The organism is Corynebacterium crudilactis (assembly GCF_001643015.1).
GTDB lineage: Bacteria > Actinomycetota > Actinomycetes > Mycobacteriales > Mycobacteriaceae > Corynebacterium > Corynebacterium crudilactis.
Window position 1 is genome coordinate 1 of sequence record NZ_CP015622.1, and the last position, 230,686, is coordinate 230,686.

At 51.8% G+C, this 230,686-nt stretch carries 205 protein-coding genes, 7 tRNA genes, 3 rRNA genes, 7 pseudogenes and 1 riboswitch (1 of these 223 cut by a window edge); of the genes and pseudogenes, 129 read left to right on the forward strand and 93 right to left on the reverse strand.

The annotated features are described in order from the left end of the window. The 6 genes from dnaA to ccrud_RS00035 all read left to right on the forward strand — a co-directional run bounded on the left by dnaA (position 1) and on the right by ccrud_RS00035 (position 8,438). Positions 1–1,560, forward strand: a complete 1,560-nt coding sequence (gene dnaA, locus ccrud_RS00005) for a chromosomal replication initiator protein DnaA (protein ID WP_066563141.1) — start codon at positions 1–3, stop codon at positions 1,558–1,560. A 680-nt stretch (positions 1,561–2,240) separates the two neighbouring features. Further along, positions 2,241–3,425: a DNA polymerase III subunit beta gene (dnaN, locus tag ccrud_RS00015; RefSeq protein WP_066563147.1), complete on the forward strand. Its 1,185-nt coding sequence runs from the start codon at positions 2,241–2,243 to the stop codon at positions 3,423–3,425. A gap of 106 nt (positions 3,426–3,531) precedes the next feature. Next, positions 3,532–4,716, forward strand: coding sequence for a DNA replication/repair protein RecF (gene recF / locus ccrud_RS00020; protein WP_066563149.1), 1,185 nt, complete (start codon positions 3,532–3,534; stop codon positions 4,714–4,716). Next, positions 4,713–5,249 carry a DciA family protein gene (locus ccrud_RS00025; RefSeq protein WP_066563152.1) on the forward strand — a complete coding sequence of 179 codons (537 nt, stop codon included), beginning with the start codon at positions 4,713–4,715 and terminating at the stop codon, positions 5,247–5,249. The genes recF and ccrud_RS00025 overlap by 4 nt, the downstream gene beginning before the upstream one ends. A gap of 132 nt (positions 5,250–5,381) precedes the next feature. Further along, positions 5,382–7,436, forward strand: coding sequence for a DNA topoisomerase (ATP-hydrolyzing) subunit B (gyrB, locus tag ccrud_RS00030; RefSeq protein ID WP_066563156.1), 2,055 nt, complete (start codon positions 5,382–5,384; stop codon positions 7,434–7,436). Positions 7,437–7,562: 126 nt separating this feature from the next. Next, entirely contained in the window at positions 7,563–8,438 is an 876-nt protein-coding gene (locus ccrud_RS00035; RefSeq protein WP_066563158.1) for an alpha/beta fold hydrolase, read from the forward strand. On the opposite strand, the gene ccrud_RS00040 is transcribed toward ccrud_RS00035, so the two are convergent. The 5 genes from ccrud_RS00040 to ccrud_RS00060 all read right to left on the reverse strand — a co-directional run bounded on the left by ccrud_RS00040 (position 8,435) and on the right by ccrud_RS00060 (position 11,383). Continuing rightward, positions 8,435–9,040 carry a DUF6198 family protein gene (locus ccrud_RS00040; RefSeq protein ID WP_074025311.1) on the reverse strand — a complete coding sequence of 202 codons (606 nt, stop codon included), beginning with the start codon at positions 9,038–9,040 and terminating at the stop codon, positions 8,435–8,437. The genes ccrud_RS00035 and ccrud_RS00040 overlap by 4 nt on opposite strands. A gap of 71 nt (positions 9,041–9,111) precedes the next feature. Beyond that, complete coding sequence (locus ccrud_RS00045) at positions 9,112–9,552, reverse strand: DUF6918 family protein (protein ID WP_066563165.1); 441 nt, start codon at positions 9,550–9,552, stop codon at positions 9,112–9,114. A 216-nt stretch (positions 9,553–9,768) separates the two neighbouring features. After that, on the reverse strand, positions 9,769–10,836 hold the full coding sequence (locus ccrud_RS00050) for an ROK family transcriptional regulator (RefSeq protein ID WP_066563168.1): 1,068 nt from the start codon (positions 10,834–10,836) through the stop codon (positions 9,769–9,771). Positions 10,837–10,913: 77 nt separating this feature from the next. Continuing rightward, positions 10,914–11,177, reverse strand: a complete 264-nt coding sequence (locus ccrud_RS00055; protein WP_066563171.1) for a TetR family transcriptional regulator — start codon at positions 11,175–11,177, stop codon at positions 10,914–10,916. Then, positions 11,174–11,383, reverse strand: a complete 210-nt coding sequence (locus ccrud_RS00060; protein WP_066563175.1) for a CopG family transcriptional regulator — start codon at positions 11,381–11,383, stop codon at positions 11,174–11,176. The genes ccrud_RS00055 and ccrud_RS00060 overlap by 4 nt, the downstream gene beginning before the upstream one ends. A 101-nt stretch (positions 11,384–11,484) precedes the next feature. On the opposite strand from ccrud_RS00060, the gene gyrA reads away from it, so the two are divergent. From gyrA to ccrud_RS00085, 5 genes are all read left to right on the forward strand, one after another. Beyond that, positions 11,485–14,037 (forward strand): DNA gyrase subunit A, encoded by a 2,553-nt coding sequence (gene gyrA, locus ccrud_RS00065; RefSeq protein WP_066563177.1) that lies wholly within the window; start codon positions 11,485–11,487, stop codon positions 14,035–14,037. A gap of 3 nt (positions 14,038–14,040) precedes the next feature. Beyond that, positions 14,041–14,385 (forward strand): DUF3566 domain-containing protein, encoded by a 345-nt coding sequence (locus ccrud_RS00070; RefSeq protein WP_066563180.1) that lies wholly within the window; start codon positions 14,041–14,043, stop codon positions 14,383–14,385. A 101-nt stretch (positions 14,386–14,486) separates the two neighbouring features. Next, positions 14,487–14,563, forward strand: a tRNA-Ile gene (locus ccrud_RS00075). Between the two features lie 12 nt (positions 14,564–14,575). Continuing rightward, positions 14,576–14,648, forward strand: a tRNA-Ala gene (locus ccrud_RS00080). Between the two features lie 707 nt (positions 14,649–15,355). Further along, positions 15,356–16,468, forward strand: coding sequence for a 2-keto-3-deoxygluconate permease (locus ccrud_RS00085; RefSeq protein ID WP_082868762.1), 1,113 nt, complete (start codon positions 15,356–15,358; stop codon positions 16,466–16,468). 21 nt (positions 16,469–16,489) lie between these two features. Here the strand turns inward: ccrud_RS00085 and ccrud_RS00090 are convergent, their stop codons facing one another. Both ccrud_RS00090 and ccrud_RS15620 read right to left on the reverse strand, forming a co-directional pair. Continuing rightward, on the reverse strand, positions 16,490–17,242 hold the full coding sequence (locus tag ccrud_RS00090) for a LysR family substrate-binding domain-containing protein (protein WP_245670422.1): 753 nt from the start codon (positions 17,240–17,242) through the stop codon (positions 16,490–16,492). 18 nt (positions 17,243–17,260) lie between these two features. Then, a pseudogene (locus tag ccrud_RS15620) lies at positions 17,261–17,434 on the reverse strand (LysR family transcriptional regulator); the annotation flags it as partial. Between the two features lie 367 nt (positions 17,435–17,801). Between ccrud_RS15620 and ccrud_RS00095 the strand changes: the two are divergent. The 7 genes from ccrud_RS00095 to ccrud_RS00125 all read left to right on the forward strand — a co-directional run bounded on the left by ccrud_RS00095 (position 17,802) and on the right by ccrud_RS00125 (position 23,727). Then, positions 17,802–19,784: a bifunctional metallophosphatase/5'-nucleotidase gene (locus ccrud_RS00095; RefSeq protein WP_066563185.1), complete on the forward strand. Its 1,983-nt coding sequence runs from the start codon at positions 17,802–17,804 to the stop codon at positions 19,782–19,784. A 109-nt stretch (positions 19,785–19,893) separates the two neighbouring features. After that, positions 19,894–19,966, forward strand: a tRNA-Ala gene (locus ccrud_RS00100). A 181-nt stretch (positions 19,967–20,147) separates the two neighbouring features. Further along, a tRNA-Ile gene (locus ccrud_RS00105) sits at positions 20,148–20,224 on the forward strand. 12 nt (positions 20,225–20,236) lie between these two features. Further along, positions 20,237–20,309, forward strand: a tRNA-Ala gene (locus ccrud_RS00110). Between the two features lie 636 nt (positions 20,310–20,945). Continuing rightward, positions 20,946–21,929: a substrate-binding domain-containing protein gene (locus ccrud_RS00115; protein ID WP_066563189.1), complete on the forward strand. Its 984-nt coding sequence runs from the start codon at positions 20,946–20,948 to the stop codon at positions 21,927–21,929. Between the two features lie 50 nt (positions 21,930–21,979). Beyond that, on the forward strand, positions 21,980–22,969 hold the full coding sequence (locus ccrud_RS00120; protein ID WP_425394225.1) for an ABC transporter permease: 990 nt from the start codon (positions 21,980–21,982) through the stop codon (positions 22,967–22,969). Then, a complete protein-coding gene (locus tag ccrud_RS00125; RefSeq protein ID WP_066563191.1) occupies positions 22,966–23,727 on the forward strand; it encodes an ATP-binding cassette domain-containing protein in 762 nt (253 codons plus the stop codon). The genes ccrud_RS00120 and ccrud_RS00125 overlap by 4 nt, the downstream gene beginning before the upstream one ends. Before the next feature lies 1 nt (position 23,728). Here ccrud_RS00125 and ccrud_RS00130 read toward each other — a convergent pair whose 3' ends face one another. Next, positions 23,729–24,517, reverse strand: coding sequence for a hypothetical protein (locus tag ccrud_RS00130; RefSeq protein ID WP_066563194.1), 789 nt, complete (start codon positions 24,515–24,517; stop codon positions 23,729–23,731). A gap of 101 nt (positions 24,518–24,618) precedes the next feature. On the opposite strand from ccrud_RS00130, the gene ccrud_RS00135 reads away from it, so the two are divergent. Together ccrud_RS00135 and ccrud_RS00140 are read left to right on the forward strand one after the other, a co-directional pair. Continuing rightward, a complete protein-coding gene (locus tag ccrud_RS00135; protein ID WP_066569267.1) occupies positions 24,619–25,143 on the forward strand; it encodes a peptidylprolyl isomerase in 525 nt (174 codons plus the stop codon). Positions 25,144–25,264: 121 nt separating this feature from the next. Then, positions 25,265–25,921, forward strand: coding sequence for a rhomboid family intramembrane serine protease (locus ccrud_RS00140; RefSeq protein WP_066563196.1), 657 nt, complete (start codon positions 25,265–25,267; stop codon positions 25,919–25,921). An 857-nt stretch (positions 25,922–26,778) separates the two neighbouring features. Here ccrud_RS00140 and crgA read toward each other — a convergent pair. The 9 genes from crgA to ccrud_RS14785 form a co-directional block, all read right to left on the reverse strand. Continuing rightward, positions 26,779–27,051, reverse strand: coding sequence for a cell division protein CrgA (gene crgA / locus ccrud_RS00145; RefSeq protein ID WP_066563198.1), 273 nt, complete (start codon positions 27,049–27,051; stop codon positions 26,779–26,781). 110 nt (positions 27,052–27,161) lie between these two features. Then, a complete protein-coding gene (gene pknB / locus ccrud_RS00150; RefSeq protein ID WP_066563200.1) occupies positions 27,162–29,132 on the reverse strand; it encodes a Stk1 family PASTA domain-containing Ser/Thr kinase in 1,971 nt (656 codons plus the stop codon). Beyond that, a complete protein-coding gene (locus ccrud_RS00155) occupies positions 29,129–30,538 on the reverse strand; it encodes a serine/threonine-protein kinase (protein ID WP_066563207.1) in 1,410 nt (469 codons plus the stop codon). Before ccrud_RS00155 ends, pknB begins: the two co-directional genes overlap by 4 nt. A 3-nt stretch (positions 30,539–30,541) precedes the next feature. Further along, complete coding sequence (locus ccrud_RS00160; RefSeq protein ID WP_066563209.1) at positions 30,542–31,966, reverse strand: penicillin-binding transpeptidase domain-containing protein; 1,425 nt, start codon at positions 31,964–31,966, stop codon at positions 30,542–30,544. Then, positions 31,963–33,288 (reverse strand): FtsW/RodA/SpoVE family cell cycle protein, encoded by a 1,326-nt coding sequence (locus ccrud_RS00165; protein WP_066563210.1) that lies wholly within the window; start codon positions 33,286–33,288, stop codon positions 31,963–31,965. The genes ccrud_RS00160 and ccrud_RS00165 overlap by 4 nt, the downstream gene beginning before the upstream one ends. Beyond that, positions 33,285–34,640 carry a PP2C family protein-serine/threonine phosphatase gene (locus tag ccrud_RS00170; RefSeq protein WP_066563213.1) on the reverse strand — a complete coding sequence of 452 codons (1,356 nt, stop codon included), beginning with the start codon at positions 34,638–34,640 and terminating at the stop codon, positions 33,285–33,287. The genes ccrud_RS00165 and ccrud_RS00170 overlap by 4 nt, the downstream gene beginning before the upstream one ends. After that, positions 34,640–35,104, reverse strand: coding sequence for an FHA domain-containing protein FhaB/FipA (locus ccrud_RS00175; RefSeq protein ID WP_066563215.1), 465 nt, complete (start codon positions 35,102–35,104; stop codon positions 34,640–34,642). Before ccrud_RS00175 ends, ccrud_RS00170 begins: the two co-directional genes overlap by 1 nt. Positions 35,105–35,119: 15 nt before the next feature. Next, the gene (locus tag ccrud_RS00180; protein ID WP_066563218.1) at positions 35,120–35,986 is read right to left on the reverse strand and encodes an FHA domain-containing protein; all 867 of its coding nucleotides are present in this window, start codon (positions 35,984–35,986) and stop codon (positions 35,120–35,122) included. 22 nt (positions 35,987–36,008) lie between these two features. Next, positions 36,009–36,278 carry a hypothetical protein gene (locus tag ccrud_RS14785; protein WP_074025316.1) on the reverse strand — a complete coding sequence of 90 codons (270 nt, stop codon included), beginning with the start codon at positions 36,276–36,278 and terminating at the stop codon, positions 36,009–36,011. A 43-nt stretch (positions 36,279–36,321) separates the two neighbouring features. Between ccrud_RS14785 and ccrud_RS00185 the strand changes: the two genes are divergently transcribed. Both ccrud_RS00185 and ccrud_RS15565 read left to right on the forward strand, forming a co-directional pair. Beyond that, positions 36,322–36,404, forward strand: a tRNA-Leu gene (locus tag ccrud_RS00185). Positions 36,405–36,571: 167 nt separating this feature from the next. Next, positions 36,572–37,471 (forward strand): PDDEXK family nuclease, encoded by a 900-nt coding sequence (locus ccrud_RS15565; protein WP_157775995.1) that lies wholly within the window; start codon positions 36,572–36,574, stop codon positions 37,469–37,471. 137 nt (positions 37,472–37,608) lie between these two features. On the opposite strand, the gene chcC2 is transcribed toward ccrud_RS15565, so the two are convergent. From chcC2 to chcC1, 4 genes are read right to left on the reverse strand one after another with little or no spacing between them, the layout of a single operon-like run. Then, the gene (gene chcC2 / locus ccrud_RS00195) at positions 37,609–39,363 is read right to left on the reverse strand and encodes a 4-oxocyclohex-2-ene-1-carboxylate 5-dehydrogenase (RefSeq protein WP_066563222.1); all 1,755 of its coding nucleotides are present in this window, start codon (positions 39,361–39,363) and stop codon (positions 37,609–37,611) included. Positions 39,364–39,396: 33 nt separating this feature from the next. Next, the gene (locus tag ccrud_RS00200; RefSeq protein ID WP_245670299.1) at positions 39,397–40,779 is read right to left on the reverse strand and encodes an MFS transporter; all 1,383 of its coding nucleotides are present in this window, start codon (positions 40,777–40,779) and stop codon (positions 39,397–39,399) included. Continuing rightward, a complete protein-coding gene (locus ccrud_RS00205; protein ID WP_059288372.1) occupies positions 40,776–41,090 on the reverse strand; it encodes a Dabb family protein in 315 nt (104 codons plus the stop codon). The genes ccrud_RS00200 and ccrud_RS00205 overlap by 4 nt, the downstream gene beginning before the upstream one ends. Next, positions 41,087–42,736, reverse strand: coding sequence for a 4-oxocyclohexanecarboxylate 2-dehydrogenase (gene chcC1, locus ccrud_RS00210; protein ID WP_059288373.1), 1,650 nt, complete (start codon positions 42,734–42,736; stop codon positions 41,087–41,089). The genes ccrud_RS00205 and chcC1 overlap by 4 nt, the downstream gene beginning before the upstream one ends. Before the next feature lie 165 nt (positions 42,737–42,901). Here chcC1 and chcB1 point away from each other — a divergent pair, with 165 nt between their 5' ends. Next, the gene (gene chcB1 / locus ccrud_RS00215) at positions 42,902–43,660 is read left to right on the forward strand and encodes a trans-4-hydroxycyclohexanecarboxylate dehydrogenase (RefSeq protein ID WP_059288374.1); all 759 of its coding nucleotides are present in this window, start codon (positions 42,902–42,904) and stop codon (positions 43,658–43,660) included. Positions 43,661–43,698: 38 nt separating this feature from the next. On the opposite strand, the gene ccrud_RS00220 is transcribed toward chcB1, so the two are convergent. From ccrud_RS00220 to ccrud_RS00255, 8 genes and pseudogenes are all read right to left on the reverse strand, one after another. After that, on the reverse strand, positions 43,699–44,505 hold the full coding sequence (locus ccrud_RS00220) for an IclR family transcriptional regulator (RefSeq protein ID WP_066569279.1): 807 nt from the start codon (positions 44,503–44,505) through the stop codon (positions 43,699–43,701). A 61-nt stretch (positions 44,506–44,566) separates the two neighbouring features. Then, entirely contained in the window at positions 44,567–45,415 is an 849-nt protein-coding gene (locus ccrud_RS00225) for a sigma-70 family RNA polymerase sigma factor (protein WP_425394198.1), read from the reverse strand. A 137-nt stretch (positions 45,416–45,552) separates the two neighbouring features. Continuing rightward, positions 45,553–46,758 (reverse strand): annotated as a pseudogene (locus ccrud_RS15185) (IS3 family transposase). 71 nt (positions 46,759–46,829) lie between these two features. Next, positions 46,830–47,006, reverse strand: a pseudogene (locus ccrud_RS15860) (helix-turn-helix domain-containing protein); the annotation flags it as partial. 360 nt (positions 47,007–47,366) lie between these two features. Then, entirely contained in the window at positions 47,367–48,488 is a 1,122-nt protein-coding gene (locus ccrud_RS00240) for a hypothetical protein (protein ID WP_157775996.1), read from the reverse strand. A gap of 22 nt (positions 48,489–48,510) precedes the next feature. Continuing rightward, on the reverse strand, positions 48,511–49,098 hold the full coding sequence (locus tag ccrud_RS00245; RefSeq protein WP_066563228.1) for a PIN domain-containing protein: 588 nt from the start codon (positions 49,096–49,098) through the stop codon (positions 48,511–48,513). A 44-nt stretch (positions 49,099–49,142) separates the two neighbouring features. Then, positions 49,143–49,571 (reverse strand): helix-turn-helix domain-containing protein, encoded by a 429-nt coding sequence (locus ccrud_RS00250; protein WP_066563231.1) that lies wholly within the window; start codon positions 49,569–49,571, stop codon positions 49,143–49,145. Between the two features lie 291 nt (positions 49,572–49,862). Next, entirely contained in the window at positions 49,863–51,335 is a 1,473-nt protein-coding gene (locus ccrud_RS00255; protein WP_066563234.1) for an NAD-dependent succinate-semialdehyde dehydrogenase, read from the reverse strand. Between the two features lie 207 nt (positions 51,336–51,542). On the opposite strand from ccrud_RS00255, the gene ccrud_RS00260 reads away from it, so the two are divergent. Both ccrud_RS00260 and ccrud_RS00265 read left to right on the forward strand, forming a co-directional pair. Beyond that, complete coding sequence (locus ccrud_RS00260; RefSeq protein ID WP_245670308.1) at positions 51,543–52,298, forward strand: FAD-dependent phenol hydoxylase family protein; 756 nt, start codon at positions 51,543–51,545, stop codon at positions 52,296–52,298. 167 nt (positions 52,299–52,465) lie between these two features. Beyond that, the gene (locus tag ccrud_RS00265; protein WP_066563236.1) at positions 52,466–53,836 is read left to right on the forward strand and encodes an MBL fold metallo-hydrolase; all 1,371 of its coding nucleotides are present in this window, start codon (positions 52,466–52,468) and stop codon (positions 53,834–53,836) included. A 75-nt stretch (positions 53,837–53,911) separates the two neighbouring features. Here the strand turns inward: ccrud_RS00265 and ccrud_RS00270 are convergent, their stop codons facing one another. The 3 genes from ccrud_RS00270 to ccrud_RS00280 are packed head-to-tail and all read right to left on the reverse strand — an operon-like array spanning position 53,912 to position 55,555. After that, positions 53,912–54,658: a sulfite exporter TauE/SafE family protein gene (locus ccrud_RS00270; protein WP_066563238.1), complete on the reverse strand. Its 747-nt coding sequence runs from the start codon at positions 54,656–54,658 to the stop codon at positions 53,912–53,914. 9 nt (positions 54,659–54,667) lie between these two features. After that, positions 54,668–54,961: a rhodanese-like domain-containing protein gene (locus ccrud_RS00275; RefSeq protein ID WP_011013352.1), complete on the reverse strand. Its 294-nt coding sequence runs from the start codon at positions 54,959–54,961 to the stop codon at positions 54,668–54,670. Next, positions 54,962–55,555 carry a rhodanese-like domain-containing protein gene (locus ccrud_RS00280; protein ID WP_066563240.1) on the reverse strand — a complete coding sequence of 198 codons (594 nt, stop codon included), beginning with the start codon at positions 55,553–55,555 and terminating at the stop codon, positions 54,962–54,964. A gap of 126 nt (positions 55,556–55,681) precedes the next feature. Here ccrud_RS00280 and ccrud_RS00285 point away from each other — a divergent pair, with 126 nt between their 5' ends. From ccrud_RS00285 to ccrud_RS00305, 5 genes are all read left to right on the forward strand, one after another. Further along, complete coding sequence (locus tag ccrud_RS00285; protein ID WP_011013354.1) at positions 55,682–55,939, forward strand: metal-sensitive transcriptional regulator; 258 nt, start codon at positions 55,682–55,684, stop codon at positions 55,937–55,939. 460 nt (positions 55,940–56,399) lie between these two features. Further along, entirely contained in the window at positions 56,400–57,257 is an 858-nt protein-coding gene (locus ccrud_RS00290) for a hypothetical protein (RefSeq protein WP_066563244.1), read from the forward strand. A gap of 146 nt (positions 57,258–57,403) precedes the next feature. Next, positions 57,404–58,246: a polyphosphate polymerase domain-containing protein gene (locus tag ccrud_RS00295; protein WP_066563253.1), complete on the forward strand. Its 843-nt coding sequence runs from the start codon at positions 57,404–57,406 to the stop codon at positions 58,244–58,246. Positions 58,247–58,264: 18 nt separating this feature from the next. Beyond that, entirely contained in the window at positions 58,265–58,978 is a 714-nt protein-coding gene (locus tag ccrud_RS00300; protein WP_066563257.1) for a DUF4956 domain-containing protein, read from the forward strand. A 33-nt stretch (positions 58,979–59,011) separates the two neighbouring features. Beyond that, positions 59,012–60,655: a CotH kinase family protein gene (locus tag ccrud_RS00305; protein WP_066563258.1), complete on the forward strand. Its 1,644-nt coding sequence runs from the start codon at positions 59,012–59,014 to the stop codon at positions 60,653–60,655. 62 nt (positions 60,656–60,717) lie between these two features. Here the strand turns inward: ccrud_RS00305 and ccrud_RS00310 are convergent, their stop codons facing one another. Together ccrud_RS00310 and ccrud_RS00315 are read right to left on the reverse strand one after the other, a co-directional pair. Further along, the gene (locus ccrud_RS00310) at positions 60,718–61,830 is read right to left on the reverse strand and encodes a magnesium and cobalt transport protein CorA (protein WP_066563259.1); all 1,113 of its coding nucleotides are present in this window, start codon (positions 61,828–61,830) and stop codon (positions 60,718–60,720) included. Between the two features lie 87 nt (positions 61,831–61,917). Next, the gene (locus ccrud_RS00315; protein ID WP_066563271.1) at positions 61,918–62,361 is read right to left on the reverse strand and encodes a tautomerase family protein; all 444 of its coding nucleotides are present in this window, start codon (positions 62,359–62,361) and stop codon (positions 61,918–61,920) included. 138 nt (positions 62,362–62,499) lie between these two features. Here ccrud_RS00315 and ccrud_RS00320 point away from each other — a divergent pair, with 138 nt between their 5' ends. Then, positions 62,500–63,798 carry a chloride channel protein gene (locus ccrud_RS00320; RefSeq protein WP_066563275.1) on the forward strand — a complete coding sequence of 433 codons (1,299 nt, stop codon included), beginning with the start codon at positions 62,500–62,502 and terminating at the stop codon, positions 63,796–63,798. A gap of 112 nt (positions 63,799–63,910) precedes the next feature. Here the strand turns inward: ccrud_RS00320 and pnuC are convergent, their stop codons facing one another. After that, positions 63,911–64,606, reverse strand: coding sequence for a nicotinamide riboside transporter PnuC (gene pnuC, locus ccrud_RS00325; RefSeq protein WP_066563278.1), 696 nt, complete (start codon positions 64,604–64,606; stop codon positions 63,911–63,913). An 82-nt stretch (positions 64,607–64,688) separates the two neighbouring features. Further along, positions 64,689–64,852: riboswitch (FMN riboswitch) on the reverse strand. Positions 64,853–65,018: 166 nt separating this feature from the next. Here pnuC and phoH2 point away from each other — a divergent pair. After that, a complete protein-coding gene (phoH2, locus tag ccrud_RS00330; RefSeq protein WP_066563281.1) occupies positions 65,019–66,395 on the forward strand; it encodes an RNA 5'-3' helicase PhoH2 in 1,377 nt (458 codons plus the stop codon). Between the two features lie 276 nt (positions 66,396–66,671). Here the strand turns inward: phoH2 and ccrud_RS00335 are convergent, their stop codons facing one another. Further along, on the reverse strand, positions 66,672–67,067 hold the full coding sequence (locus tag ccrud_RS00335; protein ID WP_066563282.1) for a transporter: 396 nt from the start codon (positions 67,065–67,067) through the stop codon (positions 66,672–66,674). An 80-nt stretch (positions 67,068–67,147) separates the two neighbouring features. Then, complete coding sequence (locus ccrud_RS00340) at positions 67,148–68,728, reverse strand: CitMHS family transporter (RefSeq protein ID WP_066563286.1); 1,581 nt, start codon at positions 68,726–68,728, stop codon at positions 67,148–67,150. Positions 68,729–68,956: 228 nt separating this feature from the next. Here ccrud_RS00340 and ccrud_RS00345 point away from each other — a divergent pair, with 228 nt between their 5' ends. Together ccrud_RS00345 and ccrud_RS00350 are read left to right on the forward strand one after the other, a co-directional pair. Beyond that, the gene (locus tag ccrud_RS00345; RefSeq protein WP_066563287.1) at positions 68,957–70,591 is read left to right on the forward strand and encodes a sensor histidine kinase; all 1,635 of its coding nucleotides are present in this window, start codon (positions 68,957–68,959) and stop codon (positions 70,589–70,591) included. Further along, positions 70,591–71,247: a response regulator gene (locus ccrud_RS00350; RefSeq protein ID WP_003855418.1), complete on the forward strand. Its 657-nt coding sequence runs from the start codon at positions 70,591–70,593 to the stop codon at positions 71,245–71,247. Before ccrud_RS00345 ends, ccrud_RS00350 begins: the two co-directional genes overlap by 1 nt. Here the strand turns inward: ccrud_RS00350 and ccrud_RS00355 are convergent. Further along, on the reverse strand, positions 71,244–72,158 hold the full coding sequence (locus ccrud_RS00355) for a D-isomer specific 2-hydroxyacid dehydrogenase family protein (RefSeq protein ID WP_066563288.1): 915 nt from the start codon (positions 72,156–72,158) through the stop codon (positions 71,244–71,246). The genes ccrud_RS00350 and ccrud_RS00355 overlap by 4 nt on opposite strands. Before the next feature lie 115 nt (positions 72,159–72,273). On the opposite strand from ccrud_RS00355, the gene ccrud_RS00360 reads away from it, so the two are divergent. The 7 genes from ccrud_RS00360 to rrf all read left to right on the forward strand — a co-directional run bounded on the left by ccrud_RS00360 (position 72,274) and on the right by rrf (position 80,335). Further along, a complete protein-coding gene (locus ccrud_RS00360; RefSeq protein WP_003855420.1) occupies positions 72,274–72,705 on the forward strand; it encodes a hypothetical protein in 432 nt (143 codons plus the stop codon). Between the two features lie 214 nt (positions 72,706–72,919). Then, positions 72,920–73,924, forward strand: coding sequence for a biotin synthase BioB (bioB, locus tag ccrud_RS00365; RefSeq protein WP_066563290.1), 1,005 nt, complete (start codon positions 72,920–72,922; stop codon positions 73,922–73,924). Between the two features lie 11 nt (positions 73,925–73,935). Next, positions 73,936–74,175, forward strand: coding sequence for a biotin synthase auxiliary protein BsaP (gene bsaP, locus ccrud_RS14800; RefSeq protein WP_011013366.1), 240 nt, complete (start codon positions 73,936–73,938; stop codon positions 74,173–74,175). Next, on the forward strand, positions 74,175–74,468 hold the full coding sequence (locus ccrud_RS14805; RefSeq protein ID WP_011265456.1) for a CHY zinc finger protein: 294 nt from the start codon (positions 74,175–74,177) through the stop codon (positions 74,466–74,468). The genes bsaP and ccrud_RS14805 overlap by 1 nt, the downstream gene beginning before the upstream one ends. 615 nt (positions 74,469–75,083) lie before the next feature. Then, positions 75,084–76,606: ribosomal RNA gene (locus tag ccrud_RS00375) — 16S ribosomal RNA — on the forward strand. Between the two features lie 405 nt (positions 76,607–77,011). Further along, a 23S ribosomal RNA gene (locus tag ccrud_RS00380) occupies positions 77,012–80,089 on the forward strand. 129 nt (positions 80,090–80,218) lie between these two features. Beyond that, positions 80,219–80,335: ribosomal RNA gene (rrf, locus tag ccrud_RS00385) — 5S ribosomal RNA — on the forward strand. Together the 16S, 23S and 5S rRNA genes form the textbook arrangement of a ribosomal RNA operon. A gap of 142 nt (positions 80,336–80,477) precedes the next feature. On the opposite strand, the gene ccrud_RS00390 is transcribed toward rrf, so the two are convergent. The 4 genes from ccrud_RS00390 to ccrud_RS00405 all read right to left on the reverse strand — a co-directional run bounded on the left by ccrud_RS00390 (position 80,478) and on the right by ccrud_RS00405 (position 83,127). Continuing rightward, the gene (locus ccrud_RS00390) at positions 80,478–81,005 is read right to left on the reverse strand and encodes a class I SAM-dependent methyltransferase (RefSeq protein ID WP_066563296.1); all 528 of its coding nucleotides are present in this window, start codon (positions 81,003–81,005) and stop codon (positions 80,478–80,480) included. A 38-nt stretch (positions 81,006–81,043) separates the two neighbouring features. Further along, positions 81,044–81,793 (reverse strand): hypothetical protein, encoded by a 750-nt coding sequence (locus ccrud_RS00395; protein ID WP_066563300.1) that lies wholly within the window; start codon positions 81,791–81,793, stop codon positions 81,044–81,046. 100 nt (positions 81,794–81,893) lie between these two features. Beyond that, a complete protein-coding gene (locus ccrud_RS00400) occupies positions 81,894–82,508 on the reverse strand; it encodes a hypothetical protein (protein WP_066563301.1) in 615 nt (204 codons plus the stop codon). 82 nt (positions 82,509–82,590) lie between these two features. Next, the gene (locus ccrud_RS00405) at positions 82,591–83,127 is read right to left on the reverse strand and encodes a hypothetical protein (protein ID WP_066563302.1); all 537 of its coding nucleotides are present in this window, start codon (positions 83,125–83,127) and stop codon (positions 82,591–82,593) included. 178 nt (positions 83,128–83,305) lie between these two features. On the opposite strand from ccrud_RS00405, the pseudogene ccrud_RS00410 reads away from it, so the two are divergent. The 7 genes and pseudogenes from ccrud_RS00410 to ccrud_RS00440 all read left to right on the forward strand — a co-directional run bounded on the left by ccrud_RS00410 (position 83,306) and on the right by ccrud_RS00440 (position 89,826). Continuing rightward, positions 83,306–84,150 (forward strand): annotated as a pseudogene (locus tag ccrud_RS00410) (Sir2 family NAD-dependent protein deacetylase). A 192-nt stretch (positions 84,151–84,342) separates the two neighbouring features. Beyond that, positions 84,343–85,656, forward strand: a complete 1,314-nt coding sequence (locus ccrud_RS00415; RefSeq protein ID WP_082868764.1) for an MFS transporter — start codon at positions 84,343–84,345, stop codon at positions 85,654–85,656. Further along, entirely contained in the window at positions 85,653–86,447 is a 795-nt protein-coding gene (locus ccrud_RS00420) for an SDR family NAD(P)-dependent oxidoreductase (RefSeq protein ID WP_066563304.1), read from the forward strand. Before ccrud_RS00415 ends, ccrud_RS00420 begins: the two co-directional genes overlap by 4 nt. Positions 86,448–86,459: 12 nt before the next feature. After that, positions 86,460–86,855: a nuclear transport factor 2 family protein gene (locus ccrud_RS00425; RefSeq protein ID WP_066563307.1), complete on the forward strand. Its 396-nt coding sequence runs from the start codon at positions 86,460–86,462 to the stop codon at positions 86,853–86,855. A gap of 35 nt (positions 86,856–86,890) precedes the next feature. Next, positions 86,891–87,706 carry an SDR family NAD(P)-dependent oxidoreductase gene (locus ccrud_RS00430; RefSeq protein WP_066563309.1) on the forward strand — a complete coding sequence of 272 codons (816 nt, stop codon included), beginning with the start codon at positions 86,891–86,893 and terminating at the stop codon, positions 87,704–87,706. After that, complete coding sequence (locus tag ccrud_RS00435; protein WP_066563312.1) at positions 87,699–89,138, forward strand: FAD-dependent oxidoreductase; 1,440 nt, start codon at positions 87,699–87,701, stop codon at positions 89,136–89,138. The genes ccrud_RS00430 and ccrud_RS00435 overlap by 8 nt, the downstream gene beginning before the upstream one ends. Positions 89,139–89,142: 4 nt before the next feature. Beyond that, on the forward strand, positions 89,143–89,826 hold the full coding sequence (locus ccrud_RS00440) for an IclR family transcriptional regulator (RefSeq protein WP_066563315.1): 684 nt from the start codon (positions 89,143–89,145) through the stop codon (positions 89,824–89,826). Here ccrud_RS00440 and ccrud_RS00445 read toward each other — a convergent pair. Together ccrud_RS00445 and ccrud_RS00450 are read right to left on the reverse strand one after the other, a co-directional pair. Next, positions 89,817–90,776 carry an esterase/lipase family protein gene (locus ccrud_RS00445; RefSeq protein WP_066563318.1) on the reverse strand — a complete coding sequence of 320 codons (960 nt, stop codon included), beginning with the start codon at positions 90,774–90,776 and terminating at the stop codon, positions 89,817–89,819. The genes ccrud_RS00440 and ccrud_RS00445 overlap by 10 nt on opposite strands. 9 nt (positions 90,777–90,785) lie before the next feature. Then, entirely contained in the window at positions 90,786–91,688 is a 903-nt protein-coding gene (locus ccrud_RS00450) for an esterase/lipase family protein (RefSeq protein WP_066563321.1), read from the reverse strand. 172 nt (positions 91,689–91,860) lie between these two features. Between ccrud_RS00450 and ccrud_RS00455 the strand changes: the two genes are divergently transcribed. Continuing rightward, positions 91,861–92,694 (forward strand): hypothetical protein, encoded by an 834-nt coding sequence (locus tag ccrud_RS00455; RefSeq protein ID WP_066569290.1) that lies wholly within the window; start codon positions 91,861–91,863, stop codon positions 92,692–92,694. A 12-nt stretch (positions 92,695–92,706) separates the two neighbouring features. On the opposite strand, the gene ccrud_RS00460 is transcribed toward ccrud_RS00455, so the two are convergent. Both ccrud_RS00460 and ccrud_RS00465 read right to left on the reverse strand, forming a co-directional pair. Then, positions 92,707–94,170, reverse strand: coding sequence for a GntP family permease (locus tag ccrud_RS00460; protein ID WP_066563322.1), 1,464 nt, complete (start codon positions 94,168–94,170; stop codon positions 92,707–92,709). 186 nt (positions 94,171–94,356) lie between these two features. Next, positions 94,357–94,884, reverse strand: a complete 528-nt coding sequence (locus tag ccrud_RS00465) for a MarR family winged helix-turn-helix transcriptional regulator (RefSeq protein ID WP_066563323.1) — start codon at positions 94,882–94,884, stop codon at positions 94,357–94,359. Positions 94,885–95,131: 247 nt separating this feature from the next. On the opposite strand from ccrud_RS00465, the gene ccrud_RS00470 reads away from it, so the two are divergent. The 11 genes from ccrud_RS00470 (at position 95,132) to ccrud_RS00520 (ending at position 104,583) form a co-directional block, all read left to right on the forward strand. After that, a complete protein-coding gene (locus tag ccrud_RS00470) occupies positions 95,132–96,337 on the forward strand; it encodes a homogentisate 1,2-dioxygenase (RefSeq protein WP_066569293.1) in 1,206 nt (401 codons plus the stop codon). A 5-nt stretch (positions 96,338–96,342) separates the two neighbouring features. Then, on the forward strand, positions 96,343–97,161 hold the full coding sequence (locus ccrud_RS00475; protein WP_066569296.1) for a hypothetical protein: 819 nt from the start codon (positions 96,343–96,345) through the stop codon (positions 97,159–97,161). Between the two features lie 4 nt (positions 97,162–97,165). Further along, complete coding sequence (locus tag ccrud_RS00480; protein WP_066563326.1) at positions 97,166–98,389, forward strand: fumarylacetoacetate hydrolase family protein; 1,224 nt, start codon at positions 97,166–97,168, stop codon at positions 98,387–98,389. 115 nt (positions 98,390–98,504) lie between these two features. After that, on the forward strand, positions 98,505–99,011 hold the full coding sequence (locus ccrud_RS00485) for a MarR family winged helix-turn-helix transcriptional regulator (RefSeq protein ID WP_066569298.1): 507 nt from the start codon (positions 98,505–98,507) through the stop codon (positions 99,009–99,011). Positions 99,012–99,401: 390 nt separating this feature from the next. Continuing rightward, positions 99,402–99,704 (forward strand): urease subunit gamma, encoded by a 303-nt coding sequence (locus ccrud_RS00490; protein WP_066563329.1) that lies wholly within the window; start codon positions 99,402–99,404, stop codon positions 99,702–99,704. 25 nt (positions 99,705–99,729) lie between these two features. Continuing rightward, complete coding sequence (locus ccrud_RS00495) at positions 99,730–100,194, forward strand: urease subunit beta (RefSeq protein ID WP_066563330.1); 465 nt, start codon at positions 99,730–99,732, stop codon at positions 100,192–100,194. After that, positions 100,195–101,907, forward strand: coding sequence for an urease subunit alpha (ureC, locus tag ccrud_RS00500; RefSeq protein ID WP_066563341.1), 1,713 nt, complete (start codon positions 100,195–100,197; stop codon positions 101,905–101,907). It abuts the gene before it with no gap. Between the two features lie 22 nt (positions 101,908–101,929). Then, the gene (ureE, locus tag ccrud_RS00505) at positions 101,930–102,403 is read left to right on the forward strand and encodes an urease accessory protein UreE (RefSeq protein WP_066563345.1); all 474 of its coding nucleotides are present in this window, start codon (positions 101,930–101,932) and stop codon (positions 102,401–102,403) included. Further along, positions 102,403–103,083: an urease accessory protein UreF gene (locus ccrud_RS00510; protein ID WP_066569300.1), complete on the forward strand. Its 681-nt coding sequence runs from the start codon at positions 102,403–102,405 to the stop codon at positions 103,081–103,083. Before ureE ends, ccrud_RS00510 begins: the two co-directional genes overlap by 1 nt. A 30-nt stretch (positions 103,084–103,113) precedes the next feature. Further along, positions 103,114–103,731, forward strand: a complete 618-nt coding sequence (gene ureG, locus ccrud_RS00515) for an urease accessory protein UreG (protein WP_066563350.1) — start codon at positions 103,114–103,116, stop codon at positions 103,729–103,731. After that, the gene (locus tag ccrud_RS00520; RefSeq protein WP_066563353.1) at positions 103,732–104,583 is read left to right on the forward strand and encodes an urease accessory protein UreD; all 852 of its coding nucleotides are present in this window, start codon (positions 103,732–103,734) and stop codon (positions 104,581–104,583) included. A gap of 16 nt (positions 104,584–104,599) precedes the next feature. Here ccrud_RS00520 and ccrud_RS00525 read toward each other — a convergent pair whose 3' ends face one another. From ccrud_RS00525 to ccrud_RS00545, 5 genes are all read right to left on the reverse strand, one after another. Further along, complete coding sequence (locus tag ccrud_RS00525; protein WP_066563356.1) at positions 104,600–105,352, reverse strand: alpha/beta fold hydrolase; 753 nt, start codon at positions 105,350–105,352, stop codon at positions 104,600–104,602. A 13-nt stretch (positions 105,353–105,365) separates the two neighbouring features. Continuing rightward, positions 105,366–107,681 carry a cytochrome P450/oxidoreductase gene (locus ccrud_RS00530; RefSeq protein WP_066563359.1) on the reverse strand — a complete coding sequence of 772 codons (2,316 nt, stop codon included), beginning with the start codon at positions 107,679–107,681 and terminating at the stop codon, positions 105,366–105,368. A 168-nt stretch (positions 107,682–107,849) separates the two neighbouring features. After that, a complete protein-coding gene (locus tag ccrud_RS00535; protein ID WP_066563362.1) occupies positions 107,850–109,016 on the reverse strand; it encodes an MFS transporter in 1,167 nt (388 codons plus the stop codon). 11 nt (positions 109,017–109,027) lie between these two features. Further along, positions 109,028–111,805 (reverse strand): hypothetical protein, encoded by a 2,778-nt coding sequence (locus ccrud_RS00540; RefSeq protein WP_066563363.1) that lies wholly within the window; start codon positions 111,803–111,805, stop codon positions 109,028–109,030. A 26-nt stretch (positions 111,806–111,831) separates the two neighbouring features. Then, on the reverse strand, positions 111,832–113,658 hold the full coding sequence (locus ccrud_RS00545; RefSeq protein ID WP_066563369.1) for an HSP90 family protein: 1,827 nt from the start codon (positions 113,656–113,658) through the stop codon (positions 111,832–111,834). 67 nt (positions 113,659–113,725) lie between these two features. Between ccrud_RS00545 and amn the strand changes: the two genes are divergently transcribed. Beyond that, entirely contained in the window at positions 113,726–115,135 is a 1,410-nt protein-coding gene (amn, locus tag ccrud_RS00550) for an AMP nucleosidase (RefSeq protein ID WP_066563372.1), read from the forward strand. Positions 115,136–115,433: 298 nt separating this feature from the next. On the opposite strand, the gene ccrud_RS00555 is transcribed toward amn, so the two are convergent. Next, entirely contained in the window at positions 115,434–115,979 is a 546-nt protein-coding gene (locus ccrud_RS00555; RefSeq protein ID WP_066563375.1) for a PepSY domain-containing protein, read from the reverse strand. 269 nt (positions 115,980–116,248) lie between these two features. On the opposite strand from ccrud_RS00555, the gene ccrud_RS00560 reads away from it, so the two are divergent. The 6 genes from ccrud_RS00560 (at position 116,249) to ccrud_RS00585 (ending at position 124,995) form a co-directional block, all read left to right on the forward strand. Next, positions 116,249–119,698, forward strand: a complete 3,450-nt coding sequence (locus tag ccrud_RS00560; RefSeq protein ID WP_066563383.1) for a bifunctional proline dehydrogenase/L-glutamate gamma-semialdehyde dehydrogenase — start codon at positions 116,249–116,251, stop codon at positions 119,696–119,698. Positions 119,699–120,095: 397 nt separating this feature from the next. Continuing rightward, positions 120,096–121,043 (forward strand): aldo/keto reductase, encoded by a 948-nt coding sequence (locus ccrud_RS00565; protein ID WP_066563389.1) that lies wholly within the window; start codon positions 120,096–120,098, stop codon positions 121,041–121,043. A 147-nt stretch (positions 121,044–121,190) separates the two neighbouring features. Then, a complete protein-coding gene (locus ccrud_RS00570) occupies positions 121,191–122,840 on the forward strand; it encodes an AbgT family transporter (protein WP_066563392.1) in 1,650 nt (549 codons plus the stop codon). A 6-nt stretch (positions 122,841–122,846) separates the two neighbouring features. Further along, positions 122,847–124,238, forward strand: coding sequence for a M20 family metallopeptidase (locus ccrud_RS00575; RefSeq protein ID WP_066563395.1), 1,392 nt, complete (start codon positions 122,847–122,849; stop codon positions 124,236–124,238). Between the two features lie 68 nt (positions 124,239–124,306). Continuing rightward, complete coding sequence (locus ccrud_RS00580; RefSeq protein WP_066563398.1) at positions 124,307–124,675, forward strand: YidH family protein; 369 nt, start codon at positions 124,307–124,309, stop codon at positions 124,673–124,675. A gap of 2 nt (positions 124,676–124,677) precedes the next feature. Then, a complete protein-coding gene (locus ccrud_RS00585) occupies positions 124,678–124,995 on the forward strand; it encodes a DUF202 domain-containing protein (RefSeq protein ID WP_066563400.1) in 318 nt (105 codons plus the stop codon). Between the two features lie 244 nt (positions 124,996–125,239). Here the strand turns inward: ccrud_RS00585 and ccrud_RS00590 are convergent, their stop codons facing one another. After that, entirely contained in the window at positions 125,240–126,217 is a 978-nt protein-coding gene (locus ccrud_RS00590; RefSeq protein WP_066563410.1) for a GlxA family transcriptional regulator, read from the reverse strand. A 199-nt stretch (positions 126,218–126,416) separates the two neighbouring features. Here ccrud_RS00590 and ccrud_RS00595 point away from each other — a divergent pair, with 199 nt between their 5' ends. Further along, on the forward strand, positions 126,417–127,448 hold the full coding sequence (locus ccrud_RS00595; protein WP_066563413.1) for an LLM class flavin-dependent oxidoreductase: 1,032 nt from the start codon (positions 126,417–126,419) through the stop codon (positions 127,446–127,448). Positions 127,449–127,514: 66 nt separating this feature from the next. After that, on the forward strand, positions 127,515–127,910 hold the full coding sequence (locus ccrud_RS00600; protein ID WP_066563416.1) for a VOC family protein: 396 nt from the start codon (positions 127,515–127,517) through the stop codon (positions 127,908–127,910). On the opposite strand, the gene ccrud_RS00605 is transcribed toward ccrud_RS00600, so the two are convergent. Genes ccrud_RS00605 through ccrud_RS00615 form a run of 3 tightly spaced genes read right to left on the reverse strand, consistent with a single transcriptional unit; the run spans position 127,907 to position 131,404 of the window. Further along, positions 127,907–128,419, reverse strand: a complete 513-nt coding sequence (locus tag ccrud_RS00605; RefSeq protein WP_066563418.1) for a SixA phosphatase family protein — start codon at positions 128,417–128,419, stop codon at positions 127,907–127,909. The two genes, ccrud_RS00600 and ccrud_RS00605, sit on opposite strands and share 4 nt — an antisense overlap. Before the next feature lie 26 nt (positions 128,420–128,445). Next, positions 128,446–129,957 carry a mannitol dehydrogenase family protein gene (locus tag ccrud_RS00610; RefSeq protein WP_066563420.1) on the reverse strand — a complete coding sequence of 504 codons (1,512 nt, stop codon included), beginning with the start codon at positions 129,955–129,957 and terminating at the stop codon, positions 128,446–128,448. A gap of 40 nt (positions 129,958–129,997) precedes the next feature. After that, positions 129,998–131,404, reverse strand: a complete 1,407-nt coding sequence (locus ccrud_RS00615; RefSeq protein WP_245670310.1) for an RbtT/DalT/CsbX family MFS transporter — start codon at positions 131,402–131,404, stop codon at positions 129,998–130,000. Between the two features lie 224 nt (positions 131,405–131,628). Between ccrud_RS00615 and ccrud_RS00620 the strand changes: the two genes are divergently transcribed. Then, positions 131,629–132,477 (forward strand): DeoR/GlpR family DNA-binding transcription regulator, encoded by an 849-nt coding sequence (locus tag ccrud_RS00620; protein ID WP_066563423.1) that lies wholly within the window; start codon positions 131,629–131,631, stop codon positions 132,475–132,477. A 1-nt stretch (position 132,478) separates the two neighbouring features. Then, positions 132,479–133,873, forward strand: a complete 1,395-nt coding sequence (gene xylB / locus ccrud_RS00625; RefSeq protein WP_066563425.1) for a xylulokinase — start codon at positions 132,479–132,481, stop codon at positions 133,871–133,873. Here the strand turns inward: xylB and panC are convergent. From panC to ccrud_RS00640, 3 genes are all read right to left on the reverse strand, one after another. Continuing rightward, entirely contained in the window at positions 133,870–134,709 is an 840-nt protein-coding gene (panC, locus tag ccrud_RS00630; RefSeq protein WP_066563427.1) for a pantoate--beta-alanine ligase, read from the reverse strand. The two genes, xylB and panC, sit on opposite strands and share 4 nt — an antisense overlap. Further along, a complete protein-coding gene (gene panB / locus ccrud_RS00635) occupies positions 134,709–135,518 on the reverse strand; it encodes a 3-methyl-2-oxobutanoate hydroxymethyltransferase (protein WP_066569303.1) in 810 nt (269 codons plus the stop codon). The genes panC and panB overlap by 1 nt, the downstream gene beginning before the upstream one ends. A 61-nt stretch (positions 135,519–135,579) precedes the next feature. Further along, a complete protein-coding gene (locus ccrud_RS00640; RefSeq protein ID WP_066563429.1) occupies positions 135,580–136,494 on the reverse strand; it encodes a Fic family protein in 915 nt (304 codons plus the stop codon). A gap of 238 nt (positions 136,495–136,732) precedes the next feature. Here ccrud_RS00640 and ccrud_RS00645 point away from each other — a divergent pair. Both ccrud_RS00645 and ccrud_RS00650 read left to right on the forward strand, forming a co-directional pair. Next, positions 136,733–137,096, forward strand: a pseudogene (locus tag ccrud_RS00645) (type II toxin-antitoxin system RelE/ParE family toxin). Between the two features lie 82 nt (positions 137,097–137,178). Beyond that, on the forward strand, positions 137,179–137,520 hold the full coding sequence (locus tag ccrud_RS00650; protein WP_066563430.1) for a helix-turn-helix domain-containing protein: 342 nt from the start codon (positions 137,179–137,181) through the stop codon (positions 137,518–137,520). A 204-nt stretch (positions 137,521–137,724) separates the two neighbouring features. Here the strand turns inward: ccrud_RS00650 and ccrud_RS00655 are convergent, their stop codons facing one another. Continuing rightward, entirely contained in the window at positions 137,725–138,297 is a 573-nt protein-coding gene (locus tag ccrud_RS00655) for a DNA-3-methyladenine glycosylase (RefSeq protein WP_066563433.1), read from the reverse strand. Between the two features lie 86 nt (positions 138,298–138,383). Here ccrud_RS00655 and ccrud_RS00660 point away from each other — a divergent pair, with 86 nt between their 5' ends. After that, entirely contained in the window at positions 138,384–139,043 is a 660-nt protein-coding gene (locus ccrud_RS00660) for a DUF1801 domain-containing protein (protein ID WP_066563437.1), read from the forward strand. 31 nt (positions 139,044–139,074) lie between these two features. Here the strand turns inward: ccrud_RS00660 and ccrud_RS00665 are convergent, their stop codons facing one another. Then, entirely contained in the window at positions 139,075–139,986 is a 912-nt protein-coding gene (locus tag ccrud_RS00665) for an alpha/beta hydrolase (RefSeq protein ID WP_066563439.1), read from the reverse strand. A 140-nt stretch (positions 139,987–140,126) separates the two neighbouring features. Here ccrud_RS00665 and ccrud_RS00670 point away from each other — a divergent pair, with 140 nt between their 5' ends. Both ccrud_RS00670 and ccrud_RS00675 read left to right on the forward strand, forming a co-directional pair. After that, positions 140,127–140,732 carry an HAD family hydrolase gene (locus ccrud_RS00670; protein ID WP_066563441.1) on the forward strand — a complete coding sequence of 202 codons (606 nt, stop codon included), beginning with the start codon at positions 140,127–140,129 and terminating at the stop codon, positions 140,730–140,732. A gap of 5 nt (positions 140,733–140,737) precedes the next feature. Next, positions 140,738–141,298, forward strand: coding sequence for a gamma carbonic anhydrase family protein (locus tag ccrud_RS00675; RefSeq protein ID WP_066569306.1), 561 nt, complete (start codon positions 140,738–140,740; stop codon positions 141,296–141,298). On the opposite strand, the gene ccrud_RS00680 is transcribed toward ccrud_RS00675, so the two are convergent. Continuing rightward, positions 141,282–142,427 carry a winged helix-turn-helix domain-containing protein gene (locus tag ccrud_RS00680; protein WP_066563446.1) on the reverse strand — a complete coding sequence of 382 codons (1,146 nt, stop codon included), beginning with the start codon at positions 142,425–142,427 and terminating at the stop codon, positions 141,282–141,284. The two genes, ccrud_RS00675 and ccrud_RS00680, sit on opposite strands and share 17 nt — an antisense overlap. Positions 142,428–142,517: 90 nt before the next feature. Continuing rightward, positions 142,518–143,792: an MFS transporter gene (locus tag ccrud_RS00685; RefSeq protein ID WP_066563455.1), complete on the reverse strand. Its 1,275-nt coding sequence runs from the start codon at positions 143,790–143,792 to the stop codon at positions 142,518–142,520. Between the two features lie 132 nt (positions 143,793–143,924). Between ccrud_RS00685 and ccrud_RS00690 the strand changes: the two genes are divergently transcribed. The 4 genes from ccrud_RS00690 to ccrud_RS00705 all read left to right on the forward strand — a co-directional run bounded on the left by ccrud_RS00690 (position 143,925) and on the right by ccrud_RS00705 (position 147,211). Then, positions 143,925–144,992: an ankyrin repeat domain-containing protein gene (locus ccrud_RS00690; RefSeq protein WP_066563458.1), complete on the forward strand. Its 1,068-nt coding sequence runs from the start codon at positions 143,925–143,927 to the stop codon at positions 144,990–144,992. A gap of 34 nt (positions 144,993–145,026) precedes the next feature. Next, positions 145,027–145,785: a sulfite exporter TauE/SafE family protein gene (locus ccrud_RS00695; RefSeq protein WP_066563461.1), complete on the forward strand. Its 759-nt coding sequence runs from the start codon at positions 145,027–145,029 to the stop codon at positions 145,783–145,785. A gap of 341 nt (positions 145,786–146,126) precedes the next feature. Continuing rightward, positions 146,127–146,864 carry a trimeric intracellular cation channel family protein gene (locus ccrud_RS00700; RefSeq protein WP_066569309.1) on the forward strand — a complete coding sequence of 246 codons (738 nt, stop codon included), beginning with the start codon at positions 146,127–146,129 and terminating at the stop codon, positions 146,862–146,864. Further along, complete coding sequence (locus ccrud_RS00705) at positions 146,861–147,211, forward strand: META domain-containing protein (protein ID WP_066563469.1); 351 nt, start codon at positions 146,861–146,863, stop codon at positions 147,209–147,211. Before ccrud_RS00700 ends, ccrud_RS00705 begins: the two co-directional genes overlap by 4 nt. Here ccrud_RS00705 and panD read toward each other — a convergent pair. Next, positions 147,208–147,618, reverse strand: coding sequence for an aspartate 1-decarboxylase (gene panD, locus ccrud_RS00710; RefSeq protein ID WP_066563472.1), 411 nt, complete (start codon positions 147,616–147,618; stop codon positions 147,208–147,210). The genes ccrud_RS00705 and panD overlap by 4 nt on opposite strands. 144 nt (positions 147,619–147,762) lie before the next feature. Here panD and ccrud_RS00715 point away from each other — a divergent pair, with 144 nt between their 5' ends. Then, positions 147,763–149,424, forward strand: a complete 1,662-nt coding sequence (locus tag ccrud_RS00715; protein WP_066563478.1) for a DUF885 domain-containing protein — start codon at positions 147,763–147,765, stop codon at positions 149,422–149,424. Here the strand turns inward: ccrud_RS00715 and ccrud_RS00720 are convergent. After that, the gene (locus tag ccrud_RS00720) at positions 149,421–150,560 is read right to left on the reverse strand and encodes an AbrB family transcriptional regulator (protein WP_066563481.1); all 1,140 of its coding nucleotides are present in this window, start codon (positions 150,558–150,560) and stop codon (positions 149,421–149,423) included. The genes ccrud_RS00715 and ccrud_RS00720 overlap by 4 nt on opposite strands. A gap of 31 nt (positions 150,561–150,591) precedes the next feature. Continuing rightward, positions 150,592–151,068, reverse strand: a complete 477-nt coding sequence (locus ccrud_RS00725; protein ID WP_066563486.1) for a hypothetical protein — start codon at positions 151,066–151,068, stop codon at positions 150,592–150,594. A 137-nt stretch (positions 151,069–151,205) separates the two neighbouring features. Between ccrud_RS00725 and ccrud_RS00730 the strand changes: the two genes are divergently transcribed. Both ccrud_RS00730 and ccrud_RS00735 read left to right on the forward strand, forming a co-directional pair. After that, complete coding sequence (locus tag ccrud_RS00730; RefSeq protein WP_066563489.1) at positions 151,206–151,988, forward strand: TSUP family transporter; 783 nt, start codon at positions 151,206–151,208, stop codon at positions 151,986–151,988. A gap of 56 nt (positions 151,989–152,044) precedes the next feature. Then, positions 152,045–152,428 (forward strand): hypothetical protein, encoded by a 384-nt coding sequence (locus ccrud_RS00735; protein WP_066569311.1) that lies wholly within the window; start codon positions 152,045–152,047, stop codon positions 152,426–152,428. A 345-nt stretch (positions 152,429–152,773) separates the two neighbouring features. Here ccrud_RS00735 and ccrud_RS00740 read toward each other — a convergent pair whose 3' ends face one another. After that, complete coding sequence (locus ccrud_RS00740; protein ID WP_066563492.1) at positions 152,774–155,164, reverse strand: ATP-dependent RNA helicase; 2,391 nt, start codon at positions 155,162–155,164, stop codon at positions 152,774–152,776. Positions 155,165–155,405: 241 nt separating this feature from the next. Between ccrud_RS00740 and ccrud_RS00745 the strand changes: the two genes are divergently transcribed. Further along, entirely contained in the window at positions 155,406–155,699 is a 294-nt protein-coding gene (locus ccrud_RS00745) for a hypothetical protein (protein ID WP_157775997.1), read from the forward strand. On the opposite strand, the gene ccrud_RS00750 is transcribed toward ccrud_RS00745, so the two are convergent. Continuing rightward, entirely contained in the window at positions 155,691–156,338 is a 648-nt protein-coding gene (locus ccrud_RS00750) for a sugar O-acetyltransferase (RefSeq protein WP_066563497.1), read from the reverse strand. The two genes, ccrud_RS00745 and ccrud_RS00750, sit on opposite strands and share 9 nt — an antisense overlap. A 25-nt stretch (positions 156,339–156,363) precedes the next feature. On the opposite strand from ccrud_RS00750, the gene ccrud_RS00755 reads away from it, so the two are divergent. The 7 genes from ccrud_RS00755 (at position 156,364) to ccrud_RS00785 (ending at position 160,826) form a co-directional block, all read left to right on the forward strand. Next, positions 156,364–157,056, forward strand: coding sequence for an alpha-ketoglutarate-dependent dioxygenase AlkB family protein (locus ccrud_RS00755; protein WP_074025551.1), 693 nt, complete (start codon positions 156,364–156,366; stop codon positions 157,054–157,056). A 55-nt stretch (positions 157,057–157,111) separates the two neighbouring features. Continuing rightward, positions 157,112–157,624 (forward strand): DNA-3-methyladenine glycosylase I, encoded by a 513-nt coding sequence (locus ccrud_RS00760; protein WP_074025338.1) that lies wholly within the window; start codon positions 157,112–157,114, stop codon positions 157,622–157,624. Between the two features lie 11 nt (positions 157,625–157,635). Continuing rightward, positions 157,636–158,316, forward strand: a complete 681-nt coding sequence (locus ccrud_RS00765) for a LysE family translocator (RefSeq protein WP_066563501.1) — start codon at positions 157,636–157,638, stop codon at positions 158,314–158,316. Between the two features lie 34 nt (positions 158,317–158,350). Continuing rightward, positions 158,351–158,644, forward strand: a complete 294-nt coding sequence (locus ccrud_RS00770) for an RNA-binding S4 domain-containing protein (RefSeq protein ID WP_066563504.1) — start codon at positions 158,351–158,353, stop codon at positions 158,642–158,644. After that, positions 158,644–159,498, forward strand: coding sequence for a VOC family protein (locus ccrud_RS00775; RefSeq protein ID WP_066563506.1), 855 nt, complete (start codon positions 158,644–158,646; stop codon positions 159,496–159,498). Before ccrud_RS00770 ends, ccrud_RS00775 begins: the two co-directional genes overlap by 1 nt. A gap of 11 nt (positions 159,499–159,509) precedes the next feature. After that, on the forward strand, positions 159,510–159,854 hold the full coding sequence (locus ccrud_RS00780; protein ID WP_066563508.1) for an MGMT family protein: 345 nt from the start codon (positions 159,510–159,512) through the stop codon (positions 159,852–159,854). 96 nt (positions 159,855–159,950) lie between these two features. Continuing rightward, complete coding sequence (locus tag ccrud_RS00785; protein ID WP_066563510.1) at positions 159,951–160,826, forward strand: hypothetical protein; 876 nt, start codon at positions 159,951–159,953, stop codon at positions 160,824–160,826. Here the strand turns inward: ccrud_RS00785 and ccrud_RS00790 are convergent. Continuing rightward, positions 160,823–161,731, reverse strand: a complete 909-nt coding sequence (locus tag ccrud_RS00790; protein ID WP_066563512.1) for an alpha/beta hydrolase — start codon at positions 161,729–161,731, stop codon at positions 160,823–160,825. The two genes, ccrud_RS00785 and ccrud_RS00790, sit on opposite strands and share 4 nt — an antisense overlap. A 152-nt stretch (positions 161,732–161,883) precedes the next feature. Here ccrud_RS00790 and ccrud_RS00795 point away from each other — a divergent pair, with 152 nt between their 5' ends. Beyond that, the gene (locus tag ccrud_RS00795; protein WP_245670313.1) at positions 161,884–162,294 is read left to right on the forward strand and encodes a RidA family protein; all 411 of its coding nucleotides are present in this window, start codon (positions 161,884–161,886) and stop codon (positions 162,292–162,294) included. Positions 162,295–162,404: 110 nt separating this feature from the next. Next, positions 162,405–163,028, forward strand: coding sequence for a CG0192 family protein (locus ccrud_RS00800; protein ID WP_066563515.1), 624 nt, complete (start codon positions 162,405–162,407; stop codon positions 163,026–163,028). A 407-nt stretch (positions 163,029–163,435) separates the two neighbouring features. Here the strand turns inward: ccrud_RS00800 and ccrud_RS00805 are convergent, their stop codons facing one another. After that, positions 163,436–165,364: a M13 family metallopeptidase gene (locus ccrud_RS00805; RefSeq protein ID WP_066563517.1), complete on the reverse strand. Its 1,929-nt coding sequence runs from the start codon at positions 165,362–165,364 to the stop codon at positions 163,436–163,438. 101 nt (positions 165,365–165,465) lie between these two features. Here ccrud_RS00805 and ccrud_RS00810 point away from each other — a divergent pair, with 101 nt between their 5' ends. After that, positions 165,466–166,209 carry a hypothetical protein gene (locus ccrud_RS00810; protein ID WP_066563519.1) on the forward strand — a complete coding sequence of 248 codons (744 nt, stop codon included), beginning with the start codon at positions 165,466–165,468 and terminating at the stop codon, positions 166,207–166,209. Beyond that, positions 166,206–167,195: a PrsW family intramembrane metalloprotease gene (locus ccrud_RS00815; RefSeq protein WP_066563526.1), complete on the forward strand. Its 990-nt coding sequence runs from the start codon at positions 166,206–166,208 to the stop codon at positions 167,193–167,195. Before ccrud_RS00810 ends, ccrud_RS00815 begins: the two co-directional genes overlap by 4 nt. Before the next feature lie 96 nt (positions 167,196–167,291). On the opposite strand, the gene iolR is transcribed toward ccrud_RS00815, so the two are convergent. Further along, complete coding sequence (gene iolR, locus ccrud_RS00820) at positions 167,292–168,053, reverse strand: GntR family transcriptional regulator IolR (protein WP_066563529.1); 762 nt, start codon at positions 168,051–168,053, stop codon at positions 167,292–167,294. Positions 168,054–168,493: 440 nt separating this feature from the next. Between iolR and iolC the strand changes: the two genes are divergently transcribed. The 12 genes and pseudogenes from iolC to ccrud_RS00880 all read left to right on the forward strand — a co-directional run bounded on the left by iolC (position 168,494) and on the right by ccrud_RS00880 (position 181,539). Further along, positions 168,494–169,450, forward strand: a complete 957-nt coding sequence (gene iolC, locus ccrud_RS00825; protein ID WP_066563532.1) for a 5-dehydro-2-deoxygluconokinase — start codon at positions 168,494–168,496, stop codon at positions 169,448–169,450. A gap of 1 nt (position 169,451) precedes the next feature. Beyond that, positions 169,452–170,375 carry a class I fructose-bisphosphate aldolase gene (locus ccrud_RS00830; protein ID WP_066563535.1) on the forward strand — a complete coding sequence of 308 codons (924 nt, stop codon included), beginning with the start codon at positions 169,452–169,454 and terminating at the stop codon, positions 170,373–170,375. Between the two features lie 13 nt (positions 170,376–170,388). Next, positions 170,389–171,903, forward strand: a complete 1,515-nt coding sequence (locus tag ccrud_RS00835; protein ID WP_066563538.1) for a CoA-acylating methylmalonate-semialdehyde dehydrogenase — start codon at positions 170,389–170,391, stop codon at positions 171,901–171,903. A 20-nt stretch (positions 171,904–171,923) separates the two neighbouring features. Further along, on the forward strand, positions 171,924–172,814 hold the full coding sequence (gene iolB / locus ccrud_RS00840) for a 5-deoxy-glucuronate isomerase (RefSeq protein ID WP_003862468.1): 891 nt from the start codon (positions 171,924–171,926) through the stop codon (positions 172,812–172,814). Between the two features lie 6 nt (positions 172,815–172,820). Further along, on the forward strand, positions 172,821–174,734 hold the full coding sequence (iolD, locus tag ccrud_RS00845) for a 3D-(3,5/4)-trihydroxycyclohexane-1,2-dione acylhydrolase (decyclizing) (RefSeq protein ID WP_066563540.1): 1,914 nt from the start codon (positions 172,821–172,823) through the stop codon (positions 174,732–174,734). A 27-nt stretch (positions 174,735–174,761) separates the two neighbouring features. Beyond that, positions 174,762–175,718 (forward strand): sugar phosphate isomerase/epimerase family protein, encoded by a 957-nt coding sequence (locus tag ccrud_RS00850; RefSeq protein ID WP_003857128.1) that lies wholly within the window; start codon positions 174,762–174,764, stop codon positions 175,716–175,718. Positions 175,719–175,750: 32 nt separating this feature from the next. Continuing rightward, positions 175,751–176,764 carry a Gfo/Idh/MocA family protein gene (locus ccrud_RS00855; RefSeq protein ID WP_066563543.1) on the forward strand — a complete coding sequence of 338 codons (1,014 nt, stop codon included), beginning with the start codon at positions 175,751–175,753 and terminating at the stop codon, positions 176,762–176,764. A gap of 12 nt (positions 176,765–176,776) precedes the next feature. Continuing rightward, positions 176,777–177,649 (forward strand): sugar phosphate isomerase/epimerase family protein, encoded by an 873-nt coding sequence (locus ccrud_RS00860; protein ID WP_066563545.1) that lies wholly within the window; start codon positions 176,777–176,779, stop codon positions 177,647–177,649. 93 nt (positions 177,650–177,742) lie between these two features. Continuing rightward, the gene (locus ccrud_RS00865) at positions 177,743–179,104 is read left to right on the forward strand and encodes an MFS transporter (RefSeq protein ID WP_066569317.1); all 1,362 of its coding nucleotides are present in this window, start codon (positions 177,743–177,745) and stop codon (positions 179,102–179,104) included. Between the two features lie 27 nt (positions 179,105–179,131). Next, entirely contained in the window at positions 179,132–180,157 is a 1,026-nt protein-coding gene (locus tag ccrud_RS00870; RefSeq protein ID WP_066563548.1) for a Gfo/Idh/MocA family oxidoreductase, read from the forward strand. Positions 180,158–180,284: 127 nt separating this feature from the next. Further along, positions 180,285–180,743 (forward strand): prevent-host-death protein, encoded by a 459-nt coding sequence (locus tag ccrud_RS00875; protein WP_003857119.1) that lies wholly within the window; start codon positions 180,285–180,287, stop codon positions 180,741–180,743. Between the two features lie 77 nt (positions 180,744–180,820). Beyond that, a pseudogene (locus tag ccrud_RS00880) lies at positions 180,821–181,539 on the forward strand (IS6 family transposase). Positions 181,540–181,788: 249 nt separating this feature from the next. Here ccrud_RS00880 and ccrud_RS00885 read toward each other — a convergent pair. Then, positions 181,789–182,787, reverse strand: a complete 999-nt coding sequence (locus tag ccrud_RS00885; RefSeq protein ID WP_066563550.1) for a LacI family DNA-binding transcriptional regulator — start codon at positions 182,785–182,787, stop codon at positions 181,789–181,791. A gap of 140 nt (positions 182,788–182,927) precedes the next feature. Here ccrud_RS00885 and ccrud_RS00890 point away from each other — a divergent pair, with 140 nt between their 5' ends. The 8 genes from ccrud_RS00890 to ccrud_RS00925 all read left to right on the forward strand — a co-directional run bounded on the left by ccrud_RS00890 (position 182,928) and on the right by ccrud_RS00925 (position 191,899). Next, positions 182,928–184,157, forward strand: a complete 1,230-nt coding sequence (locus tag ccrud_RS00890; RefSeq protein WP_066563553.1) for a Gfo/Idh/MocA family protein — start codon at positions 182,928–182,930, stop codon at positions 184,155–184,157. 15 nt (positions 184,158–184,172) lie between these two features. Then, a complete protein-coding gene (locus ccrud_RS00895) occupies positions 184,173–185,186 on the forward strand; it encodes a sugar phosphate isomerase/epimerase family protein (protein WP_066563556.1) in 1,014 nt (337 codons plus the stop codon). Between the two features lie 336 nt (positions 185,187–185,522). Beyond that, positions 185,523–187,319, forward strand: a complete 1,797-nt coding sequence (locus ccrud_RS00900; protein ID WP_245670314.1) for an ABC transporter permease — start codon at positions 185,523–185,525, stop codon at positions 187,317–187,319. Between the two features lie 98 nt (positions 187,320–187,417). Next, positions 187,418–188,578, forward strand: coding sequence for an ABC transporter substrate-binding protein (locus ccrud_RS00905; protein WP_066563559.1), 1,161 nt, complete (start codon positions 187,418–187,420; stop codon positions 188,576–188,578). Between the two features lie 43 nt (positions 188,579–188,621). Further along, positions 188,622–189,722, forward strand: a complete 1,101-nt coding sequence (locus ccrud_RS00910; protein WP_066563561.1) for an ABC transporter ATP-binding protein — start codon at positions 188,622–188,624, stop codon at positions 189,720–189,722. Between the two features lie 12 nt (positions 189,723–189,734). Continuing rightward, on the forward strand, positions 189,735–190,532 hold the full coding sequence (locus tag ccrud_RS00915) for an HAD family hydrolase (RefSeq protein ID WP_066563563.1): 798 nt from the start codon (positions 189,735–189,737) through the stop codon (positions 190,530–190,532). After that, the gene (locus ccrud_RS00920) at positions 190,529–191,506 is read left to right on the forward strand and encodes a LacI family DNA-binding transcriptional regulator (protein WP_066563565.1); all 978 of its coding nucleotides are present in this window, start codon (positions 190,529–190,531) and stop codon (positions 191,504–191,506) included. The genes ccrud_RS00915 and ccrud_RS00920 overlap by 4 nt, the downstream gene beginning before the upstream one ends. 33 nt (positions 191,507–191,539) lie before the next feature. After that, on the forward strand, positions 191,540–191,899 hold the full coding sequence (locus tag ccrud_RS00925; protein WP_245670316.1) for an O-methyltransferase: 360 nt from the start codon (positions 191,540–191,542) through the stop codon (positions 191,897–191,899). A 423-nt stretch (positions 191,900–192,322) separates the two neighbouring features. Here the strand turns inward: ccrud_RS00925 and ccrud_RS00930 are convergent, their stop codons facing one another. Next, positions 192,323–193,798: a sugar porter family MFS transporter gene (locus tag ccrud_RS00930; RefSeq protein ID WP_066563573.1), complete on the reverse strand. Its 1,476-nt coding sequence runs from the start codon at positions 193,796–193,798 to the stop codon at positions 192,323–192,325. A gap of 693 nt (positions 193,799–194,491) precedes the next feature. Between ccrud_RS00930 and ccrud_RS00935 the strand changes: the two genes are divergently transcribed. Both ccrud_RS00935 and ccrud_RS00940 read left to right on the forward strand, forming a co-directional pair. Next, on the forward strand, positions 194,492–194,905 hold the full coding sequence (locus tag ccrud_RS00935; protein ID WP_066563576.1) for a hypothetical protein: 414 nt from the start codon (positions 194,492–194,494) through the stop codon (positions 194,903–194,905). 382 nt (positions 194,906–195,287) lie between these two features. Then, positions 195,288–195,983: a DDE-type integrase/transposase/recombinase gene (locus ccrud_RS00940; protein ID WP_245670322.1), complete on the forward strand. Its 696-nt coding sequence runs from the start codon at positions 195,288–195,290 to the stop codon at positions 195,981–195,983. 178 nt (positions 195,984–196,161) lie between these two features. On the opposite strand, the pseudogene ccrud_RS00945 reads toward ccrud_RS00940, so the two are convergent. The 6 genes and pseudogenes from ccrud_RS00945 to ccrud_RS00970 form a co-directional block, all read right to left on the reverse strand. After that, positions 196,162–196,467, reverse strand: a pseudogene (locus ccrud_RS00945) (PAS domain-containing protein); the annotation flags it as partial. 131 nt (positions 196,468–196,598) lie between these two features. Then, complete coding sequence (locus ccrud_RS00950; protein ID WP_245670323.1) at positions 196,599–197,024, reverse strand: GNAT family N-acetyltransferase; 426 nt, start codon at positions 197,022–197,024, stop codon at positions 196,599–196,601. 12 nt (positions 197,025–197,036) lie between these two features. Beyond that, a complete protein-coding gene (locus ccrud_RS00955; protein ID WP_066563578.1) occupies positions 197,037–198,029 on the reverse strand; it encodes a LacI family DNA-binding transcriptional regulator in 993 nt (330 codons plus the stop codon). A gap of 271 nt (positions 198,030–198,300) precedes the next feature. Continuing rightward, the gene (locus ccrud_RS00960) at positions 198,301–199,848 is read right to left on the reverse strand and encodes an SLC13 family permease (protein ID WP_066563581.1); all 1,548 of its coding nucleotides are present in this window, start codon (positions 199,846–199,848) and stop codon (positions 198,301–198,303) included. Next, positions 199,845–201,257 (reverse strand): class-II fumarase/aspartase family protein, encoded by a 1,413-nt coding sequence (locus ccrud_RS00965; protein WP_066563585.1) that lies wholly within the window; start codon positions 201,255–201,257, stop codon positions 199,845–199,847. The genes ccrud_RS00960 and ccrud_RS00965 overlap by 4 nt, the downstream gene beginning before the upstream one ends. Positions 201,258–201,629: 372 nt before the next feature. Further along, positions 201,630–202,064, reverse strand: a complete 435-nt coding sequence (locus ccrud_RS00970; protein WP_066563586.1) for a PAS domain-containing protein — start codon at positions 202,062–202,064, stop codon at positions 201,630–201,632. A 200-nt stretch (positions 202,065–202,264) separates the two neighbouring features. On the opposite strand from ccrud_RS00970, the gene gltB reads away from it, so the two are divergent. Next, on the forward strand, positions 202,265–206,797 hold the full coding sequence (gltB, locus tag ccrud_RS00975) for a glutamate synthase large subunit (RefSeq protein WP_066563587.1): 4,533 nt from the start codon (positions 202,265–202,267) through the stop codon (positions 206,795–206,797). Further along, the gene (locus ccrud_RS00980; protein WP_066563590.1) at positions 206,797–208,317 is read left to right on the forward strand and encodes a glutamate synthase subunit beta; all 1,521 of its coding nucleotides are present in this window, start codon (positions 206,797–206,799) and stop codon (positions 208,315–208,317) included. Before gltB ends, ccrud_RS00980 begins: the two co-directional genes overlap by 1 nt. Positions 208,318–208,585: 268 nt before the next feature. Here the strand turns inward: ccrud_RS00980 and ccrud_RS00985 are convergent, their stop codons facing one another. The 8 genes from ccrud_RS00985 to ccrud_RS01020 all read right to left on the reverse strand — a co-directional run bounded on the left by ccrud_RS00985 (position 208,586) and on the right by ccrud_RS01020 (position 220,461). After that, positions 208,586–210,073, reverse strand: a complete 1,488-nt coding sequence (locus ccrud_RS00985; RefSeq protein ID WP_066563592.1) for a glutamate-cysteine ligase family protein — start codon at positions 210,071–210,073, stop codon at positions 208,586–208,588. Between the two features lie 78 nt (positions 210,074–210,151). Beyond that, the gene (locus ccrud_RS00990) at positions 210,152–210,781 is read right to left on the reverse strand and encodes a response regulator transcription factor (protein WP_066563599.1); all 630 of its coding nucleotides are present in this window, start codon (positions 210,779–210,781) and stop codon (positions 210,152–210,154) included. A 115-nt stretch (positions 210,782–210,896) separates the two neighbouring features. Then, complete coding sequence (locus ccrud_RS00995; protein WP_211271310.1) at positions 210,897–212,114, reverse strand: sensor histidine kinase; 1,218 nt, start codon at positions 212,112–212,114, stop codon at positions 210,897–210,899. A 151-nt stretch (positions 212,115–212,265) separates the two neighbouring features. After that, complete coding sequence (locus tag ccrud_RS01000) at positions 212,266–215,706, reverse strand: arabinosyltransferase domain-containing protein (protein WP_066563607.1); 3,441 nt, start codon at positions 215,704–215,706, stop codon at positions 212,266–212,268. Between the two features lie 25 nt (positions 215,707–215,731). Further along, positions 215,732–217,765 (reverse strand): galactan 5-O-arabinofuranosyltransferase, encoded by a 2,034-nt coding sequence (locus ccrud_RS01005; protein ID WP_066563619.1) that lies wholly within the window; start codon positions 217,763–217,765, stop codon positions 215,732–215,734. Positions 217,766–217,910: 145 nt separating this feature from the next. After that, positions 217,911–218,672 (reverse strand): decaprenylphospho-beta-D-erythro-pentofuranosid-2-ulose 2-reductase, encoded by a 762-nt coding sequence (gene dprE2, locus ccrud_RS01010; RefSeq protein ID WP_066563624.1) that lies wholly within the window; start codon positions 218,670–218,672, stop codon positions 217,911–217,913. A gap of 19 nt (positions 218,673–218,691) precedes the next feature. Further along, a complete protein-coding gene (dprE1, locus tag ccrud_RS01015) occupies positions 218,692–220,158 on the reverse strand; it encodes a decaprenylphosphoryl-beta-D-ribose oxidase (protein WP_066563628.1) in 1,467 nt (488 codons plus the stop codon). Positions 220,159–220,233: 75 nt separating this feature from the next. After that, positions 220,234–220,461: a hypothetical protein gene (locus ccrud_RS01020; RefSeq protein ID WP_066563634.1), complete on the reverse strand. Its 228-nt coding sequence runs from the start codon at positions 220,459–220,461 to the stop codon at positions 220,234–220,236. 47 nt (positions 220,462–220,508) lie between these two features. Between ccrud_RS01020 and ccrud_RS01025 the strand changes: the two genes are divergently transcribed. The 6 genes from ccrud_RS01025 (at position 220,509) to ccrud_RS01050 (ending at position 223,870) form a co-directional block, all read left to right on the forward strand. After that, positions 220,509–220,988, forward strand: coding sequence for a hypothetical protein (locus ccrud_RS01025; protein ID WP_066563637.1), 480 nt, complete (start codon positions 220,509–220,511; stop codon positions 220,986–220,988). Continuing rightward, on the forward strand, positions 220,985–221,440 hold the full coding sequence (locus ccrud_RS01030; protein WP_066563641.1) for a hypothetical protein: 456 nt from the start codon (positions 220,985–220,987) through the stop codon (positions 221,438–221,440). Before ccrud_RS01025 ends, ccrud_RS01030 begins: the two co-directional genes overlap by 4 nt. A 25-nt stretch (positions 221,441–221,465) precedes the next feature. Continuing rightward, positions 221,466–222,356, forward strand: coding sequence for a hypothetical protein (locus tag ccrud_RS01035; RefSeq protein ID WP_066563647.1), 891 nt, complete (start codon positions 221,466–221,468; stop codon positions 222,354–222,356). A gap of 63 nt (positions 222,357–222,419) precedes the next feature. Further along, a complete protein-coding gene (locus tag ccrud_RS01040; RefSeq protein ID WP_066569342.1) occupies positions 222,420–222,818 on the forward strand; it encodes a GtrA family protein in 399 nt (132 codons plus the stop codon). A gap of 10 nt (positions 222,819–222,828) precedes the next feature. Next, the gene (locus ccrud_RS01045; RefSeq protein ID WP_066563649.1) at positions 222,829–223,233 is read left to right on the forward strand and encodes a hypothetical protein; all 405 of its coding nucleotides are present in this window, start codon (positions 222,829–222,831) and stop codon (positions 223,231–223,233) included. Position 223,234: 1 nt separating this feature from the next. After that, positions 223,235–223,870 carry an MOSC domain-containing protein gene (locus ccrud_RS01050; RefSeq protein ID WP_066563652.1) on the forward strand — a complete coding sequence of 212 codons (636 nt, stop codon included), beginning with the start codon at positions 223,235–223,237 and terminating at the stop codon, positions 223,868–223,870. On the opposite strand, the gene glfT1 is transcribed toward ccrud_RS01050, so the two are convergent. Further along, complete coding sequence (gene glfT1, locus ccrud_RS01055) at positions 223,867–224,799, reverse strand: galactofuranosyltransferase GlfT1 (protein WP_066563655.1); 933 nt, start codon at positions 224,797–224,799, stop codon at positions 223,867–223,869. The genes ccrud_RS01050 and glfT1 overlap by 4 nt on opposite strands. A 21-nt stretch (positions 224,800–224,820) precedes the next feature. Next, complete coding sequence (locus ccrud_RS01060) at positions 224,821–225,420, reverse strand: VOC family protein (RefSeq protein WP_066563663.1); 600 nt, start codon at positions 225,418–225,420, stop codon at positions 224,821–224,823. Positions 225,421–225,484: 64 nt separating this feature from the next. On the opposite strand from ccrud_RS01060, the gene ccrud_RS15400 reads away from it, so the two are divergent. Then, a complete protein-coding gene (locus ccrud_RS15400; RefSeq protein WP_157775998.1) occupies positions 225,485–225,670 on the forward strand; it encodes a hypothetical protein in 186 nt (61 codons plus the stop codon). A 178-nt stretch (positions 225,671–225,848) separates the two neighbouring features. On the opposite strand, the gene wzt is transcribed toward ccrud_RS15400, so the two are convergent. Both wzt and wzm read right to left on the reverse strand, forming a co-directional pair. Next, positions 225,849–226,646, reverse strand: coding sequence for a galactan export ABC transporter ATP-binding subunit Wzt/RfbE (gene wzt, locus ccrud_RS01065; protein WP_066563667.1), 798 nt, complete (start codon positions 226,644–226,646; stop codon positions 225,849–225,851). Between the two features lie 16 nt (positions 226,647–226,662). After that, the gene (wzm, locus tag ccrud_RS01070) at positions 226,663–227,559 is read right to left on the reverse strand and encodes a galactan export ABC transporter permease subunit Wzm/RfbD (RefSeq protein ID WP_066563670.1); all 897 of its coding nucleotides are present in this window, start codon (positions 227,557–227,559) and stop codon (positions 226,663–226,665) included. Positions 227,560–227,701: 142 nt separating this feature from the next. On the opposite strand from wzm, the gene ccrud_RS01075 reads away from it, so the two are divergent. Continuing rightward, on the forward strand, positions 227,702–228,877 hold the full coding sequence (locus ccrud_RS01075) for an aminotransferase class V-fold PLP-dependent enzyme (RefSeq protein ID WP_066563673.1): 1,176 nt from the start codon (positions 227,702–227,704) through the stop codon (positions 228,875–228,877). Positions 228,878–228,883: 6 nt separating this feature from the next. Here ccrud_RS01075 and ccrud_RS01080 read toward each other — a convergent pair whose 3' ends face one another. Continuing rightward, positions 228,884–229,840 carry an NAD(P)H-quinone oxidoreductase gene (locus ccrud_RS01080; protein WP_066569344.1) on the reverse strand — a complete coding sequence of 319 codons (957 nt, stop codon included), beginning with the start codon at positions 229,838–229,840 and terminating at the stop codon, positions 228,884–228,886. A 13-nt stretch (positions 229,841–229,853) separates the two neighbouring features. Continuing rightward, a complete protein-coding gene (locus tag ccrud_RS01085) occupies positions 229,854–230,393 on the reverse strand; it encodes a hypothetical protein (protein WP_066563676.1) in 540 nt (179 codons plus the stop codon). 107 nt (positions 230,394–230,500) lie between these two features. On the opposite strand from ccrud_RS01085, the gene ccrud_RS01090 reads away from it, so the two are divergent. Continuing rightward, positions 230,501–230,585 (forward strand) — tRNA-Ser (locus ccrud_RS01090). Between the two features lie 79 nt (positions 230,586–230,664). Next, positions 230,665–230,686 carry the 5' portion of a 2Fe-2S iron-sulfur cluster-binding protein gene (locus ccrud_RS01095; protein ID WP_066563679.1) on the forward strand. 260 nt of this gene lie beyond the right edge of the window, so only the first 22 of its 282 coding nucleotides appear in the window; it begins with the start codon at positions 230,665–230,667; its stop codon lies off the right edge, out of view.

A 230,686-nucleotide genomic window follows, 5' to 3' on the forward strand; every position in this document is an offset into this window, starting at 1 on the left:
GTGAGCCAGAACTCATCTTCTTTGCTCGAAACATGGAGGCAGGTTGTTGCTGACCTCACTACTTTGAGCCAACAACCCGACAGTGGATTCGACCCGTTGACACCTACTCAACGCGCATCCTTGAATCTGACTAAGCCAATTGCCATCGTGGACGGCTACGCTGTGCTGTCCACTCCGCATGCCATGGCTAAAAATGTCATTGAACAGGACTTGGGTGAATCCCTCACGCGTGTTTTGTCCCTGAGAATGGGACGCTCTTTCAGTTTGGCTGTCAGCGTGGAGCCGGAGCAGGAAGCTCCAGAAAAGCCTGTTCAACAGGAGTTTAGGTACCAACCTGAGTCTGCGCAGGGCCAACAGAGCTCACCTAATAAAACCCCGAAGCAGTACGAAGTTGGTGGAAGTGGGGAGGCGTCGACAGGCGATGGCTGGGAACGCACTCATTCAGCACCCGAGCCACGCCAGGACCTGGAGCCACAAGCTCCACAACGTATTCCACGCGAAACACCAGCTCACAACCCTAATAGGGAAGTGTCGCTCAACCCGAAGTACACATTTGAAAGCTTCGTGATTGGGCCGTTTAACCGTTTCGCCAATGCGGCAGCTGTTGCCGTTGCAGAAAGCCCTGCGAAGGCATTCAACCCACTGTTTATTTCCGGCGGTTCAGGTCTAGGCAAGACTCACCTGCTCCACGCAGTGGGAAATTACGCGCAAGAATTGCAGCCTGGCCTGCGGATTAAGTATGTCTCGAGTGAGGAATTCACGAATGACTACATCAATTCCGTGCGCGATGACCGCCAGGAAACTTTCAAACGCCGTTACCGCAATTTGGATATCCTCATGGTCGATGACATCCAATTTTTAGCAGGTAAAGAAGGTACTCAGGAAGAGTTTTTCCACACCTTTAATGCATTACACCAGGCAGATAAACAAATTATTTTGTCTTCCGACCGTCCTCCTAAACAGCTGACCACGCTGGAAGATCGACTTCGCACCCGTTTTGAAGGTGGTCTCATCACAGATATTCAGCCGCCAGATCTAGAAACTCGCATTGCGATTTTGATGAAGAAGGCGCAAACCGATGGCACTCATGTCGATCGCGAAGTGATGGAGCTTATTGCCAGCCGTTTTGAGTCCTCAATTCGAGAGCTTGAAGGCGCATTAATTCGTGTATCTGCATATTCTTCTTTAATCAATCAGCCGATCGATAAAGAAATGGCCATCGTGGCGCTGCGCGATATCTTGCCAGAGCCAGAAGATATGGAGATTACTGCTCCAGTAATCATGGAAGTAACTGCAGAATATTTTGAGATTTCTGTAGATACACTGCGTGGAGCAGGTAAAACTAGGGCAGTGGCGCATGCACGCCAGTTGGCCATGTACCTCTGCCGCGAACTCACGGATATGTCACTTCCTAAAATTGGTGATGTCTTTGGCGGTAAAGACCACACAACGGTCATGTATGCCGATCGTAAGATTCGCCAGGAAATGACAGAAAAACGCGATACTTACGATGAGATCCAGCAGCTCACCCAGCTGATCAAATCACGAGGCCGCAACTAGAATTACAAAAGTTGCTTAGGGACCCATATCTTCGGATATAGGTCCCTTTTTTGTAATTCAAGGCCTATCCAGCGGTTTTTATTGAGGTCATCGACAAAAGACCAGCTCAGAAAGTTATCCACAACCTTATTCACAACCCTGTAATTACACTCTTGTAATTCAGTGAGCTTCATCACAAATAAAACAACTCCCGACACATTAAAACCCTGTGCATAACTCACTAAAAATTGGGGATAAGCTGGGGATACATCTGCACAATCTGGGGATAAAATCGGAGCACCAAAATCTATCCACAGATAGGAGAAGTTATCCACAATCAATTCACAGGCCAGTTCACATCTCGAAATTTAGCGACTACCTTGTAAAACAATGTGTTATCCACAGTTTGAACAGGACCTACTGTTACTACCAATCTTTTAACTAGAAATTAACTAAAAGAAAGAGGGGTTGGGGAGAAAGCTTCAAAGGTGGTCTCAAGGATGACAAAACTTTGGGACTTCACTTGAGAAAATTGGAATTACAAATTCCCAGAACCGTAGGGTTCACAGGTAGGTTGGGTTTGTGTAATTCGGAAGTAACCGCCGCAAGGTGGAACCTTTACTTGAGAAGGTTTCCCTATCGGTCAAAAACCGAATTTAGTTAACTGATGAACTATATTTCCCAAGGAGCTTTAAAACAGCATGGAGTCACAAAACGTGTCCTTCCGTGTGGCCAGGGAAGACCTGGTTACCGCGGTAGCCTGGGTCGCTCGTAACCTGCCCACCAAACCGACTCAGCCGGTACTTCGAGCCATGCTGATCACCGCCGATGATGAAGGCTTAGAACTCGCCGGCTACGACTACGATGTTTCCACCCGTGTTCGTCTTTCAGCTGAGGTCTCTCAGCCAGGTCGCATCGCCGTTGCCGGTAAATTGCTCTCTGAAATCACAGGATCGTTGCCAAACAAGCCAGTTGATTTCCGCATCGATGGATCTAAAGCTTTTGTCACCTGCGGTTCTTCCCGTTTCGAGCTTCCACTTATCCCGCTAGATGATTACCCAATGTTGCCAAAGCTTCCTGCTGGCACAGGTTCCATCAACGCGAAACTGTTCACTGAAGCTGTTTCCCAGGTTGCTTCTGCTGCTGGTAAAGATGATTCCCTTCCGATGCTCACTGGTGTCAGCATGGAAATCGTCGGCAACCAGGTGCATTTGGCTGCAACAGACCGTTTCCGCCTGGCATTGCGCACCTTCGAATGGGATTCCAATGATCCAGAGCTCAACGTAAAGCTGCTGATTCCTGCACGCACCTTGCTGGATAACGCTCGTTCTTTGGATTCTGGTTTGAACGATTCCATCGATATCGCAGTTGGTACCGGCGACCAGGTTGGCCGCGAAGGTCTTTTCGGTGTGCACACGGATAATCGTGAAACCACCACTCGTCTTCTCGATGCAGATTTCCCTAATATCGCACCATTGCTTCCAAAAGAACACACCGCGATTGCATCGGTAGAAATCGCACCTTTGGTTGATGCCATCCGCCGTGTTTCTTTAGTTGCGGAGCGCAACGCACAGATCGTGTTGCATTTCAGCGAAGGCCAGGTCATTTTGACTGCAGGCGCTACTGAAGCCGGCCACGCGGAAGAAACTTTGCCGTGTGCTTTCACTGGTAAAGAACTCACCATTGCGTTCAACCCGGGCTACCTCAAGGATGGACTTTCTGTAGTTCCAACTTCCCGCGCTGTTTTTGGATTCACTGAACCATCTCGCCCTGCGATCATGATTCCTGAGCCTGAAGAATTGCCTTCCGCCAATGAAAATGGAGTTTTCCAAACTCCAGAAACCTATTTCACCTACCTGCTTATGCCAGTTCGCCTACCAGGCTAAACACATAAGCTTCACCAGAAGTTCGCGCCTGCCTTTGCCCATAAAAACTACAAAGGCAGGCGCGTTATCCAATCCGCTGAATTCACGCCAAGGAGGTTTTGAAAACATGCATATTCGTTCTTTGGAATTACGTGATTATCGTTCTTGGCCTGAACTCAAAGTGGATTTGGAACCTGGAATTACAGTTTTTATTGGCCGCAATGGTTTTGGAAAAACAAATATTGTTGAAGCCGTTGGCTATCTTGCGCATTTGTCTTCTCACCGCGTGTCTTCCGATACGCCTTTAGTCCGAGCTCATGCACAAAACGCCCGCGTATCAGCAGTTGCGGTGAATCAAGGCAGAGAACTGGCTGCTCATTTGCTGATTAAACCTCATGCCTCCAACCAAGCAAGTTTGAATCGCACAAAGTTGAGATCCCCGAGGGAACTTCTCGGCGTGGTGAAAACTGTGTTATTCGCACCTGAGGATTTGGCGTTGGTGAAAGGCGAACCGGCAGAGCGCAGACGCTATGTGGACGAGATTATTGCTACGCGTGTGCCTCGGATGGCCGGGGTGAAAGCTGATTATGACAAGGTGCTCAAACAAAGAAATGCCCTGCTGAAAACAGCTACGATCGCACTTCGTCGCGGTTATGGCACTGAAGAAGGCGCTGCAGCACTAAGTACTTTGGACACGTGGGATGGCCAGCTTGCACGTTTGGGTGCGGAAGTTATGGCAGCTAGATTTGCTCTCATTAATGAGCTGGGGCCGAAGATTTTTGATGTTTACAGCACCATTGCGCCTGAATCTCGCCCTGCGGCCGTGACATACAAAACCACAATCGATGCAGGTCTTTCCCAATTTTCGGAATTTGATACTGGCATTATTGAAGCCACATTATTGACAGAACTGGCTACCAAACGACAGCGCGAAATCGAGCGTGGCTCAAGCTTAGTGGGGCCGCACCGCGATGACCTGGAGCTATTGCTTGGAGAGCAGCCTGCAAAAGGCTTTGCTAGCCACGGTGAAACATGGTCTTTTGCTTTGGCATTGAGAATTGCTGAGTTCAATTTGCTGCGCGCAGATGGCACAGATCCCATCCTCATCTTGGATGATGTATTTTCTGAACTTGATGCTGGCCGCCGTGAAAAACTTGTGGGCATCGCCCAAGACGCTGAACAGGTACTCATCACGGCTGCTGTTCATGATGATTTGCCTGAAAATCTCAAAAAAGCATTGAGCGCGCAACATACAGTCACCGTCCAAGACACCGATGCCGGCCGCATCTCAATTTTGGATGCTACCTCATGACCGATCCCATTGACCAAGCATTTGAACGCATCCGCGCTGAAGCCATGCGTCGCAATGGATCTGTGCCTGATTTAAAGAAAAACGATGCTTTTCGACGCCCCCCAGCGCCGAAAGGGGGCGTCGAAAAGCGAAAAAAGGGCCGACTTACCGGCCTCGATGGCCGCCCAAAACGCTTTGTGCGCGGCGCAGAGCCCTTGGGTTCGGTGCTCAGCAAGGAAATTCAGCGACGTGGCTGGGGCAAAGACATCGCTGGCGGCTGGGTTTCTTCTCATTGGGAAGAACTTGTTGGAGCGAAGATTGCGCAGCATACGCGTGTGGAAATGATCAAGGATAAGAAACTTTTTATCACATGTGATTCCACTGCGTGGGCAACAAATTTACGCATGATGCAACGGCAGATCCTGCAGGTCATCGCGGAAAAAGTAGGTCCAAATATCATTACAGAATTACGTATTTTTGGGCCTAAAGCTCCGAGCTGGCGCAAGGGTCCGTTGCACGTTAAAGGGCGCGGTCCGCGAGACACTTACGGATAGTTTGCTCAAGAAAAGCGTCGAATTGGGGCCTATTTTGCCGTTTCTCGCGTTATGTATGGCACTAGGTGGGGGACTAAGCGTGTAAGATGAAAAGGTCTGTATCGGATAAGTAGCGAGGAGTGTTCGTTAAAAGTGGCAAACACTGAACACAATTATGACGCTTCATCGATCACCATCCTTGAAGGTCTTGAGGCGGTACGTAAGCGCCCGGGCATGTACATCGGTTCAACTGGACCGCGTGGCCTGCACCACCTGATTTGGGAAGTCGTTGACAACTCGGTGGATGAGGCCATGGCTGGCCATGCCACCAAGGTGGAAGTGACCCTCTTGGAGGATGGCGGCGTACAAGTAGTCGATGACGGTCGAGGAATTCCCGTCGATATGCACCCATCCGGTGCCCCAACTGTGCAGGTTGTAATGACCCAGCTGCACGCCGGTGGTAAATTTGATTCCGATTCTTATGCAGTTTCCGGTGGTCTTCACGGCGTTGGTATTTCCGTGGTCAATGCACTTTCCACTCGCGTGGAAGCCGATATTAAGCTGCACGGCAAGCACTGGTTCCAAAATTTCAATGGCTCAGTGCCAGATGAACTCATTGAGGGCGGCAACGCTCGTGGCACTGGTACCACGATTCGTTTTTGGCCAGACGCAGAGATCTTCGAAACCACTGATTTTGATTTCGAGACGATTTCTCGCCGTCTGCAGGAAATGGCATTCCTTAATAAAGGTCTGACCCTTACCCTGACAGACAACCGTGCCACCGACGAAGAACTCGAACTCGAGGCACTCGCAGAGCAGGGCGAAACCGCACCTGAGCTGTCCCTCGATGAGATCGACAAAGACACTGAGCTTGTTGAAGAATCCAGCGATGCTCCAAAGAAGCCAAAGAAGCGTGAGAAGAAGAAAATCTTCCACTACCCTAATGGCCTCGAGGACTACGTTAACTTCCTCAACCGCAGCAAAACAGAGATTCACCCTTCGATCGTGGCATTCGAAGCAAAGGGTACTGATCACGAGCTTGAGCTGGCGATGCAGTGGAACTCCTCTTATAAGGAATCTGTCCACACCTTCGCTAACACCATCAACACCCGCGAAGGCGGCACCCATGAGGAAGGTTTCCGCTCCGCGCTAACCTCCCTGATGAACCGCTACGCACGTGAGCACAAGCTTCTGAAAGAAAAAGAAGCAAACCTCACCGGCGATGACTGCCGTGAAGGCCTGTCCGCTGTTATTTCTGTGCGCGTTGGCGATCCACAGTTCGAAGGCCAGACCAAGACCAAGCTGGGCAACACAGAGATCAAGTCCTTTGTGCAGCGCATGACCAACGAACATGTTGGACACTGGCTGGAAGCAAACCCTGCTGAAGCCAAGGTCATTATCAACAAGGCTGTTGGTTCTGCGCAGGCTCGTTTGGCTGCACGAAAGGCTCGTGACCTGGTCCGACGCAAGTCCGCCACCGACCTGGGTGGACTGCCAGGCAAGCTTGCTGATTGCCGCTCTAAGGATCCAGAAAAGTCCGAACTCTACATCGTGGAGGGTGACTCCGCAGGTGGTTCTGCGAAGTCAGGTCGTGATTCCCTATTCCAGGCAATTCTTCCACTCCGTGGCAAGATTTTGAATGTGGAAAAGGCTCGCCTGGACAGGGTGCTGAAAAACGCCGAAGTCCAAGCAATCATCACCGCACTGGGCACTGGTATCCACGATGAGTTCGATATCAATAAGCTGCGCTATCACAAGATCGTTCTGATGGCCGACGCCGATGTGGACGGCCAGCACATTGCAACGCTGCTGCTCACCCTGCTCTTCCGCTTCATGCCGGAACTGGTTGCACAAGGCCATGTCTACTTGGCGCAGCCACCTCTGTACAAGCTGAAGTGGCAGCGTGGCGAGCCAGGCTTCGCATACTCAGATGATGAGCGTGACGAGCAGCTTGAAGAAGGCCTCTCCAAGGGTCGCAAGATCAACAAGGATGATGGCATTCAGCGCTACAAGGGTCTCGGCGAGATGAACCCGAGCGAGCTGTGGGAAACCACCATGGACCCAACCGTTCGTATTCTGCGTCGTGTAGATATTGCTGATGCACAGCGTGCAGATGAGCTGTTCTCTATCCTCATGGGTGATGATGTTGTGGCTCGTCGTAGCTTTATTACTCGAAATGCTAAGGATGTCCGCTTCCTGGACGTCTAAACGCGATTACTTAATCCGCTCCTTGCAGATTTTAAGGGGCGGGTTTTGTGATTTTGAGGTGTGGGATCTGAGCAGTGTTCGGCGGCTAATCTGAAAACTACCTAAATCACCGATACCCTTGGTGAGGTGTCTGTTACTGAACCCACCACCACAGCCCATGTTCCACTTCCTGATGGATCATCAACCCCAGTCCAGATTTGGGCATCGGATAATAACGATGCCACTTTAGTGATGATCTGGCCGGGCTTTGGCATGGGTGGATATTATTATCGCCCGATTGCCGCAGCACTGAATAAAGCAGGATTCCATGTGGCAATTGGTGAGCTTCGCGGTCAGGGGCAAAGCTCTGCGCAGGCATCTCGCAGTAGTCAATGGGGTTACCATGACCTCGCATCAGTAGATTTTCCGACGCAGATCATAGCTGCAAAAACTGCACTTGAACTGCCTCAAGACCATCCCATGAGGTTTTTATCGCATTCGATGGGAGGGCAAATTTCTTGTCTTTTTGCAGCTCGACCAGAGGCTCGAACATACAATTTGCAGAGCATTTTTGGTGTGGGTGCAGGTTCTCCTTGGCGGCCTGCGTTTAGCCCAAAGATGGGGAAGCGCTTAGGTCTAGGAGCTGTGCTGCTGGGCGGAATCGGTGGCCATGTCGTGGGGTATTGGCCAGGAAAGATTCTCGGAAAAGATATGGTTGGTTATGGACGCCAATCGGGCACCCATATGCGGGAATGGCGAAAATTTCATAAGCACAATTCTTTGACTGATCTCAATGGTCAAGACATTGACTATGTGGAAGCAATGAAACAAGTGAGCATTCCCGTCACGTTTAGCCGTTGCCCTGATGATGAGGATTGTCCGCAGGCCTCAAGTGAGGCACTTGCAAGTTTTATCCCCTCGGCGCAGACCAAAATTACAGAAATCCCTGAATCGCTCGGGCATAATCGGTGGGCGCGTGAGCCGGAATCAACAGTAAAACTATTCCTTGAACAGGAACTTTAGTATCCGATGGAGCGGAGGTAGAGTTTGCGCCATTTATTCACAAAGAATCCGATGAAAAATGCTGCAAAGACTGTTCCTTCGCGTACGCCGACAAGCCCACCCATAGTGATCCATGAAATAAGGGCTGCGATGGAGACTAAGGTCCAGTCGACGATTTGTTTCATCGATCCGAATTCCATTTTGGGAAATACTTGCACTAAAGCGGCAACAATACCTTCACCAGCGATAAAAGTGATGTTGGGTAGGACTTGAATAAAAATGCCGAGGGACATCAGGATTGTCGCGAAGATAACCCAGAACCAGGAGAGTGCGTAGTTATCTGTTTGTGCCCAAGTGGTGATGAGCAAGCATAAATCACAAAGAATTCCGAAGAGCAGCGCCCAGACAAATTGGACCAGCATGTGTGGTTTAAATTTGGAGCGCAGAATAATCATTTGGCCGAGGATGAGGAATCCGTTGACGATAAAAGTCGTGATTCCGAGTGACAATCCGCTGGCCGCAGCCCACACCACGGGAATTGATGAAATCGTGGTTGTGCCGAGTCCTGCATGGACGGTGATGGCGACGGCGAAGGCAATAATAAAAATCCCGACAAAGAACATCGCCCAACGAGTGGGGAGAGAAAATCTTTGTGCGGGATCTAAAGGTTTTTTATGTGGGTTGCTCACCCAAACTATTGTGCGTTCTTTTCGATCAGCTGGCCAATTGCTGGAAGTTCTTGCTCGATTACTTTGGCAGCTTTTCCGCGTACGCCCTTGTAAACTTTGTCCAAGCCTGGGACGTTAATGTTGTCTGCGTTGCGGTCGGCAACGCTGAGGATGGCGTCGAGAGCCTGAGTGCTGTTGGCTTCGAGGTAAGTGCCGAAATCTGCAGCATCAGCATTGGTGTATTCCTGCCAGAGGCTATCGAGAGATTCAGCCATTTCAGGCAGAAGTCGGCGTGAGCCCTTGGCTACGATATCGGAATCTACTTTGGTTGCTGCCGCCATTGCACCTTTGAGGGCGATGCCGCTGAGGCCGGATTGCTTGCCCACAGTTTCTTCGATGAATGCTGACATATCTTGTACTGCCGCATCGAAATTAGTGGAAACAAGTAAGTCCTTGAGTGAAGTCATGTTGTTTATCTTAAGCGATATAAGAAAAGGCCGGCGTTTAACGCTTCGTTTAAAGCGGACGCGCGGCCATTCTCTTTTTAGAATGTGTTGCAATCCTTCCTCCGCAGAAACCGTTAACCACACCAGTCACTGCAACCACAACAATCACAAAGCTTACATTTCTTAACATTGGTCCTGCAACAGGGGTCTCATGACAGGGGCCTTGCAACATAAGGATTAGGCAAAAGCTAGAGGGTCCTGACGGATCGAATGCAGGGCCACATGGGTGGCAGCCGTGCGTAGGATATGAGTATCGGCTCGCTGGATTCTTAATTGGCTTCCCGTGTTGGCGCGCAATTGGGTAACCACGATTCGAAGAGTTTCTGGATCCAAAGTGAAAGCTTCGCCGGCAAATACAACAGTTTCTGGATCGACAACGTCAACAGCTGTAGTAACGGCATCGGCCAGTTTTTGAGCTCGCTCATTCAAAATTGTTCGAGCAAGGGGGTTTGTGCGGGTAAGTTGGACTAGGTCGGAAAATGATGTCGGCGTGAGGCCACGTCGAAAAGCATCTTTTAAAGTATTTGTATTGCCGAAAGCCATTGGCGTGCGTCCACTATTGGGGCGGTGAACGGTGCCGTTGAAAATCCATGCATGGGAGACCATTTCACGTGCGTAGAAATATAGTGTGGACTGCGAAGGTTGGGTTAATGAGGTATCGATAATTTCTGATCCAGCCATCGCCGCAACACCAGATCCAATGCTTGCGGGGAAGGGGAGGTGCCGGGAAATATCTACCTCTGACCAGTTGTAATCCGAGGAAGTTATGATGCCATTGCTGTTGAGATGTGCAGAAAAGGCAAAGCCAACATTGCGTGGTTCTGGCAATCCGGCACTTAATAAACGAAGTTGATCGGCAACAAAGTTCAAAGTTTTTTCGGGTGTTGAGTGTTGTACTTCGTGCGCAATTTGATTATGTCTAAGTATGCGTCCAGCGAAATCGCATACAGCTACATCAATACTTCGCAAACCGATATGTGCACCCCAAGCGGTTAAATGACGACCATCAATACCGAGTTTGGTGCGCGGGCGCCCAGAACGCATCTCTGTATCTGTGCGAGTTTCTTCTACGAGTCCTGCATCAATCAGGGCGGCAACGTGTCGTGTGATTCCAGCTTGTGACAAACCTAGATCATGCTGCAGGGAGGTGCGATCGGCGTTAGTTGCGCGAATTTGATGAAATACGCGGGCGATCGGCGATTGGGGAGCAGTGATGTGTATCGGGAGGGAGCGCTGGGCGAGCATGTACACACTTTAGACCGAACTGTCTGTTTTTCGATGTTTAATATTCAATATACGGTCTAAATTTTAGACAGACTAGTCTATTTATTGATTTCCAAAAGGACTCGTTGGGTTACTGCAGCAAAGGTTTCATTCCTTCCACTCAGTGGTTTTAAAACTCGGATTATCTCAGAGACCTTCTCGGCCATTGCCTCGCTGGATCCAAAAACGCGCACACCGTGGAAACTTGCCGTACTGGTGGCTGCCGCAGCTGCTAGGGCTGCGAAATCTCGCACCACAACAGCATGTGTCTCACACACTTCATCGGCGATAGCTAGGAGGCTATCGGGGCTTAAGCCTCTCATCGTGCTTGCCTAATTCGCTTTTCGACGCCCGCATACTCGTGCAGCATGGCCCGGGCGAGGCCTGCGATCTCGGCGTCGTCAAGCGTTCTGCTTGCGGCTGCAATGATGGCGCGCGTGGCGGCTTCTTGTTTGCTGCAGCCCTGGGACCTGGCGAGCAGGGTGAGAGCGCGGTCTTGGGCGTCGTTAAGCCTTAAAGTCATTGCCATAACCAAAATGGTATCGCTTTGATACCAGATTTGGGGCGGGTAAGGCGTTAAAACGGGCTGTGGACTAAAATCGTTAAGGTTGGCACGAAGAAAGGTGATCAGTGAGCGACGAGAATACCGGACAATTTGACCGCGTTAATCCTATTGATATCAATGAGGAAATGCAGTCGAGCTACATCGACTATGCGATGTCAGTCATCGTCGGCCGCGCCCTCCCAGAGGTGCGCGATGGCCTGAAGCCTGTCCACCGCCGCGTTTTGTACGCGATGTTTGACAATGGCTACCGCCCCGACCGCAGCTACGTGAAGTCTGCAAAACCAGTTGCAGACACCATGGGTAATTTCCACCCACACGGCGATACCGCCATTTATGACACATTGGTCCGCATGGCTCAGCCATGGTCCATGCGTTATCCGCTAGTCGACGGCCAGGGTAACTTCGGTTCCCGTGGCAATGACGGCCCTGCAGCAATGCGTTACACCGAGTGCCGCATGACTCCACTGGCCATGGAGATGGTGCGCGATATCCGCGAAAACACCGTCAACTTCTCGCCGAACTACGACGGCAAGACCCTCGAGCCTGATGTCATGCCTTCCCGCGTGCCAAACCTGTTGATGAACGGCTCCGGCGGCATTGCAGTCGGCATGGCCACCAATATCCCTCCGCACAACCTCAACGAGCTTGCTGACGCCATCTTCTGGCTTCTGGAACACCCAGATGCTGAAGAGGCTGAGGCGCTCGAAGCGTGCATGAGCTTTGTGAAGGGACCAGACTTCCCAACTGCTGGTCTCATCATCGGCGACAAGGGCATCCACGATGCCTACACCACCGGACGCGGCTCCATCCGCATGCGCGGCGTCACCTCCATTGAGGAGGAAGGCAACCGCACCATCATCGTTATCACTGAGCTGCCATATCAGGTTAACCCAGATAACTTGGTGTCCAATATTGCTGAGCAGGTCCGCGACGGCAAGCTCGTTGGCATCTCCAAGATTGATGATGAATCCTCCGACCGCGTTGGTATGCGCATTGTTGTCACCCTGAAGCGTGACGCAGTTGCTCGCGTGGTGCTGAACAACCTGTTCAAGCATTCCCAGCTGCAAACCAACTTTGGTGCGAATATGCTCTCCATCGTTGATGGCGTGCCACGTACCCTTCGCCTGGATCAGATGCTGCGCTACTACACGGCTCACCAGATCGAAGTTATTGTCCGCCGTACCCAGTACCGTTTGGACAAGGCAGAAGAGCGTGCGCACCTCCTCCGCGGCCTAGTTAAGGCCTTGGACATGCTCGATGAGGTCATTGCCCTTATTCGTCGCAGCCCAACTCCAGATGAAGCCCGCACCGGCCTGATGTCACTTCTCGACGTCGATGAAGCTCAGGCTGACGCAATCCTGGCAATGCAGCTGCGTCGCCTGGCTGCGCTGGAACGTCAAAAGATCATTGATGAACTTGCAGAAATCGAAGTTGAAATCGCAGATCTGAAGGATATTCTGGCAAGCCCAGATCGTCAGCGCACCATCGTTCGTGATGAGCTCACTGAGATTGTGGACAAGTATGGCGATGAGCGTCGTTCACAGATCATTGCCGCTACCGGCGATGTTTCTGAAGAAGACCTCATTGCTCGTGAAAATGTTGTCATCACCATCACCTCTACCGGTTACGCCAAGCGCACCAAGGTGGATGCATACAAATCACAAAAGCGTGGTGGCAAGGGTGTTCGTGGTGCAGAGCTCAAGCAGGACGATATCGTTCGTCACTTCTTCGTCAGCTCCACCCATGACTGGATCCTGTTCTTCACCAACTATGGTCGCGTTTACCGACTCAAGGCATATGAGCTTCCAGAGACATCCCGCACTGCACGTGGCCAACACGTAGCTAACCTGTTGGAATTCCAGCCTGGCGAACAAATCGCCCAGGTCATCCAGCTGGAAAGCTACAATGATGCACCATACTTGGTGCTCGCAACCGCTCATGGTCGTGTGAAGAAGTCTCGTCTGCTGGATTATGAATCAGCACGTTCCGGTGGCCTCATCGCGATTAACCTGAACGAAGACGATCGCCTCATCGGTGCCGCACTGTGTGGCGAAGAAGACGATCTACTGTTGGTCTCTGAATTCGGACAATCCATCCGCTTTACTGCTGATGATGAGCAGCTTCGCCCCATGGGCCGTGCAACCGCCGGTGTTAAGGGTATGCGCTTCCGCGACAACGACCAGCTGCTGTCCATGTCAGTGGTCCGTGATGGCGAATTCCTCCTCGTGGCGACCTCTGGTGGCTACGGCAAGCGCACCCCACTTGAGGATTACTCCACCCAGGGCCGTGGCGGTCTTGGCGTGGTGACCTTCAAGTACACCCCGAAGCGTGGACGCCTCGTGAGCGCCATCTCCGTTGAGGAGGATGACGAGATCTTCGCCATCACCTCTGCTGGTGGCGTTGTCCGCACCGAAGTGAAGCAGATCCGCCCATCATCTCGCGCGACAATGGGCGTTCGTTTGGTCAACTTGGAAGAAGGCGTGGAATTGCTCGCCATCGACAAGAATGTTGAAGACCAAGGCGAAGCATCTGCAGAAGCAGTGGCAAAGGGTGCAGTCGAAGGCCCAGCAAACAAGGCATCTGAAGCAACCAACGCCGAAGAAAACGGCGAGGAGTAATCCATGGCATCCCGAGAAGTATCCATCACCCGAATCTCACCGCTAGCAACTTTTAGAGTTGCACTAGCAATGTCCATCATTGGACTCGTGGCGTGGATCATCTGCGTGACCGTCCTCTACTTTGGACTTAGTGCAGCTGGCGTCTGGCAGAACTTCAATGACGTTATCGGCGGTGTTGGAGCAGAACAATCCATCACCTTCGGCCTCGTTTTAAGTATTTCCGCACTTCTGGGAGCTATCGGAGCGATTACCGTCGCTGTGCTTGCACCATTGTGTGCAATTATCTACAACGCGATAGTTGACCTCTTCGGTGGATTAAAGATTCAGCTTCAAGAAGAAGTTGATTAACCTTTAAAACACATCCCCTGGCCAGTTGCTAAACATAGCTTCTGGCCAGGGGATTTGTTGTATTGTTAACTTATGGGTAGAGTCTTATCTCGTTCCTAGAGGGGCCTATAGCTCAGTTGGTTAGAGCGCATCGCTGATAACGATGAGGTCGCAAGTTCGATTCTTGCTAGGCCCACCAGGAGCAAAAAATGGGGCATTAGCTCAGTTGGTAGAGCACCTGCTTTGCAAGCAGGATGTCAGGAGTTCGATTCTCCTATGCTCCACAGTTTCCCGGTTCACACAAGGTGTGAACCGGGATTTTTGTTTCCCCAGATGGAAGGTGCTGGAAGTGGACGCTATGGGTGGGCGTCGAAAAACAAAGGGGTAAGGGGGGATGTGTGCATGATTGTCCGACTACGGGACTAGTGCACTGATGCGTTTGAATTCTATAGATATTATTCCACCCAATAGTTCGCTCTTATTGGAAAATGTTGGAGAAATCTGCAGAAATAATCCGCTCGATGCACTCCATCATGCGGATTAATGGAGTAGGAATAGCCGTGGGGCTGGGGTGACTTGTGGGAAGTTGATTTTAACCCGGACATTCTAATCCCTGGGAGTGGGGACCATCTTGACAGGTGATCTCATGCAGTGGGGGTCGTTGGGTGAACTCTAATGGTGCGAATATTTATCGGGGCGAGTGGGGGATGGCTCATTTTCGTATTCCGGAAAATCTGGAGATTCCCATTACTCCGGCACTTGAGAAATGGGGTGCCCACCGCCCCCTTTTTTACCCCCTTTTCCACCCTGTTTCACACCTTCCTTTCAGTAATAATACCCAACCTTAAGATTCCTATACCTAAAAGGTATTTCCTATTTCCACTCCCCAGCACCATTATGTGAGTCACATTACAAAAGTTACTTGCTCTACCTTTGGTCATAGTTTTGGCTTGGGGTAAAGAGCCTGATCATCAACCAAAAGGAATATCTCATGTTGGATTCAGCTTTCCGCGCTATCGGCCGGATTCCGGGCGCACTAATGGTGGTGCCCCTCTTCCTAGGTGCGATCGTTAATACCTTCGCCCCAGATATTCTCGATATCGGCAGCTTCACCACAGCACTGTTCCGCGATGGAACTGCCGTCCTGATTGGGCTTTTCTTTCTTGCAGTGGGGTCACAGATTAGCTTGAAGACCGCAGCTCCCTCCCTCGAAAAGGGAGCGGTGCTTCTTGTTGCTAAGTTCGGAATTGCGGCTGCTGTTGGCCTGTCCGTAGCATTCTTTGCTCCAGGGGGAGTGCTGTGGGGATTATTACCACTGGCAATTATCGCGGCGATGTCCAACTCGAATGGTTCCCTCTACAGTGCTTTGATGCAGCAGTTTGGTTCAAAGACCGATAAAGGCGCTATTTCGGTATTGTCCATCAATGATGGCCCCTTCCTCACAATGATTGCCTTGGGTGTAGCGGGATTTGCCCAATTCCCACTGGATGCCCTACTTGCCGCAATTTTCCCTATGATCCTGGGATTTGTGCTCGGCAACTTGTCGCCTTTAGCACGTAATTTCCTGGCTCCCGGCCAGAGTTTGATCATCCCGTTTGTTGCGTTCGCCATCGGCGCAAGCATCGATTTCAGTGTCTTGCTTGCCTCCGGCATGGTCGGCATCCTGCTCGGCCTAATGACGGTTATTCTCTCCGGCGGAGCTGCGATCGGAGCTGTGTACCTATGGCACATGGTCCGCAAGACTCCTCGCCCTGCACGAAACGTCGTGTCCGGTGTCGCTGAAAGTGCTGTGGCTGGAAATGCGATCGCCACCCCAGCAGCTCTGGCTGCGATTGATCCTTCCTTTGCTGCTATTCAAGGTGAAGCTACTGCGCAGATTGCTACTGCAGTGGTAGTGACTGCTTTCATTGCTCCTTTCCTCGTTGCCTTTGTCTCCCGCTTGCAGACTAAGCGCGGAATCACTGCGGAGGCTGAAGATGCTTACTTTGACGCCAAGGGAAGCTCTCAAGTCTTGCTAGATACCTCTGACAGCACTGGTCAGCCTGTTTCTCCTGTACTGCTGGAAAACGAACATAAGCTATCAACAACAGATAGTCTCCGATAGTTACACGTGAGACCACCGGAATTAATGCTGCCGTCCCTCAGGGGAGGCAGCATTTTCCGATGTCTGTTTCTTTCCTCCACGAGACTGCTCCGCTGCTGCTGCCAGCAGGGGTTTGATCCGGTGCAATATAGGTGAGGAATTTCCCTTCAGCCACGCCATGGAAAGTCCGATGATTGGCCCATTCATGATCTCCAACATCTGCAAGTTGCCCATCGGCTGTGGGATAGATCCCCTCGGTACGAGGGCCACGCCGATTCCTGCGGATACCAATGCTAGAACGGTTGAGGTTTCTGGTGCGTGTTGGGCAACGCGGAGATCAAACCCAGCTTGATGAGCGGCTGTCCGGATGATCTCCTCCGCTGCAGAGCCTTCCTGAAAAGCAACGATGGAGTAGTCTGCGAGTGCCACAAAAGGTATGGGTCCCTCTCGCTCTAACAAAGGATGGCCAGGGCTCACCGCGAGAGCAAAGTCATCCACTCCGAAACTCTCTAGCTCCATCTCAGGAGAAGATACTGGGGGACGGAGCACTGCAGCATCAATTTTCCGTTCCAGGAGAAGTCGTTCCAGCTCTGGAGTTAGTTTCTCGCCGCTTACCCTGACTTCGATATTCGGCAGTTTCGTCTTGATTTCCTTTAAAAGTTGCGGCATCAGCTGAAATGTTGCAGTTCCCACAAAACCCAGTCGTAGAACTCCTGCCGAACCTTCCCCTATTGCACGGACATCGCGCTCGAGGTCTTCTAACTCATTGAGTAGTGCCGGGATTCTTTCTGCCAAGAAGCTCCCCGCTGGGGTGAGAGTCACGCCTTGACTCGATCGCTCGAAAAGAGCGGCCCCGATACGATTTTCCAGCATTTTGATCTGTCGCGAGAGCGGGGGCTGGGAGATCCCGAGGTCTTCTGCAGCACGACTAAAATTCCTGGCCTGCGCGACTGCTAAAAAATACCGGAGGTGTCGTGAATCAATCACTGATTATTTCCTCTCTGCAGTCCATCTGTGCTGATACGGGGACATGACGTTTATAATCTACCAAGAGGCTCATGAACTACTTACTTCGAAGATTAAGCGGATTATGGTCTCCTCGATTTTCAGACTGAAGTGTTGCAAACTCCCGCTGGTCTAAGGAAAGTCGATTGCTTGAGGTTGTTGCTTTTTTGGGTGCAGGAGCAATGGAGTAGACCCCGAAAGCAAATTTATAAGGGTGGAGCTAAATTACGGGGGACAATACTCAGGCACACCCAATGTATGAACTCTAAGTAACCAACCGAGCGGTGGTTCTCTGAGCACGGTAAACACATAGCTGTCTAAAAATATCACCTTTAATAAGGGAGAAGCTATGCCTATTTCTAAGATTCGAATCGTCATTGCGGCCAGCGCCGTGGTGTCTTCAGCGATAGCCGGAGTATCTATTGCTCAAGCGCAGGAAGAGCTTGCGCAATTCAATATCACTAATATCACTGATTACCACGGATACATTTCCGCAACCAAGGCACATCCTGGTGCAGCGATGCTCAAATGTGCAGTGGACAATGCTGCGGATGGATTGCCTCAAGCATTTGTGTCATCCGGAGACAATATCGGCGGAAGCCCATTTGCCTCGTCCATCCTTGATGATGAACCTACTTTGGATGTATTAAATCAGATGGGGCTTGATTTCTCTGCGGTGGGAAACCACGAATTCGATAAAGGCTACGCAGATCTCACTGGCCGTGTCGCAGATCTTGCCAATTTTGAGTACTTGGGTGCCAACGTTGAGGGTGGAAATCCAGGTTTAGCTCCTTATGGCATCACTGAACTCGATGGAGTGAAAGTAGCATTCGTGGGCACCGTATCCCAAGAAACTCCCATGCTGGTCAACTCAGAAGGTATTGAGGGAATCACTTTTTCGGACCCAGTAGCAATGACCAACCGTGTAGCAGATCAGCTCGTGGAAAGCGGCGAGGCTGATGTTGTGGTTGCGCTTTTCCATGAAGGAATTTCCGGCACTGAGCAATGGTCTGAAAATATTGACGCTATTTTTGCTGGACACACCCACCAAGTGCGAAATCTGGGTACCGATCAAGGGCCACTGATTATGCAGGCGGGTAATTACGGACATGCACTTGCTGACGTCGACTTCAGCTACAACCGTTCCACTGATGAACTCATTGTGAACGATGCTCGCATACTCGGCGTAGAAGAGATCAACGCATGTGGAACCCCTGATTCAGCAATCTCGAAGATTGTCGCTCAGGCTGAAATTGATGCGGGTGAAGCAGGTAAAGAAGTTGTTGCCACCATTGAAGATGATTTCCTTCGTGCACTCGACGAAGGGGCAGAATCTGGATCCAATTATGGTGCAGAATCTCAGTTGGTCAACATGATTGCAAACGCTGTGCGCTGGTCCATGACAACAAATACTGCAACCACCGCAGATATTGGACTAATGAATGCTGGTGGCTTGCGTGCGGACTTGTTCGCCGGCGAGGTTACATATGCGGAGGCTTTTGAAATTCAACCATTTGCTGGTGAAGATTCCTTTGTCACATTGAAAGGCGCTGATTTTAAAGACGTCTTAGAACAGCAATGGAAAGAAAATTCTGCACGACCAGTAGCTGCCCTGGGCGTATCTGACAACGTTTCCTACACCTATGACATCAATCGCCCCATTGGTGATCGCATTACCTCCGTATCTATCGATGGTGCACCACTAGATCCAGCGCGTGACTATGTCGTTGCTGCATCTGTTTACCTCTTGTCTGGCAATGAGGGAATGGAAGCCCTCACTCGAGGCACTGCTCCTGCACAGACCGGTATCGTGGATGTGCAATCCACCATCGGTTACCTTGCTAACAATTATGTCGTGCCACGTTATGGTCAAGCTCAGATTTCCGTCACTCCATCCAGTGAATTTAACGCTGGCGAAACCATCACTCTTGACCTGGCCGGTCTCCGCTACACCCAAAGCGATACTGCCACGGAAGTTACCGTCAGCCTTGGCGATGTCATTGTGTCCGCTCCAATTGAACCAACACTTGGGGCTGCCGGCTTTGGTGAAGCTGGTACCGCAACAGTGAATGTTGAGATTCCAGCAGACCTTTCCGGTGCTCAAGAGCTAGTAATAACTACAGATGCTGGAACCCATATTTCCATGCCAGTCAGTGTTGTGGGTGCGCAGCAGCCACAGCCACAACCTCAGCCTGCAGGTTCTTCAATCCTTGGAACCGGCTTACTTAGCGGAATTCTAGGAATTTTTGCTGGCATCTTTGGTGCGATTGGTGTTGTTAACTGGATTGATCCAACTTTCATCCAGCACATCCAACAGCGATTCTTTGCTTAAATAACGGTAAATAAGTAGGAAAAGCATGCGTCTACCTGCAGATTTCTTTAGAAGTGTGCTTAGGATGTAGAATTTAAAGAGCAAGTTTTTACAGCTTGTTCTTTAGTTTGGGGCATTAGCTCAGTTGGTAGAGCACCTGCTTTGCAAGCAGGATGTCAGGAGTTCGATTCTCCTATGCTCCACAGTTTCCCGGTTCACACCTTGTGTGAGCCGGGATTTTTGTTTTAACAGGCGTTTAGGGGCAACGGTTCAAGTTGCTGGGTGGAGGGAAGTGGTCTTAACCCAATTTGCCCGATTACCCGTTTAAGCTCGCGATTTGGTAGTTGCAGCTCTAGTCGGTAGAGTTTGGACTTGTTCCTAAAGGGGCCTATAGCTCAGTTGGTTAGAGCGCATCGCTGATAACGATGAGGTCGCAAGTTCGATTCTTGCTAGGCCCACCAGGAACAAAAAATGGGGCATTAGCTCAGTTGGTAGAGCACCTGCTTTGCAAGCAGGATGTCAGGAGTTCGATTCTCCTATGCTCCACAGTTTCCCGGTTCACACCTTGTGTGAGCCGGGATTTTTGTTTATCTATGTCCTTTAAATAAGGGGTTAAGGGACAAAGGGCGTGCTTTTCCCTGGTCGATCCCGTTTCCTCTATTTTTAAGCTTTAGTGGCCTGAAACAGCGACGGAACACCTACCTCTGGGATATTCGACTGGGCTGCAGACCTTGACCTCTCCGCGCAATCTTTTAGTCCTAATATCGTGTAACCACCATTGGTATGTGCACATGCGTTTACAGATTCCCAAATACTTTTGATTTTTTCCCTGAGGGAAGTTGGTTCCAAGGCTTTATTTCATCGTTTTCCGGGTTTTCTCAGTCTTTCGAGATGTTTCAGATCGAATGGTTCTATGGTGGATAGTTTCATAATCTTTTGGAAAGCGTAAATATGAAGCTCTGGCTAGTTTATTGAGAACGTCGTACTCAAGAGCCGCTCCACCGTTTTTAGGGAAACAGCATGAGTTTTATACTTATTTACTTCACTAATTTGAGATGCCGGACGCGTCGGTGGTGTTGCCAAGAAAGCTCTAAAGTAAACCCCCAGTACAAAGCTACTGAATCAATAAAGAAGATCTGAGAAAGTTTGACTTGTCCCTTTGACCTGCGTTGACTTGAACAAATGAAGCTACCAAAACTCGCTGTAGCGTTAATTAGCGCAGCGCTATTGATTACTGGCTGTTCAGCCACCGGGGGAGCGCCACGCCCGTCAGAAGGGGCAACAGGTGGCGGAACCGTTGATACTCCTCGTTTAGTTGTTGCCATGGTCAGCCATGGAGCACCAGGCGATACTTTTTGGGATTTGGTCCGAAAAGGTGCTGAAGATGCAGCTCAAAAAGACAATATTGAGCTTCGTTATGCTTCACATCCAGAAATTCCAGATCAGTCCAATCTTGTGCAAAATGCCATCGATTCCAAGGTCGATGGCATCGCGATGACCATGCCTAATGCCAAAGCGCTTGGACCGGTGGCGCAAAAAGCTGCCGATGCTGGCATCCCAGTCGTCGGCCTTAACGCCGGCATGAACGAATACCAAGACTATGGAATGACTGGATTTTTCGGTCAAGATGAATCTGTAGCCGGCACTTATGCTGGTGAACGCCTCGCTGAAGAAGATGCACAAAAGGTGTTGTGTGTTATTCATGAGCAGGGAAACTCTTCGCAAGAAGCACGTTGCGGTGGTGTGTCTGAAGGATTAGGCAAGCCCGTGGAAACGCTTTATGTCAATGGCATGGATCTTACGTCTGTGAACTCCACGCTGCAGGCAAAGCTCGCGCAGGACCGAAACATTGACTGGGTTGTTGGCCTTCAAGCTGGAGTATCCATGGCCATTTCGGATGCTGCGGATGCTGCGAATTCAGAGGTAAAGATCGCTACTTTCGATACCAATGCTCAGCTCATGACCGCTATTCGTGATGACAAGATTCAATTCGCTATTGATCAGCAGCCATATTTGCAGGGCTACATGGCAGTAGATTCTTTGTGGTTAGCGCACCGCAATGGCACCACTGTTGGCGGTGGCCGTCCTGTTTATACAGGACCGGCCATTGTGGATAGCAGCAACGTGGATGTCATTGCTGATGCAGTTGGCGAGGGCCTGCGATGAGTAAACCGATCACCTCACAAGTGGCAAAGAGAGGGGAGGCGTCGACAAGCATGCTTGAGCGCGCCATCAAGCGCCCTGAACTGACCAGCCTGCTGGGCGCCGTGCTTGTTTTTACGTTGTTTATGGTGGTTGCGCCTGCGTTTAGGTCGTGGGACGCGATGGCGACGGTGCTGTACGCGAGTTCGACTATCGGCATCATGGCGGTGGCCGTGGGGCTGCTGATGATCGCCGATGAATTTGATCTTTCCACCGGTGTCGCCGTGACTACAGCGGCTCTGGCTGCGTCGATGTTTAGCTATAACCTGTGGCTCAATACCTGGGTTGGCGCGCTGATCGCTTTGGTAATTTCGCTGGCCATCGGCTTTTTTAATGGTTTTTTGGTAGTGAAGACCAAAATTGCGTCGTTCCTGATTACTCTCGCCACTTTCCTCATGCTGCAGGGTATTAATTTGGCTGTGACCAAGCTGGTTTCCGGAACCGTGGCCACTCCAACCATCGCCGATATGGAAGGTTTTGCTTCTGCACGCGCAGTATTTGCAAGCTCCATTTCGATTTTCGGCGTGAATATTCGCATCACTGTTTTTTGGTGGCTACTTTTTGTCGCAATTGGCACTTTCGTGTTGTTTAAGACCCGCTTCGGCAACTGGATTTTTGCCGTCGGCGGCGATGAAGAAGCAGCACGCGCGGTGGGCGTTCCAGTTCGTGGCGTCAAGATCGCCCTGTTTATGTTCGTCGGTTTCGCAGCTTGGTTTGTGGGCATGCATAACCTATTTTTGTTTGATTCCATTCAAGCCGGCCAAGGTGTGGGCAATGAATTCCTCTACATCATCGCAGCCGTCATCGGTGGCATCGCAATGACTGGTGGACGTGGAACTGTGGTGGGCACAATGATTGGTGCACTAATCTTTGGCATGACCAACCAAGGAATTGTTTATGCAGGTTGGAACCCAGATTGGTTCATGTTCTTCCTCGGCGGCACGCTGCTTCTCGCCGTGCTGCTCAACCACCGATTCGAACGCTTTAACAAGGAGCGATCATGACGGATCTGATTCAACTTCAAGAAGTATCCAAAAAATATGGTGCTTTTCAAGCTCTCGATAACATCAATTTGAGCGTGCGCGCCGGGGAAGTTACCTGCGTTCTCGGCGATAATGGTGCGGGAAAATCAACGTTGATCAAGATTTTGTCTGGCCTGCATCCGGCGACGTCCGGCGAGGTCATTGTGGCCGGCGAAACCGTAAAGTTTGGTTCTCCCCGCGATGCTCTCGATGCCGGAATTGCCACTGTGTATCAGGATTTAGCAGTGGTCGGGCAGATGAGCGTGTGGCGTAATTTCTTCCTGGGACAAGAATTAACTGGTCGTTTTGGCACCATGAAGCAGGAAGAAATGCGTCGGATTACCGATGCACAGCTCCGCGAAATGGGCATTGAATTGCGTGACGTCGATGTTCCAGTGGCATCTCTTTCCGGTGGTCAACGCCAGGTTGTGGCAATTGCTCGAGCTATCTATTTCGGTGCGCGTGTGCTGATTTTAGATGAACCAACAGCAGCTCTTGGCGTGAAACAATCCGGCATGGTGCTGCGCTTTATTGCAGCAGCACGCGACCGGGGGATTGGCGTTATTTTCATCACGCACAATCCCCACCATGCCTATCTGGTCGGCGATCATTTCATCCTGCTGCATTTAGGCAAGCAGGTGATGGATAAATCCCGCACAGAAGTCGAGCTTGAAGAGCTCACCCTCGCCATGTCCGGCGGCGGCGAGCTTGACTCTCTTAGCCACGAATTAAAGCGTTAAATTACTTCTTATCGCTCTGATCGCGCTGGGGTGCATTCTTCTTATCAAAATCAGCTTGAATAGCCTCAGCGTCAGAATTAGCTTCGGTTTCCACTGCTTCCGCAGCTTCTTCGGTTTCTTCTAGATCAGCGGCGATTTCCTCTGCAGCGCTGTCAATATTGATCTCCTCAGCGCGGATTTCTGCACCTTCTGGAGTTTCCGTGGAATACACCAATGCTGGCTCTACGACTGCCTCTTCAGCAACCTCAGGCTCATCCTTTTCCACGGTCTTCTTCAACTGCACCTCGACGCGTGGAGGCTGAGTACCTGGGGTGTCCTTCTTTGACTTGTTCAACACGGCGTAGGCAACGGCCACGATGCCGGAGGTAGCCAGGGCAGCTAGAGACAGGTTGCGCACCCAGTGCGACTCCTTCTTTCCTGTCGCTTTAGCAGCTGCCTTCGCAGCCCTATCTGCTTTTCGACGCGCCTTCCTGTTCAATTTCTTGCCAGATTTACGGGCGTCTTTCAGCGCCGTAGCACCTTGCTTTTCTGTCTCAGCAAGCGCCTTTTCCAGACGAGTACGGGCAGCCTTGGTAACATTTCCAGCCTTATCACGGGACTCGGAGTAGAACTCCTTCGCTGACTCCCGGGCAGTCTCTACAGCCTGCTCAGCTTTAGGTGCATACTCACCGGCTGCCTGCGACAATGCATCGTAGGTCTCAGAGACTTTGCGGTCACGGTAATCCGCGTAAGTTCCATAAGCTTTACGCGCGCCATCCACAGCCAACTTGATGTTGCCAATCGTGCTCATATTCAACTCTCCTGTAATCGGTGGTTCCTTCAATCCCCCACATTAGTTAAAGCATGGGACATGTGGTTGGCATTTCGCTCGATGTAGTTATGATGGGCGTTATGACTTCTAAGACCGCAACTGCGATTCTGCATACAAATCGTGGAGATATCACCATCGATCTCTTCGGCAACCACGCTCCTGAGACTGTCGCTAACTTCGTTGGCCTGGCACAGGGCACCAAAGAGTACAAGGCTGCAAACGCACAGGGCACCAATGAAGGCCCTTTCTACGACGGTTCAGTTTTCCACCGCGTGATTGATGGCTTCATGATCCAGGGTGGCGACCCAACCGGCACCGGCCGTGGCGGCCCTGGCTACATGTTCGCTGATGAATTCCACCCAGAACTGCGCTTCGACCGCGCATACCTGTTGGCAATGGCAAATGCAGGCCCAGGAACCAACGGTTCCCAGTTCTTCATCACCGTGACCCCAACCCCTCACCTGAACAATGCTCACACCATCTTCGGTGAGGTCACTGACGCAGAATCCAAGAAGATTGTGGATGCAATCGGAACCACTGCTACCGATTACTCTGACCGCCCAACCGAGGCAGTTGTCATTGAGTCTGTAGAGATCACCGCTTAAAGCACCACAAGCTCAACTATTCTTCAGGTCATACCGCATATGCCGGTATGACCTGATTTTTTATGCCTTAAATACTTGCCTTAAATACTTCTAAAAGAACTGCGGAAGACAACTACAGCTTATGAATTTAGAACGGATTTACCGCCAAGCACCGGCGAGCACTCTGATCTCTGCCGCTATCATCATTGTGTATGCAGGGACAGCGATACAGTCCAGATCTTTGACTAATAATCTTGGTTCAAGCAGCATCGGTGATGCCTGGATTTTATATGCTCCAGCGATGAATGATGGTTTTGGGCCTTTGCGTGCGCTCGGCGGAATGTTCCTGCACGTTGGTCCAGGACACATGCTGTTGAACCTTTTGCTGTTGTGGTTATTGGGCCGTGAGATTGAACGGGATTTTGGTTCTGGACTCTTTGCCTTGATGTATTTTGTCGGCGGTATTGGAGCCTCCGCAGCAGTTGTCTGGATGGATCCTTTTTCTCCTACCGCAGGAGCTTCTGGAGCTATCTATGCCATGATGGCTATTTTGGTGGGCCTTTTCCTCTTAAGAGGTGCCGATATCAAGGCTCCGCTTATTCTCATTGCCGTCAATATCGGGTATACCCTCATGGCTTCCAATGTGTCCTTGTGGGGACATTTAGGTGGGTTAATTACTGGAGCGCTCTTAATGTGGCCGGTGATTAGAGCAAAGACTCAGAAAACACAGTGGGTTATTTCTGTTGCGGGTTTGTGTTTAGTTAGTGGAGTACTTTTCCTGGGTCTTTCCTACAGTTAAAAGCTGCAGAAATGGCCAAGCATTCACCTCTGGTGCTTGGCTATTTTTATTTTTGTATCACATGGTGTTGATTTAGATACCCCTGTAAATTACAAAATTGTCATTTAAGTACTTTTAGCTGCGTAAAGAAGGTTTTCCACAGAGTGTGAGAATTACAAGAATTGAAACTCCACAAGCATAAAAAATTCCACACACATTTCTATCCACAAGACCTGGGGATAATGTGGATAACCCTAAAAGCCAAAAGTTATCCACAGCAGTTATCCACAATGTGGATAGTTACATTCTTGTAATTCACTAATTTTTCGAGCATCACTATTATCAAAACATGGCAGTACAGTGCAGTTTTATTAAAAATATCCGGCGTAATTAGATCCGAATTTATCCCGGTGGAAACTGTTCACAGAGTTATCCACAGGCTGTGAAATGGATCTCATGCAAAAGGAAACATGTTTTCAAGTCGGCCATCCACAGTTCAATCCACAGCTTGTGGATAACTCTTGAGTCAAGGGTGTGTGAATACCTATCCACAGTTACATGTGAGTAACTCACCGTGCCTGTGGATAACTTCCTCCATCTTCGAAATATGCCCCCGACCATCTATGGGCATTTGTGTTCGATTAGTTCGGGGGTAGTGAATTGTGAACTTCCGTATTTAAAGTTCCGAATTGGGCATAGATAAGTGGGTAAATTCCGAAGTGGGTAGAGTTGGGGGTATTGGATTTTCCGGCGGACTAATGCACAACTTGTATATACATGAAAAAACCGCCGTGTCAGAACACATAAGTTCTGACACAGCGGACTTCAGCTGCGGCGGTAGTGGAAACCGCGATTCTATATAAAAGAGCCTAAGGCTTTTAGCGCCAACCCATGGTCATGAGCAAGCCAATGATCAGCAAGCCAAAGCCAATGCCGTAGTTCCAAGCGCCCAAATCATTCATGAATGGAATTTGCTGGCCAACGAGGTAGTTGGCAATTAGCCAGACTAAACCGATGATCATGAAGGCAAACATGATCACCTTGTACCACATTGGAGTTCCGGCGGAATTAATCTTTACCGGGGTACGGTTTGCATTCGGGTTGCTTGAAACCGAAGCGACCTCGTTCTTAGTTATTCTTGCCTTTGGCATTGTTCACACCTTCATGTTGATTGTTGCAGGTAATTAAAATCGCTATGAACACCCAGCAACTGGTACTTATCTCGTTTGAGCTTAACGTATCAGTATTTGGGCTAGCTAGCTCACGGCTCTTGGATAAGTGCAGCGATATCGAATTCGAAAAGACGCACTGTTACTTGGGCATCCTTGCGGAATAATCCATCTGGAGATGGAGCTTGGTGTCCGATCTTATTTTGGTCCACAAGAGCGGCGGTATGGATGGGTGGCCCGACGATCAGGGCTTCATCGGGAGCAGTCCAGCCAGCTGCTCTGAGCGCATCAATTGCTTGTTTCGTATTCAATCGCGCAAGATCGGGAGCTTCAATGAGCATTCCATTGGAGACTTCCACCGTGATGTGCGACCCCTTGGGCAGTTCAGTACCTTGACCAGAAACTGAAAGGACTTCACCTTCCGGTTGCTCGCTATCCACATAAGACGCACTTGGAACAAAGCCCATCGAGATGAGGTTTTGCTCTGCCTGCGACCAATTCATGCCAGTGGCATTAGGGACACGAATATTTTCTGCTCCGGAAGATACCGTCAAAGACACTGAAGAGCCCACGACTACTTCTTGGCCAGCTGCTGGGTTTTGTTCAATCACATGCCCATCTTGGACAGTGTCTGAGTTTTCTTCCCGGACATTTTGGTTAAGCACTAAGCCTGCGTCTTCGAGCGTGCGTGCAGCATCCTCAAGGGGCATGCCAGAGACATCAGGAATAAGGATCATTTCCCGGCCGGTGGACACCGTAATTGTTACAGTGGCACCACTACGGATTTCTGAACCTGTGTTTGGACTGGTGCGAATAACTAGACCTTCGGCAATGTCTGCACTGGCTTCTTCAACGACGTTGACTAGGAATCCTTCTGCCTCAAGTTCTGCGATTGCTTCTTGTTGCGGCAGGCCTTCAATATTAGGAATTGTTCGGGTAGCTGAGGCTGCACTGTTAGTGACGTAGTCATAGGTAAATGCGCCGGCCACGCCGACTGCGCCCAGTGCCAGCACAATGGCAAGGGCTGTGAGGCCTTTAGATCCGCGCTTTTTTGGCTTGGGATCTGTAGTAGTCAAGGCGCTACCAGCGCCGGCTCCTGCCGCAGTTGCGCCTGCAGACGGAGCTACCTGGGTGGAGGTGCGCGTCGAAAAGCGTGTCTCTGGGACCGGCTCAGGAGTTTCTTCAGTTTCCACATGCGAGCGCGCTGCGTGGGACACCGCGTTGCGGGAAAGCCGTCCCAGATCAGCGGCCATTTCAGTAGCTTTTTGATAGCGATCAGCTGGGTGCTTTGCCATGGCGGTGAGCACAACAGCATCCACGTTTAACGCAGCAGTCGGCGTGAGATCCGCAATGAAATCCGACGGTGGAGTGGGATCTTCTTGGACGTGCTGATAAGCCACCGCGAAAGGAGATTCGCCTTCGAAAGGCGGTTTGCCCGTGACCAATTCATACATGACACAGCCGGTGGCATAAATATCCGAACGGGCATCGGCAGGTTTGCCGCGCGCCTGCTCGGGCGAAAGATACTGGGCGGTGCCAATAACCGCAGAAGTTTGCGTCATAGCAGACGTGGCATCATTGACCGCGCGGGCAATGCCAAAATCCATGACCTTCACGCCACCAGTATTGGTGATCATGATGTTGGCAGGTTTTACATCTCGGTGAATAATGCCTGCATCATGGGAAGCCTGCAGAGCTTCGCACACCGGAATGAGGGTGCTTGCCGCATCAACAGGTGTGAACACACCATCTTCGGAGACAATATCGCGCAGGTTTCGGCCGTGCACGCGTTCCATCACGATATAAGGAACAGAAATGCCGTCCCGATCGACTGCTCCAGTATCAAAAACTGCAACGATCGCAGGGTGGCTTAACCGTCCGGAATTTTGTGCTTCCCTGCGGAAACGTTCCCGGAAATTGGGGTCCTTAGCCAGGTCGGTGCGAAGCATCTTGACTGCGACCTCTCGGCCGATGAGCGTGTCGGTGGCCGCGAACACCTCGCTCATGCCACCGGAGCCAATATTGGCTCCCAGCTCATAGCGGTCAGCGATCACGAAGGTCACTGCGCTCCTCCTACTTCCAAAAGGTCATTTACTGCATCGATGAGGTCATCTGCCGGTGTACCAGTCTCATCTGGAACGCTAGCACTTGTCCTAGGTGTAGAGGTAGGTATTTGAGGCACAGTATAGGTGGATGATGTTTCCTCCGAAGTGGTTTCTGCGGAAGTTTCTTCTTCACTTGTCGTTGGATGAGGCGAAGTTGTTTCAGACGCACTGAAACTCGGCCGCGAAGCCGTCGTTGGTGGCACCCAAGAAGGGGTAGATGGTTCCACCGTCGGCGTGAAAGTTTTCGTAATCGTTTCCGGCGTCGTGGATTCTTCTGGGGAATTACTAAACAAAATACCGGTCGTGCCCGCATAAATCACCGCACCAATAATCACCGCAAGAAGTGCTGCAATAAAAAGCCCAATGCCAATGCCAGAACCCTTATTCGGGGCGACTTCTTGGGTGATCGTGACAGGCCGAGCTACTTTGCCCAGCATCGCCGTCGATTCGCTTGGCGACGGCGCCTCCGCCTGCGCCATCATCGCGCTCGTGCGCGGTTGCGGCGGGCGCTTGCCGAGGCGAACAGCAGAAACTGCCAACGCCATTTCATTGCCATCAGGGAAACGACGACCCGGATCCTTGCGCAATGCAATGCCAATGAGTTCACGGGTTTGCGCCGTGATACTGGTGGGCATCTGCGGTGGAGCCTGATTGATATGGGCAATGGCCACCGAAACAGAGGAATCACCGCTGAATGGGCGTCGGCCAGCCATCATTTCATAGCCCACGACACCTAGTGAATAGATATCAGAAGCTGAGGTGACTTCTTTGCCCTGTGCCTGCTCCGGGGAGACATATTGGGCAGTTCCTACCACCATGCCAGTGCGCGTTAACGGCACTGCAGCAGCAGCTTTTGCGATACCGAAATCCGTAATTTTCACAATGCCATTGGCCGTGATCAACATGTTTCCGGGCTTGATATCGCGGTGCACCATATTCATCCGGTGAATCACCGCCAACCCATGGGCTGCCTGTTCCAGCACATCAAGTGCAAGTTCTTCAGACAAGCCACCTTCACGTTCCAACAGATCAGCTAATGATTCACCGCGGATGAATTCCATAACGATGAAACAAAAAGTATGCCCTGCAGGATCTGGCACCTCGCGGTAATCGAAGGTGGCCACCACATGCTCAGAATTAATATTCTCAGCAGCTTGAGCCTCATTGCGGAAACGGCTCAAAAACTCCCGGTTATCGGAGAATTCAGGGCGCAGTACTTTGATGGCAACTTCACGATCATGCACCACATCATCTGCCAGCCATACGGTCGACATGCCTCCGTGGCCGATGATCCATTGCAACCGGTAATCAGCACCGATGAGTTCTTGGAGTCGATCTTTTCCAGTGATGTCTTCTTGACTCATGTTTTAAAATCCTCCGGCTGCTTGGAGCACAGCTCGGCCAATTGGGGCTGCGACCTGACCACCAGTAGCACTGGTGCCAAATCCACCGCCGTCTTTCACCAACACCGCAACAGCAATGTCATTGTTGAATGCCACGTACCAAGTATGCGGCGCCGTGGAGTCATCGCCATGTTCTGCAGTACCAGTTTTAGATGCGATTTCTACACCCGCATAACCAGAGGTATTACGCTCTGATGCCTTCATCAGCTCAGTAAGCTGCTCTGCAATTTCCGGTTCGATTCCACCAGCTGATTTTGGTTTGTGGGCGCTTAATTCACGCAAATCTTGGCCAGTTACACGAGACACCAAATATGGTTCCATGCGTACACCGCCATTAGATACCGTGCCGGCCATGATGGCTGCTTGCAACACATTCATTTCGACATCGCGCTGACCAATGCTGGACTGTCCAAGAGCTGCATCATCAGGAATTTCACCCAAGCCGCCAGGAACATTATCCAAACCCAAGCTATAGGTTTGTCCCACACCGAAATCCTCGGCAGCAGAACGCATAGCATCCACACCGATATCGATACCAGTTTCCACGAACGCAGTATTACAAGATAGAGAGAAGGCTGTGAGCAGGGTAGTGGTGCCACCGCCTGCACAAGTTTGGCCACCATAGTTGGTCAAGGTGGTGTTGGTGCCAGGCAGCGTTACCTCTGATGCAGCAGTTACTGAGGAATCAGCTGAGTATCCATTTTCCAGTGCAGCAGCAGTGGTGATGATCTTGAAAATTGATCCAGGAGGAAGGGATTCCTGCGTGGCATGATTCAACAGCGGGGCGCCGTCAGTAGAGGTGTATTCACCCCATGCTTGTTCTGCCGTTGCTGGATCCACAATTTGATTGGGATCAAAGCTCGGTGAGGACGCCATAGCGAGCACTTCGCCGGTACTTGGGCGAAGTGCTACAACAGCACCTTCATAATCACTTTGCGCCAACTGCTGATAAGCAATTTCCTGCGCATTGGTATCCAATGTCAGCTCAATATTTGCTCCGTGAGTGGGCTTGCCAGAAATGACATCTAGCCACTGCGAGGTAAAGAGCGAAGAATCGCTGCCATTGAGCACAGAGTTAAATCCGGACTCCAGGCCTGCAGCACCATAAATATCTGATAGGTAGCCAACTACCGGGGCATATGCGCTTGGGCTCGCGACATAGGAACGCTGATAATAGCCCTGGCTATCTTGGGCGGACTCCGCCAATACTTGGCCGCCTGCAGAAATTTGACCACGTGGAGTGGACTTAGTTTCCAAGAAGCCACGGGCATTCAACGGGTTCTGAGCAAGTTCATCATCCCGGAACGCGTGAATCCACGTGAGGTTAGCAATGAGGATCAGAATAAGAATTAAAGAGAAGGCTGATGTGATTCGGATCGAGCGGTTCATGCAGCCACCTCCGCTGTTTGCTTAGACAAAATAGGTCGGCGCGCGCTATCAGAAATCCGCAAAATAATGGCGAGCAAAATGTAGTTAGCCATCAAAGAAGAACCACCCTGAGACATGAACGGAGTGGTCAAACCGGTCATCGGCATCAGCGCGGAAATGCCACCGACAACTACGAAAATCTGAATCATGATGGTCATGGACAAACCGGAGGCAACCAGTTTTCCATAGCTATCACGAGCCAACGTAGCGGTACGCATGCCACGGGTGACAAAGACACCAAACAAGACGATGATGGCCGCTAAACCAATGAGACCAAGCTCTTCACCAATGGCTGCCAAAATAAAGTCTGAGTGCACAACTGGGATCATGTTTGGATAGCCCTGACCGATACCGGTGCCAGTAATTCCACCCCAACTCATGCCGAAAAGACCCTGGGAAAGCTGGTAGCCAGTGGTGTCATAGTGAGCCACTGGATCAATGAAGTTCTGCACGCGTTCCTGAATTTTTCCAGATACTTGGTACACCGCAAAAGCACCCACAGCTACCAGTACAGCGCCGATGAGCAACCAGGAACCACGCCCCGTAGCCAAATAAACCATGGCCAACACGGTGGTAAACAGCAGCAAAGCAGGGCCGAAATCATTAGCGCCAGCCATGATCAAAATAGCCAAAGCCCACACGACCAGAATCGGGGCAAGGTCACGTAAACGTGGGAACTCAAGACCTAAGAAGCGGTAGCCAGCAACGGTAAAGAGTGCACGCTTGGTGGCAAGGAGCTGAGCGAAAAACAACAGCAACAAAATCTTAGAAAACTCACCAGGCTGGATAGAAAAAGGTCCAAGCCAAATCCAAATGCGGGCCTCTACGCCACCTGGCTGAGGCCACACCAACGGCAAAGCCAGCAACACAATGCCCACCACGCCGAGCAGATAGGAATACCGAGATAAGGATTTATAATCGCGCAGCAGCAACAACACAGCCACCATCAGGACAACACCGACAAGAGTCCACATCAATTGGCTGTTGACAGTGCTGTAGCCAGTGGCCTGATCAAGACGATAAATCATCACCAAACCAATGCCATTGAGCGCGGCCACCACAGGCAGCATGATTTGATCAGCAAAAGGCGCCACCCAAGCCATAGCTAAATGAGCCACGATGAACACACCGATGTAGCCACCAATGAGCATCAAAATATGGACACCCAAATCATTGCCCATGGCCAGCTCAAGGCTAATGAACATGATTGACACAACAGCTGTGGCAAGTATCAGCAGCCACATCTCAGTATTACGTGCCTTTAATCTTTCAAGCGTGCTCATGAGACCTCCCTGCAATTGACTCCGGGTTCATTTCTATCGCCACCGGTTGTCACTTCTTTATTCACACATACCGGCAATGCCTGAGCTGCCAGCCGTTGCATTTGTGCCTGGACCTCGTCATAAGACCCAGACGGTAGGCCTGCGACACTACCTCGAACAGAGGCCGGTAAATCATCCAATTTGAAAGAGGCACCGTTTTCACAGGATTCCTTGAGCGATAACGTGCCAGCTTCATTAAGACATGCCACCTGGAACTGCGAATGCAGATCCTTGCCAAAAATACGGTAATCCGCACCTTGCTCCACGGTGATAGCGTCCTTGTCATCGACAGCCACATAAAAAGTACTGTCAAGACGGGAGTAGCCCCACCATCCTGCGGCAACTACACCGATGAGGATGACCAGGGCTACGATCAAAACCGCAAGTTTGCTGGAACTTTTCTCCGGTGGATCCTCAATCGTGGGACTGTCCTCCGTTCCAGCATCCGATATCTCCGGTGCCGGATCAATCACCTGCGGCCGTCGAGTTATCGCTGCAGCGCGACCCGCAGCAGTATCAGGCCGTGGATCTTCTGGCTGTTCACCATTAAGCGCACCAGCAGTTAAAGGCACAGAAGCTTCTTCTGCTTCGTCTTGTGCGGAAATTTCCACAACATCAGCCACAATGACGGTCACATTGTCTGGACCACCAGAACGCAACGCCAACTCCACCAACTTGGTGGCAGCATCCTGTGGACTACCCACACGCACCGTTTCTTCAATGGTGGAATGAGTAACCGGATCCGACAAACCATCAGAGCACAACAACAAACGATCCCCAGGAATCGCCGGGAACTGCTCTAAAGTTGGCTCCACCGGATGTCCGGTATAGGCCTTCAAAATCAAAGAACGCTGAGGGTGCGTTGACACATCTTCAGGATCAAGCTTGCCCTCAGTAACCAACGATTGAACAAAAGTATCGTCGACTGTAACCTGCACCAACTTATCGTCGCGAAGCACATAACCCCGGCTATCGCCGACGTGGCACATCGCCAGGTCGCGCCCATTAAACATGAACGCCGTCAACGTGGTGCCCATGCCATCGCGCGCCGGGTCCTGCGCGATGCCATCGGCAATCGCCGCATTGGCATCATTGGCCACCATGCCAACCAGCGCCAACATATCGTTGTCACCAGGATCGACATCAAGCGCACGCAAATGATTAATCATCAACTGGGAAGCGATCTCACCAGCAGCATGGCCACCCATGCCATCAGCAAGCGCCAAAAGATGAGGGCCGGCATAAGCCGAATCCTCGTTGTTTCCGCGCACCAACCCACGGTCAGACGCCACCGCATATTTAAGTTTCAACATCAGGGAACAAGCCTCACTGTTGTACGACCAATACGGATATCCGTGCCCACCGTGATCTGCTCAGGCTGATCAATGCGCGCGCCACCCACAAAGGTGCCATTGCGCGAATCTAGATCCTCCACAAACCACTCCGAGCCACGCTTAAACACACGAGCATGCATGCCGGAGGCATAATCATCGCCCACCACAAACGTGCAATCAGGGCTGCGGCCCATCGTTATATCTTCCGAGACCTCAATCGAGGAACCGGCAAGCGGCCCCTCCACCACAGTCAGCAGACGCGGCGGACTGGAACGGTTGAACGCGCGGGCTAAGCCCTGCGGAGCAGCAACAGAGCTAGCGCTTGCCGACGCCTGACCCGTCACTTTCAAATCCGCCCGCATCGCACGCAACGCCATCACGATGAAGAACCACAACACCACCAACAAAGCGATACGAAGCCCAAGAAGGACCAGAGAATCCATGATCAACCTCTCCCTCTAGGGACTAACAATGCGAACTTCAATATTGGAATGACCCACGGTGATGACATCACCATCAGCCAACAACCAGTTATCCACCGGAGTGTCATTCACGGTCGTGCCATTAGTGGACTTCAAATCAACCAAAATGGCATCCCGGCCATCCCACGTGATCTCCACATGCTGACGAGATACACCAGTATCCGGCAAACGAAGATCCGCATCATTACTACGACCAATAATGTTCGAACCCTCCTGAACTAGATAAGTCCGGCTAGAACCATCCTGGAGTAGAAGAGACACCGTCGGGCCCGCAGGCTTCAACACACTCTGGCGATTCGCATCCACCTGAGATTGCGACACACCTTGAACCAAGGGCCGCTCAGCTGACTGCGCCGGCAAAAACTCCGTACCAGTGTAAGGGGAACTGTCAGACACGTTCTTCGACTCACTTTCTGCGACAGGCAGGATGCCGTCGCCCTCCAAAGGCAGATAACCGCTACTCAACTCCGGATCCGGATCTTTCTCCGAAACCGACTTCAACTGACCCGTGTGCAACGAAGAATCCTCTTCAATCAACACAACAACCGACCCAACCAATGTCCAGCCACTGTTCCTGCAAAACCTCATCATCTGATCAGCAAAACGAGCCGGCTGATCAGGAACACGATCGACGAGATTACTAAAATCGTTCGGACTCACCGAAACCTTAAAAACATTCGGTGCTTCAACATAGCCATCCGAAGTATGAACCACGTTATCCTCAGCCTCTTGCTTAAGAAGCTCCTCAAGCTCCGCCGGGACAACACGACCTCGAAAAACAAACGCCAACGCATTATCAAGGCCCCGCTGCAAAGAACTATCCAGCTTTGCCAGACTGTTCATAGCGTTAGCTACTCGACTTGAACTAGCCAATTTCCAGCGACCTCCTTGCATAATAAGTTGGGTGTTCCATAAGTATCTTCTCAATGAAAACGCCTAAGGGCATGGCTTTGTCCCTGCCTGTGACTGAAACTTCAATAAAAGAATTCTCCACAGGACCTAAGTCAAAGCGCACGATAGCGTCATTATAGGGGGGAACCAGGCCAGAGTTATAGGCGAAACCGCCGAGAAGCGAAAGTTTACCCTTTTGTTGCCTTTGGGAAAATAGTGCTTTAGCTGCAGATTTGGTGATCATTACCAGGTGCGTGCTATCTTTAATAGGTCGCAAAAGCACACCCGCCCGGGTGGCGGAATGGCAGACGCGCTGGCTTCAGGTGCCAGTGTCCGCAAGGGCGTGGGGGTTCAAGTCCCCCCCCGGGCACAATATAAAACCATCCTTCTTCGGAAGGGTGGTTTTATTTTTTCATGCGTACTTTCAACACCAAGATTTAGGCAAAATGGTGGCCAAAATCAGGAAATCTTGGTGTCTAATTCACATTGGCGGGAAAGTTGGGAACCTCAAGCCCTTTCCCGCAGTCTAACCTGAGTATGGCAAGAAGAATTTGGACCTATCAACAACTCATTGACTCAGGGAAGACTAAGCGGCAGATTGAATCGTCGGTTAATGAGCAACAACTGACTCGAATTTTTCGTGGTGTATATATCTCGGGTGAAGTAACAGGAGATTCAGTGTGGTGGGCCCTCAAGTCGCGTCGAAAAAATATAGCCTTGGATGGCTATTCAGCGATACAGTCCCATTTGAATCAGCACCTGACGCTACCAATTCTTATTAGGGTGCCTACCTCTTCCAAGTCGAATCTCACTGATGCATATGTCCGACAGGTGCGAAGTACACGGATGCCTCATGGGCAGCGAGTGAACTTTATTGATGCTATTGCAACGTGCTTAGACCATAATTATTTCCGCGGCTCCTCCTATCTGCACCAGATTGTGGAGGAATATTACAGCGGTGACTATGGTGCTCAAAACTTGAAGAAGCACTTAGCGGAGATAGGCGGGCGTGATGGCACAAAGCTTGCAGATTTCTTGGCAGTTGCCACGCCTGGAAGTGACAGCGAGCTGGAACTCATCCTGGTTCGCCTTTTACAGAGGCTTGGATTCAAAACAGAACAAAACACGAAGATCGGTGGATACAAATGGGATGTCTGTATTCGGGATTTATGGGTGCTTATTGATATTGATAGTTGGAAATACCATGGTGGAGACAACCGAACTCAGTTTGTTTTGGATCGTTGGAAATCCAATCATGCTGCAGCAATGGGGTGGACAGCGCTAAGACTGACAGACAGCTGTGTAGTTTATGACCAAGTGGAGATCGTGGACTTTTTAAACCGGATACGTGAGTTTCGAGAGAAAGCACCCAATGGTCGGCTCAAGGGCGTGACCTCTAGACCTGTTTGGGAATGGCATTCTGACCTAAATATTTAGGCAATAGTGTTCTGCACTAAAGACAGCGATTGCATTTCAGAAAGATGCGCAAGCGAGGCTAATCGATCGGCAGTACTAGACAAGCTGGGTCAATACCTTGCCGATGATTACCTCGATGTCAAGTCACCTTCGAAGCTTTAGGCAGGCTCTGCTTTCACAGTAGATGCCTCTTGAGATAGTTTCGTAATGTCGCGACCCATTCGGTAGCCAAACACAAGGGCTGGTCCGATGTGCGAGCCATAGCCTGGATAGCCACCACCGAATACCGAGACTGCAGAGGCACCGACAGAGTAGAGACCGCGAATTGGTTCTCCTGCTGTATCAATGACCGCTGAGTGATCATCAACATCGATGCCAGCGAAGGATCCAAGATCGCCCATCTGAATCTTTACTGCATAGTAAGGAGCCTTTTCAAGGGTTGCGAGGTTGGGGTTTGGCTTATGGTCGGGATCGCCGCGGAAGTGGTTGTAAGCGGTGGAACCTCGACCAAAGTCATCATCAACTCCCTTTTCCGCAAAGGCATTGAAGCGGTTAACGGTGGCTTCAAGAGTTGCGGGGTCTGCTCCAATTTTGGTGGCTAGATCACGGAGGGTATTGGCTTTGTGGAGGAATCCGATGTCATGGAAGTACTTGCGGGGGATGGGCCACGGTTTTGCGTAGCCAATTCCGTAGGTATGCATGCAGGCTTCGTCGGCGATGATCCATGCGTAGGTATCGTCATGGTTTTTGTCGTGCTCGAGAAGCTGACGTCCAAAATCGTGGTAACTGAGAGCTTCATTTCCGAATCGTTTTCCTGTGCGGTCGACGGTAATCATGCCGGGTAGGCCGATTTGTCGAAGGTGCGGGAAGAGTCGCTGGCGGCCGTCGCGAAGCTGTTTGAATGCGGTAATCGGTGCCCAGGAACCTGGTGCGAAGAGGTCATCGTTGATGTGGCCTCCTGCTTGTATCGCCATTTCGGCGCTTGATCCATCATGGCCAACTGTTGGGGTGATGTGGTTGGTGCCGTGGGAATCGTGGGGGAAGTATTGACTGCGTAGGGAAGTGTTTCCGGTAAATCCTCCACCTGCCAGCACAACACCCATCCGGGCTTTTACCTTTCCGGAGTGAACGCCACCAAGGACTGCGCCGGAAACTGAACCGTCAGATTCCTGAATGAGGGACTCGACAGGTGTGGAGGTCCAGATCTGAACTCCAGCGTCGAGTGCTGATTTCACCATGCGGGTGATTAATGCTGAACCATTGGTTCGTTTGAGCGGCTGACCGTGAATTGCTGCATCAAACCAGGTGCGGGTGAGTTTTGCTGCAACATAAAGGAAAGACTTGATGGAACGGTTCGCGTGCAGGACCTGGTTGAGGTCTGCACCAACTTGAGGCATGTAACCGAAGACGGTGTAACTGCTCAAATAGGGCTGTAGTTCTCTACGTCGATCACCGAGCATGCGTGCATTGGCATCATCGGGAAGGATCGCTCGGCCACTTAGACGAGCACCAGGAAGATCCATTTGGTAGTCGGGCGCTTTTTCTGGGTAGACGAAGTTTACTTCAGTGTTGTTCTCAAAGAAGCTGATGGCTTCCGGAACCGTATCAAGGAAGGCATTGACACCCGCTTCGTTGTAATGCTCTGGTGCGAGTGCCTTGAGGTAGGTTTCTACTTCTTCACGGCTATCTCCTGATGCGGAAGCACCTTTCGGGTTTCCAGGAACCCATGCCCAACCAGCGGAAATTGCTGTGGTGCCACCGAAGTACTTTTCTTTTTCAGCGACAATGACATCAAGTCCCTGATGAGCTGCAGCAAGTGCGGTGGCAAGGCCTGATGCTCCTGATCCGATGACAAGGACATCGCAGGTTCGGTCGGTGGTGATCGTCTTGATGGAGGTAGAGGACTTACTCAAGGGAATGCTTCTCTCTTTGTGGTGAGTTTCTGTTTACAAGCTGGGAGCAGGTTCTTTGGTTTGGGACATTGCAGGCTGATCTGCTTGCTGTGTTGGCCATGCGCCTGTTGCCTTCAAATAAGGCTCACCGAGCCGTTTGATATCGGTGAATGCGGTTTCACGTGCAGAGAGCACTGCGCCGATTGCCAGCAAAGAGCAACCTGCACCGAATACGGCGACTGGAATCCAGCCGTAGGTGCCGTCGTTAAGCAACATGCCGCCGATCATGGGGCCGAAACCTGCGACGACCAGGCCGAGCTGATTGCCCATGGCCATGCCGGTGTAGCGCACTGGCGCTGCGAAGAGTTCAGCAAAGAAGCTGGTCCAGACGCCATTGAATCCGGAGTAAAGGATGGTCATGAACAGGAAGCTCGCGCCGAAGACGAGCAGGATGTTTCCGGTACCAAGAGCCAAGAAGTAGACGAAGATGGTGAATCCACAGCCGATCATGGCAGTCAGCATGAGTGGCTTGCGGCCGATGCGGTCAGAGAGTCGTCCGGCTAGCGGCATCATCACCATAGATAGACCGATGGCGATGGCGTTTACTGCGAGGATGGAGGAACGTTCGAAGCCACCGTGGCTGGTTGCGTAGGACAATCCGAAAACCGTGAAGATGGTCTGCATGACTGAGAAGATGGACATCAGTAGCACTCGCAAAACATCGCCACCCTGGTACTTCAAAACTCGACCAGCAGGGAGTTTCTTCTCTTCCTCTGCTTCAGCAACTTCATCTTCAAAGACTGGAGTTTCATCAAGCCTCGTTCGGACCCAGAAGGCAATGATGAGGACTACGACTGAAAGCAGGAAGGGGATTCGCCAGCCCCAGCTCATCATTTGTGCTTCAGGGAGAGCAGCAACAGGGATGAAAACCAAGGTCGACAACACCATTCCGGATGCGTAACCGGTCATCACGAAGGAGTTGAAGAAACCACGTCGACCTTCCGGCGAGTGTTCCAAGGTAAGAGATGATGCGCCGGCTGCTTCGGCACCTGCTGAGAAACCTTGAGCTAGACGGGCGATGACGAGGAGAGCAGTGGCCCAAATACCGATCTGCGAATATGTGGGCAGCAAACCGATGGATAGTGAAGCGATACCCATGATGAGCAAGGTGACAAGGAGGACATTCTTTCGGCCCAAGCGGTCACCGAAGTGTCCCATGACGAGACCACCTAAAGGACGAGCGATATAAGCAACACCGAATGTTGCAAAAGCCGCGATAGTAGCGATCGCAGGGTTTCCATCCGGGAAGAAGAGCTTAGGGAAGACGAGTGCTGCTGCAGTGCCGTAGATAAAGAAGTCGTAATACTCAAGTGTAGAGCCAAGAAATGATGCCAGGGCGGCTTTCTTGGGACTGCGTCTTGCTTCAAGAGTTGTCATGATAAATGTTCCTGTCCTTGAGGAATTTCAAAATCGACATACGCGAGTTCAGCTGCATTTGGAAGTGAATACGGTTTGATGGCCTCATGAGCGGGATGGGTGTTGTACTCGGCGATATCTTCAACTGAAATGAAATCAGCGATGATGACGTGATCCCATGATTTTTCAGTTTTTAAGATGTCTTGACCATGAGAAAGGTGAATCAGCCCAGGGATTGCGCCCTGCATTTTTTCAAGTCCGTCAACCCATTTGGCACGGATCTCGTCTGTAAAAGTGTCTTTCCAGCGGATCATGAGAATATGGCGGATCATGATGCTGCCACCTCAGCAGACGCTAGGTTATCGGCCACGATGGTACGACCGGCTTGATAAGCCATAGTCATGAGAGGGCCAAGGGTTGCTCCTGCTCCGGGGTAACCAGAAGCATAAGGAGATTCAGTGGCATTGCCAGCAGCAAATAGGCCGGGGATGGGATTGCCATCCACATCGATGACCTGGGCGTTTCCGTCAGTAGCGATGCCACCGCAGGTACCGAATGCGCCGTTTACTACTTCCATTGCGTAGAAAGGACCTTGTTGTAGTGGGCCAAGTGATGGGTTTGGCCAAGGGCAATCAGCATCGCCCCAGTAGCGGTCGTATTCGGAATCGCCACGACCGAAATCTTCATCCACACCCTTGATCGCCATGTCATTGAATCGCTCAACAGTTGCAGTGAGGTTTGTTGCCGGAACGTTGAGTTTGGTGGCGAGCTCTTCCAATGTTGCTGCTTCGGTGAGGTAATCAGGAGTTGGTTGGCCTGATCGGTGATCGAGAATTCCATAACGGTCAAGGTAGGACTGATCGAAAATCACGTGAGCAGGGGTGTTCAGCGTTTGGTTGTTTGGTGAATCCCATGACTGCAGGCAGCGGGCGAGATCGTTGTAGTTTTGAGCCTCATTGGCAAAACGCTGGCCATGCCTATTGATCATGATGGAACCAGGGCCCTGGCGTTCAAAGCGAAGGAGCGATCCGATGGGTTCACCATCACGCATACCACCAGTAATTGACATCGGAGCCCACCATGCCTCGCGGGTTCCACGGGTGGCAGCACCAATGCGCTGCGCCATCCTCAGACCATCACCGGTATTCGTTGGTGGGGAACACATTGTGTACAAGCGAGTAGATAATAAGGAATCTGCAAGCTGGTGATCCCATTCAAATCCACCGGATGCAATCATGACTGAGCCAGCAGAAATGGTGTGTCCCTCTTCTAGCCCAACGCCTCCGACTCGCTGCGTATCGCCAAGCAACTTAGTGACGCGCGCATCTACAGCGAAGGTGACATTGAGGCGAACACACGCGGCAATCAACATGGACACCAGTGCGTGGCCCTTGGCTGCGAAACCATCTTCCACACGTTGATTAAGCTCATTCCATGGAAATTTGGTGAATGCTCCCCAGGTTTCATATTCCTGCATTGTGTATGGGTGCCGGCCATCAGTACGTACATAATCAGCCAATTCACCAAGAGCCTCGCGGAAATTAAAAAGCTGAGGCTCGATGGTTCGTCCGCCTTGGACCGCGCCGGGCAGATCTTGGCGATAGTCAGGGAAGTTGTCTAGGAAGAGGAACTTCACGCCCAACTCATCTTCGATAAATTCCAACATGTCTGAGCCGTGAAGGAGGGCAGCGTCGAGAAGCTCTGCACGCCCGCGCCCCCTGGCAACCGCTTCAACGTACTCGCGACCTGCTTGCTTGGAATCTGCAAATCCTGCTTCGCGAGCGTAGTGGTTGTCAACTACCCACAGCATTCCGCCGGAGACAGCTGAGGTACCACCGAGAAGTTCAGCTTTTTCCAATACGAGGACAGAGAGCCCAGCGTGGGCTGCGGTGGCAGCGGCGGTGAGTCCGCCGGCACCGGAGCCGACAACGATGAGGTCATAGTGGTTGTCTATGAGCTCGGCATTCAGGATCTTCATCAAAATTACTCCTAGTCACTTCGATCACGTTCAATTTCTTGAGTGATTTAGATCATGAATGGAATCGTCAAGGTGTTAAATAGCCAAACCATTCAATGGAACGAGGTGTTCCGTTGAATGGTTTAGGGGCATTCGTTGGATTGCGCACTTGGTAATTTGTGGCGCATGACACATTTACGAAAGCAAGTTGAAGGAAAAGTAGCCATCATTACTGGTGGAGCTTCAGGTATGGGAGCTTCACATGCACGAGTATTGGCAGCGTACGGGGCGAAAGTAGTAATTGCCGATGTCAATGAAACTCAAGGCAAAGCACTAGCAGCTGAAATCGGCGAAGAAAATGCTCTGTATCTACCCCTTGATGTCACAAGACTTAACAATTGGGAACAGGTAATTGAGCAAACTCTGGAACAGTTCGGCAAGCTCGATGTCCTAGTAAACAATGCTGGCATTTTTACTTCAGGAAGTGTTGAAGAAGCTACCGTTGAAGATTGGGATAGAACCATAGCCATCGACCTCAACGGAGTTTTCTACGGAATGAAAGCGGCTATTCCGGCCCTAAAAGAAAGCAAATCCGGCTCGATAATCAACATTTCATCGATCGCTGGTATTACCGGATTCAAGAACCGAGCAGCCTATTCTGCAGCAAAATGGGGTGTGCAAGGGCTTACCAAAACCTCCGCCATGGATTTGGGAAAATATAACATTCGAGTTAATTCAATCCATCCCGGCAGCGTTGAAACCCCATTGACCGCAGGACTTAATCGGGGACTCGGTCAAATCCCATTTGGTCGAGCTGCTCAGGTGGAAGAAATTTCCAGCTTAGTGTTGTACCTTGCATCAGATGAATCTGCGTTCATAAACGGTAGTGCGATTGTGATCGACGGAGGAGAAACCGCAGGTAATAACCTCCGTGATGATCAATGAGTGATGGTTGGTAGGAGAAGTTTGGCATACCTAGCACCTTAAAAATCGGAAGGTAATGGATTAGTCTCGCGAACAAACCCCAGGTCAGTATCTGGGGTTTTTCCTAATCGCCGACGAATAGCTCGAGCTGCAAACCTCAACTGAGGAACTAGAACTTCCAAGTTTTCTTGACCAATCGGCACAATTGCAGTTAACGCAGCAATTGCATATTCGCCTTCGCCAAATACCGGAACTGAAATTCCCGTGGATTCAGGAATGATTGCACCCGTTGAAGCTACAACACCTTCATGTCGGGCGCGCAACAATTTATCCTTAAGATCCTGCATTTCCGTTAGCGTGGTGTCCGTGTATTTGGTTAGCCCTCGACTAAGCAGCAGGCGCCGACCATCTGGCGAACCAAATGCGTGCAAGATTAAGCCTGCAGAGGTGGCATGCGCAGGTAATCGACCGGCAACTGAAATGATATTAACTGTGTAATCATTCGGAGTCATTCTCTCGATGTACAAGACCTCATTACGGTCCAAAATTGCCAAAGACAAATGGACTCGAAGTCCTGCAACCAGATCTTCCATCGGAGGAAGCGCAGCATCCCTCAGCGATTGAACTGGAGAGTTTCGGGAGGCAATTTCCCACAACCTAGTGCCGTGTTGCCATCCGCCATCGGTCATGCGGGTTACTAAATCTTCTGCCTCCAACTCCTTGAGCAACCGGTGAGTAGTGGTTACTGGGAGTGAGGCATACTCTGCAATTTCCCGGACGCTCAATGGACGGTTGTACTTGGGAAACACAGATAAAAGGCGCACGACTCGAGCAATCATGGATTCGCCAGACGGGGAATTGGCCATAGCGACCATCATATTGCACCAGGTAGAGAGTTTTGGGTTTTCGTGGAGCTACCTCAAGATCTTAACCCTGGTTCCATGCTTGTAGTTTCTTTGGGTTCCACTGAATGAGCACTTCAGTGGCACGCCGATCGTCTTCAGTGGTGACCAGCTCAAGAATACCTCTGGTGGTATGTCCGCGAGTAAATGTAGCGACTTCACCTGATGGGCCTTGAGTGATGTCGAAGGACGTCGTGGCTTGGCGTTCCAAAACACCGATGATAAAACGCGCCACCTTTTCTGCTCCGTGGATGGGGTTGAGTGCTGCCCGAACGATGCCACCGCCATCGGATCGAAGAGTGACATCGGGGTGGAGGATATTTATCAGATCTGAAATATTGCCAGTGACTGCAGCTCGTTGGAATGCGACGAGGAGTTCGCTGCTTTCTGGTGCGGATGCTGAAGGTTTATTTGCCACCTTGGATCTAGCGGATGAGGCAAGCTGTCGCACAGCTCCGGGGGATCGGTCGAGAACTTCTGCGATGTCAGAAACTGGGTAGTTAAACACATCTTTTAGAACGAAAGCGACTCGTTCTGCCGGCGTCATATTTTCCATTAACGCCAATAACGCCATGCTTAAAGATTCAGCTTCTAATGGATGTTCGGCAGGATCTTGATTCTCTGCGCCAGATTTTACGAAACGCGCCACCGGTACCGGTTCGGGCAACCATGGACCGACATAAAGTTCACGCCGCCTGGATGCACTTTTCAAAACATCAAGACAGATCCGACTCGTTGTCTTTGCAAACCACCCGACCGTATTAGTCACCTCGTTGCGTTGCTGCTCATTGAGGCGATACCACCGGATGAAAGATTCCTGCACTGCGTCTTCAGCATCGGCAAGAGTCCCCAGCATGCGAAACGCCAACCCCACCAGTCGATCGCGATCCTAACTCGGAACTGGCATCTGCGCACTCATGATTTCACTATATCGCTGGCATGCTTTCGGAAATTTTTCTCACAAGACCTGACATGGGCCCGACCTCTGGATAGTAGACACAGAGGATTTAATCAGGAAGCAGATTTCAGGATAACAGAACCGCGCTCCTCAAACACCGCAGGCGCGAGATATATACACCGGGAATGCCGGCGCACCGTGTTGTAACGGGTACACCAGCGGACAACGTCCCTCCGGCAGCGCAATTGATTCTCAAAGGTCTTGGCATCCTGGAGGACTTCCCGCTTCAGCGCAGCATTGAATGACTGAAGCAAGCGCGTTGTCGGTACTGGTGCCAATTGATCCCATCGACTGCCTGATCCCCAGGTCTTTACAGGTGCCCTGGAACGCATGAGAAATGTAAACACTTCCGTGATCTTCAGTGAAAAATCGCCCCCTTCAGGCTTCCACGCTGTCCCTTAGCCATCAGCAGCGCGTCCTGCACCAGGGAGGTACGCATGTGGTCCGCGATGGAAAAACCTACCACCCTGCGGGAATGGCAATCAATGACTGTGGCCAGGTACATATTCGACCCATCCTGAATCGGCAGGTACGTAATATCCCCAACGTAGAGCTGGTTTGGCTTGTCAGCAGTGAACTTCCGGCCGACAAGGTCAGAAAACACTGGTTTCTTCTGATCTGAGACGGTGGTGGTGACCTTGCGTTTCTTTGCGTAGCCAAATAATTTGAGTTCACGCATGACCCGAGCGACGCGCTTGTGGTTCACGGGGTCATGACCGGCATGGTCTTTGAGTTCAGCCGTAATCCGTTTCGCCCCATAGAAACCGCGTTCGGCGGCGAATACAGTCTTGACGCGGGCGCCGAGGATCGCGTCGGACATGAGGCGTTTCCTGCGGGCTGAACTGCTGTTTTTCCATTTATAGAACGAGGATCTGTTGAGTTTTAACACCTCGCACAACCGCTTAACCGAATGGTTCTTCTGGGCGTGATCAACGAACCGGAAGCGGATCACCAGTTCGTCTCTTGCCGGGAAAATATTTAGCGGCTTTCCGCAGGATGTCACGTTCTTCCCGGGGCCGGGCGTTTTCTCGTTCGAGTTGTCGAATCCGCTCGGCCTTGGTCACCGAGGCCGGGGAAGGTGAATCCTGAGAGCTGATCTTGGTGCGGGCACCGGACCCGTATTTTTTCAGCCAATTATGCAGGGTGGCACGGTTGATCCCAAGATCGGTGGCGATGGTCTGGAGTGAGGTGCCCGGGGAGTTCTCGTAGAGCGCGACGGCATCGCGTCTGAACTCTTCGGTGTAGGTCTTGCTTGGCATGGTGTGGAGATTACCTTTCAGTCCCAGATTGCTGGGATGTTAGGTGTTTACCAAACGGGGGTCAGATCCCTCGAGCGTGGATGCAGCGCTGCGTTGGCATCTTGTTGGTATCGGTTGCGGATGTTGTAGAAGCTGCGCCGCGATATTTTAAGCTGACTGCAGAACTCTTCGATCGAGGGGCTGTTCGGTGCGAACGGATCGAAATCGATGATCTTGCGTCGGGTTTCTGGGGGTAGGGGTTTAGGTATGATCTCAATTGTGAGCAGCCGAGGACTATGCCTGTGGTGGAGGTCTAGGGTGTGCACAAGGTCATGACACTGAGTGTGCACAACCCTCTGACACAAAACAGCTAATAGCCGGACACACGTGACAAAGATTCGCTTTTTCAGGAGATTTTGTCACGCCTGTCTGGTTTCCTCTGGGTTGGCTAAAATCCAGCACCCGACCTCAAAAATCATGAGCCTCCAAAATCGCTTCCCAGTGCCTTTACGAGACGGATCCATACGAGAGTTCACCCCGAAAACTTGAGACCTTAAAACGGCGCTGAGTGAATCTACACAATAGTTTTTCAAAAAGGAAAAGAAAGCAGACACTGAAATTGGAGATAGCTACCTCCAGCGTTTTCGGTTTGGTTGCTTTTTAGTGGCCCCCGCATCTAAGTATGAGCGAAAACGTGAGGTGGTTTCGTCTGGGTCAAACTCAATCCATTCTGGTGGAGTATACCCAAATGAAAATAGCAACCAGCCAGTACTTTTTCGAAATACGAAAGTTAATAGTTCAACTTTGATGGGTACTCCATCATCTTCAGACATTTTCTCAGGAAGAGTGCTGGGGTCAATTAAACGAACGTATGCGACTCGAGGAGTTCTGTACCAAACGTGAGCAGGTACAGAGTACCCACGCAACGAAACTGCGAGTTCCCGTAACCTCTCATCTGATACGTTGTTCCATCCAGTTGCATTTGGGTCAAGCAATTTCTTAAAGGTTCCGATATCTGGGGAAGTTGATCCAGCGACACTGAGCAGCAGTAATGTCACACTCATTGGATTAATGAACGAAGAAACTCCTATCTGTTCCGGCATTTCTTTTGAGAAAGCCTGCGATGTGTCGACAAGTTTTCCGGAATCTTGAGAAAGAACGCCAGAGTAGTTGCGATGCCATCGGATCCCGCGAGGATCTGTGAAACTTATTCGTGCTTGAGGTTCATTTAGATGGATATTTTTCCCATCATCGCCTGAATCGTGCGCGAGGAGACCTGATGAAATATCAAATTTGCGTTCTCTACGTGGAGGGAGGGTTGGAATTGGAACTGGAACTGAAAGTGGCCCAACTTGTCTAAAAGGGTTTTCCAGCGCAACGTCCACAGATACATCGAAAACAGGTTCGTCGCTTTCATTAGAGATAAAGAGGTGTGAAATTTTGTCATACCTTTTGCCACTTGGTGCAGGTTCGTATGTAGTTTCCACCCAGGCGGAGACAAGGCCGGCCGTTTTATTTTTTGCTTCTGCCTCCAGCGCTCTTCGTTCCCTAGTATTTTGAAAGAAGTCAACTACTGCAATACCTAGTGCTACGGCAACTGCTCCCACAGTGCCAAGGGCTTGAAATGTGTCTGTCCAAGGTACACCGAAGATTTGCATGATCAATCCGTAACAATCGAGAACAAAGTTGATGAGAATTAAAAAGCCATCTTTGATGGGCTGTTTGATGGTTTCCAGAGCAGTTGCATTCAACGGCATCCAAACTGAATTAGGATTAAGCAATTTCTTGAAGGCGCATTCTGATATGTTCTGCGAATTCAGAACAGCCCGCATCGTGAAGTGATTTCACCAGATTGAAAGGCTTCTGCTGTTTTAGCCTGTATGAATACTGTTGCATGAGAACTTGATCTATGGCGTGAGGTGCGGATTTAGCTGCTAGCATTAGCCATTCGTCTGCGGTGAGGAGGTCGTATGGACAATCATCAGGATCGTTGTAAAGACCTTCAAAGTCTTTAATATTGTCTGTCACGACAATCGCTATGTTGGCGTGCACTGCAGCGGAATGGACATGAGAATCCATTTCGTCCTTGTAAGTTACTGTGTCGTCATGGGGAAAATTCGAGATTCGATTGTCGGGAAAGTGCTTTACGATTCGGTCCCGCAGACTTTCCATTTGAGTACTCGAAGATCGAGGAAATCGCTTTCTTCTAGCTTTTACAGCTTCAGCCATAATATCTTCCGTCCAAAAAATGGACCAAGAGCCCATTGTTTCTACTGCAATGAGTGCAAACCAACTATGCAGGGTAGAAGAAGCCCAGATGTTTGCGTCGGGGAGGACGGAAGACTGGCGTAAAGATGTCACCTGGCCAGCCTATCAATAGAATGAAGTCAGTTTCGATCAGTTTATTAATCAGATTCTTCAAGCTGCTGCTCAAAATCAAGAAGATCAAAAACGGCCTGTCGCTTCTGCTGTTTCAGTTCCTCACGGAACTCAAGGACTTCATTTGAAAATAACCTGTGGTGGCTTCCAACTTTGTGGGCATTAATACGCCCTTCACGAACGTGCTTCATGAGGGTTGGACGAGTAATTCCAAGGAGCGATGCAGCGGTTGTTGTGGTGACCTCATGTGGCATGGTCGAAATTGAAATGGGAAGATCCGATTCAATTGCGTGAAGTACCTTTTGGAAGATCTCGTTGAGTTTGTTTGGCAGTATTGACCCATTTGTAGTTTGAAAATCAATTGGGCTACCACCGAGGGTAGAAATGTATTTCGCAACAGACTCTTGTTCGGAGGGGGTCAGCAGTACGTTTTGATCTACAGATGTATTTCCCATGACGGTAGCTCCCTTCAAGTTCGAACGGCCAGTTTTTGAGTGGAACTCCACTCTATATATTTTCACTTACAACTGCAATGTTCTTTAATCTTGAGACCCCAAATCCAATACTATAACGTCGAGACAAGTCAGTTTTCACTGGAAAATTGGGGTCCCGACACCGGGAAATCGGTACCGAGAAATCGAACTTAAAACAGACCGAACTTATCTCAAAACCGGTAGGAACCCGAAAACACAAAAATCCACCACAAACATCCCAGTGTTTGCGGTGGATTTGTAAAAGGGCAGATGCTAGCCGGCGTAAGGATCCCGGATACCGATGTACTGCACGGAGGTGTACTCTTCAATTCCTTCGAGACCACCTTCGCGGCCCATTCCGGATTGTTTTACGCCACCAAATGGTGCAGCGGCGTTGGAGATGACACCGGAGTTGACGCCCACTAGGCCGAACTCGAGGCCGTCGGAGACGCGGAAGATGCGTGAGGTGTCCTGGGTGAACACGTAGGAGGCCAGGCCGTATTCGGTGGAGTTGGCTAGGCGCAGTGCTTCAGCTTCATCAGAGAAGGTGACGATCGGTGCGACGGGACCGAAGATCTCTTCGTTCAGGATGGCTGCATCTGTTGAAACTCCCGTGAGCACCGTTGGTTCGTAGAAGTAGCCTGCACCTGTGCCGGCCTTGCCACCGGTGAGGACGGTGGCACCTTCGGCGACGGCGCCGTCGACAAGCGATGCAACGCTGTTTCGTGCTTTTTCCTCAACCAATGGGCCTACGGTGACGCCTTCGTCGAGGCCGTTGCCTAGGACTTGTTCCTCGAGGCGGGCTGCGAAGCGGCGGCCGAATTCATCGGCGACGGATTCGTGGACTAAGAAGCGGTTGGCTGCGGTGCAGGCTTCGCCGATGTTGCGCATTTTTGCACCCATGGCGCCTTCGATGGCGAGGTCTAGATCGGCGTCTTCGAAGACGATGAATGGTGCGTTGCCGCCGAGTTCCATGGAGGTGCGCAGAACTTTATCGGCAGCCTTTTTGAGTAGCTGCTGGCCGACTGGGGTGGAGCCGGTGAAGGAGACTTTGCGGAGGCGATCGTCTTCCATAATCGGGTTGGAAATCGCAGAGGCGGAGGCACCGGAGACCACGTTGAGGACACCTGCGGGCAGGCCGGCGTCAAGCATGGTTTGGGCGAAGTATTGGGAGGTCAGCGGGGTCAGGCGAGCTGGCTTGAGCACCATGACACAACCTGCAGCGATGGCGGGTGCAACCTTACGGGTGGCCATTGCTAGTGGGAAGTTCCATGGGGTGATCAACAGGCAGGGGCCAACTGGTTTGCGGGTGGTCATCATGCGCAGGTTGCCTTCTGGGGTGGCACCGTAGCGGCCGTAGAGGCGGACTGCTTCCTCAGAGAACCAGCGCAGGAATTCGTTGCCGTAGGTGACTTCGCCGCGAGCTTCAGCTAAAGGCTTGCCCATTTCCAAGGTCATGAGGGTGGCGAACTCTTCTGCACGTTCCGCGACGAGCTCGAAACCGCGTCGTAAAATATTAGAACGCTCGCGCGCTGGCGTCCTAGCCCACTCGGCCTGAACAGCGCATGCAGCATCAAGAGCAGCCAGTGCATCCTCGGAAGTAGCAGACGCGAGCGTTGCGATTGTTTCACCCGTCGCTGGGTTTTCCACATCGAAAGTACCGCCGTCGGATGCTTCCACCCAGGAATCACCAATCAGTAGACCCGTGGGGACTTTGGCAAGTAGTTCGGAGACATTAATAGGCATGGTGCGTTATTTTCCTTCACTTTTCGTATCCAGCAGCGTTGAGTTGCTGGACATCGGCACCGACTCGGGCAAAGTTGGCACCGGCGTCGAGGTAGTCCTGTGCTTAGTTCAAATCAAAGGCATTGACACCCACAGGTTTACCAGCATCGCGGAAAGTTTGGATGGATTTTTACTCCGGCCACAACGTCCGGCTGGAAGCTCAGCCACGTGCTTTCTGGTCGTGCGCCTGAATCTCTGCTGCGCACCTACCACGACGAGCACTACCCAGCTGCGGCAAACCTCATTGCTTACGATAAGGGATGGTCCACCCTCATGGCCCCTCAGCTGGAAGATCGAGAGGCGGTGGAGAGGTACTACGTTGCTGCGGAGGAATTCACCGCCGGATTTCTCACCGAATACAAGGACAATCTGATCACTGCGGGCACGGAGCACCAGGCGCTCGCGAGCGGCTTCCCGGTGGGGCGTCGCTTCAAGTCTGATATTGCTTTACGACGCTGCGATGCGGTGACCACCCACATCGGCCACGAACACTCCGCCGATGGTCGATGGAGGATCTACGTATTCGCTGGCCAAGCCACCCCACAAGATTCCGAGTCTGCACTGAACAAGTGGGCGCAGTGGATGGAGGAAAGCGAAGACTCACCACTCAACCGCTTCACCCCAGAAGGCGGCGACCGCAACGCAGTCTTCGATATCAAGGCCATCTATCAGCAGCATTACCACTCTTTCGATCTGTTCGATGCGCCAGAGGTCTTCTTCCCACGAGTTGGTCCATACAAGCTGCAAAACCTCGAGAACGTTTGGACCGTACTAGATTCCCAGGACATCTTCGAGTCCGGTGGCATCAGCCGAGATGGTGCAATTGTTGTCGTTCGCCCTGACCAGTACGTCGCAGCAGTCCTCCCACTTGAGGACACCGCAGCACTGGCTGAGTTCTTCAACGGCAATTTGCTTGAGCCATAAGCCCTAAATTCTAGAAACAATTCCCCGGAACCTTGAGTGGTTTCGGGGTTTTGTGCTTTTTCGACAGAATGAGTGAACCTGCGCTTGAACTATACCCCCTGGGGTATTACTGTAGATTCTCAATACCCCGAGGGGTATCCAGTTTTTACGTTGAGGAGGAGAGCTCAGTGCTTATTGAACGCATCTACGACGAAGACCTTGCGCAGGCCAGCTATTTCATTGGTTGCCAAGCCCACAACACCGCAGTCGTGGTCGATCCGCGCCGCGATATCGCCATCTATCTGGACATGGCCAAGAAAAACGGAATGGAGATTGTTGGAGTTACCGAAACCCATATCCATGCGGACTATTTGTCAGGAACCCGTGAGTTAGCAGCAGCAACTAATGCCACCATGTACGTTTCAGGGGAGGGTGGCGCCGATTGGCAGTATGAATTCGATGCCGAGCGACTTTATGACGGCAGTGAGATTCGCCTTGGAAACCTGGTGCTCACAGCAGTTCACACCCCAGGCCACACGCCGGAACACTTATCGTTCCTGCTGAAGGATGGTGCGTTCGCGGACGAGCCGGGATTCATGCTCACTGGCGATTTCGTTTTCGCGGGTGATCTTGGCCGACCAGATTTGCTCGATGAAGCAGCTGGTGGAGTAGACACTCGTTTTGAGGGAGCTCGCCAAATGTTCAAGAGCCTGAAGGAGAAATTCCTGACATTGCCTGATCACATCCAGATCTTCCCTGGTCATGGTTCCGGTTCCGCGTGTGGTAAAGCCTTGGGTTCGGTTCCTTCAACAACACTTGGATATGAACGTCAATTTGCGTGGTGGGGAAAGTATCTGGAGGCAGATGATGAACAAGGATTCATCGATGAGCTTCTGGAAGGCCAACCTGATGCACCTGCATATTTCGGTCGGATGAAGAGACAGAATAGGCAAGGGCCCGCAATTATGGGCGCTCGCGAGCCATTGCCACAGCTGGAAGCTTCTGATCTGCACGACGTCATTGTTGTTGATACCCGCTCAGCCGATGAAGTTCACCAGGGCACCGTTGCCGGTGCGGTGAATATTCCTGCGGGCAATTCCATGGCGAAATTTGGCTCGTGGACCGTTGATCCGGAGAAGGATTCCCGAGCTTTGGTTCTGCTCGCGGCAAGCCAAATTGGTGCCATGGAGATGTGGGACCACTTGGTTCGGGTGGGAATCGATAATGTTGCTGGTTTTATCACCAACTTTGATGGGGTGGACCTAGTTGCACCGCAAACTGTGTCCCCAGATCAGCTGGATGAATTGGAATACGATCTACTTCTTGATGTCCGCAACCGCAGTGAAGTCGAAGAAGGCTACATCCCGGGAGCACTCCATATTAATGGTGCATCCGTGCTGTGGAATCTGGAGAAACTGCCACGTGACGGAAAGATCGTGAGCTACTGCAAGAGTGGAACCCGCAGCTCAATCGTCGCAAGCACCCTGCGTAATGCTGGTTTTGAGGTGGTGGAACTTCAAGGATCCTATGACAACTGGGTCCGGCACAACGCACAATAAACAATAGTAAAAGGAACCCTCACGAACTGTGAGGGTTCCTTTTTTGGGTTTCGCCGGAGGGAGACGTCGAAAAGCTTATAAAAGCTCCAAGCCGAGTACGAACACGCCCATGACCAGGACGAACACCCCGAACCCTTTGCGGAGCAAAGTCTCAGGCACGCGCCCCGCAAGGCGCGAACCGGCGAGCGAACCGACGATGGCGGCCGCAGTCACCATCAGCACCAGCCCCCAATCCAGCTGCACGCTGGTCAGATACCCGGCAAGCCCCGCAAACGACTTCATGGTGATCACCACCAACGACGTGCCCACAGCCACCGGCATCGACAGCCCGCCGAGCAGCGCCAGCGCCGGCACCACCAAAAAGCCGCCGCCCGCACCAACAAGCCCGGTCACCGCGCCGACCACCAGGCCATCAACAAGGACGCGCCAAAGAGAGCTTTTCGACGCCACCCTCTTCTCCTTACGCCCCCGCAACATCGCAGTAGACGTGGCGATCATCATGAGCGCAAACGCGATCATCAAAATCGTGCCAGGAATGTAGCCCCCGAGAACGCCACCGCCAAACGCGCCAACCATGCCCGCGGCACCAAACAGCAGGCCAGTTTTCCACCGAACCCGCCCATTTCTTGCGTGACTAATGGCACTGACCAGCGACGTTGTGCCCACAATAAACAGCGAGGCGGCAATAGCTTCACGAGGCTCCAACCCCGCCACATACGTCAGAATTGGAACAGTGAGGATCGAACCACCACCGCCCAACAGTCCTAGAGAAATGCCGATAAAAAGTGACAGAAACAACGTGATTATCAAAGTGGCGGTCATGGGGACTTCCTACTTAATCGGCAGATTGTTTTGGTACCACGCACTCATTCCACCAGTCATAGAATACGCGGTATATCCCGCCTGTTTAAGCGCATTTGCCACCTGTGTACTGCGGTTACCGCTACGGCACACCACAATCACAGGCCGGTTCTGATCCAGTTCTTTGAAGCGAAAGTTGAGCTCACCCATGGGAATATGTACTGCCTCGGGGATTATGCCCTCGGCAATTTCAAAATTTTCGCGCACATCCAGGATCTGATCCAAATTTCGGCGCTTGTTAGTTTCAGTAATGGTGATAGACATTTAGTTCTCCTTAGGGTTTGGAAGTTTGCTCAATGTCTCGGTTTCGGTAGGAACTGGCTTAGTTTTATTCCACGGCAAGGCGGACAGAGCTTTGCCCATGGCACAGGTGTTGGAAACGCCAGAAAATGTCAGACCCGCACCAATAATTCCCGACAGGGTGCGAACTTTTGGCGAGAGGAATTTACCTCCCACAAGTCCCGCAAGTACCAAAGATCCAGCGGCGAAACGCACCTGGCGTTCGATATCCCACACCTGGGTTCCGCGGACCACATCACCGTCAGTCTTAGCGAAACTATTGATGCCCCCCTCCAAAACAGCCACGATGGAAATTCCCAAAGGTGCCAGCTTTTGTTGTGCCTGACCTGCTCGAATGCCGGATTGACACACCAAAACAACATGTTCTCCAACACGAGAGGCAATCTCTTCGGAATGCTCAGCAAGTGTAGTCAGAGGCACGTTGTAAGAGCCTTTAATGTGCAAATTTGAAAACTCATGTGCAGTGCGGACGTCAATGACGGTGAGTCCTTCATGCTTATCGATCCACGATTTTAGAGTCTGTGCATCTACGGAAGTAATCGGTTGAGCGGAAGTCATACCTTGTCCTTTTCAATCTCAAAGTGATGGGCGATTCCAAGTGTGCCATATACCCTGGGGGGTATTCAAGATAGGGGTGGGGGTATACTGTGGGATCAACGTTCCAGGGCAACAAAAGGAGAAAAAATGCAACTCAATCCTGATGAGATCACCCCAGTGCTCAACCGACTCAAGCGCGCCCAAGGTCAACTCACCGGAGTAATCCGAATGCTTGATGAAGGCGAAGACTGTAAAGCCGTAGTCACCCAACTTGCCGCAGTCACAAAAGCGCTGGACAGGGCAGGCTTCGCCATCATTGCCACGGGTTTGGAACAGTGCCTCACCAACCCTGATGGCGACATGGACAAAAAGGAACTAGAAAAACTGTTCCTGTCGCTGGCTTAACTATGGCCTAGTTCAGGGCGTTTGGGTGTTTCGGGCGTCAAGGGGCGACTTCACGTGTGCTGACTTCTCATGCTCAACTTCTTATCCTCGACTTCGCTTGGAAAGCCCGGATTTACCTAACGAAGTCGGCGACGTGAAGTCGGTTGTTAAGAAGTCGTAACCGTGAAGTCGTCCTTTTGATTAGGTGTTTAAGTTCGAGACCTTTAGTTCGATTTCACGGTACCGATTTCGTAATTTCGATACCTTGCGCTCAATTTCTTAAGAGCGATTTCGGTCGGTTTTTGGCGTTTTTCCTAGTGGTCTCGAAGGTAAGAAATTGAGGATGCGAAACTGTAAATGCGAAATCGCTGTTGAGAAATCGAACTTTAGGTAACCGGCAGGAGCTGAACCTTTTCAAAACCTCTCAAAACCGGGAGCCCCCGCTTTAACCCCCACTAGGTGCATTGATACCTTTGCACTAATGAGAACTGTTTTTCAATTGGTGCAGGATTTCCACAAGGAAGCTAGGGGAGAGGGGCTTCCAATCAAGTGGGGTCCATCGCGTGGAGAATTTGGCATGCTGGAGTTTCCTGCAGATGTCATTCCCGAGAACATCAAACACATTGCGCAGACAAAGTTCCAGACTGAAGCAACTTCGGTGGAGGATATTCGTCGTGCGATTAACCTGCTGAGTGATCAGGCGGAGCGTGCGGGTGCGTCCTTTAATCCTGGTTTCATTCTTGCGCAGGTGGGCTCCACCATCGTGGAGGTTTATGGCGGTGCTCCGGTTGCTTGGCTGGATGCGGTTGAGCTGTTGATTAGTCCTGATGTGGAGTGGGTTGGGGTTCATGGCTCAAGGAAGCTCGATATTAATGTCAGCGGAGAATTGTCCGGGGTGATTTCTGCTGGTGACAAGTTGGGTGAACTGCTTGGCGATGATTGGACAATCAACATTGTTCACGGCGAGCACAAGATTCAGATCGAAGATGCTCGACCAAGTACTGCATTCCTTGCGGACGCGACTGAACTGATTAATCAGGCAAACTCTGAGATCACTCCGTTTTATGTTCGGATGCTCAGCAACTCGAAAATCGTGATGTCTGGCTTTAGTGATTATTCACTAGCGGGTGATGCGATTACATCTGCGGGAAAACTGGCTGAGTTGGCGAGGCCGTTTGCGCACTGGAAAGAAAACGTCATTCCTACGATAGAAATAGCCATGGACTATGAACCATCACCGGTGGCAGATCTTTGGCAGGGAGATTCTTCAGAGACACCTGAGCCTTTCGACGATTTTGAGCGCTTATTGCGGGAAGAAATGCTTATTCCTGAGTTTTAGCTGGTCATAGACCTGCTGTTTTCCTATAAGGGTAGATGGCAGGTAAACAAACTCTTAATTTAATGAGACGTAAGTAGTTGATAGTTAGGGGAAATACTCCCAAATCCTCACAAGAAACGCTCTGAATTCTTTCAAAAAAATGTTTCATGCTTATTGGCATGACCAATCAAACAGTCAATCAAGCAGTGTGGTCAGGGGTGAAAGCATCCCCACACAGGTTTAACCGTTTTGAAATCAAATACCTGATTCCAGAGCAGGACGTACCTGCACTCCGCGAGCAGTTGGCTACGCGGATGAGCACGGATCCGCTCTCACCACCCGGTGGTTACCGAGTGGAATCCCTTTACTTCGATTCAGCCGATCTACGGTGCTACACCGAAAAGATTGAGGGCCTAAAATTCCGAAGGAAACTACGGATCCGCACCTACGGTGATGGAGTGCTCACTCCAGAATCCACCGTTTCGGTAGAGATCAAGCAGCGGGTTAACAAAGTAACCCAAAAGCGTCGGCTGGATCTGCCCTTTATATATGCGCTCGCCCTGGGCGATAGCACGGGCGCCGCGGTAGGTGAGCAGGTGGACGTCGAGAAGCTTCTTGAAATCTCTCCGGAAAACCAGCACGCCCTGATCCATGAGATGGCGTCGTTTGCTAAAAATTATCGGCTGCGACCCATCGCCACCACGAAGTATCACCGCGAGGCATTCGTCGGCGCTGATGCGGAGGCAAGTTCGCGAGTCACCATTGACCACGGTGTTTCAGGCCGTGATCGTGATTTTCTGCTTGGCCAAGAACTTGAAGACCGCCCAACGGTGGCGCAAGGATTGGCAGTCGTGGAAATCAAATGCGATGAACGCGTGCCGTTTTGGCTCACTGATATGACTGCTCAACTGGAAATGTCCGTGATTCGGATGTCCAAATACTGCGAAACCATCGAAGCGTTTCACAACCGTCCGGCATCAGCTTTCGGCGCTGTCGACCCCATCTTCTAAACAAGAAAGGCCCCTCCAATGTTGAGCGATTTAAGCTCCATTTTTGACTTCCAAGACCTCTCCGGCACCTTCTCTGTCGTCGACGTTCTCATCACTTTGGTCTTGTCCTTCGTCCTGACCTCCATCGTGGGTGTGGTGTACCAAAAAACCCACCGCCATATCTCCTACAGTCAGTCATTTGTGCAGACGTTGGTGCTGGTGGGCATGGTCATCGCGATCATCATGCTGGTTGTTGGTTCCAACATCGCACGTGCATTCGCCCTGGTTGGCGCGCTTTCGGTGATCCGATTCCGTAATGCAGTGAAAGAAACCCGTGACGTCGGATTCCTCTTCCTCGCGATGGCCGTTGGCATGACCTGTGGTACCCGCTTCTACGTTCTGGCGATCGCTGCAACCATCGTCGTCTGTGGCGTTCTGTTCATCATGTACCGCTTCGACTGGTTCAAGGCTGATATCCAGCGCCAGGTCATCAAGGTGCAGGTCCCAGCCGATGGACAAGCTGATTCCGGCAGGTCCTACGCAGAAGAAGTTGAACTGATCCTCGCGCAGTACTGCACTTCCTTTGAGATGATGTCCGCTGAATCTGTCCGCGGCGGAGCCCTGACTGAGTTCTCCTACACCGCTCAAATGCGCAAGAACGTGAAGCCACATGAGCTGGTCGCCAAGATGCGCGATGTGAACTACGGCCAAAAAGCGACTGTCCTGACCGGTCACGATCAAACGGATGTATAGAAAATGCCTAGCTTTAAATCTGCTCGATGGAGGATGAACAGACGCCTCTTCCTAGGAACTTCGGCAGCTATCATCGCTGTCGGCGGCGTGCTGGGTGGAGTGCAGGTTGTACCTTATATTTCCTCTGGTGAAATCCAAACGTCAGCATCATCGACTGCCACGATCGATGTCGGTGCAGGCAATGTCGATATTTTTGATACCTCCGTTTCCCATGAAATCAGCCTGCAGGTTTCGCAGGAAAGCCTCGATGAGATGCTCGCGGACTATCAAGAAGACGGTTCCAAAACCTGGGTGAAGGCAACCATCACGATTGATGGCGTGACCATTGAAAACGTCGGCATCCGCCTCAAGGGCAACTCCACGCTGTCCGGGTTGGGTCGAACATCTGAAGAAGGCGGACCTCAGGCACCAGAAGGCGTCGAAGAGTTTACAGATCTCAGCGAAGAGGAAATCGCCCAGTTTGAGGAACAGTTCGCGGCGCAGCAAGAGACTACTGACGCTTCAGAGACCGGTGAAACTGCGGAAACTGAAGAGACTCGCGGCCCCGGCGGTGGCATGGGTGGTGGCGGCATGGGTGGCATGACTTCGGTCGATGCCGACGATGTCAGCACCTGGCCACTTCTGATCAGCTTCGACAAATACGAAGACGGCCACGTCTACCAAGGCATGACTCAACTGGCACTACGCCCCGGCACCACCGTGGTCAACGAAGCAATGGCGCTGGCCCTGACCGCAGAAACCGGCCAGGTCTCGCAGCAATCCAGCTTCACAACGTTTTCGCTTAACGACGAGCCCTCCACCACTCGACTCCTTTTGGAGCACCCCGATGAAAATTATGCCGACGCGCTCGGCAACGGAGTCCTCTTCAAAGCAGATTCCAACAGTTCCTTCACCTACCAAGGCGAAGACCAAACTGAATACGACGGACAGTTCAAGCAGATCAACGGTGACGGCAACGGAGACATCCAACCGATCATCAACCTGCTGAAATGGCTCGACACCGCAAGCGATGAGGAGTTTGCTGAACACCTCTCTGACTACGTCGATGTGGAAAGCTTTGCTCGCTACGTTGCCACTCAAAACCTGTTGGTAAATTCCGACGACATGGCTGGTCCCGGTAGTAATTACTACCTGTGGTACGACTACGACACCGGCCTGATCAGCGTGATCTCTTGGGATTTGAACCTCGCAATGTCCGGCTCAACTGATGCTGGCCCAGATGATGAAATCTCCATGGGCGGAGGTGGCGGTGGCGGAATGCGTCCTGGTGGAACGACCGACACTGAAACTGAAGGTACTGCGACCGAGGGCACTGCGACTGAAGGCACTGCGACCGAGGGCACTACGACCGAGGATATGCCTGCGATGGGCGAAATGCCAGACATGGGTGAGATGCCTGATATGGGTGACCGGGAAGGCGGCGGATCGATGGGAGGAAACCAGCTCAAGGAACGTTTCCTCGCTTCCGATGCATTCACGGAAATCTATGAGCAGGTGTATTGGGAGCTGTATGAAGAAATGTATGGTTCCGGAACTGCCATCGAGTTGTTGGATGAGATTGCAGCGTCAATTCCAGAAACTGATGCGGTGACTGCAGATGAGATCGCTACGGAAGTGGCGTCAATGCGGGAATGGATCACTGCCCGCACAGAAGCGTTGGCCGCTTTGCAAGAGTGATCAAACTAGAAAACCAACAAGCCCTGGAATTTCCGAGGCCTGTTGGTTTTTCGGTTTTTGTCTCACATCCACTTACTGCGTTTGAAGATCCAGTACAAAAGGAGAGTGAATCCGAGCATCGCTAAGAGAGCCAACGGGTAGCCAAACGCCCAGTGAAGTTCTGGCATGATGTCGAAGTTCATGCCGTAGATGGAGGACACGAGGGTTGGGGCGAAGATGATGGCGGCCCATCCGGAGATTTTCTTCATGTCTTCGTTTTGGCGTTGGGCTACAAGGGTGGCGTTGACGTTCAAAATTTGGGATAGGGATTCGCGGTATTCGGAGACGCGGGTGTTGTCGCGGGTGAGGTGGTCGGCGACGTCGTCGAGGTAGGCGCGGAGTTCTTCGGACATGCCACTTCGGATGAAGTCTTTGTTGAGGCGTTGCACCACTTCCGTGACTGAACTGGTGGTGTGCTGCATATCGATGATTTCCTGCGACAGGTTATAAATACGTTCAGCAACGGCAGCGTCACCGGAAAATACCTGACGTTCAATCTGTTCCTGGTCGATGGCGATGCCTCGAAGGACAGGGGCGAAACCGTCAACGATGGCGTCGATAAGCCGGTATGCCACGGCGCGGGGACCTGCGGACAGGAGGGAGGCGTCGGCAAGCAAGGTTTTTATGCGCGGATCAACCAGTTCTGGTTCGTCGAAGCTGGCGGCGCTGGTGCCGTCAATCCATTGATTATCTTGACATAAAATGACAATAGCCTGGGGTTTCATCAAAATATGAAACTCGGCGAAATCAACTTCTTCACGGGAATCGATATAGCGCGCAGCCCGAATCGCAATGAATGTGACATCCTCATAGCGATCTAACTTCGGGCGCTGCTGTCCCACAAGCAAATCCTCCACAATCGTGGGGTGCAGATCCCATGCCTGCGCGAGCTCTTCAATTGCTGGCTTAGACGGCGCCGGATACAGCGACATCACCATGCGATTAGACGCGCCTTCAGCAAAATTTAGCCCATCTACAACAGTGGAGCCCAACGGTGGGCGAGCAGGAATGCCATTGGTGACATACCTGGTCAGCGGTGAAATCTCTTGAGGAGTGGTGGCCGAATCCGGAAGATACCTACGTCTGAGCATATCCCGTCTGCGGATCGCCCCGTTGGTGTCGTAATTCTTTGGCATGTTCAACTCCTTCAACAGCTCCGGACAGCATTTTCTATTAAGCCAGTATTGTCGATGAAGTGGAAAATGGCCTACTTGAGGCAGATTTTAAGAATCCTCGAGTTCACTTAACCTTTCCCGCAACCCCTCAGGCAAGGAATTAAACCACGCATCTTCCTGCCCAGGCTCCAACAATAAACGCCCATATTCCGTCATATTCGCGCCCGGGATCTCCGTAATATAGACCCACACCTCTTCATTAGGGATGTCAAGAATCAACGCTACTTCCCCAGTCAGACGCAGCAGCAACTCCTCTTTTTGCTCTGCAGTGCGACCCGAACGAATAGTTGCCTGGATCCACATATGATTCTCGGAAGAAGGCTGCGCACCAATGAAATAAGAATCAGGCTCGACCTCATTAAAGATCACCTGCACTAAATATTTAGGAGCCTGCGCAATTTCATGATGAGCATCGGTGATGGCTTCTGCGATGCGCTGTTTAGCTTCCCTAGAAATGCGAATTCTTTGCGACCAACAAGTATAGGTAGGCATGGGCGTCCGGACCTCTTTCATTAGGGAGAATCAGCAAACCTAAATCTGCTCACCATCATAGTTTTATTTAAGCTGCGATGACGTAAAAAAGAAGATGCAGAATATAAAACTCCGCTGGTGTCGCATTTAGTAGATATAGTGTTGCGCGTGTCAGAACGAGTTCCATTAACAAAAATTCCCCTCAACCGGCTAGCCGTTATCGCTGCCATAATTGGCATCGGAACAGGACTTTTTGTTGCTGCGCTGAACTGGTCAGCAATTGGTGTGGAGCGGCTGGTATACGGCGCGGATCATCTGCACAACCAAAATCCCAATGCCAATGTCTCTCCACTGCGTTTATCAATAACAGTGGTGGTGCTCAGTATTTTCGCATCATGGGCCTGGTTCATTGTGCACCGCACTGGCCAAAAAGAAGTATCCATTGTCGGCGCCATGCGCGGGACGAAAATGCCCATTTTAGAAACCATTGCTTCCGCATTTCTACAGGTCACGACAGTCGCAGCCGGTGCACCCGTTGGTGCGGAAAATGCGCCACGTATCGCTGGCGCCTTGGTGGGCGAGCGGTTTAGTAGATGGTTGCAATTAGATATAGATGCAAAACGTATCTTGGTAGCATCTGCTGCCGGTGCTGGTTTAGGCGCCAGTTTCCATCTGCCACTGGCAGGCGTGCTGTTTGCCTTAGAAATTCTGCTGGTAGAAGCATCAACTCGGACAGTTGTCATTGCTATCATCACCACAACAGCAGCCGTAGCCACCACAGGTTTCTTTGTACAAACCCCCGATGTCTTCACTACTGTCCCTCTCACTGAAAGCCCATGGATGCTGCTATCCGCCATGGTGACAGGCGTGGTTGCTGGCATCTGCGGACACTGGTTTTCCATAATTGCCAACAAAATGGCACAAGCATCACCAAAAGGAAGCAAAATTCTCTGGCAGATGCCTCTAGGCTTCCTCACGATTGCGACAGTGATTTATTTCTTCCCCGTCACCTTGGCCAATCCTCGTTGGCTAGCAGACACCATGCTGGGCGAAGGTTTGCTGCTGAGCACCATTTTGCTGATACTCGCCTTACGCACCGCCATGCTGCTACTGGCTTTCCGAGTAGGCATGGTTGGTGGAAACTTGATCCCATCCTTCGCTCTAGGTGCGATGGTCGGTGGGGTAGTGGGCACATTTTTAGAACCCATCACCAACGTTCCAATTGCGGCTTTCGCACTGCTCGGTGCTGCCGCATTCCTCTCCACAACAATGGCTGCACCACTATTCGGATTGATCGCCGCAGTGGAATTCACCGATATGGAAGCCCAAGGCTATCTCCCGATCTTTCTCGCCGTGGCCTCTGCTGTCCTGGCCGTCCGAGTCTGGTCTGTGATTTCTAAACGTGAATTCCGAGCCATACCTATTACATATGCCAGCTGGACAGGCGAGCTGAAATAAGCGCTTTCTGTGGCTTTGGTAGGCAGAGAATAGAAACTAGACAGGCGTGACAAAGATCTAGGAAAACCTAAGATTTTGTCACGCCTGTCTAGTTTGAGAATGCTCAGACGCTTTAATCAACCAACACTGGTTGTTGCAGATTCAGGGAAGCAGTATTTTCTTTCTTTTGTATGCGCATCCACACAACAAATCCCCAACTTACAAAGGCTCCGTACACAAGGTAGAGCACCGCGGATGGGTAGTACCCGGCGGTAAAGAGCAGTGGCACTCCGACTAAATCAACGGCAATCCAGATCAGCCAGAATTCAGTCCAGCCGCGGGCCATGCCGTAGGTGGCAAGGATGGAGCCGATGAAGATCCAGGCATCTGCCCATGGTCCCCAGGAACCTAGTGCTTGGAAGATCCATGCGCAGCTGATGGTGCCCACGACGGCGGCAATCACTAGACCAATGCGTTCTTTAGTGTTTGCCCAGCGGGGGATTACCGCAACTGCATCCTTGGGGGAGTGTGCTCGGCGTTTTGCTGCAGACCATTGGTACCAGCCGTAGCAACTGACCAGGATGAACATCACTTGTCGGCCGGCTTGTCCGTAGAGATCGAGGTTTTGTGGAGTGTGGAAAAGGCCGCCCATAAATACTGTGAACAGCAGCGCGTTGCCTATGATGCCGATGGGCCATGCCCACACGATGCGTCGCATTCCTGCCCACGCGCTAAATAATCCGAAAACGTTGCCGATGATTTCGCGCCACAGAATCGGAACTCCGCCGATCCATAATGTTGCGTCTAATAATTCGGTTATAGGATTCATGATCTTGTCCCCTTTTCAAAGGATTTAAAAGCATGTAATCCTCGGGGCCTTAATTCCGGGTTCGCTAAAAAATCAGCGAAACCACGGTTCTCTTGCATCCGGACTATGACCGTCGGCTCCGGAATTTAACCGGATCTGCTGACCCACAAACCATTGCTAGTTGGTGGCGCTCGCGGGCTCAACTAGTCATATCTGATGATTCGTCTTACCGCCGGTGGGGAATTTCGCCCCGCCCTGAGAACAAAACTCACTATAGCGCTTGACGCGGAAAGTGTGAAGCATATGAACCGTCCTGGTTAAAACTCGATGAAATTGAACGACGGGTAACCGGCTCATGAAAACTTGACGAGTCCCAAGTATTCGCGTGCGGTGGCTACTACCGTGGGCGACAAGCCCACTTAGAGGAGGACTTGTGACAACCACCTATCCAGATTTCCTTGGAAATTCTTCGCTCCAAACAGATACGGAGCACTGGGAAATGGAAGGAGGTGCGCAGGAAGTCTCTGTTACTTATGTTTTGGACACGTCAGTGTTGCTGTCTGATCCGTTGTCGTTGACACGGTTCGCGGAGCACGATGTAGTTCTGCCAATTGTTGTAATTACGGAATTAGAAGCCAAGCGTCATCACCCGGACCTTGGCTTTTTTGCTCGCCAGGCGCTTCGAATGCTGGATGAATTGCGCGAGATCCATGGGGATTTGTCCAAGCCACTGCCAATTGGCGATGAAGGCGGACACATCCATGTTGAGCTGAATCACCAAAACACGGAGTCCTTGCCCGTGGGATTCCGCCTTGGTGACAATGACACCCGCATCCTTGCAGTAGCCAAGAATCTGCAGGAAGAGGACCACAATGTGGTTCTGGTGTCGAAGGACCTGCCGATGCGGATTAAGGCGTCGGCAAGCGGAATCGCCGCACAGGAATACCGCGCTGCCCTGGCGCGCGACCGTGGTTACACCGGCATGACCCACGCCAATATCACCGATGACCAGCTCAGCGAGCTCTACGACACCGGCGAGGTGCGCATTGAGGAGCTCGAAAAGCTGCCCGTCAACCACGGCTTCACCCTCAAATCCAACAGCGGTTCGGCGCTTGGTCGTATGAATTCCGACAAGATCATCGAGCTTGTCCCCGGCGACCAGCAGGTATTCGGTATCAGCGGGCGTAGCGCTGAGCAGCGGGTTGCCATTGATTTGCTTAACGACGACGCCGTCGGCATCGTATCCATCGGCGGCCCCGCGGGTACAGGTAAAAGCGCACTCGCACTGTGTGCCGGCCTGGAAGCTGTGATGGAGCGTCGCATTCAGCGTAAGATTATCGTGTTCCGCCCACTCTTTGCCGTTGGCGGACAGGAACTTGGCTACCTGCCTGGCGACCAAGAAGAGAAAATGGGGCCTTGGGCGCAAGCGGTTTTTGACACCCTAAGCTCCATGGTCAGCCAAAACATCATCGATGAAGCCCTCTCCCGCGGCCTCATCGAAGTTCTCCCACTAACCCACATCCGCGGTCGTTCGCTTCACGACGCTTTCGTCATCGTCGACGAAGCCCAATCCTTAGAGCGCAATGTTTTATTAACCATGCTCTCTCGTATCGGCCAGAATTCTCGGGTGGTGCTCACCCATGATGTGGCTCAGCGCGATAACCTGCGCGTTGGCCGTTATGACGGAATTGTTTCTGTCATTGAAGCCCTCAAAAACCACGAGCTTTTCGGACACATCACGTTGCAGCGCTCAGAGCGTTCCCGCATTGCAGAGCTGGTTACTCAAGTTCTGGATGCACCCTCGCTTTAAACGCTAATTTAAGGCCCTCATCCTTTGTGGTGAGGGCCTTACTTGTTCTTGGTTGGGTTTGGCCCGGAGAAGCGCTTCTGGGCGGGATCACTTTTGGGGCAATTGGGGCAGTTGAGGATCCTGAAAGAGTGCTGTTCAAAATTTCGTCCCACACGAAGAGGCGGGCCAATTCCTGAACGAAAATTTGCACTCTGCTGATGGTGGGGTGTAAATTTTCGATCATTTCCTACTTCAAGTTTGCTAGATGGAACGAATATTTGCATCACACCCCCGTGATCATTTTCGAGGCAGCGGTATGCGGAGGATCGCCAATGTGAGTGCAGTAATCAGGGCGGATCCGGCCAAAGAACCTATGACGATGAAGATCAACCCAACTCCCCACAGACCGGTTTCATCAAAAGGTGCTGACACAGCAGTAAATACTGTGCCGATGGCCAAGCTGAGCCCCAGTGAAATTCTGCTGATGATCCTTTTTGCGGGAAGCTTCTGGAGATAACCCCAGCAAGTGAGTGCAACTGCAACTAGAGCAAAATTGATGCAGGCTCCGATAACTTGCGCCGTAGAGAAGAAGTTTTGTTGCGCGATGAGCATAACGATGAGGATCCAGGCGATGGCAAAGAAGAGGCCGGCCAGGAAACTGATAAAACCTAATCCATACTCTCGGTTATTCATGTTGGTCAGGGTATAACAAAACCCCTCTTCCCTCGTGCACAGAACAACACGGGGGCGGAGGGGTTCGTCGAAAAGCTATTTTATGCGCTGAGTGGCACAACGCCGATGATGGTCGCAACGGCGAGCATCGCGATGGACACGATGCAGGCGCGCCACAGAACCTTCTTGTGGTGGTCGCCAAGGTTGACGTTGGCGAGGGAAACCAGCAGGAGGATCGCTGGGACCAGCGGGCTCTGCATATGAACAGGCTGGCCAGTGATGGATGCGCGGGCCATTTCCACAGGCTCGATGCCGAAGTGGGAAGCACTTTCTGCAAGAACTGGCAGGATGCCGAAGTAAAAGGCGTCGTTGGACATGAAGAACGTCATTGGGATGGACAGCAGGCCAGTGATAACTGCCAGGTGAGGACCCATTGCGTTCGGAATGACGGTGGTGATCCAGGTAGCCATCGCGTCGACCATGCCGGTGCCGCTGAGGACGCCGACTAGGACGCCTGCGGCGAGAACCATGGAGACAACGCCGACGATGCTGGAAGAGTGCGCCAGCATTTCGGTTGCTTGGTCCTTGACCTTAGGGAAGTTCACTGCAAGTGCCAGTCCGGCGCCAGCCATGAAGACGAAGGCCAGTGGGAAGATATCGGCAACCAGGAGAACCATGACGACCAGGGTTAGGGCTGCGTTGAACCAGAACAGCTTCGGTCGAAGTGTTGCGCGGTGTGGATCGAGCAGAGTGTCGGTCATGTTCTCGGTGAGGGTGGAGTCGTCGAGGTTGATGTGCTGCTCAGTTTCAACTTCGCGGTCCTCAACAAGTACGCCACCAGTAGGTCCTGGCTTTGGAGCGTCCTTTGCCTTGCCCAGTCCACCGAGGCCTGGGAAGCCCTTCTTGTTGGAGCTGGAGCCTGAGCCCGTTCCTGTTTCTGGGGCGTCGAGTCCTGGCCCACCGAAGCGGGAGGAGTCAATCTTGCCCAGGCGCTTGCGCTCGGAGAGACCGAGGAACCATGCGAACAGCAGACAGATAACAACGCCGGCGATGAGGGAAGGAACCATTGGTACGAAAACATCTGCTGGCTCGAGGCCAAGTGCTGCGGCTGCGCGGACGGTTGGGCCACCCCAAGGGAGGATGTTCATGGTGCCGTTGATCAGACCAGCGGTGCAGGTGAGAACCACAGGGCTCATGCCAAGGCGCAGGTAGATGGGCAGCATCGCAGAGGTGGTGATGATGAAGGTGGTGGAGCCGTCGCCGTCGAGGGAGACAACACCTGCAAGTACTGCGGTGCCGATGACGACCTTTGCGGGGTCATCGTGAAGAACGCGGGTGATCACGCGGATCAGGGGGTCGAAAAGTCCGACGTCGATCATGATTCCGAAGAACATAATCGCGAACATCAGGAGTGCCGCGGTGGGGGCCATGTCCTTGATGGCGTCAAGTGCCATGTCACCAAGACCGAGGCCTGCGCCGGCGATGAGGCCGAAGATGGTGGGGACCAACAGCATGGCCACCATTGGGGTGAGTCGACCCAGCATGATCAGGGTCATGAAGGTGAGGATCATGGCGAAGCCGAGGACCACGAGGATGCCGTCGGATGGGGTGTGGCTGAGCGTGTAGTCAGCGGCTAATGCCGTGACTTGTCCTGAAGCCAGGAGAAGTGTTGAGCTGCTCATTGCTGCCCTTTCTGTGTTTCTCGAAACTTTGAGATCCCGAGTGTTCTGTGTTGCTTGTGGGAGTATAAGGTGGCGCGTGTCACGAACTTAAGTGTTTGGTGCATTGCCTGGGGTAGTGCGCAAAAGAAGACTTTTGTGCATTATGCTCAGAATTGTTGGCCTGGGACTTCGCTTCACGCTCTGCTGATAATCACCCCCGGGGGTAGGTATGTCTGTTGATGGATACGAATGAAAAACTTCAAGGAGGTGGACATCATTCGCTTTGCTACCCGAATACTGGTGATTCAAGTGGCTACCGTCGCGTTGGTGGTAGCTATTTGCACCGGAATTTTCGCAGTTTTGATGATGGATCAGATGAAAACTGAGGCCGAGCACACAGCGCTGTCCATCGGACGTTCGGTGGCATCCAACCCGCAGATCCGCGAGGAAGTAGCGCTTGATACTCAAACAGGAGTAAACCCATCGGCCGAAGAATTAGCCGATGGAGATATCCAAGCGATTGCGCAGGCGGCCAATGAACGCACTGGAGCTTTGTTCGTCGTTATCACCGACGGTTTAGGTATCCGCCTGTCCCACCCAGATGAGGAACGTTTGGGTGAGCAGGTGAGCACTAGCTTTGAGGCTGCCATGCGGGGTGAAGAAACCATGGCGTGGGAGACCGGGACCCTCGGTGCGTCCGCGCGAGCAAAAGTGCCTATCTTTGCGCCGGATTCTAATGTTCCAGTCGGTGAGGTCAGTGTTGGGTTTGAGCGAGACAGTGTGTATTCCCGCCTGCCCATGTTCCTCGCCGCCCTTGCTCTTATTTCTGTGTTGGGAATCCTTATCGGCGTGGGTGTAGCCATGGGCATGCGACGCCGTTGGGAACGCGTGACCTTGGGTTTGCAGCCGGAGGAGCTAGTGACCCTTGTGCAAAATCAGACTGCAGTCATCGATGGCATTGATGAGGGCGTGCTGGCGCTGAGCCCAAACGGAACAATTGGGGTGCATAATGAGCAGGCGCAATCCATGATTGGTGCAGGTCCTATGAGTGGCAGGACGTTGAAAGAACTAGGGCTTGACCTGGGTCTTGATGGCGTTGTATTGCATGGTCAGCATCCGGAAACCGTTGCCCATAACGGCAGGATCCTCTATCTGGATTTCCACCCCGTGCGCCGTGGGGATCAAGATTTAGGCTACGTGGTAACCATCCGCGATCGTACCGACATCATTGAACTCAGTGAACGCCTCGACTCTGTGCGCACCATGACCCACGCACTCCGCGCCCAGCGCCACGAGTTTGCCAACCGCATCCACACCGCAACAGGGCTTATCGACGCCGGCCGCGTCCACGACGCGGCAGAGTTTCTAGGCGATATATCCCGCAACGGGGGACAGTCACATCCATTAATCGGATCAGCGCACCTCAATGAAGCATTTTTGAGCTCATTTTTAAGTACTGCTTCTATTTCGGCATCTGAAAAGGGCGTTAGTCTGCGCATCAACTCTGACACGCTCATCCTTGGCACTGTTAAAGATCCAGAAGATGTAGCAACCATTTTGGGTAATTTAATCAACAATGCCATCGACGCTGCGGTGTCAGGTGAAGCCCCACGGTGGATTGAGCTTACGTTGATGGATGATGCCGATACGCTGGTCATTTCTGTTGCAGATTCTGGTCCTGGAATCCCAGAGGGCGTGGATGTATTTGCCACAGCCACCCAGATAGGAGACTCTGAAGATAATGAACGCACCCACGGGCATGGCATTGGTCTAAAACTGTGCCGGGCTTTGGCTAGATCACATGGTGGCGATGTCTGGGTGATTGATAGAGGAACCGAAGATGGCGCTGTATTTGGAGTGAAACTACCGGGAGTAATGGAGTAATGGATCAAACACTTAAAGTTTTAGTAATTGATGATGATTTCCGCGTCGCCGGCATTCACGCCTCCATCGTTGATGCGTCGCCTGGTTTTTCGGTGGTCGGTACCGCGCGTACCCTCGCAGAGGCAAAAACCCTGATCGCCACATTTTCCCCGGATCTCCTACTTGTTGATGTCTACCTCCCCGACGGCGATGGCATTGACCTCGTGGGCACCTCCAATATTGATGCGTTTGTGCTCAGCGCAGCCGATGACATCAAAACAGTTCGACGCGCCATGCGTGCCGGGGCACTCGGATATCTGCTCAAACCATTTCCCCAAAAACGTCTCGTGGAACGCCTTGACCGTTACGTCCGCTACCGCCATGTCTTATCCGGCACCCAAGGACTTTCCCAAGACAAAATTGACCAGGCAACCGCAATCCTCAACGGCACCCAAGCGCCGGTCACCGTCTCTAGATCCGCCACAGAGCAATTACTTCTCGACGCCCTGGAAGGCCAAGAACTCTCCGCAACAGAAGCTTCCGAAGCTGCCGGAGTTTCACGTGCCACAGCACAGCGCAGGCTGGCAGCGATGGCTAGCCAAGGTGTGATCCAGGTTCGCCTTCGGTACGGACAGTCCGGGCGACCAGAACATCTATATTCAAAGCCACTGCTCTAGTAACCTTTGTGGATGTCCACCTCGGTCAGCATCTTTTCTCCAGCGAGAAACCGTCGGTAGTTTTCTGCCACCACTGGGGCAAGCATGCGATCCATCGAGGTCAACGTGTTGGCTACGTGCGGGGTAATGATCACATTGCTGCGCCCCCACAGTGGATGATCGTCCGGCAATGGTTCAGGATCGGTGACATCTAAGCCTGCCCCGGATATTTCTTGGGCATCTAAGGCGTCAACTAATGCTTCTGTATCTACTACTTCTCCGCGAGCCACGTTGATCAAAATTGCAGTAGACTGCATTGCTTTAAGCTCTGCTTTTCCGATCAGATGATAGGTGTCTGCGGTAAGCGGTACGCACAACACCACATGGTCGGCGTCGGCAAGTACTTGGTGCAGGTTGGATATAGGTTCCGTTGCATCAAAATCTTGGGTGGGTGTACCGGTCCTGCTTACTGCTAAAGACTTTGCGCCAAAAGGTTTCAACATGGCTGCTAGATGTTTACCGATTCCACCAGCTCCCACAATGGCAACTGTTGCACCATCAAGCCATCTGGTCTGCTGATCTATTTGAGTGCTTGGTGCCCAACTATCGGCGCGCACCATGGTGGGGTGCATATGAATCAGTCCCAGCAAAAGAGCCATTGCTGCTTCGGCTACCTGTTGGCCATACACCCCTGATGCATTTGACCACCGGCGTTTGTCATCAATCTGCCCAGCTGTGAAATATGCGTTGAGCCCTGCATTGGGAAATTGCACCCACCTCACTCCGTCGGGAAGTAGGGGAAATTCTGTGCCTGGTGTTTGAGTGAAGACAAACCCCTCGGCTTTTTCGAGGGAGTCGACTATTTCTGCGCCTGCCTCCTGAAGGGCCTTGGTGGTGAGTGGATAATCGCCAAAACCAACAAAGATTTTCATGGGCTCCAGGATAGGTTGTTGGTGTGAGGTTGGGTTTTGTCATCCTGAATGCTTCATTTCTACCCTCGTGGGTAAAGTTGGTGCCGAATCAACAATCTCTTTTGGAGGAACTTTAATGAGCATTTCCAACGCAATCCTGCGTGGTGTGTCTGGCGCTTATATTCTGCAGTCCGGCTACGGAAAACTTGGATTGCCTAATGAGGCCGCTGCTGGCATTCAGGGTCTAGCTGCAACGGGTATCCCAGCGGTGGCTGATATGGATTCAGATACTTTCGGTAAGTTTGTTGCCTACTCGGAGTTGGGTATCGGTGGAGCTTTGCTTGCTCCATTTATCCCTAGCCGTCTTGCAGGTTTGGGTCTTGGTGCTTTCTCTGCAGGTTTGTTGGCCATTTACTTCCGTAACCCAGCGATGACTCAAGACGACGGAATCCGCCCTTCCCAGGATGGAACCGGATTGTCTAAGGATCTTTTCCTTGCTGCTATTGCGGGTGCTTTGGTGTTCGCACCTGCTAAGAAGCGTAAGAAGGCGAAGAACAAGTCTAAGTAAGCTTGCTTGAACGGCGCTTGTTAGCAAGGCCGTTCAACCGCGCTGTTAATCAGCCATTTTTGAACAGTGTTCAAAAATTCTTGAACACTGTTCAAGTCATGGGTTAAGGTTGTCGTTTAAGGCACGTGTCATTTTGCATGCGCGTGCCCAATTCTTCTTAAGTGTGCTCAATTTTTAAGCGCGCAGTTATTGACAACCAGCCTTTAGGAGACCCATGACCATCCCCGGCACCATCCTTGACACCGCCCGCACCCAAGTTCTGGAACAGGGAATTGGCCTTAATCAGCAACAGTTGATGGAAGTCCTCACCTTGCCTGAAGATCAGATACCGGATTTGATGGATTTAGCCCACCAAGTTCGACTCAAGTGGTGTGGGGAGGAAATCGAGGTCGAGGGCATTATTTCCCTCAAAACTGGCGGTTGCCCTGAAGATTGTCATTTCTGCTCACAGTCTGGGTTGTTTGAATCGCCGGTGCGTTCGGTGTGGCTGGATATTCCGAATCTGGTTGAAGCCGCTAAACAGACCGCAAAAACTGGCGCTACCGAATTCTGTATCGTCGCCGCAGTCAAGGGGCCTGATGAGAGGCTCATGACCCAGCTGGAGGAAGCAGTCCTCGCGATTCACTCTGAAGTTGAAATTGAAGTCGCAGCATCGATCGGAACGTTAAATAAGGAACAGGTGGATCGCCTCGCTGCTGCCGGCGTGCACCGCTACAACCATAATTTGGAAACTGCGCGTTCCTATTTCCCTGAAGTTGTCACCACTCATACATGGGAAGAGCGCCGCGAAACTTTGCGCCTGGTGGCAGAAGCTGGAATGGAAGTCTGTTCCGGCGGAATCTTAGGAATGGGCGAAACTTTAGAGCAGCGCGCCGAGTTTGCCGTGCAGCTGGCGGAGCTTGATCCGCACGAAGTCCCCATGAACTTCCTTGATCCTCGCCCGGGCACCCCATTTGCCGATAGGGAATTGATGGACAGCCGTGACGCTCTGCGCTCTATTGGTGCGTTCCGCCTTGCGATGCCTCACACCATGCTTCGTTTTGCTGGCGGTCGCGAGCTGACTTTGGGCGACAAGGGTTCCGAGCAAGCCCTCCTGGGAGGCATCAATGCGATGATCGTCGGAAACTACCTGACTACGCTCGGCCGCCCAATGGAAGATGACCTCGACATGATGGATCGTCTCCAGCTGCCCATCAAAGTCCTTAATAAGGTCATCTAAGAAGCACGCGCATGAACGACGATCTCCAAATGGCCATGATTCTGGCAGACACCCCGATCTTTCATCCAAACACCGGCAAGCCCTTCGATGGTGAACATAAGCTGTCGCCCTCTGCGCGAGCAGGTTTGGAAGCACCCCGTTATTGCCAGCTCTGCGGTCGGCGCATGAAAGTCCAAGTCCGCCCCGACGGGTGGGACGCCTTATGCTCCCGCCACGGTTTCGTCGACTCCTCTTATCTAGGGCGCCGATAATGCGTGGCCATCTCATTGACGGTGACGGCCGCTGCATCCACTATCACGGACCCTTCGACGTCGTCGGCAACAAATGCGCCACATGCAACGAGTGGTGGGCGTGTCATCGCTGCCACGAGGAGATTGCCAATCATCCTTTCGGGAAGATGCTTATCGACGCCCCGAGCTCCCTTCAATGCGGCCACTGCGGGGAGCTTATGGCCTACGGGGTGCAAAAATGCCCGCGATGCGGGCATAACTTCAATCCAGGGTGTTCACTCCACACTCCGCTGTACTACGAAATGCCCTCTTGACCTGGGAAGTTGCGGAGTCATGGGCGGGTGTGTAAATTAATTCCAGTCAGCGCGACCAACAACGCCCCAACACATAAGAGATTATGTGGACAGTGAGGCGGATCTAGGAAAACAAACGCTCGACAAACCAACAACACTTCATCGAAGTCAACAAACACCGATTTGGTGAAAGTAAACAAGATGAAGTAACGTTGAACAAGCTGCCAACAAGACACCAACACAAACAAACGTTGATGATCTTATGGTGTGCGTATGTTGTTTGAGAACTCAATAGTGTGCCATTTATTTTATTTGTCACTACAACCGGAAACAGTGTTTTTGGTTGTGGGTCATGCCGGGTGGTGGATTGCCAATTGTATCCATCACTGTAAATAAAGCATAGTCATCATTTCGGTGGTGGGTGTGTAAATTTTGTTGGCATGATTATTTTTTGTGGGTCTTCTTGTTCCCCGTCAAGGGAAGAGGCCCATATATCTTCCATGCCCACGTTGTGGGTGTGGGTAATCATTAATTTTTTGATGAAATGTCAGCTACAACTAGTCGCACTGTGTGTGGGTGGTTGTTGTTGTTTTTTGTCAGGTTTGGGCTTTTCACGGCCTAAAAATGTTTTCATTTTTTGTGGAGAGTTTGATCCTGGCTCAGGACGAACGCTGGCGGCGTGCTTAACACATGCAAGTCGAACGCTGAAACTGGAGCTTGCTTCGGTGGATGAGTGGCGAACGGGTGAGTAACACGTGGGTGATCTGCCCTGCACTTTGGGATAAGCCTGGGAAACTGGGTCTAATACCGAATATTCACATCTTCGTAGGGAAGGTGTGGAAAGCTTTTGCGGTGTGGGATGAGCCTGCGGCCTATCAGCTTGTTGGTGGGGTAATGGCCTACCAAGGCKTCGACGGGTAGCCGGCCTGAGAGGGTGTACGGCCACATTGGGACTGAGACACGGCCCAGACTCCTACGGGAGGCAGCAGTGGGGAATCTTGCACAATGGGCGAAAGCCTGATGCAGCGACGCCGCGTGGGGGATGAAGGCCTTCGGGTTGTAAACTCCTTTCGCTAGGGACGAAGATGTATTTTGACGGTACCTGGAGAAGAAGCACCGGCTAACTACGTGCCAGCAGCCGCGGTAATACGTAGGGTGCGAGCGTTGTCCGGAATTACTGGGCGTAAAGAGCTCGTAGGTGGTTTGTCACGTCGTCTGTGAAATCCCGAGGCTTAACTTCGGGCGTGCAGGCGATACGGGCATAACTTGAGTGCTGTAGGGGAGACTGGAATTCCTGGTGTAGCGGTGAAATGCGCAGATATCAGGAGGAACACCAATGGCGAAGGCAGGTCTCTGGGCAGTAACTGACGCTGAGGAGCGAAAGCATGGGTAGCGAACAGGATTAGATACCCTGGTAGTCCATGCCGTAAACGGTGGGCGCTAGGTGTAGGGGACTTCCACGTCTTCTGTGCCGCAGCTAACGCATTAAGCGCCCCGCCTGGGGAGTACGGCCGCAAGGCTAAAACTCAAAGGAATTGACGGGGGCCCGCACAAGCGGCGGAGCATGTGGATTAATTCGATGCAACGCGAAGAACCTTACCTGGGCTTGACATGGACCGGATCGGCGTAGAGATACGTTTTCCCTTGTGGTCGGTTCACAGGTGGTGCATGGTTGTCGTCAGCTCGTGTCGTGAGATGTTGGGTTAAGTCCCGCAACGAGCGCAACCCTTGTCTTATGTTGCCAGCACGTTATGGTGGGTACTCATGAGAGACTGCCGGGGTTAACTCGGAGGAAGGTGGGGATGACGTCAAATCATCATGCCCCTTATGTCCAGGGCTTCACACATGCTACAATGGTCGGTACAGCGAGTTGCCACACCGTAAGGTGGAGCTAATCTCTTAAAGCCGGCCTCAGTTCGGATTGGGGTCTGCAACTCGACCCCATGAAGTCGGAGTCGCTAGTAATCGCAGATCAGCAACGCTGCGGTGAATACGTTCCCGGGCCTTGTACACACCGCCCGTCACGTCATGAAAGTTGGTAACACCCGAAGCCAGTGGCCCAACCCTTGTGGGGGGAGCTGTCGAAGGTGGGATCGGCGATTGGGACGAAGTCGTAACAAGGTAGCCGTACCGGAAGGTGCGGCTGGATCACCTCCTTTCTAAGGAGCTTTATTAACCACCGGCAACACTGTGTGTTGTGTGTGTGGTTGTTGGTGTTGGAACCCGTTCGTGGTTGCCATCAACACACTATTAATCGGGTGGAGATGACCCCTAGGGTGACAAAAGCTAAGACAACAGAGTTTTAGGTAATAGGTGGCATGCTGTTGGGTGTCTGGAATGACATCGCAAACATTACGGTAAGTAGTGTGTGTGGGTTGTTTCTACATCGAATACGATCAGCAAGAAATATGAGATACACAGTGTGTATTGATGTTTGTTGGTGGTGGTGTTGTGTTGTGTGAGAACTGTATAGTGGACGCGAGCATCTTTATTTTTTTGTTTTTTTGTTGTGTAACCGAACGCGCCAATCGCACTGTGTGTGGTTGGTAGTTTTTTGTGTTGTGTGTGTTGTTTTTTAGGGCACACGGTGGATGCCTTGGCATATCAAGCCGATGAAGGACGTGAGAGGCTGCGTTATGCCTCGGGGAGCTGCCAACTAAGCGTTGATCCGAGGATGTCCGAATGGGGAAACCCAGCTGCAGTAATGTGTGGTTACCTGCTGGTGAATATATAGCCAGTGTGGAGGTTTACACGGGGAAGTGAAACATCTCAGTACCCGTAGGAGAAGAAAACAATTGTGATTCCGTTAGTAGTGGCGAGCGAACGTGGATGATGGCTAAAACTTATGTGTGTGATACCCGGCAGGGGTTGCATGTAGGTGGTTGTGGGGCAATGGCGTTAACATTCTGCCGGATGTTGGCATGTGCTGCGTGATTAGTGGAAGTGGTGTGGAAACGCCTACCGGAGTAGGTGAGAGTCCTGTACACGAAGATCATGGTGGTGTGTGTGGTTGTTGATACCCCGAGTAGCAGCGGGCTCGTGGAATCTGCTGTGAATTAGCCGGGACCACCCGGTAAGCCTGAATACTTGATATGACCGATAGCGGATTAGTACCGTGAGGGAATGGTGAAAAGTACCCCGGGAGGGGAGTGAAATAGTACCTGAAACCGTGTGCTAACAAACCGTCAGAGCATCCTTGTGGTGTGATGGCGTGCCTTTTGAAGAATGAGCCTGCGAGTCAGCGGCATGTCGCGAGGTTAACCCGTGTGGGGTAGCCGTAGGGAAACCGAATCCTAACTAGGGTGAATTAGTGGCATGTCTTGGACCCGAAGCGGAGTGATCTACCCATGGCCAGTGTGAAGCAGCTGTAAGAGGTTGTGGAGGCGCGAACCCACTTAGGTTGAAAACTGAGGGGATGAGTTGTGGGTAGGGGTGAAAGGCCAATCAAACTCCGTGATAGCTGGTTCTCCCCGAAATGCATTTAGGTGCAGCGTCGTGTGTTTCTTGCCGGAGGTAGAGCTACTGGATGGTTTAGCGGGACTACAATCTTAGCGACATCAGCCAAACTCCGAATGCCGGTAAGTTAGAGCACGGCAGTGAGACTGCGGGGGATAAGCTTCGTAGTCGAGAGGGAAACAGCCCAGATCGCCGGCTAAGGCCCCTAAGGGTGTGCTAAGTGGAAAAGGAGGTGGGGTCGCGAAGACAGCCAGGAGGTTGGCTTAGAAGCAGCCATCCTTGAAAGAGTGCGTAATAGCTCACTGGTCGAGTGATTCCGCGCCGACAATGTAGTGGGGCTTAAGTACACCGCCGAAGCCGCGGCAATGATCTTTTTGAAGATTGTTGGGTAGGGGAGCGTCGTGCACGCGTTGAAGCAGTCTGGTGACGGGGTGTGGAGTGTGTGCGAGTGAGAATGCAGGCATGAGTAACGATTGATACGTGAGAAACGTATCCGCCGGATGACTAAGGGTTCCTGGGTCAAGTTAATCTTCCCAGGGTGAGTCGGGGCCTAAGGCGAGGCCGACAGGCGTAGTCGATGGATAACGGGTTGATATTCCCGTACCCGAGTATTGGCGACCATGGTGAATCAGTGATACTAACCGCCCATAAGCACCCATAGATGATCTTTGATTGTCGTGGTGTGTGGTTGCGTGGGACCTGATCTGGTAGTAGCTAAGTGATGGGGTGACGCAGTGAGGTAGCTTGGCCACTTATTGGATTGTGGTGTAAGCGTGTGGCACGACTGGTTGGTAAATCCGCCGGTTTTTTGTGTGAGGCGTGATGCGGAGCCCTTCGTGGGTGAAGTGAGTGATCCTGTACTGTCGAGAAAAGCCTCTAGCGATGTTGATATTCGGCCCGTACCCTAAACCGACACAGGTAGTCAGGTAGAGAATACTAAGGCGTTCGGGTGAACTGTGGTTAAGGAACTCGGCAAAATGCCCCCGTAACTTCGGGAGAAGGGGGGCCATGATATGTGAACAACTTTTCGTTGGGAGCGTGTTGTGGTCGCAGAGAATAGAGGGAAGCGACTGTTTACTAAAAACACAGGTCCGTGCGAAGACGTTTAAGTTGATGTATACGGACTGACGCCTGCCCGGTGCTGGAAGGTTAAGAGGACCGGTTAGCCGTAAGGCGAAGCTGAGAATTTAAGCCCCAGTAAACGGCGGTGGTAACTATAACCATCCTAAGGTAGCGAAATTCCTTGTCGGGTAAGTTCCGACCTGCACGAATGGCGTAACGACTTCCCTGCTGTCTCAACCACAGGCCCGGTGAAATTGCAGTACGAGTAAAGATGCTCGTTACGCGCGGCAGGACGAAAAGACCCCGGGACCTTCACTATAGCTTGGTATTGGTGTTTGATTCGGTTTGTGTAGGATAGGTGGGAGACTGTGATCATGTGACGCTAGTTGTGTGTGAGTCGTTGGTGAAATACCACTCTGATCGGATTGAATGTCTAACCTTGGCCCATGATCTGGGTTGGGGACAGTGCCTGGTGGGTAGTTTAACTGGGGCGGTTGCCTCCCAAAATGTAACGGAGGCGCCCAAAGGTTTCCTCAGCTTGGTTGGTAATCAGGTGGTGAGTGTAAGTGCACAAGGGAGCTTGACTGTGAGAGTGACAGCTCGAGCAGGGACGAAAGTCGGGACTAGTGATCCGGCACCAACTTGTGGTTGTGGTGTCGCTCAACGGATAAAAGGTACCCCGGGGATAACAGGCTGATCTTCCCCAAGAGTCCATATCGACGGGATGGTTTGGCACCTCGATGTCGGCTCGTCGCATCCTGGGGCTGGAGTAGGTCCCAAGGGTTGGGCTGTTCGCCCATTAAAGCGGCACGCGAGCTGGGTTTAGAACGTCGTGAGACAGTTCGGTCTCTATCCGCCGCGCGCGTTGAAACTTGAAGGAAGGCTGTCCCTAGTACGAGAGGACCGGGACGGACGTACCTCTGGTGTGCCAGTTGTTCCGCCAGGAGCAGGGCTGGTTGGCTACGTACGGAAGGGATAACCGCTGAAAGCATCTAAGCGGGAAGCCTGTTTCGAGATGAGGTTTCTTTTGAGGTTCCCTAGAGATTATGGGGTTGATAGGCCAGATCTGGAAGCACTGTAAGGTGTGGAGGTGACTGGTACTAATTTACCGATAACAACACCCACAACACGATTAGTGTGTGGTGTAACGCAACGTAACAAAGAGCAAATGAATATAAGCTCGCGTCCATTATGCAGTATCTGACACAACACAACCAACCTTATTGGTTGGTGTTTGGTGTGACACAAGGTGTGTCGGTGGTGATAGTAGCAGGGAAACGCCCGGTCCCATTTCGAACCCGGAAGCTAAGCCTGGTTACGCTGATGGTACTGCACTCGGGAGGGTGTGGGAGAGTAGGTTACCGCCGACCTAAAACTTAAAAAGATAGATGGATAAGCCCAGCAACACGTTTTAGTGTTGCTGGGCTTATCCGTGTTTCTATGAACAGGGGTGGGTAAGACCAACAGTTGTTGTTGGTCTTACCCACCCCTCTTTTTGCTTTCTATAACCGTTTAAGGCTTGGTCCATTCCAAGAGATAACGAAAGTAAATCCCGCGACGAATACGTCGATGCGGGAGGAGTCTTTTAGTGAGCTTTCGTATCTCTCGAAGACTCTCTGCAGGCTCTTTGGTGGGGAAGAGATAGTTTTGTTGCTCGTTATTGATTAGGCCTAGTAGCCGGGAGATAAGGACCTGAAATCCAGAGATGATCCAATCCGTGGCTGTCTTGTTTTTAGCTAGGCCAACAACGAGGAGCTTGCCGCCAGGATTGAGTAATCGTAGTGCTTTAGTGAGAGCTTCTTCAGTATTCATGTGATGGAGAGAAGCGATGAAAGTGATTGCATCATAGCTTTGCGTGGGTTGGAATTCTTCAAATCTCGTATTAATAAGCGGATCCACAACGTCGATGTGTGCTACCTGGTGGCCGGCATAGGCGGCGAAGGAGTGATCGCCGGAGCCGACGTCGAGAAGCGATCGCGTTTTCTTGAGCTTTGACATGAGCCATGGGCGATACGCGATGTTGTGGTTCCAATCGGACATGGCCTCTAGTTTAGGGCTGTCAGGCCTAGCAACAGGGCTTATACCGTATGCGGGAAGATGCGTCGCCCGTCGTGAACGTGTTCCCATCGCAGGCGATCGTCTGAAATATTGATGATCAGCTTATTTTTATCGTCTAAGAAGTCTGCCTGTTCGTGTTCTTCAGCTGTTTGGGTGTCATCGACAAAGACGAAATAGGGATAATCCTGGCAGTCATCATTGAGCTGTCGTAATTGTCTGACCCATTTACCTTCATCGCCACGTTGTTCTTCGGGATCGCTGGGGAGAAATCGGCCAAGGTCACGGGGAATTGTGCGATCCATACCTTGAATGCAGTCGATAGATCCTGCGATGTCGAACTCTTCAGCAAGCTGCAGTGCATAGTGTGCTGTGGCAGCTGCTTGAGCAATAGTGGGGTTTCTCCGTGCCGCAATGTTGAGGCTTTCTACGAGCTGGTTTAGTAATAGCACCCTGCGGGTGAGATCAGTACTGGCACGATCTTCTTGCAGCGCATCAATCATGGAATGTGCGAAGGCCAGTTCCGTGTAATATTTCACCGCACCCACTGGGCCATCTGAGTGATATAGCAGTTCTGGAGTTTGTCGATAATGATGATGAAGCTGACAGAAAGTAGTGACTGATTCTCTTAAGCTTGCGATGAAAGACATGTGCTGGAGATCGTATGCGGCTCCATTATGAGGATGCACGTCTATATAAACCTCCACTGTGGAATCAGGGAGGTCATAAGTAACAGTAACTTCCGGATCAAAGAGATCGTGGTCGTCATCCATGGTGCGCGATCCTTCTACTAATCTGGGGAAAACTTCATGACCTGTTTGTACTGGTCAGCGTGCCTGAAAAGAATTCTAATCACTCCGCACCGCATTGCAATTAGACGACAATAGTGAGCTGGCGCAGATAATTTTCCAGCATTGCTTCTGCATCAGGTACCTCTACTGATCCGTGGCCGAGCACTTCAATTGTTTTCATTGGGGTGCTTGTTTCACTTTGGATTGGTCCGAGGATTGCTTGTGCATCAGTCGTAGGTGCATCGGCAGTTCCACCGCTACCGGAGTCATTGCTAGCGCCATTGCGTGGGGTGGATGGGTTTCCTGCCTCAGCGGACCCTGAGGTCCCAGAAGGCTTAGATCCTACAGGTGCCTCGGAGCTTTCTGCATCCGTGGAGTCCAGTGAGTCAGATTCTCCGGAGCTTTGCCCAACAGTGCCTTTTAATCCACAGCTTTCAGCAGCAGCATCAACTCTGGAAAGGGCTGCGAGAATTTGATTTCCACGCTCATCAAAAGCTGCAAGAGCTTGTGCTTGGGCGACTTTATTTTGGTAGTCTGCGTCGTTTGTCCAATGTGCCTGGGCAGTGGCGCAGGAGATTTCACCTTGAGGAACTTGGCTCAACATGGCACCAACAGCAGCGTGGCTGGTGGGCAGGGGCGCAAGTGCAAGGACTGTGAAACTTACTGCAAGTGGAACGAGAAAACGAGTAGAAGACATAGAAAAAGTATGCCATCTTAAGCCCAAAAAAGAGCCCTCCAGAGATACTCTGGAGGGCTTCCTTGTGAGAACCTAAAAAATATTAAATCTTGATTCCAAACTGAGCTAGGAATTCCTGGACGATCTTGAATAGGTCTGGAAGCTGAACGCCACCAAATCCTGGGACCTCAACGGTAACAGCTGGGGTGCCTGCTGGCGCAAGATTTACCACAGGCGCAGGAGCGCTAGGAGCAGGAGCAGGTGCCTGTCCGCCACCACCGTTGTTCCCACCCGGTGCAGGAGCAGGTGCTGGTGCAGGAGCAGGTGCAGGAGCGGCGCCACCCTTTAGTCCACAACGGTTTGCGGCTTCCTCGACGCGAGCCAGGGCTGACTTGATCTGTGGGCCACGAGAATCAAACATTGCCAGCGCATTGGCTTGGGCTACTTTGCTGTTGTAATCAGCTTCAGAAGTCCAGTACTTTTCAGCCTGGGAGCAGCTGATCTGGCCGGATGGAAGTGCGTTGAGAGCGTTATCAATGATGTCGGCAGATGCGATTGCTGGGCTTGCAAGGGTGGCTGCACCGATGAAGGTTGCGGTGAGGGCTACGGTCTTGGATTTTGCGGAGTTGAGAAAGCTCATAGCCATTAACAATACGTAAGTTATAAAAATGCACCAATGTTAGCGATGAGAATTCGTTAACAATTTTATAACTTAGATCATGGCTTAGGATAAGTATGTGTTCGATAAACTCACTGCTCTTGCCCATAATTCAGCGTTGAGATCCATTGCTCGCGTCGTTGCGGAGACGGTGGAGCCAATGGGGGAGGATGAGGCGAGGGGAGGCGTCGTAAAGCAATTAAAGGCCGGGAACGTGCTGGCGGTGACTGGCGCTGGGGTGTCGACGGATTCGGGTATTCCTGATTATCGCGGCCCGCAGGGCAGCTTGAGCAAGCATCGGCCGATGACGTATCAGGAGTTTCGGCATGATCCGGCGGCGTCGCATCGCTATTGGGCGCGGTCGTTTGTGGGCTGGCGGGTGATGGATCAGGCGCGGCCGAATCGCACGCATTTTGCCATGGTGGAGTTGGAGCAGCATGGGTTTTTGAGTGGCGTGGTGACGCAAAACGTGGATGGTTTACATGCGGCGGCAGGCACGGAAAATCTGGTTGCGCTGCATGGTGATCTTGCGCATGTCATGTGCTTGAACTGCGGTTTTGGGGAGGATCGGCACCTTTTGATGAACGGCTTGAGGCTGCCAATCCAGGCTATGTGGCCTCGATTCGACTGGAGCCGGGTGCGGTAAATCCGGATGGTGATGTCTCGCTTAATGAGGCTCAGGTTCGCCGTTTCCACATGATCGGCTGCCTGCGTTGCGGCTCGCAGATGCTCAAGCCGGACGTGGTTTATTTCGGTGAGCCCGTGCCGCCGGCCCGCAAAAAAGATTTAAAGATGCTTCTCGACGCCTCCTCCGGTGTTTTAGTCGCCGGCTCTTCTCTCGCCGTAATGAGTGGCTATCGGATCGTGATTGAGGCGCAACGCCAAGGTAAACCGGTTGCCGTGATTAATGGTGGACCCGGGCGGGCTGATCACCGGGTTGATGTGCTGTGGCGAACCCGCGTGGCACCGGCCTTCGATGACATTTTGGATGCTTTAGACATTTAGTTTTCTGCTAAAAATAAGCCTTTTAAACCCTCTTACTATTTGTGATCCAAACCATAAGCAGGGGAAATAAAGTTCATGCGTGAATTTCCTTGTTATTGTGACTTGCATCATGTAACTTTTCTTTTATTCGCATTGTGATTGCGAATATCGAAATACTTTCATGGTTTGGGAACGAATAGAGAGTGAGGGGTCATGACTTTGACAAATGAGTACAACCCGCCAGTAGTTGAGGAGGCTAAGGGCAAAACTCCGATGGCGAAAGTCATTAGAGGTGCGATTCTGGGCACGGTTGTGGAATATTACGACTTCGGAATTTATGGCTATATGGCCACTATTCTCGCAGTGCATTTCTTCCAGGGAAATGAAACAACTGCACTTCTAGGAACTTTCGCAACATTTGCAGTCGCCTTCTTTATGCGCATTCCCGGAGGCATTTATTTCGGGCATATTGGAGATAAGTATGGTCGCAAGAAGGCATTGACCTGGACCATTTTGCTCATGGCAGTAGCTACTGCACTGATGGGCTTACTTCCTACCTATGCAACATTGGGTATCTGGGCAACCGTGCTTCTCGTGCTCTCTCGCTGTTTGCAGGGTTTTGCAGCTGGCGGTGAGCTAGGCGGAGCAAATGCATTTGTATCTGAATATGCACCGACCAAAAAGCGCGCTTCCTTCACCTCAATGGTCAATAGTGGAACCTATATTGGTTCTCTCCTTGCTTCCCTCATGGCACTAGCCCTAACTACATTCGTTTCCATTGAGACAATCGATGCTTGGGCATGGCGGATCCCATTCCTGCTGTCTGTGGTAATCGGCTTTATTGGTTTGTACATCCGAAATAGTCTTGAAGATTCACCAGAGTTTGAAAAAATGGAAGACTCTGAAGAAAAGGAAGCTCTGCCTATCAAAGTGCTTCTCACCGAGTCTGGAAGCAAAGTTTTAAACATTATTGCTTTGGGTGCCATGATCACGGGCGGCTACTACATCGCCTCTGTGTATGCCGCAACATATTTGCAGGTGGTAGGCGGACACACATCGACACTGGCTTATACATCAACCTGTATCGCTATGATCTGCGGCGTTATCACGCTTCCAATTGCTGGCCGTCTAGCCGATAAAATTGGGCGTAAGCCACTTTTCCTCACTGGCTCTATTCTGGGTGTCATTCTGGGATATCCTGCGTTCTTGCTGATGTCTTTGGATAACCCATTCCTGGCTGCAGCTAGCCAATCTGTACTCTTTGTCCTGGTCTCCTTGGTTAACGGAGCATCATTTGCTGCCTATGCTGAAATGCTGCCAACTAGAACTAGGTATTCCGGTATCGCCTTGGCGAACAATACGTCAAATACCCTCTTGGGTGGTACCGCTCCCTTCATTGCTACCTTGTTGATTTCTCAAACTGGTCAAAATATTGCTCCTGCTTACTACTTCATTGGATGTTGCGCGGTCACGGTAATTGCTGCCTTGATTTATCAGGAGACAAAGGGACAGGAGCTGCCACTATGAGTCAGCTACATCGAGGGAAAATCATTCTGATTACTGGCGCAGCCAGTGGAATGGGATTGGAAGAATCTGCAGTATTGGCTTCTCAGGGGGCTGAAGTGTGGATGACAGATATCGCTCAAGACAAGCTGATTGAGTCGCATCAAAAATTAGTGGAATCATTGCCAGAAAATTCGGGGGATATCCATTTAGAAGTATTGGATGTGGCAAGCGCAAGTTCTTGGCAAGCTTTGGCCGAGAAGATTAAAGCCACATCTGGTCGACTGGATGGTTTGGTGAATAATGCGGGCCGCACGCTTCGTGCATCACTAGTCGATACAAGTGATGAGGACTGGCTAAGCGTTATGAACATTAACTTAAACAGTGTCTTTTATGGCATGAAATATTGTTATTCATTGCTTGCTCAAGCGGACAACGCGGCAATCGTTAATGTGTCTTCGACTGCAGGATTAATGGCACATTCTGGTCCTGCATATGGCACTTCCAAATGGGGCGTTCGCGGACTCAGCCAATCTGCGGCTTTGGAATTTGGCGAAGAAGGAATCAGAGTCAACTCAATCCATCCCGGATTGGTATCTAGTCCGTTGCTTAATTCGGGGTCAACGGAGTTCGTCGAAGAATCACTCAAAGCCATTCCACTGAACCGCATTGCTGAGCCTAGCGAAGTTGCAGAAGTAGTTAGTTTTCTTCTTAGCTCGCAATCTTCTTATATCACCGGAACAGAGATTGTTATCGATGGTGGCTTGAACTCAGGCGGAACTTACAAACAAATTGTTGACCGAATTAATGCCTAAAAAGGAAATCTCATGATCAAAACTGCTGAACTCATGCCACTATTGCAAAACCTCTATGGCCGTCAGTGCCGGGCAATTGACACAGGTGATGGACTGACCTGGGCAGACACCTACACAGAAGATGGATCCTATTCTTCTCCCAGCTATGAAAAAGCATTTGTGGGCACAGAAGAATTGATTGCATTTGGCAATAGCTTTCCAGTGCGCAGTCCTGGAGCTAAGCACTTGGCGCTTAATTTCCACATTGTCAGCCAAGAAGAAGAAACAGCCGAAGTGATCTTGAATTTTGTGGTTGTCCAAGGCGAACCAGGACAAGAATGCAAGATTCTACGAACAGTTACAGCTTTTGACGCAATTCGAATCACCGATGGCGTACCTCGACTAGCCTCTCGTCGCATTGAATTTTAAACACTAAATCACCTTAAAAGGAAAGAATTTTCACAATGGAGAACTACGTCAACCACAGCCCAATCGAAGCACAATACCCAGATCTGCCTGGAAAAACTATGGTGGTAACGGGAGCTGCACAAGGAATGGGACGACTATTTGCCTCCCAGCTGGCATCCCGCGGGGTCAATGTTGTCATTACTGATTTGAGTGATGCAGTGCTTGATACAGCTGCAGAAATAAACCAGGAACTGTCTGAAATGGTTCTCCAAACAGAAAATGGCAGGGTGATTGGTGTCGTAGCAGATGTCACGAAAAAACAGGATCATGAAAAGACATTGTCAGCTGCAATTGAAGAATTCGGTGGGCTGCACGGGTGGATCAATAATGCCGGCGTATTCCCGGAAGCGGCATCCTTAGATATTCCGGAATCACAATTTGACCTTGCCTTTGATGTGAACACCAAGGGAACATTATTTGGTTCGCAGGTAGCGGCTGGATATATGAAAGACCATGGTGGCGGAGCTATTGTCAATATGGCTTCGGTAGCAGCCCTAAGAATTCGACGGGGCAGAGGATCTTATAACACTGCCAAAGCCGGTACTCTGCAGCTTTCTTATAGCCTCGCTGTTGAGCTAGGTGATTTCAATGTTCGAGTTAATGCTGTTGCGCCAGGATTTATTGATACGGCAATGACACAGTGGGTTCATGAGCGTGAAGGCGCATTAGATCATGCACTTGGAAATGTTCCTTTGCACCGGATTGGAGCTCCAGTTGAAGTATTTGCGGCTGTCCTGTTCTTGCTTTCGGATTCAGCTCGATACATCACAGGAAGTTGTATTTCTGTAGATGGAGGTTCCCGCCATGTCTAAAGACTTTGATGTCATCGTGATTGGGTCGGGTGGAGCTGGCCTCTCTGCCGCGATATCTGCAAAGGAAAATGGCGCACATGTTGTAATTCTTGAAGCTGAACCAACAATTGGTGGTTCCACTATTCGTTCTGCCGGAGTGCTCGTTGCAGCAGGCACAAGTGTGCAAAACAGCTTAGGCGTACATGATTCTGCGGAAGACATGTATCAGCATTACATGGATCTGAATCAGTGGAAAGTGCTGCCAGGGCCTGTGTGGAATTTCTGCCATGAATCTGGACCAATGTTTGAATGGATGTTAGACATGGGATTACAAGTTCCGGCCCAACATTCCACTAATGCACATATGCCTGGACTGACACGAGGCGGAGTGGAAAACAATAAGCGTTGTCATGTGCCAGAAGGCCAGGGCAAAGGTTTGGTCGAAGTCTTAGATAAACGCCGGGATGAGTTAGAAATTCCAGTGCGATTGAATTGTCGTGTGTCAGATTTAATTATTGAAGACAACAAAGTTCAGGGCGTGAAAGTAGGGGATGAGCACCTCTTCGCGGATGCTGTCATTGTTGCTTCAGGAGGTTTTGCGCAGAATCAAGATTTAATCCGTAAGTATTTCCCTGACGCACTTGATGCCGGAACAAGCTTTTTTGCCGTTGCTGCAGATGGATCAAGGGGCGATCATCTTCGGTTTGCGGAAAAGCATGACTTAAAGGTTTTTGGTGAAAATTGGGGCTTATTGCTTCTGACTGCACGTTTTCAGAGGTTTCATCATTGGGTCAGTGGTTTTCCTCCTGCTGCCAGGATTTATGTTGATGCCCAAGGTGTTCGTTGTATGGATGAAGATTCAACTTATGCAGTTAATCAAGGACAGTGGAAAGCCACTGGTAAAACTGTGTGGGCAATTTTTGATGAGCATGCACGCAAGAATCTTCCAAGTGATGTAGAAGACTGGCAACCTGATCGTATTTTAGAAGAAGTGTGCAAGGGTGTTGTTGTTTCAGGAGAAACACTGGAAGAACTGGCGGACAAGATCGGTGTGCCACAGAACAATCTTGAAAATTCAGTAAAACGATGGAACGAGATGCTTCCACACGGGTTTGATGAAGACTTTCGACGACATGACACACTGCGGTCTAAAGGATCAGATCCCAAGCTTGATCCCATTGATCAAGGCCCTTTTTATGCAGTCCAGATTGTTCCCGGTGAGTTAGTGTGTACCCACACAGGTTTACAAATTAATTCCACCGCCCAGGTGTTCAATAGCAGCGGTGCATTGATCGGCGGTCTTTATGCTGCAGGTGAGGCTGCTGGAGGCGTTCTCGGTGAGCGTTATGTTGGAGCTGGAAATTCAGTTACTAATGGATTGGTCTTAGGACGAATCGCAGGTGCTCAAGCTGCACTTTCACAAACTGAAGACCTCTCGCAGATGTTAATCTAATTCGATGACTGAGGAAACCAAACCAGTAGGAGCCAAAACCCTAGATAATGGGCTGAGGGTGCTGGAAGCGGTGGCAGCCGAATCACGAGGATTGACTCTCACTGAGTTGGCTGCCCAGACGCATCTGCATGCAACTGTTGTTTTCCGATTATTGCAAACCCTGGAAGTTCATCGGCTTATACGACGCGATGAAAATAAGAGATACTTTTCAGGTTCTGGACTTATATCTTTAGCGGCGACTGTTGATATTGATCTCAAAGCCTTGGTATCCCCTTATCTTCAAAGGCTCTCTAATCTGACTCAAGCGTCTTCCTATGTGATGATTTGTATTTCTGACACTCAAGTTATGGCAGAACAAGTGGTCCAGCCAATGATGCATCTGCCGTATGTGACATTTTCCGCGGGCAGTATCCATGCCATCGATCAGGGTTCAGGTGGCCGTGCAATTTTAGCTGGACGAGCTCCATCACAACTAGATTCTGCTGAGGTAAAAATTGATCGTGAGCGTGGTTTTTCCATTAGCCATGGGGAGGTGCTTCCTAACGTATTCGGAGTGGCTGCGCCGTTGATCCTGCCAGACCGTTTCCCAGAAGCTTCGATTGGAGTTTCTTTATTGGATGATGGAAATCTAGATGCAATTGCAGGACTCGTTCGAGATTTTGCTAAGGAGATTTCACTTCAAATCTGAGACACCAACCTGCTCAAATCAGCCCTAACCAGCGCTCGCACGCGGGAATCATAGGGCATTGCTTCATGGAGTACGACTGAGTTGGGGTCTAGATTTTCCACCCAGATATTTTGTACGCGCTTGAGTTCTTCTGCATTCCTGGCCTCTAAAAAGCACGTTTCTGGAGGCTGAATGACGGTATCAAAGTGGGTGGCGATGCACAGATAAGTAACGTCTGGATCTAAATCGCCGCCTTCATTGATGGCCTTAATGGTGTCGTGGTCGCGGATCATTTCAAATCCAGCTTCCCCAAACCATGATTGCACTACGGAATTGACTACGCTTTCGCCGCGGTTGTTGCGAATTAGTGGGCTGACAATTCCACCCATCGTGGTGCCATGATTGGGGACTGCCAAAGACACCATGTGTTTTACTTTGGAAGCGCCTCCTAAAATACGCATCCAATAACGCAGCAGCACCCCACCTTGGGAATGCCCGACAACAATTACTTGTGATGCTCCGGTAGCAAGCAAGACTGTATCTATATAGGCGCCAATTTGTGCTGCAGAATCAGCCACGGCACGGGTGGCGCGTTGGCCAAATTCAGGGGCAAATACTGCCCACCCATCTCTTCTAAGATCTGCGCCCATATCTTGCCAATCGCCTTTTGTCGCACCAGTTCCGTGCACCAAAATGACTGGCCAGGGGCGCTGCAGGGTGGGGCGGGAACGCCAATCATCTTCAAAAAGCCCACGGGGTCGCATGCGTGCTAAAACTGGCAGGGACTGCGTTTGATCATCATTGAGTTCCGTGAGGTTTTTAGGATTGCGATAAAAATTATTCGCGATCTCATCAACCACATCATCCGGCAACGAATCAGCCTGAGGTGCGTTATCGGTCGGAAGATTTTTCCACACGGATCTTAACGCATTTGTGAGTTCTCGACGAAGATCAGTGAAAGCATCAACCATGCCCCCAAACTAGCCGAGGCGTGCCACGCGGTCGAGTTCTGCGCGCACAATTTCCACTACGCGTGGATCTCGCACCATGTCATTGTGCGCAATCATCGCGCGTGGGTGTTCATCCTCCACCCAAATATTGCGCACGCGCCCGGAATCATCGTCCTCTCCAACTTCGAGAAATGCGACTTCTGGTGGTTGGATAAAAGGATCAAAATGCGTGCCGATGCAGGTGTATGTGACACCTGGATCCAGGTCGCCGCCGTCTGCTAAAAACTCAATGATGTCGTGCCCACGCAGTTGCTCAAAACCAGTGGGGCCGAAGAGTTTATGCATTAGTTTTTCGATTGTTCCTTCGCCAGATTTCACCTTGGTCATGGGATGCAAAATACCGCCCATGAGCGTTCCATGATTTGGTGTGGAAATCGAAATCATGTGCCTGACCTTCATGTATCCGCCATAAGTGCGCATCCAATAACGCGCCACAACACCGCCTTGCGAATGCCCGATCAACACCACTTGCGCAGACCCAGTTACTAATAAAACGGCATCAATATAGGCGCCGATCTGAGCCGCTGAAGCCGCAATAGGCTCGGTTGCGCGAGTGCCAAAATCAGGTGCAAACACTGCCCAACCTTTGCTGCGCAGCTCCGTGCCGAGCTCTTCCCAGGAGCCTTTGCTGGCACCAGATCCATGGATAAGGATGATCGGCCACGGCCTGGCTCCTGTGGGTCGTGCCCGCCAATCATCCTGAAAAAAGCCCTTGGGCTTGAGCTTTGCAGTAAGGGGCAGGGTGATGTTTGTCGCGTGATCAAATAATTCTTGCGTCAATTCTTCTGCAAAATCTTCCCGCGGATTGCGTCGCACTTTAGCCACGCCGCGCTCGATTGCGCGTTTAAACAAACCAGAATTCTCACCGAGCATGTGCTCACATTAGCGCCGTGCGCAGGGTTACGCTCGGTAAGTGTTTGTGCTTGTCGACGCCTCCTCACGTAACAGTTCCAACTCAAAGCACCAACGATTCAACCGCTTTCACTTTTGGGCAGAAAATAAGTGCAAAAATGGATCTTAAGCTGTCGTGGAGAGGATGATCATCATGAGTAATGCGCACCAATTTCATCGATTTTTTGATGATTCTGCAGTTTATTATCCCTGTTTTATTCCGCTAGATCGAGCAATCGGTGAGCACTTTGATCGCCAGAATAAGCCGATGTCCAGATTTATCGGAACTCTTATTTTGCCACTGGACACACTTGAAGATGCAGCTCAATACACCGGTGATGAAGTACTCCGAGTATCTGTTGTCATCAGTATTGAAGAGCTCGCTGATCTACAAAGCAGCTTCTATGAATTGCCCAATATCAATATCGTTTCGGTAGAGATCAAACTTGTAGGTGCTGCTCTGACCAGTACTTCGTGGTTGGATGCAGTGGAAAAATTCATGCACCAACACCGAAATATTTTCGTGTGGGTTGAGGTTCCCACCGGCTTAGTTACAGAAACTACTGCCCGAAAACTTCGCCAGATGGGTGCAGGTCTTAAATACCGCACTGGTGGCGATAGAGAAGAACTTTTCCCCACACCACAAGAATTGGTAGCTGTTCTCCGCACCGCCATTGATGTTTCACTGCCATTCAAGCTAACAGCAGGCCTTCATCGCGCACTTCGTTATCGCGATGAAAAAACTGGCCGGCTGCACTTTGGGTTCCTCAACATTGCAGCTGCAGTGGCCACGTTGCGTGCTGGCAAAGGCGAGGTAGAGGCGTTAGCGATACTTGAAGGAGATGATGCTGCACCGCTAATTCATGCTCTTAAAAATGGTGATGCTTGGCGAGATTCCTTCCGCAGCTTCAGTACTTGCAACGTAGTGGAACCTTTAAATAGCTTGATTGACCTTGATGTTTTAGGGGAAGAGGAGGTGCATCCTTGAACCCGAAGCGTGTTACTGAAGTGCTGGGAAGAGAAAGCCCAACCCGATGATGGCTAGCACTCCGATAAACGGAACAATGACAGTGACAACTCCAATGTCCTTATAAGACTGACGGTGAGTCATTCCTGTGACCAGAAGTAATGTCACAATTGCGCCATTATGAGGCAAAGAGTCAAAGGACACGGAAGCCATAGCCATGGCGCGGTGCAGGAAGTCCAAAGAGATACCTTGAGCATCTGCCAGTGGGATTAGATACTCGGCGAAGCTCTGCATGGCGATGGTGAGACCACCTGATGAAGATCCCGTGATTCCAGCAATGACTGCGGTGGCAAGAGAACCAATGATCACCGGGTTATCGCTCACATTGAAGAGTCCATCACGGATAACTGCAAAAATGGCAAGTGAAGCAATCACACCACCGTATGCAACTTCAGATGCAGTAGTGAAGACAGGTAACACAGCATTCTTTGCGCCATCGGAGAGCGCCTTAATGTAATCATTTACAGCTTTAGGTGACATGAGGAAAATGGCGATGATCGCGGTAACAAGTGCCACTACAACGGACCAAACTCCCACCACATTGGAGAGATCGACACCACCAAAGCGCTCTTCTGCGAGATAAGAGAAATCCAGCGTTTTAGAAAAGACGTACACAAATAGCAGGTTGGTGATGACCACGACCAGGATTGGGAATAGTCCAATGAGTCCACGGAGATGGAGATTTGAGGTAATTTCGGTGCGTTCTGCGACAACTAGTCCACGTTTGCCAACTTCTTCAAACTCGTCATCAGTGTTGGGATTGGGATCTTTTCCATCTACATAGTGGGAGGTATAGCCCTCTCCGGCTTTTTCTAGTTGTTTTTTGCGGTAGTTCAACCAAAGCATGCCGAGGCTAAAAGTAATGGCTGCTCCGATAATGCCAAGCAAAGGAGCTGCGAAAGACGTTGTATCGAAGAATCTCGTAGGGATAGCATTGTGGATTTGTGGAGATCCTGGCAGTGCCGCAGTGGCAAAAGTGAAGATACCCAAAGCAATGGCAGCTGGCATCAACTTTTTAGGAATATCGGCTTCACGGAACAATGCACTTGCAATTGGGTAAATGGTAAATGCGATGACCCATGCTGAAACGCCACCGTAAGTGAGCAATGCGGTAGCGATAACGGTTGCGAGGATTGCTCGTTGTGGTCCGAGAAGAGTAGAGATCCAGCGTGCAAGATCCCTGGCTAAGCCACTTACTGTCATTAATCGACCAAAAATTGCGCCAGCAAGGAAAAGCGGGAAGAAGTTAACAATAAATCCACCAAGCGCAGGCATGAAGATTTGAGTGTAGGTAGCAAGCATCGGTGTGCCAGAGAACAGAACCGCGATCATTGCTGAGATAGGGGCGATGACGACAACGGAATGCCCTCGATAGGCCATTGTGATGAGAAATGCTAGAGAAATAAGAATTCCGAGCAAGGGAATGAACGTAGACATAAAACGTCCTTGGTTTAGGTGATCGCGAGAAATTTTTAATAGAACAGCTACAACATATGTGACTGAGGGCACGGTACAACGCCTTGAAAAACTAGTCAAGGCATGAACTAGTTTAGTGTCAAAGTTGACGTCCCTTTGATGAAATCCCCACGTATCTCGCTACACCCGCATCTCCCCCTGCGGTGTTTAGCGCCTTTGCTCTCGCACCTCCTCTGCGCGTTTTCCATTAAGAAGTTTGTTGAGAAGCGAAATTAAGAGATCTTGTTCGATCGAAGTGAGCGAATCGGACCATTTTGCTTCAAGTTTATTCTGCTGGGGAAAAATTCGATTTATGTATTCCTCGCCTTTTGGGGTGAGTGATAAAAGTTTGGATCGACGATCTTCTGCGGATGCTTCCTGGATTAAGTATTCCTGTTTGAGCAGTGGTTTGAGCAGATTTGAAATGGCAGATTTTCCCATGCCGGTCAGTTCTGCTGCACGTGCTGGCGTTAGTGGTCCTGCCAGCCATACGACAAAAATTACGCGATAAGCGGCCCAGCTCGAGTCTTCGGGGCGATGGATTGATGCATCGAAGTCGTAGGTGAGTAGGTGTGAGACTCGGTTAAGTGCCACGGAGAGGCGATTTGCCGTGGGATCGGCCTCTGGGATTAGTTCACCCACTTTTGAGCTGGCAAAATCTGCAAAATTTCTATATTCGAGATTCTCATTTGTCATTACATCTCCTTTGTTTGAAATGAGCATAATCCAATCCGGGTTTTGCTGGTGTAAGGGGATCTTCAATGGGGAGGGGGTGGAAGGTGTTGCCCCCTGGGGCAAAGATTGCAGCGTGGCTAGAAGTGTTGTTTAGCTGTGGAATCTGGGGGGTTGTCAAACTATGTGAAGAGTTTTTCTGGCTAGGGGTAGACGAACTTCATTGCAGGATATAAAGTACATGCATGAACTACTTGGAAAGGGATTCATCATGGCTTATTACCGTTCTCTAGGAACTCTTCCTCGCCAGCGCCATACCGTCTTGCGTGGTGAAGATGGGCGATTGCGTTATGAGGAACTCATGGGTGAAGAGGGATTTTCCTCGGACTCATCGTTGCTTTATCACAAAGAAATTCCTTCAGCTTTGGTTGATGTCCGATCATGGACATTGCCAGATCAAACGCTTACTCCGAACGATCCTCTGATCCCATTGCATCTCAAACTGCATGAATTGGATGCACCAGCTGAGCAGAAGGTGAATGCAGTAACTGATCGTCGATTGGTACTAGGCAACTCTGATGTTCGTATCTCTTATGCAAAAGTAAATGAGACTTCTCCTCTTTATAAAAATGGTGTCGGCGATGAATGCGTCTATGTTGAGCGTGGATCAGCTTTGCTGGAAACCCAATTTGGATCCATAGAAGTTGCGCAAGGTGATTACGCCATCATTCCGCGTGCGACAATTCACCGTTGGGTACTACGTGCTGGTGAAGAAGCTCGACTGTATTTTGTGGAGGCAAACAGCCACATTGCTCCGCCAAAGGGATTTTTATCCAAGTATGGGCAGCTCTTAGAACATGCTCCTTACTGCGAACGCGATCTCCGTGGACCAACTGAAGTTCTGCTACGCGAAGAAGAAGATGTTGCAGTTTATATCAAACACCGTGGCGCAGGACCATCTGGGATTTCAGGGTCTATCCATGTATTGCCAACGCACCCATTTGATGTAGTTGCCTGGGATGGTTGCTTATATCCTTATGCTTTCAATATTAAGGATTATATGCCCCTGACCGGCAAGGTACATCAGCCACCACCAGCACATCAGGTCTGGGAGGGCTGGAACTTTGTCATCTGTAACTTTGTGCCTCGCAAGGTGGATTACCACGAGGATGCAATTCCTGTTCCTTATTATCATTCCAACGTAGATTCCGACGAAGTCATGTTTTACGTCGAAGGGAATTATGAAGCACGAAAAGGCTCGGGCATTAAAGAAGGATCTATTTCTTTGCATCCCGGAGGACATCCACATGGTCCACAACCAGGAGCTATGGAGGCATCCCTGGGAGTTGAGTACTTTGATGAAACCGCAGTAATGGTTGATACTTTCAAGCCGTTGTTGCTTGGTGAAGCAGCCATTGCCTGTAATGACCCGAAGTACCCGTCATCTTGGACTGGTGGCCGTTGGATCGGGGAGTGATCGAGATGCCAGTTCAACAGATCACCAAATTTTTTGATGATGCCGCAATTTTTCCTCCTGGTCTGGCACCTCTGCAACAGGCCGTTCAAGACCATATTGAACGTCAACGAACCGCAACGGCTAGTTTGGTCGGCCCTTTTATCGTGCCAGTGGAAAAACTCGAAGAAGCTGCTGCATATGCAGGTATAGAGCAACTAGATGTATCTGTAATTCTTCACCCGAGAGAAGCAGATGAGCTTGTGCGCATAGCGGAAAAGCACACTCATCTTCAGCTCAGTGCCGTCGAACTTAAATTAGAAGATGATGGCCTGGAAGAAGTTGAAGCCGTCCGGGGGAAGTTGGCGTCGACAAGCATCTTTGTGGAACTGCCAGCCACCCTGGTTAGCGCTGACAACCTGGAGCTTCTGCGCGCCTGGGGCGCCGGTTTAAAATTCCGCACCGGCGGTATTCGGCAAGAACTTTTTCCAACACCGCAACAATTAATTGATGTGCTGCAGCTTGCGATTCGCACTGGAGTCCCGTTCAAACTCACCGCGGGGCTACATCGTGCGATGCGCTACCAAGATGAGAAAACCGGATTTCAACACTTTGGATTCTTAAATATCGCGGCAGCAGTCAGCGTACTTAAATCTGGCGGCGTTTCTGATGAAGCAGTACACATTCTTAATTCAGATGATGCCCAACGCGTTATGAGCGTGGTGTCGGGGGATCAAGCCTGGCGTGATTCTTTCCGTAGCTTTGGCACCTGCAGTATCACTGAGCCGCTGGAAACTTTGTCAGAAATTGGCTTTATCGACACCCCAGAATTCGACATCGAAGGATAAAAAGATGACATCAACAGCAGTACAGAAATTAGCTACTGAAGGTTTTGGCATTGAAAACCTACCGTATGGTTCATTTGAACTTGACGGTAAAACTCAATTGGGCATTCGCCTTGGCGACCATGTTATTGGTCTTGAAACTTTAATCTCCAAGGTAGGAGGCCTTGACGAAAAAGTAGCTGTGGCAGCAGCACAGCCCAATTTGGATGCGCTTCTTGCTGGCGGAAAGGAAATTTGGTCACCGCTACGCGCCTGGATTCAGCAGACGCTCAACGATGAAGCAGCTGCAGACGATGTACTAAATTCTGCTATTTCACTTGATAAGGTGTCAATGAAATTGGCATTTACACCTGCTGATTACGTGGATTATTACGCCTCAGAGCATCACGCAACGAATCTGGGCAAGATGTTTCGACCAAATGAAGATGCACTAAAACCAAATTGGAAACACCTACCCGTTGGTTATCACGGCAGGTCCGGAACCATTTTTGCTTCTGGTACCGATGTGATTCGTCCAAAGGGACTGCGCCCAGGCCAAGAATCGATTCCTTCATTTGGGCCAAGTAATCGCCTCGATATCGAAGCAGAAATGGGATTTGTTCTAGGCGGTGCGGCACCACGCGGTGAAGTAGATGTTGCAGCTGCCGCAGATCATATTTTCGGAGTATTTCTCTTTAATGATTGGTCTGCACGCGATATTCAAAACTATGAGTACGTGCCGTTGGGTCCCAACCTTGGCAAATCATTTGCGTCCACAGTGGGAGAATGGATCGTGCCATTTGAGGCGTTAAATGGAGCACGTGTGGCACCTCCTGAAAGAACTTTTGAATTGGCGTCCTATCTCCATGATCCTTCCGATGAACATGGCGAATTCGGCCTCGATGTGACATTGAGTGTTCTGCTTAATGATGAAGTATTATCCAACCCTCCATTTGGATTGATGTACTTCACTGCACCGCAAATGTTGGCTCATATGACAGTCAACGGCGGTTCCCTCCGGCCTGGAGATATGTTCGCATCTGGAACGATTTCTGGCCCTGAAAAGGATCAACGGGGATCATTCATTGAGCTATCTTGGGGTGGCAAAGAGTCATTACAACTGAGTGATGGCAGCGAAATGACATTTCTACGCGATGGAGACACCGTGACATTGCAAGGAACCGCACCAGGACCAAATGGTTCAACAATTAACTTTGGCAATTGTGTAGGAACCATTAAATCAGCAACTTAAAGTTGCACTTTTTAAAAACCATAGACAAGAGCCGGTGGAACAAAACTACTTTTTGTTCCACCGGCTCTTGTACCCTTTGAAGAAACGATGCAAGTGTGAAGAAAAGTTGGTGCGCATGACCGTTGATGCTGAAAGCTTCGAGTACTGGAACTTCGTGAGCCGCAGTCGTGCAAAACTGGCTGAAGAATTATCAGAAACTGATATCAGCCCCAATGACTTGGCCATGATCCTCAACCGTGCTTCTGGAGTGGCCACAGGATTATCTGAAGCTCGGATTCATCGCCCCAAAGGCATGGGCTGGAACGCTTTTAAAGTGTTGTTTATTTTATGGATGGAGGGAGATTTAGAGCAGCACCGAGTAGCGATGTTGGCAGGCATAAGCAGGGCCACAACGTCATCGATTGTGAAAACACTTGTTGGTGCGGGCCATGTTGAACAAACTCCATCTACCGTAGATAAGCGCACGCATGTCCTTTTCTTAACTGATGCCGGAAAAGTATTAATCAAAGAATCCTATTTGGAACAGAATGATCTGTTATCCGGGTGGAATAACAGACTAACTGGGACAGAACAAGAAATTTTGAAGATGCTGCTTATTAAATTGCTTAGTGGCGGTGAATAATCTGCACTTAAGTGGAAAAATTTGCTCTCTTTTGAAGAAAACCCTAGGAAAAGACTAAGGAACAGTGGATGCAGGGCATTCCCCTGATTATTAGCTTGGCTTTTCGCCGACGCATGGCTAAGTATTTTTTTAGGAATAAGTACCGTCTATGGGATCTCCTGTGGTTTATAGTCTAATTGTATAGGTCTAAAGCATGTAAATAGTAGCAATGAGCTGGCGAAATTTACTGGTTGAGCAGATGTCACAGTGAAGTCCCAAAAATTTTTTCAAAAAGTCAAACCTCTACTTTCCCTTCGGGCCAAAGGGGTATATCCTCGGTCTTAAACGCTCGTCCAATTAAGCAATTGGCCGGGCTCCAGTATTTTCTGTGACTTTGCAGAAAGGGAAAAATTGCATATCACTCCTCGTGAACATGAAAAATTAATGATCGTGGTTGCAGCAGATCTTGCGCACCGCCGTAAAAATCGTGGTCTCAAACTGAACCACCCTGAGGCTGTCTCCCTCATAACTTACGAACTCATTGAAGGTGCTCGAGATGGGCGCACAGTTGCAGACCTCATGAGCTGGGGCAGCACGATTTTAACCAGGGACGATGTCTTGGAAGGCATCCCAGAAATGATCCCTGAGATTCAAGTTGAAGCAACATTTGATGACGGAACCAAACTGGTAACCGTGCATAATCCCATCCGCTAGTGCGCGTTGTTTTAAGGAGTTTTTCATGATCCCAGGCGAGTACATCTTGTCTAGTGAATCTCTTACCGGAAACGTTGGTCGAGAGACAAAAACCATTGAAATTATCAACACAGGTGACCGTCCTGTACAGATTGGTTCGCATTTCCACTTTGCAGAAGTAAACCCCAGCATCAGCTTTGACCGCAGCGAAGGCTATGGCTTTCGCCTTGATATTCCATCAGGTACAGCTGTCCGTTTAGAACCAGGCGATGCCCGCACTGTAAATCTTGTGGCCATTGGTGGTGACCGGGTAGTTTCTGGTTTCCGCGATCTAGTTGATGGTCCTTTGGAAAACCGCAAGGTCAATGTGTGGGAGGGGCGCGAAGATGATTGGCGCCGTTCTTCCGCAGCAGGTGATGCACCGCAAGAATTGCCACAGTCTGATGCTGCAGAACGAGGTCGAAAACTCGATGAAGCTAGCGAGACAAGCTCGGAAGAAGGACTTGAATAAATGAGTTTTGAAATTTCTCGCAAGCAATACACCGACCTTTATGGGCCTACCATTGGTGATTCTGTGCGGTTGGCGGATACTGAACTCTTTCTCTGTGTGGAAAAAGACTACGCAGCAATTGGTGAAGAAGTCACTTTTGGTGGTGGCAAGGTGATTCGTGATGGCATGGGTCAAAACGGCACCTTGGTGCGCGATGTTGATATCCCTGACACCGTGATCACCAACGTTATCGTCCTTGATTACACAGGTGTGTATAAAGCAGACGTTGCCCTTCGCGATGGCAAAATTTTCCGCATCGGTAAAGCTGGTAATCCCAATGTCATGGAAAACGTCGATATTGTCATTGGCGTTGCAACGGACATTATCGCTGGTGAAGGTAAGATTCTTACTGCTGGCGGCATTGATACGCATGTGCACTTTTTGGGAACAGATCAAGTTAATACTGCGTTGGCTTCAGGTATTACTACCATGATTGGTGGTGGTACTGGACCAAGCCAAGCATCGATGGCTACCACTGTTACTCCAGGAAAGTGGAACACCTTCAATATGCTCAGTGCTTTTGAAGGTATGCCTATGAATTTTGGTGTTTTGGGCAAAGGGCATGGTTCTTCTAAATCACCACTATCCGAGCAGATCCGTGCAGGAGCCATTGGTCTGAAAATTCACGAGGACTGGGGTGCTACGCCATCATCTATTAATACTGCCTTGGAAGTGGCAGACGCGATGGATATTCAGGTTGCGTTGCACTCCGATACTCTCAACGAAGCTGGTTTCGTAGAAGATACTATTGAGGCCATTGCTGGCCGTGTCATTCACACGTTTCACACTGAAGGCGCTGGCGGCGGGCATGCACCTGACCTGATTCGGGTGGCATCTTTGGCTAATGTCTTGCCTGCTTCAACTAACCCAACGCTTCCGTATACGCGCAACACTGTGGAAGAACACCTAGATATGGTGATGGTAGCGCATCACCTTAACCCGGATATTCCAGAAGACGTAGCGTTTGCAGATTCACGTATTCGTGCGGAAACAATTGCTGCGGAAGATGTCCTGCACGATATGGGAATTTTCTCGATTACTTCTTCCGATTCCCAAGCAATGGGCCGCGTCGGAGAAACGATTACTCGTACGTGGCAGGTTGCTGACCACATGAAACGTACTCGTGGTTCACTAACTGGCGACTCTTTGCATAATGACAACAATCGTCTGCGACGTTTTATCGCAAAGTACACCATCAACCCAGCAATTGCTCATGGCGTTGACTACGTTGTTGGCTCAATTGAAGAAGGTAAATTCGCTGATCTTGTGCTGTGGGATCCTAAATTCTTTGGTGTAAAACCTGATTTAGTGATCAAGGGTGGATTGATGGTGAACTCACTCATGGGTGACTCTAACGGTTCTATCCCGACACCTCAGCCACGAACTTTGCGCAATACCTGGGGTGCATTTGGGCAAGCTGTAGATCGAAGCTCCATCACGTTCCTATCTCAGGATGCGATTGATGCAAATGTGCCTGATCAGCTCAACCTTCGTAAACAGATTCGTGGAGTTCGTGGAATTAGAAACCTGACAAAGAGAGATATGAAACTCAATGCTGAAATGCCTGATATTCATGTCGATCCAGAGACTTATCAAGTCTTTGTTAATGGTGAACTAATCACCAGCAAGCCAGCAGAGACAGTGCCGATGGCACGTCGATACTTCTTGTTCTAGTACCTCGCGGAAAGTAGGAAGCATGATTATCACTGCGATTGATACCAACATCAAAGACACTCCAGAGTTTATTGCTGGACGTGAAGTAGTTGGTATTCGATTTGAAGATTTGGTGTTGGACAAGCGTATTCAACGAGTAGAACTTCCTGGGGGAGAAGAACTGGGATTGCGGCTAGACCAAGGTCATCCCATCTTGCGCGAGGGAGATGTTTTGCTCTCTGAGGATGAAACAGTTTTTGTCGTTGAGATTATGCCCACCGATGTTCTCGTAATTACCCCGAAAGATATTCATCAAATGGGTTTTGTGGCACATTCTTTGGGTAATAGGCACCTTCCGGCACAGTTTTCACAATCTGGTGAAATAACAGAAAAGGCCTCCATGATCGTGCAATACGATCACACAGTGGTGGCGTTTTTACATGATCATGATGTCGAATACGCGCGCACTGAGCTTGTTCCACCCGTGCCTTTTAGACACAGCGGGCATTCACATTGATAGATTCAGACGCAGATTTTTTGTTGCTGCATCTATCTGATTCTGCATTGCCAACGGGCGCTTTTGCGCATTCTTTTGGTTTTGAAACCTATATGGATGCGGAGCGAATTACTCGGGCTGAGCATTTCCAAGATTGGTTAAAAGTCCTGCTCAAAGTGCAACTAACTAGCGCTGATGCATTGGCCATGCGGTTGCTGTACGCAGAGCCAACGCTGCAGGAGCTCAAACGCTTGGATGCGCGTCTTCACGCTGGTACCCCTGCTCGAGAAGTCCGGGAAGCTAATACTCGGATGGGTACTCGCATGGCGGAAATTGTGGCGGAAACTTATGGCACCCCCATGGTTGCGCAGTATCTAGGACTCATCAACCAGCGAGAGCTTTCAGGTCATCCTGCTTTGGCTTTTGCACTTGCAACACACAGCATTGGAATCGATGTAGATCGAGCCATCCACGCACATTTGACCGCGACTGTCAGCTCCCTGACCCAAAACGCAGTTCGTGGCATTCCATTGGGACAAATGGCTGGCCAGCGTGTGATGTTTGCTATGCGAGAGCCGATTGCTGCAGCAGTAACACGTAGCGCCATCTTGGAAGAAATCGATCTTTGCTCTGGTGATCCAGGGATAGATATCTCACAGATGATTCATGCCACTCAGCGCGCACGACTTTTTATGAGCTAAGAAAATTTACTTTAAGGAGAATAACAAGAAATGAGCCCAATTCGAATCGGTGTTGGTGGGCCAGTGGGCGCCGGTAAAACACAGTTGGTGGAACGTGTTACCCGTGCGCTTATTGATGAAATCAGCATGGCTGCCATTACCAATGATATTTATACGATCGAAGATGCCAAGATTTTGGCGGCTAATGGTGTGCTGCCAGAAGAACGTATCGTTGGAATTGAAACAGGTGGCTGCCCGCATACTGCAATCCGTGAAGATACTTCGATGAATGATGCTGCTATCAAAGATCTGGTGGAAAAATTCCCCGATTTGGAGCTCATCTTTGTAGAATCCGGCGGAGATAATCTTTCTGCAACTTTTTCCCCAGAATTGGTTGATTTCTCCATCTACATCATTGACGTTGCTCAAGGTGAAAAGATTCCGAGGAAAGCTGGGCAGGGCATGATTAAGTCGGATTTGTTTATTATCAACAAAACTGACCTTGCTCCATATGTGGGTGCCAACTTGGATGTGATGGTAGAAGATGCCAAAGCCTTCCGTAAAAACAAGCCTTTTTGTCTCACCAATCTCCGCACCGATGAGGGCTTAGATCAGGTATTGCAATGGATTCGCCATGAGGTGATGATGCAGGACTTGCAGGAAGCCTAAATGACACAAATTCAACCAGTAGGTACCTTGTGGCTCACGATTGATGATCAAGGCCCACAGGGGCGAAGCCGAGCGGTGGAACAGTTTCACCAGGGTGCACTTCGGATCATTAGGCCACATTATTTAGATGATTCCGGCCAAGTAAGCTACACCATCATTGCCATTGGTGGCGGATATTTGGGTGGTGATGTTTATGATCAACGATTCATTATTAAAGACAATGCGCAGGCACTGATCACTACACAATCAGCTACCAAAATTTATCGCACACCCCAAGGTCCAGCGAAACAATATACGGACATTGAGGTTGGCGAAAATGCTGTTTTAGAGTATTTAACGGATCAAACGATCGCGTATCGGGAATCCACTTATCATCAATTCACTAAAGTCGCGCTGCACCCAACTTCTACCTTTATCTTGAGCGAACAGATTACTCCTGGCTGGCATCCTGAAGGCAAACACTTTGCTTATGATGAATTGAGGTTGCATACCGAAATCACTGATGCCACCACCGGGCGCCTGTTTTTATTGGATAATTTGCTGTTGCGTCCAGATACTCGTGAAGGTGGTTTTGGCTGGACCGAACAGTACACGCATACAGGTCAGATGATTGTGATGGGTCAAGGCGTCGATAAGCAGCTAGTTGCAGAGCTGAATGAGCTCCTTGCCAACAACCCTGCCGTCTACGGCGCTGTTAATCTTGTTGATGCTCCGGGCACGGAGTTGCGGGGATTTATTGCGCGTACTTTGAGTAACCGCACTGAAGATTTGGTGAACCTGCACGAACACATCGCATCGCTGTTGCGGGGGCGTTGGCGCGGGCAGGAACCGGTGAATCTACGTAAATATTGATCTCCCGAGGGTGTTTTTAAACTTCTTTCAAGAAACTGAGTACCCGAGAGGCAAGCCCCAAAGGGTGTTCAAAGATTGCGTAGTGGCCCACATCTGGAAGCGCTTCGACCTGGAGGTTCGTGTAAATTGGCCCGAAGGTTGCTTCCACTACTGAGGAAGTAACTGCAGGATCAAGCTCGCCTGTAAGGACATAAATAGGAAGATTTTGCGCACCCAATTCTTCAGCAAAACTGCAGTCAGCCCAAGCATAGAAATATTTTTCTACAGCTTCTGCTGCGGAATGCTGAACTGTCGATGCAGTCATATCATCGAGCCACACAGCAGGTTGTTTTGATCCAGAGGTGAAATCAATGATGGCACGGCGGGAATCTGGATTAGCGCCCGCAGAGGTGAAAAGTGCTCGAGAATCCGGATCGAAAGGTGTACCTGCAGCCGGTACTGAAGAAATACCTACCAGCGATGCAATGGGAGTGGCACTATCCAACAGGACTCTTTGCATGAAGACTCCACCCATAGAATGCCCCAGAATAGAGAGCTTAGGCGCGTCCAATGCATCGATATAGGTAACTACATCTGCTGAAATTTCTTCAAGAGTGAACTCGCCGGTTTCCGCAATGCGGCTGCCATAGCCTCGGTAGTCCCAAAAATGCCAGGTAAAAGAATCTACATCAAGATACTGCGCAAATGGTCCCCAATCTGCAGCATGGCCAAACCAACCATTGAGGACGAGCACATGATGTGGGCCAGAGCCTTTAACAATTGCAGACATTTTCCCTCTTCTCTTAGATGTTCAACATGAGCTTGGTGCAGCTTTTGCCTCGGGACACACAGGTGAGGATTTTCGCCCCGGTCTCTTTCTCTCGTTCACTGAGCAAATGATCTCGGTGATCTATATCACCCGAAAGTACTCCAACTTCACAGGTTCCGCAGAGACCTTCCCGACAATCGGCATAAACATCGTGGCCAGAGCTCTCAAGAGCTTCCAACAAGGTGGTGTTTGCCGCCACAGTTAGAGTTTCTCCCGTGGAGTTAATCTCTACAGTGAATTCCTCATTTGCGCTGGTATCCAGTGCGTTGAGAGCGGTGAAAGTTTCATGGCGGATCGAATCTTCTGGCCAGTTGGGGAGTTCTTTTAATAGTGCACTTGTTAACCGATCAGGGCCGCAAGCAAGAAGCTGTACGCCGTGGGCATGGCGCTCGCGGAACTCATCAATATTTAAACGTGTTCCTTCATCACTGATGTGCAACCTCGAATGATCGCCATGATCACGTTCAATGCGATTGAGATAAGCAAGAGTTTCACGGTTTTTGCCGCAATAGTGAAGCTCATAGGTAATGCCTCGTTTTTTGGCGTCATCAGCCATCGCGAGCATCGGTGTAATTCCCACGCCACCTGCAATGAGAATGAGATGGGACGCCTCTTTATTCACATGGAAATTATTGCGGGGTCCTCTGACACTGAGTGTGGTTCCTTCCTGGGCATTTTCATGAATCCACCGGGATCCGCCGCGACCATTGTGTTCTAGGGCGACTGCAATTTCCCATGCTTGTGGATCATTTCCACACAGGGAATAGTGGCGGTTTACTCCTCCTGCTTCAACTTCAATATGTGCTCCGGGATGCCAATTGGGAAGTGGGCTGCCATCTGTCGTTTCTAGAACTAAACGGCGGATGCCTGGAATGGAATCGTCAGCTGTTGCGATGCGGAGCTGTCGAGTGCGAAGTTCTCGGCTTGGTCCATTGAAAACCATCTCTGGAAAATCTGCAGGAGGGGATTGCACTGCGGTGGGATCCCACTCCACAAGAAGTTGATTGGGGCCACGGAAGGAGGTGTTGGCCACAAAGGTAAATTCTTGGTCAGCAAGAGTGAGATCAGGGAACCGAGAGGTCAGTTCTTGCAAGATAACTTGCAGCTCTAAACGGGCAAGATTTTTGCCCAGACATTGATGGCTGCCGTAACCAAAAGTGAGGTGTTGCGCAGAATTATCTCGGTACAGATCGATGATGTCTGGGTCTGGGAAAACCTCTGGGTCGCGGTTGGCTGCTGCAGAAACCATGAGCAATTTAGCCCCCTTTGGCAAGTGCACTCCGGCTAAGTCAGTTTCAGTGGTTGTTACTCGGCGCCATGCTGCAACACCACCTGAAAGTCGAAGACATTCCTCGATGGCGTTGGGAATAAGCTCCGGGTGCGCTCCAAGTTTTTGCCAGAGGCCAGGAGTTTCCAGGATGAGTTTTACTGCATTTGCTCCAGAATGTGCGGTTGTTTCATGGGCTGCAACGATTCCCGCCATCATCATGGAATGAAGGTAGGAATCTGTGACTATTTCTGGCATTTCTTTTTGCATCCGGATAGAAAATGGCATCCATCCTTCAGCATCTGGTGTGGTACGTAGCTCTTCTAAGATATCGCCTGCTAGCTGCCAAAACTTGCCAACAGATGAAGCAATTTCTGCTTGTTCTTCTTCGCTTGGGCGTCCCCATGTTGAGACAGTGTGCGCCACTGAATACTTATGCAACAGCTCCATGTCATGCTCAGGTACGCCGAGGAAATGGAATGCGACGGTCAACGGCACATCATAAAGAAGCGCTCCGACGAGGTCGATGGTGCCGTCATGTTGAAATTTTTCAATGCGTTCTGCAACAAGTTTACGCACCATCACATCGTGGTGAGCAAGCTCTTTTGTATCGAAAGCGCCTGCTAGAGCTCGTCGGCGAGCAGTATGTTGAGGTTCATCTTCATTGACCAAGGTGCGATTCAAATTGAAATCGTGTGCTTTGAGAATCTCTTGAGCTTCTTGAGTAAGCGGTGTGATTTTTTCTAGTGCATTAGATGGAGAGAAGGTGACGTTATCGCGGAAGACTTCTTGCACATCGTCATAACGAGTGATTACCCAATACCCTAATTTTGCATCGAAGAAGATGGGCGCATTCTCGCGTGCCCACTTGAGTGCTTCTCCAGGATTGAGTTGGTATTCGATGCCAAATGGATCGAAGTTTTCTGCAGCTTGGGTGGCGCTAAAGCCAAATGGGCAAGTTCCTGTGGCTGGTGCAGAAACATCGTGCACTGTGCTGGGAATTGTTGAAAGATCGATAGTCATGAAGGCCTCCAAGATCGTGTGATGCCAAACACGTTATCCACATCACACAATCTTGTCAATGGATTGACTATTTAAATCGTGAAATTTCCCCTTTTACCTAATTGGAACCATTATTAATAGTCAATAAATTGACAATAAAGTTTACTGCCGCAAGAAACCTTTAAAACCCTAAATCACATACCCGCGCTTAATCTGGACACTGCGAATGGCAGCCGAGCCAAGTGCCAACGCTGCAAGCAAATAAAGCGGAAGGGAAGCGCCGACGTGCGGGAGGAGGGCGTCGAGAAGCACTGGGAGGCCGAACCCTAAATAGGTGAATACATAATAAATGCCGATGCCGGTGCCGCGGCGTTCGATGGGAGTATAGGTTTCGATGCCGAGGAGGCCTTCGCGCAGGCACAATCCATATGCTGTGCCGAGCAAGATGGAGCAGGTGACAAAGAGCCACACAGGTACGGATTCGCCGGCGAGGGCGGCGATCGTGTAGCCAGCTAAAGCGCAAATCGCGCCGACTATTCCGGTGCCGCGACCCCAGGCAAATTTGCGGCCTAAAAATTGTGCCGATAAGCCTGCGCTGAAGGCAATCGCGGCAGCAATTCCGGGCAGTAAAATAGCGTTGTCAAAGTTGGATGCAGTGCGCGCGGACAGCACCACCAGAGATGTTGTCACGCAACTAAACACCCACACCGCCATCGGCAAGGACACTGCCAGGGCTTTTCGCATGCTGCGTGTTTGTCCCACCACTCCAGCCGCAACTTTCGGTGTCGTCGGTGCGGGTCCGCTGCGCGCATCTCCATACAGCCAGCCTGCCACCACAGCCAGCAGCGACAGGGCCACGCTTAAGCCAAACGGCACAATGATGCTTGTCGACGCGACCCCCAACGTACTTGCCACAATCGGGCCCATCATAAACCCAGCAGTCAAAATAATTCCTGCCAAGGTCACTCCATTAGCACCGCGCAATCTACCAGCCCATGCAGTCCCGGCACTCACCACCAAACCCACACCAAGGCCAACGATGAAGCGACCAATGAGCAGTTGCTCAGCGCCATCGTGAAATGCCAAGAGCCAGAGATTTCCCAATGCTGATAAGAGACCACCGGAAAGAACCACCATGCGAGCACCAAAGCGATCCGCCAGCATACCCCCAGCAAGCAGACTGGGGAGAAGACCTAGCGCATAAATACCAAATGCACCGTTGACCAGCACACTAGAGATATCTGTTTGTTCGCGGATCAGCACCAACACAGAGGCAAAATGATTAGCTGCCCAACCCGCAGTGAAAAGCAGGAGGGCAACACCCATGAACACACGGTCAGCGTTGCCTGATCTCATGGGTGCCCACTCTAGTCCATCAAGTGGTCCAATTCTTCTGCTTTTTTAGACCAATATTGAGCCTTCACCGAATCGCCGAAATCTTCATAAATAGAGGCGAGGGCATTGGCATAGAAAAGTGCCTGAGCAGTAGGAATACCTGGAACTTCGAAGGCCTTCTCCAACATTTCTGCACCACGTTCTGGTGAACCCAGCTGGAAAGCATACTGTGCACCCTGCTCTAATTGGGCAGCAGCATTGGAAGCATCGTCATTGTCTTGAGCAAGACTGGAGGCTTCTGTACATCCGGCGAGACAATCCTCAAGGCGCTCGAATGTGAAATAGGCACGATTTAAGGACTCTTGCACATACAATTTTTGCCCAGTGGTTTGTGCTAAGTCTTTAGATTTGCCCAAGGTTTCCAAGGCTTCGGTCAAACCGAGATCTGCCTGAATAATGGCGATGCTATCGAGTAGTTTCAACTCGGCTTGATGCTGGTCATCCAATTTTTGTGCCAAGTAGAGGGATTGGTTGAGCTCCTCCAACAGCTGCTCATGCATGTCTTGGTTGTACAAAATATCGGTGATCAAAGCCATGGCTTCAACTGCAAGGCTGTAGTTGCCTAAGCCTGCAGCTTTGTCACGTGCATTGATCAACACAGAACTTGCTGCTTGTGGATCATGGATCGCAATGGTGGCACCCAACGGCAGCAGCGCTTCTAGTTCAAGTTGAGTTAGCTCTTGCTGTTGTTCAAACTTTGGCAGCAGCAATTTCTCCAACAATTCGCGTGCCTCAATTGGTTGAATATGAGAGAGATGAATGCCCAATTTTAGTTCTTCCGTGCGGCTTGGCAATCCGACAGCATGGAGTTCTCCAACTGCCAGCCTGGCCATTTCCACAGCGCGTTCTTGGTAATTAAGCAGCGCGTAGAGATCGCTAAAAGTACTGGCAGCACGAGCAGTTGATTCACGCATGCCAGCACTAATGAGGAATCCCAATACTTCATCGAGGATCCCTTGACCATTGGCAGTGTCTTGGAAAACAGCGTGCTGACCAAAAACAGTATCCAGGCCAACGCGCTGGACAGTATTACACTGTGCGCGAAGGTCCTCGTAGCGCTCCACATCCAATTTTTCAGGAGTAAGCGCTAGCGTTGCAATGAATTCAAAGAGCTGTGCTTGGAAATTGGCCCGCGCAAAATCAGCGTGGGCACGAGTTTCTTCAAAAATCCTTCGCGCAATGGCCTGAGCTTGCTCTTTTGCCCCTTCTTCCACACTGATCAGGATGCTATCCAGAGCCATTTGGCTGAGCAGCACCCAGGATTTTAGATCATCGTGCAACAGCTCAGCTTCGGTAAGAAATGCAGGAGCATCTGGGTTTTTCAGCTCATCGGTGCTTTGCGCGGCAAGGAAATCTGCCGCCTGGTAATCCTGTCGACGCAGTTCCGCGATCAACAGATCTCGGCCTTCGGTGGCCTTTCCTGGGTAATCAAGCAGACCCAGGGCATAGCCCACGCGGTCTGATTCTGGGAGCTCTGCAAGTTCTGCTGAAGTCAACAGGTAGCGCTGGGAATCAGAATATGCTCCCTGACCATTGCTGATAAAAAATCTTGCCAATTTTTCCGTGGCATTGTCCGGCTCAGTGGGTGTTGCCGTCTGGGCTTTCAGCAGCAAATTGGTGCCGCCGATATCCAATGGAATGTCCAAAGAAGCATGCGCCGTTGCCGCTTCAAAACGCTTGGCAAAATTATCGTTGCCATTGCGGGCGTCATATTCGCGTGCCAGGTTGCGCGCCAATTCCAGGCACCGCTCTTTAAGCTTGTCGACGCTTAAATCCTCATCATGGCCAAACACCGCGCCACTACCCGCCACAATGAGATCCCCAAAACCTGCTCGCTGCGTGGAGCTCAACAGCGTATGAGCACCAAGATAGAACTGGAAATGGCCATGGGTTGCTAAAGGATCATTGATCAACCGGTGCTGATAACGAGTGAACAAGCCTAAGCCTCGTGAGTGATTTCCCGTCACACCTAAAAATTCCAAATGGCGTCCAACTGCGTTCAGAGACTGGAACTCAGGATTGGCCTTCGCACTGGTTTCTTGTGCAAAGCGAGCGAAATCAGCATCACCATTTTTTAAGGCACGCAACATAAACGCAGCCAAAGCGGTTTCTGGCTCCATGACGCATCCGATAGGTCCGTAATTGATGATCTGATACACCAAGTTTTGGGCCTCTTCGAAATCATTTGTAACTAAAGCAAGCGCCACTTTTCCTGCAAGCTGGCAGGTGCGGCAGTCATGGAAGGGATCATCGTGGGGGGAGGCGTCGATAAGCTCTTGCAGCTCTAAAGCGCGCTCAACCGAGCCGTTCATGAGGGCGTCGTCGCGGCGCTCAATATCAATCGCGATGCGCGGGATACCTGCGCGCGTGAAATGCTCCGCCATTTGATCGAGCATGCCGTCGATCTGCTGCCTATTAAAAAGCACCGAACTGATGATCAAGTTCAGGGCATTTTTATACAGCCAAAACAGATCAGGATAAGAGTTATCGCCCTGACCGGGGAAACGCGCCGGATCGCGGTCATGCATGCCAACTGCCGCCGAGAAATGCGTGAGCATCGAGGTGTGATCTTCATTGATATTGCTCAGCGTCGCTAAAAACAGCCGCGCTCGATATTCAGTATCTTGATCTTCAGTTTCCTGCGCCACACTCAGTGCATGCAGAAATGCCTCCATCTGTTCATCGTTCATGGGCATTTCCGCTGCACGATCTAAAATGGCAGACGCCGACTGTTCAAAGGGATAATCCATGCATTTGAGAGTAGCGGAGGACTTCTTTAGATATCAGATGACAACGACAGCGACACCAGATCTGCGAGAGAATCATTGAGCAATGCACGCTCCTTCGCACGCAGCGGACGCTTGCTGGACAGCAACGCCTGCACGTAGAGCAACCGGACTGTTCGGGAAACAACTGCCTGATCATTAGTGTTAGACAACTGCCTGACCAAAGCATTATTCCAATTCAGACACAACGCTGAAAGACCCTGCTCTGCAGGTATATTGGTAGTCGGGCGGCTCAAAGAATTATCCACCGTGGCCAAAATATCAGCCCAACGATCCGTGGTGGCGCCTTGAGTTTCATTGCGATCACGCGATGCCTGCGCCTTGGAATCAATAATCACCACAGCTGGAACATCCGCAGGATCAAACACTCTGGTTGCGCCCTTGATATTGAATTCTTTCAACGACTCCGTAACTTCCGCATCAAGCGCACGAGATTTTTCAATATCGGCGAGCGGCGGCAATTCCATCACATCCATAGATTCCCGCAGGTCAGCAGTAGTAACACTCAACGGAGGGAAATGAACTGGAATGAGCCGGGCTAAATCGCTGTCATGAATATAGCCACCATTGATGATCAACACATCTTTGCGTGCAATGGCAGTGAGCTGCCTGAAATCATCCAAACTGGTGGCCAGCTGCAATTCGATGTCCTCAGTCAAGGACAGTGTGGTGATTTCTCCAATCGTGATCCGGCCACGAGAAGTTTCCAAAGTAAGCAGACTCAGCATCGTTTCTGCCAAATCAGCATCTGAGAGGCAGAGCTCACGCAAGGCGAGATCATGAATAGCCGTAAATTCCCGCACGCGGTGCGGTTTAGTCATCGCGAGATTAAGCAGCCATGACTTAATGCGCTCACCAATGTGCTCCCTCGTGGCAGCAAATGCGGCATCATCCATCAATGCTTCACGCGAGGCAGTTGGTTCTAAATCTTGTGAGTTAATTTCACATTCCACGAAAAAAGCCCAGTTGGGCAGCACCAACGATGGCCCTTCAGACACCAACATCCGATTGACATAAATACTGTGTCGCCTCGACATATGCGGTGCCTGCGAATCGGGGAGCACATATGCCACACCTTCAATGCCAGTTCCAGTGAGATCAATAACATCGAAAGGAGTCTTGCCCAGCCGCGCGCGACCCGTGTTTAGTCGGTGTTGCTGATCTGTTTCCTTTGCAAACACCGGGGAAGTGGTGATGGTGGTGTTTTTGTCACCCTGCACAACAATAGGAATCGGCAGGTAACGGCCATAACTTTCCGCAATTGTGCAGACAGAATTTTCCATGAGCAAAGTACGCTCATCCGGCCGTGGAATCAGATGCACCGTGGTGCCTACGGGGATGACATCCGTTGCGTCCGGACTCAATGTTTCTAATTTAAAAGTTCCATCCGCATGCCCAATCCACCGCACCGCCGGTGAGCCTTCCGCATGCGAGATCATGGTGATTTCATCCGCAACCATGAAACAGCTGAGCAGCCCGATACCAAACTGGCCCAGGCGACCTTCCCGCTGCAAACCAAATTCATCGCGTTTCGACGTCCGACCCACCGTCGCCAGCAACTCCCGAGCTTCCTGCTCAGTCAGGCCCGTACCATTATCGATCAGCGAAAACGTGGAACGCTCACCAGTAATAGGCCGGATACGGATGGTTGGCTCATAGCCTTCCTCGCCTTTTTCAGCACGTGTAGTGCACGCATCAACGGCATTTTGTAAAAGCTCGCGCACATATACCCGGGGACCCGAATAAATATGGCGGCTTAAAAGATCAACTACTCCGCCGAGGTCAACCTGGAAATTATCACGAGAAGAATCCTGCATATGCCTATGAAAGCACAGTTTTCTATTCACAGGGCATCAGGGCTTGCGGAAAGATAGTGTGGTGCGCATGGAAGCAACAACGATTGATGATGCCATTGCACAGCTGATTGATATCTATGACACATCCACCAAGTTGGCTAAAGAAACCCTCAACAATGAGGACTACGCCGCATACTCCGATGTGGTCTACCCCAAACTCACCGTAGAGGTGCTGGAATGGAGACCCATCGACCGCACCGAACCCTTCGGCTACGTTGATCGCGCCGGGCGTTATTCCGCCGTCCTTTCTAAACCCCAAGTGATGGAACGCTACCTCCGCGAACAACTAGAGCGTCTCACCAGCAATTATCCTTGCAAAATCTACGTGTCCGCGTCAGATATCCGCATCCCGCCGGAGTACATCCGAGATGCACCTTCCGCCACAGAAGCACGTCGTGCAGGAGATATTGCTGATATCATTCCACGCCCCACCCTGGATGAAGTCCACGATGCCATTATTGACGGTGATTGGAATGCCTTCAATGGTCCTGAACTTCCACTTTTCCACTTTGGGCCGCAGCGTTTCGATATCGCATCCGCCCGCATTGAGCACTACACCGGCATCAACGTAGAACATGTTCAGAAATACATTCTGTTCACCAACTACGCCATGCACACCACAGAGTTCGTGCACTTTGCCATGTCCGAACTCACCTCCGAAAACTCCCGCTATTCTGGTCTTTCCTTGCCAAACGGCCAGGTCATTGACCGAGAGGCGGCCTTGTCGATGGGGGCGGAAACACTTGATTTAGCCAGCCGTTTCCAAATGCCACGCTATGATCTCATCACTGAAACAGGCGATGGCCTCACCATCATCAACATCGGTGTGGGACCGTCCAATGCCAAAACCATCACCGATTGCCTCGCCGTGCTCCGGCCTGAAGCATGGGTCATGATCGGACACTGCGCTGGCATGGATGCTCGTATGCGCATCGGCGACCTCATTTTGGGCAACGCCTACCAGCGTGAAGACCATATTTTGGATAAAAGAATCTCACTCGGCAACCCCATCCCAGCGATTCCAGAAATCCAAAAAGCACTTGAAGCTAGCGTCGATGAAATCTATGGATCAGACAATGACCTCATGCGTACCGGCACTGTGTTATCCACCGATGATCGAAACTGGGAATGGCACACCCCGCAAGACCTGTGGAATTGGCTGAAAGGTTCCACCGCAGCGGCAGTCGATATGGAATCCTCCACGTTGGCGACCAACGGCTACCGCTACCGCATTCCATACGGAACTTTGCTGAGCGTATCGGATCTTCCACTGCATGCCGTGCCGAAACTTCCAGCTCAAGCACAAGCTTTTTACTCCAACTCCAAGGAAGCCCACGTAATGTGTGCCGTCCGGGCGATGGAATACTTGGCTGTGGATCCGGAACGGTTGCGTACCCGCAAATTGCGCAGGACTTTGGGTGAGGTTCCGTTCCGTTAAGAGCTTGATTGGGGCCAGATCTCAGGCTAGTAAAAACCAGACAGGGCGACCAAAGGAACGGTGTTTTGGGGAGTTTCGGTCGCTGTGTCTGGGTACCTAAACCTCAAACCGTCCCAGGCGACCAAAAGACACCACCAAGTCACCATTCTTGGTCGCCCTGTCTGGTGTGGCTAAAAATTACTCCCGAAGCTCTGAAAAAGTGCCCTCTCAGATTCGCTTTTAAGCGCCTCTGAGACTCTGTCCCAGGCCCCACATGCTTATTCTAAAAACTCGAGGCCTTAAACGGGCGCATGAAGTTTTAGTTAGCTGGGATATTGAGTTCAGTGAGGTCATGACGGGACGCGTTATCCAATTCAATTTCCCATTCGAGAAGACCATCATCTTCATTGAGTTCCGCAGAATCTAGAACGCCTTCAGGATGCTGATCTAATGCGAGGCCAATGGCCTGAGCTGCGGTGATGGTGGCGGTGCGGGCTTCGCGGATATCGTCATCATCGCCTTCGCGCTCATCGATATGAATTTGGCCGTCTGGGGTGACTTCCAATTCAATGATTTCTTCGCCACTAACAACATCAACGTCGTAGCGGTCTACTGAATCTTCGCGATCAATGGACGTGATGATGCCATCGGGGTATTCAGCGAGGACTACATCGATGATGTCGAAAACTGGATCGTCACCATCAACTGCGCTGGATGTGGATGCATCCGCAGAAGTGGTTGAGGTTGCCTCGCTTACTGTTTCAGCTGTGCTGGGAGTGGCAGTTTCAGAATCAGTGGTGGAGCCGCAACCTGTGAGAATGAGAGGAGTAGCAAGGAGTGCGATAACAAGCTTGATGTTCTTCATGGTTTTGAGCCTAGATGGCGAGTATGAAATGAAGATGAGAGTTTCTTTGAGCCCTCAAAACCGGGGGTGCTAGAAGTTTTTGGGGGCGTACGTGTGCGCTGCACTTTTGCGGTTCTTCAGGGGCGTATTTGGGGAGGGTGTGTCAAAAATCCATGACAAGGATTATGTTGGGGGTCACATTTGAAAATCTAATCCTGAACGCATCACACCTTAGAGGCGTGAAGGTGCTACACCGTTGATTCTTGAAGGAGAACCCCGCCGTGACATCGATGAATTTGCCTGTTGAGTTGGCTACTTTGTCTGATCAAGCTGTATCGAAGGTGCGCGCTTGGTTGGAATACAGCAAGAAGGAAAGCGTTCCTAATGCTGATGCGAAGCGTCTAGCTGCGGTTTTGCAGGATCCGAATGGGTTGGATTTCACGGTTGGTTTCGTAGATCGGGTGGTGCGCACGGAAGATGCAGAAGCAGCGGCGCATGCTTTGCATGAGCTTGGGAAGATAGCTCCGGCCACGATGTCTTTTTTGGATCGTGCGCAGATTCAGGCAGGTTCTCTGGTGGGGCGGGCGTTGCCGAAAGTAGTGGTCCCAGCGGCGCGGGCCAGAATTCGGCAGATGGTGGGCCATATGATTGTCGACGCCCGTGACAAGCAGTTTGGAAAGGCTGTCGCTGATATTCAGTCAGATGGGCATCGTCTGAATATCAATTTATTGGGCGAAGCGGTGTTGGGTAGAAAGGAAGCAGCCAAGCATTTGGAGGATACGGTGCGGTTGTTGCGCCGTCCGGATGTGGAATATGTGTCGATCAAGGTGTCTTCGGTGTCTTCGCAGATTTCGATGTGGGGTTTTGAGGACACTGTTGAATATGTGGTTGAGCAACTGACACCTTTATATACAGAGGCTGCGCAGGCTCCCAAAGGTACTAAATTTATCAATTTGGATATGGAAGAGTACCGCGATCTGCGTCTGACCATGGAGGTGTTCAAACGCCTGCTGTCCAAGCCGGAGTTGGCTGATTTTGAGGCTGGCATTGTGCTGCAGGCGTATCTTCCGGATGCGTTGGGTGCGATCCAGGACTTGGCGGAATTTGGTCGTAAGCGCACAGCCAATGGTGGTGCTGGAATCAAGGTTCGCCTGGTCAAGGGTGCTAATTTGCCGATGGAGCATGTGCACGCGCAGATCACCGGCTGGCCAGTGGCAACGGAGCCGTCCAAGCAGGCGACTGATGCTAACTACAAGCGCGTGTTGTATTGGACGATGCGCAAGGAAAACATGGAGGGCCTGCGGTTGGGAGTAGCGGGCCACAACCTTTTCGATATTGCGTTTGCGCATCTGCTTTCTGTGGAACGTGGTGTGGCGGATCGTGTGGAGTTCGAAATGCTCCAGGGCATGGCCTCTGATCAGGCGCGCGCAGTAAGCCAAGATGTCGGTGACCTGCTGCTTTATGTGCCAGCTGTGAGTCCACAGGAATTTGATGTGGCTATTTCCTACCTGGTGCGTCGCCTGGAGGAAAACGGCGCGAGCGAGAATTTCATGTCCGCGATCTTCGACCTGGATGTGGATAATCCGGCGTTCAAGCGAGAGGAGAGCCGCTTCCGCGCCTCCATTAATGATCTGGCCACGCTCATCGATGCGCCCGCGCCCGGCCCCAACCACGCACAAGACCGCAGCACAGAGACGCTTATCGACGCCCCTCTCGTTCCTTTTTACAACGAACCCGACACCAACCCAGCGCTTATCCAAAACCAACAGTGGGCAACCGATGCCCTTGCAACCGCAGCAGAAGATGGTTGGTTGGATAAACAAACGAAGCCGACAGTGTTGGATGGGGGAGACGTCGAGAAGCTTATTGGTGATGTGCGGGCAGCTGCGCAGGCGTGGGCAGCACGCCCAGCCGAAGAACGCGCTCGTATTTTGTATAAGACGGCCGAACTTTTGGCCGTTAGACGTGGGCATTTAGTTTCCGTGGCTGCGGCCGAGGTGGGTAAATCCGTCGAGCAGACCGACCCAGAGATTTCTGAGGCCATCGATTTCGCGCGTTATTATGCGCAGCTTGCCTTGGACTTGGGCGATGTAGACAATGCTGAGTTCACCCCAGATCGCGTTGTTGTGGTCACCCCGCCATGGAATTTTCCGATCGCCATTCCGGCCGGTTCCACCTTTGCAGCACTTGCGGCGGGTGCCGGTGTGATCCATAAACCATCGAAGCCCAGCCAGCAGTGTTCCGCTGCAGTCGTGGAGGCTTTGTGGGATGCCGGCGTGCCACGTGAAGTCCTGCATTGCGTTTACCCAGCTGACCGCGACGCCGGCCGAGCTTTGATCAGCAACGAACACGTAGACCGCGTGATTTTGACCGGCTCCTCCGAAACCGCCGCAATGTTTTCCTCCTGGCGTCCTGAAGTGGAAATCAACGCCGAAACCTCTGGAAAAAATGCCATTGTGATCACCCCTTCCGCGGACCGCGACCTCGCTGTGGCAGATTTGGTGAAATCCGCATTTGGCCACGCCGGACAGAAATGTTCTGCAGCCTCACTGGGTATTTTGGTTGGCAGTGTTTATGATTCAGAGCGCTTCCGGAAACAGCTGCTAGATGCAGCATCCTCCCTGATTGTGGATTGGCCGACCAACCCTTCTGCCACAGTTGGCCCACTCACTGAGCTGCCCAGCGATAAGTTGCAGCACGCGCTGACGACCTTGGAAGAAGGAGAAAGTTGGTTGCTGAAGCCTCGCCAGCTCGATGATTCCGGCCGACTGTGGTCACCAGGAATTAAAGAAGGCGTGAAACCTGGTACGTTCTTCCACCTCACAGAAGTATTCGGCCCAGTTTTAGGACTCATGAAGGCCGCCGATCTAGAGGAAGCAATTGAGTTCCAAAACGGCAATGATTTCGGCCTCACTGGTGGCCTGCAGTCCCTGGATGTGGATGAAACCCGCACCTGGCTGGACCGCGTTGATGTGGGAAATGCCTACGTCAACCGCGGTATCACCGGCGCAATCGTGCAACGACAATCCTTCGGAGGCTGGAAGAAATCCTCCGTAGGTTTGGGCTCTAAAGCTGGCGGCCCCAACTACGTCATGCTGATGGGAACATGGGCTGATGCGCCAAGTTTGCATGCTCCACGCAAAGCGCACTCCCTGATCAGTAGCCTTGATCTGCCTGGCGAAGACCTCGAATGGATCGAAAAAGCCAACGCCAGTGATGAGTTGGCCTGGTCAGAAGAATTTGGCACTCCGCGCGACCTTTCAGGCCTTGATGTGGAAGCCAATATTTTCCGCTACCGACCAGCGCACGTTGTCTTAAGGCTAGATGATGCAGCATCTGCCCGCGATGTTGCCCGAGTTCTCCTCGCAGCCCGCCGTGCAGGTTCTGACCTGCGTGTACTCCAAAGCCCTGGCATTTCTGAACAGGTTCGGGAAATACTTGTGGCAGCTGGCGTGAGCGCAGAAACAGTGGATGAATCGGTATTTATCTCCAATCTGCTGCGCGGAGAATACGATGACAACGCCAGCGTGCGTGTCCGCTACCTGGGCAAAGTGAGCGATACTCTGCGCGAACGCCTCGCTGTCCGACCAGAAGTGGCACTGCTTGATGATGCAGTGACCTCATCCGGCCGAGTGGAACTGCGCTATTGGCTCAAGGAACAAGCTATTTCCATGACGCTGCACCGCTTTGGTAATCCCGTTTCTGCTTTCCATGAATTGGCAGAGGAACTCAAGCGTTAGTGCTGTTTTTTAATGCGTGACGTGGTGTCAATGTAAGGGCTTCAATTTCCCCGATGGACCCTGGGGCTTAGGCTGGGGTCCTCGAGGGGATTTGGGGCGATTGGGGCAGCTGTGAATCTTGTGAGATTCCGGTGCAAGGATCTGCCACATTTTCGCAAAAATATTCGAAATCGAACGAAGATTTGCATCTGCTCTAAGTCGGTGGGGTGGATCCTCGTGCCATGTTTCAAATAGCTCTAGCTAAAAGGTCATATGTCGATTTGCTGCCTTAAAATCGACACGTTTGCTTGATATGTTTAAACGATCAACATATAGCTTTTGCTACCTTGAGACTTTTATTCTGAAATTCTTAAGCAAGGCTCCTAAGCTCGGTGACAGAAGTTATTGAGCTTAAGAAATGGAGCATGGCATGGCTGTCATTAAAGGCACTGAATTTGATGTTTTCCCACTAAACCTTGGTGGAAACACCTTTGGTTGGACCTCTGACCGAGAGGAAACTTTTGCTGTTTTGGATGCTTTCGTAGCGGCCGGTGGCAACTTTGTGGATACTGCTGATTCATACTCTTCCTGGGTTCCGGGAAATGAAGGTGGAGAATCAGAGCGTGCACTTGGTGCCTGGATTAAAGAACGTGGTGCGGACAAGCTGATCATCGCGACCAAGTCTGGTGCATTGGAAGCTGTGGCTGGACGTTCTCGTGAGGCAACTTTTAGGGCAGTGGAGGGTTCCCTTGAGCGTTTGGGCGTGGAGTCCATTGATATTTTTTACTACCACTATGACGATGAAACAGTCAGCATTGAAGAGCAGATAATCATTGCTCAGGATCTAATTGCGCAGGGCAAGATTAAGCATCTTGCGTTGTCTAATTACACTCCTGAGCGCTTAGCTGAGTTCTTTGAAAAATCTGCGGGCACTTCAGCTCAGCCGGTGGCATTGCAGCCTCATTATAATTTGGTGGCGCGTAAGGATTATGAGGAAAAGGTGCAGCCGCTTGTTGAAAAGCATGATGTTGCAGTGTTCCCTTATTTCGCTCTTGCTGCTGGTCTATTGACTGGCAAGTACACCTCTAAGGGGGACATCGCAGGCAAGGCTCGTGTTGGGCAGCTCGAGCGATATGCCACTGATGAGGCTTTTGCTGTGGTTACAGAATTGCAGGCGGTGGCTGATGAGTTGGGTGCTGCGCCAACTACAGTGGCCCTTGCGTGGCTGATAGCGCATGGTGTGACGGCACCGATTGCTTCTGTCTCTAAGGTTGAGCAGTTGGCTGATTTGATGGCTGTGAAGGATCTCGGCTTGAGTGCTGAACAGATTGCCCGTTTGGATAAGGTTTCCGAGCCTTTTGCTTAAGATTTCCCCTGCGCAAGTGATGTAGGTCATAACATTTGGGTTACGGTTGGCTGAATCGCTGCTATTTATGTGAAGAGTTATTTAGTCTGGCGTGCATCGCCGGAAAATTGGACCGAGATTTTCCGCATGATTGCAAAGGTCTGAGATATGAGCGCAACAACCTCACAAACCTCAGAAAGAAACCAGCCGGATGCTGCGCCGACCAGTGCGGTCGGTAAATGGGGCGATAAATTTCTCAATGGTGTGGAGAGGCTTGGAAACAAGTTGCCCACACCATTTACGCTTTTCTTGATCCTTTTCCTTTTAACGGCATTGGCTTCGTCGATTATGGCGTGGATGAATGTCTCCGTGATTGTTCCAGGCTCTGATGAGAAGCTTTTTGTTAAAGGACTTTTCACCGGTGAAGGCCTGACCTGGTTCACTACAAATCTTGGCGCTAACTACATTGGGTTCCCACCTTTACTTACCGTGCTGCCGATTTTGTTGGCGGTAGGTGTAGCTGAGCGTTCCGGTATGTTGGCGGCGCTGATCCGTAAGCTTTTCGGTTCGGCGAAGAAGATTGTGCTGCCTTATGCGGTCGGTGTGATTGGTGTAACTGCATCGATCATGGCGGATGCTGCTTTTGTGGTGGTTCCGCCTCTTGCCGCCATGGTGTTTAAAGCTGCTGGTAGGCATCCTGTCGCGGGTCTTTTAGGTTCTTTTGCAGCAGTGGGCGCGGGTTATTCCACAGCTCTTGTGCCAACTAGTTTGGATGCACTTTTTGCGGGCATTACCAATGCGGTGATGGAAACATTGCCAGGTATTACCACCACGGAAGTCAATCCTGTCTCTAATTATTATTTCAATATTGCCTCGTCAATTGTGTTGGGTCTGTTGTGTGGTTTCCTTATTGATAAGGTGCTGGAACCGCGCATGTGGCGTCAAAATATTGCTACGGAATACGCGTTGAGCTCAGCAAATTCCACCCAGAAAAGTCAAGCAGACCAGAACGCTTCTGCACACGAAGAAGAGGAAATCTCTGCAACCCTGACTGCTCAGGAAAATCGTGCGCTGACAATGTCGATGTGGACCACGTTGGCAACAGCAGCAATTGTGCTCGTGGTGGTGCTTATTCCGGGATCTCCGTGGCGTAATGAAGAGGGTGGGTTCCTGCCAACTTCACCGCTATTGAGCTCTGTGGTGTTTATTGTCTTCCTGTTTTTCATGGTGATGGGCTTGGCCTATGGCATGGTGGTGGGCACGATCAAGAAGATGGATGATGTCGTGAACATGATGGGCGAATCCATCAAGGACATGATCGGTTTCTTGGTGCTCGCGTTCATTTTGGGTCAGTTTGTGGCTTTGTTTAATTGGACAGGTATCGGTACGTGGACTGCGGTTCAGGGCGCAGCTAGTTTGGAAGCTATTGGACTGACTGGTTTCCCTGCGATTATTGCGTTCATCATGTTGGCGTCATGTCTTAATCTGCTGATCATTTCTGGTTCTGCGATGTGGACGTTGATGGCTGCGGTGTTTGTTCCAATGTTTGCGCTTCTTGGGTATGAGCCATCGTTTATTCAGGCGGCGTTCCGTGTGGGTGATTCTGCAACGCAGGTGATTACTCCGCTGAATCCGTACATGATTGTGATCTTGGGATTGCTGCGTAGGTATGAGCCGAATGCTGGTTTGGGTACGTTGATGTCGCGGCTTATCCCATTTGTGATCCCGTTCTGGCTAGCCTGGGCTACATTGTTGGCAATTTGGTTCTATGCCGATTTGCCGCTTGGACCTGGCTCTGCAATCTTCCTCGAAGGATAAGTTTTCATGAGTACTGATAATAATTTTCTTCCGCAAACTCCATCTACTGTCTATTTGGACTATATGGAACAAGGTATTGCGCATCGAAAAGCTGAGGCGGAAGCTCATGCCAGCACGGAAAATGCGAGTCCTGATTACCCGGGGCAGCAGGTGATTTGGAGACTGATCCAGGAAACAGGGGAATCCCTGCGAGATGAACTGCGCTCACTGGCTTTCACCTTGCATGAGCACCCGGAAGAGGCTTTCGAGGAAGTTTTCGCCTGCGCGGAAATTACACAACTTCTTCAAACCCATGGGTTTGACGTGCAACAGGGCGTTTATGGCGTAGCAACCGCCCTGGAAACCAGTTTTGAAACGCCTGGTTTTGATCCGGAGCAGCATCCAAGCATCGCTATTTTGGCAGAATATGATGCACTTCCAGACATTGGGCATGCATGTGGGCACAATATTATTGCTGCTGCTGGAGTGGGCGCATTTTTGGCAGTGGCCAACACCATCAAGATGGCTGCAGTGAAAGGCGTGGATCACCTTGATTTTGAAGGCCGAATTGTGCTGCTGGGAACTCCTGCCGAAGAGGGGCATTCCGGCAAGGAATACATGATTCGGCAGGGTGCTTTTGATGGCGTTGATGCGTCCATCATGATGCATCCTTTTGGTTTTGATTTGGCGGAACATGTTTGGGTAGGCAGGCGCACCATGACGGCAACCTTCCATGGCGTTTCGGCGCATGCCTCTTCACAGCCGTTCATGGGTAAAAATGCATTAGATGCTGCGAGTTTGGCCTATCAGGGGTGTGGCGTTTTGCGTCAGCAGATGCCGCCGAGTGATCGTCTCCACGCGATTATTACGGAGGGCGGCAACCGGCCAAGCATCATTCCTGATACTGCCACCATGTCGTTATATGTGCGGTCTTTGCTGCCCGAGGCGCTAAAAGAGCTGTCTGCGCGCGTCGATGATGTACTCGATGGGGCGGCCCTGATGGCGGGGGTGGGCGTCGAAAAGCAGTGGGATGTGCACCCGGCGAGCTTGCCGGTGCGCAACAACCACACGCTGGCGCAGCGCTGGGCAAAAACGCAGAATCTACGTGGTAGAACGGCGTTGGCGGAAGGCGTTTTGCCGGACACACTGGCCGCGTCAACCGATTTCGGCAATGTCTCGCACCTGGTGCCCGGCATCCACCCGATGGTGAAAATCTCGCCGGAAAACGTCGCGCTCCACACCAGAGAATTTGCCGCCTACGCACGGACCGAAGAAGCCGTCGATGCAGCTGTCGACGCCGCCATCGGGCTCGCCCAGGTCGCCGCCGACGCGCTTGCAGATCCGAAAATGCTTATCGACGCCACCCTCGAGTTCACTGCCTCCGGGGGCGTTCTCAAAGCAGAAGACTACCTGTCCTAACAATCTCATGACGTGCGGACTATCCTGGAGAACTGTTTGAGGGGCTATTTCAGGATAGGGAGATTCTTGTGAACAAACGAGGTTGGTTTGCGCGCCGGGTATTCCCCGATGGTGAGGAACCAGATCCACGTTTCACCTTGGCCAATGAGCGAACATTCCTCGCTTGGACCCGCACGTCACTGGCTTTTTTGGCTGGCGGCATCGCTTTTGAGGCATTTCAGATCAGTGGCTTATCCGATACCGTCCGCACCACAATTGCGGTATTTATCATCGCGGTTGGAATGATTATTGCCGCCGGAGCTGCTGTGCGCTGGATGAATGTGGAACGCGCCATGCGTGAGCAAAAGCCACTGCCAGTGCCTGCGATTATTCCGTTTCTTTCCATCGCAGCATTGGTGGCTTCAGCAGCTGTCATGGTGCTGATTGTCATCCAATAACCATGCGTATTCATGAAGATCCAGGTTTACAGCCCGAGCGCACAGTGCTGGCCTGGAATCGGACGACGGTGTCTTTGGCGGTGTGCTCGGCAATTTTGCTGAGGTGGACAAATTACTATGGGATTTTTGCCCTGCTACCAGTGGTGATCTTGAGCGGCATGGCTATTTTCATCCTGTTTACTCAACGTGTTCGTTATGAGCACCAAGCCGCTGGACTTGCTTCTAATAAAATCTCACCTAATGTTGTTGGGGTTGTTTCTTTAACATTGACTCTTTTGGCATTTGGGGCTGCCGGAATCGTCTTTGTTTTCATCGATTAACACGGTTTCATTGCAAAGTCGTAACAGGTTTATAACCTTTGTTATGTGGGGTTTCATCTCCGCGATATACATGCAATTATGTCAAATAACGCTCAAGGGATTGAGCAGCTATAGCTTCTGGTTGGTGTCGCGATTCTTGCTAGCGTATTGGATGAGCAATGAGCCCATTGTCCTCCATTCAGAAGAAACCTCTCACCGTGTTACACAAACACGGTGAGAGGTTTTATTTTTCGGTATGGGTTTCCTACTGCTCATGGAAGCGCTGCCTGTAGGAACTTGGTGTTGTAGAAAAAGCAGCCACGAAATTTTGGCGGAACGTGACGGGACTGGCGAACCCACACGCACGAGCGATATCTGTAATTGAATCCTGAGTGCTTTCCAACAAGGTTCTCGCGTGATTTAATCGGTTCTGGGTCAGCCATTTACCTGGCGTAGTGCCGGTGATTTCGGTGAATACCCTGGTGAAGTTACGTTGGCTCATATGGGCTTGCTGCGCCATCATCTCCACTGTCGTGGGGCGATCGAGGTGTTCTAGCAGTGAGTCGATCACTGCGTTCACCGGTCCTGGGACTGGTTCGCTGCGCAAAGGCCGTGCAATATATTGCGCTTGATCACCTTCTCTGTGGGGTGCGATGACAAGCTGGCGAGCCACTGTGGTTGCTGTGCGCGATCCCAGACGCTCTCGCACGAGATGCAAACACGCATCCAGCCCTGAGGCGGTTCCTGCGGACGTCAGTACATCACCATGGTCGATGTATAAAGCGTGGGGTTGGACCTGCACCTGCGGGTAGTCCTGGGCTAATTGATCAGCTGCTGCCCAGTGGGTAACTATCGACCGATTATCAACAATACCGCTGGCTGCCACTGGAAATGCTCCCAGACACAAACCGATAATCACAGCCCCGCGTGCGTGTGCGCGTTCGATGATGCGTGTGAGTTCTGGATCCACAGCAGGAAGATTGGCTGGCCATGCGGGGAAGATGAGAATGTCGGCATCATCAAGAATCTCTGGGCCATAAATATCACTTAGGGTCACGCCTTCGGCGGTGCGTACCGGCTGCCCATCTAGAGACCACACCTGGGTAGTCCAGTCTTGCGTTGCCCCGACATGTTCCACCTCGGAGAACACTATTAAGGGAACGGAGAGGTGAAACATCTGGATTGTGTTAAAAGCATGAACCGCGATCGTCGTACTTGTCTCTTTTTCATCGAAGGTAGTCATAAGTGCCACTCACGTTAGTCGATGAACCTCAACGAGACTAGGAGACAGTGCATTTTTGAAACACCACTGACCAACTCAGTTGAAGGGCTAGCGCACATCCGTTGCAGCATTTCCCAGCCCGAGCCTGGCCTCACCGGTGAGATTGGTGCTGGCTATTTTATCTCATTTTCAATGTCTATCTGGAAAGAACAGGGTCGTAGTGTCATCGCGTATTCCTTTGTCTATTGTTGATTTCTCTGCATTTTTTGATGGTGAGCGCCCTGCTGATGCGTTTCGTCGTTCTGTTGCTATGGCACAAAAAGCTGAGCAGCTGGGCTTTTCTCGGGTGTGGTACTCCGAGCATCACAACTCGACATCTATTGCTTCTGCAGTTCCAGCGCTCGTTATTGCTCACGTTGCGGCTCAAACATCGAAGATTCGGCTTGGTGCAGGTGGCGTGATGTTGCCGAACCATTCTCCGTATATTGTTGCTGAACAGTTCGGCACATTAGAAGAGATGTATCCCGGCCGTATTGATCTGGGGCTTGGTCGTGCTCCGGGTACTGATCGCACGACTTTGGCTCGGGCCTTGCGGCGACCAATGAATGCAGCGGAGAATTTTCCCTCAGACATTATTGAACTTATGCACTACCTCAAGGGGGAGTCTTTAGTGCCAGATGTTCAGGCTATTCCTGGTCGAGGCACTCAAGTCCCGCTTTATGTGCTTGGTTCTTCACTTTATGGTGCACAGCTTTCCGCGAAGTTGGGGTTGCCGTATTCATTTGCCTCACATTTATTTCCTCCGATGCTGGAACAAGCAGTAAAGGTGTACCGGGATAACTTTGAGCCTTCTGAAGTGATGTCTGAGCCTTATGTCATTGCAGCTCTTAATGTGACTGCTGCGGATACAGAGGAGGAGGCACATCGGATTCATGAGCAGATGGTGCGCCAACATGTCACTGCTATGCACTTCAATGGACGTGTGACAAGTGATGGCGAGGTGGAACAGCTATTGTCATCTGCTGCCGGTGCGCAGTATGCATCGATGCTTGATTATTACGGTGTGGGTACTGGTGAGCAGGTCGCTGATTATTTGCAGAGTTTTGCTGAAAAAGCCCATGCAGATGAGCTGATGCTTTTGGTGAAGGGACCCACCACGCAGAGCAGTAACCATTCTATGGAACTTATTGCACAGGCGTGGGGATTGGATCCAGAGCATACTGCAGGCGATCCAACCACCTGGCGACGATAAAACCGCATCCTGAAACCTCACCCTGCGTCTCTGCACGATCACGCCCGCGGAACTATCCTGGCAGCCATGAGAATTGAAATCACTAGCGTATTTGTTGATGACCAAGCCAAAGCATTGGATTTTTACACCACGAAGCTCGGCTTCACATTGAAAAACGATGTGGAGGCCGGGGAGTACCGTTGGCTGACTGTGGTGGATCCTGACAATCCAGATGGAGTGCAGCTTTTGTTGGAACCAAACCAACATCCAGCTGCAACGAGCTACCAAGCGGGAATCAAAAAGGATGGGATTCCAGCAACGCAGTTTTATGTTGATGATGTGCAGGAAGAATACGATCGACTCACAGCTGCAGGTGTGAAGTTTACGTTGGAGCCAACCGATGTTGGCCCTTCAGTGATTGCAATTTTGGATGACACCGTGGGCAACCTGATTCAGCTTGTGCATATCAAAGGAACTGCTTAACCCCGAGGAATAATAAAATCTTTCAGGGTGGCGGAGTTTTCTGCCAGCGCGGACCATGGCGTAGTAAATTCCAATACTGCAATGGCGCTGGTGGGAAACTTTTCTTCCATGTTTTCCCAGCCTGGGTGAGTATCGCGAATACCAAAATGATGAGCTAGTTCCTCCACACCTGGCCAGTGTCCTATTAATAAGGCTGTGCCCACCGCTTCGGGAAGAGCGGTGATGAGGTGCTCAAATTCAGAAACTTCATTTTCATAGATATCGTTGTGAAAACTTGCACCCTTAGTGGTGGCTCCACCTAATTGAACTTGTTCCCATGTCAGTTGGGTGCGGGTGGCATCTGAACACAGCACATGGTCGACTTCTCCAATATTGGCAGCCAACCATTGGCCGGCTACCACACCATCGCGGAGTCCACGTTTATTCAGTGGGCGCTTGTGATCAGGCAATCCAGTGGACCAGGAAGATTTGGAGTGTCTCAAAATGATGAGGCGATGCGGAGCTGACATGTCCTCAACCCTAGCTGGAAAGAGTTTTAGACAGTCACCTGTGAAAGCAGGGAATCGAGGGTTGCTTCGGCACCCTGCTCATGTAGTGAGGTGAGAGTATCCGCATACGCCTTGGTGAAAGGTGCCGCATCAATAAGGTCTCCGAAGATGCCACGGTCACGTATGAATGACAAAATATCAGTGCGGTTGGTGGCAGCGTTTTCTTGAATTCTTTCGCTGAGTCGATCGACAACCTTGATGGGATTTCCTTGTTCGTCAGTGCCTTCGGCATACCGTGCCCAGGATGCCACGATCGCAGCAGATAGTGTGACATCTCGACCTGCAGTGAGGTTTTCACGCACAACTGGAAGCAACCACTTTGGGATGCGATCAGAAGATTCAGCACATAAACGAGGCACAGTATCTTTGACTGCCGCATTGCCGAAACGTGCGATGAGCTGGTGACGGTAAGCATCTACATCAACACCCGGAAGTGGTTTGAGCGTTGGAGTAGCTTCGCGTTCCATATAGGCAAGGAGGAAATCTTGGAAGCGGGAATCCGCCATGACATCGTGCACCATGTGGTGTCCAGCCAAATGCCCGAAATAGCACAATCCCTGGTGGGAAGCATTGAGAAGACGAAGTTTCATCAGCTCGTAGGGCTCCACATCAGAGACCACCTGCACGCCAACTTCTTCAAATGCTGGTCGTCCTTGCGTGAAGGAATCTTCTAGCACCCATTGTGTGAAGTCTTCTGAGACAACAGGCCAGGCATCCACATAGCCGATTTCTTTAATATCGTTTCGGTCTGCATCGGTGGTTTCTGGCGTGATGCGGTCAACCATGGAGTTGGGGAACGCTACATTGTTTTCTACCCAGTTGCCGAGCTCTGCAGACACTGAATGCGCAAAAGCAAGGAAGAATCTCTTCGCTAGATCGCCATTGCCTTGGATATTATCGCAGCTCATGATGGTAAAAGGTGCAGCATCTGCTGCTTTTCGGGCCATTAAAGCAGCAGCGATTAATCCAAAGAATGTCTGGAGGGAGGAGATATTGCCAGACTGCAGTGCGGTGCGGTCTGCTTCTATGCGTGGATTGGCGTGATCGAAATCTTCTGTGGCGGGATCAATATTGTAACCGCCTTCAGTGACAGTGAGGGACACAATTTTGATGGCATCTTGCGCCAGGATATCCACTGCATGGGTGGGATCATCTGGGGCGAAAACATAGTCGATGATGGAGCCAATGATTTTTTGATCAAGCGTTCCATCTGGCGCTTTGGTGCTCAGCGTGTAGAGGTGATCCTGACTGGCCAGCGCATCGCGCATCCGGACATCGGAAGGCATAACACCCATGCCGATGATGCCCCAATCAAGAGCTTTTCCTTCGTTCATCAAGGCATCTAGATACATGGCTTGGTGTGCGCGGTGGAAACCACCAACGCCGAAGTGGACAATGCCTGGAGTGACATCAGCGCGACTGTATCGAGGGATTTTAACTTCAGAAGCTGAGGCGATATTGCGCAGATTAGCAGTGTTGAGCTGGAGTGGAGCATTCATAAAAAGCGTCCTTTTAGTGGTCGGGCGTCTTAAAAAATTATTAGGAGCGGGCGGAAAAATCCGCAGAAATATCTGTAGAAATATCCGCAGTGGAATCAGCCGCTACCTCAGTAGAATCTGTATTTACCTGTGCGAGATCTTCGATTTGTGCGTCTTCTGCAAGTGCGGGCACACCGTCGAATCCGGGTTGGGTGCCGCGTAGTTGGAGCGTCATCCATCCAGAGAGCAAGTACAGGGCTATCATGACCAGGATGAGTCCGGTTGGGCCGATTAGTGGGTGGAACACTGCTACGAGCAGTGGTCCGACGGCAACGGCGCCACCAACGCCTAAGTTGTAAGTGGCCATTGCTGCACCTGGGTGTTTTGGATCAAGGGAGATCGCGATTGCAGATAGTGGGACGAATCCTGCAAGTGTGACACCAAAGAGTGCGCCTACTCCGATGGTGATGCCGAAGAGGATGCTGTCAGAAATACCAGCTTGTACGCCGAGTAGTGGAATGAAGTAGACCAGGCCAAGGGTAATAGCGCCGCCGATGGATCCGCCCCAGAACACGGTGCGTGCCCAGCCGTGGCGGTCGCCGAAGCTGCCGAAGAAAGGGTTGAAGGGGAGGTTCACGGCGTAGATCACGGTGGTGAGGATGAGGAACCAGCTCAGTTGCCATTTCAGATCATCGGTGAAAAATGATGGGAAGAATACGGCCATCGCGTAGGTGGGGATGGAGTTGATGGTGCGGATATAGGTGACAAATCGTGCACGGCGATCATTGCGCAGTAGTTTGAAACCTTGGCCCAGTGTTTGTTTGACGTCAGTGGAATTAGCCACCAGTGGGTGGCGTCCGCGACGTTCTTTGACACCGAGCAGTGCGATGAAGGATCCGATGATGACCAGGGCAAGTGATACCCAGAGGGTTTCATAGAAGCTTAAGTTCACATACTGCATGGAAATGGTCGCAACCAAGGCGCCCAAGGTGGGCAGACCTGCGGAAAATGCTACGTAGAACCAGCCCACGCCAGTGCCCAATTGTTTCGGGGAGGCTGTGGCGGTGATCCAGACGAGGAAGCCGTATGCAAAGAATGGATAACCAAATCCACGTAGGCCATAGGTGAGGAAAATTAACCACGTGTGTTCTGTGGTGAGCGCTACGGTGAGGAAAATAAGTTCAAAAATAATCCAGATGGCGGCGCCGAGGATCATTACTTTTCGTGGACCCCACAGGTCGGACAGTGCTGCTGCGAAGAATGCTGCGATGGCAACGGCTACGCCATAAACAGTAACCAGAGTACCTGCGAGCGAGACGCTGAAACCGTGCTCAGAACTGAGAAAAGGTTCGAGGATATTGGTTTCTACGCCATCGCCGATCATGAAAATGGTGAGGCCGATGAATCCGAAAATCAATGGTCTGGGAATGCCGAGGCGTTCCAGCAGCCCGTTGTTTTGTACTGACATGTGTTCACCTTTGTTAGAAGTGTTGAGTTTGACGATAAGGCCTGAAAATTTTGTTGAATCCAGTGCAAAAACCGCGAGATTCTCACATTCCATGACCTCTCAGTGGTCTGCATCACGTGAAACTAACAACAATCTAACGCCATAATGTTATAAAAAAGCAAGACCTAACACAAAAATGTTAGAAAATGCTGGTTCTAACAACATCGGCGTGGTAGTTTTTTCACATGGCCCACGTAATCCCCGCCACCTCACAAGAAAAGCGTCATGAACGCATTGTTTCTTATATAACTCGCCACGGATCTGCCCGTGTTGAGGCTTTGGCAGAACTATTCGAAGTCAGCGCAATGACGATCCACCGTGATCTAGAGGCATTAGCTGCGGACAATTTGGTGGAGCGTATCCGCGGAGGGGCACGCTCGGTGTCGCCGTCGATGAGCGAACTCGCGGTGGGGCAGCGCCGGCATTTGCACCGCACCACCAAGGAAGCATTGTGTGCTGCGGCTGCACGGCTGATTCCGGAAGGTGCTGTGGTGGCGATCGATGATTCCACCACCTTGGAATCTTTGGTGGAAAAGCTTCCGCAGTGTTCCCCATCTGCGTTGATTACGCATTCTTTGAAGACGATGGCAGATCATCGCACCCGCACCGGGATGAGCGATATTCGTTTGATTGCGTGTGCTGGATTGTATTTCCCAGAGACGGATTCTTTTTTGGGTAAGTCCACGTCAGCGCAGTTAGCTGAGTTGTCTGCGGATATTTCTTTTGTGTCTACAACGGCGGTGCGTGCAACGGGGCATATTCCTTCGTTGTTCCATCCGGATATGGAAGCCGCGGATACTAAGCGTGCTTTGATCGGGATCGGTAGTGTGCGTGTGCTGGTGGTGGATTCCAGTAAGTTTGGGTCTGCGGGTGTGTTTAAGGTTGCGTCTGTGGACGAGTTCGATCACATCATCGTTGATCAGCAGTGCAGCCGTGAGCAGCGGGATTTGTTGCGTAATTCCCGCGCGCAAATTCATGTGATTGACCACAATGGTGAAGAAATTATGGATACCCCTACGGGAGAGGATTCTTAAGATGGCTCTGGTTCTTGGAATCGATAGTTCCACCCAATCTTGCAAGGCTGTGCTTGTCGACGCCGCCAGCGGCCAAGTCATCGACGAGGGCCGCGCGAGCCACCCAAGTGGCACAGAGGTAGATCCGCAGGCGTGGATTGATGCCTTGGAAAAAGCCACTGCAGGTTTGTTGGAACGCGCTGACGCTGTCTCGATTGCTGGTCAGCAACATGGCATGGTGGCTTTGGATAGCAATGATGAAATTGTGCGCCCAGCGTTGTTGTGGAATGACACTCGTTCTGCCCAAGCTGCGCGGGATCTCAACGCAGAAATCGGTGGGGAACACGCTGCAGTTGAGGCTACTGGCAGTGCGTATGTGGCATCTTTGACGGCTACTAAAATGCGCTGGATGCGTGATCATGAGCCAGATAATGCAGCGCGCACGGCATCGGTGATGTTGCCACATGATTTCCTCACCTGGCATTTATTGGGTCGTGGGCGCAAGGTTACAGATCATGGTGATGCTTCCGGAACTGGGTATTACAGCACTCGTGATCGTGCGTGGCGTCCTGATTTGGCCACTTTGGCGTTAGGCCATGAGATCGTACTCCCGGAGATCTTGGCTCCTCATGCTCTTGCAGGAACCACCGCGCATGGTGTGAAAGTTGCTGCGGGAACTGGCGATAATGCGGCTGCTGCTTTGGGCTTGGACCTGCAAGAAGGCGATGTTAGCGTATCAATCGGTACCTCTGGGGTGGCTGGTATGACTGTTGCGCATAGTGTCCATGATCCTTCTGGTCTGGTGAGTGGATTTGCCGATGCTACCGGTGCGTATTTCCCTTTGGCCTGCACGCTTAATGGTGCACCGGTATTGGAATTTGGTCGACGTATTCTCGGCGTGGAGTGGGATGAATTTGATGCTCTGGCGTTGGCTGCGCAACCAGGTTCAGGTGGCGTGATTCTGCAGCCGTATCTAGATGGCGAACGCACCCCGAATCGCCCGGAAGCTCGGGGTGTGTTGGCTGGGTTGACTAGTGCGACGAGCAGGGAAGACTTTGCCCGGGCCACTGTTGAAGGGCTGTTGTGGTCGCTGGGAGATGCAGTTGATGCTTTGGTGCAGGCGACGGGTGTTCCGGTGAAAAGGATCCAGCTCATTGGCGGCGGTGGACGTTCGAAAGCGGTTCGTGAAATCGCACCTGAAATCTTCGGACACGAGATTATGGTTCCGGAACCTGCAGAATATGTTGCTTTGGGTGCTGCTCGGCAGGCGGCGTGGGCATTGTCTGGTGAGGCAACTCCACCACAGTGGTTGGTTCCAGGCGCGCAAGCACAAAGCGCACCCAAAAATACTGAATTGGGTGCGCGTTATGCAACGTTGCGTGAAGCCACCGAGGGGTGGTTTGCTACAAATTCCTAGAGCTCGATATTGTCGATCAGCCGGACTGGTCCTACGAAGATCGCAGCCACCACCAACGCTGGCTGGGTCAGGGCGCCGTTAATTTCTAAAGGCTCTAAGGTTGCGGGATCGACAATTTCTAGGTGATCCAAAACCACGCCATCGGTGCTGGCCAAAGTGGTGCGGGCACCATCGATATCCAGTGCTTCACCTGCTGCTTGTCGACGCTGCAACTCCACCAACACACGAGGCAACACCAGAGCTTGAGCTCGCTGCTCATCCGACAAACGCTGGTTTCGGCTAGATTCAGCCAACCCATCGGCACCGCGAATAATTGGTACTGGACGGATCTCTACGGGGATATCAAGATCTGCAACCAAGCGCCGGATAACCGCTACTTGTTGCGCATCTTTTTGCCCAAAATAGGCACGATCAGGGCGCACCAAATTGAACAGTTTTGTCACCACGGTTGCCACACCATCAAAGTGACCAGGCCTGCTGGCTCCTTCTAATTTTGAGCCAATTGATCCAGTTCGTGCCCATACTAAAGGCAATCCACCGGGATACATTTCTTCCACACTTGGCGCGAAGACAATATCCACGCCAGCATCTTTCAAAAGGGTAAGATCAGCATCGAGTTGGCGGGGATAATTGCGGTAATCATCGCAATCGCCCAGCGCTTCAAATTGCAGCGGGTTAACAAAAATACTAGCTACAACAATGTCGTTTTCCGCGCGGGCAGCGTGAACCAAAGAGGCATGGCCGCTGTGCAGTGCACCCATTGTGGGGACCAGCCCGATGGAGTTGGTGTGGAGGAGGGCGTCGATAAGCGCCTGCTTGGTGGTTGCTACCTGCATTAAAAGGACTCCGCTTCGCCTGGGAAGGTGCCTGCATGGATATCGGCGATATATGCCTGCGCGGCGGCATGCAAGGAATCGCCCAAGGTGGCGTACTCGCGGACGAACCGTGGCTTCTTACCGCGATTAAGCCCGAAGGCATCTTGCCACACCAAAACCTGTCCATCGGTGCCATCTCCGGCACCGATTCCGATAGTTATAATGCTCAAATCCTGTGTAACTTCACGCGCCGCATCAGCTGGAACCATCTCCAACACAACCGCAAAAGCGCCTGCCTGCTGCACCGCGCGGGCATCCGCGATGAGCTTTCCGGAACTCGCGCCACGGCCCTGAATCACATGACCACCAAGTGAATGCTCAGACTGCGGAGTATAGCCAATGTGGCCAACAACCGGGATACCAGCATCAACAATGCGACGAATCGTACCGGCCATCTCCACGCCACCCTCAATTTTCACCGCGGCAGCACCCGTCTCACGCATGACACGAATCGCAGACTCCACCGCTTGCTGCGGACTCACCTCATAAGTACCAAACGGCAAATCCACCACCACAAGCGCACGCTTCGTAGAAATAGTGACCGCCTTGGCCAGCACGATCATCTCATCCAGGGTGATTGACAAGGTGGTATCGCGGCCTAAGACAACATTGGCAGCGGAATCACCAACAAGGAGCATATCGATTCCGGCCTCATCAAAAATGCGCGCCGACAGCGCATCATAGCTGGTAAGAACCGAAATTTTCTGCCCATTAGCTTTAGCCTCATGGAAATGACGGGTGCGAATTTTCTGTGCATCAATGCCTGACATGGGCATGAGTATAGATGTGCTGAGCAGCTCAGAATAAATAAATTCGGATTTGATTCACCGTTTAGCGATGTTTCTCGATTAAGTGCGATAACTCTTGCTGGCCTGCGCGCAGAATTTCCAACATGGCAATAACAAAAGGAGTGCTATCGCTTCGATTGAGCGGGTGTTCAACAGTTTGAAAGGCTTTGTAATACTTGCCCACATTGCGATTAATTTCAGCGGAAAGTATGAGTGCGACAGCGGGGGACAAGACTTTGCCAAGCTGCACGCTTAAGAGATACCTCCCAACTCTGCCATTGCCATCATAAAAAGGATGAACCGTTTCAAACATGAAATGCGAGATCATGATGGTTGCAAGATCTTCTTCGGAGAAGAGATCGAGGGTTTTCTGAATGCCATCGATGATTTTAGATTCAGGGTAAAAACCGGAATGAACAGTTTTGTGATTACCATCGACAATTCGGACAGGCTCTTTTCGGAAAAACTCACCATCTAGTTCTTGGTCAGGATTTAGTTGGCCGACCATGAGGGTGTCAAAGAGTTCGCGGAGATCAGAGGGAGTGGCAGGCAGTTCGGCTGTACTGTGGGAAAGCTCGAGATAGCAGCGGAACATTTCAGAAAACCGAGCATGAGGGTTGTGCAGGGCTGCAGAAATTTCATCGTCGGAAATTGTAATTCCTTCGATTTCATTTGTTGCGATGACCTCGTTAATGACAAGTTTCTGCAGGATTTTTTCAGCCGTTTTATGTGGAAGGTTGTTCCATCTGTTCAGAAATTCAGTATTGCGAGTATTGAGTTCTGTAGTGAGCTCCCGGATCTCTGGCGTAAGGATATAAAACAGAGGATCATTGTGAAGTGCGAAAGGGTAGTGAACCGCATCTTCTGAGTTGAGCCGTTGCTGATAAAGCTCTTCCGTGCGGGTTTTGCTTGAGGATGAGGTGGCGTGGAATTCCTGTTGGAGAGTTCTGTACTTCATGAGTGGGTTTTAATTTCTAGCCAGGTTTTCTAAGGAAGTAATGAGTGCAGGATATAACGCCAGGTTCGAATTAAAGCAACCTCTTAATTGAATCCGTCTACTTTCCAGGGGTTGGATCCCTTCTTGAGGGACAATATCTTTTCCATTCCGAGGGTCTTTTCTAAATTGATTATTAGTGCTTACCTTAAAGCTATATCAGTTATTACTGATATCATCTCTGGCTAGATAATCTAGTGCCATGGCAAGCTGGGAAATTCGAACCGACTTCATTGATGATTGGCTTGACTCGCTCAGTGACGAAGTTTATGACGCCGTGCTTGCCGCTATTGAGTACCTGGCTGAGCAGGGGGCTAACCTGTGGACGTCCATTTGTTGATACCATCTCGCAATCCAGACACAAGAACATGAAAGAGCTGCGGCCTCGCGAAAAATCACTCGCTAAGAACATCAGGATCTTATTCGCTTTCGATCCTCACCGACAAGCAATTTTCTTGGTTGCTGGAGACAAGACCGGTCAATGGAATAAGTGGTACAGCAAGAACATTCCCCTAGCGGATGAACGATTTGACCACCACCTTATGCAACTCAAGAAAGGTGACTAATAGCTACCTTTGTACAGAAACCCTGACCCACCCGCTGATCACAACAGATAACCGATTCCTCGTAGCCTTTAAGGAGAACTCCATGACCTCACCCCATGACCTTCATCGACGTCGCCCCGGTAATCGCGAAAACATCGATCGGATCAAGGCCGGAATGTACGCCGACGCCAAGGCCTATCGCCTCCGCACCCTCCGCGAGGAATCTGGCCTCACTCAAGAGTCTTTGGCGAAAAAGATTGGGGTAGGACAGAACCGGATTTCCCAGATGGAGCACGGTCACCTGAGCTCAGCCCGAGTGTCTACTATTCAGAAGTATGTTGCGGCTCTCGGGGGCAGCCTCGAGCTCACTGTTAAGCGGGCTGACGGAAGCACCGTCACTCTTCCAGTTGAAGAGGAATTGGAGGGTCTGGCAGACATCAAATAATTCCTAACAGCACAGCTGGGGATGCCTTTTCAGACGAGAATTCTCTAAGAAATTGCGCAAGTTGGCGTTATAGTTGGCGGGCGGATTGTGTGTCTGAGTGGTGGATGGTTTATGCCATCTCGGATGGGCCAGTGGATGATGATGATCGTATTCATCCAGGCGAAAACGTTTCTAGGAGTATGCCCTACTAAGAAAACCATAGAACTAGCCCTTCGGATATCCTCGACGCCCACTTACGGTTGGATCATTCGGAATCCAGAACCTTAAAGGTGCTTCTTTATTTTTGCTAATGCCGATGCGAGGGCCACAAACCCATTTGGGCTCAGTATCGCGATCCGTGAGGAAAAATGAAGGGCCAAAAACTGAAGCATGGTTATTACTGATTTCTAGACCGAGAGCTTGTCCAAAGTTTCCCGGACCTTGCGCAAGGCGTGCGAAGGGAACGTCAGCGCCACGTCGTTCTTGGGCGGTGGACATCCCTGAAATGACCTCGCCAGCCCTTAATAAAACTCCTTGACCTGTTCCTTCTTCTCCACACACAATATTTCCTGCGCGGTGGATTCCATAAGAAATATAGACATACATGTGTCCACCGCGACCAAACATGGCAGCATTTCTAGGAGTTTTCCCACGGTAGGTATGGGCTGCTTCATCGGTGGAGTCCAAATATGCTTCCACTTCTGTAATGCGAATACCGACACCATTATGTGTGATCGTGCACCCTAGAAGCTGTGGGGCAACGATGTCGGCTGCTTGGAGAAAATCGATGGTGGACATAGTGCCGATTCTATGGTGATCAGCTTTAAATCCCAATGGAAAAGTTCCCCGCACATGGAACTGCTTAGCGCTTTAAGATCAGTGGCATGAGCACTTCTTTTGAATCCATTCCGGGAGTTAGCATCTCTGCGCGAAAAGCTTTGAGCAACGCGGGGTTTAAAGATCTGGAATCACTTGCTGGCATTAATTATGCGGAGGTGGCCAGTGTGCCTGGAATTGGCAAAAGAACATTGGAGCGTGTGCAAGCAGCATTGGTGGAAGCAGGCATGAGTTTTGGTGGTGAGATCCCTGAGGCGGAACAGCGCACCGCAACGTGGACAACACTGGAACCTCAACCGCAGAATGTTGCTGGGCAATCTGAGGTATCTCCCGAAAGTTTCATCCAGAACTTGGAAAGCCCTCGAAGAATCACTCATGGTCAGTTGTTATTAGATCTTTTCGCAAGAGTCACTGGCGAGGATGCTTATCTATGGGGACCGTCGATTGTTGGTTTTGGGCGGGTTCATTATCGCTATGCCACAGGTAGAGAAGGGGAAAGTTTAAAAGTTGGCTTTAGTCCGAGGAAAGCAAAGATCTCGCTTTATGGACTGACTAATACTGCGGCATCTAAAGAACTTCTAAACCAACTAGGTAAGTATTCGGTCGGTGTGTCCTGCCTCTATATCAACAAACCAGAAGATATCGATTTGCAGGTGTTGGAAGAGATGGTGCGGATTTCTTGGGAAGCAGATCCTGGTGAATGCTAAATCCGAGTCCTAAAACACTTCAAGAAGAAACTTAACAAAGTGCAGCTTCCAACTCTGCGCGGATGAAGCGTCGTGCTGCCCGCGCATCAGAACTAATTCCCGCCAGGTTGATAAAGGCATGGATTTGTCCCATGAATTCAGTAACCGTGACGGAATTTCCGGCTTCCAATAGTGCTTGGCCATATGCTCGGATTTGATGGGCTAACACGTCGCATTCGCCATACACAATGGTAGTTGGCGGCAATCCGCTTAGATCTGGAGCTAATAATGGGGAAAGTCGTGGGTCGGTACGGTCGTGCCCATCTGCGTATTGCTCAATGTAGTGTTCCATTGCTTCTTTAGTCAGATAACAGTCTGCGCCAAACTGGAGATAGCTGGGCGTATCTGTGGTGGAAACATCGGTGACGGGAAAAATAAGCACCTGGTGAGCAAGGGCTGGAACAATGGCAGAAGCCACAGCATGCTCTCGCAGCTGTTGCGCTGTCACTGCAGCAAGATTTCCGCCAGCACTATCGCCGCCAATGGCTACTCGTGAAGTATCAATTTCTAGTCCAGATGTCCCTTCCAACACAGCGCTGACCACCGCAAACGCATCGTCGATAGCTGCTGGAAAAGGGTGTGCGGGCGCAAGGCGGTAGTCCACGCTGATGGCGATGATCGGCAAACCAGTAACCAATGAGCGCACAGTTGCGTCGATCATATCTAGGGTGCCGCCAGCCCAGCCACCGCCGTGGAAATAAATCAAACATGGCAGCGCCGCCTCCACCGCCACAGAAACCGGCGTATAGACCCGCACTGGAACCCCAGTGATCTCTGTATCCAGTGCTGAATGAGATGCCACAACCCCAGGGGCAGCAGGATCTTTGCCAAAATTTACCTGTTCCGCAGCACTGAGCGTGGGCAAGGTATCGATATAAAATTGGGCATCTGGGTGGAGGAACATCGAATTTAACCCCGGCAATCTTGAAGGTTCAACAGTCTTTGATTCTTCAATGTTAAACAAAGCTCAAGACATGCAATGGGAAATCCACATAGGCTTGAACTAAAACTAGCGGTTACCTCAGCGGGCGAAAGGAGCCTTCTATGAGTATGACTCGTATTTTTCTCTTTGATCTTTATGGTGTCCTTATTAAAGAACATGGATCTGCGCAATTTGAGCGGGTTGCGCGCGCGGTGGGGGAGCCGTCTAAAAATGATAAGCTGCGTGCGGCTTATGAGTCGCTGCGTTTGGATCTTGATGCTGGCCGAGTTCATGAGCTTAATTATTGGAATCAAGTAAAGCTGCTGGCAGGGCTGGAATATTTGGATATTCAAGAAGTTATTGCAGCTGATTACAAAGGCCTTTATGAATGCGATCAAGACATGGTGGATTATGTGTTGTCGTTAAAGTCGGAAGGCCACCGCATCGGAATTTTATCTAATGTTCCAGAGGGCCTGGCCAAGCTTGTGAGGGAACATAATTCTGAGTGGTTGGATCAGCTTGATGCCGTAACATTATCGTGCGATATCGGAGCAGCTAAACCGGAATCGCAGGCATTCCATATTGCGCTCGAAGCTCTTGGAGCAGATCCTGCAGATGTGACGTTTATTGATGATCGCCTGCGCAATATTGAGGCAGCCCGCGAAGAAGGCCTCCACGCAATCCATTTCACCGGCTTAGCTGCTCTTAAAGAAAGCCTCCAGAAATGATGGAAATGACACCCCAACCACTTATTTTGCCGTTCAAGGGTAAGGCTCCGCGCATTCATGAAAGTGCCTGGATCGCGCCCAATGCCACTATCATTGGCGATGTGGAAATCGGTCCGGATGCATCTATTTTTTATGGTGTGGTGTTGCGCGGTGACGTCAATAAAATCACCATCGGCGCGCGCACCAATGTCCAGGATAATTGCGTTATTCACGTCGATGGCAATGCGCCGTGCACGCTTGGCGATGATGTCACGGTCGGTCACATGGCGCTCGTCCACGGCGCGACGGTGGGCAACGGCACGCTCGTTGGTATGAAATCTGCGCTGCTCTCCCGCAGCGTAATCGGAGCCGGCGCGCTCATAGCCGCAGGTGCCGTCGTTTTAGAAGGCGAAGAGATCCCGGCGAATGCGTTAGCGGCCGGGGTGCCGGCCAAAGTCCGCAGATTGCTTGACGACGCCCAGTCTCAGTCGTTTATCCCTCACGCTGGCCGCTATGTAGAAACATCAAAAGCTCAGGCTTCTATTTCAGAAGCACTGACCTTAGATGAGGTTAGGGTACGAGATTAAGCGGCTCATTAAGTAGTCGATCAAGAGCGGCTGCGCGCGCTGCTGCGCGGACATTTTCCCGGTGAGTGGGGATTAACCGGAGTTCAATGTCTGCGTCGTAGTCTTTCTTCAGCTGTGCAGCAAACACTGAGCGTCCTTGCGGATCTTCTGAGAATGCTGAACCAGACAAGACTAATGTTGAAGGTCGGATAGATTTCGCAGCTTCTGCCGCGGTATGTGAGAGCAGTGTGGCGCGATCGTCAAGGAAAGCACGAGCTTTTTCATTGTCTTTAGCGATGGTGACGAGCTCGCCCAAGCTTTCGGCAAAAATTCCCTGATCTGAGACTCGGCTCAAAAATCCTTGGGTGCTCAGTGCATCTTCAGCAGTCATTCCTAAAGTATCCAGGCCAGATCCGCCGGTGGTGGCGAGTGGTCCAAAGACATGTACACCTAAATCATTGCTGTAGGCGGCTCCCACGGAATCATCGGCGTAGAACGTCAACGTGATTGGTGTTGGCTGATCTGGGTGTGGCAGGGGAGCCGCTTGCAGCTCTGAAGCAGCGATGGCAGGAATTGCCGAAGCGACAGTTGCCGGAACGCTGAATTGGTAGTTCAGGCGGCCTGCGATATCCACTCCATCCCAGCCCAGGTTGCTTGCGGTCACAACACCGGCGTTGGTGACTTTGCCGGAGGTGGCCACACCGATGCCCACCAGTGGCAGATCAAGTCCGGTGGTGAGGCGGTTGACTCCTGCAATGAGGTGCTCGATAAAAGTGTCCGGATCAAGATCAGCCGCAGAGATGTCCAGCATGGCATCGCGCAGGGTACGACCCTTGGTATCAAAAAGTGCGACATAGGAAGACTTCGTGCCGATTGCTACACCTGCATGAATCCATGGACTTGGAGCAAGCTCTAGTGGAATATTAGGGCGACCAGGACCGGAGGAAAGGGTGAGATCGGGGCGTTCACGGACTAAACCTGCCTGCATTAAAGCAGTAACTGCGCGGGTGACAGTTGGTTGAGACAGACCTGTGGCCTCGACCAGCTCATTTCTAATGAGTTGCTGACCGAGGCGAATATGGTGCATGCACTTTGCAGCCGGGGTAGAGGGGCGGGCAAAGGACGCAGAAAAATGGGCCTGATTTGGCATAGCTAAACAATAGCCAATGATAGACAGCGCTGTCTAATAGGTAGACCGCGAACTAGACCGCATTGTCTGTATTTTGGGCAGGGGTGAACACTAATCGCCGATAAGTCGAGGCTTCTCGTATTTCCAAAATTTTGGAACCGACACCATACAAATTGCAGTCAGCACAACGACGGCTATGCCACCCCATAATACTGTCCAACCAGCGCCCAAGGGTTCAGCTGCCCAACCGTGCAAGACATCAGCCAAACGCGGACCGCCCACCACAACGATGATCCACACTCCCTGGATCCTGCCCTGCACATGCTCAGCCGCAGATTGCTGCAAGATTGCATTACGCACTGCAGAGCTGAACATATCCGCCATGCCGCCAATAACCATCATCATGATGAACATCCACGCCCACACGGTTACCTCGCCGGGGCTCACCACAATTGCTACGCCACCTAAAGCAACAGCTCCACCCCACGCCATGATGCACCAGTACACCGCAACACCTTGACGGCTAATCCTGGACACCCATCCAGATAAGACTCCGCCGAGCACTGCACCCAACGCCATGGAGGAGTACATAAACGCCAACATGGTCGCACCCGCATCGCCACCGCCGAAATTTACTTCTGCGATTTCAGGATAAAGCGCTCGCGGCATACCGAAGACCATGGCGATAAGATCCAGCACCATCACCATCATGAGTACCGGCTGTCGCGCCAAATATTTCAGACCATCCACCACACTGGCGAAACCAGCCTTCATTACATTGCCCGCCGGTTTGATCGACGGCAGCGCCCACACCGCCCACAAGGTAGGAATGATGGACACAACGTCTAAGAAGTAGAGCCAGCCAAAACCGATCAGCGGAATCAACGCACCAGCCAGAAGTGGGCCCACGATTGCACCGGTTTGCATGAGCAGCATGTTCAAAGATGTTGCTGAAGCCAGTTGATCGATGGGTAAAATACTGCGCAAAATTGACGTGCGCGTTGGCTGATTGACCGCAAAGAATGCTTGCTGCAGCGAGAAGTTTATTAAAAGCAGCCAAATATTTTCATTACCTAACATGGTCAGCACCCAAAATCCGGCAGTGGTGACACACATGCCGATGGTGGTGCAGATAAGCACGATGCGTTTATCAAAAGCATCCGCGATGGACCCGCCATAAAGACCAAAAATGATCAATGGAATAAGTCCAAATAATCCAGTGAGCCCCACATATCCTGAGGAACCAGTCATCTGATAAATCTGCACTGGCACGGCAACCACGGTGAGTTGCGCGCCAATGACGGTGGCGATATTGCCAAACCAGAGGCGTTTAAACGCTGGGTCTTTAAAGGGTCTTGTATCGGCGAAAATATCTCTCAGGCTCACCTGTAAGAGCCTAGACCTTTAACTGGGGCGCGGAGGGAGGCGTCGATAAGCAATATTGTCGTGCCTTGTGGGCTGCAAACATCGTAGGATTGATGAAACATTGTTTTTTAAATTCTTCGTCTCAGGAGTGTCATGGCTCGACCGCTAAAGGAAAAGCTTCCCAGGAATTTTCACAAGATCGTCAAGGAAGGCGATTTTGATGCATTCCAGGAAGTATTCACTGAGCACGCCCTAGATGCCGTAGACCGAAATGGTGGCACAGCTTTGCATATGCAAACACTTCCGGATGAATACCGGCTGTGGCTGCTTGAACAGGGCTTGGACGTTGATGTGCGTGATGAACAGGGCAACACAGCACTACACCAGTTTTCCAGAAACTGGGATCACGGCCCTGATTTTTTCCTTGAGCATGGCGCCGATGTCTGCGCAGTAAACAATGACGGCGAATCAGTTGCCTACGCAGCCGCTTTCTTCCCGGAAAACCTCAAAAAGCTTATCGACGCCGGCGCTGATCCCTATGCTCGCGCGAACGATGGCACCTCGCCTTTAATGAATCTTATTCGACGGATAGAGACTGGATTCCTCCCCGAAGGCACGGCATCAATTCGACTCCTTGCAGATGCAGAACTCACTCAGCAGGAATTTGCTGAGGCCCAAGAAAAAATCATTAGATTAGGCGCAGCATTTGAAAATATTCGGGACGCTTATAACCCGGACTCTGTTGATCAAGCCGCGGAAGATCTGTTGTGGCTTTATGAACATTTCGACATCCCTGAAGAACTGCGTGCCAATGCCCCAATCATGCACGATGGCACCAGCACTATTTCGCTAGCTGGCGAAACCTGGCAAGAACAATTCATTGAAGGCTACGATTTCCTCGTTCCAGCGATGGGCAACGCGAAATCCCTCCAAGGCGAAGCCATTCGGATTGCGGGCCGAATATCCAATGAATTCCACGGCAACGGTGGCATCAATTGGGATAAAGACTTCAAGCGCATGGCCAAATTCCTCAACCATATTTGTGAACAAGGCGTTTCTTTAGAGGAAAGAGAATTAGAGGAACTCGCAGCTGCTGTAAAAGCAGTGCGCAAAGGTCGACCCGATGATGATGACATCGACACACTGCCCCGACTAGCCACCTTATGGGTCATGCAAAACCCCGAGCCACTGCCCGTGGGGGAGGTAGATTACCGACGCTAAGTTAGGCGATAGCGCCGTACCGCGCCTACTCTGATTGATCGTGTTAACCATCGCCACAGTGCTTCTCGCGTCAGTCCTCATCGGTGCTCTCCTTCAAAGAATCACCGGTTTAGGTGTCGGTCTTGTCACCGGCCCAGTCCTTACTACCTTGCTGGGCCCTTTGGCTGGCGTCACGATGGTGAATGGTCTGTCCATCATCAACGCAGTCAACAACGCCTGGTCGGTGCGTAAACGTACCGATTGGAAACGTTTCCGCATTCTTGCTGGCGCCCTCGTTATTGGTTCCTTGCCGGCCGTCGCAGTGGTGTATTTCCTCAACGGACCATGGCTGCTGATTTTCGTCGGCGTGATGGTGCTGCTGGCATTGGGTGTTTCCCTCTTCCCAACGGAGCAGTTCCGCATCAAAGAAGAAGCGAAACTGCCGATGATTTTCTTCGGCATCATCGCAGGCTTCATGTCGACCATCGCAGGTATCGCCGGACCATCCCTGACCGTTTACGCTCGCCTGAGCCGTTGGGATTACCGCGACTTCGTGGCAACGCTGCACCCAGTTCTACTGGTAGCCAACACCGTATCCTTCCTGCTCAAGGTGATTTTGATTGGTGGACTTGATTTCGGTGGCGCACCAGCATGGCTCTGGATCGGTGCCGTTGCAATGATCTTCGTTGGCGCATGGTTGGGCGAGATCGTTAATGCCAAGATCTCCACCCCAATGGCTAAGCGTATTGCTACGATTCTTGCTGGTGCTGGCGCCGCAGTGGTGCTGTTCCGCGGAATTATGGAATTGGTTTAGTACGAAATTGTTGAGGCCCAATGCAGGTAGGGCTTAAGAAAACCAGACACAGCGACCAAGACTTCGGATTTTCCTAGAGGTTTGGTCGCTGTGCCTGTCTGGTGCCTCTGGTGTGGCTAAAAACGCTCCCAAAGCCGTGAAAAATGCCCTCCCTACAATTACTTTAAGGGCCTTTGAGAACCTCCCGCAGGTGAAACACTCATTCTAAAAATTTCGATGCCTTAAATCGACATGGAGTGTTGTTCGTCCTGGAGCAGCACCCAAGGATTTGCTATACCTAAAGCTGCACCTAGACCTGCGCTAAACACCCAAGCCAGCGGAACAGGATTATGTTTGAGGACATGGATCTTGCACTGGCTCAAGTCGATTCCACCATCTCGGGGCTCTATGACTCCTTGGATCTCATTGGAGTACTGCTCAATGGAATAATCGGCGGAACGATTGCCAGGCAGCGGGGCTATGACATCATTGGGTTTTTATTTTTAGCCCTGTTTTCTGCGCTCGGTGGGGGAATGATCCGAGACATGTTGATTCAGCAAGGAACGGTTGCTGCGATTGATAATCAGATTTACCTGGCGCTCGCATTCATGGGGGCTTTAATTGCCATGGCGGTGAATTTTAAAGGCAAGGTGTGGGAGCTGTTTAAAGTTCATGGGGATGCCATTGTATTGGGCGTGTGGGCTGTAACAGGCGCTACGAAGGCGATGAATGCTGGTGTGGCACCGCTGCCGAGTGTGTTCATGGGGGTGTTGACTGCGGTCGGCGGTGGCTTGGTGCGTGATGTGGTGACGGGTCAAACACCGTCAATTTTTGGTGGGGGCACACTTTATGCGATTCCGGCGACGCTTTCTGCCACGTCGATGGTCATTTTTCATGGGTTGGATCATGTGGTGTTGGGTATGATTGTGTCACCGCTGTTGGGTATCTCTTTGGCTGTTCTTGCGTATTGGTGCGGTTGGATCATTCCAGTGAATACTGATTTTGCGCCGGTTAATCTTACGGTTAGTCAGCTGCGGACGCTGCTTTCTAAAGCGGAAAGAAAAGGTCAAAAAGAACGCGAGAAGAAGGATCCCACATGAAAAAGTTTGCAATTGTAGTCGTGGCAGCCAGCGCAGTGTTGGCAGGTTGTAGTCAGTCGGCGGCAGCGTCTGCTACCGGAATGTGGAGTACAGCTGCGCCTTCAGGTGCATATATTGAGCTGATGGAAGATGGCTCACTTGCTGGTTCTGATGGCTGCAACCGGTTGATGGGCAGCTGGGAGAAAGACGGCGCTGACATTACTTTTGGCACCGTCGGCATGACGCAAATGTTTTGCGAAGGTGTAGATGACTGGCTGTCTCAGATGAATACCGCCAACTTGGCCGATGATTTCACCATGACAATTTTCAATGAGGCTGGTGACAACATCGGCGAGCTAAAGCGCTAGATGCTTCTCGACGTCAACAGCCCGGATCCAGGTATTGCCTCCGCAAGATCGTTGCCGAGCGCCACGATGCGATTATCAGCATCAACGTGCACGATCTTCGGCTCATAGGCTCGAGCCTCCGCATCGGTGGCTTGGAGGTAACTCATAATGATCACCAGATCGCCAGGATTAATGAGGTGTGCGGCTGCACCATTGATGCAGATATTGCCTGTTCCAGCATCACCAACAATGACGTAGGTTTCCAGGCGAGTGCCGTTGGTGATGTCTACGATGGCAACTTTTTCGCCTTCGATGAGTCCAGCGGCATGAACCAAGTCTGCATCAATGGTTACAGAACCGACATAGTCGAGGTCGGCTTGAGTAACAGTGGCTCGATGAATCTTGCTTCCGAGGATGGTGCGCAGCATGTCCTGTGATGTCCTTATTTGGCGGGGTGTCCTGCAAGTTTTAGAAATCATAGCTTGAGATGACAGGGAAAGAAATATTTCGATACTGCAACATCCAGTGCGCCGGGTGGGATTAAGTCGAATCAATCGCTACGATAGCCACTTATGACTCTTCAGAGTTCTGATAAACGTTCTCCTTCACTATTAGACGCCTCCTCCGAGGTCTTTGTCCATGATTTGGCAGCTTTGTCGCCAACAGATGCCACCGCTTGGGGCATCTCTGGCTTCGAAGGTGAGCTGCAGGATTTCTCTCCTGACTATTGGAATGCCATCGCCGAACGCAACCGAGATATGGTTGCAGACGTTGACGCTTTTGACGACGGTACTGATGACAACGATGACGAGGAAGACTTCGATGATGTCGACCGCGTCACCGCAGATGTGCTCCGTGATCGGGTGTGCCTAGACCTGGCTCTCCACCACCAAGGTGAGACGCTGTCTAAGCTGAATAATATTGATTCCCCGGTACAAACCATCCGCGATACTTTCCTCATCATGCCCCGAGAGACCGCAGATGATGTGGATAATCTCCGCGAGCGGCTTTCGAGAGTGCCGGATGCTCTTCACGGCTACTGTGAATCACTTGCAGAAGCCGCTAGCCAAGGCCACGTTGCGGCGATCCGCCAGGTGGAAGAGGTAGTTTCGCAATGTGAGGATCTCGCCGATGAGGATTCCATTTTGCAGCACCTCGGCTTGGATGAACATGACCCAGTAGTTACAGAAGCTCAAGAAGCTTTTGCCCGCGTGGCAGGGTGGCTTGCGGAACAATTGGCACCGCATGCACCACACGAGGATGCCGTCGGACGCGATCGCTATGAAACATTCTCCCACTTGCATGTAGGTGAATTTGTCGATCTCGATGAGGCCTACCAATGGTCACTTGAGCAGCTCCGTGAGATTGATTCCCAGCAGCTGCAGGTGGCGGAAAAGCTCTATGGCGCTGGCACCACCGTCCGCGAAGCGATGAAGAAGCTCAATACCGATGAGCGCTATCTCATTCGAGGCACTGACGTTTTGCAGGAGTGGATGCAAAAGACCGCTGATCAGACCATTACTGATCTCAACGGCAGCTACTTTAAGATCCCAGAGCCAGCTCAAGAAATTGGTTGCCTCATTGATCCCGCTGGCACCGGTGGCATTTTCTACACCCCACCGAGCGATGATTTTTCCCGCCCTGGCCGCATGTGGTGGTCCGTGCCTAAAAGCCAGGAAGTTTTCCACACCTGGCAAGAGCTCACCACAGTTTTCCACGAAGGCGTACCGGGCCATCACCTGCAGATCTCCCAAACACTTGTGGAAGATGATCTCAACCTGTGGCGCCGTGTTGCGTGCTGGAACTCCGGCCACGGTGAAGGCTGGGCGCTGTATGCAGAATCCTTGATGAAGGAGCTCGGCTACCACGAAGATCCAGGCAACCTCATGGGATATTTGGATGCACAGCGACTCCGCGCCGCTCGAGTAGCCATTGATATTGGAATCCACCTGAACAAGAAGAACCCAGAGTGCACTGGCCTGTGGGATGTGTCCTATGCCAGGAGCTTCCTGCGGGAAAACACTTCCATGACAGAAGCGACGCTGGCCTTTGAGCTCAACCGCTACCTTGGTTGGCCAGGACAAGCAGCGTCCTATGCCATTGGACAGCGCCTCTGGCTAAATCTGCGTGATGAAGCAATCGCTGAAGGTCAAACCCTAGCTGAATTCCACAGCAAGGCGCTGTCTTATGGCAGCATCCCAATGGGCATTTTGCGAGATCAGGTGTTGAACTAGCGTTCCCTGCGCAAGATAAACTTCAGCAGCGCAGGGAGAAAACCGGCAATGGTCAAAATCGCGAGCAATCGAATGATTTGGATCGTGACCACCACCGGCCCCGCAGCACCTTCTGAAGACAGTGCGAGGACAGTTTCCAGCGCGCCGGGGCTGGTGGCTAGGTAGGCTTCAAAGAAGCTAATATCAAGCCACCAGGTGAGTAATCCTGCGGCTCCAGCGCACACAGCCAGCAGTGCGAAAATAAACAGGAACGTTGCGGGAAGCTGCTTGGAGAAGATCTTCAAGGACGCCATATTTAGCGCGCCGCCACACATCCAGCCGATCGCCATGAACGCGATGATCTTGAACGCGGTTGGGGGGTCCAGATTAAGATCTGCGGGCAATAGGAAACTTAATAGCACTGTGAACAGCAGCGGGCCGAGCACCGCCGGCGCTGGAAAGCGCAAGAGACGCCCCAAAGGTTCGCCGACAAGCACGATGCCGAAGAGCACAATGAGCGAAAATACGCTTATCGATGTCCCGAACTCTGCAAACCCAAACACATCGAGCCACCGCTCTGGTGGTGCACCCAAATCAGCTCCGCCAGGAACGAAAAAGTGCGTGACCAAAGGCAAAGTCATAGAGACAACGAGCAGCCTTAAATATTGAGTTAAAGCCACATATCGGAAATCAGCACCCAGTTCACGTGCCAGAATCGGCATCACAGAAGCACCACCTGCAAGCATGGAGAGCACACCAGTTTCCGGGAGGATTTCTGGGCGAGAGCGCGCCAGTAAAAGACCACCGATGATGCCCACTGCAATGGTGAAAAATGAAATCACGAGGCCGGGGATCAAATAGCGCAGTAGCTCTGACCCAGAAGAATTAATCAAAGGCAGCGCTGCTAAAACAGCGACGATGGAGCGGCCAAAAATATGCACACTTTTAGCCATCGGGAGATCTTGTCCAGTACTTAATGCGCACACACCAGCAACCAAAATGGCGGCGAGAATCCACGCGGCAGGCACACCCCACATGGTAAAAAGCCATCCCACGGCCAAAGATAGTGGCGCTACAAGACACCAACGTAATGCGATGGTCTTGCGGGATGGCTGTTCTGGAAGTTCTTCGTGGGGCTCTGGTTCTCTATCGCTCAACTGGCCACCACAACTCCTTGATCTACAACATTTAGGTAGCTTTCACTTTAGCAGTGGAATCTTTAAGGACTTCATAAGAGTCGGGTGTGATCAAGACTGGATTGGCATCACGGTTTGTGGAGAAGAAACGGACTTCATTTTCTCCTGGAACAACATAAAGCCTGTTGATTTTGGTGATTTCAGTGATTTTTTTCGGCATGATCATGGTGGTGATCAGTGGTTTTTTGCTGGCGTGCACCGAAAGCTCCCCAGTTGTCGATTGGGAAATCTCTAGTTTGGCAGCCTGCTCATGGGCACCGTCTTTAAGCTTCCAGGTCACCGGGAAAGTCGCAGCACAGGTGGCAACGATGTGCGTTGAGGCGGAGGGCTCGTCGAAAAGCACGCAGGTTAGTTGTTGTTGCTCGCCCATATCAATCGAATACAGGCCTGACCCTTGGGCGGCTGCAGCGGGTGAGCCGACCGCGAGGAGGACGAGAGCTGCGAGGGCAGCGAGTGTGCGGTTGCGCATAATAATCATCCTTAAAACTTAAGGAATAGATGGTAATCCCCATGCTAATCGCAGAAAATGAGACTTCGACAGGCATATACTTTTAAACATCAAAAATGATGCCGGACTGATGCCAGAACGTAATAGGAGATACCCACATGGGGTTAGAACTAGCGGCGAGTGGTTGGGGAATCCTTATTGCCGGCGCAGCGATTGCCGGATGGATTGATGCCGTAATCGGTGGCGGCGGATTAGTACTGATCCCCCTAATTTTGGCAGTCATGCCACAACTTGCCCCAGTAACAGCGCTGGCCTCGAATAAATTAGCTGCTGTAACTGGCACCGCTTCAGCCGCAGTTACACTCGTGCGCAGAGTGAAACCAGATAAAAAACTCCTCGCACTCTATATCCCCATCGCGGTGGTGTGCTCAGCTGCGGGAGCCTTGGCCGCAAGCCTGATTGATAAACAAGTTATGCGCCCCATGATCATCGTATTGATGCTGGTTGTGGGCGTGATTGTGGTGTTTAAACCAAATTTCGGCACTGGTGAAAGCAAAGCGTTACCCACCGGTTGGCGACGGTGGGTAACTTTTGCAGCAGTAGGACTTATCGCAGTCTATGACGGTATTTTTGGGCCCGGCACCGGCATGTTTTTGATCATGGCGTTCACGGCCTTGTTGTCGCAAAATTTTCTCGCCTCCGCCGCCATGGCAAAGGTCGTAAACACCTCCACCAACCTCGGTGCATTAATTGTATTCATCATCGGTGGGCATGTGTGGTGGACTTTAGGTTTGGTGTTGGCAGTGGCAAATGTCGTGGGTGCGCAACTGGGTGCCCGAACAGTACTTGGTGGTGGTACCAGGCTAATTAGGTACGCGTTGCTGACTTTGGTTGTCGTTATGAGCGTCTATCTCACGTGGCAACAAATCCAAGGATTATAGGAAACTCTAAGATTCTATCCTGGTTTGTGGCAGGGAAGGTTTCTAAGATGGGAATCATGACGAAGACAAAACTAGAAAGCATCTCCGAGCTCACCTCGGATGATCCGCTTAGTTACCCGGAATTGAATCTCGCACCCATTTCCACCACAGTTACAATTGTGGTCGCTGAAGAAACCCCATCGGAAAACTTCCCGGAATTACTCATGGGTGCAGCAGAATCTACCCGTCTTTTAGGACTAGATGAGCTTCATATCATTGCTCCAACGGTCCATCTTCCAGCTTTGGCTGTGGCAGCCGCTGAAATTGCGCACCATTTGCCAGAGAAATTCCAATTCTGCGAGGCGGAAACCTGCACGCATCTCCATCCAGATGATGATACCTATCTCACTGCGGAATCTGTTTCGCTGTTAGGTGCGAAAGGGAATCTGTTTCGCTGTTAGGTGCGAAAGTGAAATCTGCTTAAGTGAATTGATGCCTGGTTGTGGCTTGGTTGCTTGAATCATTGGCACCCTGGCCTCGTATGCAAATTTTCGTTCCATTTGGAGCGTAGCTTCGGATTTGGAACGAAAATTTGCATCTCTGATCTCGGGAAATGCAAGAATCTGTTCCATTTAGCGGGCAGCAGAGGTCTCTGGAACGGATCCTTGCACCGGAATCTCACAGGATTCACAATCGTCTCAATTACCCCAAAATAACCCTGCTCCAGAAGGCCATTTAAGTGCCTAACTCAGCTCCCCTGACACATGTGGACATTGGGAAAACTGAAGCCTTTAAACGGCCAGGAATTAACTGCGGTTTTTCGTCCGCGCAGTAGCTGGGGCAGTCCACGGATCTTCCGGCCACGGATGTTTCGGATAACGCCCACGCATTTCCGCACGCACCTGGTTATATGGGCCGGCCCAGAAACTACGCAGATCATCTGTGAGCGCTAAAGGCCTTCCCGCAGGTGAGAGTAAATGAAATTGCACTGGAATGCCACAAAAACGTGGGGATTCCTCCAGGCCAAAACACTCTTGCAGTTTTACTTTGACAACTGGCCGCCCAGAAGAATAATCCAAGCGATGTTGATGTCCACTCGGCACAATCAAATGAGCGGGCGCGAACTCATCGAAGTTGGATGCCGCAGGCCAAGGCAGCAGTCGTTGCAGCGCTGGGTACATATCAATGCTGTTTAAACGCGCACCGTGGCTTAGCGCATCAATTTCTTGCGCCAACCATAAGTGTGGATCTGCTGCATCGACGTCTGGCCAGGGCTGATTGCGGTGGTGGTGGACAAATCGCAAACGATCTCGGAGGAATGCTGCTTTATCGGAGAAATGAAAGAGGTCTAAACCGCCGTGGCTTAATGCTTCTGCGATGGCTTCTGCAGCTTCTGTTGGATTGGGCTTTGTAGGCGTGGAACTTAGTTCGATGGCGCCGGCTGCTTTTACGCGACGTGCTTGTACTTTTTCTTCGACAAAAAAGGCGCGCGTTTCTTCTGTAACTCCGATGAGCTCTAGGGCGTGTGCTTCAGAAATGCGGGCGGCTGCTCTGATAATTGCAGAATTGTGGGAACGATTGATTGCAGCAACGGCGAGCCACGGGGCATCTTTAAGATCAGTGTCGATTAATCGCGCACGCGTGCCGCTGGCTAAAAGGTATTCACCATTGTCTATTTTTTTGCCTATGAGCTGTGGAAATGCCGCGCCTACAATTTGGCCGGCCGTGGCGGGGACGGAAGATGGCGGTGCCAAACGGCGGAGGCGTGCCACCTCCTGCTTTGCAGGTTGTTGCTTTTCGACGTCTCCCTGCGGGGTACCAGACACCACCGCTAAGACCTTTGCCGCTTGTTCGCCAAAGCGGAGGAGGGAGGTGGCTAGTTGTGGGGCGAGGGGGAGCGTCGATAAGCGATGTCCTAGCGGCGTGATAGCGTCGCCCTCAAGCGCGCCGATGTGGTGCAGGATTTCGTGGGCAGCCTCCCAGGCTGCATGAGGAGGTTGGTCAAGCAGAGGTAAATCTGCTGGTTGTGTGCCCCATTTGGCCAGCCACAGGGCAGTTTGAGTGAGGTCTGCAGAGCTGATTTCTGGTGCTATAAAACGGGGGAAGTGGGAATAGTCATCCTCTGAATAACACCGAATTACCTGTCCGGGTCCCTCTCTTCCGGCGCGTCCGGCACGCTGTGTGGCGGAAGATTGTGCGCAACTGCTGGTGATAAGGCCTGTCATACCGCGGGCTGCATCACGTTTGGGGCTGCGTGTTAAACCGGAATCAACCACGATCCGCACGCCGGGTACCGTCAAGGAACTTTCGGATACTGGGGTGGAAACGATGATGCGTTGCTGCGCAGACGGGGTCAGTGCGAGATCTTGTTCTCCTGGGGTCAAGCGGCCGTGTAGTGGATAAACATTGTCGTGGCCTAGGCTTTTGAGCTTATTGACGACACGCTCAATTTCGCCGACACCAGGCACGAAAACCAGCGCGGAATGATCCGAACGAGTTACTGCAGCATGGGTTTGTTGGGCTATGTGGTCTAGGAATGCCCAGTCCACACCACGTGCACCGAGGCGGGGAGTGGGAGCTGGGGCATAGGAAATGTCTAGCGGGAAAATTGGTGCTTCAGCTGAAAAAATTTCAGCGTCCATTAAATCTGCGAATTTGTCCGAGTCCAAGGTTGCGGACATCGCGATCAAGGAAAAATCATCGCGTAATTGGCTAAGTTCCGTGAGCATGCCGAGTAATAGATCTGAATCCAGCTGCCGTTCGTGTACCTCATCAATTATTACGGCACCCACTCCGGGCAATTCTGGATCGTTGAGAAGCTGACGGATTAGTACGCCAGGAGTCATAAATTGCACGTGAGAGCCAGAAATGTGGTCTCCACGCACGCTAAATCCCACTTTGGTGCCTAGTGGGCTGCCATCGAGTACGGCGAGTCTGCGTGCGGCTGCACGGACGGCTACACGTCGGGGAGCAGTGACGATAATCTTTGGTTTTGCTGGGTGTTCAATGTCGGAGGCATGTATGACATTAGCTACAAATGGGGGTAAAAGTGTCGTTTTTCCGGTGCCGGGTGGGGCCTGGATGACAAAATTTCCGGGACCCGCTGAAAGGGCTTTGTGCAGGTCGGGCAGCATAATTTCTACGGGAAGACTTGTAGAAATTCGATCTATTAGAAATTTGCTTATTTTTGGATTCATTAAATACCTGTAAATTAAGAATCTGCTGAACTTACCACTTGTTCTACCGGTCTAAGTGTTAGGTAGAAGAATAGAAATTGATGTGAAGTACGGAGATATGGATTGAGGGTTTTTTAGTTCTTCTTGGTAAGTGCTTAAGTGTACTGGCCTCTTTAACTGCTTAGTTCCAATTTATGTTCGCACCGGTAGGTAGAAATAGGTTATATATCACCATGGATTGAAAGTATGGAAGTCGTAGCAAGTGATGCTTAAGAATTATAGTGCTAGAAAAACTGCACTAAAGCCTAAGTTCAGGTGGAGAGTTTCTGTACTGATTTCCTTTTTTTGCATCATCGCGGCACTTATATTTTTATTGCTTGCTCACCTTTTCGTTCTGCCTTATGGTGTGTTCAGCATTGCCTGCCCGTTAGTTATTGGATTAATTGGTGCGATTGCGGGAATTTTTGCGCATAATCCAGCGCTGACCGGCATTAATTTAGGGCTTGGATTTTTTCTCATGCCAATTGATACCATTCTTTTTGGTAATTTATTTTAGCTCCTCAGGCAGCACCCCAAAGGCGTCTACGGGTGCATTCTCTGGTAGTTGAGTGCGCTCTGCATAGGCATCGTCGCGCTTTCTGATCACTCGTGCTGGGTTTCCCACAGCGATGGAATCATCGGGAATATCTTTAGTTACCACTGCTCCGGCACCAATCACACAGCGATCGCCAATGCGCACTCCACCTACGACCGTGACATTTCCACCGAGCCAGGTATCTTCGCCGATCATGATGGGTGAGCCATTTTCCCAGCCACCAGAGCGCATCTGCCAATCATCCACGGGATGGCTTGCGGTCAACAGCTGGCAATTAGGACCCAGCATGCTGCGTGCTCCGATACGGACTGGCGCAATATCTAAAATAGTGAGTCCAAAATTAATAAACACATGTTCACCGATGGTGGTGTTGAAGCCGTATTCAATAATCGCAGGTGCTTTGATGGTGCAGTTTCCGCTGTGTGGATTCAGTATTGTCGCCAGAATTTCTGCGCTGCGCTCCGGATGAGTGGGCCCAATTTGGTTGTACTCATGAAAAAGCAGCGCTGCTTTCTGCGCTAACTCTTCTCGTTTTCCACCTGTGGCCAGGTACCATTCCCCGCTGGTCATTCTTTCGATAGATTCAAAGTCATCATTCATGGCCCCCATTGTGCAGGAGAGTTACGTGCCTACGCTTTTCGACGATCCCCTCCACCAACTTCCCAGACCACCCCGCAGGGTAGCAGCTGGCGTGGTGCACCTGCCCAACTTCCTTGGGCTGGGCGAACAAGAAGCCCTAGTCTCCCAATCACGGGAGATAGCGCGCTCCGTTGCTGGTACTCCGCTGGCTATGGTGCGTCCCATGGTTGCTAGCGGCCAAATGAGTGTGCACATGCTGAGCTTGGGTAAACACTGGTTGTCTCGTCCTTATCGTTATGTCGATGCGGTTGACGGACTGCCCGTGCCGCCAGTGCCAGATACGTTTCTTGATTTGGCCACACGCGCCTTGGCAGCTGCTGGTGAGCTCAGCACCTCTGTGGGCTCCTGGGCGCAGACATATCGTGCAGAAGCTGCTTTGGTGAACTATTACGCACCTGATTCTTCGATGGGCATGCACCAAGATGCCAATGAGGAATCAGAAGCACCCGTGATCTCCTTATCTATCGGAGACACAGGGATTTTTCGGCTGGGAAATACAGAAAACCGCAACAAACCTTGGGTGGATATCCCTTTATTAAGCGGCGATCTCATTGTTTTCGGGGGACCGAACCGTCGCGCTTTCCACGGTGTGCCAGCTGTGGAATCTGATACCGCACCGCTTGGCTGTGGGCTTAAAGAAGGAAGAATCAACATCACGATCCGCCAACTCACGCTTTAGGCTGCGGGGGTAATATAGCCCCGTCGTGTCGCATCCATATTTTAGGGTGCTCACCATGATAAAGAATAAAGAAAATCCGAATGAATTAGTCGTTTGTGCAGATAGAAAATCCCGACCACGCTGGGCTTCTCGAAGTGGGCTGTGTTGGACCTACTTTGATCATGAATGGGGCAGGCCTCCCGTTGATCTCAAGTCACTTTTTGAAGTCCTCACGCTCGTGGTTTTCCAAGTGGGGCTCACCTGGCATGCGGTCTTAGCTAAGCGCGAGGGGCTTAAGAAAGCTTTTTCTGATTTTGATGTGCACGCTGTTGCCACATTTACTGAAGCTGATGTGCAGCGTTTGCTTCAGGATCCGCAGATTTTTAGAAACCGCAGAAAAATAGAAGCAACCATGAAGAATGCTCAAGTCTTAGTGAGTCTCGGAGATAGTCAGGAGCACTTTATTTCCCTTGTCGAGGAGGACATAACAGTAAAAGAGCTAAAACAGTTGGGTTTTAGCCATATCGGCCCCACCTCCTTGAGCATTATTCGCCAGGCCACTGGGTTGTGTGCACAAAAGCCTGCTTAAGATAGAAACCAATGACAACAGCACAATTCTTAGCGCTCTTTTTAGTCTGGATGGCAGCTATTGCATCGCCTGGACCAGACCTCTTTCAGATCATCAGATTAGGTGCCAAGAATCGCCGTGATGGCATTTTGACTGCCGCAGGCATCATGGTGGGCAATTCCATCTGGATTATTGCCAGCCTCCTGGGTCTTTCTGCACTGATAGCTACCTACCCAGCCATTTTGAATATCTTGCAACTTGTTGGTGGTGGTTACCTCGCCTGGATGGGTATCGGTGCGGTGCGTTCATGGTGGGCACAACGTTCCACACAACAATCAGCTGCGGATTCCACCGCAGTGGAAAAAGTTTTGGATACGTCCACGAGTACGTCCATTGGTGCGTGGCCTGCGCTTCGTTCCGGTATCGCCACCAATTTGTCGAATCCCAAGGCCGTGTTGTTCTTTGGTTCTGTGTTCGCGCAATTCATCCGACCAGATATGGGACTGGGGTGGAGCGTATTTATCGGGGTGTTTCTCATCGCCACGGGGCTTGTGTGGTTTATTGGCTTTGCCGTCCTAGTGCGCAAACTAGCTGCAGCTATTACGCGTAATGGAGCAATCATTGATCTGATAACGGGGGTGATCTTCATCGGTTTGGGAATGTTCATGATCTTTGAAGGGGTTGTAGGAATCGGCAGCAGGGTAGTGGGTTAGCCCTGCTTCGCAGACGTCACTAGACTTAGGCACCATGCAACCTGAAGAAGTGCACATCAAGGATGAGACCATCAAACTAGGTCAGTTCATCAAATTGGCCAATCTTGTCGAATCGGGCGGAGAAGCCAAAGATGCCATCACCAATGGTGATGTCACCGTCAATGGCGAAGTGGATATCCGCAGGGGTAAAACACTTCGCAATGGCGATGTGGTGTGCATTGGAGATGATTGCGCACAGGCGACTACTGGTGCTGTGTCTGATGACGATTATTTTGACGAAGCCACCGCAAATGATGACTTCGATCCCGAAAAGTGGAGGAACATGTAATGCCAGCCTTTGAGGCAATGCCAGGAATGCCGTACTGGATCGACCTGTCCACCTCGGACATTGCAAAATCCGCGCATTTTTATGAAAATGTTCTCGGCTGGGAAATCGAGGAAGTCAACGACGGCTACCGCATGGCGCGCCTACAGGGACTCCCAATCGCTGGCCTTATTGACCAGCGCGGTGAATCCAGCATTCCTGACACCTGGATTACGTACTTCTTGTCATTCGATCTGGATGAGACCGCAAAGAAAATCGTCGAACTCGGTGGACGCGTGTTGGCAGAACCAACAGATGTGCACCTAGGACGCATGACTCTAGCAGTGGATACTGCAGGCGCACTGTTTGGTGTTATTGAACCAGGCAGTGAAGAATCTTTCGTTGCTGCTGGCGAGCCTGGCACCTCTGTCTGGCATGAGCTCACCACGGTGACTAAATACGCTGAGGCAATCGACTTCTACGGAGAGCTTTTCACCTGGACCACTTCTGAGATGGCTAGTGAAGAAGGCGAAGGCTTCCACTACACCACAGCGTTGGTTGATGGTTCTGCCTTTGCAGGCATCTTTGATGCCAAGGGCCATTTCCCACCACAGGTGCCAAGCTTCTGGCAGTCCTACCTGGGCGTTTTGAATGCTGATGAAGCAGTGGCGAAGGCAAAGGAATTCGGCGGCGAGGTTATTCGTGAGCCATGGGATTCCGAATTCGGCCGCATGGCATTGATCGCAGATACCACCGGTGCCACGATCACGTTGTGTGAGATTGAAGAATACGTTGAAGAAGCTGCAGAAGGCGATGATCTCTTCGATATTGATCTCAGCGCTTTCGAAGATCAGTTCCGCAACCAAAACGGACAGTAAAAACAGACACCATGGAGGATCTAGAATTTGATGATCTCACCTCCATGGTGCTTGATTGCGCCGATCTCATCCCACCTGGAAAAGTAGCGACCTACGGGGATATCGCACACATCGTGGGTACTGGCCCGCGGCAGGTTGGTCGCATCATGGCCACTGCTGGCCAATTCACATGTTGGTGGCGGGTGGTGCGCTCTGATGGTGGTTCTCAAGTCGCTGAGAAAGCATGCCTGAAATGGGCCGTGGAAGATATTGCCTTTTCCCAGGTCAGTGAAGCAAAAGTGAAGATGAAACAGCACCGCTTAACTGAGTGTGAATTGGCAGCACTCGCCGTTGAGCTGGCACAAGCGCAGCCGTAGCCATCATTGGTACTTTCTAAATGTTTCCTTAAAGTATCGTCATTCCACTGCTTTTGAGTATAAGTTTTTACCTACCACGCAGTAACGTCATGTCACATGAAAAATCCCCGTCTGCTGGCAATCCTCAGCGCGATGGTGGCAGTTACTGGACTTGCAACACCGGTGGCTTTTGCCGCTGAGCTGTCTGACAATGTTCCTGATCGAACCCAGATCGCCATCATCAACCCCGATGGCAGTGTGCAAGAATCCGATAATGCAGAAGAATCCCGTCTCGCGCTCTCTTTGGCCAAACTTTATTTAGGCTATTTTGTGCTGGGTAATGGCACACCAGAAGATGCTGAATTAGTGCCCGATATGATCCGCTATTCCGATGATTTCACGGCAGACTATTTGGAAAGTCAATATCCAGAAGCCATCCCAGAAGTCATTGAGGCTTTTGATTTAGAAGACACTGAATGGGCTGGCTTTTGGGGAAATGCCACAACCAGTGCGGTTGATATCGCCACATTTGTGTCCGAGATTATCGAGGATCCCATCGCACAACCTTTGTTAGAAGCGATGTCTGAACCGGCCGAATATGCTTCCGATGGCTATGCCCAAAACTTTGGCACCTTCACATTATCGGATGTCTCTGGCACCAAATTTGGCTGGTCAGATGATTTGGATGTGCATTCTTCTGTGAGCTTTGGCCCAGGTTTCGTGATCGCCGCCAACACCATGGGCGATGCAGAGACCCATACCCAAGATGTGCAGGAATCTGTGTCCTCGCTCTACCCGGAGGAAGTTACCGCAGCCATTGAAGAGCAAGTAACCTATCTCGTGGAATCGCAGGCGACTGTTCCGCATCTGGGCATGCATACCGGTGCGGAGCTAAAAGAGCAGCTTAAAGGCACAAGATATGGAAATTCCCTGAACCTTTTGCCTAACTCAGCACCAGTACCAGCTTTTTTGTACAACCTGTTGGCACGCTAGCCCACAGTTTTGAGGAATTCCGCCACATCGGTAATTTTTTCGCGCGCCACCTTCGGCGTGGAAATGCGGTGGCGTGAGACGTATTCCTTCACTGACGCAGCGCCGAGATCTGCAGGTCGCGCCGCAATTTCATCCTGCGCAGCAATCTGCACAAACGTAGTGGGCCACGCGGATGCTGCCGGCACCTCAGAGTCACCACGGATTTCGGCAGGAAGCTTTTCGACGCCGCCCAGGTCCGGGAACGTGAGGATCAAAGCGTCGAAAAGCGGTGCATTAATCGCGGCTAACGCCGCGCCCGAGGAATAACCCCAACCCGTGATCGATGTCGGATTATGGTGGCGAGCATAGCCGACCGCCTTAGCTACCACCTCATTCATATCGTGGAGATTATGGCCCGGAGCCAGCGGATAATCCAGGTCAAGGATGGTTGTGCCCGATAACTCCGCGGCGGCGGCCACCTCTGGACGCCACTGGAACTCTAACGCATCGCCGGAACCGCGCCACCAACCACCGCTGTGGAACGACACCGCCCAACGACCACTCGGATTCGACGGATGGAAAATCGCGCCGCCGACCTCTGGAACATTGTCCACACTGACATCGCCAATAAACGCCACACCAGGCATCGAATGGTCAAGACCAGAACCCAACATGATCATCGCAGTATGAGTGGTGCGATCCGGAAGATGCGCAATATAGCGATCCGCTGGATCAGCATCACCGGTGCCACCTGCCCAAGGAGGAGTGAAATCTGGAACAGGGTAGTGCGCATCAAAATATGATCCGAGCTGCTCCAACTGCTCTTCTTCGGAAAGCTGACGATCCTGACCGCCAACTTCAAACTCTTCGCGGAAACGTGCTTCGCGCTCTTGTTCAGTTTCTTGTGGGGTGTTATTTTCAGCCATGGGCACCACCTTAGTGCGTGTGATTACGTAGCTGGTTTGAAAGTGAAAATGTCAACAGTTTTCTGCTGCCAACAAAGAACCCTCGGGAAAGCCCCAAACATGATAGAAACTTGGGGAAGAGCCAACCAACCTGCAAAAAGGATATCCACACCATGATTTCTTCCATCATGCCTGCACAACTTCCAGCCGGACCTGCCGCGCGCACCGTTTATTCCTATGGTGTTCGTGCTGGTGATCAGCTACATATTTCCGGAATGGTAGCTTTCGATGCGGACGCCAACATTATCGGCGAAGGTGATATTGAGGCTCAAACGGAGCAGGTCTTCCGTAACCTCAAAGCTGTTGTTGAAGAAGCCGGCGGCACCATGAATAACATTGTTTCCACCACCACTTATCTTGCGGATGTCGCGGATGCTCCAATCGTAAACGCTGCCCGCGCCCGCTACTTCACTGGAGATATCCTGCCCACCCACACCGTTATTGGAGTTGCTGCCCTGGCACGCCCACAGTTTCTTGTAGAGATCTCCGCGGTGGCGTACTTAGGTGATCTTCCAAAAGATTAGATGCATGTTTCTTTGCGTATGTGACCCAGGTAGGGGCAATATCGCCATGTTTCCTCCTTCATAGTGCGTACTCTGGTGAGCAACTAAATACGTTTGAGGAGAAGGCTCTTATGAGTGGCACTGCCATCATGTACGACACCACAGTTGTTCCATCGAAAAAAGAAATTGCACAGAAATGGATGGATTTCGTCGACCTTCAGGGAAGCTACCGCCTGGTAGATACTGTAGATGGGGAAGTCGGCGTTGAGGTACTGATCTCTAAGGATCGAAGTGGTCGGCTGCTGCAGATTCCGTTTAGCTACCGCTCAGAAGAAAACAACCCAGCACATACTTTGGCTACTTTAGAGCATGGTGTTCTTGGCACCCGTTGGGTTGCTAATGCACTAGGAGATCCAGTTGCGGTGCGTGAGTTCATTCGCACCATTTTGACTGGTGATGATGGTGCTTCTCGTGATGATGGCGTGGCAGGTTTCCTCGACATTAAGGGCTCTGGTGATGCTGAGTCCATTGATCTTCAAGGTGTACAACTTAGCGAAGTAACCAGGCAGCGTGCTGTCGGAACTGTTGTGGTCGACGGCGAGCGGAAGCAATTTATCTTGCGATTGCCACAGTTGCTGAAGAGCTATAAAAAAACTGCAGCAGGGCATGTGGCTACAAAACTTCGCATCGTGGCACCTCATCCTGAAAAAGAAGGTACTGAACTTTTGATCGCAGAGTTCAATTGGCTGGAGTAGCCTTTTAAATTTTTACCCTCATACCGTGTGGCGTGAGGGTTTTCTTATGCGGGGATCTTCGTGGGCGTTTAAGGCCTCCGAGTTTTTAGAATGAGTGTTTGCCTAGGAGTAGGTTCCAGGGGCGCTTAAAAGCGATTCTGTGAGGCCACTTTTCCAGAGCTTTGGAGGCAATTTTTTAGCTGCACCAGACCAGGTGACCAAAAGTGACATTGGGTCAGCACATTTTGGTCACCTGGTCTGGTTTAAAAATTTCACATCAGACTGGGCGACCAAAACTAGAGAGAACCCTGGAAGTTTTGGTCGCCTGGTCTGGTTTTTTGACAGCCGACCACATATCGGATGAAAACCCCAACACAAAAGCCCTCACACCGAGAAGCATGAGGGCCCTTTTTCGCTATCTAAAAGAATTACCAGATGGCGAGGCGTTCTTCCGGTTTGATATATACCGGTGCATCTTCGGGAACATCGAAGGCTTCGTAGAATTCAGCGACGTTTCCGGCAATGACGTTGCAGCGGAACTCTGCAGGGGAGTGTGGATCAATGGCGAGGTATTGAACGGCCATTTGTGGGCGGATGGTGGTGCGCCAGACGCGGGCCCAGGAGAGGAAGAGGCGCTGGAGGCCGTTGAATTCCTGTCCGGCGAGGCCTTCTTCTGCACCTTCTGCCTCGAAAGTTTGGGATGGGGAGGTGGCGAAGGTTTGGCCGCGGTCTGCGAGGTATTTTTCATAGGCAACTACCGCGATGCCTAGTCCACCGAGGTCACCGATGTTTTCGCCGAGGGTAAATTCACCGTTCACGCCGTTGGTTTCGATGCCTTCAGCGGTCAAAACTGCTGGGACGAGTCCGCTGAATTGGGTGACGAGGCGTGAGGTGAGTTGCTCGAATGCGGAGCGGTCTTCATCGGTCCACCAGGAGTTGAGGTTGCCGTCGCCGTCGTATTGGCTGCCTTGGTCGTCGAAGCCGTGTCCGATTTCGTGGCCGATCACAGCGCCGATGGCACCGAAGTTTTCTGCTGCTTCTGTTTCGGGGGAGAAAAATGGTGCGCGCAGGATGGCAGCGGGGAAGGTGATGTCATTGACTACGGGGTTGTAGAAGGCATTGACCGTTTGTGGGGTGGTGACCCATTCGTCGCGGTCGGCTGGTTTGCCGATTTTGCCCAGTTCATAGTCGTGGAGGAATGCGGAGCCTCGGCGGGTGTTTTCTACCAGGTCAGCACTAAATTCGAGACCTTCGTAGGAGCGCCACTTTTCTGGGTAGCCGATCTTTGCATTGAATTTGCTCAGCTTTTCTAGGGCACGTTCGCGGGTTTCGGGGGTCATCCATGCGAGATTGGAGATGCGATCGCGGTAGGCGGCCACCAGGTAATCGACGAGTTCCAGCATGTGCTCCTTGGAGCTTGCAGGGAAATGCTTTTCGACGAACCGTTGCCCGATTTCCTCACCCACCATGCGTTCTGCCAGGCCGACAGCACGCTTCCAGCGGTCTTTTTGTTCGGTGGCGCCGGATAGTTTGGTGCCATAGAAATCGAAGTTTGCTTGGCTAATATCCTCGGTCAGCAGTCCTGCGCGGGACCTTAGGATGTGCCACGTTGCCCAGAGCTGCCAGTCCGGGAGGCGGTCGTCGACAAGCAAGCCGTTGAGGTGGTCGATGTAGGACGGCATCATCGAGACAAGGCGCTGGTCAGGCAGGCCGGCGGAGCTCATCATGGTGCGGATTTTTGGTGGCAGTGCGGACAGCTCAGAAGGGTTATAAGTAGCTACGGCATCACGAGTTTTTACAACGTTCCAGTGGCCAGCAGCGATTTCGGTTTCTAGAGCAACGATGCGTGCTGCAGCAGTTGCGGCATCGAGACCGAGGAGGCGGCTGTTATCGAGGAAGCCAAGCATGCGCTCAACGTGCTCTTTGTATGCTACGAGGGTGTCCGCGTGGGTATCTTCGCGGTAATAAGCCTCATCAGGCAGTCCGAGACCAGACTGGATGAGATAAGGAACGGAATCGTTGGAGGAGGAATCCTTTTCCACCCAGAATCCTACGGGTGCGCCAACGCCTTCGCGGTCGAGTTCACCCAGTGCTGCAGCGAATAGGGAGGAGTTGGCAACAGAAAGCCTGTCTAGATCTGCATCAAGTGGTGCAACACCAGCAGCATTGATGGTGTCAGTATCCATAAAAGAGGCATAAAGAGTGCCTGCGCGCCCGGTATCTTCTTGGACGATGGTGTGGACATCTTCTTCAGCATCATCGCGGAGCTTATGGAAAGTACCATCTACTGCGCGATCATCGGGGATGATGTGGGTGTCAAGCCACGGACCATTGACAAAGCGATAAAGATCTTTCATGTGGCCTACTCTAGGGGATTTAGTGCCACGGGGGTTGTGTCAGGTGCCACAAGTGGTTGAGCTTTGAAGATCATGTCCACCCCAGCAGGTAGCCTGTCAGTGTGAGTGTAATAGAGGGTAAGTACCAGCTGAAACCTCAAGGTCAGGGAAAGCTATGGTTTGCAATTGTGGGTTTAGCGACCCTTTTGTTGCTGCTTCCTACATTGATTAACCTGGTGGTTCCAGATAAAGGCAATGACTATAAGCAAATAGAGATTGATCTTTTGGGTGTGGATTGGTCGGTTCCTATCACCACGGAGGGATCCGCTGCGGTGATGTGTGAGGAAACATCCGATGAGATCACTCGGAAATATTGGAATTGCAATGGGGATACCACGGTCGTGACCATGATGGTGGAGGGGGTCAAAGATCCTTCCAATACCTTGCGTCGCATGGTGAATGCCGCATTGTTTACTGAGGTGGATGAAAGCCTGCAGGCAGTGGCCAGCGAGGACGGCCGTGCACATGCGTTGTATGTTCCCGGTGAACAATCTGGTGGCGTATGGACATTACCTATCGTGGCTCTCAGCATGCAGGGCAGCGGAGATTATGAAAACCTCACAGCGGTGGCCATTATCAATGGTGAATCCGTTGATTATTACAGCACCAACATGTGGTCCAGCATGGCAGTGGAACGCGGCTTGCCATATCAGCAGGAGTTCCCATTGGAATTGGAACAGGATATGTGGCCAGACACGCCGGCAGAAGGTTTCCCATTTGAGCTCCCGGAGGATTTTTTGGAACAACACCCGGAGCTGTTTTCCCCAGGTGCCAGCATGCCTAATCTGGGAGGAGAATCCCTATGAGTCGCCTTTTTAGCATCACGTTGTGGGTTGCGGTTCTTTTAGCAACACCAGCTATTTTCTTAAGCCTTGCATCTTTTGCCTTCGTTGATGCTGCTTCTATTGCGGTCAATCTGGTGTTTGCAGTGCTGTATGTAGTAATCGTCGTGGGAGCATTGAGTCGCACCCCGTTGTGGCCCCAATTTAAGCTTCCTGGTGAGAGAAAAAATCGCGCCGGGATAGCGTGGGTTGCGGGATCTTTGATGTGGGGGGCTTTCGTTGGTTTCGGGCTGATCATGATTTTCGCAGGTCCTATTTTGACGCTCACGGACAAACTCAATTGGGATTTTGTCTCCATGAGTTTCGCTGGAGCTTATCCAGAAGAAATTGCTAAGGCTCTCGGCGTTGCTATCATTTTGTTGAGTTTTAGACAACTCAATAGGCCATGGCATGGCTTGATTACTGGTGCTTTGGTGGGCTTAGGGTTTGAGGTCAATGAGAATATTCTGTATGGCACAACTGGCGGAATGATGGATCCTAATTCGGATCTTGATGGTGTGCTCATGATGTGGCAATACCGCACGTTGTTGGGGCCTTTGATCCATACACTTCTCACCGCCTTTGCTGGTTATGGCATTGCACTGGCACTTTTCCGCGCGCATAAAACCAAAGCCTGGCGTTGGACCGTTGCAATTGGCTGGTTGTTCCTCGCATTCGCGTTGCACTTTGCGTGGAATTTGATGTGGGGAAATAACATCGCCAGTGTTATCAATATCGTTGTGATCAGCCTGGTCATGTACCCATTAGCTATTTATCTCATCTGGCGCAGCTGGGCCGAAGCCCGCGATGATTCCAGCTATGCCTTCGCCCCAGGCATTATTACAAGCACCAAAGAATTAGCGCTTTTCGACGCCCCCACCCAGCAATTGGCTCCGGCTCCAGCGGGGGTTCCGGAAGTACAGCCAGCAAGAGTGCCCCAACACATGGAGGGGCATAAAGAAGACGATTAAGTGTGCTGTTCGCCCACTTTTCCTAGGCCAGGTGACCACCAAAACTGCCCAGTTTTCAAAGAGAGCATGGGCTTTGGTAGCCACCTGGATTGGTGTTTATCGGGCCACCAAGGTGGTTTCAAAGTTGTACATATCTGGCCTATAGCAATGACTGCCCAGCTCAATTACCTGACCGGAATTGTCTAAGGCAACACGTTCGACAGTGAGTAGGGGGCCACCATCATCAATATTTAATAGGGTGCTTTCTTCGCCGACGGCTCGGCGTGCACCAATCTTTTGGTTTGCGATTTTCAATACGACACCTCGGCTGCGCAGCGCATCGTATAGTCCTCCCTTCTCCAGTTCATCTTGGGAGATATTATTAAATGTTGGTGGCAGGTAGTTTTCTAAAATTGCCACAGGTATATCTCCTGTGGATCGTAGACGGCGAATCAGAAGTACTTCAGCACCTGCAGAAACACCGAGCTTATCTGCAATTGCAGAGTTTGCTGCGAGGAGTCGATGCTCGAGGACTTGCGTTTTGGGATCCAAGTTGGCGTTCTTGAGGTCGTTAAAGAAACTGGTTAGTTCCACTGGCCTGGTGACATGGCTTTGTACTACTTGTGTGCCGACACCACGGCGGCGGACGAGTAGACCTTTATCAACAACTTCTTGGATGGCGCGGCGCACGGTGGGCCGGGAAACGTTGAGGTGTTTTGCCACCGAAATTTCGTTTTCTAGACGCGCGCCGGGAGCGAGGACTCCGCTTCGGATGCCCTCTTCTAGGCGTTTAGCTACCTGAAAGTAAAGGGGGATTGGTCCGTTTCTGTCGAGGTCTTCGAAGAGTTCGGCTGGCCAAACGGGAGCTTCGGTGGTCATTTTGTCTCCTTCTTTGTCTGCCTAACAAGCTGAAATAAATGTGTAAAGACATTTGAACAATGTAACTGGGATCTTCGTTTCGCTCATGGTTAATGTATGTTTTCGCAGGTCTCATGAGCTGTCCGCAGCTGTTATTGATCAGACATTATCACCTGTTAAGGCAAAAACGTAGTGGAATCTTTGTCCATCTCTAGAATATGCAGGTCTTTGTGGGTAGATATGGCGATTATTCCCTTGAGTGGTGGGGGTAATTTTGGTGCCACGGGAGTATTTTTCTATAAGTGCAGGTGTATTGTGCTGGGGTTTTGTGTGGATTAGTGAATCGTTTAAGAAACTTTTAAAAAACCATTGCCTTGTCAGGACAATGTGTTATTGTCATAACATGCGATCGTGAGGGTCGCCACATTCCATTGAAAATGAGTGAAGGGTTGCATCGCCACATGACAAACTTGACGAGCACTCACGAAGTCCTAGCTATCGGTCGCTTGGGCGTAGATATTTACCCACTGCAAAGTGGGGTAGGTCTGGCCGATGTTCAAACATTTGGAAAGTATCTCGGCGGAAGCGCTGCAAATGTCTCTGTTGCAGCTGCTCGCCATGGACGAAATTCTGCGCTGCTGGCGCGTGTAGGCAATGATCCTTTCGGTGAGTACCTGCTAGCGGAGCTGGATCGCTTGGGCGTGGATAACCAGTACGTTGCCACGGATCAGACCTTTAAAACCCCAGTGACCTTCTGTGAAATTTTCCCACCTGATGATTTCCCACTGTACTTCTACCGTGAGCCAAAGGCTCCGGATCTGAATATTGAGTCTGCAGATGTCAGCCTGGACGATGTACGTGAGGCTGATATTTTGTGGTTTACGCTCACTGGTTTCAGCGAGGAGCCAAGCCGTGGCACACACCGCGAGATCCTGGCTACTCGCGCTAACCGTCGCCACACCATCTTTGATCTGGACTACCGACCAATGTTTTGGGAGTCCCCAGAAGAGGCCACCAAACAGGCGGAATGGGCGTTGCAGCATTCCACGGTGGCGGTTGGCAACAAGGAAGAATGCGAAATCGCAGTGGGCGAGACCGAGCCAGAGCGCGCCGGCCGAGCACTGTTGGAACGCGGTGTGGAGTTGGCCATCGTCAAGCAGGGACCTAAGGGTGTCATGGCGATGACCAAGGACGAAACCGTGGAGGTTCCTCCGTTCTTCGTGGATGTTATCAACGGTCTTGGTGCCGGCGATGCGTTCGGCGGTGCGCTGTGCCACGGTCTGCTCTCTGAATGGCCGTTGGAAAAGGTTCTCCGTTTTGCCAACACCGCGGGTGCGCTTGTGGCGTCCCGTCTTGAATGCTCCACCGCAATGCCTACTACCGATGAGGTGGAAGCCTCCCTCAACCAGAAAGTCTGATATGACTCCTCCGATTATCTCTCCAGAGAGCTTTGAAGCCCTACGGCGGATGCGTGCGGCTGAACCCACGATGGTGGCGGAACGTTTCAAGCAGCGTCGCAAGCGCGAACTGCTCGGTGATGACGGCAAGCTGTTTATCGTGGCTGCCGACCATCCAGCACGTGGCGCCCTGGCTGTTGGCGATAATGAAACCGCCATGGCTAACCGCTATGAGCTGATTGAACGCATGGCTATCGCATTATCTCGCCCGGGCGTGGACGGTGTGTTGGGAACTCCAGACATCATTGATGATCTGGCAGCGCTCGGACTGCTCGATGACAAGATCGTGGTTGGCTCGATGAACCGTGGCGGCCTGCGTGGCGCTTCCTTTGAAATGGACGATCGCTACACCGGTTACAATGTTTCCTCCATGGTGGATCGTGGCGTGGATTTCGCGAAAACCTTGGTGCGCATCAACTTGAATGACGCCGGAACCGCCCCGACTTTAGAATCCACCGCGCATGCAGTCAATGAGGCTGCAGCAGCACAGCTGCCCATCATGCTGGAGCCGTTCATGAGCAACTGGGTAAACGGCAAGGTGGTCAATGATCTTTCCACCGATGCAGTTATCCAATCTGTCGCCATTGCTGCTGGTCTGGGCAATGATTCTTCCTACACCTGGATGAAGCTTCCAGTGGTGGAGGAGATGGAGCGCGTCATGGAATCCACCACCATGCCAACCCTGTTGTTGGGCGGCGAAGGCGGCAACGATCCAGATGCCACCTTCGCATCCTGGGAGCATGCACTTTCCCTGCCGGGTGTGCGTGGCCTGACCGTGGGACGCACTCTGCTGTATCCGCAAGACGGCGATGTCGCCGCCGCTGTTGATACCGCAGCGCGACTTGTTCACACAGATATTCAACAATTCACTTCGCAGAGCATTTAAGGAATTTACACACATGTCTGAACCACAAACCATCTCGCACTGGATTGACGGCGCGATTTCCCCATCCACTTCCGGCAAGACCGCTCCTGTCTACAATCCTGCAACTGGCCAGGTCACCGCCAATGTTGCGCTGGCTAGCCAGGAAGAGATCGATGCCACCATCGCTTCTGCCACCAAGGCTGCTAAGACGTGGGGCAACCTGTCTATCGCTAAGCGTCAGACTGTGCTTTTCAACTTCCGTGAGCTGCTGAATGCTCGCAAGGGTGAGCTGGCGGAGATCATCACTGCAGAGCACGGCAAGGTCTTGTCCGATGCCATGGGTGAAATCCTGCGTGGTCAGGAAGTAGTGGAGCTTGCTACCGGTTTCCCACACCTGCTTAAAGGTGCGTTCAATGAGAATGTTTCCACTGGAATTGATGTGTATTCCTTGAAGCAGCCACTGGGCGTTGTCGGAATCATCAGCCCGTTCAACTTCCCTGCGATGGTGCCGATGTGGTTCTTCCCAATCGCAATCGCTGCAGGTAACGCAGTTATTTTGAAGCCTTCAGAGAAGGATCCTTCCGCAGCGCTGTGGATGGCTCAGATCTGGAAGGAAGCTGGTCTTCCAGACGGCGTGTTCAACGTGCTCCAGGGCGACAAGCTGGCTGTTGATGGTTTGCTGAACAGCCCTGATGTCTCCGCGATTTCCTTCGTGGGTTCCACCCCAATCGCAAAGTACATCTACGAGACTTCCGCGAAGAACGGCAAGCGCGTCCAGGCGTTGGGCGGCGCGAAGAACCACATGCTGGTGCTGCCAGATGCTGATCTGGATCTGGTTGCCGATCAGGCAATCAACGCAGGTTACGGCGCTGCCGGTGAGCGTTGCATGGCTGTTTCTGTGGTCTTGGCTATTGAATCTGTTGCCGACGAGCTCATTGAGAAGATCAAGGAGCGCATCGACACCCTGCGCATCGGCAACGGTGCCGGCGACGAGCAGGGCGAGCCGCACCTGGGCCCACTAATCACCGACGTCCACCGCGACAAGGTCGCTTCTTATGTCGACATCGCTGAGGCCGACGGCGCCAAGATCATCGTGGACGGGCGTAACTGCGCCGTAGACGGGCACGAGGAGGGCTTCTTCTTCGGCCCTACGCTTATCGACGACATCCCCCTCACGTCCCGCGCCTACACCGAAGAAATCTTCGGCCCGGTCCTCTCTGTCGTTCGTGTCGCATCCTTCGACGAGGCAATTGAGCTGATCAACTCCGGTGAATTCGGCAACGGAACCGCAATCTTCACCAACGATGGTGGAGCGGCACGCCGCTTCCAGCATGAGATCGAAGTGGGCATGATCGGCATCAACGTACCAATCCCAGTGCCTGTTGCGTACCACTCCTTCGGTGGTTGGAAGAACTCCCTCTTCGGTGACGCCAAGGCATATGGCACTCAAGGTTTTGATTTCTTCACCAGGGAAAAGGCGATCACCAGCCGTTGGCTCGACCCAGCAACCCACGGTGGCATTAACCTCGGTTTCCCACAGAACGATTAATTGAAGGAGAGCACAGGACTATGCGTTGGTTCCATAAGAAGGGCGAACTGGCCCGAGATGGTTGGCAAAGCGTTGTCGATGCCACCACCCCAGGTTGGGAATACACCGGCATCCGCATTGCCGAACTGGGCAGTGGTGAATCGCTTGAACTGAATGACACTGGTGTGGAACGCATCTTCATTCCACTTCAGGGCAGCTTCGATGTTGCCCACCATGGTCAGGTGACCCATCTTCACGGAAGAAAGTCAGTCTTTGATGGACCAACCGATGTGCTCTACCTCCCCACTGGACAAACAGCAACGCTCAGTGGTCAGGGACGAGTCGCCGTGGCGGAAGCTCCCACTCAGGAACCCAAGGAGTGGAAGTACATCGCTCCAGCAGAAACTCCTGTGGAGTTGCGTGGAGCTGGCCGCTCGAGCCGACAAGTCCACAACTTTGGCACCCCGGAAGCTCTCGATGCTGCTCGACTAATCGTGTGTGAAGTAATCACCCCAGGTGAAAACTGGAGCTCTTACCCTCCACACAAGCATGATGAGCACATCCCAGGACACGAGTCCAAGCTGGAGGAAATCTACTACTTCGAAAGCGCCCCATCGCGAGTTGGTGGCAGGGCCGAAGCAGCAGAAGGAGCTTTCGGAATGTTTTCCACCTACTCCTCACCAGCGGGGGAGATCGATATCAACGCCATGGTGTACAGCGGCGATATCGCGCTAGTTCCTTTCGGATACCACGGCCCTGCCGTGGCAGCACCTGGCTATGACTTGTACTACCTCAACGTCATGGCAGGACCTGATCCGGAGAGAATCTGGCTGATTAACGATGACCCAGCGCACGCCTGGGTTCGAGATACATGGACCGGGCAAGCATTTGATGATCGCTTGCCATATGAGAACGCAAACAAGGAGGGATAAAATTTCATGGCTGAAACGAAGAGAATGACAGTTAGCCAGGCACTGGTTGAATTCCTTGGTCACCAGTGGACTGTCGACGGCGATATCCGCGAGCGCACCATTCCAGGCATGTTCGGAATTTTCGGACACGGAAACGTTGCTGGCATTGGCCAGGCACTCAAGCAGTACAACGTTGAACAACCTGAGCTCATGCCGTACTACCAGGCTCGTAATGAGCAGGCGATGGTGCACCAGTCTGTTGGATATGCACGCATGCACCGCCGTCGTGGCACATACGCATCTGCCGCATCTGTTGGACCCGGCGCGACCAACCTGTTAACCGGTGCGGCTCTTGCTACCACCAACCGTTTGCCAGCGTTGCTGCTGCCTAGTGATACTTTTGCCACCCGCGTGGCGGATCCAGTGTTGCAGCAGTTGGAGCAGCCATGGGATATCGGGCTGACGGTTAATGATGCTTTCCGCCCTGTGTCTAAGTTCTTTGATCGGGTGCAGCGCCCGGAGCAGTTGTTCTCTATTGCGTTGGCTGCGATGCGTGTGTTGACTGATCCCGCAGAAACCGGTGCGGTCACCATTGCGCTTCCAGAAGATGTGCAGGCTGAAATGCTCGATGTGCCGGTGGAGTTCTTGCAGGATCGTGAGTGGCACATTAGGCGCCCACGTCCAGAGCGTGCTGCGTTGGCTCGTGCGATTGAAGTCATCAAAAACGCTAAGAATCCGATGATCATTGCTGGTGGCGGAGTGTTGTACTCCGATGCGGAAACGCAGCTGCAGGCACTTGTGGAGCAGACTGGCATTCCAGTGGGTACCTCCCAAGCTGGTGGTGGCGTGTTGGCGTGGGATCATGCACAAAACCTCGGTGGTGTGGGTGCCACCGGAACGCTGGCTGCCAACCGCATTGCTGGTGATGCTGATGTGATCATCGGTATCGGTACTCGTTACAGCGATTTCACCACTGCGTCTCGTACTGCATTCCAGAATCCTGATGTCACCTTCATCAACATTAATATTGCTTCCTTTGATGCCTACAAGCACGGCACTCAGTTGCCAGTGATTGCAGATGCGCGTGAAGCAATCGTGGAGTTGGCTGAGGCTCTGCAGGGATTCACTGTATCGCAGGATTATGCGCAGCGTATTGCGAAGGAAAAGGCTGCGTGGGATACAGAAGTAGATAAGTCTTTTGCGCCCTCTGGTCTTGCGCTGCCTGGACAGCCGGAGATCATCGGCGCGGTGCAGGCGTCGACAAGCGAAAAAGACGTCATTGTGCAGGCCGCTGGATCCTTGCCTGGTGACCTGCACAAGCTGTGGCGTGTGCGCGATGCGCTGGGCTACCACGTGGAATATGCGTTCTCGTGCATGGGCTATGAAATCGCGGGCGGTATCGGCGCGAAGCGTGGACTTGATGCCGCAGGCGATGACCGCGACGTGGTGATCATGGTTGGTGACGGCTCGTACCTCATGCTCAACACTGAGCTGGTCACGGCCGTGGCAGAAGGTATCAAGGTGATTGTGGTGCTCATCCAAAACCACGGCTATGCCTCCATCGGCCACCTGTCTGAAACTGTCGGTTCGCAGCGTTTTGGTACTTGGTACCGCGAATACGACGCTGACGCGAAGAACTTCCAGGGCGAGCAAATTCTGCCTGTCGATCTGGCAATGAATGCGCGCAGCTACGGCATGGATGTCATTGAAGTAGAACCAAGCGCGAATGCAATCGAGGATCTTAAAGCAGCGATGGCAACCGCGAAGGCTTCGGAGAAATCCACCTTCATCCACATCAACAGCGATCCGTTGATCTACGCACCAGACGGTGCTGGTTGGTGGGATGTGCCGGTCTCGGAGACATCCACGCTGGATAGCACCAACGCGGCTCGTGAAGATTACCTGAAAAACCAAGCCCTCCAGCGTCCGCTGCTCGGCTAAATCAAATCGTATTTAAGGAGAACCACCATGACCACTTCTGTACCTGCATCCACCAAAGCTTCATCTGTGGCTGGCGAAAACCCAGGCCTGCGCATCGGCACCGCACCTGACTCCTGGGGCGTGTGGTTCCCAGAGGATCCAAAGCAGATCCCTTGGGAGCGCTTCCTCGACGAGGTTGTCAAAGCTGGCTACACCTGGATCGAGCTCGGCCCATACGGCTACCTGCCAACCGACGCCAACCAGCTCGAAGATGAACTGGGCAAGCGCGGCCTGAAGCTGTCCGCCGGCACCGTGTTCACCGGATTCCACAAGGGCGAAGAGCAGTGGAAGCGCGCCTGGGATCAGGCACTCGACGTTGCAGGTCTGGCCTCCAAGTTGGGCGCTGAGCACCTCGTTGTCATCCCTGACCTGTGGCGCTCCGACGCAACCAGCGAAGTACTGGAAGCTCGCACCCTTGATGATGAGAAGTGGGCAAAGCTTGCCGCCGGCCACGACCGCCTGGGAAAGGCGCTGCTGGAGGAATTCGGCATGAAGCAGCAGTTCCACTCCCACGCTGACAGCCACATCGGCACCACCCGCGAAGTACTACGCTTCCTGGAAGAAACCGATGCTCGCTACACCAACCTCTGCCTTGATACCGGCCACTTCGCCTACTACGGCGGCGACAACGTCAAGCTCATTGAGCAGCACCCAGAGCGCATCGGCTACCTGCACCTCAAGCAGGTCGATCCGACTTTGCTTTTCGACGTACTAAAGAACGACACCCCATTTGCCGAAGCCGTAACCCAAGGCATCATGATCGAACCACCACACGGCATCCCAGACTTGGCCCCAATCATCGAAGCAGTCTCCAAGATCGACTCCGAGATCTTCGCCATCGTGGAACAAGACATGTACGGCTGCGACATCGATTACCCATTCCCAATCGCTGAGCGCACCCGCAAGCACATCTTCGGCTGCACCCACTTCGCACGCGTCAACTAATCACTTAAATCCTCTCAAGGAGTACAAAAATTATGAGCAAGAGCCTTCGCGTTGGAGTTGTCGGTGCAGGAGCCATGGGCGCTGACCACATCGATCGCATCAACAACCGCACCTCTGGTGCACACATCTCCGCCATTATTGAGCCCGATGCAGCCCGTGCTGCCGCAGCTGCAGAAAACGCGCCGGGTGCACAGGCCTTCACCCGCATCGAGGACGCCATCGCAGCCGACGCTGTTGACGCAGTGCTGATCGCCGTACCAGGTCAGTTCCATGAGCCAGTACTTGTCCCAGCACTAGAAGCAGGCCTTCCCATCCTGTGTGAAAAGCCACTGACCCCAGATTCTGAATCCTCACTGCGCATCGTCGAACTGGAGCAAAAGCTGGATAAGCCACACATCCAGGTCGGTTTCATGCGCCGCTTCGACCCTGAGTACAACAACTTGCGCAAACTGGTGGAATCCGGCGAAGCTGGCGAACTGCTCATGCTCCGCGGCCTGCACCGCAACCCAAGTGTTGGTGAGAGCTACACCCAGTCCATGCTGATCACCGACTCCGTCGTCCACGAATTCGATGTCATCCCATGGCTCGCAGGCTCCCGAGTTGTATCCGTTGAAGTGAAGTACCCAAAGACCTCCTCACTGGCGCACTCCGGCCTCAAAGAACCAATCCTGGTGATCATGGAGCTCGAAAACGGCGTGCTTGTCGACGTAGAGATGAACGTAAACATTCAATTCGGATACCAGGTAGCAACCGAAGCGGTCTTTGAAAAGGGACTTGCCCGCATCGGCCAGCCATCCGGAATGCAGCGCTGGCGCGACGGTGAATTCCTGATCAACGAACACACCGATTTCACCACCCGTTTCGCTACCGCCTACGACCGCCAGATCCAGAGCTGGGTCGACGCAGTCCACGAAGGCACCCTGGTCGCAGGCCCTAACGCATGGGATGGTTACCTGGTTGCACTGTCATGCGAAGCTGGTGTCAAGGCACTCGACGGCGGCGTCATCCCAGTTGATGCGGCACCTCGCCCAGATTTCTACGCTTAAGGAGTTTTGAACGTGGTTCGTATTGCTCTTGATCCCACCCCCTTCCACCATGATTACGATCTGTTGGATTTCCCCGACGTCACCGCACGTTTGGGATATGAATACATGCAGCTGACCCCTCATGTAGATTTCGGTCCTTTCTTCCGCTATCCGAAGGCAGACGATGATCTTGTGTCAGCCCTGAAAAAGCGTGCCAAAGATGCCGGAGTCACCATTCCTGCGTTGTTGCCAGTGCAGCGTATTTCCTGGCCGGAGGAAACCCAGCGCGTTGCAGCGGTACGCAACATCAAGCGCATCATCCAGTTGGCCGTTGATTTGGAAGTGGACACCCTCAATACTGAGTTTTCTGGACGCCCAGAACGCTCCGAGGATTCCGAAGACGCCTTCTACCGCTCCATGGAAGAACTCCTGCCAATCCTGGAAAAAGAGGGCATCAAGTTCAACATCGACCCACATCCCGATGATTTCGTGGAAAACGGTATTGAAGCATGGCGAGTCATCCGCGGCCTGAACTCCAAGCAGGTGGGCTTTGTTTACGTGGCACCCCACTCATTCCACATGGGTGACCAGGCCGAAGCAATTCTGCCAGCAGTAGGGGAGCGCCTCGGTGCCGTCTATCTGTCCGATACCTTCGACCACCACAAATCCCACGGACTGCGCTACATCACCAACCCTCCAGGCAATGCGGTGCGCGTACACCAGCACCTGAAAATCGGTGATGGAGATGTGAACTTCGAAGAGATCTTCGGCCTGCTGCGCTCCACAGGTTACCTTGACCGCGAAGACGCACTGCTGGTCTCCAACGTGTTCGCAGAAGATGAAGCAGCAGATGAAGTATCCCGCTACCAGCTGGAGAAAATCCGCTCACTCATCGAAAACGCATAGAGTTATCTCGAAACTACCAAGACGGTTTCTTTTCTTTAGATCTAAGGAGGAGAGACCGTCTTTCACCCTTTCATCTGATTGGACATCGACGCCATGCGCAATGATCGGTCCTTTAGCGTTCCCATTGCGCTGCTTGCCGCGGGAGCACTGTTTCTAGAAATCCTCGACGGCACCATCCTGACAACCGCAGTCCCAGCTATTGCTCGTGACTTCGGTATTGACGCCGTGGATGTCAGCATCGCCCTGGTTGCTTACTTGGCAGCTGCAGCAGCTGGTATTCCGGCTGCAGGGTGGCTGGCGGATCGATTTGGTGTGCGTAAAGTGCTATTACTGGCTTTAGCGGTGTTCACTGCAGCCTCCTTGGTGTGCGCGGTCGCGCCGGGGCTGACTGTGCTTACCGGTGCTCGCGTTATCCAAGGTCTTGGTGGTGCACTACTTGTCCCAGTCGGGCGATTAGCAGTAATCCGGGGAACGGATCCCAAAGATCTCCTTGATGCCATCGCGTTTTTAACCTGGCCAGCTCTGGTTGCCCCAGTGATCGCCCCACTTCTGGGAGGTCTTCTTGCCGATACCATTGGTTGGCGATGGATCTTCCTCCTCAACGTGCCCTTAGGAATCATCGCGATCATTGCTGGACTATTCATCCTGCCCAAGAACACTGCCGTGAATGTGAAACGATTTGATCTTCCAGGTTTCCTCGGCGCAATGCTGGTGATGGTGGCGCTGACCGTGGCTGCGGAGTTAATTTCCAGGGGAAGTTCGGCTGAACTTACTATCGCTGCATGCCTCGTCTTAAGTGCTGCGGTGGTATGCGGTTTTGTAGTGCGCTGGCTGCGAGTTCCAGGCCGACTTTTTGATCTCAGCATCATGCGCATCCCAGGTTTCCGAGTGGGTAATTCCTCCGGAAGTATCTACCGCTTGGTAATCACCGCAGCACCATTCATGTTCACTTTGCTCTTCCAAGTGGCGTTTGGGTGGTCTGCAACATTAGCGGGTGCCATGGTGGTCGCACTATTCGCAGGAAACGTGGCAATCAAACCTTTCACCACGCCGATCATTAAACGCTGGAATTTCAAACCAGTACTGGTCTTTTCTAACGCTGCTGGCGCCTTGGTATTGGCATCTTTTTTGTTCGTTCGTGCAGATACCCCACTGGTTCTCATCGTGCTGCTGCTCTTTGTTTCGGGCGCATTAAGGTCCCTTGGTTTCAGTGCCTACAACACCTTGCAGTTTGTCGATATCTCACCAGAACAAACCAGCAACGCCAACGTGTTATCAGCAACCCTGCACCAACTGGGCATGTCTTTGGGTATTGCGGTGGCAGTCATCGCCATGTCCCTTGCACCCACCGCCAACTGGGCATTCCCACTGGCAGCAGCGTTGTTCCTTATTCCTCTAATCGGCGCACTATCTTTGCCTCGCGACGGCGGTGCCCGAGCCTTTTCCTCCTCTTAAAAACCCCCTTCTGAAAGGCATAAAAACATGACTATTCGAATCGGACTCGTTGGCTATGGCGTCGGCGGCAGGCTCTTTCACACCCCTTACATCCAAGCTTCCACGCACTGCGAACTAGTCGGCGTAGTTGCTCGTTCTGAAGGCACCAAAGCAGCCGTTGCAGAAGATCTTCCAGACGTAGCCATCGTGGGATCGCTGACAGAACTCCTCGAGCTGGGTGTGGACGCGGTGGTGATCTCCACCCCTCCAGCCACGCGCCGGGAATTGGCGTTGGAAGCAATCAACGCAGGTGTGGCAGTCGTTGCCGATAAACCGTTTGCACCATCAGCCGCAGATGCCATGGAACTTGTCGAAGCCGCTGAAAAAGCTGGAGTGCTGCTCAACGTTTTCCACAACAGGCGCAACGACACCCACATCGTCACGGCACTGGGTATCCAAGAAGAACTCGGTGCGATGCGCGGTCTTGACCTACGCCTGGACCTGATTGAACCTGATTCCTTGGAGGCAGGTCCTGAAGGTGGTTTGCTGCGCGATCTGGGCTCACACGTGGTGGATCAGACTCTGGTTCTTATGGGGCCCGCGACTTCTGTGACGGCTCAACTTGGGTCCATTGATCTTCCAGAAGGTCCCACCAACGCAAGGTTCCGCATCGTTTTGGAACACGAATCCGGTGCCATGTCGCACATTGCTGCTAGCAAGATTGACCGCTTGGAGTCCTGGGAAATCCGCCTGGTGGGCGAGCGCGGCTCCTACGTATCCAACTACACCGACGTGCAGACCGTGGCGATCAAACAGGGACTTCGACCAACCAATGACCGCGAACACTGGGGCTACGAATCGGAGGAGCGGTGGGGCACCTTGGTTACCGATGAAGGCTCAAAGGTGATTCCTTCAGCACAAGGCGATTACACCCGCTTCTACGATGCCTTTGCCTTGGCTGTGGAAAACGGTGGCGCAGGGCCGGTGCCTGCACGTGAAGGTGTTGCAGTGCTCAAGGTGTTGGATGCTGTAGCCCAGAGCGCTGCGGAAAAACGCACCATTGAATTGAGCTAAGGAGAAGTGCTGCTGGCTGCTAGCGGTAATTAGACGTCTGTCTCTAGGGATGCCGCATCCCGCCGGCGCTCCTAGGGTCCGTTTGTAAAACCTAGACTTCCGAATACGTTCCGAATAGGGTGGGGGTATGAGTAAGATAGTTGATCTGCGCTATCGGACCCGGCGTTCCTCGGAGTTGAGTAAACGCTCTGCTGAAGTCTTTGCCGAAGCTGAAGAACATCCCATTACTGTGACACGTCGTGATGGTGAAGCGTTGGTATTGATGTCGCAGCGCGAAGCTGACGGGCGAGCCCGCCTGCTGGAGTTGGCTGCACAGTTAATTACTGTGGCCACTGATCATCAGGGCACCTTAGCCGAACGTATGGCGAAAGTATTCCCGTGGATGCTGGCCCTGTCAGTGGCGGATCGTGAGGCGTGTGCCCGTGAGATTCTTGACGCTGCACGAGCATCGTTTGCAACCGAACAACCTCACCTCGCTCTTACTGAACTGACCTCATGGAAAGAAACAGCAGCAGCTGTTGCTGCTGGATTGAGTAACACTGATCTGCAGTGGTACGACGATCCGCATCTGGTGGAGCGTCCCTAAGCGTGGCTGGAAAGAAAAGCGAGGGTGCTGTTGCAAAGTTGGGGCAGTAGGAAGAGCGACGTGAAATAATCACAGCCATGGGTATCTTCTCCGGTCGTCATTTCCCCCGCGAGGTCATCCTGTGGGCAGTGCGGTGGTACTGCCGCTACGGGGTGAGCTGACCTAAGATCTGGAGGAAATGATGACTTCAGCGGGGCGTGCCGGTCGATCACACCACGATTCTCACCGCTGGGTCCAGAAATACGCCCCTGAGCTGGACAAGCAAGCACGGTGGTACCGGCAGGTACCTGATTGGCAGGCCAGTTCCTGGCGGGTGGATGAGACCTATATCCGAGTCGGCGGCAGGTGGTGCTACCTCTGATCTGGCGATCACCGCGGGTGGGCATACCCTGGATTTTTACCTGTCCCCAAAGCGTAACGTCGCCGCAGCGAAGCGTTTCCTGGCCAAGACCCTGAGGTCGAACACGATAACCGGGTCCCCGCGGGTGATCAACACCGATAAAGCACCCTCCCTAGCCAGGGCAATCGCCGAGTTGAAGTCAGAGGGAATCTGCCCGCAGACCGTGGAACACCGGCAGGTGAAATACCTCAATAACGTCATTGAAGGAGATCATGGGCGGCTGAAACGGATCCTCGGACCGAAGGGGGCGTTCAAAAACCGGACCTCGGCGTACCGGACGTTGAAAGGGATGGAAGCGATGCACTCATTAAGGAAAGGCCAGGGCGCGATGTTTGCCCTCACGGGCAACCGAACCCGGATGCGGTGATCGTGAGCCGGGTGTTCGAGGCTGCCTGAGAACGCCGACCCGCAGCGAGCATCAGAGGATGAAGACTGGGTCGTCACGGCTCTCCGCCTGAAGTTTGCAACAGCACCCACCATAATGGGAAGGCGCATGATCGGTGGCAACATAAACCTACTGCGAAAGGGTCTGCTCGAATCTGGTTTTATGTTGAGAAGAACACTGTCTTCCTCGAGCAGGTTCATACCCATCATCCTAATGAGACGAAGTAATCCCTCATTAGGAAGTCCAAGTATTTGGGGTAGCTATCCTCCACGTGGCGCGCACGTGCCCCGTTCAATCAGCGAGGGTTGCAATGTATGCATGATCTCTGGGTGGGGTGCCTGAGGGTCGAGCATGCTCAGCAACAATAATGCGGCGTTGTAGCCGACGCCGATGCTGTTGTCATCGATGGTGGTGAGGTTGATTAGTCGGGTTTGGGCGAGGGGAGTGTTGTCATATCCGATGATCGATAAGTCTTCAGGCACGCGTAAACCTAGTTCACGGGCGGCACCGAGCGCTCCGATGGCAGTGATGTCGTTGGAGGAGAAAATGGCGGTGACCTCGGGGTGTTCTTTGAGCAGTGCGAGGGCTTCGGTGTATCCGGCGTGCTCTATAGCAGGACCTAAGTAGTCATTGGCCAGTGGCTCGAGTCCGTGTGCACGCATGGTTGCCTCGAAGCTTTCAAAGCGTCGCATACCAGCGCCACTTCCCACGCGTAGGTGGGCGATGTGGGTGTGTCCAAGATCGATGAGGTGTTTTGTGGCTATTTCTGCGCCCCGGAAGTCATCGTTGGCCACTGAATAATGGGTGCTGGCTTGGGTGATTCTGGTGCCTGCGATGACAAATGGGGGTAGGGAATCGGGGACAGTGAAATCGGGGATGTCTTGGGCGATGATGATTCCATCGGGGCGCATTGATAGTGCACTGGTAATGGGATCGGTGCCGGCTTGAGAGGTTAATGAGTCAATGACGGACAGTCGGTACCCCTTGGGGGTGAGCACATCGCTGAGGCTTTGAATCAGGTCGATGAACCACGGGTTGGAGTAGTCGTCGATAAGCACTGCAATGAGCTGCGTGCGCTTGGCCGCAAGGTCTGATGCGGCGCGATTTGGCTGGTAGTTGAGCTTTTTTATCGCGGTCTTGACCGCGGCTTCGGATTCTTTGCTCACGTTGGTGGAACCGCGAAGCACGAGAGAAACCAATGATTTGGAGACGCCTGCGGCTTTGGCGACGTCATAAATTGTGGGGCGGGATGTGCTCATTTTCTGCGATTTTCTCTTGAACTATTGACAGGACATTTAAACAAATATAGCTTGTGTTGGAGCGCTCCAATTGCGTAGTGGATCACAATACCGGATCCACATGGTCTAACAACACATCATCTTTTCTCGAGGAGGTCATAGTGACTCAGCAAGAACTTCGCGTAGCTGTCATTGGTGCAGGCATGGCAGGCAAAGCACACGCAGCGGGCTACCGCACCGCATCCAGCATCTACTTCACCACTCTGCCCAACATCCGTCTGGTTTCCATCGCGGATGCCAACGTGCAGCTAGCTGAAGAAACCGCAGCACGCTTCGGCTTTGAGCGCTTTGATACCTCTTGGCAGGCGATCGTTGAGGCCGATGACATCGATGTTGTCAGCGTCGTGGTGGCTAACTTCCTGCACCGCGAAATCGTGGAAGCACTCCTGGCGTCCGGCAAGCATGTGCTGTGCGAGAAGCCTTTGTCAGACAACATCGAAGACGCAGAAGCCATGATTGAAGCTGCCGGTCGTGCGTCAGCAGATGGCACCCTTGCCCGAATTGGTCTGACCTACCGCCGCTCCCCAGGCGTGGCACACATCCGCGATCTCATCCAGTCCGGAGAAATGGGCAAAGTTCTACACTTCAGCGGCTACTACTGGACCGACTACGGATCCAACCCACAAGCACCCATCAGCTGGCGATACAAGGGACCAAACGGTTCCGGCGCACTGGCAGACGTAGGAAGCCACCTGACCTACCTGGCAGAATTCGTTGCAGGATCTGATTTTGCAGAAGTATGCGGTGGCCAGCTATCCACCGTGATCACCGAGCGTCCCAAGCCACTCGGTGCAGTCGTTGGTCACGAAGGTGGCGCAGTATCCGATGAATACGAGCCAGTAGAAAACGATGATGTCGCGTCCTTCTCCGGAACGTTTGCCGGTGGCGGAACCGCAACCATCCAGGTCAGCCGCATCTCCCAAGGACACCCAAACACCCTAGGTTTTGAAGTGTTCTGCGAAAAGGGCTCCGTGCTCTTCGACTTCCGCAACTCAGGCGAATTCAAGATCTTCACCCCAGCTATCTCCAGTGAAATCAGCCAAGAAGCCGGCTACCGCACCATCACTCTCGGACCAAAGCACCCCTACTGGCGTGGTGGTCTGGCCATGGATGCACCAGGTGTCGGAATTGGCCAAAACGAAGGCTTCGTTTTCCAGGCGCGCGCATTCCTCGAAGAAATCGCAGGAATCTCCGAAGCTGAAAGCCTGCCACGCTGCGCAACTTTGGAAGAAGGGCTACACAATATGCAGCTCATTGATGCTGTATCACAGTCAGCTGCAGCAGGTGGCGAAACCGTTGCAGTCCCCGTCCTGGCACCAGTTCAAAACTAACAAGAAAGCCTCACCATGAAACTCGGTCTCTACAACGCGATCTTCCACGACCGCACCCTGCCAGAAGCGCTCGCAGCCATCAAAGCTGCAGGTCTCACCGGAATTGAGCTGAACACCGGCGGATTTTTGCCTGCAACCCACATCCCGACCATCGATGACATCCTGGTCAGCGACGATGCCCGCGATGAATTCCTCGGGATTTTCGAAGGCACCGGCGTGGACATCTACGGCCTTAACTGCAACGGCAACCCGCTTCACCCCAACAAGGCGATCGGGGACAAGCATGCCGAAGACATTCGACGTTCCATCCGCCTCGCAGAGCGCCTCGGCCAAAACCGTGTGGTCACCATGTCTGGTCTTCCAGGCGGCGAACCAGGCGCGAAGTACACCAACTGGGTTGTTAACGCCTGGAATTCTGCTGCCTTGGATGTCCTTGATTACCAGTGGGATATCGCAGCTGACTTCTGGCGCGAGACTGACCGCCTTGCCGCAGATCACGGCGTGAAGGTCGCCCTTGAGCTGCACCCGCAGAACATCGTGTTCAACTCCGCTGACGTGCATAAGCTCATCGATCTCACCGGCGCCACCCACGTGGGCGTCGAACTGGATGCATCACACCTGTTCTGGCAGCAGATGGATCCAATTTCTGTGATTGATCACCTGGGCGAACTCATTTTCCACGCCGCCGCCAAAGATGTGCGTATTAATAAGGAATGGGCTCAGCTCAACGGTGTGCTGGACAACAGCTTCCGACGCCTTGACCCATCCGAAAACCGCACCAACTTGGGCGGCGACGAGTGGGCGAATGAATGGCCAAAGAACTCTGCTTGGGATTTCGTTGCTCTGGGCCGCGGTCATGACGTTGCTTACTGGACCGAATTCCTCCGCGCACTTCACCGCGTCGATCCAAACATGCTGGTCAACATCGAGCACGAGGACGTTTCACTCGGCCGCGAAGAAGGCGTCAACGAAGCCGCCAAGGTGCTGATTGAAGCCAACAAGGCACTCGAAGAGTCCCTGGTTTCTTAACGCAACCCGCTAACCTGCCTCGCAATATTTGCGGGGCAGGTTAGGTTTTTAAAGAGGGTGCTTATCGACGCGACTCTTTAAGAGATCGAAGTTTTGGGATGAGTGTTTGTGTGGTCTCAGGGCTAATTTTTCTGATGTCTATTTTTGGGCACTGCCTAGGCACAATCTTAAAAATTAAGGTGCCCACGGGTAGGGGTGGGCGTCGAAAAGCAATTTTAAAGGTTTTTCGCAACTACTGCGAGGTGATTGGCCAAAATTTGGAACGTTCCGAAGGTTCATGCTTAATTCACCCAGTATTGGTCGTGGCATAACTATTGGCTCTTAATCTCAACGGCTATGAGCCAACGGAATTCCACGATTGCCAGTGCAAGGTGGAAGCAACACCTCCTGCAACCAGCGAATATTCTTGCCGCAATGATGGCTGCCCTTTTTGTTTACATCATGGCGATCCCCGTGATCATGATGGTGAAGGATGCTGTCACAGTTCAACCTGCCGACGGTGGGAAGACGGGGCAAGGGCCGGGTGAGCTGACCAGTTATTACCTGTGGCGCACGTTGAGATCGCCAGTATCAGTGGATTTGTTTTGGCGTCCTTTGGGGAACACACTTTCAGTTGCTCTCGTGGTGATTTTTTTAACCCTCGTATTTGGAACGTTCCTAGCTATCTTGGTTCAAAAGACCAACATTTTTGGCAGGAAGTGGTTCGCTACTGCGCTGGTCATCCCATATGTGCTTCCAAGCTGGACTTTTGCGCTTGCTTGGCAGACGATTTTTACTAACCGAACCACTGGTGGGCAGTCTGGATGGCTGGAAAATGCCGGGCTCAACCCACCGGATTGGCTCGCATATGGCCGTATTCCGATGATCATCATCTTCACGCTCCATTATGGTCCGCTGGTGTTTTTGCTGATCAGTAACTCTTTGGCGCGAATCGATAGTCGAAATGAGGAAGCTGCTCTCAATATGGGGGCAAACCGTCTGACCGTGCTGTGGAAAATTACGCTGCCGTTGCTGCGTCCTGCGATTTTATCAGCATCCACGCTGGTGTTGGCTAAAACAATTGGTGAGTTTGGTGCGGCATATGTGATTGGGCTTCCGGTGAACTTCTCAGTGCTATCCACGAGCTTGTATCAGTCGATTAACACCAGGCAGACCGGTGTTGCAGCTGTGTTGGCGGGTGCGCTAATTCTCATTGGTGCGATCGGATTATTTGCCGATTATTTGTTCCTTAGAAATGCTCGCAAATATATCACCATCACAGGCAAGGGAAATAGCTCTCGGGTTAATCCTTTGGGAACGTGGCGTATTCCGGCAACTGTGCTGGTTGGAGTCACTTTTGCTATCGCTGTTTTGCTGCCTTTGGGTACTCTTCTGCTTTCTACAATCATGCGTTTCCCGGGTAATTTTGAGTTATCGAATTTCACTTTGGACTATTGGATCGGAACCAATCTACCTACCCAAGCATTCCGCGATGGGCTGCTGATAAATAGCAAATTGTGGTCGGCATTGTGGAACACCATTTGGGTTGCGGCAATCGCTGCGGCAGCCGCTGCGCTGATGGGCATGCTCACGGGATATGCAGTCACTAGAACCTCTTCCAGTCCGCTGGCTAACTTACTGAAACAATTAGCGTTTATCCCATATCTGGTTCCTGGTATTTCATTCGCAGTTGCATACCTTTCTCTCTTTGCGGTGCAGCGCGGACCCATCCCGCCACTGTATGGAACCACCTTCATTCTCATTTTGATCTTGGCAGCAGATGAAGTTCCTTTTGCCTCTCGCTCAGGCATTAGTTCCATGATGCAACTTGGTAAAGAATCCGAAGAAGCATCCCTTAACGCTGGTGCTTCATGGAGGCGGACTATCGGCAAGATTGTGCTTCCCATCCAGAGATCAGCATTGGCTGCAGCTTTTGTTCTTCCTTTTATTTCCGCAACCCAGTCACTATCACCCGTGATCATCCTGGCCACACCGGAAACCAATCTGCTGACAACCTTGTCCATGAACCTCGTTGATTATGGCTACACGCATGCTGCCAATGGAGTCACTTTGATGATCTGTCTGGTGGCGCTGCTCGGAATGATGATCACCCGCAAGGTGCTCAAAGTGGATATGGGTAGGGGGATTTCATGATTTACAACCACCCGGCGCGAGCCGGCCCCCCTTTCGAATTTTCCACATGCTAAACCCTCTCTCATTACTCTCACCTATTTAAAGGAACACCCACTGCCATGAAGGCTAAATACCTCATCACCACTGCGGCACTTGCCGTTTCTGCCATCACTCTGATAGCTTGCGCACCGCAATCGACTGAAGCAGATGCCCAAAACAGTATTGATAATTCCGCATCTGTGGAAACCGTCATTGAAGATATAGACCTTGATGCTCTACTAGAAGCGGCCAAGGATGAACCAGCACTGCAGGTTTATGATGGCACTTCCAAGATTGAAAAAATCGCTGAGAATTTCGCTGAGCACTATGGTCTGGAAATCACCGGCGCTAAGGCTGATGCTTCTGAAGTGACGGAAATGATGATCCGTGAGCATGAAGCAGGAAATGTCCAGGGTGATGTTTTCGCACTGTCTGATCTGGCTGCTGTGAACAATGAGCTGCTGGCTAATGGTAGCGCTACTGCGTGGCTGCCAGCGGATATCGCTAAGAACATGGATGATTCTGCTATCAATCCACCAGTGGTAATCAATGATCCTTCCCTGTTTGCTTACAATGCGGAAGTCCACGATGTGTGCCCAGCTGACAACATGTGGGAATTCACCGATGCAGCATCCGGTCAGCGTCTAGCTTTCCAAGATCCGTTGAATGATTCCGGATCATTGGACTGGTTCTCCCAAATGTCTCAGTTCGCATCTGATGAATTGGAAAACTCGTATGCTAGCTACTTTGGTGAAGAATTTGCTGGTGATGATATCGCAGAAGAATTCGTGGCTAAGCTGGCCGCCAATAACCCGATGCTGACTAAATCCTCTGAAGAAGCTTCCGAAGCTGTTGGAGCACCAGGTCAGACTGAGCCTCCGATGGGCCTGATTTCTTCAGCTAAATTCCGCAACAATGAAGAGCTTGGATATAAGCTTGCTGCCTGCGACACTCTTGAGCCATTTGTGGGATACGCAAACCCGAAGGCTATCGTCATGGCTGCTGGCACCGATTCACCTAACGCGGCAAAGCTGTTCATTCACTGGATGTACACCCAGGAAGGTATCGAGCCACAGATTGCTGATGGCAAGATTTCCACCAACTCAGAAATCGTGCAGCCAGAAGATCCAGCAAATGTTGGTGAGCTCACCGATCGTATTTTCACTTTTGATGGTTCCGGCGTGGACACCGATTGGAACAATCGTGAAAACTGGTCCGATTTGTGGCGTATGAATTCTTAAGCCCTGTCCTGCACTGACACCCTAGATTGAAGACTGAGAGACCATGCCTACTATTGAACTTTCCAGGCTGACCAGAACCTATCAACGTGGCCAACCGCCCGCCGTTGATGGCATTGACCTGCGCATTGAGGACACAGAACTATTGTGTTTGCTGGGTCCTTCGGGTTGCGGCAAGACCACCACGTTGCGTATGTTAGCAGGGCTGGAAAGTGTCACCTCCGGGTCAATTACGGTAGGCGATCAGGTGTGGGATGATTCGGATAAAGGTATAACAATGCCGGCGAATCGTCGACAAGCTCCCTTGGTCTTTCAGTCTTATGCGCTGTGGCCGCATCTCAGCGTCGCGGATAACGTTGCCTTCGGCCTTAAAACCGCGGGCGTCCCAGCTGCTGAGCGCGGCACGCGTGTGCGCGAAGTCCTTAAAACTTTGTCCATCAATCAATATGCCGACCGCTTTCCCTCCGACCTTTCCGGTGGCCAGCAGCAGCGCGTCGCCCTCGCGCGTGCTTTAGCGCTGCGACCAGAAGTAATGCTTCTTGACGAACCCCTCTCCAACCTTGATTCTCAGCTTCGGCTGCGCATGCGTGCAGAACTTCTTGATCTGCACAAAGAATCAGGCACCACCATGGTCATGGTCACCCACGATCAATGGGAAGCCATGACCCTGTCCACCCGCATTGCTGTCATGAACAACGGACACATCGCGCAAGTAGGAACACCTCAAGAAATCTACACAAACCCGCAAACCAAGTTCATTGCGCAGTTCATCGGCAACCCACCAATAAACATGGTGGAACTACACGGCAATGGCCCACTTATGGCAAGACTGCGTGCCTACCTCGAGACACGGTGGGGTCACGAGGTGCTGAATCAAGTGAGTTCGGTGGGTATTCGCCCCGAAGATATCCGCCTTGGAACTCAACCGCTGCCTGGAAGTTTAGAAATTGAAGCTTCCGTGGTCTCTGTAGCGCCGACGGGTGGGTCCTGGATTGTAGAAACCCAGCTCGGACGTGGCGTTGAAAACCGACTCTTAAGCTCCGCATTGCATGCCCCCGACGCACGCGCACATGAGCAAGTTTCGCTCACCATCGAAGATTCTCATATGCTCCTGTTTAACTCGAACGACAACCGCATCACCGCCTAGGAACCAACGCCAATGACAACCAACCTCATCACTCCCAAAGCCCTTCTGCTGGATTTCGGCGGAGTTATCGCCACCACCGTCAGCGTTCCAGGCTGGGAAGAATCCATCGCTTTGAAGGTCACCAATCTGCTTAGCTCCGCCGGGCTGAATAATCCTCCTGAGCTCTCCACGATCATTGCGGATATTCAAGCAGGACGAGTGGCAGATAGCCATTGGAAAAACTCCATGTCCAGGTTCCGGGCACCCAAAGAACTCAGCTATGAAGAATTCTGGTGTGAGTTTGTTGCCTGCGATTGGGAAGAAGCCGCCCGGGAAGTGCTTCGTGAGCATGCCTCTGACCTGTGCCTTGAGATGGGGCGAGTACGCCAAAAACGTGAACTGCGCCCAGGGATCGTTGAACTCCTTGAATACTGCACGGCCCACAACATTCCCGTTGCCATTGCTTCTAATGCTTTAAGTGGGGAAGTGCACCGAGAATTCCTTGCAGCACATGAACTTAGCCACTTTTTTGTCACCGAATGCTACAGCGATGAATTAGCTGTCCGTAAACCCAATCCCGCACTTTTAGAAGCAGCTGCCCAAGCATGTGACGTAGCAATTGGTGAATGCTGGTACGTAGGCGACACCCTCGACCGCGATGTTGTTGCCGGACAACGCGCAGGAATTGGTGCCAGCGTCACCATGGAAGTGTTTACCGTCGGAAAACCCTTGTACCCATCGTTGAACTGGCTAAATCCGGATGTCATCGTGGCGGATCCATATGCACTTTTGTCTCTTTTGCAAGCTCAAATTGGTACAGTCAGGCTATGAATCAGAGAGTCACCATCATCGATGTTGCCAAAGCAGCCGGTGTCTCCAAATCCACAGTTTCAGCAGCGTTAACCAATAACCCCACGGTTAATACCAAAACCCGGGACAAGGTTCTCGCTGTTGCCGCCGAACTGGGATATCGCCCCAACAGGATGGCGCGTTCACTGGTCCGAAAAAACAGTGGCGTCATTGGCATCGTGGTGAGAAATCTACGAAATCCCTACTACGTTGACGTAGTAGGGGGAATTGAAGATGCCTGCGAATCACTTGGCCTGATGCCGATCATCAGCCACAGCCGCGACAAAGTAGAAGTAGCATCATCGGCCATCGACCAATTGTTGGAACTGCAGGTTCAAGGAATCATTGTTATTTCTTCAAGGATCAGCATGCAGACGGTACGCTCTGCCGCGCAAGCAGTACCAGTGGCAGTGATTGGAAGATTTAGTGATGATGACGGAGAAATCTTCAACATTGTTGGTGATGATTTCGCAGGTGGCAGCATCGGCATAGCTCACTTAGCTGACCTCGGACACAAGCGCATCGCCTATGCCTCCACCTCTGTGCGGCTTGCTTCTACCTATAGACAATCAGGCTATGAACAAGAACTGAACAATCGCGGTTTGCAACCATTTATTGTCAATGCCGACAACCCAAAAGAGACCATCACAGCACTCTTGGAACACGGTGTAACTGGAGTGGTAGCCCACAACGATGTCACCGCAGTAGCTCTAATGAATGCTGCGCATGAACAAGGTATTGAACTTCCCGAAGCACTATCTATCGTGGGCTATGACGACACCTCACTGTGCGATTCTGCGAGACCTACTCTGACCAGCATTAACCAACCCCAAAAAGAAATGGGACGATTGGCAGTGGAACACCTATGGTCCGCTATCCATGGTGAAAATGTCGATCTTTCACGAATTGAATTGGCGCCTTCATTGCATTTGCGAAAATCAACAATTGCGATTTAAGCGAGCGTAATCTCGATGCCCAGGACCCCTGATATGGCAGGTTTTCTCGAGAACTTTTATTCAGAAAGACTCAAATTCGATGATGGACAACCTGACCGTCTAGATCGAAGGAGGAACCTGGAACCAGAAAGTGCAGTCTTATTGCAGTCGCTGGTTGCAGGAATCAATCCCGACTTAGTGCTTGAACTCGGCACATCCAATGGGTATTCAACAATTTGGTTAGCCGATGTCAGGCCATTGGCAACAGTGGAAAATGATCGCAGTCGAGCTGCAGAAGCTGCACTGAACCTGGAGACTGCTGGAGTTGCTGATCGGGTGCAAAGAATTGTCGCTGATGGTGTTGAATTTTTGGCGACTCCAGGGGACGCAGAGTGGGGGATTCATCTTCCTTGATGCAGAACGATCTCTATACGTTGATTGATGGTATGACCTGCAACGAGTGCTAGTAGACGGTGGTGCGCTGGTTATGGAGTTCCGTGTACTGGTTGATCAGATTGTAGGATTCCGCTCGGTGGTTCTTCCTATTGGTGCAGGACTCTTGGTGATCGCTAAACAGGCCTAGTTTCTCCACATGCCGGTATAGCGTTTCCCGATTTGGGATGTTATTTCAATGCTCTTTTTGCGATAAAACTCTACTGCTTCATGCTGCAGATTTAGTGAATTCTAGTAATGCGTAAGAGCATGACATTGACCCTTGATAATTTGGTTTGAAATCCACTGTTTCGGTAAAAATACCGTAACCCCCAGCCCTGTTTAATGGGGGAGGGGGTAGCGACTAAGTGAATCTGAAGCGTGTTATTTTTTCGATGCCTGAGGTTAACTCAACTTTCCGGTACGGACTTCTTTGTTGAAAATAGCTCCGGAAGTAACATCCTGATCAATCTCTTCCAAGGTGCGTCCGCGAGTTTCTGGAACCTGCGTGTAAATGAATACCAAGGCAACCAATCCGATTCCGGCGAACATGAAGAATGTTCCAGTCAGACCTACGGCCTCCATGATGGTTGGGAAGAAGAGCCCAAGGAAGGCATTTGCCATCCAGAGGAAGAATACTGAGATGCCGATTGCTGAGCCACGCATTGCGAGTGGGAAAAGTTCGGACAACATGACCCATGTGGCTACGTTAAGGAAGGTTTGCATTGATCCCACGAACACTACAACAAGGGTCAGGATGATGTAAGGGCGAAGGGGATCGCCGACTGGGAATAGTACGGAGGCAATGCCGATGAGGATATGGCTGATGGTGGTGAGGGAGTAGCCGATAAGAAGAGTTGTTCGGCGGTTTACACGATCCATCATCCATAGTGCGATAAAAGCACCGACAACTGCGATGACGCCTGGTGCGATGTTAGCGATCAAAGCGGCATTCTCGGAGAATCCAGCTTCAATAAGCACGATCTGTCCGTAGTACATGATGGAATTGATGCCGGTCAGCTGCTGGGCAACACCCAATCCAATGCCGACTAAGAGAATGCGAACAAGCCACTTGCTGGAGAGAATCTCCTTGAGGCTCATGGACTTATCTGAAATTGTGTTTTCTTCTTTAGCTAAGTGTTCAACCTCAGCAACCTCTGCATGCGCACGATCCAATGGGCGGATAGTTTCAAGAACTGCGCGGGCTTCATCGATTCGACCTCGCTCTACGAGCCAGCGTGGGGATTCTGGAACTCGGAGCATTCCGAAGAAGAGTGCAATTGCAGGTACTGCGGCAATTGCGAGCATGTAACGCCAGACTCCATCGTGGTGTCCAAAAACATTGCCGATAACTGCGTTAATAATAAATGCTGCGAGCTGCCCCACAACAATCATGAGCTCATTACGGCCTGCAAGAGAACCGCGGATTTCAAAAGGGGCAAGCTCGGCTAGGTAGACAGGAACAACAGTGGATGCGCCACCAACCGCAAGACCCAAGAGGACACGTCCAACAACCATAACGGCAAAGGAAGGGGCGAAAACGCAGATCATAGTACCAAAGAAGAAAGCTACTGCAAGTGAGATGATGGTTTTTCGACGTCCCCAGTTATCAGAGATTCGGCCGAAGATCATTGCGCCGGCTGCTGCACCAAAAAGCAGTGACGAGGTAACTACTCCTTCGGTGAATGCAGTTAGTCCAAGCTCTCGAGCCATTGGGTTGAGTGCGCCATTGATCACTCCGGTGTCGTAGCCAAAAAGCAACCCTCCAAAAGTTGCCACGAGTGCAACATAGAATAACCGTTTTCTATACGGTCCTTCTGTGAGTGGGGGCAGTTTCTTAGTTTTTTCAGGCTTGTCAGCCTGAATGAAGGTACTAGCCATCTTGTCTCCTAAGTTTGTCGTACCCCTGTGGGGAGATGGGGGACGAAACACGATGTAGTAGTAGGTGATTCAAATCACCAATTAACTTAATCGTGTCAGACCTTATATGTCCCGTCAATCGTACATAACAAAGTTTTATTTAAATTATTCGAGATCTTGATGGGCTTTGACGTGCAAGGGTGTTCGTTTGGATGTGATTTTCCGTCGGCTGTGAAGAATTCAATTAATGTCTCTAGCTGCAAGGAATTGGCACATAAGGGTTGATTGGATGTTGGGGGAGGGGTCTTTGAGGAAAGAGGGACCCCTCTGGGTGCCGTGGGGGTGGAAGGGGTGATTGTAGGACCTTTTGACACCTTTGTAAGGTGACATTGTCACCTTTGCTGCTGGATAAAGATCCTAATGTCATGTCAAATGTGACTGAGGGGCTACGCGCATCTAAATATGCTGACTAGTGCAGTGTGGGGCCGTGGCCTAACGACTCTAATTTAAATACTGCAAGATGTTGATTGGCCCTTTGCGTTGAAACGGCCGAGAGCTACCTTCGGGCAACGTTCTGGGGGTTTGTTTTAGCGTTGGGATAATCGTAAAACCTGGAAGAAGTCTGATCAAAAAATCGTGACCTTTGGCAGGGATCCCTCTCTGTCAGGCTGGTTGTGAAGCAACCACAACCAGCCTCAAGGAGAAATACCCACCATGACCGTGAACATCCCCACCAACTACACCGATGAGCTGACCCCGGAGCAAAAACGAGCACACGTCATCGCCTACCTCTCCCGCAAACACGGCACCAAAGCCGCCTACCTCACCGAACACAACCTCTCAGCATCAGCAGTGATGAACTGGCGTAACACTCTGGCTGACGGGGATCTTGAACAAGGCATCATTCCACGCAAGACTGGACGCATGACCTTCAAAGAAGTCCGTGAAAATACCGCACTACGCACCGAAATCGACGATTTAAAAGCCCAACTCGCTGCCGCCAATGCACATATCGATTCCAGTAACACCACCGTGGAAAAACAACAGAAAAACATCGAAGAGCTCCACAACGCCATTGATGCGCTGGGAAAAGCTATCGCCATCATGCACAAAGATGGCGTGGCCTAAGACGCGGCGGTAGCCGACTTTCCCCACAGCACCAAGAGCTCTATGACCACAACATTGGTGCAGAAGAGCACCTGATTAGTTGCCTGCGTAGTGCTGCGTATTCCAAAAAGCAGGCATTGGCAGTGCTGGGGTTATCTGAATCAAGCTACTACTACCGTCATCATCCCCGGCCACCTGTTGCTGATCCCATCCCGCATACCCAGCGTTGTGGATCAAAACGGATCAGCGATAAGGACCGCGAACACATCGCAACACTACTTCGTGCGGGGTTTGATCAGGGATTAAGCGTGCGCCAGATCTTTTATCAACACGTTGATAGCGGTGAGAGGTTGCTTGCGGGTGAGCGGATGTTTTACCGGATCCACAAAGCTTGCGTGATCCGGTGATTAGACCACGGCGTCATCGCGAGCCAGCAACGGTACCGACAGTCACAGCGACAGGTCCAGGTCAGGTATTTGTGTGGGATGTCACCTGGGTCAAAGGCCCGTATGTTCGTGCGTTGTATGCCTTGCATGTGGTGATGGATTTGTATTCCCGCAAGATTGTGGGCTGGACGCTGCAACCACGTGAGAACAAAAACATGGCAGTGATGTTGATGGAACAGACCATTAAGCAAGAAGGTTTAGGCCGTGTTGAGGTCGTTCACTCTGATAATGGGGCGATTATGACCAGTAAAGATATGGCTCGGATGCTTGATCGGTATGGGGTCAAACAGTCGTTGATTAGGCCGGGGGTTAGTAATGATAATCCGCATTGTGAATCAGTCAATCATACGATTAAGCATCATCGTTTGGGGTTGGAGGTCTATGACTCTATTGAGCATGCGTACACGTGTTTGGGGTCGGTGATCAGTACGTATAACACGGTGGATTATCACAGTGGGATCGCGAATTTCGTTCCTGAGCAGGTCTTTGATGGGAGTTGGGTGGCAGCAGCGAAGAAACGTCGTGAAGTGTTGGGGCGTTATTATGCGGCCCATCCGGAGCGGTTTCATCGCCCACCGCGGGTGAAACGACCTCGGCGGGTGGTCAGTATTAATGCTCGTCGGGTTGATGATGAGTATTTCTTGATTGAGTAGGGGCCAGTACCGAGAATGTATTGAATGTATCTTCACATCTGCTTGACACACGGCGGATTGTAATTATTCAATATGAATGGGAGGGATTTGTATTTGTTTCGAGTTGAAAATTTGCATTGTGAATGTCTGGATACTCCATTGGGGAATGGGTATGGTCATTTAGTTTAGTCTGCAAGAATTATTGGCCCTCTAGCTGGCGTTCTAATTCTTTGATGCGGATGTGCAGTGTCTTTTTCTCATCCCAGTCGGCGGTGACATCGCGGAGGAATACTGCGACGCCTTCGATTTTCCCTGAATCATCTTTCAAAATTGTGATGGAGAATTCCAGGGACATTTTGGATCCATCTGCTCGTACACCTGGGACGTTGAGTGGTTTGGGTCCATAGCGAGTTTCGCTGGATTCCATGACACGGTCCCATCCGTCCCAGTGCGCTTTGCGGTGCTTCTCGGGGATGATGATGTTGAGGGATTTTCCGAATATGTCGATTGGTGCGCTGGTTGTGGACAATGTGTTGTCCCATGCGGATCAGGTAGTGGATTTTCGTGCGCTGGTTGATCAGATTGTAGGATTCCGCTCGGTGGTTCTTCCTATTGGTGCAGGACTCTTGGTGATCGCTAAACAGGCTTAGTTTTCCAGGTGCAGGTATAGCGTTCCCGATCTGGCCAGCGTGGATCCCGATCTTTGGGTATTACTGTAAACCCTTGTTTTCGATAGAACTCCACCGCATCATCATCGGTTTCTAGATAAATCTCTGGGGAGCTTTGAGATATTTCATGAAGAAGTTGGCTGCCCAAACCTCTTCCTTGATGAGTTTCCTTGACTGCGATGTATTCAACCATGGCACGTGTTGGTTCCTGAACATAGGAGGCAAAAGCGATCAGCGAGGCATTTTCTAATATTCCGATGGTGTTCATCTGGGGGAGCTCATGTGTGATCGTGTAGCTTAGTTTTTCTGCAGAATACTCAGAAGCAAGCCACAACAGATGGGTGAAATCGACAGAATGCATGATGCTTGGACTGATGATCCTAATATTCAGCAATAGTGCTCTCCCTTAGATTTTTGGGGTTGTCCCACGAACAATGAGCTGACCTGGAATCTTTAAGTGGTTTTCAGGGAGTGGTTCGGCATCGAGAAGTGTTAACACTTGTGTGGCAGCTGCAGCGCCCATGGCTGGCAGATCTGGTGAGAAGACAGTGATGCCGGGACCCCACACTGCGAGCCATTCAGCGACACCGTAACAAGCAAGCGCTAGGTCATTGGGTATTTGAATACTGCGTTTTTGAGTAGCTTTGAGGACGCCTAACGTCAATTGTGTACTGAGTGGCACTACGATTTCGGGGAGGTCTTCGGTAAATACGGTAAATGCATCGTAGCCTCCAGTGGGGGAGTATCGGGAGTGAACCACACGGTATCGTAGCTCTTCGCGGACTCCGCGTTGTGTTGCTTCGGATTCAAGCGCCGAGACAAAACCTGTTTTGCGGTCTCGGGATGTACTTAGCTCAGCAGGTCCGATAATGATGCCAATATCCCGGTAGCCTTGATTCAAAATATGAATTGCAAGTTCTTTTAAACCAGCGGCATCATCGCTGGTTACAGTAGGGCGATTAACATCGCTTCGGCGATTAAGTTCGACTACTTTAAATCCTTTGGGAAACTCAGCTTGAGGATTAACTGGAACGTGAACCACTGCGTCTACTTGGCGGTTAAGCATGGATTCAATGGCTCGACGTTCTTTTTCTGGATCATTACCAATCGTGGAGACCACCAATTGGTACCCAGACTTATCCAATTCATCTTGAAGAACGGCAGCAGATTCAGTGTAGAACTCATTGATAATGTCAGGAACAATCAAACCGACTGTACGAGTTTTGTTTTCGCGCAAAGCACGTGCCATTGAATTAGTTCGATAACCTAGTTTTTCGGCGGCAGCTAACACTTTGTTACGGGTAGCTGCATCAACGGAACCTCGTCCGGAAATAGCACGAGAAGCGGTACCGTAACCCACTCCTGCCTCACGGGCGACATCAGTTAACTTCACATTCACATCTTTAAGCCTATGCGGTGGGGTGGGAATGCGGGGGGAATGGTGCTGTAAATATCGGAGCAGCGTTCATCAGAAAGATAGGGAGCTATTCATGAGTTTTCGTGAATGGCGTTGAATTGATATCTGGTTTTGAAACTGTGCTCTATAAGAACGGACTCGTGTGTGTTTTATATCTTGAGTAGTAAGAAACAATTGAAGTACTGAGATTAAGAGTGCCGTAGTTGGTTCATGAAACTAGATCTTTGTTGGTCTCGTGGACAGGAGTTGATTTCTAGGCAGGAAGGTACAGACCCATGAAGGTACCGATTCCAATAACTGCCAGCAGGATCAGTGGAATGGTGAGGATATCTGCCACCACACCAGTTCGGATCATACGAAGCATTGGTACGTAGCCAGAGCCGTACACAATGGCATTTGGCGGTGTGGATACAGGAAGCATTGCACCTGCGTTGCCGCCGAAAATTGCTGCCATGGCAGGGATGAGTGGATCCACGCCGATCGCTATAGAAATTGGGATGATGATTGGAACGATGATACCTACGCTGGCTGTGTTGCTGGTGGTTTCGGAGATCAACATGCCAAGCACTACGGCAACGAAGCATAGTAGGAAGACACTGTTTACGCCTGTTAGCTGAGCTACTGCGTCACCGATTGTTTCAGCGAGCCCCGTTTGTTTCATCATGGCGCCAATGGTGAGTCCGACACCAACCAAGATAACCGTGCCCCAGTCGATTTTTGCGGCTTCTTTCCATTCCAGTGTAGGAGTCTTTTTGGCTGCAGGAATCAGGAACAGCATGGATGCCATGAACACGACAACTGAACCCTCATTGAGGTGATCGGCGATAGTGACTAGTACGAAGTTGGAGATGTTGAAGGTGGTCACCAGCGCTGGCGCCACCCACAGGAATACTGTGATGCTGAAGATTGCGGTGACAATTTTCTCAGAACGTTTCATTGGTCCAAGTGCGAGGTAGTCTGCACGGAATGATTCAGAGCCGTTGGGGATGTGGCGAGTTTCTGGACGGTTCATCAATACGATTGCTGCAAACATAACGACACCCAGGCAAGCAACATAAGGTGCAGAAATGGTTAACCAGTCCATCAATGGAATTTGGTAACCCGTCATTTGTTCAACGGTGCCGCGACCAATGACATTTGCGATGCCAGTGACTGGAGTAAGTACTGAGCCAACGCCTGCGCCATAAGAAATAGCAAGCATGAGCATGCAAGAGAATCGGGTTTGGTATTTACGTTTGTTGGAGGAGGAATCGCCGTGGATCAAATCACCGACGGTGCGCACTACACCAATACCGATGGGGAGAAGCATCGCAGCAGTTGCGGAAGCCGATACCAGCATGGATAGGGCAATGGCTACGATCATGAATGCTAAAGCGGTGAGGTACGTGCTATCGCCAACTCGAGGGAGTGACAGGACACGCAGAGCGAAACGTCGATCTAGTCCGTGCACAGTCATAGCTCGGGCAAGGATAAATGCACCGATGACTAAGAACACGGTGGGTGAACCGAAAGCTCCGTAGACTTCTCCAGGAGAACCTGCACCAAGGAGCACTAGCATGGTGATACCGATTAACGCAGTGGCCGGGATCGGAATGGTTTCTGTGATCCAGAACAGCACCACAAATCCCAAAGTTGCGAGCATTGCGCGCTGATCCCATGGAAGCTCTTGTGGCAAAAATAGGGCGGCTGCAATTAGTGGAATAACAGCTATGAGCCCGAATTTTGCGCGGATTTCATCAAAACGGTTGGCGGTTTCTGCTTCTTCAATAAGTGACATAGTGGGTGTAGTGGTGATGCTCATCGTGACTCCGAAATGGCGACGTGGGTATCATGGGCAAGTTCATCGATAGGTGCTAGGTCATGCCCCAACGGTGGGGTGGCATGCCAAGTGCGTACGGCTTCCGCTGCAATGTCAATTGCCTCACCAAGATAGTCTGCTGCTGTAACCAAGGCGTCAGGTATGTGCGCCTCAAGGTTTTGTCGCTTTGCGACGTCGATAAGCGCAGTTGCTAGCACTGTTTTTGTCTCACGCGCGGTTGTTGATGCTGCATACAGTAGGTCATGGGCGTGCTCACGTCCCATATGTTCTGCTAGTTGGATCATTTGTGCTTCGGCCATGGCTAAACCACCATCAAGCTCAAGGTTTGCCAACATGCGTTGTTCATCAACACGCATGCCATCAACAATGACAAAAGCTTCCTGCAAAGCGCTGCTAGCAATCTGAGCCAACTGAGGGATTACCTGCCATTCAATCTGCCATTCACCGGCAGCTCGCTCATGGCCAGCTTCTTGAATCCGAGCCAATGACGATGCCAACGAACCCGCTGTACCGGACAATCCAATGATGAGCTCAGAGGAAATTGGATTTACCTTCTGTGGCATGGTGGACGATGCACCACGATGTGGATTGTATGGCTCGAAAACTTCACCGATTTCAGTGCGGGAAAGATCCACAATATTACGTGCAAGACGTGCGCAAGCTGCGGTGATGGTTGTGCATAGCCAGCCGAATTCAGCCAAAGTATCGCGATCAACATGCCATGGAATATTGGTGAGCTCCAGGTCTAGTAAGTCGGCAACTCGTGCACGTACCTCGCGTGACTTTTCACCATAGGCTGCGGATGTTCCGCCTGCGCCAAACATTGAAACTATTGCAATTCGTGGATATGCCTGAGCAAGGCGCTCGCGATGACGATTGAACTGAGCTAAAAGTGTGGCAAGTGTGGCGCCAAATGTAGTTGGTACAGCCTGTTGCGCGTGAGTGCGGGCCGCCATGATGGAGGTATCGTACAGTTTTACTTGTTCTGCCAGACGGTCTCCCAGTTTTCCTAGATCCTTATCGAGAAGCGCAATGGATCTAGCCATCTGTAATGCCAGCCCGGAATCCATGATGTCTTGGGTTGTTGCGCCGTAGTGGACGCGTCCGTCTGGACCTTCGGGAAGATTTCTGGAAATTTCCCTGACCAGTCCAAGGATTGGATATCCAACATTTTTAGCCGATACCCATAATGCATCCTGGTCAATGTTGTTGATGGTTGCAGCGTTCACGATGGCGTCTGAATCTTCTTTGGAAATAACGCCAAGTTCGCCTTGTGCAATAGCTAGAGCGCGTTCGACAGCGAGCCAGCTTTCAATAGCTGTATCGGATGAAAAGAGCTCATCTTGGGCATTATTGCCAGCAAGGTGATGGAGCAAGGAAAAGACGGACATGTGGATTTCCTCCAGATGTTGAAGATGGTGAATGTGATTGGATTGGAATCCAATTCTTAATTATGTCGAACATCACGTCAAGGGGTGAATTGATAGCATCTTGTGAAAATTTGAACACTATCGGCAATTACCTGCAGTAATAGTATTCCCGCGAAGGGGGAGGGTGGGGGTGATTGGCGTGTAAATCATTCCCCTTTTAGTGGTTTGGAATCCATTTCTTTTAGAAAAGGAAGACCCCTTCACATAGCTTTAAGCGGTGAAGGGGTGGAGGTTTTGGGATGTTACGTTCTTTGGGGTATGAAGTGGGTGGTGTGATTTTTTCAGACCATGTTCAATCTAATTGGTGGTCTCTTTTTGTGATGAACTGAGTTGTTACCCTTCTAGCGGGCGTTCCAATTCTTTGATGCGGATACGCAGTGCCTTTTTCTCATCCCAATTGGCGGTGACATCGCGGAGGAATGCTGCGACTCCTTCAATTTTCCCTGAATCATCTTTCAAAATTGTGATGGAGAATTCCAGGGACATTTTGGATCCATCTGCTCGCACACCTGGAACGTTGAGGGGTTCGGATCCGTAGCGGGTTTCGCCGGATTCCATGACACGGTCCCATCCATCCCAGTGCGCTTTGCGGTGCTTCTCGGGGATGATGATGTCGAGGGATTTTCCGAGAGCTTCGCCGGCCATGTATCCGAAGAGGTGTTCTGCGCCGCCGTTCCAGACTCTGATGATGCCATCGCGGGTGGCGTAGATGATGGCTTCTTCAGTTTCGGCGACAAGGCGGCTTGTGATGGTGTCAAAATCAACCATTTTCTTCTTCTTTCTTTGAATGAGCAGGCGACTAGCTTCTACATTATCTTGTGATTTGAAACACAGGAGCGTAATCTGACCTCCCTTTTCCTATCGGTTGATCGAAAATAAACCTTTTACCACTTGCGCTGCAGGTAGTCCACCTGTTTTTCTTATTATCGAACGATTGATAGAAACAGGATTGAAGCGAGGTATCACGCATGAAAAGACAAGGACTCTACAACCCTGCGCATGAACATGACGCCTGCGGTGTGGCGTTTATTGCGGATATCCACGGCCGACCAAGCCGCAGCATTGTTGATCGTGCATTGGAAGCCCTGCGCAATATTGATCACCGCGGTGCTGCTGGCGCAGAGAAGAATACTGGCGATGGTGCAGGTATTCTCATGCAGATTCCGGATAGCTTTTATCGTGAAGTTTCTGGCCTTGAGCTGCCTGAGGCAGGCCATTACGCCACTGGTATTGCATTTTTGCCCCGCGGCCGCATGGCTATGTTGGATGCGCAAAAAGAAATCGAGCGCATCGCCACCCAAGAAGGCGCTACTGTGCTGGGCTGGCGCATGGTTCCTTTTGATGCCCGCGAGCTAGGCTCCATGGCGGAAGAAGCTATGCCAAGTTTCGCGCAGATTTTTCTCACTGTGCCTGGTAAATCCGGTGAAGATCTAGATCGCGTGATGTTTTTTATCCGCAAGCGCTGCGAACGTGAACTGGGCACGATTAATGGCCGGGACACGGTCTATTTCCCATCATTGTCTTCGCGCACCATCATTTACAAAGGCATGCTCACCACTTTGCAGTTGGAGGGTTTCTTTGAAGATCTGGGAGATGCACGCCTGGAATCAGCGATCGCCATTGTGCACTCGCGTTTTTCTACCAACACTTTCCCCAGCTGGCCACTGGCGCACCCATATCGATTCGTTGCGCATAACGGCGAAATTAATACGGTTCGCGGCAATGAAAACTGGATGCGCGCCCGCGAGGCGCTTATTAAAAGCGACAAGCTGGGCAATTTGAGCAGCGTGCTGCCCATCTGCACCCCAGAGGGTTCCGATACAGCGCGTTTCGACGAGGCCTTGGAGCTTTTGCACCTGGGCGGATACTCCCTGCCACATGCTGTTGCGATGATGATTCCGCAGGCTTGGGAACACAACAAGACACTGTCCCCAGAGTTGCGTGATTTCTACGAATACCACTCTTGTCTGATGGAGCCGTGGGATGGTCCGGCAGCGTTGGCCTTTACTGATGGTCGTTTTGTGGGTGCTGTGCTCGATCGCAATGGCTTGCGACCAGGGCGAATCACCATTACTGATTCGGGCCTTGTTGTGATGGCGTCAGAATCGGGAGTGCTGGACCTGAAGGAGGAGAGCGTCGTAAAGCGTACTCGCGTGCAGCCTGGACGCATGTTCCTGGTTGACACGGCCGAGGGCCGCATCGTGGAAGACGAGGAAATCAAGCAGAAATTAAGCGAAGCGCAGCCATATGGCGACTGGATTCGCGATAATTTTGTGCATTTGGATCGCCTGCCTCAGACGCGCTACAGCTATATGCCACACTCGCGTGCTGTGTTACGTCAGCGCGTTTTCGGTATCACCGAAGAAGACGTGGATTTGTTGCTGCTGCCGATGGCGCGCCAGGGTGCAGAAGCGATTGGTTCTATGGGTTCGGATACGCCGATTGCGGCACTGTCCCAGCGACCACGCATGCTTTATGATTTCTTTGCGCAGCGTTTCGCTCAGGTGACCAACCCTCCGTTGGACTCCATCCGTGAGAAGCCTGTGACCAGCATGTTCACCTTGTTGGGTGCGCAGTCTGATGTGCTCAATCCAGGCCCTGATGCAGCGCGACGCATCCGTTTAGAATCGCCGATCATCGATAACCATGAGCTCGCCACCTTAATTAATGCCAATGCGCATGGTGAATGGGATTCCTTTGGTGCGGCCGTGATTTCTGGCCTGTATCCAGTAGCCCACCACGGTGCCGGCATGAAGGCTGCCATTGCACGTGTGCGCCGCGAGGTTTCTGAAGCGATCCGCCACGGCAAGACACTGATTGTGTTGTCGGATCGTGATTCCGATGAGCGCATGGCTCCCATCCCTGCGCTGCTGTTGACTTCTGCTGTGCATCAGTACTTGGTACAGCAACGTACCCGGACCCAGTGCTCCCTGGTTGTGGAATCCGGCGATGCCCGCGAGGTTCATCACCTGTCCATGCTCATTGGTTTCGGCGCCGATGCGATCAACCCATATATGGCCTTTGAAACCATCGATGAGCTGCGCATGAAGGGTCAATTGGATGGCCTTTCTTTGGATGAAGCATCCCGTAACTACATCAAGGCAGCAACCACTGGTGTGCTGAAAGTGATGTCCAAAATGGGTATTGCAACAGTGTCGTCCTACCGTGGCGCGCAGCTTGCCGATGTCACCGGTCTGCACCAGGATCTTTTGGACAACTATTTCGGTGGCATTGCCTCACCAATTTCCGGTATTGGCCTAGATGAAGTGGCAGCTGATGTGGAAGCTCGCCACCGCAGCGCATTTTTGCCACGCCCTGAAGAACACGCGCACCGCGAATTGGATTTGGGTGGTGAATACAAGTGGCGCCGCGAAGGTGAATACCACCTGTTCAACCCAGAGACCATCTTCAAATTGCAACACGCTACTCGTTCTGGCAGCTATGAAATCTTCAAGGATTACACCCGCAAAGTCGATGATCAATCCACCCGCTTGGGTACCATTCGTGGACTTTTTGAATTCAGCACTGATCGTAAGCCAATTCCAGTTTCTGAAGTGGAATCTGTCAGCAAGATCGTGAAGCGTTTCTCTACGGGTGCGATGTCTTATGGTTCGATTTCTGCCGAAGCTCATGAGGTGTTGGCAATTGCCATGAACCGCTTGGGTGGCATGTCCAACTCTGGCGAAGGCGGCGAGGATGCCCGCCGCTTTGATGTGGAACCCAATGGTGATTGGAAGCGCTCTGCCATCAAGCAGGTGGCGTCGGGACGTTTCGGCGTGACCAGCCATTACTTGAATAACTGCACCGATATCCAAATCAAGATGGCACAGGGTGCAAAGCCTGGCGAAGGTGGCCAGCTGCCACCAAACAAGGTCTACCCATGGGTTGCTGAAGTGCGCATCACCACCCCAGGTGTTGGTTTGATTTCGCCTCCACCACACCATGATATTTACTCCATTGAGGATCTTGCACAGCTGATCCACGACCTGAAGAACGCCAACCCACGTGCACGAATCCACGTGAAGCTGGTGGCAGAACAAGGCGTGGGAACTGTTGCAGCCGGTGTGTCCAAAGCCCATGCTGATGTGGTGCTTATTTCCGGCCACGACGGCGGAACTGGCGCATCACCTTTGACCTCACTGAAGCATGCCGGTGGCCCATGGGAGTTGGGCTTGGCCGAAACTCAGCAAACGCTGCTGCTCAACGGCCTGCGCGATCGTATTCGCGTGCAGTGCGATGGTCAGCTAAAAACTGGTCGAGATGTAGTGATTGCAGCTTTGCTCGGTGCTGAAGAATTCGGTTTCGCCACCGCACCGCTGGTGGTGGAAGGCTGCATCATGATGCGCGTGTGCCACTTGGATACCTGCCCGGTTGGTATCGCTACCCAGAACCCAGATCTGCGTTCCAAGTTCACCGGCAAGGCTGAGCATGTGGTCAATTTCTTTACTTTCATCGCTCAGGAAGTTCGTGAGTACTTGGCACAGCTTGGTTTCCGTTCCATTGATGAAGCAGTGGGACAAGCTCAGGTATTGCGTAAGCGTTCCGGAATCCCTGCTGATTCCCGCGCAGCACATCTGGATTTGAGCCCAATTTTCCACCGTCCAGCAACCCCGCATTTCCCAACTCAGGATGTGCGGTGCACCAAGACCCAGGAGCATAGCCTGGAAAAAGCCCTGGACAATGCGTTTATTGATAAGGCTTCGGACACCATTACTCGCGCTGCCGCAGGTGTGGATACCAGCATCGTTATTGATAGTTCCATCAGCAATGTCAACCGTTCGGTGGGCACCATGTTGGGTTCTGCAGTCAGCCGTGTGGCAGGTGCCCAAGGTCTAAAAGATGGCACTATCACCTTGAATCTGGACGGCTGCGCCGGTAACTCTTTCGGTGCGTTTATCCCTAAAGGCATCACTATCAACCTCACCGGCGATGCTAATGATTTTGTTGGCAAGGGCTTATCTGGTGGCAAGATCGTGATCAAGCCTTCCAATAATGCGCCAAAGCAGTTGAAGAATAATCCAAATATCATTGCCGGAAATGTGCTTGGCTATGGTGCAACTAGCGGTGAGTTATTTATTCGTGGCCAGGTCGGCGAACGTTTCTGCGTGCGTAACTCTGGTGCCACCGCAGTTGTTGAAGGCATTGGAAACCACGGTTGTGAATACATGACCGGCGGCCGCGTGCTGGTTTTGGGTCCTGTGGGTGAAAACTTTGGTGCTGGCATGTCTGGCGGTATCGCTTATCTGCAGAACGTGACAGATCTTGCACAAAAAATCAACGGCGAATTGGTGGATGTCCTGCCGTTGAGCGCGGATGAGCAGATCTGGGCCGATAAGCTCATTGCTCGTCACCGTGAACTCACCGGATCTGAGACCAAGCTGCGCGCACAAGATTTGGTGAAAATCATGCCACGCGATTTCCAAAAAGTACTCAATATCATCGAAACAGCCAACACTGCGGGCGAAGACCCAGCAATCAAGATCATGGAGGCAGTGAGCTAATGTCCGACCCACAAGGATTCATCAAATATTCTCGACGTGAGCCTGCACACCGTCCGGTTCCGCTGCGTCTCATGGACTATTCCGAGGTCTATGAGCAAGCTCCTGCAGGTCAGATCGAGGAACAAGCTGCGCGGTGCATGGATTGTGGTGTGCCGTTTTGCCACGAAGGCTGCCCGCTGGGCAATATCATCCCGGAGTGGAATGATCTGGTGCGCCAAGGTCGGTGGAAAGAAGCCTATGATCGCCTGCACGCGACCAACAATTTCCCCGAGTTCACGGGCCGTTTGTGCCCGGCACCCTGCGAAGGGGCATGTGTACTCGGTATCAACGATGATTCCGTGACGATCAAAAACGTTGAGCTGGAAATCGTCGAAAAGGCTTTCCGTGAAGGCTGGGTGAAACCAGTAATCCCCTCCATGTCCACCGGCCTGTCCGTCGCCGTCGTCGGTTCCGGCCCCGCTGGACTGGCCGCCGCGCAGCAGCTCACCCGCGCAGGCCACAGCGTCACCGTTTTTGAGCGCGACGACCGCGCAGGCGGCCTCATGCGCTACGGCGTGCCGGAATACAAAATGGAAAACCGTTGGATCGACCGCCGTATCGAGCAAATGGAAGCAGAGGGCACAACTTTCCAGGTAGGCACCTCGCCGCGCGCTGCTGAACTAGCGCTTTTCGACGCCATCCTCCTCGCAACCGGCACCCCCGTGGCGCGCGAACTCTCAGTTCCCGGTCACGACCTCAACGGCATTCATGCCGCAATGGATTATCTCACCGCACAGAACCACATCAATGAAGGTGACGGTGATGTCTCGCCAATTAATGCCAAAGGCAAGAAAGTTGTCATCATCGGCGGTGGCGATACCGGTACCGACTGCTTCGGAACCGCCCTGCGCCAAGGTGCAGAATCAGTCACCCAATTTGATATCCGACCCCGCGCACCATTCCAACGTGCCGATTCCACTCCCTGGCCGATGTACCCCAACCTCTTCCGCACTGCCACAGCACATGAAGAAGGCGAATACATCATCACTGGTGATGAATCAGCCGATGAAATTGCAGCTCTTGGCCTTGCCGAGCGTGCCGCAGGCTTAACCCTCGGTGAACGTAAATTTGCCGTCAACACCGTGGAATTCCACGGCACCAACGGCCATGTCACCGGACTTACCGGCAACCAAATCCGCGTAGTCAACGGCAAACGTGAGCCAATCGAAGGCACTGAATTCCCCTTCGAAGCAGACCTCGTGCTCGTCGCACTCGGATTCACCGGCGCGGAACAAGGCGGATTGGCACATGAACTCGGTGTCGGTTTCGATGATCGTGGCCGCATTATCCGCGATGCCGAATACCGCAGCCCCACTAACTCCCGGGTTTACATCGCAGGCGATAATGGCCGTGGACAATCCCTGATCGTGTGGGCAATTGCCGAAGGTCGTGCTTGTGCCGCAGCTATTGATGCTGATCTCATGGGCGAAACCGCACTTCCAGTAGCAGTTGCACCACAGGATGTGCCGCTGGCTGTCTAGTTTGATCTTCACCGTGAGAATCTGCCTCCTTTGAACTTGGGATATGTGGCAGATCCTTGCATGCTCAGAGCTCCAAAATGCACCGATCTGCCACAGATCTGCCCCTTCCTGACTGTTTGTGGCAGGTCCTTGCACTGGCATCTTTCAGGAACCATGTAGGAATCACTACAGCCCCAATTGTCCCCAAAATGACCCCTTCTAGAAGCGTCTCTAAGGCTCTAGAAGGGGTGTAATCAGGTTTCAACATTGGGTTGGTTTTTACAGAGCGTTAACCGCCGATGCTCCACGTATGCACAGGTTGACCGCTTTCTTGGTTTTGTAAATAGCGTTGCAACATGGCTGCAAGACCTGCGTTTCTGGCTTCGGTACCGGGCATGCTTCCGTGTGCTTCGAGCTGGTTGAGGGTACGAAGTTGCCAGGTTGCGCCGTTTTGGCGAGACTTTGCGCGTTCGCTGATGATGCCGAGGTACTTGTCGATGAGATCTTCATTTACTTCGAGTCGCTCAAGTCCGATGCGTGCTTGTGGAAGCAGATGTTCCTGGACCAGATCTGCAACATTGACTTGTCCCAAGGTTGGCCAGGTCATGCGGGCAAACAGTCCTGAGCGTGCACCTGATTGGAAGTTCTTTTCTGCATCAGCAAATTGGAGACGCGACCACACAGGGCGGTTTTCCTCTGCCAGATATTTGACCAAACCGTAGTAGAACGCGGCATCGGCAGTGATATCGATGGGTGTGGGACCTGCAGGCAGCAGACGGTTTTCCAGGCGTAGGTGTGAGCGTTCCTCGCCTGGAGCGTAGATGGGGCGGTTCCAGCGCCACACCGTTCCGTTGTGCAGATTCAGGTAGTGGAGTGCGGGGGATTTACCCTTCATCATTGGTGTGCCGGAAAGTGCTCGGGATTCTGCGATGAGCGGGGAGAAGTAGCGCACGTTTTCTTCGAAAAGGTCAAAGACGCTGGTGATCCATCGCTCGCCGAACCACACCCTGGGACGGACTCCTTGATTCACAAGCTCAGGAGTACGCGTATCGATAGCTTGTTGAAACACTGGAATGCGGCTTTCATGCCACACTCGACGCCCTAAGAAAAGTGGAGAATTAGCGGAAAGAGCTGCTTGAACTCCAGCAATAGCTTGGGAAGCGTTCCATGCCGCAGCAAATTTGTTGGGCGCTAATTGCAGGTGCAACTGAATGGATGTGCAGGTTGACTCAGGAGCGAGATCAGTGAAATCGTGGACGATCTGTTCCCGGTCTGCAATATCTATGTGGACCAATTCACCGCGCGCTTCCATCACAGCATTGCTTAGTGCGCGGTAACGGTTTTCTTGGGTCATCCACGCAGGATCTTCGAGGAATTCCGGGGTGATGGTGGGCAGCGTACCGATCATTGCTACGTTCACGTTTTCCGATGTGGCGGCCGCGCGTACGCGGCCTAGATGCGAGGTGATGCCTTGCTCCAGGCGTCGTAAAGCATCGCCTTTAACAGACAACGGCGGGTGGTTCATTTCCACATTAAAGTTGCCGATCTCAGACTGGTACTCGTCGTCCAAATGGGAAAGCACCGCGTGACCTGCCAAAGCAGGTTGCATATGCTTGTCGACGAGGTTGAGTTCCAACTCGAGGCCGATGGAACCCTGATCCTCAAAATCGGAATGCTGCAGATGCCGATCAAAAATCTCAAGATCCTCCATGAGCAGCTGTCGATAACGCGTGCGCTGCTGCGGAGTGTACCTGTCAGTGCTTACTGATTCGCCCATAACTTAGAGCAAACCATAAAAATTCAGACCAAGTAGGAAATGGGCGAAAAGAATTCAATCTCGATGTTTAAAGCCAGTTCAGGCACGCTCTGTGCGATAAATTTGGGCAACTAATTGAGTCCGGGAACTAACTTTGAAAATATCCAATAACTGCGAAACAGTCTTCTTCACCACAGCCATCGTGAGGTTTGTGGTCTTCATAATTTCTCGATTGGAGGCACCCTCGCAGACCAACTTCATCACCCGTTGCTGCAGTGGGCTTAATTGTTCAGGTATTTGCGTGGTTTTAGGGAGCATGGAGCGTAGACGGGTCATTGCCAATGGTGAGAGCGCCGTGCCACCGGACACAGCAACGCGGATGATATCGCGAATATCCTGGGCGCGATCGCTCTTGACAATGTACGCAGCAGCGCCATTGGAGAGCATTTCAAGCAGAGTTTCATCTGTAGAAAAGGCAGTCATGGCGATAAAAGCTGGTGGCTGTGGTAGTTTTTGTACCTCAGTGAGCAGCTGTCGGCCATCCATAAGAGGCATTTCAATATCAGAGACCACGACATCGCAGTGGGTATTCGCCAGCACTTCCAAGGCTTCGATGCCGTGTGCTGCTGTGGCAATGACTTCCAGATCAGGTTCAGACTTTAAATAAATGGTGAGTGCATCAAGCACGAAACGATCATCATCAACAAGGAGAACTTTGTAACTAGGCACGGCCGCACCATGGAAGATATGGGTAATGGTCGCAGAGGCTAGCCATGGGCAGCAACGGAGCAGGAAGCGCAATTGCTGCGGCAAGCGAAAGGGCCAGAAGAGTTTTCATAGTATTTTATTTTCTCTTTCGGAGTAGCGAATTTTTCCGTATTGCTGGATTCGCACAATTATTGAGTAGACGGACGTGGATAGACCACTGTGAAGAACTGTTGTTAATGTGCAGAGTTCCTCCAACGGATTCCACTGCATAACGCATATGTGAAATACCAATGCCAGAGGATATTGGTGATGAAGTATTTCCCGGTATTTGTTGAATTGTATTGCTGATATCCAAGCATATTTCCTGATCAGTGGAGTACATCTTGATGTTGATAGGCCCAGCAGGATCGGCATATTTGGCGATATTGCTTGAGGCTTCTTCTAAGACAGTGACCAGAGGCTCGATATTAGCTGCACTGCGCAGCTCATGGAATGAATCGATATCCAACTCAAGGGTAAACCCGATCTCTTCCAAATCTGCTTTCACTGCATTGACAACAGCTTCCAAAGGCATGTGCATAGATACCGAGACATAGGGAAGTTGATCGATAGCTTGAAGGTTTTTCATTAAATCGTGAGTTTGTACCAGTGCTTTGCGCGCAGAGTTTTCAATATCATGCAGCTGTGCTTGAAGCTCCGCAGACATATCTTCGCGATCGCTGAGCTCCTGAGCTTTCATCACTGCAAACGTCAGTTCTTTGGCCACCGAACGATGCAGGTGGATGGCTAATTCGTGTCTTCGCTCTTTCGCCTGGATTTTGGCGCGTTCTTCTAAATCAGTACGTTGCTGTCCTTTTAGCCGAAGAACATGACCCAAAGCTAGGGGGAGTGCAAAGAAAACTGCGAGAACCAGAGCTGACTGAATATGAGGCGGTAAAAACTCGCCATTAGCTAAATCAATTGTGCCGACCCAGACAAGCACCCCAGCTGTAATAAAAGCCAATACGTGGTGCCCATGGAATATGAGCAGACCTACAAATGCTAGCTGAGCAACAATTAAAGAAAAAGGGCTGCCGGCCTGAGGTATTCCGTGAACGCTTAAACCGGCCACTAAAATTTGGCACACTGTCCACAAGCAGGCGGTCGAGATCGTGGAACTACGCATCAAACCCATGATGAGCACTAAAAATTGCGCAAGAATGAGAAGCAAGAACTGCGGTACTGGCCAACTTTCTCCGATGAGTACCTCAGTAAAACTGAACACCAGAAATGCTATGCCGGCGAAAGTAACTAGACGGTGTGTACTCAAGAACTGGGGCATTGCACTGAATTCTCCGGCAGGTTTGGACATCAATTAATACATGCTATCTGTTGGCGCTTCTCTAAGTGCGGAATGCACAGCAATAGTTTTGCTCAGCTCACTACTGCCCTACACAACAAGAAGCTGCGACCACCTGTTCACAAGGTGGCCGCAGCCTCTTAAAACGCATTAAGCAGTGAAGGTTTTAATCATCAACCTTCATATGTCCTGGGTCCCATAGCCCGGAACGTTGGATGGTCTCTAGGTTGATGTCTGCAACCTGTGGAGCATCGCCGGTGGAGTTGGTGCGCAGTGCGTAGCGCTCGATGGAACCCCAGTCACGGCCCCAGTCATTGCGGAGATAAGACGGAATTTCATAGGCGTTGTTTACTGCTTCCGCAGTGCCCATGGCGCCGCCGCCAGCCCAGTCCTGGAATGGGGACAGCGTGGACTTGCCACCGTGGTCTGGGGAGATGCGGTATTCCGGAATCTCAGCGACACCAGCGTAGTGGTCGAAGGTGCGTTGGCAAGGGAACTGTAGGCCAACTGCCCAGTCGAGAAGTCCAGGGGTATCGGAGCCGATGACATTGTGCAAAGAATTCAGAGTTGGCACACGTGGCGGGGTGAGTGCGACCCATTGATCGTCATCGAGGTTGAGATCGGAGGCGACGATGCGAACCACATTTGCTTCTGTTGGAAGCTGATCAAGTGGGTAACGCAGGTTGCGCCAGGATGGCTCTGGGCCGATGTCATACATCATGGCTTCGCCCAAATTTTCCACAGAACCATTGTCTCCGAGGTGGCCGTATTCCAGCATGACGGATTGCCCGGATTGGTGGACGCCGTTGATGTCAAAGTGTTCGATGCGACCTGCTGCAGAGACAACGATGATTGGTGCTTCTTCGGTTGCTTCGGGAATTTGGTACCAGTCAGTGGTCAGGTGCGCTGGGTTTTGGGTACCCGCGGACCAGGAACCAACTACTGGAACTTCGGTGTAATCCAGGTTGAATGGCAGACGGGCATTGGAGCCGTTGATGCCTTCGGAGCCACGAACACCGCCGGAGTTACCGGTAGATTGTCCGGAAGTCTCATCGGAGCCACCAGTTTCGGTGTCGTCATTGGTATTGCCAATCGCACCGACTTGGGAGAGATCTGCTTGGTCCTGGCTGATGGATGGTGGGATGCCGGAAGCGTTGAAGCCACGAACCTCATCAGATTCCAGGGAGTCACCGAGTGTGGAATTCACTGGGGTGAGGAAGGAATCATTGGAGTCGGTTTCTAGCATCGCATCGGAAGCAAGGCCACAAGTTTGGCCAGTGAGGGTGCGAAGGTTGCCCATTCCGACGGAGTAGGCAGGGTATTGATCAAGGAAGCCCTTGCCCATGGACGCACAGGTAATAAAGATAACCAGTGCAGAAACCATGGCGATTGGAGAAGCAGCAAGTCCGGTGAACTTGGAAGCGCGTTCGCGTTTTGCCTCTTCTTCAGCCACGAATTCACCCATGGAATGATAGGTTTCGGCTTGCGCAACTCGGACATCTTTCACAAAGGCTTGAATGACGCCGATGATTAGCACGATCACGGCGATCACAAGCACCACGGTGGATGCTTCGATGCCCTTAATCTGGATGGTTTTATCCCACCATGGCACGGAATAGCTTGAGGTGTACCAGAAACCATTGACACCAGCGAGAGCCAGCGCGAGGAGGAAGAGGAATGCGCCGATGGAGAAGGTGCGCATGCGTGGTGATTTCACCGCAACATAGGACAGCCCCACAGCCGCAAGTCCTGCTAGTGCACCGGCAAGTCCTGCGTAGACACCGAAGTGGTGGGTCCACTTGGTTGGGGTGAACATCATGAAGAACATGGTGCCGAAAATGACCAGCATCAAGCGCATGGATGGTCCCTTGGCGGAACCTGGAATGCGGCCATAACGCAGGATTGCGGTCACGACGATGACAAGACATGCAACCAGCATCAGGAGAGCAAAACGGCGAGTGAAGGAACCATCAACGGTTTGTTCCATGACGGTTTGGTAGCGCACATATTCGTGATACCAGGTCAGCGCAGGTCCCTTGGCGGAACGAACACTGATGGATTCCATGACAGTCGACCATGTTTGATCGCCAAAAACAGCGATGAGAATCGCGGTTCCAGAGGCAAAGAACGGCGCAAGCATGGCCAATGAAGCACCAAAAACCTTGCTTCTCGACGCACCCCTCGGCGCCCCAATCAGCGGCAGGCGCCTATAAAGAATGCGGATCAACGCGGACAAACTGACCAGCAAAGCAGCAACAGCCATCAGGCCGGTAGGGCCTGTAGCAAGACAGATTGTCGCGAGGATGACACCGATTGCAGCGGGCAGTAACCGTGACGTAGCAATGGCACGTTCGAAGGATACCCACGCCAAAAGCGCACCCATAGCAATGATTGGTTCTGGACGGACACCATTGTTATATGGCAGCCAGAACGCCAGGAAGACCATGGCTGCAGACCAGTGAGCAACACGTCGGCCATCAACAAGAGCACCGAAACGTGGCATCACTTCGCGTGAGAGCACGAACCAAATGATGATTCCAGAGAGCAACGCGGGCAGTCGCAGCCACGTGGATGAGGTAGAGACATAGGCCATCACACCAAGCAGGTCATAATACGGTGCACCGAAAGGTGATTCCGGCACACCGAACCAGCGGTAGTAGTTGGCCATATAATCCGCGTTGTGTGACACACGCGCCATGTTCATGATGAAACCATCATCGGAAGTGTTTGCTCCGATGAAATGCCAGAACACCAAAACTCCGGCAACGAGGCCATCAAGTGGCTTGAGCTTGTACCAATTAGCAGGGAGGAAGCGGTGAGTCTTGCGTCCATCCAGAATGTCCATGCGGTGCAGTGCCCACAGAGAGACCAGCAAAGAAGCCAAGCCAATGAAAATGGCTGTGTACTTCAACACGCTAGGGGAGGAAGTGAAGCGAGAGTTGATCTCCACATTAACGTTTAAGCCCGCTGAGGCCAGGGCCTGCGCGGTGGAGGGGTCGTCGACAAGCTCGGTATAAACGCCGGTGACCTGAGGGCGCTCATCGCCTTCGGTCTCGCCACTGAAGTTAGTGCCGGTGATTTCCGCGCTGGTGATTTCCTCCGTGGAGGAGATCTCCAGCACCGCATCGTTTGGCAGACGATCAACTTGAGTTGGTGAAAGATCCAGCAGCACCTCGCCGCGAACAATCACGTCCAGGTTGCCATCAATGGTGCGCACAAACAGACCACGGTTGGTGGCATCAGTGCTGTCCAAAGGCAGCGTGCCCATCACCAAAGTCTGATTATCGCGGAGACTATCCAATGCGGCGACAGGGATGGAAGCATCCATCGACTGTGGCGCATAGGAAATCAACGGTGCATTAACACTGGCAATCTCACCCTGTTGTGGCCACGACAGCGAAGACTGCACTTGGTTGACCGGGAGGAAAGGCAACAGGATAAACATCAACAGACCGAGCAGGCCTGATGTGATAGCCAGTTTTTTCAGCCAGCCTTGGGCAACCTGAGGGGGTTCCTGCCCGGAACCCTTTAGTTTTTTCGACTCAACTACTTCTGACACGTTGATCGAGTCTAGTTGATGGTCGTGGTTAGCACCCCTTTGACGCATCGAGCTGTGGCTGTTTGGTGAGGTATCACTCATTGTGTGTCACCACCACGAAAGGTCCCACTTGCTCGGTGCGCCATATTTCATCGAAAGATTCAGGATTGAAGAAGACACCTCGGAAACGCACATTCGGGTTATTGGGGTAGAGATCTTCAGCGATATCGTATTTCCAGCCAGCATCTAGATTTTCGGCTGAGCCACGGAAGATGAAGACATCAGGTGTGGCCCATGGAGATTTCATGAGGGCGTCATGGAAATCTTGAGGAGCCGCTAATTCATCCCAGCTTCGAATGGCAAGATCTTCGATGAAAACATTGCGATTGCCAAATTCCCCAAGTGGGTTGGCGTAGTGGGAAGTAAATGCCTGAAACCCGTGATACGGATAATAAGACATGAAATCCAATTCATCAGTCAGCACCACAGTGTCTGATGGTTCGAATCCTTGATCAAGTAAATGCTCGTTGAAGTCCTTGTAATAACGCGCGGAACCGGCTGGATATAAATCAGCGCGTTCGCCGTAACCATCAGTATCGGTATAAGCCAGATCAATGGCACGAGCATTCTTCTGCGGCAGATCCTGTGCGTACTGCAAGCCGCCAAGCAGCACGATAATGACAATAGTATTGGTTATAAATGTGGCTGTGCGTTCCGTGATTTGGGTGGGGTACAGCTGATAAATGCTAGCCAACCGGAAATCAGCGATACCCAAGACACCAGCCGTGGCGAAAATCAGTACCAGCACGGTCTCCAGGCGGAAGCCCAACAAAGTATTGCCCAACAGAGTGATGGCCATGGACATGGCAATCCAGCCATAAACCACGACAATTCCCACCCACATGGCACGAACTTCACGCCCATGGAAACGCACCACCAAGTACACCAAGCCGATGAGACAGAGCAGCCCCACAACACTAGGAGCGAGGAAAGGAACTGGGAATTGAGTACCTGAGGTGGGGAGATAATGTGTTGCTGAATCTCCGGATTGTTCTGCACCATTAACTGATGCCAGTAGGAACGGACCCCAAGACAGCAACGCCACCGCGATGGAACTAACACCGAGTACCGCGAGCCACAGCAGAGGTTTAATTGAGCGCCTTAAAACTGCTGCGACTAAGAGACAAATGGCAACTGTTGAAAGCGCAATGGCACCTGTAAACAACGTATAAAAAGTAGCGGAAACACCGAGATAAACAATGCCACCGCACAGTGCGAACTTACCTCCACGAGCAATTCGGGAAGAAAGCATCAGCATCGCAGGAACACCCATGGCAACAATTGCGGCATAAGGTTCCTCAGAGTTCATGGCCAAAATGACACATGTGGTGACCAACGCAATACCTGTTGCTACTGGCAAAGATCCAGTAATGCGTTGCCATACTGGCACCAATATCGAAGCGGAAACCGCCATAGAAATAATGGCCCACGGTTGGAATGCTTCCCATCCTGGAAGGCCCAACATATTGGCTAAACGTCCACCGAGCCAAAACCATCCCGCAGGATAGTAAGTGGGCATATCGATGTAGTTCATATCTGCCAAGCTGATCTCATCAGCCATGCGAGTTAAGAACTGTGTCCTAAACCCTTGATCAACGCTGACACCGTCTAAATACAACCGAGTTGCAGACAACGGAATGGCCAACACTGCAATGACGATTGTCGCAGGGCTGAGATAAGACACCAGATATGTCAGCGCAATACGCCATTTAGGGCGCGGCTTGATATTTTCTAGCTCCCACCGAGGGTTGCTCCGATGCTCATCACGCAGCCACAGCCACGTGAGGCCACCAGTGACCAGCAATACCGCTGCGATAGTTGCAGAAGAAAGCGCCTTGGTGACATTGGATGAACCAAATGCCGGCAAATTTGTTTGCTTTAAGCCGAGCCACAACACCAATGCAAATAAGAATGCGAGAGCAGCAGCTCCCGCGATTGCAACAAGAGTGGCTTTCTTGTTTAAACTGTCAGGCCGATACACTTCGCCTTCAGGTACGCGGGAGGGTCCATAAGGATTCAAATCCTGGTGGACAGAAACGGCACCCTCGTCTTCAGAGGTGTTAATCATGATAGAAGTCTTTCACATTCAACCGGCTGTGCTGGGATTGAGCAGCAAAATAAATATGTAGTGCCCTGTAAGTTTTGAAGTATCTTATCTAACACACAACCCGCCGTCCTTGAAAAGGACGGCGGGTTGTGCACTTGAGCTGTGCTTAGAATGGCAGCTTGCGGAAGATAGCCCGCGGGATGAATTGGAAGGCCAAAGAGACGTACTGGAACAGCGGGTGGACGAAGATGATGTCCTTCTTGTTCACCACTGCATCGTAAACAGCTTCAGCGACATCTTCGCGGTTGACCGTTAGTGGAGCTTCGCCAGCATCGGCGCTCATCTTGGTGCGCACCTGTCCTGGACGAACAACAAGTACCTTGGCGCCGGAGCCGCGGAGTGCTTCACCCAGCTGGGTGTAGAAACCATCGAATCCTGCCTTGGCTGAGCCGTAGACAAAGTTGGAGCGACGTACGCGCTGACCAGCAACAGAAGACATAGCAACGATGGTGCCGTGTCCTTGCTGTTCAAATTTCTGGCCCAGGAGCACACCGACAGAAACGCCAGCGGTGTAGTTTACGGAGGAGGCCTCAACTGCGAGAGCCTGGTCGCGCCACTGTGCTTCATTGTCACCGAGGATGCCGAAAGCCACGATTGCGATATCGACGTCGCCCTTTTCAAAAGCTGCGTCAATTGCTGCTGGGTGTGATTCGGTATCTAGCGCATCGAAATCAACAACGGTGACAGACTCTGCACCGGCAGCTTCAATTTCTGCGACTGCTGCTGCAACGCGTGGGGAATCTTTACGCGCAGCCAAAGTTACGTGTGAAGAACCCTGCTTGAGGAAGCGGGAAACGATGGAAATACCAATTTCCGAGGTGCCACCGAGAAGGAGGATGTTTTGGGCTTTGCCCACTGCATTAAGCATTTTTAGTTCAAGCCCTTTCTTAGGACAGCTCGAGTCGGCGGGACATATCAGAGGCAAAGACTCCGGTTGGGTCGATCTCATTGCGAGTCTTCAACCAGCCATCCAGACCTGGGTACATGGTGTGGAAGTTCTCCGCAGAGGTGCGGGACTCCTTAGCCAGGTAGAGGCGGCCACCGAATTCCATGACACGCTTATCCAAATCATCCAAAAATGCACCTAGGCCTGGTCGGATAGGGAAGTCTACGCAGACGTTCCAGCCCGGCATTGGGTAGGACAGTGGCGCGCGGTTACCTGAGCCAAACAGCTTGAACACGTTCAGCGCTGAGTAGTGGCCGGACTTTTGCATATCACGGATGATGTCCTTGAAAGGTTCAACGGCATCCATTGGCACCACGAATTGGTACTGCAGGAAGCCCTTGGAGCCGTAGCCACGATTCCACTCACCGATGAGATCAAGTGGCTGGTAGAACTGGGTGAGGTTTTTGACCTTGTTCTTCGCTGGCGCGCCCATGGCGTAATACGCTTCGCCGATAGCCATCAAAGAGTACTTGTTGATAGTGAAGGATGGGAAGATATCCGGAACAGTCAGCAGCTGTGGAGCATTGAACTTCAACGGATCCTTAGCCAGCTTTGGAGCTAATTCTTCCAGCTGCGCCAAGGTAGCCAGGGAACCACGAGAGATAGTGGAACGGCCAAGCTTTGGCTCAGGGCTGATCACATCGAACCATGCCGATGAGTAGGTGTAGTTGTGCTCAGAACCATCCGAGTGGAACTCTACGGTCTCATCCAGGTTATTGGTGCGGTCTGTATCTGAGATGAAGTAGGCAGTTTCAGTCTTGGTCATGCGGATGCGTGCTCGCACAATGATGCCGGTCAGGCCCATGCCACCAACGGTCGCCCAGAACAGATCGCCCTGTGGATCTTCAGCGGTGCCTTCTGGCTCTAGGTGCAGGATGCGTCCGTCTGCCACAAGAAGTTCCATGGAGACAACGTGGTCGCCGAAAGAACCTGCAGAGTGGTGGTTCTTGCCGTGGATATCTGGTCCAATTGCGCCACCGATGGTGACTTGGCGGGTACCAGGCAGAACTGGAACCCACAGGCCATAAGGCAATGCAGCCTTCATGAGCTGATCGAGGGTGACACCACCATCGACATCCACGATCGCTGAATCAGGATCGATGGAGTGGATTTTGTTCAGTGGCTGCATATCAATGACAAGGCCACCAGCATTTTGCGCTGGGTCACCGTAGGAACGACCCATACCGCGAGCAATGACGCCACGCTTGAGGTAATCCGGCTTAGAGTCATTTTTTTCAGCGACTTGGCGGACTGCATCAACAATGATGTCAAGGTCTGGGGTGGAGAGCACCTCAGCGGTGGTGGGGGCGGTGCGGCCCCAACCGTTCAGTTTCTGAGCTTCTAGGGGAAGGGCTCCGTGGGCACCGGCCGAAGCGCCGGAGCTGGACGTGCCGTGAGAACTGTTCATCGCTTTTAAAGGTTACCCCGCAAATTTTTTAGGTGGTGAAGACAAGCGCTAAATCGTCGAATCTCACATAAAAAATTAAAGGTCCATGAGCTCACGAATCTCTTGTGGGATTTCTTCTTGGGACGTAATGGTGGGGCCATCGTATTCCTGCAGCAATCGGTAGACCTCTGAGCGGGAGGTGCTGTCTAGGAAGGGGATTTCTTGGGCGAACAGGCGGGTCATGTAATCATCGAGCGGGAGGTTGGTGCGTTCTGCGGCGATGTGAATCTCTGGTTTCTTGGCTTTTTTAAATTTTTCGAACATGCCCACTACCTTAATCAGTGAGTAGTCTGGGCAGCATGGATACCAGGATGAGAATGCAGGTAGCAGCAGGTTCCGCGCTGATCGGGGCCGGTGTGGCAGTCAATGATTATGTACAAAGTCCCGTGGCGCGTGCTGTTGGTTATGGCAGTTTGGTGCTCTCCGGCGCAGCAGTGGTGGCGATGGGGCAAGACCGATCTGGGGAGAAGTATCTGTTCAGCGCAGATTCCGCCACGATGGTTGATCAGATCCGCCAAGAAATCGGGGATTTAGGGGTTACTCCAGGCCCAGAATCTGATGTGGATGCGATTACTGAGCGTGGCCCGTTGGTGACGTGGTTGTTGCTCGCTGTGTTTATTATCGCCTTTGTTGCCCTGGTGTATTTATCCGTCCGGTTGGATCTAGCAGTGATGAAAAAGCTAGCGGGGTTCTTTGAAAAACGAGGCGCTTCCCGGCCATTTACCTGCACTGGCATGGTCTATGCCGCTGCTGTGTATGCCATTTTTGAGTTGGAGGAACGTACCAAATGAGCTATCCCGTGCTGAGTGTTTTAGATAATTCCACCGAGACAACCGTCATCTGGCATGTACATACTCATCCCGTTGGTTTGCCCACCGGCGCCTGGATTGCTGAAGAGGATCAAGTGACAAACCTTTTGGCAGATACGGTCATCATTTTAACGCCGGGAAGTAGCGCACCGGAAAATTCCCTCGTGGCGAGCCTGGAAGGGATACAGGGAGGCGTCGATAAGCAGGTTGCTGCATATAACCAGCATGGAGTGCGCGTGGCGGGCCTGGGCGCGCGCGGTGCTGAGGCGGTTTATCGCGGCGAGCCGGCAGCCGAGGCAGCGTGGCGTGCTGCGATGGAGCTGTTGGACGTGGTGAATGGTTGGAACGATATTGAGTCCAAACGCCGTTCCCGAAAGGTGCTCGCGGAGGCCTTTGGCGCAGAGGTGCAGCCGTTGCCACTTGACGCGAACTAGTGCAATTGTGTCTATCCTGGGGCGCATGCCCATGAATTATGCACGCGAAAACGTCATTTCCTTGGCGTCTGCCCGCGCGCAGCGTTCCGGGAAACCCAAGCCAGAACTAACCCTCATCGTCCGCGCCACCAATGTGCAAGCGGACGGCGAAGTCCACCGGCACATTGGGTTGAACTCGGCGATGAGCCTGGATGAGCTGCACAAAGTACTCAATATCGTCTTCGGTGTTGGCGGCGAGCAGTCACCGTGGCGTTTCGAAGATCAATTCCGCCAGCCCCTTGACCCCAGCGAAACCTTGGGTGAGTTTCTGCTCGGCGCAGGCGATTTCTTGTTCTATTTCTGGGGGCTGTGGCAAATTAACCTGCACTGCGTGGAATTTTATCCACGCGACAACGGCACCCCGCGCGCGCTCTGCATCGGCGGCTCCGGCGGACTCGGCACCGACTTCGACCAAGCCAGCATCAATGCCGAACTCACCGGCACCGACACCATCCGCGATGTCCTATCTAGCGTGCGCCCCGAAGTCATTGACCTGGTCGATCGCACCGGCGTCTTCGATTTCATCCCGCTGCTCCAAGCGCTCGACCTGAAAAGAGAGCCGCTTATCGACGCCATCCGCCACCGCACCTGCCGCACGCTGCCAGTGGAAAACAGCGCCGAAGCCTCCGACGCTTTCTGGTCCTGCGTGCTCGCTCTGTCCTGCCTCGGCAACGACGAGCTGTTCACCGAGGTGATCGAATCCACAATGGGCACCCTCGGCTGGGTCGCCGACGACGGCTCCCCACTACGCGCACCAGAGATCACCAGCGCCTGCGCAACCTCCCTGGCCATACTTGCAGAGCTCGGCGGCTACGGCCCACAACAACTTGCGCCAGTGGACCGCCTAGACATTTATAGGGAGCTGCTGTGTTTCTAGGTAGTGTGTAATCCCGTGTCTGAAAACGTTGCTGCAAATCAAGATCTCACCATCTCCCGGCCCATGAGCCTGAAAACCCAAGCCTTCAGATTCATCCTCACCGGTGGCCTCTCCGCGGTGGTGGACCTCGGTTTGCTCTCTCTCCTCCAGCTGGTGTTCGGCCTTCCAGTCCCCGTTGCCCGCACCATTTCCTTTATCGCCGGCACGACTACTGCCTACATGATCAACCGCCGCTGGACCTTCCAAGCAGAAAGCTCCACCTCACGGTTCCTCTCCGTCGTAGCGCTATACGCCGTGACCTTCCTGATCAACATCGGCCTGCAAACCCTCTGTTCCTCCCTTTTTGAAAACTGGGGCTGGAACGAAGCGATCGCCATGGTGTGCGCCTTCGTGATCGCCCAAGGCACTGGAACCACCATCAACTTCATTGTCCAAAGAACCATCATTTTCCGAGTGAAGTAGGGTGCTCCATATGAAGACCATCAATCCCACCATGATTGCCGGACTCATCGGCGTACTCTACTTCGTGCTGCTCACCCTGTTTTTCTCCATCCAAAACATGGAACTAGCAGCCGAAATCGCCTTCGGCATTGTCACCATCGTTGGCCTGCTCGCCGTCTGGGACAATTTCCGCGACCGCGACAACTCCACCTGGAAAACCTGGGCAGGATTAGTCGGCGGACTACTAATCTCTGTGTCAGGAATCTGCCTCCTGCTGGGCAACCTCATACTTTTTGCAGTCGGCGGAACCCCATCCACCATGGTGAACACTCTGCTCAGCGTCGCCGGCATCGGAGTGATCTTCCTCCTACCAATCGGCATTGTCCTGTGTCTGATCGCCGGCTTCAACCGTTTCTACGCAGCACGAAGGATCTAATATGTCTGCCCGCGTCCTCTCCACCAATATCGCCACCATTCAACAAGATCCAGGCGGAGCTGACCGCATCAGCGGCATCAACAAACTACCCGTGGCATCCGGCATCGATGTGTTCGCACCCGGACCTCATTACGGCGATGGCTCCGGAGTAGTTGGCGATGCCATCGGCGACACCCAACACCACGGTGGCATGCACAAAGCCATCTACGCTTTCTCCCGCGAAGAACTCGATTTCTGGGACCCCACCTACCGCAACGGCTATTTCGGCGAAAACCTCACCACCACCGGCATCATGCTGGAAGATCTCCTGATCAACCAACAAATACGCATCGGCTCAGTGCTACTGGAAGTTTCCATCCCACGCAGCCCCTGTCGCACATTCGCCCACTGGTTGGGTGTAAAAGGATGGCTGAAAACCTTCACTCAAAGAGCCCTCCCCGGAAGCTATTTCCGAGTCATCGAAGCAGGTCACATCAACCCTGGCGATGCAATCGAAATCCTCGAACCCCCAGCCCACGACATCACCATGTCAATGGCCTTTCGCGCAAAAATGGGCGACAAAGACCTCGCGCGCCGGGTTGTTGCAGCGGAATGCCTCCCGGAGCGCTACCACCAAGATCTGCTCAAACTGATCTAAGGCCTAGAAAACTTCTCGTCCCGACCTAATTTATGCAGGCGTAGCCACTCGCGGAAACCTTTCACATCGCGTTTTTGCACCAGGAAGAACCACGCAAAACGCGCATATTCCTGTGGCAGAAGCTTGCGCATTCCAGGCTGGCTCATGAGGTAACCACGGTTGCGGTAGGTGAAAAACCGCTTGAAATCATTATCCGGGTACTGCGTATGCATCCGGCCACCCAAAATTGGCTTGAACTCATCAGAACCATCCGGGTGCAGATACGCCGTGGTCAAACAGGTGCCAAACGGCAAACCTGAGCGCACCAAACGACGATGGTATTCCACTTCATCGCCGCGAATAAACAGGCGATAATCCGGCACACCAATGCGCTCCATCGCATAAGCACTGATCAAGGCACCATTAAACAAGGATGCAATACCTGGCAGCAGATCATCGTCCGGGTTGGCTGGATCAATCAACTCACTGCGCATCCGGCGCCACTCCAAGCCCCGACGCAGCGGGAATGCCAACCGCTCCGGGTAATCAGCGTTGCATACCACTGGGGAAATCTCCTCCAGATTATGCCGTGAGGCGGCGTCGATAAGCGTCTTGAGCACCTCCGGGCCCTCTGGCCGGCCGTCATCGTCCGCGCACCACACCGCATCCGCGCCCAGCGCCAACGCCGTCAAAAAACCAAACGCAAAACCTCCGCCGCCGCCCAAATTGGTGCGCGAAGGCGTATAAACACCACGGTCTCCCGCCAGCTCAGCAACCAGCTTTTCGACGTCCGGATCCGCCCCATTATCCACCACCACAATGTGCTTCACCGGATAGCTTTGCGACGCCACCACTTCCAAAGAATGCCGCAGCAACTCAACGCGATTATGCGTCACAATTACCGCCGCGACGTCAATGCCATGCTGAAGATGAGTCCGGGTTTTAGCCATGGCATACATCTTGCCACGACCTCACAAATCGCTCAGATTAACCTGCCCCTTCGGCGTCTGAAGTACCAATTCCAGATGAGGCTCGCCCGCACTGAACTCCACAGTTTCCGGTAAATCTTGCGGGATTTTAGGGCCCTGAACCTTGAAACTATGCACGCTGAGCTGCGGTTCCATAATCTGCGAAGGATGCGGCGAACCAAGCCAATCAATCGCAAAAGGCACCGGCGCATAATCCACACCCGGTTCCGGCAAAATCAACCGCCACGTCAACGTGGTCCCCTCCGGAGTGTGCCGACTCATCTCCACAGTCTCTTGCCCACGATCCTGCGCAAATGCCTCCAAATCATCAGGGCGCACACACCACGCTGCCACCCTCGGAGTCTGCGTGCTTGTCGACGCGATTGCGAAATTATCTTGTGTCACCGCTGCTTCCTCCGGATCCGGGCCAATCAGCTCAAGATACGATCCCTTCGGCTCCGCCAACGGCACCAGCGCATTCGCAGTCCCCACATCGTGACGACCTCCCTCTACTGGCTTAACCCCCGTCAACTCTTCAAACCGCGCCACCAAGTCCGCAAGATTCGGTGCCGCAATGACAATGTGATCAATATGTGTGCTCATGCAGGACATCTTATGCCTTTTGTGGTGTTCCCAGAGGGCGATTTTGTGTGCTGGGTGTGCACAAGTGGGTGGATTAGGTGTTGGAGTGGTCGGTTTCGGCGGCAAGTTTGCCTTGTTTGGTGCACCGCGTGCACAACGAGGCGAACTGCACCCTGGAACGGTTACTTTCGACGGTGAATCGGCCCTGTTTCGTACACGGTGTACACAAGTGGGCGGATTGGGCGCTGGAGTGGTCGGTTTCGGCGGCTAACTTGCCTTGATTGGTGCACCCCGTACATAACAAGGCCAACTGCACCCTGGAACTGCCGCTTTCGGCAGCGAACTCGCCTCGATTGGTACACCGCGTACATAACAAGGCGGACTCCACCCCGGAAACGGTCAGTTTCGGGGCCAAGTCCGCCTTGTTGTGTACACGAAGAAAGCCGTTGTTAGGCGTTCTTTTCTTCTTCCATTCGGGTCATGAGGCGGCGGACGTGATCGCCGGCGCCTTTACCTTCGTAGGATTCGATGATGTCGGGGACTGATCCGGCGTCGCGGATTTTTCCGTGATCGACCCACAATGCGGTGTCGCAGAGTTGGGCTAGGAAATCGTTGGAGTGGGAGGCGAAGACGAGGATGCCGGAGCGTTCGACAAGTGCTTGGAGGCGGTCGCGGGCTTTAGCCATGAAGGCGGCGTCGACGGCACCGATGCCCTCGTCGAGAAGCAAAATTTCGGGCTCGATGGAGGTGACTACGCCGAGGGCGAGGCGGATGCGCATGCCGGAGGAGTAGGTGCGAAGTGGCATGGCAAGGTATTCGCCGAGTTCGGTGAAGTCGGCGATTTCCTCCATTTTGTCTTTCATCTGTTTGCGGGTCTGGCCGAGGAAGAGGCCGCGGATGATGATGTTTTCGTAGCCGGAGATTTCCGGATCCATACCGACGCCGAGGTCGAAGACGGGGGCGACGCGGCCGCGGATGTCTGCGGTGCCACGGGTGGGTTCGTAGATACCGGCCAACAAACGCAGGAGAGTGGATTTACCTGCACCGTTGTGGCCGACGAGTCCAACGCGGTCGCCTTCGCGGAGGTGGAGGTTAACATCGCTGAGGGCTTCGACAACTACGACGTTGTCTTGGTTGCGGCCGATTGCTCCGCCAGCTGCTCCGAGGAAGGCTTTTTTCATGGAGCGTGATTTGGCGTCGAAGATGGGGAAGTCTACGCAGGCATTGTATGTATCGATGGATACCATGGTCGAAAATTTCTCCTTATACCCAGTAGCTGATGCGGAAGCGCCATTGTTTCATCGCGAGTAGTGCGAGGCAGAGTCCGGCGAAGGTGAAGCCGAGGACAATCCACCAGTGGTAGGCGGGGAGCTCGGCTCCGATCATGGGTGCGCGGACGATTTCGAGGTAGTGGTAGAGAGGGTTGAGTTCGGCGAGGCGGGCGCGGCCACCGATTTCAGAGCTGTGATCTTGCAGCGTGGAAGTCATCCAGACGATGGGGGTGACGTAGAACAGGAGCTGGGTGCCGGCCTCGAGAAGTGGGGAGACATCGCGGTAACGGGTGGCGATGATGCCGAAGAACATGGCGACCCACACGCCGTTGATCACCAGGAGGAACATTCCTGGGATGATCAGGAGGACGTCCCAGCCTAAGGGGCGGGGGAAGACCATCATGAGGATGAGCCAAATGACCAGGTTGTGGGCGAGGAAGAGGGCTTGTTTCCACACCAGTCGGTAGACGTGCACCGATAGGGCTGAGGGGAGTTGTTTGATTAGCCCCTCGTTGTCGATGAAGATATCAGAGCCTTCTTTGATGCATCCGGAGATGAAGTTCCAGAGGATCAGTCCTACGGTGACGTGGGGCAGAAATTCCGCGAGTGGGATTTTGAACAGCACGGAGTACAACAGGCCGAGCGCGAGCGCCATGACACCGGTGGCGATGGTGATCCACAGGGGGCCTAAAACTGAGCGTCGGTAGCGTTGCTTAATATCTTGCCAGCCGAGTTGCAGCCACAGTTCATGTTGTTTGAATCCGCGGACGATATCGTCCCAGGCAGCGGCGAAGGTCATTGACTGTGATTTCGGTGCTGTGTCCGATTTCACGGCAGTGATTCTAGCGAGGTCTGCCTGGAGGTCTTTCTGCTTAGATTGTTCCTGCACAATAGACACCCTAGCGGTGCTGGGATGTTTTTTGGGTATCGACAATCCTGAATTTGAGTGGATTAGTGTGTCTCGCGGGTGAGGTAATGTTATCCAAGAGAGTCTAAGGAAATGCTGTGGCGGTTGTTAAGGAGTGCCTTTCGTGGGATTTGATGTGGCCAGAGTTCGGGGGCTTTATACCTCTTTGGGTGACGGTTGGACGTACCTAAATTCACATCAGATTCCGCAGGTTCCGGAGCGGGTTGCTTCGGGCGTGGCGGCGGCTTTTCGTACGCATGCGCAGATTTCTGAGTCGACGTTGCAGCCGATTGCGGTGGATCAGTTGGAGGCTGCTCGCGAGGCGGTTGCGGTCATGACGGGTGCGGATCCGTCATGTGTGGTGTTGGGTCCAACAAGGCAGTTTTTGGTGCATGCGTTGGCGCGCGGTTTGGGTGGGTTCGTGCGTCGAAAAGCAGGCGTGGTGCTCTCGCGCGCGGATGGCGATTGGCTGACGGCGCCGTTTCTCGCATTGGACGGCTCTTTCCGCTGGGCCGAGCCCGATTTAGGCACCGGCGTGCTGCCGGATTGGCAATATAAAGAGCTTGTCGACGGCTCGACGCGCCTCGTCGTGCTCAGCGCCGCGCACCCACTGCTCGGCACGGTCACCCCAGTGGGCAAGATCGTAGACACGGTGCGGGAGCGCTCGCGCGCCTGGGTGCTTGTCGACGCCACCTCCTATGTCGCATACCGTTCGCTGAACCTTGACGACTGGGAAGCCGATATTGTCATGCTTGACCTCGGCGAAATGGGCGGCCCACAGATTTCGGCCATGATTTTCCGCGATACCTCCATGTTCCCGCGTCTGGACCGCTCCGTGCCGTTGGAACTGCCCGCTAGCTCCCTGCCTCATGGGCTGCTGGGCGGCGTGCCTAATTTGGTGCGCCATCTTAAAAACTTGGATGAAAAAGCTTCGTCGGTTGTCGAAGCGATGAAGTCTATGGCGAAATTCCACAAAGGTTTGCTGGAACACCTCATTGAGTCGCTGGAGGGGCTCAACGCGGTACATATCGTGGGTATTTCTGGCGATGCAGCAGGCCAAGATGCCGCGTTTTTGGATAGAGTGCCACGCCTAACCTTCACTGTAGAGGGCGTGCCAGCTGAGATGGTGTACCGCCGATTGGTGGATAATCGCCTGGTCACCACCGTCAGCCCAGCCGATCCACTGCTCGATGCCATGGGTGTGGCCGAAGCGGGCGGATCCATCACTATTGGATTGAGCCCATTTAGCACCCACTATGAAATCGATCAGCTGACCAGAGTGCTGGCCTCGCTGGCTTAAACTGTCTTAGATTTCCAGCACTAATTTGCCGGTGATGGTGCCGTCTTGGATTTTCTGCAAGGCGTCCGCAGCTTTTGCCAGTGGCAAGGTGTGGTCAATGTGGTGAGAGATCTTCTTCGAATCAAGCAGTGGCCACATATTTTCGATGGTGCTGCGCACAATCCGAGCCTTATCGGCATTATCGCGTCCGCGCAGCGCAGTCGCTGAAATCGTGCCGCGCTTTGCCAGCAGATGACCCAAGTTGAGCTCACCCTTCACACCACCTTGCATGCCGATGGTGACCATGTGCCCGTCCTTGGCCATCGCCTTCACATTCTGCGTCAAGTATTTCGCACCGATGATATCGAGGATGACATCCGCCTTATTTTTAAGGACGTCCGCGAAATCTTCCTCTTTATAGTTGATCAAAATATCCGCACCCAGCTCTTTGCAAGTGGCGAGTTTTTCCGCTGACCCAGCCGTCACCGCGACAGTAGCGCCCAATGCTTTACCCATTTGAATAGCAAAGGTTCCAATGCCACCTGCGCCACCATGAATGAGGAAAGTTTGGCCCTCACGCAGACCTGCAAGCATCCCGATATTCGACCACACCGTGCAAGCCACCTCCACGATGGAGGCTGCCTCTACAAAGCTATAGCCCTGCGGAATTGGCATCAGCTGCCCCTGTGGCACCGCTACATATTCCGCATAGCCACCACCCGTGAGAAGGCACGCGACTTCTTGGCCTACTTCGTTCTCGGTGTCGCCGGCCTCTACGATCACTCCCGCACACTCCAAGCCAAGAATCTCAGAAGCACCTGCCGGAACTGGATAATTACCTTGAGTCTGCAACAGATCTGCACGGTTGATGCCAGCCGCCTTCACCTGGACCAACACCTCGCCAGGCTTCAACGTTGGAGTAGGAACTTCCTGAAGCTGCAGCGAAGCCGTAACTTTTTCCTCAGTTTGGACAATTGCCTTCATAGTTTTTGGAGTCTTAGTGTGTGGAATCATAGCCTCGAGGGTAGCCTTTTTGGTTTTTCCATATCGTCGCACCCGCCGCAGTCAATCCAGCGACCACTGTTAAACCCGTTCCCACACCCATGACCACCAGAAGTAAACCAAAAGCAGACAATCCCGTTTCATCTTGCGGCAACGCATCCATTCCCCACGCCACACTAAAACCAGCGGTAGCCCCCAATGCAGTATAAAACGGACCCGAAGCCGTCCACCTCGTCCAGAGCCCCAAAATGACAGTCGCTGCGACCATCGTGATTCCACACGCAGCCACCTGCCACGGACGATACGGCCCCTGCGTTTGCCCGTATGCGTCTGTGTAATAACCACCCCAACTCAACCACGCCAGCCACACGATCAGGCCAGCAGCGAAGCCAATCAAAAGGCCCAAACCAATACTCGGGCGTTTTCCTGGAGTTGGTTTTTCCTTTGCGAATTTATGCACTGCAAACACAACCAAAAACACCACCGCAGCAGGAATGCCGACCATGCCAGCCGAAAATATAAACGCAAAGAACATCTCTCAACTTCTTCCCTGATTAGGTGATTTAGTATGTTCGAGACTATCGGGTATGATTTCAACTTGTCGCAAATATCGTTAACATGGTTTTCGGTGTTTGAGTCGCAGGAGACGTGACAGAGCGGCCGAATGTACTGGTCTTGAAAACCAGCGATGGGAAACCATCCGAGGGTTCAAATCCCTCCGTCTCCGCAACTAACCCCCGTTTGCACAGGTAAACGGGGGTTTCTGGTATTCTCGGTGCTTTTGTTTGCATGGCTAGACTGGACCCATGGCCGAGCACACGCACAAGA

Coding starts and splice junctions, on each gene's coding strand:
- dnaN (WP_066563147.1), top strand. CDS start 2,241: ATGGAGTCACAAAACGTGTCCTTCCGTGTGGCCAGGGAAGACCTGGTT.
- recF (WP_066563149.1), top strand. CDS start 3,532: ATGCATATTCGTTCTTTGGAATTACGTGATTATCGTTCTTGGCCTGAA.
- ccrud_RS00025 (WP_066563152.1), top strand. CDS start 4,713: ATGACCGATCCCATTGACCAAGCATTTGAACGCATCCGCGCTGAAGCC.
- ccrud_RS00040 (WP_074025311.1), bottom strand. CDS start 9,040: ATGTTCTTTGTCGGGATTTTTATTATTGCCTTCGCCGTCGCCATCACC.
- ccrud_RS00045 (WP_066563165.1), bottom strand. CDS start 9,552: ATGACTTCACTCAAGGACTTACTTGTTTCCACTAATTTCGATGCGGCA.
- ccrud_RS00050 (WP_066563168.1), bottom strand. CDS start 10,836: ATGCTCGCCCAGCGCTCCCTCCCGATACACATCACTGCTCCCCAATCG.
- ccrud_RS00055 (WP_066563171.1), bottom strand. CDS start 11,177: ATGAGAGGCTTAAGCCCCGATAGCCTCCTAGCTATCGCCGATGAAGTG.
- ccrud_RS00060 (WP_066563175.1), bottom strand. CDS start 11,383: ATGGCAATGACTTTAAGGCTTAACGACGCCCAAGACCGCGCTCTCACC.
- ccrud_RS00070 (WP_066563180.1), top strand. CDS start 14,041: ATGGCATCCCGAGAAGTATCCATCACCCGAATCTCACCGCTAGCAACT.
- ccrud_RS00085 (WP_082868762.1), top strand. CDS start 15,356: ATGTTGGATTCAGCTTTCCGCGCTATCGGCCGGATTCCGGGCGCACTA.
- ccrud_RS00095 (WP_066563185.1), top strand. CDS start 17,802: ATGCCTATTTCTAAGATTCGAATCGTCATTGCGGCCAGCGCCGTGGTG.
- ccrud_RS00115 (WP_066563189.1), top strand. CDS start 20,946: ATGAAGCTACCAAAACTCGCTGTAGCGTTAATTAGCGCAGCGCTATTG.
- ccrud_RS00120 (WP_425394225.1), top strand. CDS start 21,980: ATGCTTGAGCGCGCCATCAAGCGCCCTGAACTGACCAGCCTGCTGGGC.
- ccrud_RS00125 (WP_066563191.1), top strand. CDS start 22,966: ATGACGGATCTGATTCAACTTCAAGAAGTATCCAAAAAATATGGTGCT.
- ccrud_RS00130 (WP_066563194.1), bottom strand. CDS start 24,517: ATGAGCACGATTGGCAACATCAAGTTGGCTGTGGATGGCGCGCGTAAA.
- ccrud_RS00135 (WP_066569267.1), top strand. CDS start 24,619: ATGACTTCTAAGACCGCAACTGCGATTCTGCATACAAATCGTGGAGAT.
- ccrud_RS00140 (WP_066563196.1), top strand. CDS start 25,265: ATGAATTTAGAACGGATTTACCGCCAAGCACCGGCGAGCACTCTGATC.
- crgA (WP_066563198.1), bottom strand. CDS start 27,051: ATGCCAAAGGCAAGAATAACTAAGAACGAGGTCGCTTCGGTTTCAAGC.
- ccrud_RS00155 (WP_066563207.1), bottom strand. CDS start 30,538: ATGAGTCAAGAAGACATCACTGGAAAAGATCGACTCCAAGAACTCATC.
- ccrud_RS00160 (WP_066563209.1), bottom strand. CDS start 31,966: ATGAACCGCTCGATCCGAATCACATCAGCCTTCTCTTTAATTCTTATT.
- ccrud_RS00165 (WP_066563210.1), bottom strand. CDS start 33,288: ATGAGCACGCTTGAAAGATTAAAGGCACGTAATACTGAGATGTGGCTG.
- ccrud_RS00170 (WP_066563213.1), bottom strand. CDS start 34,640: ATGTTGAAACTTAAATATGCGGTGGCGTCTGACCGTGGGTTGGTGCGC.
- ccrud_RS00175 (WP_066563215.1), bottom strand. CDS start 35,104: ATGGATTCTCTGGTCCTTCTTGGGCTTCGTATCGCTTTGTTGGTGGTG.
- ccrud_RS00180 (WP_066563218.1), bottom strand. CDS start 35,986: ATGAACAGTCTGGCAAAGCTGGATAGTTCTTTGCAGCGGGGCCTTGAT.
- ccrud_RS14785 (WP_074025316.1), bottom strand. CDS start 36,278: ATGATCACCAAATCTGCAGCTAAAGCACTATTTTCCCAAAGGCAACAA.
- ccrud_RS15565 (WP_157775995.1), top strand. CDS start 36,572: ATGGCAAGAAGAATTTGGACCTATCAACAACTCATTGACTCAGGGAAG.
- ccrud_RS00200 (WP_245670299.1), bottom strand. CDS start 40,779: ATGACAACTCTTGAAGCAAGACGCAGTCCCAAGAAAGCCGCCCTGGCA.
- ccrud_RS00205 (WP_059288372.1), bottom strand. CDS start 41,090: ATGATCCGCCATATTCTCATGATCCGCTGGAAAGACACTTTTACAGAC.
- chcC1 (WP_059288373.1), bottom strand. CDS start 42,736: ATGAAGATCCTGAATGCCGAGCTCATAGACAACCACTATGACCTCATC.
- chcB1 (WP_059288374.1), top strand. CDS start 42,902: ATGACACATTTACGAAAGCAAGTTGAAGGAAAAGTAGCCATCATTACT.
- ccrud_RS00220 (WP_066569279.1), bottom strand. CDS start 44,505: ATGGCCAATTCCCCGTCTGGCGAATCCATGATTGCTCGAGTCGTGCGC.
- ccrud_RS00250 (WP_066563231.1), bottom strand. CDS start 49,571: ATGGGAAATACATCTGTAGATCAAAACGTACTGCTGACCCCCTCCGAA.
- ccrud_RS00255 (WP_066563234.1), bottom strand. CDS start 51,335: ATGCCTATTAATGTCTCCGAACTACTTGCCAAAGTCCCCACGGGTCTA.
- ccrud_RS00270 (WP_066563238.1), bottom strand. CDS start 54,658: ATGACCGCCACTTTGATAATCACGTTGTTTCTGTCACTTTTTATCGGC.
- ccrud_RS00275 (WP_011013352.1), bottom strand. CDS start 54,961: ATGTCTATCACCATTACTGAAACTAACAAGCGCCGAAATTTGGATCAG.
- ccrud_RS00280 (WP_066563240.1), bottom strand. CDS start 55,555: ATGACTTCCGCTCAACCGATTACTTCCGTAGATGCACAGACTCTAAAA.
- ccrud_RS00285 (WP_011013354.1), top strand. CDS start 55,682: ATGCAACTCAATCCTGATGAGATCACCCCAGTGCTCAACCGACTCAAG.
- ccrud_RS00290 (WP_066563244.1), top strand. CDS start 56,400: ATGAGAACTGTTTTTCAATTGGTGCAGGATTTCCACAAGGAAGCTAGG.
- ccrud_RS00295 (WP_066563253.1), top strand. CDS start 57,404: ATGCTTATTGGCATGACCAATCAAACAGTCAATCAAGCAGTGTGGTCA.
- ccrud_RS00300 (WP_066563257.1), top strand. CDS start 58,265: ATGTTGAGCGATTTAAGCTCCATTTTTGACTTCCAAGACCTCTCCGGC.
- ccrud_RS00305 (WP_066563258.1), top strand. CDS start 59,012: ATGAACAGACGCCTCTTCCTAGGAACTTCGGCAGCTATCATCGCTGTC.
- ccrud_RS00310 (WP_066563259.1), bottom strand. CDS start 61,830: ATGCCAAAGAATTACGACACCAACGGGGCGATCCGCAGACGGGATATG.
- ccrud_RS00315 (WP_066563271.1), bottom strand. CDS start 62,361: ATGCCTACCTATACTTGTTGGTCGCAAAGAATTCGCATTTCTAGGGAA.
- pnuC (WP_066563278.1), bottom strand. CDS start 64,606: ATGAATCCTATAACCGAATTATTAGACGCAACATTATGGATCGGCGGA.
- ccrud_RS00335 (WP_066563282.1), bottom strand. CDS start 67,067: ATGAATAACCGAGAGTATGGATTAGGTTTTATCAGTTTCCTGGCCGGC.
- ccrud_RS00340 (WP_066563286.1), bottom strand. CDS start 68,728: ATGAGCAGCTCAACACTTCTCCTGGCTTCAGGACAAGTCACGGCATTA.
- ccrud_RS00345 (WP_066563287.1), top strand. CDS start 68,957: ATGAAAAACTTCAAGGAGGTGGACATCATTCGCTTTGCTACCCGAATA.
- ccrud_RS00350 (WP_003855418.1), top strand. CDS start 70,591: ATGGATCAAACACTTAAAGTTTTAGTAATTGATGATGATTTCCGCGTC.
- ccrud_RS00355 (WP_066563288.1), bottom strand. CDS start 72,158: ATGAAAATCTTTGTTGGTTTTGGCGATTATCCACTCACCACCAAGGCC.
- ccrud_RS00360 (WP_003855420.1), top strand. CDS start 72,274: ATGAGCATTTCCAACGCAATCCTGCGTGGTGTGTCTGGCGCTTATATT.
- bioB (WP_066563290.1), top strand. CDS start 72,920: ATGACCATCCCCGGCACCATCCTTGACACCGCCCGCACCCAAGTTCTG.
- bsaP (WP_011013366.1), top strand. CDS start 73,936: ATGAACGACGATCTCCAAATGGCCATGATTCTGGCAGACACCCCGATC.
- ccrud_RS14805 (WP_011265456.1), top strand. CDS start 74,175: ATGCGTGGCCATCTCATTGACGGTGACGGCCGCTGCATCCACTATCAC.
- ccrud_RS00390 (WP_066563296.1), bottom strand. CDS start 81,005: ATGTCCGATTGGAACCACAACATCGCGTATCGCCCATGGCTCATGTCA.
- ccrud_RS00395 (WP_066563300.1), bottom strand. CDS start 81,793: ATGGATGACGACCACGATCTCTTTGATCCGGAAGTTACTGTTACTTAT.
- ccrud_RS00400 (WP_066563301.1), bottom strand. CDS start 82,508: ATGTCTTCTACTCGTTTTCTCGTTCCACTTGCAGTAAGTTTCACAGTC.
- ccrud_RS00405 (WP_066563302.1), bottom strand. CDS start 83,127: ATGAGCTTTCTCAACTCCGCAAAATCCAAGACCGTAGCCCTCACCGCA.
- ccrud_RS00415 (WP_082868764.1), top strand. CDS start 84,343: ATGACTTTGACAAATGAGTACAACCCGCCAGTAGTTGAGGAGGCTAAG.
- ccrud_RS00420 (WP_066563304.1), top strand. CDS start 85,653: ATGAGTCAGCTACATCGAGGGAAAATCATTCTGATTACTGGCGCAGCC.
- ccrud_RS00425 (WP_066563307.1), top strand. CDS start 86,460: ATGATCAAAACTGCTGAACTCATGCCACTATTGCAAAACCTCTATGGC.
- ccrud_RS00430 (WP_066563309.1), top strand. CDS start 86,891: ATGGAGAACTACGTCAACCACAGCCCAATCGAAGCACAATACCCAGAT.
- ccrud_RS00435 (WP_066563312.1), top strand. CDS start 87,699: ATGTCTAAAGACTTTGATGTCATCGTGATTGGGTCGGGTGGAGCTGGC.
- ccrud_RS00440 (WP_066563315.1), top strand. CDS start 89,143: ATGACTGAGGAAACCAAACCAGTAGGAGCCAAAACCCTAGATAATGGG.
- ccrud_RS00445 (WP_066563318.1), bottom strand. CDS start 90,776: ATGGTTGATGCTTTCACTGATCTTCGTCGAGAACTCACAAATGCGTTA.
- ccrud_RS00450 (WP_066563321.1), bottom strand. CDS start 91,688: ATGCTCGGTGAGAATTCTGGTTTGTTTAAACGCGCAATCGAGCGCGGC.
- ccrud_RS00455 (WP_066569290.1), top strand. CDS start 91,861: ATGAGTAATGCGCACCAATTTCATCGATTTTTTGATGATTCTGCAGTT.
- ccrud_RS00460 (WP_066563322.1), bottom strand. CDS start 94,170: ATGTCTACGTTCATTCCCTTGCTCGGAATTCTTATTTCTCTAGCATTT.
- ccrud_RS00465 (WP_066563323.1), bottom strand. CDS start 94,884: ATGACAAATGAGAATCTCGAATATAGAAATTTTGCAGATTTTGCCAGC.
- ccrud_RS00470 (WP_066569293.1), top strand. CDS start 95,132: ATGGCTTATTACCGTTCTCTAGGAACTCTTCCTCGCCAGCGCCATACC.
- ccrud_RS00475 (WP_066569296.1), top strand. CDS start 96,343: ATGCCAGTTCAACAGATCACCAAATTTTTTGATGATGCCGCAATTTTT.
- ccrud_RS00480 (WP_066563326.1), top strand. CDS start 97,166: ATGACATCAACAGCAGTACAGAAATTAGCTACTGAAGGTTTTGGCATT.
- ccrud_RS00485 (WP_066569298.1), top strand. CDS start 98,505: ATGACCGTTGATGCTGAAAGCTTCGAGTACTGGAACTTCGTGAGCCGC.
- ccrud_RS00495 (WP_066563330.1), top strand. CDS start 99,730: ATGATCCCAGGCGAGTACATCTTGTCTAGTGAATCTCTTACCGGAAAC.
- ureC (WP_066563341.1), top strand. CDS start 100,195: ATGAGTTTTGAAATTTCTCGCAAGCAATACACCGACCTTTATGGGCCT.
- ureE (WP_066563345.1), top strand. CDS start 101,930: ATGATTATCACTGCGATTGATACCAACATCAAAGACACTCCAGAGTTT.
- ureG (WP_066563350.1), top strand. CDS start 103,114: ATGAGCCCAATTCGAATCGGTGTTGGTGGGCCAGTGGGCGCCGGTAAA.
- ccrud_RS00520 (WP_066563353.1), top strand. CDS start 103,732: ATGACACAAATTCAACCAGTAGGTACCTTGTGGCTCACGATTGATGAT.
- ccrud_RS00525 (WP_066563356.1), bottom strand. CDS start 105,352: ATGTCTGCAATTGTTAAAGGCTCTGGCCCACATCATGTGCTCGTCCTC.
- ccrud_RS00530 (WP_066563359.1), bottom strand. CDS start 107,681: ATGACTATCGATCTTTCAACAATTCCCAGCACAGTGCACGATGTTTCT.
- ccrud_RS00535 (WP_066563362.1), bottom strand. CDS start 109,016: ATGAGATCAGGCAACGCTGACCGTGTGTTCATGGGTGTTGCCCTCCTG.
- ccrud_RS00540 (WP_066563363.1), bottom strand. CDS start 111,805: ATGGATTATCCCTTTGAACAGTCGGCGTCTGCCATTTTAGATCGTGCA.
- ccrud_RS00545 (WP_066563369.1), bottom strand. CDS start 113,658: ATGCAGGATTCTTCTCGTGATAATTTCCAGGTTGACCTCGGCGGAGTA.
- amn (WP_066563372.1), top strand. CDS start 113,726: ATGGAAGCAACAACGATTGATGATGCCATTGCACAGCTGATTGATATC.
- ccrud_RS00555 (WP_066563375.1), bottom strand. CDS start 115,979: ATGAAGAACATCAAGCTTGTTATCGCACTCCTTGCTACTCCTCTCATT.
- ccrud_RS00560 (WP_066563383.1), top strand. CDS start 116,249: ATGAATTTGCCTGTTGAGTTGGCTACTTTGTCTGATCAAGCTGTATCG.
- ccrud_RS00565 (WP_066563389.1), top strand. CDS start 120,096: ATGGAGCATGGCATGGCTGTCATTAAAGGCACTGAATTTGATGTTTTC.
- ccrud_RS00570 (WP_066563392.1), top strand. CDS start 121,191: ATGAGCGCAACAACCTCACAAACCTCAGAAAGAAACCAGCCGGATGCT.
- ccrud_RS00575 (WP_066563395.1), top strand. CDS start 122,847: ATGAGTACTGATAATAATTTTCTTCCGCAAACTCCATCTACTGTCTAT.
- ccrud_RS00585 (WP_066563400.1), top strand. CDS start 124,678: ATGCGTATTCATGAAGATCCAGGTTTACAGCCCGAGCGCACAGTGCTG.
- ccrud_RS00590 (WP_066563410.1), bottom strand. CDS start 126,217: ATGACTACCTTCGATGAAAAAGAGACAAGTACGACGATCGCGGTTCAT.
- ccrud_RS00600 (WP_066563416.1), top strand. CDS start 127,515: ATGAGAATTGAAATCACTAGCGTATTTGTTGATGACCAAGCCAAAGCA.
- ccrud_RS00605 (WP_066563418.1), bottom strand. CDS start 128,419: ATGTCAGCTCCGCATCGCCTCATCATTTTGAGACACTCCAAATCTTCC.
- ccrud_RS00610 (WP_066563420.1), bottom strand. CDS start 129,957: ATGAATGCTCCACTCCAGCTCAACACTGCTAATCTGCGCAATATCGCC.
- ccrud_RS00615 (WP_245670310.1), bottom strand. CDS start 131,404: ATGTCAGTACAAAACAACGGGCTGCTGGAACGCCTCGGCATTCCCAGA.
- ccrud_RS00620 (WP_066563423.1), top strand. CDS start 131,629: ATGGCCCACGTAATCCCCGCCACCTCACAAGAAAAGCGTCATGAACGC.
- xylB (WP_066563425.1), top strand. CDS start 132,479: ATGGCTCTGGTTCTTGGAATCGATAGTTCCACCCAATCTTGCAAGGCT.
- panC (WP_066563427.1), bottom strand. CDS start 134,709: ATGCAGGTAGCAACCACCAAGCAGGCGCTTATCGACGCCCTCCTCCAC.
- panB (WP_066569303.1), bottom strand. CDS start 135,518: ATGTCAGGCATTGATGCACAGAAAATTCGCACCCGTCATTTCCATGAG.
- ccrud_RS00640 (WP_066563429.1), bottom strand. CDS start 136,494: ATGAAGTACAGAACTCTCCAACAGGAATTCCACGCCACCTCATCCTCA.
- ccrud_RS00650 (WP_066563430.1), top strand. CDS start 137,179: ATGACCTCACCCCATGACCTTCATCGACGTCGCCCCGGTAATCGCGAA.
- ccrud_RS00655 (WP_066563433.1), bottom strand. CDS start 138,297: ATGTCCACCATCGATTTTCTCCAAGCAGCCGACATCGTTGCCCCACAG.
- ccrud_RS00660 (WP_066563437.1), top strand. CDS start 138,384: ATGAGCACTTCTTTTGAATCCATTCCGGGAGTTAGCATCTCTGCGCGA.
- ccrud_RS00665 (WP_066563439.1), bottom strand. CDS start 139,986: ATGTTCCTCCACCCAGATGCCCAATTTTATATCGATACCTTGCCCACG.
- ccrud_RS00670 (WP_066563441.1), top strand. CDS start 140,127: ATGAGTATGACTCGTATTTTTCTCTTTGATCTTTATGGTGTCCTTATT.
- ccrud_RS00675 (WP_066569306.1), top strand. CDS start 140,738: ATGACACCCCAACCACTTATTTTGCCGTTCAAGGGTAAGGCTCCGCGC.
- ccrud_RS00680 (WP_066563446.1), bottom strand. CDS start 142,427: ATGCCAAATCAGGCCCATTTTTCTGCGTCCTTTGCCCGCCCCTCTACC.
- ccrud_RS00690 (WP_066563458.1), top strand. CDS start 143,925: ATGGCTCGACCGCTAAAGGAAAAGCTTCCCAGGAATTTTCACAAGATC.
- ccrud_RS00700 (WP_066569309.1), top strand. CDS start 146,127: ATGGATCTTGCACTGGCTCAAGTCGATTCCACCATCTCGGGGCTCTAT.
- ccrud_RS00705 (WP_066563469.1), top strand. CDS start 146,861: ATGAAAAAGTTTGCAATTGTAGTCGTGGCAGCCAGCGCAGTGTTGGCA.
- panD (WP_066563472.1), bottom strand. CDS start 147,618: ATGCTGCGCACCATCCTCGGAAGCAAGATTCATCGAGCCACTGTTACT.
- ccrud_RS00715 (WP_066563478.1), top strand. CDS start 147,763: ATGACTCTTCAGAGTTCTGATAAACGTTCTCCTTCACTATTAGACGCC.
- ccrud_RS00725 (WP_066563486.1), bottom strand. CDS start 151,068: ATGCGCAACCGCACACTCGCTGCCCTCGCAGCTCTCGTCCTCCTCGCG.
- ccrud_RS00730 (WP_066563489.1), top strand. CDS start 151,206: ATGGGGTTAGAACTAGCGGCGAGTGGTTGGGGAATCCTTATTGCCGGC.
- ccrud_RS00735 (WP_066569311.1), top strand. CDS start 152,045: ATGACGAAGACAAAACTAGAAAGCATCTCCGAGCTCACCTCGGATGAT.
- ccrud_RS00740 (WP_066563492.1), bottom strand. CDS start 155,164: ATGAATCCAAAAATAAGCAAATTTCTAATAGATCGAATTTCTACAAGT.
- ccrud_RS00750 (WP_066563497.1), bottom strand. CDS start 156,338: ATGAATGATGACTTTGAATCTATCGAAAGAATGACCAGCGGGGAATGG.
- ccrud_RS00760 (WP_074025338.1), top strand. CDS start 157,112: ATGATAAAGAATAAAGAAAATCCGAATGAATTAGTCGTTTGTGCAGAT.
- ccrud_RS00765 (WP_066563501.1), top strand. CDS start 157,636: ATGACAACAGCACAATTCTTAGCGCTCTTTTTAGTCTGGATGGCAGCT.
- ccrud_RS00770 (WP_066563504.1), top strand. CDS start 158,351: ATGCAACCTGAAGAAGTGCACATCAAGGATGAGACCATCAAACTAGGT.
- ccrud_RS00775 (WP_066563506.1), top strand. CDS start 158,644: ATGCCAGCCTTTGAGGCAATGCCAGGAATGCCGTACTGGATCGACCTG.
- ccrud_RS00780 (WP_066563508.1), top strand. CDS start 159,510: ATGGAGGATCTAGAATTTGATGATCTCACCTCCATGGTGCTTGATTGC.
- ccrud_RS00785 (WP_066563510.1), top strand. CDS start 159,951: ATGAAAAATCCCCGTCTGCTGGCAATCCTCAGCGCGATGGTGGCAGTT.
- ccrud_RS00790 (WP_066563512.1), bottom strand. CDS start 161,731: ATGGCTGAAAATAACACCCCACAAGAAACTGAACAAGAGCGCGAAGCA.
- ccrud_RS00795 (WP_245670313.1), top strand. CDS start 161,884: ATGATTTCTTCCATCATGCCTGCACAACTTCCAGCCGGACCTGCCGCG.
- ccrud_RS00800 (WP_066563515.1), top strand. CDS start 162,405: ATGAGTGGCACTGCCATCATGTACGACACCACAGTTGTTCCATCGAAA.
- ccrud_RS00805 (WP_066563517.1), bottom strand. CDS start 165,364: ATGAAAGATCTTTATCGCTTTGTCAATGGTCCGTGGCTTGACACCCAC.
- ccrud_RS00815 (WP_066563526.1), top strand. CDS start 166,206: ATGAGTCGCCTTTTTAGCATCACGTTGTGGGTTGCGGTTCTTTTAGCA.
- iolR (WP_066563529.1), bottom strand. CDS start 168,053: ATGACCACCGAAGCTCCCGTTTGGCCAGCCGAACTCTTCGAAGACCTC.
- iolC (WP_066563532.1), top strand. CDS start 168,494: ATGACAAACTTGACGAGCACTCACGAAGTCCTAGCTATCGGTCGCTTG.
- ccrud_RS00830 (WP_066563535.1), top strand. CDS start 169,452: ATGACTCCTCCGATTATCTCTCCAGAGAGCTTTGAAGCCCTACGGCGG.
- ccrud_RS00835 (WP_066563538.1), top strand. CDS start 170,389: ATGTCTGAACCACAAACCATCTCGCACTGGATTGACGGCGCGATTTCC.
- iolB (WP_003862468.1), top strand. CDS start 171,924: ATGCGTTGGTTCCATAAGAAGGGCGAACTGGCCCGAGATGGTTGGCAA.
- iolD (WP_066563540.1), top strand. CDS start 172,821: ATGGCTGAAACGAAGAGAATGACAGTTAGCCAGGCACTGGTTGAATTC.
- ccrud_RS00850 (WP_003857128.1), top strand. CDS start 174,762: ATGACCACTTCTGTACCTGCATCCACCAAAGCTTCATCTGTGGCTGGC.
- ccrud_RS00855 (WP_066563543.1), top strand. CDS start 175,751: ATGAGCAAGAGCCTTCGCGTTGGAGTTGTCGGTGCAGGAGCCATGGGC.
- ccrud_RS00865 (WP_066569317.1), top strand. CDS start 177,743: ATGCGCAATGATCGGTCCTTTAGCGTTCCCATTGCGCTGCTTGCCGCG.
- ccrud_RS00870 (WP_066563548.1), top strand. CDS start 179,132: ATGACTATTCGAATCGGACTCGTTGGCTATGGCGTCGGCGGCAGGCTC.
- ccrud_RS00875 (WP_003857119.1), top strand. CDS start 180,285: ATGAGTAAGATAGTTGATCTGCGCTATCGGACCCGGCGTTCCTCGGAG.
- ccrud_RS00885 (WP_066563550.1), bottom strand. CDS start 182,787: ATGAGCACATCCCGCCCCACAATTTATGACGTCGCCAAAGCCGCAGGC.
- ccrud_RS00895 (WP_066563556.1), top strand. CDS start 184,173: ATGAAACTCGGTCTCTACAACGCGATCTTCCACGACCGCACCCTGCCA.
- ccrud_RS00900 (WP_245670314.1), top strand. CDS start 185,523: ATGAGCCAACGGAATTCCACGATTGCCAGTGCAAGGTGGAAGCAACAC.
- ccrud_RS00905 (WP_066563559.1), top strand. CDS start 187,418: ATGAAGGCTAAATACCTCATCACCACTGCGGCACTTGCCGTTTCTGCC.
- ccrud_RS00910 (WP_066563561.1), top strand. CDS start 188,622: ATGCCTACTATTGAACTTTCCAGGCTGACCAGAACCTATCAACGTGGC.
- ccrud_RS00915 (WP_066563563.1), top strand. CDS start 189,735: ATGACAACCAACCTCATCACTCCCAAAGCCCTTCTGCTGGATTTCGGC.
- ccrud_RS00920 (WP_066563565.1), top strand. CDS start 190,529: ATGAATCAGAGAGTCACCATCATCGATGTTGCCAAAGCAGCCGGTGTC.
- ccrud_RS00925 (WP_245670316.1), top strand. CDS start 191,540: ATGGCAGGTTTTCTCGAGAACTTTTATTCAGAAAGACTCAAATTCGAT.
- ccrud_RS00930 (WP_066563573.1), bottom strand. CDS start 193,798: ATGGCTAGTACCTTCATTCAGGCTGACAAGCCTGAAAAAACTAAGAAA.
- ccrud_RS00935 (WP_066563576.1), top strand. CDS start 194,492: ATGACCGTGAACATCCCCACCAACTACACCGATGAGCTGACCCCGGAG.
- ccrud_RS00960 (WP_066563581.1), bottom strand. CDS start 199,848: ATGAGCATCACCACTACACCCACTATGTCACTTATTGAAGAAGCAGAA.
- ccrud_RS00965 (WP_066563585.1), bottom strand. CDS start 201,257: ATGTCCGTCTTTTCCTTGCTCCATCACCTTGCTGGCAATAATGCCCAA.
- ccrud_RS00970 (WP_066563586.1), bottom strand. CDS start 202,064: ATGGTTGATTTTGACACCATCACAAGCCGCCTTGTCGCCGAAACTGAA.
- gltB (WP_066563587.1), top strand. CDS start 202,265: ATGAAAAGACAAGGACTCTACAACCCTGCGCATGAACATGACGCCTGC.
- ccrud_RS00980 (WP_066563590.1), top strand. CDS start 206,797: ATGTCCGACCCACAAGGATTCATCAAATATTCTCGACGTGAGCCTGCA.
- ccrud_RS00985 (WP_066563592.1), bottom strand. CDS start 210,073: ATGGGCGAATCAGTAAGCACTGACAGGTACACTCCGCAGCAGCGCACG.
- ccrud_RS01000 (WP_066563607.1), bottom strand. CDS start 215,706: ATGCGTCAAAGGGGTGCTAACCACGACCATCAACTAGACTCGATCAAC.
- ccrud_RS01005 (WP_066563619.1), bottom strand. CDS start 217,765: ATGATTAACACCTCTGAAGACGAGGGTGCCGTTTCTGTCCACCAGGAT.
- dprE2 (WP_066563624.1), bottom strand. CDS start 218,672: ATGCTTAATGCAGTGGGCAAAGCCCAAAACATCCTCCTTCTCGGTGGC.
- dprE1 (WP_066563628.1), bottom strand. CDS start 220,158: ATGAACAGTTCTCACGGCACGTCCAGCTCCGGCGCTTCGGCCGGTGCC.
- ccrud_RS01020 (WP_066563634.1), bottom strand. CDS start 220,461: ATGTTCGAAAAATTTAAAAAAGCCAAGAAACCAGAGATTCACATCGCC.
- ccrud_RS01025 (WP_066563637.1), top strand. CDS start 220,509: ATGAGAATGCAGGTAGCAGCAGGTTCCGCGCTGATCGGGGCCGGTGTG.
- ccrud_RS01030 (WP_066563641.1), top strand. CDS start 220,985: ATGAGCTATCCCGTGCTGAGTGTTTTAGATAATTCCACCGAGACAACC.
- ccrud_RS01035 (WP_066563647.1), top strand. CDS start 221,466: ATGCCCATGAATTATGCACGCGAAAACGTCATTTCCTTGGCGTCTGCC.
- ccrud_RS01040 (WP_066569342.1), top strand. CDS start 222,420: ATGAGCCTGAAAACCCAAGCCTTCAGATTCATCCTCACCGGTGGCCTC.
- ccrud_RS01045 (WP_066563649.1), top strand. CDS start 222,829: ATGAAGACCATCAATCCCACCATGATTGCCGGACTCATCGGCGTACTC.
- ccrud_RS01050 (WP_066563652.1), top strand. CDS start 223,235: ATGTCTGCCCGCGTCCTCTCCACCAATATCGCCACCATTCAACAAGAT.
- glfT1 (WP_066563655.1), bottom strand. CDS start 224,799: ATGGCTAAAACCCGGACTCATCTTCAGCATGGCATTGACGTCGCGGCG.
- ccrud_RS01060 (WP_066563663.1), bottom strand. CDS start 225,420: ATGAGCACACATATTGATCACATTGTCATTGCGGCACCGAATCTTGCG.
- wzt (WP_066563667.1), bottom strand. CDS start 226,646: ATGGTATCCATCGATACATACAATGCCTGCGTAGACTTCCCCATCTTC.
- ccrud_RS01080 (WP_066569344.1), bottom strand. CDS start 229,840: ATGAAGGCAATTGTCCAAACTGAGGAAAAAGTTACGGCTTCGCTGCAG.
- ccrud_RS01085 (WP_066563676.1), bottom strand. CDS start 230,393: ATGTTCTTTGCGTTTATATTTTCGGCTGGCATGGTCGGCATTCCTGCT.